The following is a 225581-nucleotide window of genomic DNA, read 5'->3' as shown; positions in this document are numbered from 1 at the left end:
TCGGTGGCGTCGGTCTTCGAACACCACGTCCGTCGTCCCTAGGTCGCTGTAGCGGAGAATTTCGGTCACCCGGTAGGTATCCGTTCCGTCGTCGACTGTGTACTGGAGCGCGTAGCTCCGGACGATGCCGTTGGGCGTTACGGTCGCCGAGAGGGAGACGTTAGTCACACCGTCGACGGGACGAGTGGCAACTGCGCTGTCGTCGGCCGACCCCGTTCCCTTGATGCGGTACAACGAAACCCCATACAGTTGCTTGATGACCTCGTCGCCGGGGCGGACGGATGTGATGTTAGTGGCGGAAAGCAACGCGATGAGACGCCCGTTGAACGTGGGTTCGAAGAACAGAGCGGCCCGGGGTGAGCGGGGCGGGCCACCGATACCGCGGCTGTCCGCGACCACTTCGGCTGATGTCGACCCGTTGACGGTCGTCCGCCTGAGCGCACGGCCGTCCCGCCAAGTGCTGTGGATCTCACGCGCTGTCACACTTTGTCCGGATATCGTTCGGGTGGCCGTGTACGACTCGTAGCCCGCGCTGATGCTGGCATGGGTCCGGACGCGCCTGTGCAGGCCGCTGCCGTTCATGACGGTTCTGGTGTGGTGAACCCGATAGGAGGTGTTTGAGAGCTGGCTGACGTGGGCGCGGCCGAGCGTGGTGGCGTTGATGACCTGGTCGCCGACAACGCCCGGGGCGCGTTGGGCCGGACTCGTCGGTGCGTCTGCCGTCGGGACTGGTGCTGGTGTCACCGTCTCTCTGGCGGCCGCGCCGTCCCCGAATAGACCGGCGCACCCGGCGCTCAGCAGACAGAGGCAGACCGCGGCAATCGCCACCCCGCGACGCATACAGGTGACTGGTCACGTGGTGATATAACCCCTGTGACGGCGGAGGGCTAAATATCGTTGAGTGTCAACATACTGTATGCAGACGCTGCTTCTCGGCGCGGACGCGGTTGAGGACCACGCGACGATGCCGGCAGTCATCGACGCGGTTGCCGCGGCCTTCGCCGCCGATGCTAGGGGGAACACCATCATGCCGGCCAAGTCCTACATCGACCTGCCGCAGTACAACGGCGACTTCAGGTCGATGCCGGCCTACGTCAACGCGGAGACGTGGGACGCCGCCGCAATCAAGTGGGTCAACGTCCATCTGGACAACCCCCGGGATCACGACCTGCCGACTGTCCTCGGGACGCTCATCTACTCGGACCCTGAGACGGCGTTCCCGCTGGCCGTGATGGACGGCACAGTCCTGACACGCCTGCGGACCGGAGCGGCGGCTGCCGTCGCGACCGACCACCTCGCCGTCGCCGACGCGGATTCACTTGGGTTGGTCGGGGCTGGCACGCAGGCCTACACGCAACTGGACGCTATTTCGTCGGTCCGAGACATCGAGACGGTGGTCGTCGCCGACCAGGATACGGAGAAACAGCAGGCGTTCGTCGACACGTTCACCGACCGGTTCGACGTGCGTGCGGGTTCCATTGCGGACGCCGCCGGCTGTGACGTGCTGTCGACGATTACGCCCGTCGAGTCGCCTATCGTCGACCGGGAGTGGCTCGGCGAGCGCACACACGTCAACGCCATCGGGGCCGACGCCGACGGCAAGCAGGAACACGACGAACGCACGCTGCTCGACGCGAAACTCGTCATCGACAATTACGAGCAGTGTACTCACTCCGGCGAAATCAACGTCCCGTGGGGCGAGGGTATCCTGACCGATACCGACCTCCACGGGGAACTCGGCGACATCGTCGCGGGCACGCTCTCGGGGCGGACAGGCGACGACGGAATCACGCTTTTCGATTCGACGGGGCTGGCTATTCAGGATGTCGCGGCTGCACACGTTGTCTATGAGAATGCAAGCGACGATGGCGACGGAACGGCGTTCTCACTCGTCGACACCGACGCGACTTGATTACGGCGAAGGTGTGAGCATATCGGTCACTTTCGAGATGCCCCAGACGATGACAATAAACGGCAGGAGCGGCATCAATAGGACGAGCAGGCCGAGGAACACTCCCCAACCGAACACGTCCATCTCCTCGTTGCGACGGCTACCCGTCCCCGGCGTGACCGACCGGAGCGGTGCCGGCAGTCGTCCGCTGTCTTCCGTCTCGTCGTCAAGTGATGCTGCCATACTGTCTCTTTCGTTGAAACGTGTATAAGCCTAGGCCCGGCGGCTACATGGCACCGGCGACGCCGCTACCGATGGCAGCCCCGCAGTTGTCACAGGCGACGAGGTAGAACCGTTTCGAGGCCGTAAAGAAGCCCGTCGTCGACTCCATATCGAGGAACTCCACGTCCTCCTGGGCGTTCATCTCCGCATCGCACTCGGGACAGTGAACCATCAGGCCGCACCTCCGTTGGACTTCGCGCCGGCGACGCCGCTACCGATAGTCACCCCACAGGCTGCGCAGTTGGCGGTGTAAAAGCGCTTGGAGGCTTTGATAAACCCGGTGGTCGCGTCCACTTCAACGAACTCGATGTCGTCGGCCGTTTCGAGTGAGGTCTCACAATCAGGGCAGTGTACCATACATTCCTGACACTTGGCGAGCCCGGCAAAAATCTTGTGTAGGTTGCAGCGCTCCCGGTTGGCGTGCTGGCGACGCTACCGGTTTGACACGCGGCGAATCGGCGTATCGCTAACGCCGTTACAGAGACCGGTCGCCACTATCGGTGCTATCTGCATACACCGATCATGCCGACTCGAACGCTCTCGTTTCGTCTGGCCTGACCGGAACCGGCTGAAGCTGGAGCGTTCGGCACAGTTCCTGAACTGATTGCGTGAACGGCTTTTACACTTCGAAACGCCCGAAACAGTGACAATCCGCCACACGCAACAGTACGCTCACCGGGAACGTACCATGGGTAGCAAACCTGTCTTAGTCGTCACGACCGACGGGCTGGATACGTCGGCTCTCGAATCCGCCCTCGCCGAGACGCCGGCGTCGATCACGCAACTGTCGGATCTCACGGCCCTCTTTGACACGCTCACCCATTCGGCGTTCCATGCGCTTGTTCTGCCCGAAACGGTCGACGAGCAGTCGGGAACCGATATCGCGTACGGCGTCAGGACGCTGTTTCCCGACCTGCCGGTAATCATTGCTGGCGAGGACCCGGCGGCGGTCCCGGATGCCCTCGACGTGACGGCCGTTGAGCCGTCGGGGCATCTCGAAGATGCTGTCGCCGCTGCCGTCCGAGACAGCCTCGACGCCGAGCCACCGACTGTCGCCGGACGCCCACCGTCCCCGATGGAGACGCTGCTGCTCTCCCTGTTCAACGAGATACCGGACCACCTGTACGCGAAAGACGAGCAGGCTCGACACGTCCTGCTGGGCCGGGGGTTCAACGAGCCGACCGACCGACTCGGCCTCACCGACGTCGAAGTTCCGGAACTGGCTGATGAGCACGCGAAAGCGGCCCTGTGTGATGAAATGGACGTCATCGAGGAAAAAACGGATCAGATCGAAGTAGAGGAGTTCCTCGATCTTGACGCGTCGTACGTCCGCACCCGCAAGATGCCGTGGTACGATTCCAACGGGGACGTTCGGGGAATCGTCGGACACACGCAGGATATCACCGAACGAAAGCTCCGCGAGCACGCGTTTCGCCGCCAGAACGAACGGATGGTGAAAGTCGCACTCGTGGCGTCTCACGAACTCCGAAACGAACTCCAGATCGCCTACGGGCGACTCGAAGAACTGGCCGACTGCGACGGGCCGACCGCCGACATCGAGGAGTCGCTCTCACAGATCTCTGCGATTATCGATACTGTGGTCGAACTCTCCACGAGCGACCCGAGTGGTTCTATCCAGCACGACGAGATCGAACAGATACCGAAGCGAAAACACGTGTGGCTCTCCCGTCTCAGCCGGGAGGTGTGGGACACGCTCGCCGACAGCGAGGCGTGCCTGACCTTCGACGGGGACACCCGTATCGTCGCCGATCAGGAGTCTGCCGGGCTGTTGCTCCAGATCCTGTTCCAGAACGCGCTCGAACACGCCGGACCGTCGGTCACCGTCACCGTCGGCACGACGGCCGACGGCTTCTTCGTCGCCGACGACGGCCCGGGTATCGATGTCGAGCCGCCGGAGCGTGTGTTCGACGCGGGCCACACCGCCGTCCCGGAGAACACTGGATTCGGACTCTACGTCGCTCGCCGGGTCGCCGCGGACCACGGCTGGACGATCTCCATGTCCGAGAGCGAGTCGGGCGGCGCTCGATTCGACATCGGAAACGTCGACTGTCCCGGATAGCGGGCGGCTGGTCGACCTGCGGCGACGGTACCGCTCTGTGGTAAGCCAGTTCCCCGGATTCACACCCGTTCGGCTTGTGGGCTCGTGCGGCCGACCCTGATACCCTCCCGAAGGGAAAGGTATAGCACGGTCGCTGCCGGATGTTCCGATATCATGACCACGACCGGTGAGGAACGCGAGCGGGGGTTCGATCACACGGAGATCGAGCCCCGGTGGCAGCGCACGTGGGACGAGGCCGACGTGTTCCGGATCGACGACGACGAGACCGACCCGGAGTACGTGCTGGCGATGTTCCCCTACACCTCCGGAAGCCTCCACATGGGCCACGTCCGGAACTACACTATCACGGACGCCTACGCCCGCTTCGAGCGGATGCGCGGCGAGAGCGTCCTCCACCCGATGGGCTGGGACTCCTTCGGTCTGCCCGCCGAGAACGCCGCCGAGGAACGGGACACCAACCCGCGGGACTGGACGATGCAGTGCATCGACTCGATGCGCGACCAGCTCACGGAGATGGGCTTTGGCTACGACTGGGACCGCGAACTCGCGACCTGTGAGCCCGACTACTACCAGTGGAACCAGTGGCTGTTCAAACAGTTCCGCGAGGAAGGGCTGGTCGAGCGTCAGGCCGCCGAGCTGAACTGGTGTCCCTCCTGTGAGACCGTCCTCGCCGACGAGCAGGTCGAGGGCGAAGAAGAGCTCTGCTGGCGCTGTGACACGCCCATCGAGGCCCGTGAGATGGACCAGTGGTTCTTCACCATCACCGATTACGCCGAGGAACTGCTGGAATCGCTTGACGACCTCGACGGCTGGCCGAACAACGTCCGGGAGATGCAGCGCAACTGGATCGGCAAGCAAGAGGGCGCAAGCGTCGCCTTCGAGGTCGGCGACTACGGCGAGGTCGACATCTTCACGACCCGTCTGGACACCATCCACGGGGCGACGTTCTTCTCGCTGGCCCCGGGCCACCCCGTCGCACAGGAAATCGCCGAGGGCAACGACGAGGTCGCCGAGTACATCGAGACTGCCGAGCAGGCCGACGAGGATGAACTGGACGTGACTTCCGGCGTGTTCACCGGCGAGTACGCGACCAATCCCGCCACTGGCGAGGAGATTCCCGTCTACGTCGCCGACTACGTGCTGACCGACGTGGGGACTGGCGCGCTGTACGCCGTGCCGGCCCACGACGAGCGCGACCACGAGTTTGCGGAGGCCCACGACATCGATATCGTGCAGGTCGTCGAACCGACCGAAGACGCCGACGCTGACCCCGAAGACATCGACGTGCAGGAAGCAGCCTATCCCGAAGACGGCCTGCTGGTCAACAGCGGCGAGTTCGACGGGCTCAGTAGTAACGAAGCCCGCGACCGCTTCGTCGAGGAGTTCGACGGCGAACACAGGACGGAGTACAACCTCCGGGACTGGGGTATCTCCCGTCAGCGCTACTGGGGCACGCCGATTCCGATGATCCACTGCGACGACTGTGGCTACGTCGAAGTCCCCGATGAGGACCTCCCGGTCGAACTGCCGGAGTTCGTCCACACGACTGGGAATCCGCTGGACGCCGCCGAGGAGTGGAAACACGTCGACTGTCCGGACTGCGGGGCCGACGCGGTGCGGGAGACGGACACGATGGACACCTTCGTCGACTCCTCGTGGTACTTCCTGCGGTACACCTCGCCGGAGATGGACGAGGCCCCCTTCGACGCCGAGCGAGCCGGCGACTGGATGCCGGTCGACCAGTACGTCGGCGGCATCGAACACGCCGTGATGCACCTGCTGTACGCCCGCTTCTTCACGAAAGTGCTGGACGACCTCGACATGGTCGACGGCGTTCGTGAGCCGTTCACCAATCTTACGAATCAGGGGATGGTGCTTGGTGAGGACGGCAACAAGATGTCCAAGAGCCTGGGCAACGGCGTCTCGCCACAGCGCATCATCGAGGAGTACGGCGCGGACACGGCCCGGCTGTTCATCATGGAGGCCGCCCAGCCGGAGAAGGAGTTTGTCTGGAGCCCCGAGGGCGTCCAGTCCGCCCACAGCTTCCTCCAGAACGTGTACACGCTGGTTTCGGCGTACGCCGACGGGGAGGTGGGAACCGACGCTGACCCTGAGAACGGGGACGATATAGCGGACTACGTCGCCCGCGAAATCGACGCCACCGCCGCGAACGCGACGGCAGAGTTCGAGGACTTCCGGTTCAACCACGCGCTGCAGGCCGTCCGGGAACTGGTGTCGCTGCTGCGCCGCTATCAGGAGGCGACCACCCCTGATGCCGACACCTTCGAGCGCGGGCTGGCGACGGCGGCGAAACTGCTCGCTCCGGTCGCCCCCCACGCCGCCGAGGAGATGTGGGCCGAACTGGACCACGACGACCTCATCGCGGAGGCCGAGTGGCCGGCCGCCGACGCGCCTGCCGACTACGAGATGGAGCGCCAGCTGGTCGAAAACACTCGCGAGGACATCCGCGACATCGTCGATACGGTCGGCATCGAAGACCCCCAGACCATCACGCTCGCGGTCGCACCGGAGTGGAAACACCGCGTCCTCGACCTCGCCCGGAACGCCGACGGCAACGTCGTCGGGACCGTCATGCAGGACGAGGACCTGCGCGAGCAGGGCGAGGCGGCCGCGGACTTCGCCAAGGAACTGGCCGGCCGCGCGCAATCGCTGGACGAGCAACTGCCGCCCGAGCGTGAGCAGGCGGCACTCGAACGGGCCGCGTGGCTCGTCGAACGCGAGTTCGGCGCTGACGTGATCGTTCAGGGTCCCGAGGAAGCAGACCCCGACCTCGTCGGCAAAGCCGGTCCCGGCCGCCCGGCCATCGACATCGAAGAATAGCTCGCAGTCGTCCGATTTTCGTCTGCTGCGGCCTACTCGGCGCTGACCAACCCAGTGTCGACAAGGTCTTTGAAGACGCTCGCCGCGTGGCCGTCGGGACCGACTCGTTCGTACACGGCGACGACGCGCTCCCGTGCGATAATGTACGTCGTCCGCTGGCTCCGTCTGTCGACGAGTGGCACGTCGAACGCTTCACACAGCCGTCCTTCGGGGTCGGCCAGCAGGTCGAAACTGATGTTGTTCGCTTCAGCAAAGTCGCGGTGGCTTTCGACCCCGTCGGTCGAGACGCCGTACACTGAGACGCCCGTGTCTTCGAACCGCTGTGCGTGCTCCTCGAACTGTTCCGTCTCCGTCGTACAGCCCGGCGTGTTGTCCGCCGGATAGAAGTACAGCACCGTCGGCTGCTCGAAGCCGGGCTGGACTGCGTCGCCGTGCTGGTTTGTCGCCCTGATCGTCGGCACGTCGGTACCGGGTTCGAGCACCATCGTCAGTTTACGGGGATATCCGTCCCGTCGTCGTCCTCGCTGTGTCCGACCTTCGCCAGCCGCACCGTGAGGACGCCGTTGTCGTAGCTTGCAGTGGTCTCCTCGTCGTCGACGGCTTCGGGGAGGCGGACCGACCGGCTCAGCGACTGCTGCCGACGCTCGCGCTGGACGTACTGCCCGTCGGTCGATTCCCGCTCCTGGCTCGACGTGGCGCTGATGGTGAGCTTCCGGTCCTCAACAAGCTGGACGTCGATGTCCTCGCTGTCGTAGCCGGGAAGGTCCGCGTGGACGACGAAGGTGTCGCCCTCGTCGACGACGTCGACCGGGATAGCGCCCATGTCGACACCGAACTGCTCTCCCAGCATATCGAACGCGCGCTCGATCTCGCTGAACGGATCGCGGTCTGGCATACACGGGGGTACACGGCCCCGGGACTTAACGCTTGAAGCAGGGCCGGCGGTGTTTCGCCGGCTCAGTTGACGACCGTCTTGGAGTCATACGACCCGAGCCGGCGGACCCACCCCTTCCCGGCGATGTCCTCGATATCAGCGAGCGCCTCCTGCGTGCGCTGCTCGTAGAGGCCGGCCGAGATGTCGATGTGGAAGACGTAGTCCCCGAGCCGCTCACCGCTGGGCCGGGACTCGACGCGGGTGAGGTTGATGTCGCGGTCGGCGAACGGCTCCAGCAGTTCAAGTAGGAGTCCGGGGTAGTCGACATCGGGGTAGACGATAAAGGAGGTCTTGCCGCCGGCCTCGCTACGCTCGCTTTTCGGGGCGACGACGACGAAGCGGGTGGCGTTCGAAGACCGGTCCTGAATGTCCTCGGCGAGCACTTTCAGCTCGGTGCCGTTGGTCGCGTTCTCTGGGTGGCCGATAGCGGCGATGTCAGCGTCGCCACGGGCCCGCTCAACGCCGCGGGCCGTCGACGCGACGGCCTCGACATTGACGCCGGGGTAGTGCTCGTCGAGCCAGCCGCGACACTGGGCCAGCGCCTGGGCATGGCTGGCTACCAGTGAGAACGAGTCGTCCTGTGCGAGCAGGGCGTGGCGGATCGGCGTGATAACCTCCTCGACGACGGCAACGTCGTACTCCGCGAAGGCGTCGAGCGATTCGGTGACGGAGCCCTCGATACTGTTTTCGACGGGGACGACACCGCGCTTGGCCTCGCCGTCGGCGACGGCCTCGACGATGGCAGTCACTGACTCGGAGAAAGAGATCTCGTCGTCGGTGACTGCCTGTGCGGCGCGGTGGGAGTAGGTCCCCTCGGGACCCAGGGTAACAGTGGTCATACCCGGGGTACAGCGGTGGGAACCAAAAGAACCGTGGTCATCGGCAAGCGCTGTGACAGTGCCGCCGATAGCCGGTCAGGACAGCCGCGCCAGTTCCTCGTCGCTGAGTTCACTGGCGCTCGCGACGACGTTCCGTTCGAGGTGGTCGTGACGCTGGGCTATCTCGTCGAGGCCGGTAGTTTACTCGTTGCTACGGTGGAACAGCGCGAGGTGAACGAGGAGGTATCGCGAGGCGTAAAAAACCGTCACGCTGGCGACGAAGGCGAACAGTGAGACGGCCCCAATCGACAGCCCGAACCCGGAGTCCACGAACGGGTTCCGACCCGTGAACGCGATGTATGCGGACACTGCGTCACCGCCGCCCAGGCCCACAGCGAACAGGCAAAGCGAGAGGACAATCGCCAGGCCACCGGTTCCGAGGCCAACGTACCGCGCGAAGTCCTCGGCGTTGAGCGCCGCGTGCGCCTGTTGCTCAGTCAGCGGCGCGAGCCGGACTCGGTAGAGGGCTGACCCGACAAGCAGGGTCGCACCGAACAACTGCAGGAACCCACCAAACACCCCGAGCAACAGCACTTTCGGCGAGGCGACGCCGGGGTCAATCGATGGCAGAAACGCCGCGGTACTGTCCGGATACAGCCCGTAGATCGGTAGCAACAGCGCCAGCGCGCCAAGCAGGGCGCTCTGGAGAGCGAGCGTCCGCGGGACAGTCTGTCTGAGATACGAGTGGCGTTCGTAGCGGAGTCGCTCGTACGTCGACCCCGAAATGATCGCCTGGGCGATGGTATCGTCGGGCTGTGAATCAGTAGACATATCTTACCGGTTCCTATTCACCGACAGTTTACTCAATCCACAATATAACCCTTTTGCACGGCGCAAGCTTTAGATTCTCTGTCAGTAAAACCCCCTCAGAGTTGTGTTTGAACTCGGTAGTTAATCACGAATCGGTCCAGAGCGTTCTCAGCGCGTGTGAACCGCTTCGCCGCGTGCTGCTGCGGCCGCCTCGTGGACCGCTTCGGAGAGCGTCGGATGCGTGTGGATCGTCCCGGCGATGTCTTCCAGCCGCGCGCCCATCTCGATGCCCAGCCCGAGTTCAGCGATGAGTTCGGACGCCTCCGGACCAACGATCTGTGCCCCGAGCAGGAACTCCTCGTCGGCATCAGCGACGACGCGGACGAACCCTTCCTTCTCGTTGACCGTGAGCGCACGGCCGTTGGCCCGGACCGGCATCTGTCCAATGACCGGCTCGAAGCCCGCCGCCTCGGCCTCCGACTCAGTCATCCCGACGGTGGCGATTTCGGGGTCGGTGAATACCGCGGCGGGAATCGCCTGGTGGTCGAACGCGGCTGGCTCACCGGCGGCGGCTCTCGCGGCAACCTCGCCCTCAGCCATCGCCTTGTGGGCCAGCATCGGTTCGCCGGCCACGTCACCGACTGCAAACACCGACTCAAACGCCGTTCGGCACTGGTCGTCGGTCGGAATGACGCCGTTCTCGTCTGTCTGGAGGTCTATGTTTTCCAGCGCGAGCGTGTCCGTAACCGGCTCGCGGCCGACCGCGACAAGACATTTCTCTGCGTTGTACTCGGTGACCGTCTCGTCTTCGTCGACGGTCTGGACGCGAATACCCTCGTCTGTCTCGTCCCAGTCGTCGGCCGCCTCGCCGAAGTTGAACTCGATACCCAGGTCTTCGGCGCGGTCGCGGACGACCGCTGCGATGTCGTCTTCGTAGCCGGGCAACACGTCGTCGAGCATCTCGACGACCGTGACCTCCGCACCAAGCTTTGCGAACACTGTCGAGAGCTCCATGCCGATGTAGCCCGCGCCGACGACGAGCAGTTTCTCGGGGACCGATTCGAGCGCGAGCGCGTCCTTCGAGGAGAGGATGTGCTCGCCTTCGAACTCGAAGCCGGGGACCGCCATCGGTCGGCTCCCCGTCGCAACGATGGCGTGTTCGAACGACAGCGACTCCGAGCCCTGCCCATCGCCGCCGTGGGCGACCCGGACCGTCCCGTCGTCGACGAACTCGGCGGTCCCTTGCATCAGATTGACGCCGGCGTTCTTACACAGCGACTCGACGCCCCGTGTCAGCCGTGTGACGACGCCGTCTTTCCACTCTGTCATCCCGGCCATGTCGACGGCCGGGTCCGCGAACACGCCCATCGACTCGGCCTGCCGGGCGTCGTAGGCGACATCTGAGGCCGAGATGAGTGCTTTCGAGGGGATACAGCCGTGGTTCAGACAGGTCCCGCCGTAGGCGTCTCGCTCGACGAGTGTCGTGTCCAGTCCCAGTTGCGCGCCCCGGATCGCGGCGACGTAGCCGCCCGGACCGCCGCCGATAACAAGCAGTTCCGTTCCCGTAGTGACATCTCCAACGACCATAGCGGTGCCTCGTCCGGGTCCGTGAAAAGCTATCGCCCTTCAGTTCGCTGTCGTCTTTCGCCTGCGCCGTTGGTACAGGTAGTATCCGATGACCGGCACTGACACCGCAAACGCCGCGAGCAGTGTCGTCCCAACGGCGTGGACGATACCGGCGAGCGCATACAGCGGTGTCGGGGCCCAGTCCCCGTCAGTCCGCCGGAGCTGTCGACTGTCGAGAAAGAGGCCGACCGTGAGAAGCAGGCTGAACAGCACACCTGCCCAGCTGGCGAGGACAGTCAGGGCAAACGCGCCGAGGAACGTTCCGAGACTCCCCTCTCCGGCCGACCCTGACGAAACGACTAGTTCCATCCCGACTCGGGAGAGGGCAACACAGCCCGGAACCAGCACAAACAGCGCGGCTAACCCGTACCAGATCCATGTGTCTCTTGTGGAGGGCATCACAAGCCCTGTCGTTCCAGTGACTGGTCTGGTTTTCGGTTGCGAACCCGAGCAGTTACTCTAGTAGGAGTCGCGTCGGGTCCGCCAGATATTCCTTGAGCGTGTTGACGAAGCGCGCCGCGTCGGCGCCGTCGATGACACGGTGGTCGATTGCCAGCGAGAGCGGGAGCGTCGGTTTCGCGACGACTTCGCCGTCTTCGGCCACCGGCCGCTCTTTCAGCGCCCCGATACCGAGAATCGCTGTCTCGGGGACGTTGATGATCGGACTGGCGTACTCGCCGCCGATGACGCCGAAGTTCGTGACGGTGAACGTTCCGCCCTGCATCTCTGATCGCTCGATGTCTCGCTCTCTGGCCCGCCCGACGAGGTCGTTGATCTCGCCGGCGAGTTCGACCAGCCCCTTCCCGTCCACGTCGTTAACGACCGGGACGACAAGCCCGTGGTCGGTTGCCGCCGCCACGCCGATGTTGTGGGCATCCCTGTAGACGATTTCCTCGTTTTCGGTGTCAAGCGCCGTGTTGAGCACCGGGTGCTGGTCCAGCGCCGCGGCGACGCATTTCACCACAAACGGTGTGTACGTCAGCGTGACATCGCGCTCCTCGGCGAGTGGCGCGAGTCGCTCACGGGCCTCGACGAGGCCGGACACGACTACCTGGTCATGGTGGGTCGCGTGGGGCACTTCTCGACGCGAGCGCGCCATCTGCTCGCCGATAGACCGGCGGACGCCACGGTACGGTTCGCGGCGCTCGCCGTCGCCTGTCTCGACGGCCGTCGCTTCGGGCCCAGCGCCGCCCGCCTGGGCTGCCGTTCCCGCCGCGCCACCTCCGGCGCTGATGGCTTCGGCATCGGCCGCCTGTGCAGCCTGCTGGGCCTCCGCGTACGTCCGGACGGCGGCCTCGTCGACGTAGGGCTGACCGTCCCGCGTCTGGTCGGTCGGGACGGCGTCGATATTCACGTCGAGTTCACGGGCGGCCTTTCTGGTGGCCGGCGTCGCCAGCGTCTGGTCGCGACTGGCGGCTTCCTGTCCGTCCCCGGAGACACTTCTGACGGCTGACTTGACAGCTGTCCCGTCGTCTGTATCGCCCGCGTCGACCTGTGAAACCGCTGCGGTCGGACTGTCCCCGTCGTCGGATGCCTTCGAAACGACCGACGTCGGGCTGTCGTCACTGGCAGTCGCCTCGTCGGCCGACGCTGTGGCCGCCTCGACATCCCCCTCTGTGACACGGCCGCCCGGTCCGCTTCCGTCGACGGCCGCGATGTCGACTCCCTCCTCACGGGCGAGTCGACGCACGCTCGGCGAGGCGAACACGCGGCCATCAGCCGTACTTGTGCTTGCACCCGACTGCTCGTCAGCCGCTGCGGCTTCGCTCGCAGCGCTGTCTGCCTCCTCTGTGTCGGCTCCTGCCGATTCGACTTCGTCTGTATCGCTGGCCGCCGCGTCGGCCGTTTCGGCGTCGCCCTCTTCGGCAATGGTGATGAGCACCTCGCCGGTCTGGACCATCTCGCCGACCTCGGCGTGCAGTTCCTGTACGACGCCGTCGACCGGTGACGGCACGTCGACGGCGGCCTTGTCGGTTTCCACCTCCGCAAGGACCTGATCCTCGGTGACGGCGTCGCCCGGCGAGACGCGCCAGGTCAGCACCTCACCCTCTGCGACCCCTTCACCGAGGTCTGGGAGATTGAACTCGAACATGCGTCAGAACTCCACTGCCTCTCTGATACCGTCTTTGATGCGGGCGGGTTCGGGGAGGTAGTAGTCCTCTAACGCGTACAGCGGGTACGGCACGTCGAAGCCAGTCACCCGCGTAACGGGGGCCTCCTGATACAGCAGGACTTCCTCCTGAATGGTGGCGATGATTTCGCCGGCCAGCCCACCGGTTTTGGGCGCTTCGTGGACGACGGTTGCTCGTCCGGTCTTTTTGAACGACTCGACGATGGTCTCGGTGTCCATCGGCGACAGCGTTCGCAGGTCGATCACTTCGGCGTCGATGCCCTCCTCGGCCAGTTCTTCGGCTGCTTCGACCGTCGGCCGGGTCATCGCGCCCCATGTGAACACGGACACGTCAGCCCCTTCGCGGCGGACCTTCGCCTCGCCAAGTTCGACGGTGTAGGGGTCGTCGGGGACCTCCTCACGGAACGACCGGTAGATGAGCTTCGGTTCGAGGAAGATAACGGGGTCCGGGTCCCGGATAGCCGCCGTCAGCAGCCCCTTCGTCTCCTTTGGCGTCGACGGGACGACCACCTTTAGCCCCGCCTCGTGGACGTAAAATGCCTCCTTGGACTCGGAGTGGTGCTCCGGCGCACGGATGCCGCCGCCGTACGGTGCGCGAACAGTCAGCGGGCAGTTGTATCGGCCGCGGCTCCTGTTCCGAAGCCGGGCGGCGTGACTGACAATCTGGTCGAACGCGGGGTACATGAACCCGGAGAACTGCATCTCCGGAACCGGCCGGAGCCCGTAGGCAGCCATGCCGATAGCTGTCCCGACGATACCGGCCTCCGCGAGCGGCGTGTCGATGACCCGGTCGTCACCGAACTCCTCGTGGAGTCCCTGTGTCGCCCGGAAGACGCCGCCGTTTTTCCCGACATCTTCACCCATCACGACCACGTCTTCGTTCCGTTCCATCTCGCCGTAGAGCCCGTCACGGACGGCCTGTACGAGCGTCAAACTCTGTGTGTTTGCGTCCTGTGTGCTCATTCCAGTAGCACCTCATCGCCGTGTCGCGCGCGCAGCTCTTCGAGGTAGTCCAGTTGCTGTTCAAGCCGCTGTGGCATCTCCGCGTACACGTCCGCGAACATCTCCTCTGGCTTCGGTCGCTCTGTCGCCTCAGCCTCGTCGATGGCCGTGGCTACCTCATCCTGAACCGATTCGTCGATGGCGTCGACCCGCTCGTCGTCGAGCAGGCCCTGGTCTCGGAGGAACGCTTCCATCCGCGGGATGGGGTCTTTCTGCTTCCAGCGCTCAACCTCGCTGTCGTCGCGGTACACCGATGGGTCGTCAGCCGTCGTGTGTGCGCCAAAGCGGTACTGCACCGCCTCGATCATCGTCGGCCGGAGTCCGTCCTCTGGCGGGTCGTGTGCCTTGTCGACGGCCTCGCGGGTAACCTGATACACCGCCAGCGGGTCCATCCCGTCGACCTGGACGCCGTCGAAGCCGTAGGCGTTGGCCTTCTGGGCGAGCGTCTCGCTGGCCGACTGGCGCTCCCGTGGCACCGAAATCGCCCACTGGTTGTTGTTACAGAAAAACACCGCTGGCACGTCGAACACGCCAGCGAAGTTCAGGCCTTCATGAAAGTCGCCCTCGGAGGTCGCACCGTCACCGAAGTACACGAGGGCAGCGGTGTCATCGCCCTTGAGTTTCGATGCCCACGCGGCCCCGGTCGCGTGCGGAATCTGCGTCGCGATTGGAACCGCAAACGAGAACGCTTGGACGTCTTCTGGCGGCGAATTACCTGACTCCGATCCCATCCAGTACAACAGGTCGTCCGACAGAGGCCATCCCTTGACGTACATCGCGAGATGCTCCCGGTAGCTCGGGAAGGCCCAGTCGCCGTCTCGCAGCGCGAAGGCGCTGCCGACCTGCGAGGCCTCCTGTCCCGACATTGGGGGGTAGGTTCCCATCCGGCCCTGTCGTTGCAAACTCACCGCCCGCTGGTCGAAGTGCCGGCCGAGTTTGAGATACCGGTACATCTCCACCAGTTCGTCGTCCGAGAGGTCCGGGACGGTCGCGCCGTCGACCACTGTCCCGTTTTCATCGAGAATCTGTACCCTGTCCGTGGGGTCGCGTTGGAGGACACTCATAGAAACCGCCTCCGTCGAAGTGGCATACGACGACTGTTCACTCGCACTACGTTTAGAGCTTTCGCGGCGCTGAAAAATATCGCCGACGTGGGTATTACTGGGAATATGGGTGTCTAAGCCATGCTACATCGATTTAAAATCTGCCTAATTTATCAGTGATAACTCCGATGTATCAGTTGTTAGCGTGGACATCGGCCCGCGTCAGATACAGCGAGTAAGCAATACAGAGCAGCCCGGAGAGTTGGATCAGTCGCACGACTAACCGGAAGTAATCCTGATAGACGAGGGGGACCGACCCAGCCTGCAACAGCGCGTTGCCGGCGAAGGCCGTCGCGTAAGTGACGCCAAACAGCAGTACCATCCCGATAGAGAGGTACCGCATCGGGGGGCTGTCGTGGCGTCGGAGCCCGCGGTAGGCCTGATAGCCGATATAGAGGCCGACGAGCGCGGTCGCCGCGGCGGCGGTGGTCGTTGCGAGCTCGAGTGTCGTCAGTGAGTCGTGAAGCGCCATCTCAGAAGTCCTCCCAAAGCCTAGTGAGCCGGTCGGCAACGTCGTCGCCGCGTCGTTCGAGGTCGAACCGGAGTTCGCCGTTGCGCAGACGTATCGACACCTCGTCTAATGTCGCGACGTAGACGGTATCGTGGTGGCCATCGGCCCGCGGGCGGGTGCGTTCGTCGACGAGCCCGGCCGCTGTCAGGCGCTCGACGCGCCGGTAAATAGTCGCCTGCGAGACATCACAGCGCTCGCTCAGTTCCTTCGCACTCAGCGCGTCGCCGCTCGTGGCCGTGAGGATCGTCCGGACGTGCTCGTCGTCGAGCAGGCCGACGACGGCCTCGAGCGTCGTGTCGTCGGGCACGTCCGGGTCGTCGGGTAGTGTCATAACTTGCGGTGTGGAGTCGCGTGCGGGTTCTCGCACGCGGGAGGGCAGCACGTCAGCGGGAGAGGGCGGAACGATATCGGGGCCGGGAGACGTCGTAATCATTCGAATTCGTGTTTGTAGACGGTTGTGGACCAGCCACTATCCGAGTGGATGGTGATACGAACCTCGATTCCGGCATCGTCGTCGGTCTCAGGGGCAGCGGTGGAGACAGTGAACGACTCGCCCGGTTCCATCTGGCCACCGAGGTGGCCGATGTCGATAGTCGAGGGGTCGAGGTCGCCGGTGACACGGAGGGCGTCGGTCGGGACTGAGTCGCCGGCGTCGTGGTGGATGGTCACCTGCTCAGCGTCGGGGTCATGTGTCGCGCGCCAGGCGACGGCGGGAAGCTGGGACGTCTTTTGGGCCAACGTCTCGTTCACGTACGAACGCTTGATGGCCAGCGTTATTGTCGCAACGCGACCCTCGACGGTGACGTCGACGGCGCTCGCGTGGCGACGGCTCGGGAGGCTCATGGTCGGATAGTCGTTTTTGAGTGCCTCTTTCACTGCCTGCTCCGAGACATCGTACTCTTCGGGGAACAGCCACGTCTCGACAGTGTAGACGTCCTTGCCGTCGTGTTCGAGCCAGCCGGCCCAGCCGACGGTGTCCTCGAGCATCCCGCCGCCCGTGATGCTCTGGATGCCACGGAGCCACAACCGCCCCCAGCGTCGTTGTCCGGCGCTCTCTGTGAGTGCGGCGACGTTCGCGTCGCGTTCGTGGTATCGCGTGACATCACCGCGGCCGGCGTCGACGGTCGCGGTCACGACCGCTCGTGCGTGCGGGCCGTTCCCGAACACGACCGCCTCGGGGCCGACGGCGACCGTCCACGGGCAGTCGCCTCGCTCGTACAGGTCGTAGCCGGCGTGGGTATCGACGCGTTCGTAGGCCGTTTCACGGACGGTATCCCTGACCGCGGCCGGGTCGATGTCACCAACCAGTGTCGCGGTCATCCCCGTGCCATACAACTGTAAGAACGTGATGTCCATGTCGTCGACGTCGACGCCAACGTAGTCCATGTTGGAGACGACGGCCCGACGGGCTGCGCTCGACCGTGCCCAGGTCGGGGCATTTGTGGGCGGCGGCACATGAACGATGGCGCTGTAGCCGTCGCTGGCATCGCTCGCATCTGGTAGCGCCGACGGCGCTGGAAACCACTCGCGATACGACGGCGGCTCCGCCTGCGGGACGTCGATGGAACCGTACTTGAACTGCGTCCCAAGCGGCGGCAACCCGTTACACCCCGCGAGGATGCTCGCAAGTGTCGCACCGCCCGCCCGAAGTACCTGGCGGCGGGGAATCGTTCGGTCGTTGCAGTCTGGAGTCATCCACTCGGGACGTCGGTGGCAACGTTGGTAAATGGGGCTCTCGGTGTGCCCCTGCTGCAGACCGTGACAACGTTTAAATACTGGAGCGTGCTCGAGGGGTACGTTCTGCTGGCGTCGCTAATTGCTCGCTCGCGCACGCTCTCGAGCGACGTCCACGTCTTCGCCGTCTCGAACTACCGCCTCCACGAACAGTTCACCGGCGCGGTAGGACGACCGGACCATCGGTCCCGAGGCGCAGTACAGGAAGTCGAACTCCTCCTCGGCGACCCGCTGCCAGGTGTCGAAGGTGTCCGGATGGACGTACTCCGAGACTTCTAGATGTGAGCGGGAGGGCTGGAGGTACTGGCCGAAGGTGACCACGTCGACGCCGGCCTGCCGGAGGTCCGACAGCGTCTGGTACACCTCGTGGGCGTACTCGCCGACGCCAAGCATCAGGCTGGTCTTGCTGTAGCAGTCGCTTTCGCGGTCGACCTGCCGAAGCACCGAGAGGGACTGCTCGTAGCCCGCCCGGCGGTCCCGGACCGGCCACTGGAGCCGGTCGACCGTCTCGATGTTGTGCGCGATGACGTCCGGGTCGGCGTCGATGATTTTCCGGACGAGGTCCGGCTCACCCTGAAAATCGGGGATGAGACACTCGACCAGAATCGACGGGTCACGCTCTTTGATGGCCCGGATCGTCTCGGCGAAGTGGCCCGCGCCCTGGTCGGGCAGGTCGTCGCGGTCAACGCTTGTCAGTACCACGTAGTCCAGTCCGATCTCCGCGACGGCGTCGGCCACCTGCTGTGGCTCGTCGGAGTCCAGCGGGTCCATCCCACCCGTCTCCACGTCACAGAAGTTACAGCCCCGCGAACAGCGGTCGCCCATCAGCATGAACGTGGCCGTCCCCGGTCCGTCGCGTCCGCTCCAGCACTCCCCGAGGTTGGGGCAGTTGGCTTCCTCACAGACCGTGTTGAGGTTTCGATCCCGGAGCGTCTGCTTGATATCGGTGAACCGCTCGCCCGACGGTGGCCGCATCTTCAGCCAGTCAGGCTTGCGCGAACGACTCATTACCGGCAGTTAGGTTGGGTCGGTCAAAAACGTGCGGGGGTCCTGTCCTCTGTCACACCCGTGTGGAAGGACAATCGGGCGGTCAGGCGGCCTAGCCGAACCGACCGCTGCCTGCGTACTCAAGGACGCCAACGCTACTGCCCGCGTGCCCACCTCAGGCACGGCAGACCGCAAGCATATGTGCGGACATATCCACGACAGTTCGGTCCATCCGGAGTTCGTCTACGAGCGCCTGAACACCGGCCCGCCCGTGTGCCGACAGGTCGGCAGCGGTCTCTCGGAGCGATGGAGCGGCGAGTACTGACGCCAGCCCCTCCAGTCCGACCAGCGTCTCGACGGTTACTCCGCCCGCCTCTAACAGCGCCTCGAACTCATCGGCGCGGAAAAAATGGGTCTCGGTGAACGCCGCGTCGTGACCGAGCTGCGCCACAAACGAACGGTCGTAGTCGCCTGTTTCGGCGAGTTCGTCCGCGTGGACGAGGTGGTCCGACCTGCCGACCAGCGAGAGCATCAGCCAGTTGAGCCGCCCCATGACGGAGGCGAACACCGGACGCCCGGCTTTTGTCACCCGGTGAAGCTCCCGCACGGCGGCCACTCGTTCGTCGGCGTCGAGCACATGCGAGAGCGGCCCACCCAGACACAGCGTCGCGTCAAATACGTCTTGGTCAAACCCGAGGTCGCGCACGTCGCCCGCCTCGACGGCCACCCGCTCTTCGTACCCGTGCTCAGCGACTTTCTCCTGTGCGATAGCTCGCTGGCCCTTGCTGGGGTCGACGAGCGTGACATCGTACCCCTGTTCAGCCAGCCAGACGGCGTACCGACCAGCACCGCCGCCCACGTCGAGAACGTGTCCCGTGTCGGGGAGGTTCGCTTCGAGCTGTGCAACGGTCTCCGACCACTCCAACTGCCCGTGTAGCGTGGCTGTCAGGCGGTCCCACTCGCTCTCATCGTTCTTGTCGTAATAGCTCTCGGGGTCACTGATAGGCACACCTGCGCACTATCAGCCGGCTGAGTTAATTTTTTGCCAGGTGTGTTGGACACTCACACCGATGAACTGCACAGCGAAACCAGCGAATGGACTCGCTTCTCGCACACGTTCGCTCCCCCATAGAAACGCCTTTGCCGTCGCGGAACCGCGACTGTGACGTGTCATCCAGAACCGACAGCGAGCCGACTGTGGCGGTCGCGGAGGTGCTCCCCGAGTTTGCCGACGCCTTCCCCTTCGAGGAGTTCAACCGGATGCAGTCGGCGGCCCTGCCGGCCCTGCTGAACCGCGACGACAACGTCGTCGTCAGCGCGCCGACGGCCAGCGGGAAGACCGCGCTGGCGGAACTGGCCATCTGCAAGACGCTCGCCGAGGACGGGACCGCGCTCTTTCTCGCACCGCTGCGCGCGCTCACCAACGAGAAGGAAAGCGAATGGGAGCGGTTCGAGGAGATGGGCTACTCCGTCTACGTCGTCACCGGTGAACGAGACCTGAACCCCCGCCGCGCCGAGCGAGCCGACATCCTCGTGATGACGCCGGAGAAAGCCGACTCTGCCACCCGGAAACACGAGACCAGCCGCTACTCTTTCATCACTGACGTGGACTGCTGTGTCATCGACGAGGTCCACCTGCTGGATTCCGACCGCCGGGGGGCGGTGCTCGAAGTTACCGTCTCGCGGCTCCGCCGGCTCTGTGACCCGCGCGTCGTGGCGCTGTCGGCGACGATGCCGAACATCGACGACGTGGCCGACTGGCTCGACGCGCCCGAGGAGACGACCTTTGCTTTCGGCGAGAAGTACCGACCGGTCCCACTCAACGCCGATGTGAAGACCTACTCCCACGGTGAGAACGCTTTCGCCGATAAGTACCGGCGGCTCTACCGGGCACTTGACCTCGCCGAGCCACACATCCGCGAGGAGGGCCAGGCGCTCGTCTTCGTCTCCTCGCGCCAGGACACGGTACAGGCCGCCAAGAAGGCCCGGGACGAAATTGTCGAGCGCGATATTCCGATGGGCGCACGCGGGGACTACGACTTTCACAACGATGCCGCCGACCTCTCGAACGATACGCTTCGCCAGTCCGTGCTGGACGGCGTAGGCTTTCACCACGCTGGCCTCGCGCGCGAGGACAAGAACAAAGTCGAGCAGTGGTTCAAGGAGGGCAAGATTCAGCTCCTTTTCTCGACCTCGACGCTCGCGTGGGGCGTGAACCTCCCCGCCCGCTGTGTCGTCATCCGCGATACCAAGCTCCACGACCCGCTCGAAGGCGAGGTCGATATGAGCCCGCTCGACGTGCTCCAGATGCTCGGCCGCGCGGGCCGGCCCGGCTACGACGACATGGGCTATGCCTGGGTCGTGTGTGACCGCTCGGACGCCGACAAGTACCGCCGCCTCCTCCGGGACGGCAAAGAAATCGAGTCCCGATTGGCGGCTGAACTCGACGCCCACCTGAACGCCGAAATCGCGCTGGGCACCATCGACGACGTGGACGACGTGATGGACTGGCTCGCCACGACGTTTTACTACGCCCGCTCGCAGTCGGCCCCCGACGAGTACGACGCCGGCAGCGACCTCCGAAACCGGGTCAGCGACACCCTCTCGGCGCTTGTCGACGAGGGCTTTGTCGAGCAAGACGGCCTCAACGTTGAGCCAACACGGCTCGGCCAGCTCGCCTCGAAGTTCTACCTTCGGCTCTCGACCGCACGCCGGTTCGCGGATGTCGCTGAACGCTGTCAGGACGCCGCCGACCCGGATTCCGCTGTCTCCGTCGACGCGGACGACCTGCTGACTGCGGTGGCCGGTGCAACCGAGTTCGACAGCGTCAGTGCCCGTTCCGATGAAGAGGACGCTGTCCACGCAGTTCTCGGAGATAGCGTCGACGACAGCCTTGACGCCGGCCAGCGCAAGGTGCTGGCCATCCTCCGCTCGGGTATGACCGGGACGACGCCGACAGAACTCAAAAGCGACGCGTGGGTTATCCGTCAGAACGCCCTGCGCCTGCTCGCGGCGATGCGGGAGTTCGTCGACACGCTCGGCCCGGCCCGCTACGCAAACCTCGCGTGTCGGGTCGAGGCCCGCGTCGAACACGGCATCAGTGCCGACGCTGTTGGGCTGACGGCCATCGACGGTGTCGCCAGCGGCCGCGCGGGCAAGCTCGCCGCGGCAGGCCTCTCGTCGCCTGCTGACGTGGTCGAAGCCGGCGAAGATGGCATCGTTCGTGCTGGGCTCTCAGACGGCGTTGCCGAGCAAGTGCTTGCCAACGCGCGGGACCTCCCCGTCGTCTCCATCGACTGGGGCGATTTCCCCGAAACAATCGCGCCCGGCGACAACGATATGCGGGAGGTAACGGTCGAAAACACCGGCGGCAGCGCCCGCGCGGGCCTTCGGGTCACGGTTAACGGGCGTGAGATGACCGCCAAGCCGTCGTATCTCGGTCAGGCCACGCTTCCGGTTGCTGTCTTCGGCGCGGATGCTGACGAACTCACCTTCACCGTTGAGGTCGCGTTCCCCGCGCTGCCGCTCCCCACGATCACCGAAACCCGGTCAGTGCTTGTCCGATAACTGCCGTTTCGGCTGTTCCACTGAAACGCGCTTAGAAAGCTCAATAAAATTTATAAATGCTTTTAGAAGCGTTATAGCCATCTGTGAAACATCGCTGAAAGGTGCTGAAATCCGGTTAATATTCCGAAAAGAGCACGAATTCTCCCCAAGGGTCTGGCGTTTATATGGGGGAATGGGTTCTTACGAAGAACTGAGGAAGCCCACAATGTCCAGTGCATCGCCCTTCCGTTCCCCGACGGACGCCGTCCCAAGTAGCCTTGCCCTCCGATCACTCACTCGTCCCCTGCAATTCATCGCGTTCTGGCTGGCTATCGTCACGCCACTGGCATATCCGCCGCTGCTGCTGGGCGGACTGGACAGTCAGAGCTTCCTCATCTTCGTGGGTGTCGTTGCCCTCAACATCTTCGGCCTCCTTGCGGGCCGCGGATACGGTGACCCCGCCTGACCTGGCCGGGTCTTCCTCCCCCTCCACGTGGCATTTCCGGCACACAGCTTTCCGGGTTTACTTTTCGAACGCATCCTGACCGTACTGCCACTCGCTCAGCCTCGCTTCCCTGCCGCTGATCCAGTTCTGTACCGAATAGCTGTTTCCAACCGCCTTTGATTCTACCCGCTTCCACCCTCAAAGACTGCATACTCGCCTGTTACACACCGCCTAACAGCACCTCGCGCAGCGACGCGGCGTCGTCTGCGGTCTCGTACACCATCGAGAGGTCCGTCTCGTCGCCATCGCCGCGGAACCCGACAGTCGTCATCCCGGCGGCGACGGCGGCGCGTGCGCCCGCGGTGGAGTCCTCCACAGCCCAGCAGTCCTCCGGCGCGACGCCCAGTTCCGCTGCACCACGTTCGTAGATGTCCGGCTCCGGCTTGCCGGGGCCGTCGATGTCGCCGGCGCTGATAGCAACGTCGAACTTCGAGAGGAGGCCGAAGCGCTCGTCGGCCACGTCGATCCAGTCCCACGGTGCGGAGGTCGTCAGCGCCAGCGCCACGCCGGCGTCCCGCAGGTCGTCGAGCAGGTCGTGTGCCCCATTGAGGAAGGTCGCTTCGTCGCCGTAAATCCGCTCGCCGTGCTCCTCGAACAGCCCCTCGAACACCTCACGGCTGATTTCGAGGTCGTACTCGGCGTTCAGGTCCGGATACACCTCTCGGTAGTTTCGACCGGTGATCGCGGACAGCGGGATGTCGTCGTTCGGCGCGGCCGTCGGAAGGATATCCTCGCGCTGGGCACGGACCCAGTGGTCTTCAGACTGGACGAGCACGCCGTCCATATCGAAACAGACCGCAGCAGGCGGGACACTCATTGCTTTGCTGTCGCTCAGCGACGGCTTTGGCTGTTGCGACTCCGGCAGCGACGACCGCGCTACGAAGCTCCGTCCACCGACTGAGGGTTTAAATACTGGAACCCGGGCAGGTCGGTCCATGCACGACGGAACCCGTGTGATAGCTGGCGAGTGTACGACTGTTTTCGAGGGACCGCGTGAGCGAGAGCAGCGCGGCGACGTACTCGTCGTCGTCAAACCGGACAACACTGTCCTCGTTCACGACGCTGAGGGATATCAGCCCGTTGCGTGGCTCACGCGCGCCGAAAGCGTCACCATCGACAATGGAACGGTGACCGCTCGCGATGGCGATGAACTTCTCCGGGTAGCCACTCACGAGGAACACGGCAGTGCCCGCTATCCAGCCTCGACCGCCGGCGTTCCGGTGCGTGACTGCCCAGACTGCGCTGGGACGCTGGTCCGGGCTCGGAGCGAAGTCACCTGTACCGGCTGTGACGCCGCCTACGGGATTCCGAGCGATGCCGCGGTCACTGGCGGCCGGTGTGACGACTGCGGGCTCCCGACGCTTCGTGTCGAACGCGGCCGAACCTTCGAACTGTGCCTCGACCGGGACTGTGACTCGCTGGACGACGCTGTCACCGCGGCCTTCGACCGCGAGTGGGACTGTCCCAACTGCGACGGTGACCTGTTGATCCTCCGCCGCGGCGGTCTGCTAGCCGGCTGTGAGCACTACCCCGACTGTGACACCGGCTTCTCTATGCCGTCCGGCGTCGTCGTCGGCGACTGTGACTGTGGCCTGCCGCTGTTCGAAACCGCTGGCGGCACGCGCTGTTTGGACAGTTCTTGCGAAGAACAGGGGTGAGGGCTGGGTCTCCACACCCCCCATCCGGTTTCGCTGACGGCTCGGACCCGTAGGGGCTTTGTCGCCGCGGGGGCCACGTCAGAGCATGGAACTGACGCTTGCGGGCGATGTCGTGCGGGCCGGCTACGAGGCGCGCGAGCGCTTCTACGACTCGCGCGGATACGGCAAGGTCCGCAACGGCGACATTGACCTAGCTCCGGTGGAGGCCGCACACCTCCTCTACCGCGGGGATATCGAGAGCATCGACGGCATGGATTTCCGGGCGTTCCTCGGGTCGGCGGCCGTCTCCGAGGTCGACTTCGCAGTCTACAAAGACCTGCGGGACCGCGGCTTCTACCTCACGCCGGCCCGCGAGGGGTGGGTCGACAACGCCGCAGGCACGGACTTTGTCGTCTATCCGCGTGGGAAGGGGCCGTGGGACAACGAGGTCGCCTACCGCGTCCGGGTTATCGGCGAGCGCGACACGATTGTGGCCACTGATCTGGGCGGCTGCGTGCTGGCGGTCGTCGACGAGGAGAGCGAAGTGACGTACCTCAATACTGACCGACGCGAGGTCTCCGGGACCAGCGACGCCGCCGTCCCAGCGACGGCGGGTGAACTGCTCGGAGAGCGGGTGGTGTGCTGGGAACCGCCGGCGGAACTGTACGAACAGGCGTTCTACGGGCAGCAACTGGGTGACGACGGCGCGGTTCAACTCTCGCTCGTAGAGGCTGCGTATCTCACACAGGAGGGGCTACTTACAGTCGAGGGTGGGGCTGAGGCTGTCATTGAGCGGGGCCGCGAGGTCGAGGGCGACCGCTTCGACCGCCGGCTGGCCGTCTATACAGCGCTGCGAGCGAGCGGCGTTGCGCCGAAAACCGGCTTCAAATTCGGCGCGGACTTCCGGACCTATGCCGATGTCGAAAGCGCCGAGAACCTCGGGCACTCGGAGCTACTGGTGCGAGTACTGCCGGCTGACCACCGCTTCGAACCGCGGGACCTCGCGCTGGACGTGCGGCTCGCCCACGGCGTCCGGAAGACGATGGTGTTTGCGCTCACAACAGACGGCGGCGACGAGATTGAATGGGTTGCCGTTGAGCGGCTAACGCCCTGAGCCAGACGAACATTGCAGCACTGGACTACCGCTTGGTTACTGGCTTGGACAGCGCACCGAAACGAACCCTTTTTGCGCCGACCGGAACCAAAGCACCTGTAACGTGGCTCACCGCGAGCCGACCACATCCATGACAACGGACGACTCCCACCACGACGACGCATCGCCCGACGAGGACCGCCGCCAGTCGGGCGGAACGTGGCGGGAGCCTGACGCCCGCTCCGGCGGCGAACCAGTGCTACCGGACGGCGGTACTGAGGCCGAAGGGGCCGACGAGGCGACGCTTGACCCGTGGGGATCCTCGACTATCGCCGACTACCGCAAGCTGTTCGAACAGTTCGGCATCGAGGAGTTCGACGAGGTGCTCCCCGAAGTCCCCAATCCCCACTACCTGATGCGCCGGGGCGTCATCTTCGGCCACCGGGACTACCGACCGGTCGCCGACGCGATGCGCAACGACGACCCCTTCGCCGCGCTGTCGGGGTTCATGCCGACCGGCGACCCGCACATCGGCCACAAGCTGGTCTTCGACGAGATCATCTGGCATCAACAGCAGGGCGGGGACGCACACGCACTCATTGCGGACCTCGAAGCCCACAGCGCCCGCGGACTGTCGTGGGACGAGATCGACGAGCACGCGACGGACTACGTCCTCTCCCTGCTCGCGCTCGGGTTCGATCCTGACGAGGGCACGCTGTACCGCCAGTCCGACAACCGAGAGGTGCAGGACCTCGCGTTCGAACTCGGCGCGGAGGCGAACTTCTCGGAGTTGCAGGCCATCTACGACTTCGATGGCGAGACCGATATCTCCCATATGCAGTCGGTCGTCACGCAGATGGCCGACATCCTCTATCCGCAACTGGACGAGCCCAAACCGACGGTCATCCCCGTCGGCCCGGACCAGGACCCGCACATGCGGCTGGCGCGGGACCTCGCCGCGCGGATGCGGTACTTCGGCGTGACGGAGGCGTTCGCCAGTTTCGAAGCCGACGGGGTCGAACGGACGCTGCTCCGGCAGGCCTACGACGCCCGCGAGGACTACGCCGAGAATGCCGACCGACCGCGGTGTGGCGAGGCCGCCGACTGGCTGCGCGACCACCAGCCAGCACCCGCAGACGCCCGCGAGTCCGTCGTTGCGAAACTCGACGAGGCCGGGAAGGAACCGCTCCGACCACGGATTCGGTTCCTCGACCGCAACGCTACCGACGAGGCTTTCGAGGCGCTCATCGAGGCTGTCGACGGCGAGAAGCGGGTGTACGACGAGCACATCGATACGTTCGATCTGGACCACGCCGAGGCCGAGGAGCTGGCCCGGCAGGTCGAACTCGACAACGGCGGCTACGGCTTCCAGCCGCCGTCCTCGATCTACCACCGGTTCATGACCGGCCTCACCGGCGGCAAGATGTCCTCGTCGATTCCAGCCTCGCACATCTCGCTGCTGGACGACCCAGAGGACGGCTACGACAAGGTGAAATCGGCGACTACCGGCGGTCGCTCTACGGCCGAGGAACAGCGGGAGAAAGGCGGCAAAGCCGACGAGTGCCCGGTGTATGAACTGTACGCGTATCTCCTCTCGGGCGACGACGACGAGTTCGCCAAAGAGGTGTACGATGAGTGTGTCGGCGGCGAACGCCTCTGTGGCGGTTGCAAAGAACAGGCCGCCGAACTGATGGAACAGTTCCTCGAAGAGCATCAGGAGAAACGCGCAGAGTGGGAAGACAGGCTCGAGGAACTCGATATCGACCTCGACTCCGACCGCGCGCCGACGAGCGCCGACTGAGAATCGGGCCCCTACACCTTTTCGTGTCGAGACGAGCACACGCACAACGTTTATATCTGCCAGTCACAACCGCTCAGACATGGTATCCGAATCCCACCGTGCCGGCGCCGCTCGCCAGCCAGCCGACAGTCTGGGGTTCGGCTTCTTTTTCACTGCCTGACCGCGTGTGGACTCTGACGGCGTCGAGAGGCGTGGTCGGACGAAACCGCGAGCAGGAAGTGAGAACCGTTAACTGAGCGACCCGCGGTTATCCCCACAAGACCGAGACACCCGTATGAAACGACCACAGGCACAGGTGGCCGTCCTGCAGGCCACCGACGCACAGAAAGACAGGCGTATCGACGACGTGGCTGCAGAGGCTGACCTCAAGCCGGAAGCGGCCACCAGAGCGGCGTTCGAACTCGAAGCCGACGGGCTGGTGTCCGTCTCCGAGGAGACGCTCGAACACTACGAACTCACCGACGAGGGCGACCGGTACGTCCGGGAGAGTCTGCCAGAACAGGACCTCTACGAGGCCGCTATCGACGCCGGCGCAGCTGATGGTCCAGTCCAGATGGGACAGGTCATCGGCGCGTCCGGCCTCGAAGGCGGCGCAGTCGACATCGCGCTCTCAAACTACGCCCGCAAGGCCTACGGTAGCATCGACAGTGGCGAAATCACGGCCAACCAAGACGCCGACCCCGGGTCCGACCCCGAGATGCTGGCGCTGGAGGCTGTCGCAGACGGGCGTGTCGAGGACGCTGACACGGACGCGCTCGACCAGCTGGAACGGCGTGGCCTCCTCGACGTGCGTGAGGAAACCGTCCGCTCGGTCCAGCTCACTGACGACGGTGTCACCGCGCTGATGGAAGGTGTCGAAGCCGCCGAGACGGTCGACCAGCTTACCCCCGAGATGCTCACCAGCGGCGAGTGGGAGGACGTGGCCTTTACCGAGTACAACGTCGAGGCCGACGCCGAAGACGTGAGTCACGGCAAGGAACACATCCTCCGCCAGACGGCTAACCGCGTGAAGGACACACTCGTCGGCATGGGCTTCTCCGAGATGGAAGGCCCACACGCCGACGCCCAGTTCTGGATCAACGACTGCCTGTTCATGCCACAGGACCACCCCGCCCGGACCCACTGGGACCAGTTCGCCCTGGAGGAGCCAGAGGAGATCGGTCACCTCCCACCGGACCTCGTCGAACGGGTCCGCTCGGCCCACAAGGAGGGTGTCGGCCCCGACGGCGAGGGGTACCACTCGCCGTGGACCGAGGATATCGCCCGCGGGATGGACCTGCGCGGCCACACTACCTCGCTGTCGATGCGCTACCTCTCGGGCCATCAGGTCGGCGAACTCGACCCACCCGAACGCTACTTCAGCGTCGAGAAGGTGTACCGAAACGACACGCTGGACCCGACGCATCTGCTCGAGTTCTTCCAGATCGAGGGCTGGGTGATGGCCGAAGACCTCTCCGTGCGAGACCTGATGGGGACGTTCACGGAGTTCTACGAGCAGTTCGGCATCACCGACCTGGAGTTCAAGCCCCACTACAACCCATACACGGAGCCGAGCTTCGAACTGTTCGGTACCCACCCCGAGACCGGCGAGGTCGTCGAGGTCGGCAACTCCGGAATCTTTCGCGACGAGGTGCTCACGCCCCTTGGCGTCGACTGTGACGTGATGGCGTGGGGCCTCTCGCTCGAACGACTACTCATGCTCATGTACGGCTTTGAAGACATCCGCGACGTGCACGGGACGCTGTGTGATCTTGAACTGCTGCGGGAGACGGAGGTGATCCGCTAATGCCGGTTGTCGATGTCGACCCTGACGAACTGCGGTATCTGACCGGGCACGACGAGAAAGACGATGACGAACTCAAATCGGACCTGTTCAACCTCGGCCTCGAGTTCGAGGGCTGGACCGAGGACGACGAGTTCCAACTGGAGTTCGCGCCGGACCGACTGGACCGCCTCTCCGTTGAGGGGGTCGCGCGGTCGCTGCGGTACCACTACGGCGACGACCGCGGGGTGGATATCCCCAACACGAACAGCGCCGACTGGAGCATTGAGGTCGAGGACCAGCCCGACGAGCGCCCGTACGTCACCGGCGCTATCGTCCGCGGCCTCGACATGGACGAGGCCGCACTGGAATCGCTTATCCAACTACAGGAGAAGCTCCACGCGACGATGGGTCGCAAGCGGGCGAAAGGTGCGATCGGCGTTCACGACCTCACCATGCTGAAAGGCGACTCGGTCACGGACGAGACGGGCAAGTCTATCACCTACACCAGCGCGGACCCCGACGAGGCCACGTTCGTTCCGCTGGACGCCGACGCGGAGATGACTCCAAGCGAGGTCATGGCGTCCCACGAGACCGGCCAGACCTACGGTGACCTTGTGGCCGACTTCGACCGCGTACCGGCCATCTACGACGCCATCGGCCTGTTCTCGTTCCCGCCGGTCATCAACGGCCGCCGGACCGAGGTTAGCGTCGACTCCCGGGACCTGTTCATCGAGATGACCGGGACCGACCAGTGGACCATCGACCATATGTGCAACATCGTCTGCTACGCGCTCGCCGCCCGCGGCGGGCAGGTCGAGAAGGTTGATGTGTCCTACGCCGAAGACGCGCCCGGGGAGTACGCCGGCAAGACGCTGGAACGGCCGGACTTCTCGGTCCGGACGAAGACGGTCACGCACGACCGCATCGAGTCCATCCTCGGCGTCTCGCTGGACAGCCGCGAGGTCATCGACTACGCCGAGCGGGCCGGCCTCGATGCGACCAAGACGGAAGCTGACGACGGTGTGGCATACGACGTCGAGGTTCCGCCCTACCGCGTCGACGTCATTCACCCGCTCGACATCATCGACGACATCGGCCGGGCGCTTGGGTTCAACAGCCTCGAACCGACCTACCCTGACGTGTCGACGGTCGGCGGTCGGCATGAACGGTCCCGGCTTGAGGACGCTGCCCGTGACGCGCTCGTCGGCCTGGGCTTCGAGGACCTGCTGAACTTCCACATGATAAACGAGGTCGAGAACTTTGAGCGGATGAATCTCTCGACTCCGGAGGCCGAAGACGGAAGCGACGCCGACACTGTCGGCCTGGCTGATCCGGTCACCATTCAGGAGCCCTACAGCGATGACTACACCATCCTCCGGACGTGGGCACTCCCGTCCATCATGATGGTACTGGAGAACAACACTCACCGGAGCTACCCGCAGGACCTCGCCGAAATCGGGCTGGCCGCCGGTCTTGACGACGCCGAGAACACCGGTGTCGCTGAGCATCGCACTGTCGCCGCCGCGCTCGCGCGCACGGACGCCTCCTACGAGGACGCGAAGGCTCGTCTGCAGGCGCTCGCCGACGCCTTCGACAAAGACCTCTCGACGCCTCCGACCACACATCCGGCGTTCATCGGCGGCCGCGCCGCCGAGGTCGTTCTTGACGGCGAATCGGTCGGCGTCATCGGCGAGATCCATCCGAAGGTGCTTGTCGAGCACGACCTGGAACTGCCGGTCGCCGCATTCGAACTCCGACTGGACGCACTGGAATAAGTACGGCCGCAAATCGCAGCGGGCGCTCGGCTCTCTCTGCTCTGCCCGCTCTACTCTACCTGTCGCTCGGATACACGTACTCCACGTCGCTTGGTTCCCTGTCTTCTTCGTCAGTCTCGATGACGATGGTCGAGGAGAGTTTGTTGAACAGCCTGCTCCCTTCTTCGTAGGCCAGCCAGCCGACAAGGATGTCTATGGGAAGCAGGAACGCCTTCCCGAAGCTCTCGATGGCTGCCGTGCCGTAGTCGATGTCGTCGCCGCGTTCATCCGTGACGGCAATGTTCATTACCATCTTCCCGACCGACTGGCCCTGTCGGCCTTCGAGGGCCGTCCAGTACACGAACAGGCCGAGTCCGTTCAGGCCGGTGAAACGGAGTGGTACCCGAGAGGCCGCCGGTCAGGAGAGAGAACACACCAGCCGCCTCGCCAAGTGCGGAGAGGAGGGCACCGATGAGTAGGATGTCGATGAGCCACGCGAGAAAGCGGTCATCCCAGGACGCAATGTGCAGCGTACGGCGGGTGTCGGCCATGTCGCCGGTTCGCTGCAACTGTACTTCAAGACTCGCAAGCTACAAGTCTGCACCAACGGCGTCCTCGACCGAGTCGAAGCCGTCTTGTGCGAGCAAGTCACGCAGTCCCGAATTGATTTCGCGGGCGATTGACGGACCGCGATAGACCAGACCGGTGTACAACTGGACGAGTGAGGCCCCGGCACGGATCTTCCGGTATGCGCCCTCCGCTGTCGAGACGCCACCGACGCCGACGACGGGCACGTCGACACGCTCGGCGACGAACCGCACCATCTCGGTCGCCTCGTTCTCGATTGGTTTCCCTGAGAGGCCGCCCGTCTCGACCGCGTTCGGCGAGCGCAGACTGGCGGGCCGTTTCGTCGTCGTGTTGGTCGCGACGACGCCGTCTAGGTCGAGTTCAGTCACCAGATCAAGCGCGTCCTCAACTGCCGGCTCGGGGAGGTCCGGCGAGAGCTTCACAAGCAGCGGGGCCGCACCCGCGTCCTGCAGCTCCCCAAGGATGGCCTCCATTGCGTCACGGTTCTGGAGTTCTTCGAACCCCTCGGAGTTGGGGCAGGAAACGTTGACGACAAAGAAGTCCCCGCCTTCAGCGACATGTTCGTACGTGGTCCGGTAGTCGTCTGGGGCCTCGTCCGTTCCGACGTGTTCCGTCTTGGCGATGTTGACGCCGACCGGGAACGGGGCATCGACGTTCTTCAACCGCTCGCCGATGACGATGGCCCCGTCGTTGTTCAGTCCCATCCGGTTGATTATCGCCTCGTCTGCTTTGAGCCGGAACATCCGCGGGCGGGCGTTCCCGGCCTGTGGCTCGGCCGTGACACCGCCGACTTCGGCGAAGCCGAAGCCCAGTGACGCCAGCGCACTAGGGATGGTGGCGTTCTTGTCGAAACCGGCAGCGACTCCAACGGGGTTGTCGAACGTGTAGCCGAATGCCTCCACTGCGAGCCGGTCGTCAGCGACGGTGTAGCGGTCGGCCATCGCGTCGGCGATTCGAGTTCCATCAACTGCTTCTAACAGTCGATGGACGCTCCGGTTGGCAGTTTCTGCTGGCAGCGAAAACAGGAGTGGTTTCGCGATATCGTAGGGTCTCATTGTGTGGGTGTTCGGGTTAGCTCGAAGAACGGTGGTGACTGACCGATTTCGGGCGTCGGCCCCGACAGCCCCGCCCAGTGGCACTGTGTCACCGTCGATGGTGCCTTAAAAGTCGTGCTCGACCTCTTCCGGGTCTGCTTTCTGGATAATAATTTTGTTGTCGCGGACGCGGACGAACACTTCGTCACCGATCTCCATCCCGGCGACGGCTAGCTCGTCTTCGTGAATGTTGATATGTACGTTGTGGTACTCGCCGTCCTCATCTTTGGCGCCACTCGGGCTGAGCTTCTTCTTTCGCACCATCGCGCTATCCTACTCCGCACTTCACCGCAGGATACACTTAAGTCTACCGTGCCGCCGGCCGCTGGCTGGTGGTTTTCTGGGCGCGCGTGATGATTTCGACCCGAATATACGGCTTGAATCGGCCGGTTTAGGAGGTCGAAGCAGCACGCGACAGCATCAGTGTATAAAAGCATCCCCCGACGGAGGGCGGATTGGGGGGTATATTTATGTTCTGCCATGTGCTGAATTGGCATGGAGCGGTGAAATCCATGGCACCCGACAGTGACAAGCGCAACTTCGCACTGCGCGAAGACGGTGACGAATCGAGCGTCTTCTCGGGCGGAACACCTCGACAGGCTGCGCTGAAGGCAGCACGTCGACTCGAGCCGGCCGACGGTGAAGAGCAGGCTGATCCTGAGGAGATACGACTACGGGAGAAGGGGACCCACAAAGTCCACATCTATGAAGCGTGGGCATGGGTTGAGGAAGCCCCAGACGACAAACCCGACTGGATGCCCGGCGACATCACGAAGGGGAACGTCTCGAAGCAGGGCGTCGAACACCTAGACGAGATCTAGGCCGCATTCCCGACATTTTCGGTAACGTCCTGACGTGTAGATCTTGGTCGCGCGCTTGCGTGCGCGCGACCAGAAATTGTGCATCACAGCTACCACTGTCCCGTGACCCGTACTCTCTATCTGTACACGTGTGGGACACTCTCTCCCGTGTAATTCCGTCCCGCAGGCGACTTCCTTCGACGGGGTTAAGTGTGACTCACCCATCGGAATGAAATGCGAACGCGGTCAGGGGGCGACGCCCCCCGAACGAACGTACTCGTTCCGACGCCCTTAAGTGTAACAGGGTGCTCGGAATGAACGCGAAGGTCGCTCACGTCGTGCGGTTCGACGCGAGCCCGATCCGACGCCCTTAAGTGTAACAGGGCACTCGGAATGAATGCGAACGACGTTCGGTCGGGGTGTCGAACCCCTGCCGACACGGACCAGGCGGGATCGGCTCGCCAACGAAACTCGAAGCCTTTATGATGGCTTCGAAATAACAATCAGGTCCGAAGAAATGAGGATTCCACCCCTGCGGTCCGCCGTCAAGATGGGATCTGATGTTAGCCCTGATAGTTCGGTGACACTCGGTCGACGGGTGTCCTCGAACACCCTTCGATAGCGACCACACCCATTATATGGGTGTGATCCCGCCTAACCCCCCGGCCTTGTGCCGGGATACATTCCGGTTGATCCTGCCGGAGGCCATTGCTATCGGAGTCCGATTTAGCCATGCTAGTTGTACGAGTTTAGACTCGTAGCATATAGCTCAGTAACACGTGGCCAAACTACCCTACAGACCGCAATAACCTCGGGAAACTGAGGCCAATAGCGGATATAACTCTCATGCTGGAGTGCCGAGAGTTAGAAACGTTCCGGCGCTGTAGGATGTGGCTGCGGCCGATTAGGTAGATGGTGGGGTAACGGCCCACCATGCCGATAATCGGTACGGGTTGTGAGAGCAAGAACCCGGAGACGGTATCTGAGACAAGATACCGGGCCCTACGGGGCGCAGCAGGCGCGAAACCTTTACACTGCACGACAGTGCGATAGGGGGACTCCGAGTGCGAGGGCATATAGCCCTCGCTTTTCTGTACCGTAAGGTGGTACAGGAACAAGGACTGGGCAAGACCGGTGCCAGCCGCCGCGGTAATACCGGCAGTCCAAGTGATGGCCGATATTATTGGGCCTAAAGCGTCCGTAGCCGGCCGGACAAGTCCGTTGGGAAATCGACGCGCTCAACGCGTCGGCGTCCAGCGGAAACTGTCCGGCTTGGGGCCGGAAGACCTGAGGGGTACGTCCGGGGTAGGAGTGAAATCCTGTAATCCTGGACGGACCACCAATGGGGAAACCACCTCAGGAAGACGGACCCGACGGTGAGGGACGAAAGCTAGGGTCTCGAACCGGATTAGATACCCGGGTAGTCCTAGCTGTAAACGATGCTCGCTAGGTGTGCCGTAGGCTACGAGCCTGCGCTGCGCCCTAGGGAAGCCGAGAAGCGAGCCGCCTGGGAAGTACGTCTGCAAGGATGAAACTTAAAGGAATTGGCGGGGGAGCACCACAACCGGAGGAGCCTGCGGTTTAATTGGACTCAACGCCGGAAATCTCACCGGTCCCGACAGTAGTAATGACGGTCAGGTTGACGACTTTACCCGACGCTACTGAGAGGAGGTGCATGGCCGCCGTCAGCTCGTACCGTGAGGCGTCCTGTTAAGTCAGGCAACGAGCGAGACCCGCACTTCTAGTTGCCAGCAATACCCTTGAGGTAGTTGGGTACACTAGGAGGACTGCCGCTGCTAAAGCGGAGGAAGGAACGGGCAACGGTAGGTCAGTATGCCCCGAATGGACCGGGCAACACGCGGGCTACAATGGCTCTGACAGTGGGATGCAACGCCGAGAGGCGAAGCTAATCTCCAAACGGAGTCGTAGTTCGGATTGCGGGCTGAAACCCGCCCGCATGAAGCTGGATTCGGTAGTAATCGCGTGTCAGAAGCGCGCGGTGAATACGTCCCTGCTCCTTGCACACACCGCCCGTCAAAGCACCCGAGTGGGGTCCGGATGAGGCCGTCATGCGACGGTCGAATCTGGGCTCCGCAAGGGGGCTTAAGTCGTAACAAGGTAGCCGTAGAGGAATCTGTGGCTGGATCACCTCCTACTGATCGGGATTGGGGCTTTGCCCCAACCCACCTTTCGGTGTTCGAGAATTCCGTCGACCGGGCACTTATGAACTATCAGGGCTGACAACCGTGCGGATCTGCCGGGCCCATAGCTCAGCGGGAGAGCGCCGCCTTTGCAAGGCGGAGGCCCTGGGTTCAAATCCCAGTGGGTCCATACGACGTGCCAGCCCCGAACCGTGCCCCTTAAGTGTGGGACGGCGATGGGATATGGTACGACGACAGATGCACCAGGCCGGGTGAAACCGAGCCTGGGAAGGGTCGATTCGCCCACCATCTCCACCTTGGGGGCGAATATGAAACCGTGTGTACGTGCGATCCAGGCGTCCACTGGACTCGTTCAGTTGAACGAGTCACAACGACGTTGGCTACTATGCCAGCTGGTGGATTGCTCGGCTCAGGCGCTGATGAAGGACGTGCCAAGCTGCGATAAGCTGTGGGGAGCCGCACGGAGGCGAAGAACCACAGATTTCCGAATGAGAATCTCTCTAACAATTGCTTCGCGCAATGAGGAACCCCGAGAACTGAAACATCTCAGTATCGGGAGGAACAGAAAACGCAATGTGATGTCGTCAGTAACCGCGAGTGAACGCGATACAGCCCAAACCGAAGCCCTCACGGGCAATGTGGTGTCAGGGCTACCTCTCATCAGCCGACCGTCTCGACGAAGTCTCTTGGAACAGAGCGTGATACAGGGTGACAACCCCGTACTCGAGACCAGTACGCTGTGCGGTAGTGCCAGAGTAGCGGGGGTTGGATATCCCTCGCGAATAACGCAGGCATCGACTGCGAAGGCTAAACACAACCTGAGACCGATAGTGAACAAGTAGTGTGAACGAACGCTGCAAAGTACCCTCAGAAGGGAGGCGAAATAGAGCATGAAATCAGTTGGCGATCGAGCGACAGGGCATACAAGGTCCCATGACGAATGACCGAGACGCGAGTCTCCAGTAAGACTCACGGGAAGCCGATGTTCTGTCGTACGTTTTGAAAAACGAGCCAGGGAGTGTGTCTGTATGGCAAGTCTAACCGGAGCATCCGGGGAGGCACAGGGAAACCGACATGGCCGCAGGGCTTTGCCCGAGGGCCGCCGTCTTCAAGGGCGGGGAGCCATTCTGACACGACCCGAATCCGGACGATCTACGCATGGACAAGATGAAGCGTGCCGAAAGGCACGTGGAAGTCTGTTAGAGTTGGTGTCCTACAATACCCTCTCGTGATCTATGTGTAGGGGTGAAAGGCCCATCGAGTCCGGCAACAGCTGGTTCCAATCGAAACATGTCGAAGCATGACCTCCGCCGAGGTAGTCTGTGGGGTAGAGCGACCGATTGGTGTGTCCGCCTCCGAGAGGAGTCGGCACACCTGTCAAACTCCAAACCTACAGACGCTGTTTGACGCGGGGATTCCGGTGCGCGGGGTAAGCCTGTGTACCAGGAGGGGAACAACCCAGAGATAGGTTAAGGTCCCCAAGTGTGGATTAAGTGTAATCCTCTGAAGGTGGTCTCGAGCCCTAGACAGCCGGGAGGTGAGCTTAGAAGCAGCTACCCTCTAAGAAAAGCGTAACAGCTTACCGGCCGAGGTTTGAGGCGCCCAAAATGATCGGGACTCAAATCCACCACCGAGACCTGTCCGTACCACTCATACTGGTAATCGAGTAGATTGGCGCTCTAATTGGATGGAAGCGGGGGCGAGAGCTCCTGTGGACCGATTAGTGACGAAAATCCTGGCCATAGTAGCAGCGATAGTCGGGTGAGAACCCCGACGGCCTAATGGATAAGGGTTCCTCAGCACTGCTGATCAGCTGAGGGTTAGCCGGTCCTAAGTCTCACCGCAACTCGACTGAGACGAAATGGGAAACGGGTTAATATTCCCGTGCCACTATGCAGTGAAAGTTGACGCCCTGGGGTCGATCACACCGGGCATTCGCCCGGTCGAACCGTCCAACTCCGTGGAAGCCGTAATGGCAAGAAGCGGACGAACGGCGGTATAGGGAAACGTGATTCAACCTGGGGCCCATGAAAAGACGAGCATAGTGTCCGTACCGAGAACCGACACAGGTGTCCATGGCGGCGAAAGCCAAGGCCTGTCGGGAGCAACCAACGTTAGGGAATTCGGCAAGTTAGTCCCGTACCTTCGGAAGAAGGGATGCCTGCTCCGGAACGGAGCAGGTCGCAGTGACTCGGAAGCTCGGACTGTCTAGTAACAACATAGGTGACCGCAAATCCGCAAGGACTCGTACGGTCACTGAATCCTGCCCAGTGCAGGTATCTGAACACCTCGTACAAGAGGACGAAGGACCTGTCAACGGCGGGGGTAACTATGACCCTCTTAAGGTAGCGTAGTACCTTGCCGCATCAGTAGCGGCTTGCATGAATGGATTAACCAGAGCTTCACTGTCCCAACGTTGGGCCCGGTGAACTGTACATTCCAGTGCGGAGTCTGGAGACACCCAGGGGGAAGCGAAGACCCTATGGAGCTTTACTGCAGGCTGTCGCTGAGACGTGGTCGCCGATGTGCAGCATAGGTAGGAGACATTACACAGGTACCCGCGCTAGCGGGCCACCGAGTCAACAGTGAAATACTACCCGTCGGTGACTGCGACTCTCACTCCGGGAGGAGGACACCGATAGCCGGGCAGTTTGACTGGGGCGGTACGCGCTCGAAAAGATATCGAGCGCGCCCTATGGCTATCTCAGCCGGGACAGAGACCCGGCGAAGAGTGCAAGAGCAAAAGATAGCTTGACAGTGTTCTTCCCAACGAGGAACGCTGACGCGAAAGCGTGGTCTAGCGAACCAATTAGCCTGCTTGATGCGGGCAATTGATGACAGAAAAGCTACCCTAGGGATAACAGAGTCGTCACTCGCAAGAGCACATATCGACCGAGTGGCTTGCTACCTCGATGTCGGTTCCCTCCATCCTGCCCGTGCAGAAGCGGGCAAGGGTGAGGTTGTTCGCCTATTAAAGGAGGTCGTGAGCTGGGTTTAGACCGTCGTGAGACAGGTCGGCTGCTATCTACTGGGTGTGTTATGGTGTCTGACAAGAACGACCGTATAGTACGAGAGGAACTACGGTTGGTGGCCACTGGTGTACCGGTTGTTCGAGAGAGCACGTGCCGGGTAGCCACGCCACACGGGGTAAGAGCTGAACGCATCTAAGCTCGAAACCCACTTGGAAAAGAGACACCGCTGAGGTCCCGCGTATAAGACGCGGTCGATAGACTCGGGGTGTGCGCGTCGAGGTAACGAGACGTTAAGCCCACGAGCACTAACAGACCAAAGCCATCATTCATACGCACTGTGACTCATTCACCGACGATTTACTCGTCGCTGAACGAGTCCAGGCGCAATCTGGATCGCACGTAATCACACGGTGGAGAAGTTAATCGAGACTGGTACTATCGCGGTTCGAATCCGTGACTCGACGTTAGGCGGCCACAGCGGTGGGGTTGCCTCCCGTACCCATCCCGAACACGGAAGATAAGCCCACCAGCGTTCCGGGGAGTACTGGAGTGCGCGAGCCTCTGGGAAATCCGGTTCGCCGCCACCATTCATACCTTTCAGCCCACTCAGGAGAATCATCTCTCCCGAGTGGGCTTTCCGTATTTATACAAAGTGAGGGCTCCGTACTGGATCGAGAGTTCGTAGACTTGTGAAGTCGAATTGAACGAATTCGCAGCATTCCTTGACGGTGTCGCACCTGCTCTCTGTCGAGATGGTCCGAGCGGATCTTGACGATATACGGTTCGTGTATGCAGTTGATTCCGAATCGTGGGTTGCACTACTTGCCAACGTGAGCAGTGTGGTTCTTCGGACGGGCACAATCGTCAATCTACAGCACTAGCCCGGTCGAGGGAGTCGGTGAACTGGATCAATCAGAGAGGGGTGGCTAATCGAATTCGCTACGCTTAAACGATCGAGTTGACTACCTCTATTTGCGCCAAGGTGGCAGAGTCTGGCCTAACGCAGCGGCCTGCAGAGCCGCCCATCGTCGGTTCAAATCCGACCCTTGGCTTCATAGTCTCTTACACCCTCCGAGAAGTACCGGTAAGTAACTGCTACCTGCGTTTCTCTATAGACTCGACGTTGTGAACTGTTGCTCGGAAACGGTTGGTCACAGGACAAGACTCGCTCGAAGAATACAGTACGGCTAGGCCGTTCATGAAATCCGTTTTCGACGGAGCAACAACCGTCGTAGTGGGATTGCACGAACTAATGATACGGCCACAAACTGGTTCCCGGAACATTCGAAGCTGGAGTTAACGGAGATGGGGGCGGCGAAGAAAGATGGATGCCGCTGCTGACCTGGTATCAACTCTTATTTGTCGGCACCAGTATTACAGTTGCAATGGGGTTGTTGGGACGGGAAACACGACGGACAGTCGTCGACAACTACGAACTGCTACTGATTTGTCTGATCGCCATCGCTGCGGTTGGCGGATATCTCACGTATACGGGCCACGTTGCTTCGGGAACGGATACAACTACGCGTCAGGTATCGTCGTGGCAGTCGTCCGGATCGTTCTCCCACAATGCGACAGTTCGTAACGGTACCTCGGCGTTTCCAGAGGGTGAAGTGCTTGAAGACCAACCTGTGTATCTCCAGAAGGTAGCCCCTGTATTGGACGGCGCGTTCACGTACACGTACAGCGCCAGCAACGAAAGCGATCTTACTGCCTCGGCTGACGTGTTCGTTCAGTATCGCTCCGTCGAATCAACCCAGAACGGAGAGCTCGTCTACTGGGAGGTCAAACGACCACTGACACAAGGCACTGTGCAGTCGCTGGCCGTGGGTGAACGTCTGACGGTTCCGTTCTCGCTGAATGTCAGTCGCGCAGCCGAAACCGTTCGACGTATCGATTCGGAACACGGTCAGACGTCTGGTCGACTGGAGATGGCGGTGGTCTCTCAGGTGGCTCTTTCGGGGCCGCGTAACGGGCAGCCGGTCGATACAACTCGAACGTACCGTCTCCCGATTATCCCGAGTCAGAGCAGCTACCGGGTCGAAAACACTGGCCCGGTGACGAACAGTGGTGACCGAACCGTCGAAGCGCAGGTGGAAAAGGCGTACGGACCGATCTGGACTCTCGGTGGCCCAGTGCTCCTGCTTGGTAGCTTTAGTGCTGCTGCTGCTCTCGTCTACGGGCGCACGACCAACTATCTCACACTTACCGACGCCGAGCGCCGATGGCTCGCATACAAGTCCACTCGCGAGGAGTTTGACGAATGGATAACTGTCGGCCGGGCTGATCCAGTCGACGATGATGTCTGGACGACGACCGTTGATTCGCTCGTCGGGCTCGTGGACGTCGCAATCGACACCGATGAACGTATAATCGAGTCAGATACCGATTCTGATTTCATCGTGTACACTGGTGACCGATTGTTTCGGTACGAGCCTCCGCCAGAACCCGAAACTGGTTCCACTGTGGGCAACAGTGACGCTGAGACATCGGACTGACTGAGTTATTTTATTACTCTTCGGTGCCGTCGTCGTCGGCTTGTGGTTCGAGCATCGTATCGAGTTCCGGGACCAGTCGGTACCCGGTCACCGTGCCGACTGCACCGGAGAACGCGAGTGCAACACCCAACTGTGTGATTGGGCCGAAGCCAGCGCTCGAAACCGCTGACACGACAAGAATTGTGAGCACAATCCCGGCAAGACCGATCGCTGCTTCGCGGATAGCGACGCGGCGGAACCGGCGACGGCGTTCACTTGGTTGCGTCTGGAGTACCGGGAGGACATCGTGATATCGCGTCTGCACGAGGTAGTTTGTCACTACAGCGAGCAAGCCAGCGATGAACGCCCACGGTCCCCAGCTAATTCCGAATGCCGGCTCGAAGCCGAGCGTGAATCCGTTCGGTTCGGCTGACTGTTGACTTTCGGGTGTCGACGGCACGGGCTCAGCGCCACCGCCGGCCACTGTTTCGGTTTCCTCTTCGCTGTCGGTGGGCGTCCCAGTCGATTCGTCGGTCGATGTCTCAACGCCAGTACCGCCGCCACCGCTTCCTCCGCCAGCGGGCGTTTCAGTCTTGTTCTCGTCCTCGCTTGCGGTCCCGTTCGTCGAGCTATCGTCTGCCGGCGTTGGCGTTGGCGTCGGCGTTGCAGGATCGCTCCCGTCTTGCGTACCGCCTCCTCCATCGCCACCAGGTGATACACCGCCGCCACCGCTACCGCCACCGGTGGACCCACCGTTGCTCTCGCCTTCCTCGGTTGACTGCCGTTCGGGAACAGGGGCGGTGATCGATATCGTTCCGGTGAAGTTACGCTCCGCTGGCGTCACTGCCAGCCCAAAGCGAACTGATTCACCGGGCTGCAACGAGACGGTGCCGCCAGCGACTCGTGCCCCAGTGTCCATCCGGTATATCCGAACTGCTTCCGGCTCGCTGTCCAGTTCGATGGCAGCAGCACTACCATTACCCTCGTAGCCCGCAAAGCCAACGACAAACAGGTCATCGACACGGGTCTGACCGTTCGGGAGCACCGGTGATAGACTGATGCGTAGCTGTCCCGTCTCGTCATATTTGGCGTACTGGTCCCCGTTTGTGGTGTCAGCGGGGGCCAAGTAGACGCCGGAGTTCCGGTCGGGTGCCACCTCGTCGCCGGTAATGAAGGCACCTGTCGCCATAGCGGTCCCTGCAAGGAGGACGACTGCTGCCATGACGGCGACGAGAGTGCGATTCATAGGTGTTTGTGGTGTGCCGCTACGTTGTCTCTTCGTGCGTGCCTGTATCTGGACCTGTTGGTCGGCCTGTGTCGGAACCCCGCTTCTTACTGCTGGACCGCTTCAACAATGAAGGTCACGTCGCTAATGCTCTTGAGATTCTCGCCATCAACACCCTCATCCCGGAGGTCAACAACGATGTCTATCTCCACGGTGTCGCTATAGTCTCCGTCTGAACTCCCCCCGTCGGGGTCAAGCGTGATCGCTTGGGCTGAGCCGACAATCGATGCGCCGGCATCCCCTTCCCGGAAGTCCAGAACTTCACTGTTTGTGGGGTCATCCCCAACTCCAGCGGTGCTGTCATCGATATAGAGGTCGACCTTCGATGTACTGTTATTGTCGACCTGTAGAGCGTCCTCGAAGCTTGTCTTCGCTCGTTCGTTGAGGTTTGTTTCCTCGAAATTGATGATGTCAACTGACTCGCTTGCGTCCGTTCCGATGATGTCCGTGGCACCGCTCCCTGGACTGAATCCCACCTGTGCCGACCCGGTATCGCCGGTAACTTCAAGATTGACGTTCCGGTCTGCTTCGATCGAAGTGAACGCACCGGATCCAAACACCGCACCCGTCCCCACACTGGCCGCACCAATACTAAGAAGAAATCTACGCCGGTTCATTGGAAGCTAGTTCACGCCATAGCGGCTTAGTACTGAACAGCGTTAGCGGCTTCAATGAGTGCTTTAGCCGGGCTAATGGAACAAAATAGTAAGTGGTAACCTCTCGATAAGCGAATTGAACATGAAACTGAACCGCAGAAGCGTACTCGGTCTCATTGGGACAGTCGGTATCGGCTCTGGTGCGGCATTCGGCTCTGGTGCATTCAGTTCTGTCAGCGCAACACGCGAAGTGGAGGTTAATGTCGTCGGCGCTGACGGCAACGGCGACGAGATCGCGACGCAGTTTACTGACGTGCTTGTTGATGCGTCCGCGAACGAGGTCGCACTCCGTGATAGCGGTGGTAACCTCGTCACGGATCCGACAGGGCTGTTCCCGACAAGCAGTGACTCTCTTACTCCTGATGGCGGCACCGCTCTCTCAACGAGCTATGTAAGCCTCATCGCGAATGATGTGTCTGTTGTCTTTGGCTACGAGGACAGTGGAACCGACGAGCGACTGATGCCGAACAGTACATACACATACAATAGCGGCTTCTTCAAACTGGTCAACAACGACGACGGAAATGGGACGACCTTCAACGTTGATCTAGACACTAGCAGCGGCCTTCTTACCGGAATCGGCGGTAGTACGGACACTTACAACGAAGATGTGTCTGCCGGCTCAGTTTCTGATCTCTCTGCAACCTTGGAGACGGGCGACAGCGCCACGGAAACTGAAGATCTGACAATCACAATCAGCTAAATTCCTTCTGCTGGCCAACTCCCCACTTCACCACACCCTCTTACTGGCAGACACCTGTCCCTGACAGTAGATGTGTGAGATAGAAAATGCGTTTACTTATCATTTAGAATCAGGTACGAACAAAAAGTCTATCAAATAGTACAATCTAAATACAAACATGGGACAGGTGGGGGTTAGCAGGACAGAAAAGCGACAGCTATCGCGTGATGACGTATACGACATACTAAGCAACCAACGGCGTCGGTACGCTTTGCACGCAATAAAACAAGAGAACGAGCGTGCCGAACTTTCTGACCTTGCTGAGCAAGTCGCTGCGTGGGAAAACGACAAATGCATTCAGGAAATCACGTCCACGGAGCGACACCGCGTGTACACGTCAATGCAGCAAACACATCTCCCGACACTTGAACGCGCGGGCGTCATTACGCATGACAATGGCACGGTAACGCTGACCGATACTGCTGACAGCCTTGACGTGTATCTTGACATCGTCCCGGGGGATTCGATTCCGTGGGCGGAGTATTATCTCGGACTTGCCGCTGTCTCGGTGGCGCTTGTCGTCGCTGTCTGGGTCGGTGTCTTCCCATCGTCTGTTCCATCGCTTGTGTGGCCGTCGGTGATCACGTCGTTGTTCCTGGTCTCTGCAGCGTACCACGTCAAGGAGACCCGCCGGTTGCAACTCGGCGCAGCCGATAAGCCACCGGAGCTGCTGGAATGAGCAAAAAGTGGACCCGGCGCAGCGCACTCGCGTTCATCGCCAGCGGTGCAGGACTGCTCGCTGCCGAAACAGCCGGTGTCACTACCATTGACGCAAAGCGATCCAGTTATCTTAAGACGGCGACCACTGACAGCAATGCACTACTTGGTATCGACATCGGGCCGGGAAGTGACACGGATGACCAGAAGGTCATTGGCACGGATGGCCAGCAGGTGACCCTGGCAACGCTCACAAACAACTTTGACCAGCAGCTCACGAGTGTTCGCGTCAACCCGGGCCCGGCCCCGCCGCTTGAGACTGTCCAGACGCCGAACAGGCTTTTACCAGGCGAAAGCGGCGATGTCACAACGACACTCTCCTGTGACTCAGGAGAAAATACCACCGTCACTCTCGATATCACGGCGACCGGTAATGACCAGCGTGTCGAACTGAGCCGGTCGCTTTCAGTCGAGTGTCGTGACCCCAGAGTGTCGTGGTGGCACTTCGAGGATGTTAGCAGAACGGATGTCCCGGATGTATGGGCTGCTGGCAACGATGGTGAGCGAAACGATGTTGGATTCTTTACAAATTATGAACCGGATCTAGCGACATCCAGTCAGGGCCGCGGCGAAGTCCTCAATTTCGATGGTAACGATGCCGTCACCGTTCCCGATGATGATACGCTTGACCTGACTGACGACTTCTCGCTCTCTGCTTGGATATTCCCTCGAACCCAGAACGGCCTCACACGACTGTTCAGCAAGTGGAACTCCAGTGGCGATAATAGCTATCAGTTCGGCTTCGGTGGCGGTTGGCAGGGCTCTGGCGAAAGAGAACTGCTCATTGAGACCACTGACAAGAACGAGCTCACAGGTGTCTCGCTAACCGAGCGGGAGTGGGCACACGTCGTCTGGACCCACGGTTCACAGGATAAAGTGTACGTCAACGGCGCTCAAAAGGGGCAGACGTTTTCGCTCCCTGATGCCCAAGCGTCAACCCAACCCCTTCGAATCGGCACTGGTATCAATTCTGGCGGGAATGATATCTATGGATTCGACGGCGCCATGGACGAACCCAAAGTATACGACGCCGCGCTCACCGCCGACCAGGTGAGTAATCTCTACAGTTCAAGCACAGCAAGCGCAGGCGGTGGCGGCGGCGATATCACCGGCTGAACCCGCCCTCACTCACGCCCGAGCAGGCGACGTATCTGACGCTTCAGCGGGACCGACCGGTCCCGGCTTCGCTCGCGCGTTGTTCCGAACCCAAAGGTCGCCCCAACTGCCGCTGTGAGGCTGCCCAACACCAGAAAATTGAATGCCCCGATGGCCACCAGCGGGTGGACTCGGTGCAGTCCCGCGATGACGCCCGGCGGTGCTAACAGGAAGTACCGGTGCTCTTCGACGGTCACGACCGCCTGTTCGCCCGGCGGTGGGGCAGTCACTGACAGCATTGCCGTCGCGGACCCGCCGCGCTGAACGACAAGCTGGTTACGGTCCATCGCCGCGTCCGGATGTGACGATTCGAGGATGATGAGCATCGTCACCAGTCCGCCGTTTTCGGCAGTGAACTCGCTTTCGACAGGCTCGCCCGGCGTGACATCCTCGCTCGTGCTGTCGATGGTGACGCTGTGAGTGCCGCTCGGAGCGACCATCGCAGCGTTGGCTGGGACGAGAATTAACACTGCCAGTGCGAGTATGACCGTCCAGCCGTTGATCGTGTCCCCGTCGCGCGAACGAGTCCGTTCTCTGGTCCGCTCCTCGCTGGCCCGGAAGCTGTCGACGAAGACGAGTAGAAACAGCCCGAGCCCGATAGAGATGAACAGTCCGCTGAGTCCCTTCCCGCTCGTCAGGTCGCTGTTGCCCGAACCGCCAATCAATACCAATCCGCTTTCTGCCGCCGTTCGAGCGGAGCTGATGGCAGTACCGAGGCCGGGGAGCCGAACGACCTGTCCGTTGATCTGCAGTGCCGTCGCAACGACTCGATCGTCTGTGACAACCGGCTCATCCCCGCTCTGGTCTCTGAAGGGGTTGTTGTCCCCTTTTGTGATGTACCCATCGTCGGTCTCCGCGACGACCCGGTGTGTGGTCAGTCCGCCACCCTGTAGCTCGATCGCTTCGAATACAATGACGTCCCCTGGCTCGATCTCGCCAGCGACAGGCGCCGGAACGGCAACAAACGCGTCGCCCGTGTTCAGTGTCGGCGACATACTCCCTGATGTCACGTACCCCAGCAGGACCGGCTGCCCGAGGAGTTGTCCGATAACCAGAGAGAGAACGACGAGGACAGCAAGCAGGGTGAACGCGTCCTCGACGGACTGCCGCAACATACCTGTAGTAACCAGTCACAGGGTTTCAACCCTCCGAACAGCGGAGCAGCAGACGCCCATCGCTCAGTTATTGGACGAGTGCGAAATCGGTGCGTGATGCCTCTGTCTGTGACGTGCTGTCGTGTGTTGACCGCGCTGGTGGCCAGTTCTGGTCGGCTATGCCATCTACTGCCTTGATTACTCCGTTTCGACAGGTATCGTATGGACCTTCCGGAGCGGTTCGATGTGGCGTTTCGCTGTCTCGTCCAGTGGAAAGGTCCCGTGGATGTCGGCCGGAACTTGGCCGTGGACGACACGCCCGAACGGCGCGGCGGCGGTGGGATACACCTGCTCGGCCAACCGAGCGACGGGGGCCGCGATATCGAGGCCTTCCAGCGCTTCTTTCACAGCCGCTTCGCCGACGTGGACGGATTCTCCTTCGATCAGGATGAACGCGAACGGGAGGTCGTCGAACTGCGCCTGGAGGAATGCCTGAATCGCATCGGATTCCCAGGGAACAGGCGTGATATCCGTGGCACAGCGGGTTACCGTCTCGGCAGCGCGCCGGAACAGGTCGGTACTGCCGTCGTAGACGAGAAGCGACTGAGTCACATCCTCTGTATGGGTCTGGGCCGTTTGAACGTTGTGTAGCGTCACAACGGCTTATGCTTCTACACCTCGATGCTTCTGTATGGACGCACGGGACGAACCGACAGCCAGACTCGGCCGACAACTCGAAACGGCACTGGAGGGCGCGCTTGCCGATAGCGTATCGTGGACGGTCACCACTGACGGCCAAGTCGTCGCTCGACTGCCTGACCGCAAAATCGCGTTTGAACGGGCCGATGGTCCGGACGGCCACCGGTGGACGGTCGTGTTACGTGCGGACGGGTCGGTCGTGAGCAAATTCGGGCAGTTCGAGACAGTCGATGATGTCGTTGAGACCGTTGAGTCGCTCGTCCACGCCGACGTTCGGTACACGGTTTGCTGTGATGGCTAACTGTCCCAGCGCCCACCCGTCAAGCGAATCCAGTGGCTCCGTTTCAATCAACGTGACACACCGCCCGTGGGTAATCTCTATACGAACCCCGCACCAACGGACAGGTGTATGAGTCTGCTCAAGAACAAGCACCTCCTCAATGGGATCGTCTCTCTGGTAATCAGTGTCGCTATCACTGTCTGGCTGGCCGACGACGAAGATGCGCCGTGGAGTCTGACTGATATGGCTCTGGCCGTTGCCATTTCGTCGTTCCTCTCCGGCTTTTTCACCAGCTACTTCGCCGACTGACGGTCGGGTGACTCCGCGCAACGGGGGAACACCGATACCCTTCCGGCCCATGTTCCCAGTATGGACGAGCCAGAACCTGTCGACGACTGGCCTCACCGCCCGTTCTCGCCGACGGAAGCCAGTGCCCTACTGGATGACATTGACGGCGCTGTCGCGGTCTGGGTGATGCACCACGACAACGACGTCCGGTCGGCTGTTGTTCTTGATGACGCCCCCGAGGACGCGGTCATCGACATCGTCGTCGAGACCGACGCCGCCTTCGAGATGTACAGTTACACGAGCGGCGTGTGGATGGACTACGGCACACAGCGCAAAGACGATTCGGACGCCCCGTCGATGGCAGGGACACTCGACAGCTACGCCATTCTCGCTGGCGAGTCTGATACAGCCTAACCAGTGTGATGCATCTGCACCGCCGTTGCCGGGGCGAAACGGCCCGTGTCACCCGCGTACCGATACGCTCGAAAAGTAATCATTAAACGGCGCGGCGACTGACCCTCCTGATATGCAACGACGAGCCGCGGCGGCGTACTTCGCGTTCTTCCTCGTTATCAGTGTTGCTGCGTACGCCTACATCGGCGTCGCGGAGAGTCAGCGGCCGGCGGTGTCGCTCGACGCTGACGCCGAACTGACCAACGAGAGTACGTTCACTGTCGACGGAACGGAATACACAGCCACGAACATCCACATGTCCGGCGGCGGCGGTGGCGGTCACGGCGGCGGTGGCGGTGGCAGTATGGCTGCTGACCTCTCGTGGACGAACGAGTCGTCACAGTACACTGCGACGTTAGAGCACAACGCGACGACGACCTATCAGAACGACACCTACCGCGTGCACACCGACAGCAACGAGAGTACGGTGACCCTCGAAGAAGAACTCAACGTCAGCGCGCTCCTCGCCGAGGACTCCTCGGTCAAGAACACGCTGGCGACCCAGAACGGGACCGAGTACGTGGTCTACCAGTCGAACAACACGCAAGTCCCGCTGAGTGAGTGGCTCCCTGAGCCTGAGACAGTGACGTTCACGACCGGTGATACCTACCCGTACGCGACCGACAGCGGCACGCAGGAGACCACAATCTCTGAAGTGACCGACAGCGGTGCGACGCTCGAATGGTTCGCCCCGCGCGAGAACACGGTCGAACTTTCGGAGGGTGGGAACGTCACGCTGAACGAGCAGCAGTTCTTCACGCACTTCCCCGATCATAGCACCGTCCAGATCGTCCCGATTCAGCAGTACGACCAGTATCAGGCGACGCTCGACCAGCAGGACTACTTCCACGAGCGTAAGAACGGCTTCTGGGGCGTCTCGATACTCTCGGGCATCGCGGCCGTGCTGATGCTCGGGATGGCGTATATGCCCGTCCGCGGATAACAACGACTCTATTTACGGCTTTTTTGACGACCGGCTTACGCGTCGGCTGCCCAGCTGATGTACGCTAGTCCGACACCGATCACACCCATCACGACCGCCGCGACCATCTGTACAATCGCCGCTGCCATCGAGGCGTGCGTCTGCCACGGTGTCCCGGCAACCGCCGCGAGCGTGGCGACGACGAGCAATACGCCGACAGTGACACCTAGCGGGCGCAACGGCTGCGTGAGTACGCGCTGAACCGTACCGGTAGTTCCATCCATACTGGTGCCATTCGCTGTCTCGGTGGTAAATGAACCGGTCTCGGACTCTGTACTGTCGCGCTGCTTCTCGTACACAGAAAAGCGAGCCGGGAGGGAGTTGAACCACCTCCACTTCGCTCACTGCGTTCGCTCGTGGCGTAATTCAACGCCCTCCTGTTGTTGCCACTGCTCACGGTCGTTCGCAGGGCAACGGGCCGGGAGGGAGTTGAACCCCCGACCATCTGGTTAAAAGCCAGACGCTCTGCCTAACTGAGCTACCGGCCCTCGCTATTCGCTCGGGGGAGCGGCGATTAAGGCCTTACGGTCCGTCGTCGAAGTACGACTCGATAGCCTCGCTGATGACTTCTCCGGGAGAGACCCCATCGAGTGCGGCCTGCCGGCGGAGCAGACAGTAGGCGTCGCGGTCAAGTTGCGTCCGCATCTCACCCAGCGCGTACCCGTTCCTAGCAAGCGCCGCGTCCACGGACGCGCCGTCGTTGACACTGCTGGCAACGGACCGGATCTGGCGGACGGTGAGATCGTGATCGAGAGCGGCCCACGCCAGCAGGAGGCGGGATTCGCCGGAGACTCTGGCGATGTGTTTGGCCGCCGTCGGGGCAATTTCTCCCTTGGCGACGTGAATACGGACGGACCGCGGGAGATCGTGCACGCGGGACCACTTGCGGATAAACGAGACCGACGCCTCCCCGCCGGCCCGTTCGGCAGCAGCCTTGTAGGACCCCTCACCACGGACCAGAGCTGCACACGCGGCCGCGCCGCGCAGAATGAACACGTTGTCGTCGGCGCCGGCGGTGTTCTCGGAGAACTTCTCGACCGTTCTGGCGGCGAGTTCGAGGCTTTCGGGGTCGTCGGGATCGAACTCGATGGCCTCCTCGGGTCGCTGGCCAGTGAGTGCCGGGTCCCCGCGGATAACCGGTTTACCGACCGGTGATTCACGGTCGGTCGACGGAACGTAATTGTCGGGCCCCTCAGACATCGATACGTGCTTGGGGAGCGCCGCACAAAAGTATCCCGTACAGGGGTGTCATACAGGCTATTGTAAGTCACTCCGGGATTTCGCCGACCCGGGCCGGCGCAATTAATACGCAGTCACAACAGTCTGTATCAGTCGTCGGAGTCGCTCTCGCGCTCTTCGCTCATGTGCTCCCAGATTTCTGTGCAACCGCAGCCATCCTCGACGTTGTCGAGGTGGTCTGTGGTCGGCTCTTCGCGTTCGGCGTCGTCGTCGTGGGTCTGTTGTGCCTTCGTCATCGTTTCTGTCACAGCAGCGACCTGCGTGGCCGCCACGTGGTGTCGTACTCCTTCGTAACGCCCCCACTATCTTAAACACGGACTCTCCTGTAAGCTTGGCCCGCACTGCGACTTACAGGCAACATATGTTTGTATCTCGTACAGGGCCCACCAAATAGCGGGTCATTATGTTCTGATGCACTCACCGCATGACTGCGGCGGATTCGACCCGATCCGGTGATACTTGCGACCGCCGATGCTCTCAGGTGTTTCGAGAATCTAATGAGATGTAATGACGACAGACGTTCACCAGCTCGACGACGGGGCCTGGATTTCCGTCAACGACTCGCGGGAAGTGAACGTCTCGGACCTGTGGTTATTGGCTCGAAGCGACTTCTGTGGGTGTGAGACGACGGATTTCCTCGCTGAGGGATTCGTGGAAGTGGGTGTCGACTATCCCGATATTCAGGCGCGAATAGCCGGGCAGTGTATCTCCTGTGGCGAAAGCGGCGTGACCGACTGGTTGACGGTCGGCCGCGTCGTGGACCCAGATTCCGGCGAGTTCCACGGTGTTGTCCACGAGAGCGTCCATTTCCCGGCGAAGCGAACCCGGCTCGCCAGTTCAAAAGAATAGGCAACAGTTGCTTGTTTCGGGGAGTGGGGGAGACGGTTGACGGCAAAGTGTGTTGTATAAGTCAGTGAGACTTGTGGAAGAACACATTAGCTATGCCCACGAAAGTCGAGAAATGGAAGGACGAGGCGTACGGTAACGAGATCCGGGAGCATCTGATGGAGTTCGCGGAGCAGGGCTGGGATGCCATCCCGGAAGACGAACACGACGCTTGGTTCGAGCGCTTCAAGTGGTGGGGCCTGTACCACCAGCGCTCCGGTCAGGAGTCGTATTTCATGATGCGTATCGGGACGCCAAACGGCGTCATCAAGCCCGGTCAGCTCGAAGTTATCGGCGAAGTCGCAAAGGAGTACGCGACCGGTCCCGTCGACAACCCGGAGTTCGGCGAGGCCTACTGTGACTGGACGACCCGTCAGAGCATCCAGCTCCACTGGATCAAACTGGAGGACATCCCGGAAATCTTCGAGAAGCTCGAAGCCGTCGGCCTAGGCACCCAGCAGGCCTGTGGTGACTCCTGGCGAAACATCGTCGGCTGTCCGGTCGCCGGCAAGGACAAGCACGAGCACGTCGACGCCTGGCCCGTTGCCGAGGACCTCCACGAGACGTTCAAGGGCAACGACGACTACTCGAACCTCCCGCGCAAGTGGAAGGTCGCCATCGCCGGCTGTGACGAGGGCTGTGGCCAGGGCGACATCAACGACCTCGCCTTCGAGCCCGCCGAGAAGGACGGCGAACTCGGCTTCAACGTCCGTATCGGCGGCGGCCTCTCCCGAAAGGAACCGCGCCTCGCACGCGACATCGACGTGTGGGTCCCGCCGGAGCAGGCCGCTGACGTGGCCCACGGCATGTCTTCGCTCTTCCGTGACTACGGTGACCGTGAGGACCGCTTCAACGCTCGCATCAAGTTCCTCATGGACGAGTGGGGTCCCGAAAAGATGCGCTCGGTCCTGCAGGAGGAGTACGTCGACTTCGAACTCCCGACTGCTGGCGAGGATATGCGCGACCAGTACAGCTACAACACTGGGTCTCAGGACGGACACAACGACCACGTCGGGATTCACGAGCAGAACGACGGCAACTACTACATCGGCCTGAACGTGCTGGTCGGCCGCATGGGTGCTGACGACGTGCTTGAACTCGCCGAACTCGCCGACGAGTACGGCTCCGGCGAGGTCCGACTGACCCAGCGCCAGAACATCATCGTCACCGACGTGCCCGAGGAGAACCTCGACGCGTTCACCAGCGAACCGCTGCTGGAGAACTACTCTCCGGAGCCGTCGCCGTTCATGCGCGGTTCCATCGCCTGCACGGGCACGGAGTACTGCTCGCTCTCTATCGTCGAGACGAAGAACCGCCAGGTCCGGTACGCCCGCTGGCTCAAGGACAACGTCGAACTGCCCGAGGACCACAAGGACTTCCACATCCACCTCTCGGGTTGTACGGCCTCCTGCGCCCAGCCTCAAATCGCCGACGTGTCCCTGCGTGGCATGAAGACCCGCAAGGACGGCGAACCGGTCGAGGCGCTCGACATCGGCCTCGGCGGCGGTCTCGGCGACGACCCGCGCTTCGCCGACTGGGTGGAGATGCGCGTCCCGGCCGACGAAGTCCCCGGCGCGATCAAGAATCTCGTCAACAACTTCGAGGACGCACGCGAGGGTGGGGAGACCTTCCGTGACTTCGTCGAGGACCGCGACGAGGAGACGCTGGCCGAGATGGTCGAACCAGAGGAAACGGACTACCACGACCCGTACATGCACAACACGAAGATGACGTGGTACCCCTACGCAGAGGACGACGATATGCAGGCCTCGCCCGCGCCGACCGACGGCTCCGGCGAACCGCTCCCGTCTGACGACTAAGACGCACTACTTGGCACTCCCGGTTCGGTTTTCGCGAATCGTGTGGTCGTCCGCATTTTAATTAGGCTTCACATCTGCTTGTGGCCGGGAGCGCGCTCCGTCGCGCGACCCGGGGAAAGGCAGGTCTACCTGAGAATCAGACATAACTTTAGCTGTCGTTGCTGTTGAGCATACCGCGAGCGAAGCGAGCGGTTTCCCGCGAATCGCGACGCGATTCGCGCTTTTTTCATCGACGTTTTTCAAGGAGAGGTTCGCGCGAAGCGCGAACCCGACGCCGAAAAACGTCGTTGGTAAGCCTTATTCGCCGCACTAGTGTATGATCGAGTGGCAGCGGGAGGCCGGCTCCCGTGGCGCAAGCCATGAGGAAAGTCCCCCCACCTGTCGGACAGGTGACCGGGCGCAAGTCCGGGGCGGGAGACCGTCGGCTCTGGAACAGCAACGACACGTCGTCGCCGGACCGATGAGGTGTGCGAATCCCGAGCGAGGCTGGTCGTGCCCCACCAGACGGTGCGGCACGCGGCCAAAGCGAGGGAGAGCTAACCCACCGAGGGTAGTCGCGACCCGGTGACTCCGGGGCGCGCGTTCGTGGACCACAGTTGTGCTCCACACGTGGGCCGCAGACGCCCCACGCATTCCGTGGGCCGTCTGAGACGCCCCACGCTTCCGGCGACGGACCGATGGAACGGCGAAACCTCACCGGTGCAAGGCCGCGTCGACAGGTAGTCCGACGCCGCGCGCAAGCGCTGGACGTGGCCGCTCAGCCGAATGCTGGCCCGAACAGAAGGGGGCTTACTCCCCGCAGCCACATGAGCCTTCGAGCGGCGGGTCCGATGGTTACAAGCCCGCGCCGACCACAGGCCAGAGTATGACTGCAGCCGACCTTATCGACGCAGTTCGTGACGACCAGCAGACGGAACTCTCCCGACTGGGCTCCTCGAAGACGCTGTACGCCGACACCCGCGGCGAGATGGAACCGGGCGTGGTACTGGCGGCGGCAGCCGCTCGCGAGCAGGCGGCCCACGAGACGTTCGACGCCTGGAGCGACGACGAGCACGACGACGCGGCGGCGCTGTTTGCCGATGCAGCCGCCGAGACGGCCGAGCGTCGTGACAGCCTTGACGCCGAGCCGGTCGACCGAACGCCGGCGATGCACGACGTGCTCGGCGATTTCGACGGGACCGTCGAGCGACTCGGCGGCTTCGTCGGCTGGACGCTTGTCGACAAGAAGGTCAAGGAGCAGTACACCGGCTTCTTCACCGGGCAGGCGGACCCACAGACCGCGAGCACGTTCCGCAGCGCCGGCAGCGACGTGGTGGACCTTCGTGACGAGGCCGCCGAACTGCTTGATGCTGTCTGCGAGGATGATGCTGACTGGGACGTTGCGGAGGCGGCTGCTGTGGACGTCATCTCGACAGCCTACGACGAGTACTTCGAGACGCTGGAGGACCTCGGCGTGAACCCGAAACCGGTCTGCTAACGCTTCACGAACCACGCGGCTCAAGTCCGTCCAGCCCGATGTATGGGTAATGAGCGACACCGGCGGCCCTCTCTCTATTGACCGACCAGATGTCGACCGCGAGTTCCGTGTCGACGCCCCGTTCGACCCCGCGGGCGACCAGCCTGAGGCCATCGAACAACTGGCGTCGGGCTATCGCCAAGGGATGGACCGACAGACGCTGCTCGGTGTGACCGGTTCCGGGAAGACCAACACCGTCTCGTGGGTCGTCGAGGAGATCCAGCAGCCGACCCTCGTTATCGCCCACAACAAGACCCTCGCAGCACAACTGTACGAGGAGTTCCGCGAGCTGTTCCCGGAGAACGCTGTGGAGTACTTCGTCTCCTACTACGACTACTACCAGCCCGAGGCCTATGTTGAGCAGACGGACACGTTCATCGATAAGGACGCCTCGATCAACGACGAGATCGACCGGCTGCGCCACTCCGCGACGCGTTCGCTACTCACCCGCGACGATGTCATCGTCGTCGCGTCGGTGTCGGCCATCTACGGACTCGGTGACCCGCGAAACTACATCGATATGTCCCTCTCGCTTGAGGTGGGCCAGGAGATCGAGCGCGACGAACTGCTCGGTCGGCTGGTCGACCTGAACTACGAGCGCAACGACGTGGACTTCACGCAGGGCACCTTCCGCGTGCGCGGGGACACGCTCGAAATCTATCCGATGTACGCCCGCTACGCCCTGCGCGTGGAGTTCTGGGGCGACGAGATCGACCGGATGCTGAAAGTCGACCCGCTGGAGGGCGAGGTCAAAAGCGAAGAGCCGGCCGCCCTGCTCCACCCGGCGGAGCACTACTCGATTCCGGAACAGCGGCTCCAGCGAGCTATCGACGAAATTGAGAAACTGCTGGACCAGCGCATCAGCTACTTCGAGCGCCAGGGTAACCACGTCGCCGCACAGCGAATCGAGGAGCGAACCACGTTCGACATCGAGATGATGCAGGAGACGGGCTACTGCTCGGGCATCGAGAACTACTCCGTCCACCTCTCTGACCGCGAGACGGGCGAGGCCCCCTACACCCTGCTGGATTACTTCCCCGATGACTTCCTCACCGTCGTCGACGAGTCCCACCAGACGCTCCCCCAGATCCGTGGCCAGTTCGAGGGTGACAAGAGCCGCAAGGAGAGCCTCGTGGAGAACGGCTTCCGCCTGCCGACGGCCTTCGACAACCGCCCGCTCACATTCGAGGAGTTCGAGGAAAAGACTGACCAGACGCTGTACGTGAGCGCCACGCCGGGCGACTACGAGCGCGACCACAGTGACCAGGTCGTCGAGCAGATTGTCCGTCCGACACACCTCGTCGACCCGGCCGTCGAAATCGCCTCGGCGACGGGACAGGTCGAGGACCTGCTCGGACGCATCGACGACCGCGTTGAGCGCGACGAGCGGGTGCTGGTGACCACACTCACGAAACGCATGGCCGAGGACCTCACGGAGTATCTCGAAGAGTCCGGCGTGAACGTCGCCTACATGCACGACGAGACGGATACGCTGGAACGACACGAACTCATCCGCTCGCTCAGACTGGGCGACATCGACGTGCTGGTCGGCATCAATCTGCTCCGGGAAGGACTGGATATCCCAGAGGTGTCGCTCGTCGCGATTTTGGACGCTGATCAGGAGGGGTTCCTGCGCTCGGAAACAACGCTCGTCCAGACGATGGGGCGGGCCGCCCGGAACGTCAACGGCGAAGTGGTGCTGTACGCCGACGAGCGGAGCAACGCCATGCAGTCGGCCATTCAGGAGACCCAGCGCCGCCGGCGCATCCAGCAGCAGTACAACGAGGAACACGGCTTCGAACCGACCACCATTGAGAAGGAAGTCGGCGAGACGAACCTGCCCGGTAGCAAAACCGATACCGGCGGTATTTCCAGTGACGGAGCGAGCGACGCCGACGAAGCCGCTCGCCAGATCGAACAACTGGAAGAGCGGATGCAGGAAGCCGCGGACAATCTGGAGTTCGAACTGGCGGCGGACATCAGGGACCGTATCCGTGAACTACGTGAGGAGTTCGACCTCGACGGCGACGACGACAGCGACGGCGTTCCGGCACCTGGGCCGGAGTTCTGAGCCCGAGTCTGTTTTCGATCCCGCTGTCTTTCCTGCTCGTTTTGCTATCCGACCAGCCCATCGATTCGTTGCTCCACCCGTCTCAGACGCCGTTGTAATCTCGACTTGGATTAATACAACCAAAATTGTTTTACGCGCTACTGTAGTTGTATAGCGTGATGACACGCGTCTCGCTCCCACACGACGCGAAGGCCGGTCCCACCAAGCCGGAGGTCCGGGCCGTCCTCGCCAGCAAACTCGCTCTCACCGGGTCCGACCACTTCGCGGAGGTCGGTTCCTGTACCGGTGCCGTCACCATCACGGCGGCGCGCCGGGCCGGGCGGGTCACTGCGCTCGAACGCAAGGGGAACCGACTCGATGTGACTCGCAAGAACCTCGCCGCCAACGATGTCGACGCTGACGTCGAGCTGCGCGAGGCCGAGGCCCCGGAGGGCTTGCCGGACGACGCCGACGCCCTGTTCCTCGGCGGATCACGCAACTACGAGGCCGTTCTCGACCACGCGGTCGAGACCGGTATCGACCGAATCGTGATGAACGTCTCGCGGCTCGAAGTCGCCGGCGCGGCGACGGAGGCCTTCCGCGAGCGCGACATTCTGGAAGAGGTCGTCCAGTTCCAGGTGAGCCACGGCTACGAACTCGCTGGCGCGACGAGCTTCAACTCTGAGAACCCCGTCTATATGCTCGTCGGCAGCGCCAGCGAAGACGTTGCCGCCGACGGCGGGTCGCCGGCCGAGACTGAGTCGATGAACGGAGGGGACCGATGACACTCTACGGCATCGGCCTCGGTCCCGGCCAGCCCGATCTGGTGACCGTCCGCGGGAAGCGCGCCCTCGAGTCCGCCGACGTGGTGTACTCGCCGGGGCGGCTCTCGCGGTCGGTCGCAACCGAGCACGTCCCCGAGGAGCGCATCGGCGACCTCGACTTCCCGATGACACGCGATGAGGAGAAACTCCGGGCGGCCTGGAAGGAGGCCGCCGCCGAAATCGCGCCGACCGCCCGCGACGGCGACGCCGCCTTCGTCACGCTGGGAGACCCGAACGTCTACTCGACCTTCGGCCATCTCCGGCGAACGCTCGCAGCGTTCCACCCCGAAGTCGACCTCGAAGTGGTGCCTGGCGTCAGCGCTATGTCGGCGTTTGCGACCGCGCTTGGCGTCGAAATCACCGCCGGGTCGAGCCTGGCGCTGCGGGAGGCCGACCGCGGCGCGTCGCCGACCGGCCCCGACCGGATGATTCTGTTCAAGGTGACCGACGCGCCGGCTACCCACGAGGGACTGGTCGAGGCCGGCTACGACGTGGTGTACGGCCGTCGGCTGTTCATGGAACAGGGCGAGACTGTCGTGACCGACGACCCGACCGATATCGACGAGCGAGACTACTACACGCTGGCCTACGCCGAGAAGCCCGAGACGCACGTTGAGCAGGCGACCGACGCCTTCCTCGAAGCGGCCGACGAGAGCGGTGTCGTGACCGACGGCGGCGAGCAGTCTATCGGTGAACTGGCGAGACAGGAGCGCTCCGAAGCCGCCCTCTGCGGCGACGAGGTGCAGCATGACTGACGAAACTGCCGAGACTGACGAGACGGACCCACAGACGGCCATCGACTCTGTCGCCGGGAACCGAGACGACCGCGTGTACGAGTACAGTGCCGGCGACGAGCAGGAGGGCATTCCATTCGTCGGAGCCGGCCCGGGTAATCCCCGGCTGCTGACCGTCGCTGGCCGCGAACTGCTTGCCGATGCCGACCTCGTGGTCCACGCCGGCTCGCTCGTCAACAGCGAACTGCTTGAGGAGTACTGCGAAGACGCCGAAACGGTGTCCTCCATCGGCAAGGACCTCGAAGAGCTGATTCCGCTGATGCGGGACGCCTACGAGGCCGGCAACACCGTTGTCCGCCTTCATAGCGGCGACCCCGCCATCTACGGCGCGGCTCTGGAGCAGATGGACGCGCTCGAACACGAGGGCGTCCCGACCTACATCGTCCCCGGTGTCACCTCCGCTTTCGCCGCCAGCGCGACGATGCGAACGCAGCTGACGCTGAACGAGGTCGCCAACCACGTTGCCTTCACGCGTCCGCAGGGCAAGACGCTGGACGAGGACGAGGACCACATCTCCGAGTTCGTCGGTATGGGCGACGTGACGACCTGCATCTATCTGGGGACCCACGCCGTCAGCGAGACGATGGACCGGCTGCTCGAAGACGGCCACGACCCCGAAACCCCAGTGGCGGCTATCTACCACGCGTCCTGGCCCGACGAGGATGTCATCGAGGGAACGATTGCGACCATCGGCGAGAAGCTGGAAGACGCGGGCTATCGCGCCTCCGCGATGGTCGTCATCGGTGATGCTGTCGGCGGCGAGGACTACGAGCGGTCGTTCCTCTACGGCGACTGGGCGAATCGGGGAAGTTCCGATGGGACGCAGGAAGCCGACGACTAGGATGAATCGCCTATTTCGCCGAGTACAACTCGAAAGCCCCCGGACGCTCCGGTCGAGGACCTCGCTGCGCGCGCTCGCTTCGCTCGCGTGCTTGCGTCGGTTGTCGTCCCGGAGCGCCCGGCCCCTTTCAGTCCACCCGACAGCACCGCACGCCACCACGAGCCACAGACCTCCCCAACCGACTGCGCTGCTCGCTCGTTTCACTCGCTGTGCTGCTCATCCCTCGCACAGATTTAGCGCGCCATCCGAGCGCGCCAGCGCGCGCCGACAACAGGTGAGCGTCGCCTCGCAGCCGAGCACCGATCCACAGACACCACCTACGCGGCTGTCCGGCCGGCGGTCGCGCCTGCGGCAGTTTCACCGGCCGGAACTAAATCATGAGTACTGACACCGACAACGACTCCGGTTCGAACAGTTGCAAAGCACCCGATTCAGACGGCGAAGTAGCCGAAGACATCGCCATCGTGGCCTTCGAGCGGAAGATGGACACGGCAGAGGATATCGTCGACGGTATCGGCGACCGTTACGAATCCATCGACATCCTCGAATACCACGGCGACGTGTTCGAGGAGTACTGGGGCGAGTACGACTGCTTTATCGGCTTGATGGCGAGTGGCATCGCGATGCGCAAGACTGCCCACCTGCTCGATGACAAGTGGGACGACCCCGCCATCTGTGTCGTCGACGAGGAACTCACGTGGGCTATCCCAATCACCGGCGGCCACCACGGCGCGAATCAGGTTGCCGACGACCTGGCGAGCATGGGCGCGGTGCCGGCGATGACGACCGCAAGCGAGGCCGCAGACAAGCAGGGCGTCGAGAAGCAGGCCAAGGCGCTGGACGCTCACGTGGTCAACGGCGACTCGACCGTGGCGACGAACCTCGCCGTGCTGGACGATGAACTCGGTCCCATCGAGCGCCTCGACGGGCCGAAGGCCGTGCTGGTCGACGACGACGTAACGGTGCTCAAACGTAACAAGGACAACGGCGTCGTGCTCGGTTGTGGCAGCGTCGCCGGCGCGGATGTCGAGCAGTTCCACGCGGCCTGGGAACAGGCGCTGGACGAGGCCGACCTCGACCGCGACGACGTGGAGTTCATCGCGACGGGGACCCGGAAAGCCGACGAGGAAGGCATGCTCGCCGCCGCTGAAGAGTGGGGACTGGGCGTTATCGCCTTCGAGAAGGAGACCTTAGAAGAGTTCGAGGGGCCGACCCCATCGCGGTCGAAGGAACTCATCGGCTGGCCGGGTATCGCCGAGGCGTCGGCCATCGCCGCCGGCAGCGAGCATGACCTGCTGGCCGAAAAGACCCGCTACGACGAGGCTGTGACCGTCGCTATCGGGCGCTAACCTCGCTTTTCCTCCAGCACTGTGTTTTCAGCTCCCGGTTTTCCTCACCGAACAGCTACTGAATCATTTCTGACGGCGACTCTGCGACTGTCCCGAGTTCCTGCCACCGTACAACTCTAAACTTATTTATTATGTGCGCCTGTGATGACAAATGGCGCATGACAACACTACTCGAAGACAAGGTGGCGGTCGTTACGGGCGGCGCAAGCGGGTTCGGCCGGGCCATCTGCCGACGGTACGCGGAGCACGGCGCAGACGTTATCGTTGCGGACCGACAGGAAGACCCCCGCGAGGGCGGTGAACCGACCCACGAACTGGTCGAAGCTGAGACCGACCGGACGGCGCATTTCGTCGAATGTGACGTAACCAACCCCGACGATCTGGAGGTGGCCGTTGCCGCGGCCGAGGAACTGGGCGGTATCGATATCATGGTCAACAATGCTGGCATCTCCGAGATAGCGGACTTCTACGAGACCACAGAGGAGGACTACGACCGACTGATGGACGTGAACACGAAGGGCGTGTTCTTCGGCGCGCAGGTCGCGACTGAGGCGATGCGGGAGAACGGCGGCGGCACCGTCATCAATATGTCCAGCTCCGGCGGCATCCGCGGCACCGGCTTGCTGGTCAACTACTGCACCTCGAAGGGCGCAGTCAGACTGTTCACCTACGCGCTCGCGGACCGTCTGAGCAACTACGACATCCGGGTCAACGCCATTCATCCGGGCTACAGCAAGACCCAGATGTTCGAGGACGAGCGCATCGACGACACGACGAAGATGATGCTGAAAGAACTCATCCCCTCGGGCCGCTTCGGCGAACCCGAGGAGATAGCCGACGTGGCGACGTTCCTCGCCAGCGATATGGCCTCCTACGTCAACGGCGAGAGCGTTGTGGTCGACGGCGGGCTGACGAACACCTGACCAGCGGAGCAGGTACAGACGACTTCAGCTACGTGATTACGCGGCCGAGTAGGCTAACTACCGTGTATAAAGAGAAACTATTAGCTCATATGATCTCTCTGCGCGTCCTTTGTCTAACTCGCTGAGCTGACGGTCTGGAGCCTTCGTTTCCCAGGCCACCCAGAAGCTTGCGGAACGGTGGGGTTCGGGTCAGAGACGGCGAAGCCATCGAAAATACCTATTCGACTATTCTTTCCACCTCGCTAAGCGTCTCTACCGCGTGCTCTCGTATCCGTTCGCCCACCTGTTCGTGCTTTTCTGGTTCGACTCGTTGCTGGAGATAGAGTGATTCTAAGAACGCAATATCGTTCATGAGTTGGTAAAGCGGCCGTCGCTCTTCGAAATCACCGGGAAGTGGCTTGACAGATTCGTATCCAGCTTGGAATGCCCGTGGTACGGCTTCACCGACATCATCATTGGCTTCGAAATACGGCATCACGGTCCGCCAGTAGTCGTATTCCGCTGGAGCAACGAGTGCGTGTTCGAAATCAATTGCGGTAATGCCCCCGCGACTGGTCTGAACGTGGTGTTCGGGGTGCACATCACCGTGGCAGAGAACCGGCTCACCAACCCCATCGAACACGGCTGGATTGTCCTGAAAGAAGGCCTTGACTGTGTCTATGATACCGGTGTACCCATACCCTGCGAGAAGCGACCGGTGGTATCCCACACGCTCGATTACGCCGTCGACCCAGCGCTTGTGGCTCGTGAGTTCGAGGGTCCCGTCTTGACTTCGGGGCTTTCCGAACCCGTCGAATGCTCCTCTGGTATCAGCATGGAGCGTGCCCAGCCAGACGCCTGCAGCGCGAGCCCACGTTCTATCGACCTGTGGTGACGCCTCCGCAATCTCGCCGTCCCATGTCGTAATATAGTGGTCGGTCCCAACAGCGAGTACGTTGGGCACTCTGGCCGTGGTTTCTGTAGCGACATACTCGTGAACTCGCCCTTCGTCGGCTGCATGCCCCCGCCGGTGGTCATCAATTTTCAAGACGGCGCGTTGGCTACCGAACTGAATTTCGTACACCCGGTAGGGAGGGACGTTGTGTAGTTCGCCGATAATTCGACTCTCAACGCTATGCTCTTCTACTGCTTGTTTGACAACTTCTCTCATAGTCGAAAGCCGCTGGCGGGCGGCGACCGGCCAGAAGCACAGTGCTGTAGCTCCGGCCAGAAAAGTACATTCAAGGCGTAGTATAGGTTACATTAAAAACATTTGAACCTTGATAGGGGCGTCCAGTAAGCCCGTACCAGTTTGGGTCCCTTTGACAATTTCGTTGGAACAGGACTGGTAGCAGCTCGGTCCGAACGTTGGAGCGGACGCAGTTCCCTGCTGCTACCATTCTGCGCCTTCGCTTGGACTAGTACAAGCACAATTGTTTTATGCGAAAGCGGCGTTGTACTCACCATGCGCCACAGTATCGAGATTCGACCGGCGGCTCTCGGAGACCCAGGATGAGCAGCGACGGACGCCAGTCGACAACGGCCGCGGCCGAGGCGACGCGTCCAGCCGACTACGGGACGCTGTACGTGGTCGGCATCGGGCCGGGCCTGCCTCACGACATGACCCAGCGGGCGAAAGACGTCATCCAGACCGCTGACTGCATCATCGCCTCGAACCTCTATCAGGAGTTCCTCCGGAAGGACGGCACGCTCCCGCCCCAGTCGGCTGAACTCGACGGCGAAACCGATGACGGCGAAATCGCCGGTGAAGAGGGAGCCGTGCTGGAGCGACCCGACGGCAGTCGGCAGACGCTCATCCGGTCGTCGATGGGCAAACAGGTCGAACTCGCCCGCGAGGCGTTCGAGCGGGTCCGCGCCGGCGAGGACATCGCCCACGTCTCCGGCGGCGATCCGAACGTCTACGGGAAGTCCGACCTGCTGTTTACGATGGCCGACGCCGACGACGCCGACGACGTACCCATCGAGATTGTCCCCGGCGTGACCGCGGCGCTGTCGGGTGCGGCGAACCTCGGCGCGCCGCTGTCGAACGATTTCTGTACGATTTCGCTGTCGGACAAGTGGCGCGGTTGGGACGAAATCGAAGAGAAACTCCGGGCGGCCGCAATCAGCGGCTTCGTCGTCGTCCTCTACAACTGCTGGCGCGACTACGAGCGAGCCGTCGATGTCCTGCGGGAGGAACGGGCAGACGACGTGCCCGCCGCTATCGTCAACGACTCCGGCCGAGGCGAGGCCGGCCGGAACCTCGACGACGAGACGGAGACCATCACCACGCTCGGCGAACTGTCCGAGCACGACGACAAGGTCGGCGGCATGGGTTCGTCCATCGTCGTCGGCACCCACGAGACCGAAGTCTGGCGCAACGACTACCAGGAGTTCCTCGTCACCCCGCGCGGCGGGCGTAACGTCGACGATTTCTGACAATGAGCACTGACAACACCACCGACGCAAGTACCGAGACAGAATCGAAGTGTGGCGCAAGCGAGGCTGGCGAGGCGCGCAGCGCCTCGAAGAACGCGAGCGGCACGGCCGCGAGCGAAGCGGAAGCAGAGACCGATGCCGCCTCCAAGTGCGGCGCGAGTTCGGCGAGTTCGTCGACGGAGACAACGCCGGACACAGGCGACGACAGCGCCTCGAAGTGTGGCGCGTCATCGTCGTCCGAATCGTCGTCCTCGTCCAGCAGTAGTTCCTGCGGGGCGTCCTCGTCCAGTGAGTCGGACGAAGCGGAGGAAGTCGGTTCGACCGTTGACGACTTCGACGCCGAGCCGGGCCAGCTCATCGCCGTCGGCCTCGGTCCTGGGCAGCCGGAGGGGATGACTGCCCGCGCCCGCTCCGCGCTACTGGACGCCGAACACATCGTCGGCTATACGACCTACGTCGAACTGTTGCCCGACGAGATAACCGACGGAGCCGACGACATCTACAACACGCCGATGTGCGGTGAAGTGTCCCGAACTGAGGAGGCAATCGACCGCGCGCTGGCGGGCAACGACGTGGCCATCATCGGCAGCGGCGACCCGAACGTGTACGCACTGGCCGGTCTCGCACTGGAGATCATCGAATCTAAGGGCGCGACGGCGACGATGCTCGATTTCGACGTGGTTCCGGGCGTCCCGGCCGCCCAGTCCTGTGCGGCCCGCGTCGGCGCGCCGCTGGTCAACGACACCGTCTCTGTCTCGCTGTCGGACCACCTCACCGACATGCCGACCATCGAGTCGCGACTCCATGCCGTCGCCAAGGAGGGCTTTACCATCACCATCTACAACCCGTGGAGCCGGAAACGGCGGGACAACTACGAGAAGTGCTGTGAAATCCTGCTGGAACACCGCGACCCCGAGACCCCTGTCGGCGTCGTCCACGCCGCCGGCCGCGAGGACGAGCAGGTCGAAATCGTCGAACTCGGCGAACTGCCCGAACTCGGCGAAACCGACCTCGTCGACATGACTACCACCCTCCTCGTGGGCAACGAGGACACCTACGTCTGGGACGACCGGATGGTGACCCCGCGGGGCTACGAGACTAAGTACGACTACTAATGTACCGAATCACTATCGACCGCGACGCCTGCGACGGGGTCTTCGCCTGCCTCGTCCGCGATGACCGCTTCGTTGAGGACAGCGAGGGTCTGGCGGCCATCGAGACAGACGACCAGACGGCAATTGAAGCCACCTTCGACGACGACCGGCGGGACGACGCCGAGCAGGCCGCCGCGGCCTGTCCGCTGGACGCGATTCACGTGGAATCTGTCGAGGAGGACGCAGGGGCTGTCGATACACCTGCGGCCACCGACCACGAGGAGGTCCAGCCATGAGCGTCGAAACCGGTGCACCGAACGATATGCTCGCAGCGCACCCCGAAACGGCGTACTTCTGGGGCCGGGTTGCCGGCGACGGCGAGTGCGAAGACGGCTGTATCACTGTCCGGACGAACGACGAGACGGCCGCTCGGCGGCTCGCCTCCATCGCTGGTGCGGAGCGGGCCGACCGCCGCATTGTCGAGCGGGTGTATGCCCACGACACCTCGATTACCCGTCAGGAGGAGGAGTTCACGGTGCAGGTCGTCGGCAGCCTCGCTGACCGTGCCAGCGCCGCGCTTGGGCTCCCGTTCGACGGCGAGTCGGGCGGCTACCGCTTCGACGCGCTGGCTGACTACGACCGCCAGCTCCTCCGCGGCCTGCTCGAAGGCTGTGGAACGGTGTGTTTCAAGTCCGACGACGAGGCGGTCGGTATCTCCTTTGTCCACGAAGACGAACGACTCCTCCGGACGATTCAGACGCTGCTCGACCGCTGTCCGGTGGATGCGCCGTATGACGATCTCTCGGAGACGTCGTCGGGCTACTGGTTCGGCGTGGCCGACGACGCGGCACCTGTCCTCGGTGACTGGCTGTACGAGGGCAGCGAGGAGACGGGGCTGTTTGCACCGAGTCGGCGGCGCAAGCTCCGGAAAAGCATCGAACGAGTCCGATGAGCGAAGCTATCTCCGCACCCGAGACGCTGGACGACGAAGCGGTGCTGCTGGTCGGCCACGGCTCCCGGCGCGAGAAGTCGAACGAACAGGTCCGCGACCTTGCGGTCGAACTGGAGGGTCGCCTCGGAATCCCGGTCGACGCGGCCTTTCTCGAACTGGCCGAGCCGGCCATCGACGAGGCCATCGCGGGGCTAGCCAGAGCCGTCTCGCAGGTGTCGGTGGTCCACCTCTCGCTGTTTGCCGCCAGTCACGTCAAAAACGACGTGCCGCTGGCCGTTGAGCAGGCCCGCGAGGCCCACCCTGAACTGACTATCAACAACGGCGCACATCTCGGTGTCCACCCGGCCCTGCTGGACCTGTTGGACGACCGCGCGGCGGCTGTCGAGGCCGAACTGGGCGTCGACCGCGAGGAAGACGACGTGGCCGCCGTTGTCTGCGCCCGCGGCTCCAGCGACCCAGACGCCAACGCCGACGTACACAAGCTCGCCCGGCTGCTGTACGAGGGCCGTTCATTCTCGCGGGTCGAGGCGTCGTTCATCGGCGTTACCGAACCGCTGCTGGATGACACCCTGCACGACATCGCCAAGAGCCGGCCCGATGCCGTCGTCGTCATCCCGTACATGCTCGGCGACGGCGTGCTGACCGGCCGCATCAAGGACGGCGCACGCGAGTTCGACGAGGAGTACCCCTATGTCGACGCCGCGCCGGGCGAACCGCTCGGGACCGACACGCGCCTGCTGGACGTGCTGGGCGACCGCTGGCAGGAAGCGAGAACGGGGAGCGTCGAGATGTCCTGTGACACCTGCAAGTACAAGGTCGAACTCGACGGCTACGAGGAGGATCAGGGCGGCGCTCGCGCGATGCTCCGGGCGCTGACCCATCAGGCCGAACACGCCGACCGTGAGAACGTCGACGACGACCCGCACGTCCACGACGCCCCCGAGAAACACGTTGCCGTCTGCACGAACCAGACCTGCGCACAGGACGGCGCACCAGCAGTTCTCGAACGGCTCCGCCAGGCCGCCCGCGACAGTGACCAGTGCGACGCCCGCATCACACGGTCGTCGTGTCTCGGCCGCTGTGGCGAGGGGCCGATGGTCGCTGTCTACCCCGACGGCGTCTGGTACGGTGGTGTCGAAGACGAGGACGCCGCCGAGATTGTCTCCTCACACTTGGACCGCGACCGCATCGTGAGCGAACTCGTCGACCAGACGCTTTGAAAACACACACCCGATTCACTACACACATGAGCTGCTACGAAATCGAGGCCCTCCGACTGGGCCTCATGAACGTTCTCGGTACCGAAGACGACCACGCGCGCCAGCACGCGGAACAGGAGCTGGAGGGACACATGACCGGCCCGATAGAGGCCCTCGCCGGCGCGGGGACGCTCGCCGCCATCGAGCGCCACCTCGACGCCGCGCTCGTGGACCTCGAAGAGGAGATCGCCGCAACCCCCGAAGACGACCCCGAATACGACTACCTCCGGGGGCGGCTGGTCGCCGTCCGCGACGCTGAGCGGGCGGTGTCGCGCATCACCATGCAGGGCGAGGATGTCCTCGCTGGGCTCGGTGAGGCCCACGACGTGCTTCACGAGGCTTTCCCGGTCGATGAGTAGCCAGCGCGCCCCGACCGCCGACCTCGGGGATGTAGCGCCGGCCCGCTCGCGCCATCAGGGCCGCCGCTCGGCGGTCACGCTGACCAACGGGCTCGCGGTCGCCGGCACTGCTGACGGGGACCTCCAGGCGTTCGACGTGTCGGCTGACTCCGGTCCGCTACACCGGCGCTGGCAGTACGACACGGATGGCGAACCGAGCGTCGTCGCGGCGGAGCCCTTCGACGGTGGCGTCGTCACTGGCGAACGCAGCGTCCGCGGCGAGATCCGCTGTCACGATGCCAGCGGCGACCTGCGATGGCGGTACGAAACCCGGACAGATCTGGGCGACCCACAGCAGGAGACGCGCTTCCTGCTACCCTTCGTCGCCAGCCTTGCGACCGTTGGTGACCGCTGCTACGCCGCTGCCCGGCGATACGAACGCCGGACTGACGACGATGGGAACGATCTCCGCCACTTCGAGAGTGTCGTCTATGCCTTTTCGCCTGACGGCACCGTCGACTGGACCTACCGGACCGACGGTTCACCCATCTCACTCGATGCTGACGAGAACCGCGTCGCCGTCGCCTACAACCGGTGTCCTGGCGACCACCAGCACGGCCTCGTCGTCCTCGACCCCGACGACGGCGACCCGCGCTGGATGTGGGACCCCGGGACCGACGGCCAGCGCCGCGTCGGCGACGTTGCGCTGCTGGCCAACGGCGCTGTTGTCTCCAGCCACGGAGACTACTGCGGCTACCGCCTCGACAGTGGCGGCCGGGAGCGCTGGCGCGTCTCGCTGACGACGCCGACCGACGTGGCTGGTGACACCGTCTACGCGTACCCGAACCACGTCCACGCGACGGACGACGGCGCGGTGTTCATCACCGGCAACACGTATCCAGAGGAGGGCCGGGAGACGGACGCGCGACACCCGGACGAACACACCGCCGTTGGTGTCTCTCTCGATGGTGACCGCCGCTGGGACGCGCCCGTGGGCGGTTTCGCTAGTGGACTGGGCACCGACGGCTCGCTGCTGGCCGTCCCCGGCGCGCAGAACTTCCGGGACCGCGACGCTGACGACCACGCGCTTCGACTGTTCGATGTCGTTGACGGCCCCGTTGACACGTTGGACACGGATGGCGTCGTGACGGCGGCCGCAGTCTCTAACGGGACCGCTGTTGCTGTCGAGGAACCGGTCGTCTACCACGATGAGGGTCATGAGCGTGGTGCGTACCGGTTGCATCGAATCGAGACACCCGTCGCTGACGCGTCGACGTAGCGACCTGGACTGTAACGGCACTCCAGACGACTCTTTGTTCAGACGTGCTGTCCCCAGTTTGGCTCCGATTACTGTGTTATGTGGTGTCAAACTAACCGTTCGATAGTCGTAGCGTCTCGGTATGGGTGCCCAGTATGGCAGATAACACAGACCCGGATCACGAGGAGGCACAGCCGGCAGCGGACTACGAAGCCGACGACAACAGCACCGACGACAACAGCACCGACGACGACCGCCCAACCGAGCGCGAACGAGAGTTCGCGCAGATGCAGCGACGGCTCAACGAGCGGGAGATGGGCCTTGACCAGCGGAGCGCGGAACTCGACCGGCGCGAAGAGAAGATTGATGCTCGCGAGGAGGAGCTGGACCGACGAGAGGCGGAACTGGACGAGCGGGAGTACCGGCTTGATGAACGCGAAGCCACGCTCGACGACCGCGAAACCGACCTCAACGAGCGCGAGGCTGAACTGACGGAGTACGACGCACAGCTATCCGAGCGCGCCGCGGAACTCGACGAGCACGAGGAGACACTGAACACCTACCTTTCGGGACAGATGGCGGATGTGGAGGCGTCGATTACAGAGACGATGCACGACGCACTGAACCGGTACGAGGCGGACCGGTCGGGCGGTCGGTTCGGCCCGACCGGCACGATGCTTGTCGGGCTGACCGGTGTCGCGCTCGTCGTCGCCGGCATCGGGTTCGGCGCGCTGGCATCGGCCGGCACGGCCCCGTTCAGCGTCGGCGGGACGACAGCGAACCTCGTTCTCGCCGCTGTTGTCGGTATCGTCGGTCTGGCGCTGAATCTCGGGACGGTTGCCGGAAAAATCTGAATCGCGTCGTCGTCAGTCTGCTGTCGCGGGATAGTCCAACTCGTCCGCAGCGGTGGTGTCGTTCTCGCCGAGCCACGTGTGCACACCAGCGATGGTGGCCCACAGCACTAGCTGGCCGAACACGACCGTCCAGCGGTAGGCCGCGACGAGCGCGGCAGGCACGTCACCGTGGACTGGGTTTGCCGGTGCGAGCACGACCGGAACCGCGAGCAGTGCGAGCGGCAGCGCCATGGCTCCGAGTCGAACGGCGGTGTGGTGGCGTGCCGTCCGCTGATACGCAAGCCCGGCGAGCACTGCGACCAGCGCCCCCAGTGCCATCAGGCCGGCGTACCAGGCGAGGCGCGTCTCTGTCCCGAGCGCCTGTTCGACGCCCGGCGGCTGTGGCGGCAAGACGAGCCACGGTGCGCCGGAGACAGTGAGAAAGCCGGCTCCCGCAAGCGCCAGTCGCTTCGTCGCGCCCGAACCGGGGATTGCAGGTTCGAGGAAGAAATACGCCATCCCGAACGCTGCGACGCCGAACAGCAGGCCCCAGAGGACGCCGCCGCCGATGCTTACGACGGTCGTCGTGAGTTCGGAGACGACGGGGCCACCCCCGCCGTGGCTGTGTTCGAACGTCTCCAGTCCAGCGGTGAAGGCGTTCCCGACCGTCGCGACGAACAGGCCGTAGACCAGCCCGCCGGCCACGCCGGCCATCGCGCCGCGTTCGAGGTAGTCAGTTGCCATCAGTGGCAGGTGATGCCGGCGCTGTGTCGGAAGTTGTGCAGTGAGTCGTGCAACATTGGGTCTTGCACGAACAGCAGCGTGAAGCCGAGCGCCGCCACCAGCGCGACGGCGATAGCGATCTGTGGGCCGGTCAGCGACGCTTTGGCGCGTTCGATACGGTCGTACACGCTATCCGTAGCGTGTTTGGTATCAGTGTCATCCTGCATTGAAATCTCGTTTGCATTAGGAACAAGTAAGATTGTAAAACTTCCGCCTGATACAGCGCCGATCAAGAGCTATTGGTCGCCGGCGACGGCATTGACGCGCTCGGCGGTCAGCGCGTCCAGTGAGACTACTGACGCGTCCGTTTCCTCTGCAACGAGGTCGAGCAACCCAGCGCGCCCCGCTTCGCCGGCATTCACGACAACGGTCCGGTTGGCTGCTTCACCAAGCGCCCGCGCCGCGGTTCTGGTCGCTGCGACCGGACTCCCGTCGGCGGTGTTCGCCCGCCCGTCGGTTACGACAATGACGACGCCGGCGTCCGGGTCCGCCCGGTCGAGTACCTCGCGAGCGGCTGTCAGTCCGTCCGGCAGCGGCGTCCGGTCGCCCGTGGGGAGGTCTTTGAGGTGGCGCGCCGCCAGTGAGACGCTGTCAGTCGGCGGGAGTACCACGTCCGCGCCCTCGCCAGCGAAGGTGACGAACGCGACCTGGTCACGGGCCTGATAGGCGTCTTTCAGCAGTTCCAAGACAGTCCCTTTCGCGGCTTTCATCGCCGGGCGCATTGACGCGCTCGCGTCGACGGCGAACACCACCAGCGTTTCGGCGTCGCCTGCGCGAACGGACTTCCGAAGGTCCCGTGACTCGACACGGCCGCTCCCGCGACTGGCCGCCGCCCGGACCGACGCCGCGGCGTCGACCTCGTCGTCGCGGCCGGCACGCTCGGTACGGACCGTTGCGCCGCGTTTCGTTCCCGTCGCGCTCGCACGGCCGCTTGCGCTCCCGCCGTCTGTGTCGACCGACGGGGCGTCCACGTCGGGTGCGCCGCTGTCGCCGACTGCGGCGCGGGACTGGCCCGGCAGCAGCGGGGTGGCGTTTTCGGGGTCGGACTCCCCCTCCTCGCCCTCGTCTCCAGCTTCCCCTTCGCCGTCGCCGGCCTCTGCTTCCTGCCGTTCACCGTCGCTGTCGGCCGACGCGGGCGTCGGCTGCTCGCCGCGCTCGCCCGACTCCTCGTCGCCGTCATCGTTGGACTGTTCTCCGTTGTCTGGCTGCTGTTCCTGCTGTTCGCTCCTATCCTCATTGCCTGCAGGGTCGCTCCCGCCATTTTCCGGTTCGCCGTCGGCCGCTTCTTCCTCGTCGCCGTTTGCGTCACCTTCTTCATCATCGCTTTCTCCGCTATCGGCGGACTCTTGCTCGGAGTCGCCCTCCTCGTCCTCGAAATGGTCGTCGAGCACGTCGTCTACGTCCGGCGCGTCCTCGAACGGTCGAGAGGTGAGCCGGTGGGGCAGGGCGAACTCGGCGGCACGCTCGATATCTGATTCGAGAACTGTCGTCCGCCCGTCCAGCGCGGCAAACGTCCGGGCCGCTCGCGCCGTGGCGATGTCACCGCGATGGCCGTCGAGGCCGGCGTCCCGGCAGAGTTCGGCGATCTGTTCGCGGAACTCGCGGGCGAGGTCGACCCCCGGGAGCAGGTCGCGGGCGGTCCGCAGGCGCTCGCCCGGACTGCGGTCCGGTTCGGTCTGTCTCTCTTCGTCATCGCCTTCCCCGAGTGCTTGGTCAATGATGGCGACACGGTCGTCAAGGTCCTCGCAGGCAGACACTTCGGTCTGGAGGGCAAAGCGGTCCCGCAACTGTGGGCGCAGGTCGCCCTCCTCGGGGTTCATGGTCCCGACAAGTGTGAACTCGGCGGGGTGGGTGACAGTGACGCCGTCGCGCTCGACCCGGTTCTGGCCGCTCGCGGCGGCGTCGAGGAGTACGTCGACGAGGTGGTCGTCCAGCAGATTCACCTCGTCGACATAGAGGATGCCGCGGTTCGCGCGGGCAAGCAGGCCGGGGTCGAACTCGTGGTCGCCGTCGAGCGCGTCGGCTACCGACAGCGTGCCGACGACGCGGTCCCGGGTCGCACCGAGGGGGAGCGTCACGAGCGGAACCGAGCGGGTTTCGACTGTCGGGTCCGAACGCGTCCGGCAGTTCTCGCATTGCTCGTCGGGACGGTCGGGCGGACACCCGTAGGGACAGTCCGCGATTGCCCGCTGTTCGGGCAGTAGGTCGGCGAGCGCGCGCACTGCCGTCGACTTCGCTGTCCCCTTCTCACCACGCACCAGCAACCCGTCGAGGTCGTCGTCCGTCGCGACGGCCAGCAACCCGTCTTTGAGGTCCCGCTGGCCCACTACGGCCGCGAAGGGGACCTCCTGCGAAGCTTTTTTGCCGTCGCCGAGTACAACCATACTTGTATTAGTGCAAACGGAGATTTAATAACGTTATGCCACAGCTAGGACTCTACACCGCGACGGAGAACGAACTCGGGGCTGTTCAACGGGCTGCGGGCGAGGTCGATGCGGACCTCGTCGTCCGCTCTGAGAGCGACCTCGACGACGAGCCAGCGGTCGAGGCGTTCGTCGACGAACTGACCGACGCCGACGCCGTCGTCCTCTGGCTCCACGGAGCCGAGGACAGCATGCCCGGCTATGACCTCGCCGTCGAGCGGTTGCGCGAGGCCGGCGTCCCGCTCGTGGTGAAAGCGACGGGCGACGCCTTCGCCTTCGAGGACACGTCGGTTCCTGACGAGCACCGCGACACCGTCTACGACTACCTCGACAAAGGCGGAGCAAGCAACGTCGCCAACTGCCTCCGCTATCTCGTGGCGCAGTACGGTGACGCTGACCCCTCGTACGACGACCCGGTGACACTCCCGACGGAGGGCGTCTACCACCCCGACCATCCGGGCGCGAGCATCGACGAACTGCGGGCGACGTTTGACCCGACGAAACCGACGGTTGCCGTCTGGTTCTACGAGTCCCACTGGACCCACGAGAACACCCGCTACGTCGACGCGCAGGTCCGGGCCATCGAGGCACAGGGGGCGAACGCCCTCCCGATATTCTGTGAACCGGCGACCGACGCCGAGGGCCAGTGGAACGCCGAACAGGTCACCGAGGAGTGGTTGCTGGATGACGATGGCAACCCGCTCGTCGATGCCGTCTGCTCGTCGTTCATGTTCTCGCTGTCGATGGACGAACGCGGCCGCAGCGCCGACGACGAGGGCCAGAGCGCACAGGACGTGTTCCTCGACAAACTCGGCGTCCCGGTCATCCAGACCGTGACGACGATGCGCTCGCGCTCGCGCTACGACAGCAGCGACACGGGCGTGATGGGCTTCGAACTCGCGCTCTCGGTCGCGCTGCCGGAGTTCGACGGCAACGTCATCACGCACCCCATCTCGGGCAAGGAGCGCACCGACGACGATGCCGGCATCGGCAGCGCACCGAAACAGCACTTCCCCATCGACGACCGCATCGACCACGTCGCGCGCCTCGCTGTCAACTGGGCCGAACTGCGCCACACCCCGAACGACGAGAAGCAGGTCGCCGTCGTCCTGCATAACTACCCACCCAGCGACGACGGTATCGGGACGGCGTTCGGACTGGATTCGCCCGAAAGCACGGTGAACCTACTTGAAGAACTGGACATTCGAGGGTACGACCTCGGTGATACGATGCCCGACAGCGGCCAGTCGCTGGTCGAACGCCTCACCGCACAGCTCACCCTCGACGACCGCTGGGTCGCGCCCGAGGACGTGCGCGAACTGAGCGTCGACACTGTCTCGCCGACTCAGTACGGCGAGTGGTTCGAGACGCTCGACGACGACTTCCGTGAGAACGTCGTCGAAGAGTGGGGCGACCCGCCCGAGCGCCCGTTCGCGATTCCTGGCGTGGAGTTCGGCAACGTCCTCGTGACGGTCCAGCCGCCGCGCGGGTTCGGCATGGACCCCTCGAAGGTGTACCACGACTCGGACCTCCAGCCGCCCCACGACTACGTCGCGTTCTACCGCTGGCTCCGCAACAGCTACGAGACGGACGCCGTCGTCCACCTCGGAACCCACGGCAGCTTAGAGTGGCTGCCCGGCAAGACCGTCGGGCTGGACGGTGAGAGCGCACCCGACCAGCTCATCGACGACATCCCGAACGTCTACCCGTACATCGTCAACAACCCCGGCGAGGGAACGCAGGCGAAGCGCCGGTCCTACGCCGCCATCGTCGACTACCTGACGCCGGTAATGGCCAATGCCGGGACCTACGACGACCTGGCTGACCTGGAGGAACTGGCCGACCGCTACCGCGAGGCTGGCATGGAGGACGCCCGGACCGACGACGGCGAACACCTCGCCGAGCAGATCCGCCAGACGGTGGACGAACTGGACCTCGCGGTCGAACTCGGCATCGCTGGTGAGATTGACGAGAAAGCCGACGTGCGCGGCCCGGACGAAGCCGGGTCGACGCTCGCTGAGGGGGACGTAGACGGTGAGGACCTTGACATCGACGAACTCGTCGAGCGCATCCACGAGTACCTCACCGACGTGAAGACGACCCAGATCCGGAAGGGGCTGCACACGATGGGCGAACCGCCGGCCGACGACCGGCTCATCGATTATCTGGTCGCCCTGACTCGGCTCGAAAACCCCGGCGCGCCGTCCCTGCGAGAGAGCGTCGCGGGCGTGCTCGGCGTCGACTACGACAAGCTCCGCAACGCCCCCGGCGAGTACGACGAAACGCTAGAGATGACCTACGCCGAGGCCGCCGACCACGTCCACGAGACCAGCAAAGACCTCGTCCGGACGCTGGCCGAGCACGACTTCGACGTGCCCGAGAGCGAACTTGAAGACAACACCTCGGAGGTGAATATGAACCTTCTCGTGGTCGACATCGAACCGCTCGGCGATGCCCGCGTGCGGTCTGGCGCACACGAGGACCTCCGCGAGGCGCTGGCCTACATCTGCGAGGAGGCGGCCCCGCGGGTGGCCGGCGCGGCCGACGAGATTCCCCGCACCGCCGACGCGCTGGCGGGCGAGTACGTCCCGCCTGGGGGCTCCGGCGCGCCGACCCGCGGCGGTGTCGATCTGCTTCCCACAGCCAGGAACTTCTACACGCTGGACCCGCGGAAGGTCCCGGCCAAGACGGCGTGGGACGTGGGCAGCGAGGTCGCTGACGGCGTACTGGAGCGCCACGAGACTGATGAGGGCGAATACCCCGAGGAGATCGGCGTCGTCGTCTGGGGCACGCCGACAGTTCGGACCCGCGGCGAGACAATTGCGCAGGTGCTCGCACTGATGGGCGTCGAACCGGTCTGGTCCGACGCCGGCCGCGTCGAGGACGTGGAACCGATTCCGCTGGACGAACTCGGACGCCCGCGAATCGACGTGACGACGCGCGTTTCCGGCCTGTTCCGTGATGCGTTCCCTGCGGCTGCAGGGGTCGTCCACGACGCCGTTGACGCCGTTGTCGACCTTGATGAACCCCACGAGATGAACTACGTGAAGAAACACGTCGAGGAGGAGACCGACGACCTCGTCGCCGACGGCATGGACGAGGGCGACGCCGAGAGCGCGGCGAAACACCGCGTCTTCACGACCCGACCCGGCGGCTACGGAGCCGGGACCAACAAGGCCGTCGACGAGGGCAACTGGGACGATCGCTCTGACCTCGCCGACGTGTACGTCCAGTGGGGCGGCTATGCGATGGGGTCGCGCGGCCGAGTGAGCGACGCTCACGACGCCTTCGAACGCCGCCTCTCCTCCGTCGACGCGACGGTCAAAATCGAGGACACCGCCGAGCAAGATGAGTTCGACTCCTCGGACTGGTATGCCTTCCATGGCGGCTTCATCTCCGCAGTCACGGAGATCGCCGGCGAAGAACCGAACTCCTACGTCGGGGACTCCTCGGACCCGGACAATGTCGACGTGTACACCAACGAGGAGAAAGTCCGGAAGGCGATGCGCGCCCGCGTGCTCAACCCCGCGTGGCTCGATTCGATGGAGGAACACGGCTACAAGGGCGCTGGCGACCTCTCGACGACGGTCGACGTGGTGCTCGGCTGGGACGCCACGACCGACGTGGTCAGCGACACCCTCTGGGAGGACGTGGCCGAGCGCTACGCTTTCGACGCCGACCGGCAGGACTGGCTCCGGGACGTGAACCCTTGGGCGCTGGACTCGATCACTGACACGCTACTCGAAGCTATCGACCGCGGGCTCTGGGACGCTGACGATGACACCCGGGACCGCCTGCGGGACCTGAATCTGGAAGTCGATGGTGACCTCGAAGCACGCAACAGCGGAGCGGAACGACCGGAGGTGTCCTCAGATGACGACTGATGGCGCGACGCCGGAGGCGTCGCGAGACGGAGGCGGTGAAACCGCCGACGCAGATGATGCGACAGACGGTGACGCGAACAGCGACGATGACTTTGAGGAGTACGCCGACCTCGGTGCGACCACCTCGAACGCAATGGACATCGCGGAGACGTCGATGGACCGCGTGCGCGAACTCGTCCCGGACGAGACGCTGGCCGACCGGATTCGCCAGAAGTCCGTCCATGCGACCGGCGACCCCGAGTTCCAGCACCTCGTTCGTTTCACCGGGGCGGACGACGACGAGCCGGTGCGGACCGGCGCGCAGGCGGTGCTGGACGAACAGCCTATCGTCACCGATATCACGATGGTCAAGGCCGGCATCACCGGCCGCGGCCACGACTGTCCAGTCAAGAAGGCCATCGGCAACGGCGCGGAACTAGCCGCCGAAACCGGGATGACCCGCACGGCCGCGTCGGTCCTCGAACTCGACAAACAGGGCGTCTACGACGGAGCCATCGCCGTCGTCGGGAACGCGCCGACCGCCGCGCTCGCACTCGCGGACTGCATCGAGGACGGCACGCGCCCGGCAGTGGTCGTTGCCACGCCTGTCGGCTTCGTCAAGGCGGCCGAGAGCCGGGAACGGCTCCGCGAGGTCGCCGCCGAGCACGGTGTCCCGACTATCACGAACGTCGGCCGCCGCGGCGGGAGCGGGCTGGCAGCCGGGCTGACGAACGAACTGGTGCATGTCGCCAGCGACGTGCGCGAGGGCGAGGTCTCTTTCGATGACTGAGGACGACTACGACCTCGACTCTGGCCCGGACCCGGCCGATATTGCGGCGAGAGCGCCCGAGGACCCTGACGCGGACGGGCCGGTCCATGCTGTCGGCATTGGCCCGGGGAACACTGACTTCCTGACGCCGCGCGGTGAGCAGGCGATCCGCGAGGCCGATGTCGTCGTCGGCTTCGAGACGGTGGTCGATTTCGTCGCCGACCGGACCGACGCGGACCTGCTGACCTGTGGCTATCGGGACGAACTCGACACCCTGGACGCTTTCGCCGAGCGCGTGGCCGACGGCGAGCGCGGGACCGCGGTCGCAATGGGCGACCCGAACCACTCTGGGTACCAGTTCGTGGGGAAGGTCCAGCGTGCCGTCGACCGCCCGGTTCGTATCGTGCCGGGCATCTCCTCGCTCCAGATCGCTGCCAGTCGGGCACGGACGCCGATGGAGGACACGACGTTTGTCACGCTACACAAGAGTGGCGACCTCTCGTCAGATCTCGCCCGGCTTCGAAGCGACGTGGGCGACCGACACCTGCTCGTGTTGCCGCGCCCGTTCGACCTGATGCCCGAGGACATCGCGGCCGAACTGTTGGATGCCGGCGGCGACCCCGAGCTACCGGCGCTGGTCTACGAGCGGCTCACCCATGACAACGAGGCTCGGACCGCAACGACGCTCGGCGACCTTGCGCAAGATGCTGGCGGCGACAGCAAGGACGACACGCGGTTCTCGGATCTTTCGGTGTTTGTCGTGCGACGGGAGTGAGATCTGCAGTTTTTGCCGCTCGTCTCCAGGACCGTCAACAGTGAGTCGAGGTTTTCGGAGTGGAATCTGTGTGTCCTGTAGCCATCATATGTGAGCGGTCAAGCGCTGTTGGGACGGACGAAAAGTGGCTACCCTACCCCTCGGTTTTTAACCCACGTTCGAGGTAGTCGAGGCCCGTCGACCAGTGTTTCGCGTTCGCTTCGGCATTCCCGGCTGGCGTTCCACCGTAGACCCAGTTGCCGTACTTCATCGATTGTGTGGTGGGTTTATGTGGCGGTCCGATCGCATGACCCGCATTTTCGAAGGCGAGGTGCTCGTATGGGAAGGACACGTCGCTGTCCTCCAGTCGGCGTATCGCACGTCCACTCAGCGCGGAGGACTGCCAGAGCTGGTCGTCTTTCCCGGACACTAACAGGAGCGGCGCGTCCGTCTGTTCGACCGCAATCGTAGCGTCCCTGATTGCTTCCTCGGACGCTTGGTCGACAGCAGCCTCGTAGAACTTTCGAATGACGACCCCAGACTCGTCACTCGTTGCTGTCTCGGTGGCTCTATCGGGTGCGGGGATGTACGGCACTGGTTCTCCATCGACGCTCCATGTCGATGTCTTGAAGTTTTCACCGACCATCACGAGGCTGCTCGGAGCGAGGGCGACGACTGCACCAACCCAGTCGAACCGCGCGCCCAGCAACAGTGCGGCTTCACCGCCTTTCGAGGTTCCCCACACGCCGACCGGTCCGTCGACGACGTTATGGCGCTGGCGAAGAACCGTGGCAGCGGTATCGAAATACTCCAGTGGAACCCCGGAATACGTCTCTGTCGGCGTGATATCGTCAGTCCCGTACCACTGGAGCGCCAGGGTTACGTAGCCGTGTGAGGCGAGCAGCCGGGCCCAGTTTCGCAATGGCATCCCGCCGCTCCCGTGCAGCACCAGCACGCCCGGGTACGGTCCATCGCCAGCTGGTTCGTAGAGGAATCCCTTGCTGTCCGACGTGATACTCGACTCCGTTACCCCCTCGGCTTGCATCCGTCGCTGTAGCTTGTGGACCGTCTCTGTTGTGTCTGTCTCTGCGGTAATACGAACGGTCTTCTCGGCGCTGTCCCATCCCGTCCGGAACTCGCCGTCGGAGCCGTCGGGTTGCATCGACCAGCACCACCCCATCGGATCGACTCCATCGTAGTTCGCATCTTTTGGGGCCTGTTTGGATAGATCGACCACACCCTGCCCGTTGGCTTCGACCAGCATTTCGGAGGACCATTCGATTCCTTCTCCATCCTCCATCGTCGCGCGGACTGTCACCTCGCTCCCGGGCTCGGCACCGGTCACCCTGATCGACACCGATTCGTCTCGCAAATACTCGCCCGGGGCGTCGATGGAAAGGGGTGACTCCACTCCCTGTGACGTCGATATGGCTGTCTGCTCGGGTTCGGTGCCAGATGGTGAGTCGCTACTGGATCCGAAGCTACAACCCGCTATTCCTGCTGTTCCAATGCTGAGTGCCGTCAGAACCTGCCGTCGGCTCAATTCGACGTCCTGCATCGTTCGCCCGGCGTATTATCAGTATGAATATGAAAAAGTGGCGATACTATATCCCCGAATGCGGCCCTACCCTTCCAGATAAGGGTTACATATGTCGTAGTTTCGACAGGAACCTCCCAGTAAGCGGCTGTCACGTTCGCCGGCCATCGCTGCCGCTGGCAACCACTTCACTTACCGTCGCATTCGTACCAGGCTAGTTCAACTGACCGCGGCCGATCCGGCCTGCCGTCGCCTGTACTCGTTGATCAACCGGAACGCGAGCACGTACCCGACGGCGGCGAACACGACGGCCAGAATGACGTTCCCTGTCCACAGTCGGACCAGCACGTCGCTCCCCGTTGAGACAGAGACGCCGTCAAACGACAGGCCGGGTACCGGCCCCAGAATCTGGTTGCCGAGCCAGAAGCTCGACGCGTACACGCCCCACTTGACCGGCGGATTGAGTATCAGGACAGACGCAAACAGCGCGACCTTGCTGAGCTGTTTGAACAGGTACGCGAGGACGAGGAAGGCGAGAAAGCCGGTGCCAAGCGTCGGCAGTGCGGTGAGGAACACGCCGACGCTGAAGCTCACCGCAACCTCTCGCGGTGAGTGGTCTTCTATCAACGCAGCCACTAGCTTCTCTTTGACCTGGTCCCGCGTCTGCGCTACTCGTCGGCGAAGCATCTACGTGCCAGAACGTACCGTGGGTACAAATCGCTTCCTCTCGTCCGGTGCCCCTGGTCCTGTCGCTGCGACAGTCCTAATCGCCCTCGCCGTCGGTTGCCATCGGCCGGTTTGTCGCGGCCAGCGTCGCCTCGAAGGTCTGTGGTGTGCTCGTGTCGGCCATCGTCCGCGCCGTCTCGACGGCGGTCGCGACGGCCTCAGTGACGAGCGGGTGGTCACCTAGCGTGTCAGTGTAGGCGAGCCCGCCCCTATCGAGGTCGAGTTTGGTGGGGATCTGCGACTCGGTCGCGTCGGTTGGCGCAAGAAAGAGCGGCACGGCGACGGCGTGGTCGTGGGCGAGGTTGTACCTGACACATTCGACGGCGGGGTTCTGAAGCAGATAGCACGGTTCGACCTCGCCGAAGGCCGAGCGCTCGCGCAGGCGCTCGGCGTGGTACTCCGTCACCTGGCGCTGATACGGCTTGCCGCTGGAGCCGAAGGCGACGAGCGCGACAGAGGAATCGGGGGCCTCTGGGACTGCAGCGGCGGCACGGTCACGGATCGCTTCGGTCAGTAGCGGGCTGCGACCGACTGGTTCACAGTAGTGCGTTTCGGCGTCAATTTCGTCGAGTGCCGCCGGCACGTCAGTCACCGTGGTGTGGTCGTGCGCGACGGTCATTGGCAGCGCGAACACGCGGTCGGCATCGATGGCTACCAGTTCGTCGCGTAACTCCCGACGGGGTTCGTGGTCGTAGGTCAGCACCGTCACGTCGGTGGCTACGCCGCGCTCGCGCAGCCGGCGAGCGTGTGTCTCGTAGGGCGTAGCGCGTGACGTGTCCCGACCGATGAGCAGGAGTGTGTCGTGTGGCATTGGTAGCTCCCAACGCTAAAACAAGTTGAGTTGTTTTAGCGAAAGTTGGCTTGCCTGAACGTTGGCAGGAACCCACTAATACCTTTGGGTCCCGCTTATCGGGTGCCGGCGACCCGCTAACTGGGGTCCGGGCACAGAGGCTTATACGCAGTCGAACGCAATCCCGGCTTATGGACGTAACCGAGAGTGACCTGCCCGGCGTCGGAAAGAAACACGAGGTAAACATCGGCGGTGGACAGCAACTGGTCGTCGTGACCCACAACACGGGCACTCGCGAACTGTACCTGAAAGAGAGCGCGGACGCCGACTCCGAGAAGCTCATCGAACTCTCGGACCGGATGGCCCGGCTGGTCGGCACGATACTCGAAGGCGCGTACTTCCAGCCGGTCGAATCCAGCCACGTCGAGACGATGCTGTCGGAAGGGACGCTGCTTGAGTGGTACGCGGTCGAGGCGGACTCGCCATTGGTCGGTGAGACGCTGGCCGGTGCTAACGTCGGGCAGCGGACCGGCGTCACCGTTGTCGCGCTACAGCGCGGCGACGATGTCATTCCCGGCCCCACGTCGACCGTCGAAATCGAGGCCGGTGACACTGTTGTCGTTATCGGCGAACGCGACAACTGCGAGTCGTTCGAGAAGCTCTTAGCTGGAGACCTGTAGATGGCCAGAACCGAGTCGACGGGGGGCTACCGCTGTGGCTGACCTGCTCGGCATCGGTGTGTTGTTCGCCGCCGTTGCAGCCGCTACGCTCGTCGCGGTGTGGCTGAACAAGTCGGTGATACCGTTATACATTATCACTGGGATGGTGCTGTCGCCGTCTGTCGCGGGGCAGTTCGCCGTCGCCGGCTACGACCTCCCGGTCGTCGAGTCCTCGGAGTTCGTCGAACTCGGCGCGGAGCTTGGTATCGTCTTCCTGCTGTTTTTCCTTGGTCTGGAGTTCAATCTGGACCGGCTGCTGGACAGCTGGGAGCGCATCACCAGAGCGGGAACTATCGACCTCGGCATCAACTTCGGTGTCGGGCTCGGGCTCGGGTTCGCGCTGTTTCGGGACCCGCTTGCGGCCTTTCTGGTCGCCGGCATCGTCTACATCTCCTCGTCAGCTATCATCACGAAGTCGCTTATCGACCTCGGCTGGATCGCCAACGACGAGGCCAACCCAATGCTCGGGACGCTCGTGTTCGAGGACCTGTTCATCGCGGTGTATCTCACAATCGCCGCCGCGCTCGTCACCGGTGGGTCCGACCTCGGGGCCGCCGCGACCTCCGTCGGCGTCGCGCTCTCATTCATCGTCGCGCTCCTGCTGCTGGCCCGTTACGGGACGCCATGGTTCGAACGCGCTTTACAGACGACCTCGAACGAGTTTACTGTGGTGCGAGCCGTCGGCATCACGGTTTTCGTCTCCGGACTTGCCCTCGCCATCGGCGTTAGCGAGGCCGTCGCCGCGTTCTTTGTCGGGATGGCATTCGCCCCGACCACTCACACGCACAAGCTAGAACGACTGCTGGAGCCCCTCCGCGACACGTTTGCGGCGGTGTTTTTCTTCTGGATCGGCGTCGAGACCGACCCGCGACTGTTCGCCGGCGTCGCGGGGCTCGTCGTCGCCGCTATCGTCGTCACGACGCCGACGAAAATCTTGTCGGGCTATCTGAGTGGCCGTGCGTACGCCCTCACCTCGCGCCGGTCAATGCGTGTCGGCCTTGGGATGGTCACTCGTGGTGAGTTCTCCCTGATTATCGCCGCCGTTGCCCTGACCGGAGCAGGCACGTCACTGTCGACCGAGTTGGCCAACGCCGTCTACTCGTTTCCCGTCGCATACGTCCTTCTCATGAGTATTCTCGGCACAATGCTGATGCAGTACTCAGCCTCCTTCGAGGCGTTCGCGACGGCTCGGTTCGGAGCGGAGTAACGACAAAAACGAGAGGGCGGATCTACAGTTCGCTGTCGGGAACGACCACGACCTTCCCGAAGCCCTCGCGGTCCTCGATTATCTCGTGTGCCCGGGCGATTTCGCTCATCGGCAGCGTCTCGCGGACTCGCGGCTCCATCTCCCCTTGCCAGACCAGATCCAGCACTTCGTCAGCCTGCCCCGGGGTGGCCATCGTCGAGCCGATGACCTGCAACTGGTTCCAGAAGATGCGGTTGATGTCCGTCTCCGGGTTGCCGCCGGTCGTCGCCCCACAGGTGACGACTCGACCACCCTTAACAAGACTCTTGAGCGAGTCCTGCCAGGTCTGTGCGCCGATGTGGTCGACGACCATGTCGACGCCGCGGCCGTCAGTCAGGTCCCGGATCTCGCCCGCGAAGTCCGTCTCCTCGTAGTTGATTGTGTGGTCCGCGCCCAGTTCTTCGGCGTAGTCGAGCTTCTCCTGACTGCTGGCGGTCGCGAACACCTCAGCGCCGGCGTGGTCGGCGATCTGGACGGCGGCGTGGCCAACGCCCCCGGAGGCACCGAGGACAAGGACGGACTCGCCCGCCTTCAGGTCGCCGCGGTCGCGCAGCATCCGCCAGGCGGTCTGGAACACCAGCGGCGATGCGGCGGCTGTCTCCCAGTCGACGCCCTCGGGGACTGGTGTGAGATTCTCCGCCGGCACGGCGGCGTACTCGCTGTGGACGCCCCGGACGTGTTCCCCAATGATGTGGAAGTCCGGCGCGAGTGTCTGGTCACCCTTGCGACTGAACTCGTCGCCGCCGCCGCTCTTGCCGGCGAGGACGGCCACCCGGTCGCCTGGTTCGAACCGCGACACGCCGTCGCCGACCTCGTCGACAACACCCGCGGCGTCACTGCCCGGAATATGTGGCATCTCGAGGTCGATACCGGGGAGCCCGCGCCGCGTCCAGATATCGAGGTGGTTCAGCGCGGCCGCCTTCACGTCGATGACCACCTCATCGCGGCCCGGTTCGGGGTCGGGAAACTCGCCATACTCGAGTACATCACGGTCGCCGTGACTGTCGAACTGAACGGCTTGCATCGTTATCACTTCCCGTGGCTTGGTTATAAACGCCAGCCTCCCGGAGGCTATTCTGGTTGTCGGAGCCAGTGTTCGGTTCACCAGCGCCGCTCAATTTGTCCTTATAGGTCCCGTCCTATCGTTATATATGTACTATATAAACACAAAATACGAATTTGTTATCTACCTAGTCGGGTTCAATCCTTATCTATCGTATATCTCTCCATAATAGCCCGAGATTCTGTGAGGCTTTTGGGGTAAAAAACACAAAAATATCTAATTCAGATGTCTGACCGTACTTCTCGGCTTTGCAGCACCGTCCAGTCTTGGTGTGTGCTACTATTCACCACTGCTGGCCCGATGAGGAGCATACTTACCGCTCGAACCCGTTCTCTACGCCACCAATGACACACACTTCAAACACACCCACTGGTCGCTCTCGGGCCGTTCCGACACGCGACTGCGTGGGTCCTCGCTGTGGGACAGTGGTGACCGACCGATGAATCTCTCACTTGTTATCATCGCGACGATGACTGGCGTCGCAACCGGCGTCGTGTTCGGACTGCTGGATGTTCCCATTCCGGCCCCGCCGAACCTCGCCGGTGTCATGGGTATCCTCGGAATCCTCGTCGGCTATCGCCTCATCGAGTACTTCGACGTTGGCGTCAGCCTGCTGTCGCTGCTGAAGGTCTGAGCAACGACACGGCTCTTTTCGAACCGAATCGTCTCACATTTTGCGCCCAGAACGGCGACGACGGCAGTGACTACACTACCGCCGTCAGTGGTCTGCGTGCTCGGTCCCGTTGTGGTGTTGGTGAGTGCTTTCGTTCCCGCTGTGGTCGGCTTCCCCGTGGTCGTGATCGCGAGTGCGGCGGCCGTGGTACGTGTCGAGTGTCCGTTCGAGCAGCGCGGTCCGCGTTTCGTGGCCCTCGGCGACCGGTTCGACCCACCGCGATTCGGTTCGCCAGTAGCCCATCACGTCGCCGGATGGCTCGATTACCTCCGCATCGAGGCCATCGACTCCCCAGTCGTCCGTGTACGCCTGAATGAACGAGACGACGACCGTCTCGATGCCGGCCGCGAGTTCGTGGCCGCGCGTGCTCTTCGTGACGTAGGTCAGCCTGATGCGGCTGTCTTCGACGGCGAGGGAATCGATATCGACGAACCACTTCCGCAGATTGGACTCGAACGCGGCGAGTTCGGTGTCGGCAGCGATATCGGTTTCGTCGTCGCTACCGTCGTGGCTGTGTCCATCGCCGTGGTCGTGACCGCCGTCTGTGTGCGTGTGGCCGTGCGCCTCGTCGTGGTGTGCCCCATCGCCTGCCTGTGCGGGCGTTTCACTTGCAGCGGATGTCGCTGCCGAGCCGCCAGCTCCGGTGTCGTCCGGCTGGCCGTCCTGTGTACCGCCGAGGCTGCTACACCCGGCGCTGGTCACCGCAGCCAGCGCGAGGGTTCCGAGGAACCCACGCCGACTCCGTCGCTGGCTGGTGTCCCGCATGGCTCAGCTCCCTCGCCGCGTTGCGAGCAGCACTGCACCGATGAGTGCAAGCAGCGTGACGACAGCGGTGAACCCGGGGCCGGACGCGGCGGTCGTCTCTGACTCCGCGGTTGCAGTGTCATCGGCCATCGTTGCCGCCGACTCGTCCTCGGTGTCTGGCGTGGCGGTCGCCGTGGCACCGCCGGACTCGCCGTTGCCGTCCGTTCCGGATTCGGCGCCCTGCTCGGCCGAAATCCAGACCGGGCTGGTCAGTGCTCGGTCGCCGTCTTCGTCGACGACGCGGAAGGCGACCCAGGCGTTCCCGTCGATGTCAACGTCGGTGCTCATGGTGTCGTTCGTGCCGTCGAGCGTGACGTTCGAAACGGTCGTGCCGTTCCGAATGACCTCAGCGTAGGCCAGTTCGTCGAGGTTCCGGACCGTTGCGGACGCCTCCACGGATGACCCGGCGGTCGTGTTCACGGTCTCGCCAGGCATCCTGTCCTCGACGGTGAACTCAACGGCCGGACCGTACGTCGCGTACGTGTGCCCGTCTTTCACTGACTGGGCCCACTTGTCGGGCGTGACGGTCCCTTCGACGTATGCTCGGGTGCGAGCGCTCCCGTATTTCGCCGGGAAGCACTGCGAACAGTGGTCGTCGCTGACCCCGGTCGCGGTGATGTCGTAGCCGTTGTTCCAGAGAGTGAACAGCCCCTGCACGCTGGCAGCGTCGGACTCGCCGTACGGGCCGTTGTACGCCTCGATGGCGTCGACCATCGGGAGGTACTCCTCGTGCTGTCCGGGCGCGCTGTCGAGGCTGACGAAGCGGTCACCCGGATGGTTGATCTGGAACACCGTCGCGTTGTGTCGGCTGCGGGACTCCTCGATAAACTCCACAAGGGTCCCGTCGGAATCAATCATCTCCTCGCCGTGCAGCGGATAGGGGTTGAAGTGCCCGAGGTCGCCCGTGGTGATCTCCTCACTCCGGACGAACATGATGTCGCGCTCTTGGGCCTGTGACTGCATCGACCCCCAGCCGCCGATGGCGTTGTGGTCGGAGATGAACACTGCGTCAACGCCCGCAGATTTCTGGATGGCGACGAAGTTGTCGATGGGCGTCTTGCCGTCGAAGCTGACGCTGCTGTGGGCGTGGGGGTCGATGCCGACCCAGTCGCGTTCGCTGGGGTCCAGTTCCTCGGTGAACGTCGCGTTGACGCTGACCGATTCGCCGGGCGTCACCGAGATGTTCTTCTCGACCGGCTCGGCGATGTAGCCCGTCCCGTGGTTGAACACCAAGGTGTAGTTACCGGGCGGAAGCTGGAACGAGGCCGTGCCGGCCGGCGTCGTTCGGGTGTAGACGGTCTGGACCGCAGTGCCGCCGTCGAGCACCGTAATCCGGGCATCGGCGGGACTGACCTCGCCCTCGTCGTCTATCGTTGCGGTGACGTTGACGGGGGCCGGCCCCTCCAGGGAGTCGAAGTCTGCGGTCGCTGTCTCGCCGCTCCTGATGGTGACGGACTTGGGCTCTGATGCCGCGAATCCGCTGGCATCGGCCGTCAGCGTGTACTCGCCGGCAGGGAGTTCGAGTTCGTACGTTCCGGTCTCCGATCCGACGGTGTAGGTGAACGCACGGTCGCCCTTCGAGGCGGTGACCGTGGCCTGTGAGACGGACTCGTTATCCGTGCTTTCGATGCTGCCGGTCACCGTTCCCGTCTCGGTTCCCTGCTGCTTGTTGTAGTACTCGCTGGTTCCGCTACTTGCGCCGTCCTCGCCGACGAAGAGAGCGAACTCCGCTGACCGCGTTTCGCCGGAATCGAGGCGGTGTTCGAGCCACGGGTCAATCCAGGTCGTGGAACCCGTGTACGAGGTAAAGGAGCCGTTCCCGCCCCAGACGCCGTAGCTCACGCGGTCACCGGTGAGCGCGGCCCAGGGCTGGTCGAGTGTGTCGGCACTCACTGGTGGCGAGCGCGTCTCTTCGATTGTTCCCGAGCCAGGGAGCCAGGTCGACTGCCCCTCGGAACTCAGTGCGGCCCCGCTCTGGAGGCGCTCGGAATCGTTGACCGGGAGGCGCTGGTCGCCCTCGTTCTGCATCGTGGTGTTGATCCAGATATGGCTGGAGTTAGCCGGTAGCGTGTACGTCGTCGTGACGGACACGTTCGGGTTCGTACTGACGTGACCAGTCGCGGTGACGACTGCTGCGCCGTTCGGACCGGTTGCGTTCTGGCGCTCGAAGGACTCGTAGTCCGGCCACGTCCCGAAGTTGTTGAACGCGAACTCGGCGACGCCGATCTGGTCGGTCGTCAGCCCGTACGCGTTGGCGTCGTAGATACCGCCCGGCAGCGTGCCGAAGGGGCCGTTCGTCTCGGTGCCGATGGCGGCGGCGACTTCGCTGTTTTTCAGGACGATCGTCTCGTTCGCCGGCGTCTCGCCGCCCTTGATTCGCTCGCCGGTGACGGCGACCGGCTTCTCCGGTCGTTCGACGTGGCCCGACGAGGCCAGCCACTTCACCGTCCGGAAGAGGAACGGCCGTGTATCGGTCTGCTGGTGTTCGGCCTGCCACTCGTCCGTGAGATACGTCGTGACCGACTTCTGGCTGCCGAAGGCGACGACGCGGCCGTTGTCACCGATGTCCCACGTCGCGGCCGCACCGACGATGCGCTCGCCACGAGGGTACTCTTTCTCTGTCGTGGAGTAGGTGTACTCGTAGGTATCACTGTCACCGTACAGCAACGGGGCCTGCGTCCCGTTTTCGGTATCGGTCACGTTGAGACTGACGCCGTCGTACTCCACGGTGTCGACGTTGTTCATTATGGGATGCTGGCCCGTGTTGTGGAGCACAACTCGCCACTCGTAGTCTTCGACTGTCTTGTTGGTCGGGTCCTGAATGTTCCGGAGCCACTTGTCGCTCTCGCCGTTGAAGTGGAGCCCGTACGGGTCGGTAATGTCGTTGAGCTTGCCGGCGTGGCCCTGCAGTGGTGAGGTCCACTCCCCGACGACGAACAGGCTGCCGCCGTTTCTGACGTATTCGTCGATCGCCTCCTGTTCGGCCTCGCTATAGGCCGTCTGGGGGACGGGAATGATGACTACGTCGTAGTCCGACAGCCCGTTCGCGGCCGAACTGTTCCACGAAGTTAGCCCGCCTGACGTCGACCGTTTCGTGTCGACGTCGTATCCGCGTTCGCTGAGTCGGTTTGCGAACTTCGTGAACGTCGAGCCCTGATGACTCCCGTCGATCAACACGTCGACCCCGGCACCGCTGTTGTTGAGATCGACTGAATTATCAGGAACTGGACAACTACTGTCAAGCTGACAGGTCGCCCCACCGGCTGCGGCCGTCTGTGTTGCTGTCTGGCTATTCGCCGTTACCAACTCGTTTTGCTCGCCCGGTGCAGCAGCGGCGCTTCCGAGGAAGCCGGTGCTGACAACCGACAAAACGAGTAGTACGCTGAGTAGTACTGGCCGTATGTGATTTCTGTCCATCACTTCCTATACAGTATTGTGACTATATAGTTAAAATTTATGATAGACGCACTGTTTCCGGATACTGACTGTTCTCCGTAACGAATGATCGACTTCGTCTCGGCTCTGCGAACCGTAGCCCGGACTTCGACTCTGGGACGAACCTACTCTTAGCTGTCCTCTGGTATCACACCGCTTGGCCAGTATAAGGCGGCGTTGACTGACACACCTGATCTGTCGGCCACACATTCCGACACACCGATTGTGGTAGCGACGACAGCCCAACAGATTCCCACAGGTCTGTCTACAGCGGGGCTGCCGTGTCACGACTGGGACGTACCAGCTTTTAAGACCCGATGGGCGGAATTTCGGAGGTATGGCACGCAAAGTCTTCTTTGATACGGACCCCGGTTGCGACGACGCGGTCATGCTGGCGATGGCGCTCGGTCACGATGCAATCGATGTTGTCGGTCTTTCGACTGTCTGTGGGAACACGACTATCGAGAACACGACGCGAAACGCCCACGCGATACTGGATATCGGGGGCTACGACGTTCCGGTATCCCGTGGCTGTGGCCGCCCGCTCGTCGACGAACTCACGACCGCAGAGTGGATTCACGGTGAGAACGGACTCCGCGGCGATATCCCCGACACCGACGGCGATACACGGGACATCCACGGAGCCGACGCAATCATCGAAGCCGCCCACGAGTACGGGGACGAACTGACGATCGCGGCCGTCGGTCCGCTTCCGAACCTGGCGATCGCACTGGCAAAGGAGCCCCGGTTACCCGACCTTGTCGAGGATATCTATCTCATGGGTGGGGCGGCGATGACGACAGGGAACGTCACACCGATGGCCGAGGCCAACTTCCACAACGACCCTTCGGCGGCCAGCCGCGTCCTGCAGGACGCTAACACCCGGATGGTTGGCTTGGATGTGACCAACCGCGCCACCGTCTCTCCCGAGTTCATCGAGGAGTTCCGCACGGCCGGTGGCGTTCGCGGGACCATCGCCGAATGGCTCGACTACCGGCCCGACTCCGGAACCTACCCACTGGCCGACGCGCCGGCCATCCACGATGCCGCTGTCGTCGCTGACCTCATCGATGACTCGGTGCTCACCTTCGAGGAGTACTACCTCGAGGTAGACACGACCGGCGGCCCCTGCCACGGGGCCGTCATCTGTGACGAGCACGGCACGACCGACAACGAGCCAAACAGCCGTGTCGCTGTCGACATTGACGTGGACCGTTATCGGGATGTCCTTGAAACGGGGCTTCAGGCCTACGCGACACAGTAACAGTTGCTTCTGTGTCGGTTTTGCTGGTATAAATTCCTCTTAGAGCGATATGAAACTACATCGGAACCAGACCACAGAAACACAGACGACTGAACCGTTGCATCACGCGTGTCCGACCCCTCTTGTGCCATTGCCGACTGGGTGAAATATGGCACAACTTCTGTGGCTCATTTTGCGCCAGAGTCCCGCACCAGCGTCTGTGTCGATCGATTGTCGGACGCTTATCGAGATCGACCCCGGCAAACATTTTATATAAAAGTTCAGTCTAATGGGTACTGTGGCACGAAGCAACAAAGATGACGTAGAAACCCCTTCAGCGGACCGAACAGAGAACGATACGGAGAACAGACCAGTCGACCGGCGGAAGTTCCTCTCGGCTACTGCTGCACTCGGCGCTGTGGGCCTCGCTGGTTGTTCTTCTAGTACCGAGGACGGGACTGAGCAGACCGACGAAGCATCTACGGACGCTCAGGAGACCGCGACTTCAGCTGGAACTGCCGAGACCGAATCTGAACCTGCAACGGGCGAGGTGACGCTCGTCCACGACACCCACGTCCACGGCAGTTACGGCGACCTCGAAGAGGCGGCGAACATCGCCACCTACTTCGATCTGATGAACCAGATTGCGGACAATAACGAACACGCGATAAAGGTTGGATCCGGGGACGATCTGGCCACCTCCATTCTCTCCGCACAGTTCGACGGGAAACACATTGTCGACGCGTTCAACGAGGGTGGGCTGGAGTTCGACACGTTCGGAAACCACGACTTTGACAGAGGGCCGGACGTTTTGCGGGACCGTATTATCGACAGCGAGTTCCAGTGGGTAAGCGCGAACGCCCGCAACACACAGACTGGCGACGTGTTCGGTGCTGAACAGGGAGCGAGCCAGTACGAACTCGTCGAGGCCGGCGACGTGACGGTCGGTATCACGGGCATAATCAACGTCGAAGCACCGACGATCACGACCATGGGCGAGACCACGGATGTCCCGGGCCTTGAGGATCCCGTCGACGAGGTCGTGACCGAAATGCGGGCCGACGGCGCCGATCTCGTCGTCGTACTGTCCCACGTGGCGAGCCCGGTCGCCGTCGAACTCGCGAAGTCTGTCGACGGGATCGACGCCATCGTCGGCGACCACGCCGCGAAGTTCTCTGAGGACCCGCAAGTCGTGAACGACACGGTACTTTCGTTCGTCGGGGACGAGTACGAGTACCTCGGCGAGCTGACGCTCACCGTCGAAGATGGGGAGCGTACCGACCACAGCCTGACGGTGTACGACACCGCTGCTGCGGTCGAGGAGGACCGTGTCGAACCGCACCCAGACGTGCTCGAAGTCGCCCAGAACTACGAAAGCCAGCTCAGTGACGAACTCGACGTCGTCATCGGGGAGACAACCGTTCCGCTCGATGCCCGCGAGGACACTGTCCGTTCCGAGGAATCGAACTTCGGGAATTACATCGCCGATGCGCTCCGCAGCCACGGCGACGCGGACGTCGCAATCCAGAACGGTGGCGGCATCCGGACTGACGAACTCTACCCCGAAGGGGACATCACGAGACGGATGGTATACAGCGTTCTCCCGTTCGGAAACAACCAAGTGACCATCGAGGTTACCGGTGACACGCTGGTCGAGGCGCTGGAACTCAGTTCGACTGGCGGGGGCGGGTTCTTGCAAGTGAGCGGCATGCGGTACACCTACGACCCGGACAAATCGAAGGGCGACCGCGTCACTGAGGTAACGGTCGGCGGCGAGCCACTCGACACCGAAGCAACCTACACCGTCGCAACAAACGGCTTCACCGCCACCGGCGGCGACGGCTACACGATGTTCCAGGATGCTCCACGCATTATCGACGCGAACGAGGGCGAACTGCTGTCGGTCATCGTCGAGGACGCAATCAAGGAAGACGGGACGATTTCGCCGTCAGTCGAAGGCCGCATCACGACAGCGTAACAGACAGATATGGACTCACTCGGGCCAACCGGTACTGTCTCGGCGCTAGCAGACGCTTTTCTGGTCTGACGCTCCGTCTCGGCGTTTCATCTCGCTCGTAGCTGGCGGGACACGGCCAAGCCACACCTCACGTGAGACATATTGTCTCTTCGCTGTATCTCTGAACGGCCCTGACTACTGCTCTCCAAGTGTGAGCGTCATGTCGTCAAACTCCAGAAACGCAGTCTGGTAGCCGCGATGTCGCGCGATCTGCGGCGGGGCTCCGACCTCTAGCGTCACCTCGTCACCCATCGCGATAGCAGGGAACGGGGCACCGTAATGGTATCCCAGTTCGGGGTGAATGGCTGCCTTCAGTGGCTCGCGGACCTCCTCACCGGCGTTGGCCACAGTTGCTCGGAGACCCATGAACGGGAGTGGATACTGGTTGTACGGCGTTCGAGCGGACACGGCGAGATACGGGCCAGAGCTGTCGATTCCCGCCGGGGCCCTGCGCAGAACCTGGACCACAAATTTCGCGGCCCCACCCTCGACGATACCGCCGTGTTCGCCTGGTAGCGCCCTCACCTCCGGCAGCGATCCGTTGGGTTTCATGTTCGTTTCCATCGGTTCGAGCGCCCCCGCTTGTCCCGCCTCATCGACGAACCGCTCGCGAATGTTGTTCGTGATGTCGGTTCTGAACAGCAGGTCGAACTCGGCGTCCACCGAGTCGGTGAATCGCCCGCGATACTCGCCTAACTGCCGCGCCGAAACCGGGTCAAACGAGAGTTGTACCGTGTACTCACCCTCCTCCGGAAACGCGACGTTGTCCCCGAAGTGGGGGCCCATCTGCTGGGACAGCATCGGCCACAGCGACTTCTCGGCCACACTGTCGCCGCTCGCGGCGTCTCGAACCTCGACTGGCGGGCTACCTAGCGGGATACGTTGGTTATACTCCGGATCCCACACGGTTGCCATCAGGTGCAGTCCCTGTCCATCGTTGATCCGTACGTAACTCTTCTCCTGGCCAGTCAGTACCCAGAAGTCGTGAAGTAGTGTATAAGACATTGCCATCATATACGGTCCTACCTCCGTCATACCGACCATCCGCATCCCGTCCTGATGTGCCGGGATGTGTACCAATGGGCGTTCCTGCGCAGTAGCTGTCGGGAGTTCATTCTCCCGCCCCGCTTTGGTTCCCTCGGGCGTTGCTTCGGTCCCGCCAGGTGCAGCCCCGGATGGAGTCTCAGTCTCGCTTGCGGCGTCGTCCCCCGTTGCACAGCCGGCGACACTCATCCCAAGTGCTACCCCGCTCATAGCGATAAAGTCACGGCGCGTAGGGTCTCTCCCGGGCCACATGGTCTGTATAGTGATTAGTCTCTCGGAAAGAATATAAAACCTTGTCAGGGACACACTATCGCCGTCGTTCGGGAGGGCTGTGGGTCCAGTCGGGTCACGACGGACGGGGGAACGAGCGCTTTGATCGGGGCGGGAGCAAGTAGTTCCCGCGTCGAACTGTGGTAATGTACTGCAGTATCCCGTTGTTGTTTTTCGTGCCGACGCCGCCGACATTCGCAACATCGGTTCCGTTCATGGCGGTCCGGGTCTGAATAAAGTCCGCGATGCTCTCCTGGAGACTGAGGAAGTGGACACCGGTTCGGCCATCGTCTACCGTCGCGAAGTCGCGTCGGAGGAGCCGTGGCTCGCCGTCTTCGTCTCGCGCACGTGCGAGCTTCTGTGCGTGCCCGACCACGCCTTCCTCAAATGCGTCGTCACTGACTCGGTCACCGACGCCAGTCTCCGCTACGAGCGACGAATCACCGAGGTTGTCGCCGACACCCTCGACCAGATCTTCCGCCGCGTGCGTCGCCGAGAACATCTTTGCGACGCGCTGTTCCCGGGAATCTTGGTTGTACCACTGGTCCAGCTCCGTGCGTAGCAGTGAGAGGTGTTGCGTGGTGCCGCCCGCGAACGGCCCCTCCGCGATCGTTACGCTGTCTTCTGTCGCCTGATTCTCTACAAACCCCGATTTGAAACCCATGAACAGCGGTGCATCTTCGGGGACCGCTCCGTCCGGAACGCCATCCACGTCGTCGTGTTCCGCCGGGAGCCCCGGACCAATAAATCCCGTCCGCCGGTCGACCAACTCGACTATCCCGTCTATGGTTTCGGTGACTTCGCTCCCGTTTGCCGTTTCTAACTCACCGAATAGCGCTTGCTTGGCCTCAAGCACCGCCGAAGCACGGTCGCTTGCCAGATGAATGAGGATATCTGGGGTATCGAACGACGGGTCCTCGAAAGGGGCCAGTGCCGCTGGCTGTGGCAGGTCAACCGACTCCGGAAGCGGCTCGTCATATCGGTCGAAGTATGCTGGAGAGTAGCCGACAGTAAACAGAAGTCCGTCAGACGCCCACCGATACGTCTCCTCTAGCTCGCGAAACGCGTTTGCAGCCTGCTTCCGGTCCCCGTCGTCGACCGGTCCATCGCCAACGTAGTCGGCCAGTAGCAACACGTGGTGCCGAGCGAGCACTGGGTTCCCGTGCTCGTCGGTTCGAGAGAACTCGTCCCATGCGTGCTGTCGATTCGGCAGTTCAGCCGCTGGTTCGGTGCCATCTGGCCGGTCGGTGTCGCGGTCAGCCTCTTCCGTCTCCGTTGGCTGGTTCTCTAGGTTGAGGCAGGCTGCGAGCCCTGCCGACCCTCCGACGGCGACAGCTGCGCGGAGCGCTTCCCGGCGGGTCAGGGTCCTGTCTCCGTCTGTCATCAATTACTACCCGTTCGGACGAGTCCGGCATAAGTATTGGCCTGCGATCAAATAGGACGACATTTGGCGGCCTGTCCCCGCGAACGACGAGACGACTCGCTACTGAGGCGGTCAAAACGGCCCGGGTGCGCTTACCGGGAGAAACAGTGCCGTTATTCGTAGACGTGGAGGCTCCCGGTGGTGTTGTCCTCGATGTAGTCCCAGTCGTACTCCACGCCCAGGCCGGGGCCGTCGGGGACACCGACCGTCCCGTCGTCGTCGACGGCGTCCATCAGGTCGGAGTAGCCGCCCTCGTACACCGGCGGCTGGGTGTTCTGGCAGTCCGGGTGGACCAGCGCCATCTCGTAGTAGTTCGAGTTGCGGCAGGCGGCGATGCAGTGGCGCTGGGCGGGACCGGGCGCGTGGAACTCCACGTCGAGCCCGAACGCCTCGGCCATGCGGGCCACCTTGATCGCGCCGGTGATGCCTGCGTCGTACTCGGGGTCGGCCCGGAGGAAGTCAGTCGCCTCGCTGGCTGCGAAGTCGGACTTGATTTCCAGTCCGCGGATGTGTTCGGTCTGGAGAATCGGCGTGTCGAGTTTCTGTGCCAGTTTCTTGTGGGCGTGCTGTGAGATACCGCCGTCGCGGAACGGGTCCTCGTACCAGAAGAAGCCCTGTTCGTCGAGCGCCCGGCCAAGTTCCAGTGCGTCGGCAAACGTCTCCAGTTCGCAGGCGGGGTCGTGCATCAGGTCCATCTCGTCGCCGACCGCTTCGCCGACGGCGTGGACCGCTTCGACTTCGCGATCGAGGCTTCGAGAGTCGTCGCCGCCGCCCCAGCCGTGAATCTTGAAGCCGCCGAAGCCTTCGTCGCGGCACTCCTCGGCAAAGTCGGCGAAGGCTTCGGGTGAGTCCAGCCCGCCCGCGTCGTCCCCGTGGTACGTCGACGCGTAGGTGGGAATACGCTCGCGGTAGGTCCCCAGCAGCTCGTGGATCGGCGCGTCGTAGTACTTGCCGGCGAAGTCCCACAGCGCGATGTCGATTGGGCCGATACCCATCCGGTCGTACTTCCGGAGCGCGCGCTTGCATTCGGACCAGTGTTTCTCGCGTTTCAGCGGGTCCTTGCCGATGAGGTACTTCGCGATGATGTTGTACTGGGCGGCTGCCGGCGAGTTGCCGCCGACGTACTCGCCCGTAATGCCCTCGTCAGTATGGATCTGTACGCCGAATAGTTTCCGCGTGGTTGTCTCGCCCGGCGCATAGACCAGATTGAAGCCGTGTTTGTCGGTCCCCACGTCTTCGAGGGGGTACTCGAACTCTCGGCTTTCGATCTTCGTTATTGTTGGCGACATTTGCCGGACATACTGTGGTGGGGGTATTAAAGCTACCCCGCGACAAATACGCCGTCTTTGTTTGAGCGGCCGACACAGCAGCGACCGGAACCACGGTCTCAATCACTCCAGCGCGTCAAGACGACGAATCCCGGGCTCGCCCAGCCGAACCGAACAGCCGATATACAGCGGTTCGATGACGCGGGGGTAGTCGAACGACACCGCGTGCTCGTGGAGGACCTTCGGGTCGCCGGCTTCGCCCTGCCACATATCGTGATGCGAGGGGAGCAACCGGGATAGCTGGAGCTGATTTGCGGCTTCGATGATCTCGTTTTCGTCCATGTACCACTTCGTTCTGACACCGCGGTCCGGCTCGGGCTCGTAGATAGAGCCGACGGTGCCAAACGCCAGCGCCCCCACGTCGATGTCGAACCGCTCGCCGACGTCGGAAAACGCCTCGGCAGGCCGGCTATCGCCGGCGTGGAAGAACGTCCCGGCGTCGTGCTCGATGACGTACCCCACCGGTTCGATGGCGTCGGGGTCGTTGGTGCCAGTAACGTGCACGGTGAAATCACCGACAGCGAACTCGTCACCGACGGCGATTTCGTTGCGCTGCTCGTCGGGCACCCGCAGCTCACCGTCGTAGTCCGGAGAGTCATACGATGCCGACGGCGCATACAGGTCCGCGCCGAGATCCTCGACCAGTGGGCCGTACGACGGCGGATGCATATGGTCGATGTGTTCGTGTGTGACGAGTGTGGCATCGCACTGGGTTGCGTCGGCGGGGTCCATCGGCACCGGAATCATCCGGATGAGGTTTGGCGGGTCGCCAGTCCCGAAGTAGGGGTCGATGTACAGCGTCGTCGACTGCGAGCGGAGTACGAACCCGTTACAGCCGAGATACCAGATCACGACGCCGTCACCGGGGTCTGTCGCCTCTATCTCGTCGCGGACGAACCAGTCGTCCCACGTTGACTGAACCATGCGCTGAACTACACCTGGCCGGGTCAAAAAATCTCGCACCGCAGTCAGTCGAGTGTGACCGTCGACTCCGTCTCGGAGGCCTCGTAGACGGCTTTGATTGTGTTGATGTCGACGAGGCCGTGTTCCCCGTCGGCGTAGGGCTCAGTGCCGGTCAGCAGGCAGTGAGAGAAGTACTCGAACTCCTCTTCCATCTGGTCGATCTGTTCGAAGTCGATGTCGACTGTCGTTCCCTCGTGGGAAAGCTGGAGCGCGCGGTCGTCCCAGGGGTAGAAGGCCGGTTCGACGCGGACCTTGCCCTCAGTTCCGAGTACGGAGATGTGGCTGTCGAGATGCGCGTTCTGGCTGGCGGTACACACCGCGTACGCGTGGCCAGGAAAATCTAGCTGGAACGCCCCGTGTTCGTCGGGCACGTCGGCAAACTCCTCCTGCACCGATGCGACGGTTCCCCGGACGGCCACGGGGTCGGCATCCAGCAGGAATCGGCTCGTGTTCAGCGGATAGATGCCGATATCCATGACGGCACACCCACCGGACAGCTCCCCGTCCAGCCGCCACTGGTCGGGGTCGGGGACGAGTTCGAGAATGGGTTCGGTCATGTTGCCGTGGACGAACAGCGGCTCGCCGATGTAGCCCTCGTCGATGAGGTCCTTCGCCCGCCGGACGGCTGGCTCGGTGTGCATCCGATAGGCTATCATCAGCGTCGCGTCGTGTTCCTCACAGACCTCGACCATTCGCTCGGCGCGCTCGATGGTGGCTTCCATCGGCTTCTCACAGAGGATCGCCTTGTCCAGTTCTGCCGCTGTCTCGACGTACGGGAGGTGGAGCGCGTTCGGGGTGACGATGTAGACGGCGTCGTACGCGTCGCTTGCGGCCCCGTCGTGGAACTCCTCGTAGGTAATCGCGTGTTCGACTGTCTCCGAATCTGCAGCCACATCGGCCGCCTTCTCGCGGTCACTGCTGACCAGTACAGTCGTTTCACAGAGGTCCCCCGCGTCGACGGCGGGCATCGCCTGTTCGGTGGTCCACCAGCCGACGCCGATCATCGCGAACCGTACTGGATCGTCGGTCTCTGTCTGTTCCTGCCAGTCTCGACGGTCGAATCCTCCCGTGAGCGCGTCAACGTTCATGCCACTGTCATCGACTGGCTGGATATTATCTTTTGTGTTGGCACGCCCGTGTCAGCTTCCCCTGTTCCAGAGTGGCGAATGGTAGTTCATTTGTTGAGTAAACTAGTCCCGACAGATGACATAGATGTTTGGCATCGTGGAACAATATGATAGTCTCACCCGCAGATATCTTACACTGACCGGGTCGACAATTCGAGTCGAAAATGCTGTCTCACGGGCCGTCTGTGGTCTGTCCTCATCTCCGCTCTCCGGCTTCCGTATCGAGAATAACGACAGTACAACCGTTACGGAAGGCGTTCCATCATTATGAACGAACGGCCGTGAGTGGAGTACCTCGGTTCGTTTGACAGAGAACCGATTCGAACCTCTGTCCCACTCGCTGTGTGCACACGGGGTATTTCTCGCCGCACTCAGACTGGCACGGCTAGTGGTATTTCCCGGTAGTGACGCTTGGGCCGGATGCTGGGGCGCTAATAACGAAAGTGGAACGTCTGTATGGGACAGACAGTGCCGATGCTGGGACCGGTCCACCATCGTCGGTCGGTTGGGCTACGACCATGACTTTGCACGCTCTTGCGGTTGACAAGAGCAATAAGGAGTAGCGATTAGTACGACATAAAAACTATGCAACAGAAATGTCACTTTGCGGTCAGCGGTAGTGGCCGCCTCGATTAGCTGTTGCGGTACACCGTCTTGATGTAGCTGAAGAACTCCAGTCCGGCGTCACCCTGCTCGCGGTAGGTGTTCGTCGAGGAGCGCTTGAGGCCGCCGAAAGGAACGTGCAGTTCCAGCCCGGTCGTCTTCTCGTTGACCTTGACCACGCCGGACTCGGACCGCTCGATGAACTCGTTTTCCTCCTCGATTCGGTCGGTCACGATGCTGGCCGAGAGCCCGTAGTCGATATCGTTGGCGACCTCGACACCTTCGTCGAAGTCGGAGACAGACATGACGGCGAGCACTGGCCCGAACACCTCTTCCTGTGCGATGCGCATATCGGGCTCGACGTCGGAGAAGACGGCCGGCGAGATGAAGTTCCCGGCGTCGTACTCGCCACCAGCGAGTTCTTCGCCGCCCGTTTCGAGGGTTGCTCCCTCCGACTGTGCGATGTCGATGTACTCTAAGCTTCCCGCGAGTTCGTCCTCACTGACGTGGGGACCCATGCCCGCCCGGTCGAGGCCATCCCCGATTTCGAGGGACTCGGCGTAATCGACGATGGCGTTGAGGAACTCGTCGTACACGTCCTCGTGAACGATAGCCCGGGAGGTCGCCGTACAGGCCTGGCCCGTCCCGCCGAAGGCACCGGCTCCGACGATGTCAGCCGCTTTATCCACGTCGGCGCTCGGCATGACGACGGTCGGGTTCTTCCCGCCCATCTCTGCTTGGGCACGCTTCCCGTTGCTCGTCGCCTGCTCGTAGACGTGTTCGCCGACCGAGGCACTGCCGGTGAACGACACCACGTCGACATCGTCGTGGGTGGTCAGCCGCTCACCGACCTCGCTACCAGGGCCACAGACCAGGTTGATAGCGCCGTCCGGAATGCCAGCCTCGTCCAGCGCTTCGACGATCATCGCGCCGACGGTCGGCGCCTGCATCGCGGGCTTGATGACGACAGTATTGCCGACTGCAAGCGCCGGGGCGATCTTCCAGGCCGGGATCGCGATGGGGTAGTTCCACGGCGTGATGAGCGCCGCAACGCCCATCGGCTCTTTTTTCGTCTGCAGTCCGGCACGGCCGCCGCTTGGCTGTTTGACAGTGCCGCCGAAGTCGCGGGCCTTCTCTGCGTAGTAATAGAAGATATCAATCGCACGCTGTACCTCGCCCTCGGCCTCGCCGAGCGGCTTCCCCTCTTCGCGGGTCAGCGTCTCCGCAAGCTCGTCTTTCCGGGATTTCAGGATTTCACCGGTCTCACGCAGGATTGCACCGCGCTCCGGACCGGGCATCCCGCCCCATTCGTCTGTTGCTGCTGCCGCGGCCGCGACCGCTTCGTCGGCGTCCGCCGCCGAGGCCACTGGAACCGTGCTGACGACGTCAGTCTCGTCTGCCGGGTTCGTGACGTCCTGTGTCTCTCCGCTCCCGGTCCACTCACCGCCGATATAGTTCTCATACGTCTGCGTCATACGTTTGATTCATCTCATTCCCAATACTTACGCGTTTCCCATCCTTTGCTGTGCCGCGTCGTTCGACGGTATGGAACGACTGGCTGGTGCCGGTGGGTCACGGCAGTGCTGGATAACACCGAAGTCGGTGCCATCGCCGCCTGTCCACCCAACCGGATTGTGACAACTGAATCATAGCGGAATCGCAATTGAAGATCACTAAAATAGCTACCGCTGTCAAACAGCAACTAACACAGAATCTGTGTGTTGCCAGATTTGTCACATCGTGGGGCGTGGCTGCTTTGCGGTATTTGTGTTGCTGGAAATACTATGTCGGTCCGTACCGGTTTCCCTGAGCTATTCTGTTGCCGTGTCGTTATGACTGCTCGTTGCTTCGCCCTCTCCTAGTATATAAATCTACTTCATAGTATAACATGTGTATGTATGTTATCGATCCGTTGCTGGTCGTTGCTGGATTGGCTGTCGTCGGTGAGCCGCCCTCCCACAATTTGATATAGCGATATTTGATTGATAGTGATAAACAATACCGACGAAAAAATACCAGTCAATGCGCTGTGTACGGCCAATTCTCTCGATCCAGGTCGAATCTATCACGCAAACGGCGACAGTGCTACCCTTCAATTTCAGAATATGGGTAACAAATAGACGAGTGCGAACACAAATGCCGTACCAATCACTCTAAAATCCACTATCTGAGACTACCAGGCGATATTGATGCCCGTCCCGAAATTAAACCCGGGCCAACTCGTCGCTGTCCATTCTTTCGAGAAGCGCGTCAACAAGTGCGCTCTTCCGATGTGAGACCAGCAGATGGCAGTAAATGTCCTCTTCACTGTCCGCACCACAATTACACAGCGGACATCCATATGTGTCGCTCTTTGCCCCCTCCGTCGCTCGTTGCGGGATGCTGGCTTGCATATGCGGACGTAGCGCTTTGCCGAACATAGCGGTTTCTAGGACCGCTATGTTGCTCTCAATGTACATATAGAGACTTTCCACACGTCGGCATCGGACGCAACACTACCCAGTTGCTTGTGTCGATCAGCGTCGCGACAGGCCCACACAGTCGTGCTCTATTCACGCCTCCAACATGACTTTCGTCGGTCAGACAAGTTTACTGAAACCGACGTGTTCCGATCAGTATCTATGGCGAAACTGGCCGGCTTTTGACTATATCTCTCCGATATGGCTGTTGGATCTGGTTATTTATAACTGAAAGCGCTGGTTTGATATGTCCTGTGCTTTCACCCGTTACTGAACGACGCAGCTACCGACGGCTGCCTGACGACTCGCTCACCCTTGCGGAACTACCTGCTGCGCTCGCTCCTGTAGCCGCTGTATTCGTTCGTCCATCGGTGGATGCGTCGATAAGAGGCGTGAAAGACCGTTGTCCGCTTCGCTGTGTACGTATAACTGCCGCAGGAGACCGGAGTCTGGCTTCGACGCCTGCTCGATCTTCGCGAGGGCACGAGCAAGTCCAAGGGGATTCTCCGTTATCTCGATCGCACGGTCGTCGGCTGCCAACTCGCGACGTCTGGAGTAGCCGAGTATCAGCAGCGTCACCGCGAATCCGAGACCGGCAACGACCTGTAGCGCGTATCGCTGTGCCCGCCCAAGCCAGGAGCGCGACCACGACGACGGGTCGCCGCGTAGCAACGCGAGTGAACGGGCGATACCGCCGGTGAGTACCACGATGGGGAACACCACGAGGCCGACGAGCCCAACAAACGTCTGTACGAGGCTGTACGCGACAGTCTGAACGAGCGCATCGCGGGTCTCCAGATGCGCGAGTTCGTGCGCCAGCAGTGCCTCGAACTCCGACACGGACAGCAGCCGGAACAGCCGCCTGTCGACGACGATAGCCCCAGCGCCGCCGCCGATGGCGAACGCGTTCGGGACTGGCAACTCCGCCAGTAGCAGCGTCGGCGTCTCGACGTCCATCTGATCGACAAGCGTGTCGAGGCGGCGGTAGACCTCCGGCACGCGCGCCCGCGAGAGTTCGACTGTATCGAGAGACCGCTTGAGTTGCGCCGTTGCAGCCCAGTAGTTCAGGACGCCAAGAGCAATCGCCGTCCCGAGAACGACTAGAGCGGCTATCAGTGGTGATGGACGGCTGTCCCACACTGGCAGAAGCAGCAGATACCCGACGTATGCCGCCACGAGGTAGACCAGCAGCGACACCAGTCCGACGGCGGCCATGAGTAGCCGTCGGGTCACAGCCATGTATGCTGGTACGCCGTTGTGCGAAAAAGTCGCTTCGGTGGTGTCACCGCCGTTCCATCGTTTGACCCCTTCGATGCCTGTTCCGTGGTCGTCGGACTATTTGATATAGCGATATTAGGTTTACTTTGACTACAGCAAACGGATCGATGATTTGCTATACCGGTCACAGAACGGCGTTTTCGGCCTCGTAGCTGGTGATGACTGCCGAGCGGCGTACGCGGTAGCCGACACGCCTTTTTCACCGCCACACAGACCACTCGGTATGCGAACTGCACGACTCCTGACCGAGGATGGACCGGTCATCGGCGAATACGTTGACGGCGTCGTCCACGCTGATGATGGCCAGTACGCGGTCGGCCGCGATGGACGACTGCTCCCGCCGTGTGAACCGACTGCGCTGTACTGCGTCGGCCGGAACTACGCCGCTACGAACGACCAGATGGATTACGACCGCCCCGAGGAGCCAGACTTCTTCATCAAGCCTCCGACGGCGCTACTCGCTCACGAGCAGGACATCCCCTACCCGCCGTTCACCGACGAGCTGACCTACGCCGGTGAGCTCGCTGCGGTCATCGGCGAACGGTGTCACGATATCGATCCGGCTGATGTTTCCGACGCGGTCAGAGGATACACGATACTGAACGATGTTGATGCGCTGGACCAGCAGGGCCGAACCGCCCGAAAGGCCTTCGATGGGTCCGGGCCGCTGGGGCCGTGGATCGAGACTGATGTCGACCCCACTGATATCGATATGTACACCGACATCAACGACGAGCGCCGGCAGTCTGCCAACACCAGGGAAATGCTGTTCGGACCGTACGAGGTAGTCGCGTACCTCTCGGAGCGGTTCACGTTCCGTCCCGGCGACGTCGTTGCCTTTGGCAGTCCGGCCAATCCAGGCACGGTTGGGCCCGGTGACACAATTGAGATAACCTACGAGGGCGTCGGGACGCTCCGCAACTCGGTTGTCGAACCGTGACGTCATCCGACCACTGAAATAGCAGCGTAGCGGCTTTCTTCGACACCTATACGCCAGAGTAGTGGATTTGGTCGCTCGGCAGTGATAAACTACTATCTGCTATACGAAATCATTGTAGCCGAGTCCGAATCGTCTCCGCGGTTTGCTCGCCGATACCGTCGATAGCCGTCAGCTCCTCGTCGGAGGCCGTCCTGACGCTGTCCACGCTACCGAAGCGCCGGAGCAGTCGCTTCCGCGTCTCTGGGCCGATGCCGGGCACGTCGTCAAGGGTCGTCGACACCTCGTCACGTAGTGTCTGGTGGTACTGGACGGCAAAGCGATGGGCTTCGTCACGGACCCGCTGGAGCAAGTGGAGTTGCGGGGCGTCATCGTCCCAGTCGTACACGCGGTCGGGTGTGATGACCAGCTCCTCGTCCTTCGCGAGCGCGATGGCCGGCACGTCCCAGCCGGTCTCGGCGAGGGCGTCGCGAGCCGCCCCGAGCTGGCCGTCGCCGCCGTCAATGAGTAGCAGATCTGGATCAGGTCGGTCGTCCCTCCCTTCGACGGCACGCGCAGCCCGCCAGCGGAGGAGTTCCCGCATATTCGCGTAGTCGTCGTTTTGCTCGGTGAGCTTTTTCCGGCGGTAATCGCTTTTCTCGGGCGTCTCGTCAACAAACGTGACGTTCGAGCCGACGGCCGACCGGCCCTGCGCGTGGCTCACATCGAAGCCCTCGATACGGTTCGGTCGGTCGATGCCCAGTGCATCGGCCAGACGACCGCTCTCGTCGTCGGTCCCGCCGCGCTGGCGGGCGTTTTTCAGCGCGAGGTCGACCAGTGTCGCCTCTCGGCCGGCCCCGGGCACGCCGAGCGTGACGCCCTCGCTCTCAAGCCATGCTTCGATGTCCGGGTCGGCGGGGGCTTCGGCACAGAGAATCCGGTCGGGTAGCTCCCGCTCGGCGTAGTACTGCGGGATGAACGCCCGATACACGCCGGCGGTGCCTTCGCCGTCCGGTGCTTCGAGCGTGTGTCGATCCCGTTCGACGAGCTTGCCGCCCTCGGCGTGCAGTCGGGCGACGATGGCTCGCTCGCCCTCGACGGCGGCCCCAAGCACGTCCGTTGTCTGATACCCCGCAGAGTCACTGACGGCGGTGTCGCCCTCGCCGTGGAGCGCCTCGACGGCCCCGAGCTTGTCCCGGAGGTTCGCGGCGCGCTCGAACTCCTGGTTCTGTGCGGCGGCTTCCATCTCGCGGCGTAGCGGGTCCGCGAGAACGCCCGTTTCGCCCTCGAAGTACCGCGTGACCGATTCCACGTCCTCGGCGTACTCGGCTTCGCCGATTTCGCCGGTACAGGGCGCGGTACAGATGCCCATTTCGTAGTCGAGACAGGGACGGTCCCGGTTGCTGTACTTGTGGTCCGAACACCCCCGAAGCCCGTACGTCTCCCGCAGTGCTTTCACGACTGTCTCCACCCGGCCTTTGTCGGTGAACGGCCCGTAGACGGTCGCGCCATCCTCCGGGTCGCGTGTCACCTCGATTCGGGGGACGGGATGGTCGGTCAGCTGGACCAGCGGGTAGGATTTGTCGTCTTTCAGCCGGACGTTGTACGGCGGCCGATGGCGTTTGATGAGGTTCGCTTCGAGCAACAGCGCCTGCGTCTCGGTGTCGGTGACGGCGAAGTCGATGGTCTCGGCTCGCTCGGCCATCTTGGCGATGCGCTCGCTCCGCGGGTCGGCATACGAGCGCACACGGTCGCGCAGGTCGACGGCTTTTCCGACGTAGAGGACCCGGCGCGTGTCGTCCCGGCCCTGCTCGAACAGGTACACGCCGGGCTCCCGTGGCAACGACCCCGCGCGCTCTCGAACCTCGTCGGCGTCCATTACCCTGGGGTTAGCGCTCGGCGGGGTTGAACGTCACGGGAGCGGGTCGTCAGGCGGCGGCTGGTCCGGGTTTTCGGCGTCGGCGGGTCCCGTGCCCGGAACGACGGCGGCTTCGATCCGCTCGACGACGCTCTCATCGTCTGGTGCAGTTAGCTCGACATCGTCGCCGCCGGCGACACGCACGACGAGCAGGCGGTCGCGGCTCCAGAGGTAGACCCCGAGGACGACGGCGGCAAAGGCCAGCGCGAGGCCGCCGAACAGGCGCATCAGGTCGTCTAGCTGGGCCATCAACGTCAGCATCGTCTGGAGCATTCCCAACATTCCACCGATGCCGACGGCGCTCGCGGCCCCGCCGCTGTCGAGTGAGACGTTGCCGACGAGGCTATCGAGGCTCACGGTCATCCCGGCAGCTACCAGTACGATACCGACGACCAGCGCCTTCACGCCGAGTTCGAGGAACGACCAGTCGCCGCTGGTGGTAACGTCGATGCCCTCGACGTTGGGGCGGTCGACCTGCCGGTAGTTCGGCCCCTCGCGGTCGGGCGTGAACACGAGGACGCGGTGACTCGTTACGACGACGCCGCCACGGTCCAACCGAACGTCCGCTTCGATCACCTCGCCGTCGTACAGGAGGCTCTCGGCCCGTGCGACCCAATCCATACACTCTGTTTACCGCGGACACCTGTATATTCTCCCCCCGTAACCGCTAACTGTGCGCCCTCGAACATGACAGTATGACCGCCGATCCCCGCTGCCCTCACTGCTCGGAGAAAGTCAGTGCGACCGCGACGTGGTGTATGCACTGTGGCCGGGACTTCGAGAGCCCGGTCGACGCTGGAACCGGGACAACGGTCCTCGACGCTGGCGGCAGTCAGACCACGTCTGACCTCGAAGCGGCGCTCAACGCCGGTGACCTCGACGGTATCCAGAACGCGCTCACCCGGAGCGACAACGGGCCGACAATCGTCGGCGTCGTACTCGCCGGTATCGCCCTGTTCACCCTCCCACTCGTCTCGCCGCCGGGCGCTGCGCTGTATCTCCTCGTCGTCGCCGGCGTTGGAGCAATCGCTGCGACACAGTCGACGTTCGACGGGGCGCTTAGAACCGGCGGGAAGGCACTTGCGCTCGCTCCCTTTCTGCTGGTGTTTATCGACGTGTTCCTCGGCTACCTGTTCAGCGGAATGGTAGCGACCAGTGCGACGGTTCTGGTTGGTCCGGCGATTTATGCCGGACTGGTCATGTACGGTATCCGCTGGTATCGTCGTCGCTGAGTGGTTTGCATTGCGCTGATTGCGAGCCGTCGTGCATCTCGACCAGCGTGTCGGCGACTTGTTCGACCGCTCTATCGGCGACGGCCGCTCGCTGGGCGTCTGTCAGCGGGGTGTGGCAACCCATGGTCGAAGGTGGTTGCTCACTTGATAAATACTTCGTGGAGGGTACAACCGCTATCTGAGTATCCCCCTGTGAACGGTCCGCCCGCTTCAGGGCGTCCGTCGGTTCGCTTCGCCCGGTATCAAAACTACCATGCCCCCCGGATTCGAGAGTGTACCTACTACAGGTGGTTCTGTGACCGAAAAACGCGAATACAAAGACGACTACCAGGACAAGACGCTGTATCTCCCGGGGCCGACAGAGGTGCGCGAGGACGTTATCGAGGCGATGGCTGAACCGATGTTCGGCCACCGCATGGACCGGATGACGGACCTCTACACCACCATCGTTGAGGACACCAAGGAGTTCCTCGGCACTGACAACGACGTTATCGTGCTCACGGCGTCGGGGACAGAGTTCTGGGAGTCGACGACGCTCAACCTGGTCGAGGACAGCATGCTCGTGCCGACTTCGGGCGCGTTCAGCGAGCGGCAGGCCAACGTCGCCGAGCGCCTTGGCAAGGACGTCGACCGCATCGAGTACGACTGGGGTATGGCGGTCAAACCCGACGATATCCGCGACGCGCTCGAATCCGGCGACTACGACGCCGTTGGGGCCGTGATGAACGAGACTTCGACCGGCGTCCGAAACCCTATCGAGGAAATCGGCGACGTGGTCGCAGAGTACCCGGACACCTACTTCATCGTCGACGCCATTTCCTGTCTCGGCGGCGACCAGATTGACATTGAAGGCCACGGCATCGACGCCATTTTCACGTCCACGCAGAAGGCCTTCGCCATGCCGCCCGGGCTGGCCGTCTGTGCCGTCAGCGACGCTGCCTACGAGCGCGAACTGGAGAAAGAGTCGGCGTCGTGGTACGGCGGCTTCCAGCGCTGTCTGGACTACTACGACCGGAAGGGCCAGACCCACTCCACGCCGGCGATTCCGCTCATGCTCGCCTACCGCAAGCAGATGAAACATATGCTCGATGAGACCCACGACGCCCGCGACCAGCGTCATCAGGAGATGGCCGAGTACACGCGCGAGTGGGCGCGCGAACACTTCGACCTCTACCCGGAGGCGGGCTACGAGTCTCAGACGGTGACCTGCATCGAGAACACGCAGGGCATCAACGTTGCAGAGACGGTCGAAGCGGTCTCCGAGGAGTACGACATGGTGTTCTCCAGCGGCTACGGCGACATCAGCGAGGAGAGTTTCCGCATCGGGCACATGGGCGAGCACACAGTCGAGAGTATCAAAGAGCTAACCGACGCAATCGAAGACGTCGCCGATCTGTAAATACGGTTATCGCCGACGAAGACCGGATCTATGGATGGATTTGGGGAATTTCGCTGCCACCACTCGGCGTTTTCACAGTTTGATAATGCTGGGAAGACTATATTACTGCTTGCTACTTTGATGTAGATAGACAAACCGTATGAGTAAAAGTAACAGGCGGAGTACGGACAGCGATACCGCAACATCGATGACCGTGACCAGAAAACAGTTCGACTGGAGCGAGACGCGACCGAGCGCGGCAGTGACTGAGTACATTTCCGCCATGACCGGCCGAGAACAGACTGACTTCGCACCGCTGTACGAGACTGTCGACCCCGAAGCGCTCGACTCACTCGTTGATTCATCAGGCCGCTCGACGCCTGTCAGTATCTCGTTTGAATATGCCGGTCACTCGGTTACTGTCCGTAGCGACGGGGAACTCGTTATCAAGGTACCAAGTGCCAGTATCGGCCGATAACTTTCGATTTACGGAGTTTTTGCGCCTTCTTTCCTGTTTTCCCCCTCATAGCGATTGTGCTTGTGCCGGATCGAACACCAGATCCGAATATCTATAAAATACCGTTTTTAGGCCTCGAAGCGCCAGTTATCAGCATTTGAATTCGAAAAGGTAAGCATAAGTCAGGAAGTCAGAAATTCGAATGTATGACTGGGACGAACGTGCGAACGCGGGTTGTGACCCACTACAGCCGACGAATCGGGATCGCAATCGGTGTGACGCTCGTAGTCACGCTCGCGTTCGGGGCTGTGTTTGCCGTACACGCGGCAAATCAGGGGGCTGGGCTCGCGGCTATTTCTGGGACGCTGTTCGTGGTAACGCTCAATCTCGGACTGCTCGCGATTGTCCTGGCCGGGAACGCAGCGGTCGAACTTCGGCGCCTGACCGACGCCGCGACAGCTATCGAGGACGGCGACCTTGAGACTAGTCCGGACGTCGACCGCGCGGACGAGTTCGGTCGCCTCGCATCGGCTTTTGACAGTATGCGCCGCTCTCTCAGCGACGCGTTCGACGAGTCCGAAACCGCTCGCAAGGAGGCCGAACAGGCCAAGCAAGACGCACAGACGGCGCGACAGGAGGCCGAGGAGTTCAACGAAACGCTCCTTGATCATGCGACGGACATCGGTGACGCAATGACGGCCGCGGCTGACGGCAATTTCACCCGACGCCTCGACACTGACACCGGTGTCGATGCCGTCGAACGGATCTCGGTCGCTTACGAGGAGATGGCCGACGGCCTTTCGGAGACTGTCGTCGATATCCGGCAGTTCGCAACTGATGTTGAGGAAGCCAGCACGGCCGTCGCCGCCGACGCGACAGAGGTTGAGGAACTCAACCAGTCTCTTGCCGTCGATATCCGGGAACTGGCCGGCGATATCGAATCCCAGGCAACCCAGCTCGAAACGGCCATCGAGGAGACGAACGACCTGTCCGCAACCGTCGAAGAAGTCGCCTCGACGACTGATGAGGTCGCCCGACGGGCCGGGGAAGCCGCGAACGTCGGCGCGACCGGGACAGACCGGACGGCGGAGGCCATTGAGGCCATCGAAGGAATCGAAACCGCCGTGACCCATCTTGACGAGTTGGTGACTGACTTGGATGACCGCATGGACGACGTCGCAGCCACGACCGGGCTGATAGATGATATCGCCGAACAGACGAATATGCTCGCACTGAACGCCAACATCGAGGCCTCACACGCCGGTGACGGCGGTGACGGGTTCGCTGTCGTCGCCGAGGAAGTCAAGACGCTCGCGGAGGAAACCCAGGCGGCGATCGACGAGATCGAGAGTATCGTTGAGGGGGCTCGCGGGGAAGTCGACGAGGTGGCCGACGAGATGGACCACACCAGAGAGCGAATCGACGCGGGCGTTACCACGGTCAACCAGGTCGGTGACGCCGTCGAGCGATTGACCGACACTGTCGATGATGTCGACGCCGCGATGGCCGAGATCTCGCGGGCGACCGACGACGGTGCCAGCGCGACCGAGGAACTGGCCGCGACTATCGACACCGTCGGCGAGGTCGCCAGCGACGTCGCCGAGCAGTCCCACGACCTGGCCGATACGGCCCAGGAAACCGCCGAAACGATGAGCGCTGTCCGGCAGCGGGCAGAGGACCTCTCGACACGGACCCGGGAACTCATCGATCGACTCGATGCGTTCGAGACGCGGGCAGTCGGTCACGGGGGGGACGGACGGGTCGACACCGATCGCCGGACAACAGCGCGTCGGGGGCGACGATGAGTAGCGGGTCGGCCGTCTACGAGATCGCCGCGGTCCTGTTGGCCGTCGCGGCTGTCATGCTCTTTGGGTGGCTCAGGCGCATTCCGTCGTCCCACCGACACTACTGCTACCCGGTGGTGGGCGTCGTCGGGATTTCAGCCGTGACGACCGCGATGACGGCGGCCGGCGTCCTGCCAGTGGCCGGGTCCCAGCTCACTGTCCCGAACATCGTCGATGACTTCGTCGCATACACGGTGCTGTGGACGCTCACGGTCGCGATAGCCGGGGCGTCCCGCCGAACGTTAGCTATCGCCGCCGCCATCCCGGCGGTACAGGTCATCGCTTTCAACGGCGGGACGATAGTCGGCGGCGCTATCGGACTCGTCGGCTTTGGCGTCCTCGTTATCGGCCAGCTCCTGCTTGCGTACCTGTTACTCGGCCCAGTCTGGCGTCGTGCAGCCGACCTGCCCGACGATCAGCGGCTCCTGCACTGGAAGTCCCGGAACCTCCTGTTGTTCCTGATCGGGATGCTCATCGCCTACTCGTTGCTTGCGGTTGCGGACGTGTTCGACCCGTTCGTGCTGACCGTCATCAGCGAGTACATGGGGCTCCTGATCCGCGTCGGCTTCGCCGGGTTCCTGTTTGCCAACGTCGATGCTATCGCGGTCGATCGGACCGGCTTTGCCGGCGTAGCGTCGGAGTCGGCTGGCGCTCAGCGCGCTGATTGACGAGGTCTGCTGTTGTTGGTATAACACTCTGCAATCCCAGACGGAGTTGCTTAGTGGTCGGCACCCAGAACGGACTGTAATGGCTGTAGCCGACGACGCTGATCTTGCGGACAACCCCTATGTCGAGGGACCACCGACCGAGTTCGAGGATACAACAACTCTCGACGAAGCGACGGCCCGCGAGCAAGCCGACCAGTTGCGCGAGGCGCTCCGCTATCACGACTACCGGTACTACGTCGAGAACGACCCGGTCATCGGCGACCGGGCCTACGACGCGCTGTTTGCCCGGCTTCAGCGACTTGAATCGGCGTTCGATCTTGACACTGACGGCAGTCCGACCCAGCGCGTCGGTGGCGAGCCACTGGACGAACTCCCCGATGTCGAACACGTCGCCCGGATGGGCTCTATCGACCAGGGCGGCGAGGAAGCGGACGTACGGGAGTTCGACGAGCGGGTTCGCGACGGCCTGGGAACCGGCGCCGTTCAGTACTTCTGCGAGCCGAAGTTCGATGGCCTCTCCGTCGAAATCGTCTACGAGGACGGCGTCTATCAGCGGGCCGCGACCCGTGGCGACGGCGAGGTCGGCGAGGACGTGACCGAGAACGTCCGGACCATCTCCAGCGTCCCCCAGCGACTTCGCGGTGACTACCCCGACTTTCTGGCTGTCCGGGGCGAGGTGTACATCCCACGGGACGCCTTCACGGCGTTCAACCGCGAGCGCGTCGAGCGCGGCGAGGACCCCTTTGCGAACCCCCGCAACGCCGCCGCCGGGACGCTCCGCCAGCTCGACCCGTCGGTGACCGCAGAGCGCCCGCTGTCAATATTTTTCTTTGGCGTCCTTGACGCCTCGGTCGACTTCGCGAGCCACAGCGAGCTGCACGAGCGGTTCCCTGAGTGGGGACTCCGGGTCTGTGACCGGACCGCTGTCGTCGACGATATCGCCGCCGCCATCAACTACCGGAACGAGCAGCAGCAGGCCCGTGACGACCTCGATTACGAAATCGACGGCGTCGTCATCAAGGTCGACGACATGGACGCCTGCGACGAACTCGGGTCGACCGCCCGCGCCCCACGGTGGGCCTTCGCATACAAGTTCCCGGCCCGCAAGGAGGAGACGACGGTGCGGGACATCGTCGTGCAGGTTGGCCGGACCGGTCGGCTCACCCCAGTCGCGCTCATGGACCCCGTCGAGGTCGGTGGCGTCACCGTCTCGCGTGCCTCGCTACATAACCCGTCGCTCATCGCCGACCTCGGCGTCGACGTGGGTGACCGCGTCCGCATCAAGCGAGCCGGCGACGTCATCCCGGATGTCGTCGAAGTGCTCGACGACGACGGCAATGGCCACTTCGAGTTCCCCGAGACCTGTCCAGCCTGTGACAGCCCCGTCGAGCACGACGGCCCGATGGCGTTCTGCACCGGCGGCCTCACCTGCCCCGCCCAGCGCGAGCGCAGCGTCGAGCACTACGCCAGCCGCGACGCGCTGGATATCGAGGGCGTCGGCGAGAAGGCTGTCCAGCAACTCCTCGATGCCGACCTCGTCTCGGACCCCGCGGACCTGTACGAACTCACCGTCGAGGATCTCACCGACTTGGAGGGCTGGGGCGAGACCAGCGCGCGGAACCTCGTCGAAGGGATGGACGGCGCTCGGGAGCCACCGCTCGCGGACTTCCTCGTCGCGCTGGGTATCCCCGAAGTCGGGACTGTCACGGCGCGAAACCTCGCACAGGAGTTCGGCACGTTCGAGGCGATACTCGACGCTGCCGACGAGGGCGACACCGATTCCTTCGAGGCCGTGCCCGACGTAGGTCAGACAGTTGCCCGCTCCATCGTGGAGTTCTTCGAGGGCGAGGGGAACCGCGCCGTCATTGACCGCTTGCTCGACCACGTCGAGCCACAGGCCGCCGAGGAAACGGGCGGCGACGCGCTGGATGGCCAGACGTTCGTCTTCACTGGATCACTCGACGGCTACACCCGCGGCGACGCGCAGGAACTGATCGAGCGCAACGGCGGGTCGGCGACCAGCAGCGTCTCCGGCAACACGGACTATCTGGTGCTCGGTGACAATCCCGGTCAGCGAAAACAGGACGACGCCGCAGAAAACGACGTGGCAACGCTCAACGAAGCGGAGTTCGAAGACCTGCTGGACGACGCTGGTGTGCTGTGAGAGGCGGGTCGACCGGTCCCGAGTGAGCCGCCGTCGGCCGTAGCGATAGCGTTTGGAGACGCTCAAACCGACCAGTCACCTACCATCCGTTTCGTGTCTGTGTCCGTTGTTGACCCTATCTATTTTGTTCGCGTATTTCTATGGTTCTTGGAAGACTATGGACTTCGCCGGTGAGACAGTCCGCGTTCTTCACGTCGACGACAACTCGGACCTCGTGGACGTGACGGCGACGGTGCTCGAACACGAGGACGACCGATTGTGTGTCGAGACCGCGACGAATGTCGATGCGGCGATGGAGCGACTCTCCGTGGAGCGCTTCGACTGTATCGTCTCGGACTACGACATGCCGGACCAGAACGGAATCGAGTTCCTCGAAGCCGTTCGTGAGGACCAGGGTGACCTCCCGTTCATCCTCTATACCGGGAAAGGCTCCGAGGAGATCGCGAGCGACGCGATCTCTGCTGGCGTGACCGACTACCTCCAAAAGGGTTCGGGCACCGAGCAGTACAAACTGCTCGCGAACCGGATCTGCAACGCCGTCGACGCAAGCAGGTCCCGGCAAGAGCTTGACGAGCGAACCCGGCGATTGGAGTCGCTCATCAGCAGCCTTCCGGGAATGGTCTATCGCTGTCTCAACGCACCGGGCTGGCCGATGGAAACCGTCGAGGGCGAGATCGAATCACTCACCGGCTACACGGCTGCGGACTTCGAAACTGGGGAGGTAGTCTGGGGCGACGACGTGCTCCATCCGGAGGACCGCGACCGGATCTGGGAGACGGTACAGGACGCGCTCGCGGCCCAGGGTGAGTTCGAGGTGACCTATCGGATTATCACTGCCGACGGCATCGAGAAGTGGATGTGGGAACACGGACACCGAGTGCCGGGGGCAGCGGACGAACCGGACGCACTGGAAGGGTTCGTCATGGACATCACCGACCTCCGGGAGCGAGAGCGCAAACTGGAGCGATACAAGCGGATGGTAAACACGATGCCGGAATCGGCCTGCATCTACGACACGGCGGGGCGGTTCGAACTCGTCAATCAGTATCTAGCCTCGTTCTACGGAACGACCAGAGACGAACTGGAAGGGAAACCGAGTAGCCTCCTGCCGAAGATCCGAAGCGAGTACGAGGGAGGCCCATACCAGGACTTAATCGACGGTGAACGCGACGAACTCCGTGGGGAGGTGAGCGGCGAGTTCCCCGGGCACGGGTACGAGGTGCTGGAGTACCGGCTCACGCCCCTTGTGATCGACGGGACGGTCGAGGGCGTGGTCGGTGTCACCCGCGAAGTGACCGAGCAGCGGGAACACGAGATGAAAATAGCCAGACAGCGGTCGGTTCTCAAAGCACAGCAAGAGGCGGTGATCGACGGGATACTCGTCGTCGACGAAGACGAGACCATCGTTTCTTACAACGAGCGGTTCGTCGATATGTGGGACATCCCGCGGGATATTGTCGAACGTGGCGACGAGGAAGTCGCCCTGGAGTGGGCAATGGAGCAAGTCGCCGAACCGGAGGCGTTTCGCGTGGATGTCGAGGCACTGTATGAGCACCCCGAAATGTCCGCCAGAGACGAACTCGAACTCGCCGACGGTCGCGTGTTCGACCGCTATACGGCACCCGTTGTCGCCGAGGACGGGACGCGGTTCGGCCGGCTGTGGACCTTTCGAGACATCACGGATCTGACGGAGCAAAAACGGGAGTTAGCTCGGCAAAACGAGCGCCTCGAAGAGTTTGCTGGTGTCGTCTCTCATGATCTTCAAAACCCGTTACAGGTGGCTCGCAGCCGACTCATGCTCGCTCGCGAGGAGTGTGACAGTGAGCACCTAGACTCGCTCGATAACGCGCTCCAGCGGATGAACGATATCGCCGACAACGTCCTCAGGCTGGCCCGTGAGGGTGTCGATATCGGGGTGACAGAGCCCGTCGATCTCCGCGAGACGATCGACGCCGCATGGACGATCGTTGCGGACGGCGACGAAGCCGCCGAGCTACGGTATGCGACCGACGAGAACCGGAAGTGGATCGCCGAGGCCGACAGCGACCGACTGTCGGGCCTGTTCGAGAACCTCTTCGGGAATGCGATTGAGCACGGTGGTCCGGGGGTAACCGTTTCGGTCGGGCTCCTCGACGACGGAACGGGGTTCTACGTGTCCGACGACGGCCCGGGTATCCCCGCCGACGAGCGCGAGACGGTGTTTGAGGCGGGCTACTCGACCGCCGAGGACGGGACCGGCTTCGGGCTCCGGATCGCCAGACAGATCGCCGAGGTCCATGGCTGGGAGATCCACGTCACCGACAGCGAGGACGGGGGCGCTCGGTTCGAAATCACCGGTGTCGAGTTTCCCGAGTGACGAGTCCGTTGTGGTGCTACGACACTCCTGTCGGAGCCGTTGTGAACCAACACGCGTCCGGTCGCCGTCGGCAGGCAATCGGTTTGGTACCGTTCCGACTGTTGCTATCGCCGTTCGTTATGGCTGCAAAGCGTTGTCAGAAGAGACCGCCGACAGCGACGACCGTTACAGGTCCTTGTTCTCGAAGACGTAGTAGCCGGCCACCAGCGGGACGACCAGCCACAGCAGGAGGTAGCCGATAACCGCGACAGTGCTGTACTGGGGCGGCAAGGCGGCGTTGGCACACTCGGCACCGGTCTGTGTTATTTCGAGTGTCCCACCCAGCATTTCCTCACACGTCACCTGCGGGTTCGACGTCAGGAGAAGCCGGGAGCGGATCGGCGTCCCCTGCAAGACTTCCTGAACGAGCGTGCGGTACGCCGCGATGGGGCTCAGGAGTGAAACGAACAGTTCGACATGGAGCTGGGTCACCTGCCCAATGTTCGCGTGGTCCGACAGCAGATTCCCGAGGCCCGCCCCGAGGTTCGACCAGAACACCTGCAGATAGACGTAAATCCCGAGCGACGCTGCCATCGCCCGGCGAGCGGTCTTCAGCGCCGCCGAGAGGCCGATCGCGAACGCCGTGAACACGACTCCGTACGCCATCGTGGCGAGCGCGAACAGCAGGAACGACTCCCACGCAATTTCGATCTCCGACGGGAGTATCACGAGCAGGGTCGTCAGGAGCCCGACTGTGACCGGAATGAGCGTGATCGCGCTCCGGCCGACGAACTTGCCGGCGAGCAGTTCACCGCGTGTGTACGGGAGCGAGAGCAGTATCTTCAGGGAGCCGCGCTCGCTTTCCCGGGCAATTGCAGCGTAGCCGATGACGATGGCGACCGCAGGAAGCAGCGGCGCTGCGATCGGCAGTGCGAACCGGACGTAGGCGTCCGTTGTCAGCGACGCGCCAGCCTCAGCGAACTGCTGGCCGATGTTGAAATACAGGCCAAGCAGTGCCGGTAGCGCGAAGAGGACGATGAAAATAAACGAGAGCACCCAGATCCACGGCGAGCGGACCGTATCGCGGAACTCCTTTTTCGAGATCGGGTACCAGTCGGCGAACTCGGAGTTCTTGATGCTCGTATCGATATCGCCGAGGAGACGCTTGACGGGGTTCTGCTCGGCGCTCATGCGTCGACCTCCGGCTGCTCCTGTTCTTGCTGTTCGGTGTAGGCGGCGAACACTTCATCGAGCGAGGCTTCCTCTGTCTCGAAGTTGGCGACCTCGCTTCCGCTTTCCTCGACAGCGTTGAGGACGCCCATCTTTGCGTCGCTATCACAGCCGACGGTGAGCGTTGTTCCATCCGCGGTCACTGTCGAGACCTCGTCGAGCCTCTCAATAGCCGCGACTGCGGCGTCAGCGCCGTCGCCGTCGCCCAGCGTCACGCGGAGGACGGTGTCACCGGCGGCGGCCTCGCGCAGCCCGGCGACGCTGTCTTTGGCGATAAGACGGCCGTTCTGGAGGATCCCGACCGTGTCACAGACGGCCTCGACCTGGCCGAGGATGTGGCTGGAGAAGAAGACGGTTGCGCCGCGTTCGTTCTCTTCGCGGATGAGCTCCCGCATCAGGCGGGCTCCGTTCGGGTCCAGCCCGGTCGTCGGCTCGTCGAGGATGAGGAGGTCTGGCTCGCCGACGAGTGCCATCGCCAGGACGAGGCGCTGTTGCATCCCCTTGGAGTAGCCGCCGGCCTTGCGGTCGATAGCGTCGGCAATGCCGACCCGCTCGGCCAGTTCGTCGGGGTCTTCGTCGGCGTCTTTCGATTCGATCACAAATGAGAGGTGTTGGCGACCGGTGAGCCGGTCGTACACGTCGTAGCCTTCGGGGAGGACTCCAGTGCGGGCACGAATTCGCTTCGGTTCTTCGTGGATGTCGTGGCCGAGCACCGTCGCTGACCCGTCGGTCGCGCGGACGAAATCAAGGAGGATGTTGATTGTCGTCGACTTCCCGGCCCCGTTTGGGCCGAGGAAGCCGAAGATTTCGCCCTCCTCGACGGTGAGGTCGACCCCTTGCAGCGCGGTGAGACTCCCGAACTGCTTGGTGACGCCATCCAGTTCTATCGCTGCCATACGGCGGGTTTGTGACGGCCGCGTGTATAGTCTTTCGTGTTCCAGTTATCAATCAAAAAACTAGATAGACGGGCCGTGGCTGTCGAAACGGTCGCTTACACTTCGGCGCCGGGGTCGTGGCGCTCGGCCATCCGCTGGGCCTCCGTCGCGTACCGCTCCTGTGTGTCTTCGTCGTTCACGGGTTCGAGCCGGTCGGGTTCGACCTCAATAGCCGCTGTAATCCGCTTGCGCCTGAGCAGGTTCGGCGAGAGCTGCTTGGTCAGATGGCGGTCGCCGTCCGGGGGCGCGTAAATGAGCGTTACCATGCGCTCGTCGCCGTAACTGGAGCGTTCGACCAGCCAGCACTGGACCGTCTCCTCGTCGTCAGTCATTGCTATGTCGTTTACGTGCCGGCGGTTTATATCTTACAACCCCTCTCGAACCGCCGTTACCGGGTCACGTTCAGGCCTTGCTCGATGCCCGCGGTGAACTCCTCGTTGATGTCGACCGCAGTCCCGGCGTTCCGAACCGTGTTCGTTGCGACCACGCCCGCATCGCCCGACCGGAGTCGGATGCCGGCCGCCGACGCGTCGCTGACCGTGTTGCCAGTAATCGTGAAACTGAACGGTCGCTCCTCGGCCCGTGCGTCAGTGTCGTCCGCATCTGCCGGTACTGTTCGAGCGAGGATGCCAACCGGACAGTTGTCGACCTGATTCCCCGAAATAGTGATGTCGGACGACCGGGCTTCGGAGGTCCCGGCTACCTCGTCCCGGAGGTGGGTCTCCTTGTACTCGATTTCGATGCCTGCCTCGCCGCCAGGGTCGGGTGCGAACTCCGTCAGGTCCCGACAGACGTTTCCGACAATAGTTCCGCGCTGGGCCGGCGAGCAGGCGATGAGGCTGTGGCCGCCGTCAACGGCGACGTTGCCAATGACGGCGAAGTTCGCGACGTTGTACGGGGCGATGTTGTTGAATTTCACGCCGACAACGCGGTTGCCGGCGATGACCACGTCGCTTGACTGCCGGAGGTCGCGGTCGCTGCCGGTCGGTGCGGCCCGGCTGGTGATACCGTACCAGTTCGGGCCGACGATCTCGTTGTGTTCGACTGTTACACCCGTACATCGCGTGAACGACAGCGCCATCTGGAAGCCGTTCACCGTCCGGTTGCGGGCGATGTAAACGCCGTCGCACTGATCGGCCTGAATAGCCTGATTGTTCAGTTGCGTCCCGTCGGCGTCGAACTTGATGTTAGTGACCGAAGCATTGTCACCGCGCACGCGAATGAGGTCGTGGCCGGCGGGCAGCGGGTTCGACTGTGATTCAGACGGCGCTGGGTCCTCAGCCGTTCCCGTCTGCGAGACGACGAACCGGGTTCCCTGTTGTCCGGTCACTGCGGTGTTGTCGCCCATTGTCGCCGGGCCGCCAAAGCGGAAGGTGTCGGCGCTAGCGACAACGGCCCCGCCGCTGTCTGGCACGTTGTCGAAGGCATACTGGAACGCCTCATCGGCAGTACCGTCGGTCGAGAACGCGACGCTGCCGCCGCTATCAAGTACTAGATACTCCGTCCCGTTTCCGCTGCCGTTGCCGTTCGACTGGCTGGCTCCCGTCGTAACGAGGTACAGCGCTCCTGCCCCCGACAGTCCAGCCCCTGTCTGTGCCTGCCCGGTTCCGCTGAATAGCCCGATACCCGCTGCAGCACCGATACTCGACAGCACGGACCGACGTGACGCCTGCCAGCCCGACCGTCGTGACCCAGTACCAGCTCCACTTGTGTCAGCAGTCATTCACGTACGGCTGCCCGGCCGCTCGCAATAACCGCTTATAATAGCAGTCTGACCCGTACGTACTCGTTCATACCTGAACTGTCCGGCCTATCTAACGCCGACTAGTGAATCTCTGGGGTGTCTATTTGCTGTCGACGTGGCGCTCCAGACGACAGAACGCGACGTCAGGCCTCACCGCCCCCGCCGCTGACAGCAGATTTATGCCGACAGCGACGGGACAGTACGACAATCCGACGTGGTCTCCGACGACTCGCCGTTTGACGACGTATCGGCAGACCGGGACTACCTCCGGGTCCTGCTCACTGCTGTCTGTGTCGTTGCCGTGGTGCTGGCGACGGCGACGCTCCCGATTCTGGCACCCGGTGGGGCACAGAGCCCGATGGAGTCCCTTATTCCCCTTCCACAGGAGAACCCCTTCGGGTCAGCAGGGGGCACCTCGACCGGCGGCAGCGGCGGCCAACTCGGCGCGCTGAACCCGGGCAGCCAGACCGATGTCGGCGGCTCGCTCGATAGTGGCGACAGCGGCGACAGCCCGTACCAGTCACAGGACACGGAGCCGCATTTCACCGTCACGAGTTCGGAACCGGCGTACTGGCGGACTGGCGCATATGAGACCTACACCGGCACGGGCTGGGACGGACGCGCGGACCCGCAAGCCTACGAGGGACCGATGGCGGTCGACGGGATGGCTGACTCGACGGTCGATTACGAGGTGCAACTGGCCAAGTCCGCCACGTCGCTACCGACCGTCTGGCGGCCGAAATCGGTGTCCCAAGACGACGTAATGGTCACCGAGTACGGCGCGGTCACGTCCGAGCGACCGCTCCCTGCCGGAACGACTTACAGCGCGACCAGCGTGACACCCCCCGACGATCCGGCGGTGCTGCGGACGAGTGGCCGCAACTACCCTGAGGCCATCGAATCACGCTACACGGGCGTGCCGGCGTCGACCTCGGCGCAGGTGGGGCCGTTCACCGACCGGCTGACCGAGGACAGTGATTCGCCCTACGAGACGGCGACGACCATCGAGCAGTGGCTAGAGGCAAACAAGAACTACTCGCTGAACGTCAGCCAGCCACCCGAGGACGACGTGGCCTCGGAGTTCATCTTCGAGATGGACGAGGGGTATTGCGAGTACTTCGCCACGTCGATGGTGGTGATGCTGCGGAGTCAGGACATCCCGGCGCGCTACGTCGTCGGCTACTCGACCGGTGAGCAGACCGGACAGAACCAGTACACCGTTCGCGGCATGAACGCCCACGCGTGGGTCGAGGTGTACTTTGAGGGCGTCGGCTGGGTGAAGTTCGACCCAACGCCGGGACAGGAGCGCCTTGCGTCCGAACAGCAGGCGATGCAAAACAGCAGTCAGGACTACAGCGCCGCGGAGTCCGGAAGCCCCGACGAGGAGTTCGCCGTCGGGACGCCGACGGACGAGCCACAGACCGAAGCTCCGACTGATGGGACTGGACAGGAGTCAGAGAGCGACGGAACCGAGGGCACTGAGACGGGTACGGACGGGACTGATGAGAGTGACGGCACCGGCGACTCGGGCGACGGACAGACGGTCTCGCAGTCCGGCGAGTTCGTCATCGAACTCAACCGGACGGCGACGCCAGGCGCGGCGGTGGCCGCGACAGTGACCCGCGACGGCGCACCGGTGGAGGGCGTGACGGTCTCGTTCAACGGTGAGCCGGTCGGAATGACGGGCCCGGCCGGCACCGTTTCCGGGACGGTGCCCTACGAAGACGAACTGACGATTACCATTGATGCAGTCGGCGACGCGGACTCACTCGTCGCTCCGTCGGTCCCCCGTGACAGTATTCGTGCCTTCGCCGTTACCGGCCCACAGACCCAGCAGTTGACGAACGCGAGCTACGAACTGAACACGACCGCGTCGGTGAGCATCACTGGCGAACAGGTCACCGGCGGCAAGGTGACCGTCACTGCGACTGTCGACGGCGTGCCAGTGCGGGACGGCGATGTCTTGCTCAATGGCGAACAGGCGGCGACGACGGACCGGCATGGGCGGGCACCGGTCACGCTTCCAACCGAGCCTGGCAACGTCTCGATTGCCGTCGAGCGGGACGCTGTCAGCGGTAACACGACTGTGGTGCTTGAACGGCTTTCCGTGGCAACGTCGCCGTCGCTCCCGCTGGCCCTCCCCGTCGCTGGCCAGACGGTGAACGCGACGATGGGTGGGGACCCGGTCACGAACGCAACCGTTACCGTCGGCGGGGAGCCGACAGCACGGACCGGCGCGGCCGGTCAGGCGACGGTCGGTCTCCCGCTCGCGGCAAGCGCCGAAATTTCCGTCTCGAAGTACGGGCAGACGGCCACAACGACCGTCGGTGGCCTGTTCGTCAACGCCGCAGGCGTCGTGCTGGGTCTCGGTGTTCTCCTCGCCGGGACGGTCGTCGGCGCTCGGCGGCGGAATGTCACGCCGGGGACGCTATGGGGCTGGGTTCGGGCCGCACGTGAACTCGCCGTCGGGGCGCTCGTCGGCATCGCGGTGGTGGCCGATGACCTGCTGGGTCGCTTCCGAACGCGACTTGAACTCACTGTCACGGCACTCCGTGACTTGCTCGCCGGTCACCGGTCGCCGGCGGCGCTGCTCGACGCGCTGCGAGCGTGGGTCACTGACCGCCTTGCAGCGGCCGAAGACGCAGCCAGCGATGCGGTGGCAGCTGTCTCCACGACTGAATCAAACGGGGACAACGGAACGCCCGCGGCCCGCGTCACCATCCGCGAAGCGTGGACGCGATTCCTAACCCACGTCTCACTCCGGCGGTACTGGACGCGGACGCCCGGAGAAATCGCGACCCACGCTATCGAACGGGACGGCCTCCCGCCGGCCGCGGTACGGACGGTTCGGGACGCCTTCCGGGCGGTCGAGTACGGCCAGCGGGACCCACAGGAGCACGTGGCCGCCGTTGAGGACGCGATACGGCACATCGAGACGGCTGCCGGGCAGCAGTCCAGCGCGACCGACGACACTGACGACGTGACGGAGGAGCGGCCCTGATGCGCCTGCGAACGGTTGTCTTCGGAACGGTGGGGCTGCTGGCGACCGCCGTCGCGGTCTCCCTTGTTTTCGCGCCGACGGCCGCCGGCGAGTCGCTGGTCGCCGTGTTCGGGAGTGTTGCCCCGACAACCATCCTCCTCGCTGGCAGTCTGACCGTCGGACTTTGTGCGGTCCTTGCCGGCTGGCTCGGTGGACTCCTCGGCGGTGGCTCACCGACCGCCTTCGACGTTGCCGTCGACAGCCCGCCGGAAGACGTGACAGCGACGGAGAGCCGGCTGTTCGCCGCCGACATCGATGCGGCCATCGACGACGCCGTCGCTGGCGACGACGCGGCGATGGACACGGTTACCGAGCGCCTCAGTGCGGCAGCGACGACGGCCTATGCTATCGGAGCCGGCGTCTCGCAGGCGTCCGCTCACCAAGCAGTACGCGCGGGGACGTGGACCGACGACGCCGTCGCGGCGGCGATGCTGTCATCGACGGAGCCCCAGTCGCTGCTGGCTCGACTCCGCCTGTGGCTCGACCCGGAGAGCGAACGCCGCCGCCGCATCCGCCGGACGGTCGACGCTATCGCACAGGTGTCAGGAGGTGAGCGCTGACGATGCATCGCCGCGTCCGGCGCTGGAGTGGCGGCCTCGCGGCCGCGCTGTTTCTCGTCAGCGTCTCGCTTTTGACCGCCGAGCCGCTGTTGCTCGCGGCGACCGCAATCCCGCTCATCTACGTCGCTTACGGCGCGCTCTCGCGGGTTCCGGCGGGAACTGACTTGCAAGCGGCACGGTCCGTCTCCGACGCACAGCCGACACCGGGTGAGCCGGTCGCGGTCGAACTCACCCTCACGAACACCGGCAGCAGTTCGCTGACCGATCTGCGGGTCATCGACGGCGTGCCCGAGGAACTCGCGGTCGTCGAGGGGTCGCCGCGGCTCTGTACGTCGCTGCGGCCCAACGAGAGCGTGACGCTGTCCTACGCTGTGATGGCAAAGCGCGGGACCTACACGTTCGACGCTGCCGCGGTGCGGGTGCGGACGCTATCGGCCAGCGACGAGGTGACCGTTGACCTGCCTGTGGCCGGCGACGGGACACTGACGTGCTCGAACACCGTCTCTGAGGTGCCGATGGCCGACGCAACACTCCCGCGGGCGGGCACACTTCCGACCGATACCGGCGGAAGCGGGCTTGAGTTCCACTCGACGCGCAGCTACCAGCCCGGCGACCCGGTCAACCGCATCGACTGGCGGCGCTACGCCAAGACTGACGAGCTGACCACTATCGACTATCGGGAGGAACAAGCCGTCAGGACGGTACTGGTCGTCGACGCCCGGCCGTCGGCCCGCGTGACGCCAGAGCCGGGATTCCCGACGGGGGCGGAGCTGTCGGCCTACGCCGCCGAGCGCCTGTTCGACGCGCTTTCCCGGACTAGCGTCGTCGCGAGTGTCTGTGCCGTCGGATTGGCTGAAGAGGACGTCCCCGGTGGTCTCGGTCCCGACGGGCTAGCGTGGGTCGACGCCTCGGGCGGCCACGCGGCCGCCCACGCAAGACAGATATTCGACAGCGTGGGCCGCGCCGCAGCTCGGCAGTCGGACACCGACGCGGCAGATGACGCTGACGTGTCCGAGGACGATCAACCAGAGCAGCTCAGGGGCGGAGCTACGAGGGTGACGACGGCCGACGGTGGGACCATCGAGGACCCGGCCCTGCTCGCGGTGCTCGCTCGGCTCCCGCCGACCGCGCAGGTGGTCGTCTTCTCGCCGGCCGCCGACGACTGGCCCGTTTCGCTGGTGTCGTCGCTTGCGGTTCGTGACTACCCGACGACGCTCGTCAGTCCGTCGCTGGCCCGCGGGGACTCGCTCGGCGCGGCTGTCGCCGGCACCGAACGCACCGCCCGGCTCCAGCGGGCCGAGCTGTCCGGCGCGACCGTCATCGACTGGGACCTTGACAGCCCAATCGACGTGGCGCTCCGTGCCTCGCTCGCCGACCTGTTCAGCGTGTAACAATGGACGACACAATCTCGCTTCCGACCCGGATGCCTTGGACCAGCCTCGCCACCGTCGTCGGCGTGACGGGGCTGCTGGTCGCAGGACTGCTGGGAACCGTTTCCGCCGACCGAGCCGCGCTCGTCGGTGTGGCCACCGGTGTTTTGCTGGCACTGTCGCTGTGGCTGAGCGGCTGGAACCGCTGGCAAGCGGTTGGAACTGTTCTGGCCAGCGTCCTTGCGCTACCAGTTGCCGTCGGGCTGTCCGTCGCCACTGGCGGCACGGTCGTCTCGCTCGGTGCCGAACTGTTCCCCGTCACTTCCCAAGCTGGCGTCCGACCGGCGGTCGTCACGCTGCTGTCGCAAGTCATCGTTGTCCTCGGCTGTCTGACCGCTGTCTTCGGCGCGACCGCTGCCACCCGCGGCGTCGTCGACACCGAGCGGGTGGGGGCCTACGGTGGCGTCGTCGTGCGGACGACCGCCGTTCCGTTCGCTGTTGCCCTCGTACTGTTCACGCGGGGGGCCGTCGATTTCTTGCAGTCCAACGCCGGAACGCCGGGCGTCCAGCAACTGACCGGCGAGGCCCTCACTCGGGTGCTGGAACCGATTTTCGACCCGGTCCCCGGCCGAACGCATATCGCTATTTTCAGCCTGTTGCTCGCCCTCGCCGCCGCGGCGCTGGCCCGCGGACTCGACGCCTTGCCGCTTTCCGAACTCGTCCCGGAAACGAGCGATGCGCCCGATGTCGACAGGGCTGTCGCCGCCGTCGAGCGAACGTTTCGATGGACGGGCCGGCTCGCCCTGCTGGTCGCGCCGGTCGCTGGCCTGTTCGAACTGGGTCTCGGTCAGAAATCACTGGCCGGACTACTCCCGGCCGGGCTGTACGACTTCATTGTCGCCGTCACGGCCGCGCCGGGCCTTCGTGGCCTCCTCTGGTGGCTGTTCCTCAGTGGGACGGTCGTCTCGGTGGCTGTCTGGTTCCTCCGGCGGACGGTCCAGAGTTCGGCCGACCGCGTGGGGACCGTCCTCGCGCCGTACGTCGGCGGCGGCGTCATCACGCTCGGCGCGGTGGCGGTCGCAGGGCCGGCAGTCGGTGCCATCGAAACGGCGCTCCGGGCAACGCCGGCCGCGGCGGCCGTCGAACAGCTCTTCGTTCCGATACTGGACGTGTACGGCCCCGAGACCGTCACACTGGCGCTGGCCGTTGTGGCGCTGTTTTCGCTCATCGGCGTCGTCGGACAGTTGTCGGTGGCGCTGGCGACGAGTTATTTGCGCGAGCGGACGGCCGGCGTCACGCTCGCTGCGGCCGGCCTGTTCGGTGCGAGCGCCTTTGCCGCGACGCTTTCGACGCCGACGTGGCTGGTGCTTGCGGGCCTGGTCGGTGCCGTCGTCGTCTGGGACGCCGGGTCCTTCGGGACGACGCTGGGACACGAGGTCGGCAGCGGGGCCGCGACGCGCCGCACCGAACTCGTCCACACCGGAGGAACCGTCGCGGTCGGCGGCGTCGGCGCGGCGGCGACGCTGGGGCTGTCCGGCGTCGCCCGGGGTTCTATCGCTGTCGAGCCATCGGTCGCCGTGGCGGGCCTCGTGGTCTGTCTCGTCGCCGTGCTGGCGCTGGTGGCCGCGATACGGTAGGACCGCACCGAACCATCCATTGTGGTGTGGTGACAAGTCAGCAGTATGACCGACCGGTCCCCGCTGGAGCGGGCCAGAGACAACGCGACGGAACTCGCCTCGCTGGCGGTCACCGGGTTCTGGCTCGTTGCTCTCCTCACCGGGCAGGAGTGGTGGCTCGTGGCGCTGCTCGTCGGCTACGTCGTGGTCGTCCCGCTCACCGAGATACTGCTCGGCGAGTCCGACGACGAACCGGCCGATGAGACCGCCCACGAGCGCGACGAGCCGGCGACGTCGACCGACGCCGAAGCGGAAGCCGAAGCCCCCCTCGACCGGCTGCGCCGCCGCTACGCCGAGGGCGAACTGACCGACGAGCAGTTCGAGCGGAAACTGGAGCGGCTGCTGGAGACGGAGACGCTGGAGGACGTTGAGGACGCGACTCGGGACAAGCGGGAACGGGAGTTCGAGCGGAGCTGAGTGGGAGTAACGTAGCTGGTCGGTGTTGTTCTCACTCCGAGCGGGTGCCGGGCATCGAGTCCCCAGCGAAAGTATGGATTCCGCCGCCAGTCCCTACGAGTCAGTGGGCGGCCATCGACGACAGGACGTTGAGGCAGTACACGCCAGCGACGATAAGCGCGATCCCGACGACGCCGACCGGGTCGACCGGTTCGTCGAACACGACGGTTCCGATAGCCGCGACACCGACGATACCCAATGCGGCCCACGTCCCGTAGACGACGCCGATGGGGAGCTCCTCCAGGGTCAGCGAGACGAGGTAGAACGCCGCGCCGTAGCCGAGGACGACGCCGAGGCTGGGAACGGGATTCGAGAACCCTTCCGAGAGCTTGAGCGCGGTCGTTCCGAGCAGTTCTGAGGCGATTGCGGCCCCGAGCAACACGTATGGATTCATACTGAGAACGCCGGCCGGCGGGGGGATGAACGTACTGAAACGCCCCGCCACTTTCGGTGTGTTTCGGCCGCTAGGCGGCCCTGGCAGCGCTTTCGGTGGCAGGAAACCCACATCGGGGCGCTCCTCGCGCCGACCGCACCCGCGTCGAGTCCGGTCCTGTGGACCTTTGTACCGGCCGCTTGATCACCCGACGATGACCGAACTGGCCGAACTCGGGCTCTCGAACTACGAGGAGACGGCGTATCGGACGCTGCTGGTGACCGGTGCGGTGTCCGCGAGCGACCTCTCCGACGCGAGCGGCGTCCCCCGGGGGCGGATCTACGACGTGCTCAACGGTCTCGAAGCCCGTGGGATAGTCCGGACCCAGTCGACCGACCCGACGCGGTACACCCCTGTCGACCCGGAGACGGTCGTCGACAGGCTGCTCGCGGAGCGGACCCGCGAACTGGCATCGGAGTTCGATCGGTACCGGTCCGTCGCCGCGTCCGTCAGGGCGGAGCTCCTGCCCGCGCCGCCCGTCGACAGCAGTTTCTGGCTCGGATCGCTCGGAAGCGAGGAGATGCGGGCGGCGATGAGACGGCACGTCAGGACCGCCCGAGAGCATGTCCGGGCGACCGTCGGTCCGCCGTACGAGCGCGCGTCGTGGGAGACGCTCCAGACCGAGGTCGACGCGTTCCTCGACGGTGTGGGTGATGGCGTGCGGGTCGACCTGCTCTGTAGCGAGGCGGTACTCGACGTACTTCCCGAGTCGCTCCCAGACCTGCTCGCCGACCGCAACGCGGCGGTCCGGTCGGTGCCAACGGTCGGGGTCTCCTTCGACGTGATCGACGCCGCGGCGGTGACGGTCGACGTTCCGGATCCGCTCTCGCCCGCCGACAGGCTCGGCGTGGTCGGAATCACCGATTCGGAGGTCGCGGCGGCGTTCGAGGCCCGCTTCGAGCGACTGTGGACCGAGGCGGAGCCGCTGCTGGGGCGGTAATCCGGAACCGACTGGCGGTGCCCGGTCTCAGCGGCCGGGGCTGACGGCCGGCACTTCGACGCGGTCCAGCACGTCGTCGACGACGGTCGCCGGGTCGACGCCGCGGACGCCCGCGTCAGCGGTCAGGACGAGCCGGTGGGCGAATGCCTCCTCGACAACGGTTTTCACGTCGTCTGGGACGGCGTAGTCGCGGCCATCGAGGACCGCGGCGGCGCGGGTCGCCTCGAACAGCCGCTGAATACCACGCGGGGAGACGCCGACGTCCACGCGGTCGTCCTCGCGGGTGGCCCGGCCGAGTTCGATAACGTAGTCCCGGAGCGTGCCGTCGACGGTGACCGATTCGACAGTCTGCTGGAGCGCCGGCAGCCGCTCGCCGTCGATGACGCTGGTGACGCTCGGGGCTTGGGCCGTGCGGTCGGCCCGCCGGTCGATGAGTTCGCGCTCGCCGCCGAAGTCGGGATAGCCCATCGACGTTTTGACGATGAAGCGGTCCCGCTGGGCCTCGGGCAGGCCGAAGGTCCCCTCCTGTTCGACGGGGTTCTGCGTGGCGATGACGAAGAACGGGTCGGGGAGGTCGTGGGTCACACCGTCGACGGTCACCTGCTTCTCCCCCATCGCTTCGAGCAGTGCGGCTTGGGTCTTGGGCGGCGCGCGGTTGATCTCGTCGGCCAGCACAACGTTGGCGAAGACGGGCCCGGGCTGGAAGTCGAACTCGCCGGTGGCCTCGTTGAACACGTTCGAGCCGGTGATGTCGGACGGGAGCAGGTCCGGCGTGAACTGCACCCGCTTGAAGGAGAGGTCAAGCGCCGTCGCGAACGACTGGGCGGTGAGCGTCTTCCCCGTGCCCGGCACGTCTTCGAGCAGGACGTGTCCCCGGGCGAGAATCCCGGTCATGACGGTTTCGAGGAAGTGGTCGTCAGCGATGACGGCACTGCCGACGGCGTCGAGAATCTGTCGGCTGGTTCGTCCGGCAGTGTCGTGGTCCATACCGGCGTGTAGACAGCCACCGACAAATACCCTCTCCCTCGGGTCCACCAGTCGGCGGACCGATACCGTGTTATCTTATCACAATAAGAGAGTATTGCCGTAACTCTGAGTTATAGATAGCTAGAGATATATGCATACTGCACATGACCGACGACTACGGATTCGGGACGCGCTGTGTCCACGCCGGCCAGGAGGAGCCGGACCCGGCCACAGGGGCACGCGCGCCGCCCATCTATCAGACCTCGTCGTACGTCTTTGAGGACGCCGACACCGCGGCCGACCGGTACGCCCTGAATGACGACGGCAACGTCTACTCGCGGTTCGACAATCCCACCGTCCGGATGCTCGAAAACCGCATCGCCTCCCTCGAAAACGCCGTCGACGCCGTCGCGACGGGGTCGGGGATGGCCGCACTCGACGCCGGGACGTTCGTCCTCGCGGCCAACGGCGACAACATCGTGACGGCCTCCTCTATCTACGGCGGCACCCACTCCTATTACTCCAACACCGCCAGCCGCCGGGGTATCGAGACGCGGTTCGTCGACACGCTCGACCCGGACGCCTACGCTGAGGCCATCGACGAGAACACAGCCTACGTCCACTTCGAGACCATCGGCAACCCCTCGCTGGTCGTCCCACCGATGGAGGAAATCGCCGAGGTAGCCCACGACCACGGTGTGCCCGTCTTCGTCGACAACACGTTCGGAACGCCGGCCCTATGTAACCCGCTCGACCACGGCGTGGACCTCCTCTGGGAGTCGACGACGAAGTGGATCCACGGCTCCGGGACGACCGTCGGCGGCGTCCTCGTCGACGGCGGCTCGTTTCCCTGGGACGAGTACCCCGAAAAGTTCCCGGAACTCGGCGGCGAAAACGAGGCCTTCGGGAAGAACTTCTCCGAGGCCTTTGGCGACCGCGCCTTCTCCGTCGCCGCCCGTCAGCGCGCGCTCCGGTCGCTCGGCGACGGCCAGAAGCCCTTCGACGCCTGGGCGACACTCCAGGGCGCAGAAACCCTCTCTCTGCGGATGGAACGCCACTGCGAGAACGCGATGGCTGTCGCCCAGCACCTCGAAGACCACCCCGAGGTCGCCTGGGTCACCTATCCCGGGCTGGAGAGCCACGAGACCCACGACCTGGCACAGCAGTACCTCTCCGGTGGGTTCGGCGGCATCGTCACCTTCGGGCTGGAAGCCGGCTACGACGCTGGCCGACGGTTCTGTGAGGAGACGGACCTCGCCCAGTTCCTCGCGAACATCGGCGACGCGAAGACGCTGGTCATCCACCCGGCCTCGACTACCCACGCCCAGCTCAGTGAGGCGGAACAGCGCGCCAGCGGCGTGACCCCGGACCTCCTCCGGTTCAGCGTCGGCATTGAGGACCCAGAAGACATCATCGCAGATATTGACGAGGCCATCGAACGAGTCACATGAACGTCGAACACAACACTGTCTCGCTTGGCGAGTTCGAGTTTGACTGCGGGGAGACGATTCCGGATCTGGAAATCACCTACGAAGCCTATGGCGAGTTCGACGGCGACAATGCGGTGCTGGTCTGTCACGCGCTGACCGGCAGCGCCCACGTCGCCGGCCGCGACCGGGTCGACAGCGCCGATCAGGCCCGCGCCTGGTGGGACGATATCGTCGGCCCGGGCAAGGCCATAGACACCACGGAGTACTACGTCGTCTGTGCGAACGTGCCCGGCTCCTGCTACGGGTCGACTGGACCGAAAAGCGAGAACCCGGAGACGGGCGAGCCCTACGGCACCGACTTCCCGCCGGTCACTGTCACAGACTGGACCGAAGCCCAGCGCGCGCTGCTTGACGAACTCGGAATTCCCCACCTCCACGCCGTCGTCGGCGGCAGCGTCGGTGGCATGAACGTCATCGAGTGGGCCAAGCGCCACCCGGACCACGTCGACCGCATCGTTCCTATCGCCGCCGCTGCGCGACTAGACACGCAGTGTCTCTCGCTCGATGCCATCGCCCGCCGGGCCATCACGACCGACCCGAACTGGAATCAGGGCCACTACTACGGCGAGGACGACGAACCGCCCAGCGACGGGCTTGCACTGGCCCGCCAGCTGGGCCACGTGATGTACCTCTCAAAGGCGTCGATGGAGCGGCGCTTCGGCCGCCGCGCCGCCGGCCGGGACGCCGTCCGGACGTTCCCCACTGACGCCGCGGGCGCGTTCTTCCCGTACCGCGACGTGGAGTCGTATCTCGATTATAACGCCGAGAAGTTCACCGAACGCTTCGACGCCAACAGCTACCTCTATCTGACACGGGCGATGGACAACTACGACCTCGCCGCCGGGTTCGAGTCCGATGCGGACGCGCTGGCGGCCTTCGACGGCGACGCGCTGGTGATGTCCTTTACCGCCGACTGGCACTTCACCACCCAGCAGGCGGAGGCGTTAGCCGACTCGCTCCGGGCGGCCGACGCGAACGTCGCCCACCATGTCATCGACTCCGACCACGGCCACGACGCGTTCCTCGTCGAACCGGACAACGTCGGGCCGCCGCTCGCGGACTTCCTCGACGCGGGCGTCGACGGTAACGCCGTCACCGACTCCGTTGTCGAGGATAGTCAAGAGAGCAATTTCGCACCCGTCCACAACAGCCTGTTCTCGCAGTAGCGACGCGGGCGTGTCATCCGGTGACGGGCAGGTTCGCTCTCCCTCGGTTCGGCTCATCAATCATGCATATCCTGTTTCACGCTAGCATTTAACACATCTCGGGACGACTGTCTCTACGTATGGCTGACATGACCACGGACATCGAAAACGATGAGTATTCGTTCGGACAGACGGTGTACGACGAGGACGGCAATGAACTCGGGACGATCCGCGGGTTCGACGAACACGGGTTCTACGTCACGGTCGAGGAGGGCATCGAAGCGATGTCGAGCGAACACGTAAGCGCCGGGGCCGCGGGCGAGGCCGAACTGATGTGGCGCTGCTGGGAATGTGGTGAGATGGGGCAGATAGCGGACATCCCCGACAAGTGCCCGTCCTGTAACGCGCCAAAAGAAGACATCTACTACTGGCAGGAGGACTGAGGCGACGCCCGCTAACAGGCCGGGCTTACGCCCGCTCGAATCGCTCGGCGACGGCCGGTCCGACTGTCTCCAGCACAGTTTCGACGGCCGATGGCGGGAGCGAAAACCGAAGTGTCGTCCAGTCGAGTTCGAGGATCGCGTGCCCGTCCGCATCACCGATGACGACGTACACCAGTGTCCCCCCGTAGACTCGCGCCAGCGCGTCGAACGTCTCTGCCGTCATCGGCACCGTTCCGGTCGTGTGGGTGTCGGTCGCCGACACGTCGGTGTGGCCCGCGAGTGTCTCGACAGCGAACCGTTCGTGCTGGGGAGTGTCTCGTCGGCCGACACCGAGGTGGACAAACGCCTTTTCCGGGGACCGTGGTGACGCGTCCAGCACCGCCGCGAGCACGTCCAGCCCGACCGCCTCGTCAGGGTCGGACAGTTCGAACCGCTGTGTGGTCTCGTCCTGTGGCCAGGTCGGACCCGGTTCGACGCCGCCACCGATGCCCTCCCACGCCGTGACGATGGTCTCGGTCAGCCGGTCGATACCAATCTCGTCGATGGCTCGAACTACCGCCTCGGCGTCGTCGGAGTCGCCCATGGCCCCTCGTTCGTCGCTCGCGGTCAAGTGCGTGCTGATTCCGGCACGCCGGTGGTGGGTTTTTGTCCGGGCCGTCCCTGCCCGTCGGTATGGATATCGTCGTCGTCGGGGCCGGGAGCCTCGGCAGCCTCGTCGGTGGCCTGCTCGCGCGCGAACACGACGTGACGCTCGTGGGCCGGGAGCCACACGTCAGCGCCGTTACCGAGAACGGCCTTTCGGTGGTCGGGAGCGAGGAGTTTCGGGTCCACCCGAACGCACAGACGGCGATGCCGGAACGTGCCGACCTCGCGCTGGTGACGGTCAAGGCCTACGACACCGCTGCCGTTGCGACGGACCTCGCGGACTGCACCCTCGACGCCTGTCTCTCGCTGCAGAACGGAATGGGCAACGAGTCGCAGTTGGCCGCTGCACTTGACTGTCCGGTGCTGGCGGGGACGTGCTCCTACGGTGCACGGCTGCAAGAGCCGGGAACTGTCGCGTTCACCGGCCGCGGCGAAGTCGTGCTGGGGGACCGCGACGGCGGCCGGTCCGCAGTCGCCGACGATGTCGGAGCGGCGTTCCGTGCGGCCGGCATCGAGACGACCGTTGCGGCGGATATGCCGACTCGCCTCTGGGAGAAACTCGCAGTCAACGCCGGCATCAACGCGGTGACAGCGCTCGCTCGCGTGGAGAACGGCGCGCTGTCCGACTCGCCGGCCGACACCATCGCGGCGGACGCCGCCCGGGAAACGGCCGCCGTCGCCCGCGAGCAGGGTATCGCCCTCCCCGACGAGCGTGCGGTGTCGCTCGTCAAGCGTGTCGTCGACGACACCGCCGCCAACCACTCGTCGATGTATCAGGACATCTCGGCCGGCCGACAGACGGAAATCGACGCCATCAACGGGTACGTCGCCGAGGCTGCGGCCGAGCGGGTCCCGGTCAACGAGACGCTTGCCGCGCTCGTCAGTACGTGGGAGCGCCACCGTGAGCAGTAACTAGCCGAAACTGACCGCTACCGATGTGATAGCGGACGGTCTGCGCTGCTCACTGACACCGAGATATCGGCGCTGACGGCCGTTCTGGAATCACACAATGACTATATACACGTCTCCTATGTGTGTCTCACATGACTCCACACACCGACGGAGCACGGTTCGAAACGTCGCGTACTGCTCTTGAGGGGACTGATCTGCATGGCACAGTGCGGAGGACACCGGCATGACAGCCGACGGCGCGGGTGGGAACCGTATCGTCGACTACGAACTGTTCGAGGTGCCGCCCCGGTGGCTCTTCCTTCGACTGGAGACGGCCGACGGCACCGTCGGCTGGGGCGAACCCGTCGTCGAGGGACGGGCCCACACCGTGCGCGCGGCCGTCGAGGAACTGCTCGACAGCTATCTCGTTGGCGAAAACCCCGAAAACATTCAGGACCACTGGCAAGCGATGTACCGCGGCGGCTTCTACCGCGGCGGCCCGGTCCTGATGTCCGCCATTGCCGGCATCGACCAGGCGCTGTGGGACATCAAGGGGAAGCAACTCGGCGCGCCCGTCCACCAGCTACTGGGCGGGCAGGCCCGGGACCGGATTCGGGTGTACCAGTGGATCGGCGGCGACGAACCCTCCGACGTAGCCAGCGCCGCTCAGGAGCAGGTCGACGCTGGGTTCACGGCGCTGAAAATGAACGCGACGCCCGAAATCGAGCGTGTCGACACCCCGGCCACGGTCGAGGCCGCCGCCACCCGGCTCCGGGAGGTCAGGGAGGCCGTCGGTCCCGAGGTTGACATCGGCGTCGACTTCCACGGTCGTGTCACGAAGCCGATGGTCAAGCGGCTGGCGTCCGCGCTGGAGCCCTACGAGCCGATGTTCATCGAGGAGCCGGTGTTGCCCGAACACAACGACGCGCTGCCGGCGCTTGCGGCCCACACTGACATCCCGATTGCGACCGGCGAGCGGATGTACTCGCGCTGGGACTACAAGGAGGTGTTCGAGGACGGTGCCGTCGACGTGATTCAGCCGGACCTCTCCCACGCCGGCGGCATCACCGAGGTGTACAAGATCGCGTCGATGGCCGAGGCCTACGATGTGGCGATGGCCCCCCACTGCCCGCTCGGCCCGGTCGCCTTGGCGTCGTGTGTTCAGGTCGACGCCTGCTCGCCAAACGCACTCATTCAGGAGCAGAGCATCGACATCCACTACAACGAGACCACCGACGTGCTGGACTACCTCGCCGACCCGTCGGTGTTTGACTACGAGGACGGGTTCGTCACCGTACCCACCGACTCCGGCCTCGGAATCGAGATTGACGAGGCGTTCCTCCGAGAGCAGTCCCAGCAGGAGATCGACTGGCACAACCCCGTCTGGCGACACGACGACGGCAGCGTCGCCGAGTGGTAGTCCGGTCGCAGTACCCCGTTGCACACCCCTGTCAGAACTGGTGGGTAACAGCACGAACACGCACCAAAGGAAAGGGCTCATATCCCGCGCCCGATACGTACCTGTATGGCCTCCTCAACGTCGTGGAAGCGCGATTTCGCGAGCGGCCTTATTATCCTGCTGCCGCTTCTCGTGACAGCATACGTCATTCTCTATCTCTACTCTATTCTCGCGTCCGCAGCGGTTATCGACGCCATTGACAGCCAGTTGCTGTCAACGCTGGGACTCCCTTCGGGAGAGCCGTCTGTTGAACTCGCCCGGGTGTTCACGACGCTGATTATCTTTATCCTCATCGTATTCTCTATCGGCTATCTGATGCGGACGGCCTTCGGCGATATTGTCGAACGCGCAATCGATGACGCGATGAACCACGTGCCTGGCCTCCGGGTGGTGTACAACGCCTCGAAGATGGCGGTCGAGACGGCTGTCGGGGGAACCGAAGACCTCCAGGCGCCGGTGAAACTCGAAGTGTGGGATGGAATGCGGATGACGGCGTTCAAAACGGGACAGACCACCGACGACGGCCGTGAGGTACTCTTCCTGCCGACGGCGCCGAACATCACGACCGGCTACGTCGTCGAGGTCGAACCGCACCGCTACGAGGAAATCGATGAACGCGTCGAAGAAGCGCTGACGCGCATTCTCAGCGCCGGCTTCGGCGACACGGACCGTAGTAACGCGACGCCGATTCCGGTCGCCGACGAGGACGACCTCGCGGACGATTAACAGCGCCGCTCACCGCGCTTTCAGACGTAGTGGAACCACTCTTCGCGGTCGCCGCTCTCGATCACGTCGAAGAAGGCCGACTGAAGCTCATCAGTGACCGGCCCTTTCGTCCCCTCGCCAATCTCGTTGTCGTCAACGCTCCGGATGGGGGTGACCTCCGCCGCTGTACCGGTGAAGAACAGTTCGTCGGCGGTGTACAGTTCGCCACGGGAGATGGTCGCCTCTTCGTGGACGGTGTACCCCATCTCCTCGGCGAGCGTGATTGCGGTGTTGCGGGTGATGCCTTCAAGGATACTCTCGGCCAGCCCGGGTGTGTAGATTTCGCCGTCCCGGACCATGAAGATGTTCTCGCCGGGGCCTTCGGCGACGTTGCCCTCCTTGTTCAGGACGATGGCCTCGGTGTAGCCGTTCCGGCGGGCCTCCTCGCCGGCGAGCATGCTGTTGACGTACAGCCCCGTGGTCTTGATGTTGGTCGGAATCTGGCTGGAGGCGTGCTTGCGCCAAGACGACACCATCACGTCGACGCCCTCCTCCAGCGCTTCCTCGCCCAGATACGCGCCCCACGGCCACGCTGCGATGGTGGTCTTCGTCGGGCAGTCTTTCGGGCTCACGCCAAGCGAGTCGAAGCCGTAGTAGACGATGGGGCGGATGTAACACGACTCGAATCCTTCCGTCTCGATGAGTTCCGTCGTCGCCTCGGTGAGTTCGTCCTTGCTGAACTCGATGTCGAGGTCGTAGGGTTTCGCGGACTTGTACAGGCGGTCTAAGTGTTCCTCCCAGCGGAAAATTGCCGGACCCTGTTCAGTGTCGTAACAGCGAACACCCTCGAAAACGCCGGTCCCATAGTGCAGCGCGTGGGTAAGGACGTGGGTCTGTGCGTCCTCGAAGTCGACGAACTCGCCGTCCATCCAGATGCGGTCGGTCCCCTCGAACATCTCCGGACGGTCGCTCATCGCACGACCCCTCCGGTGAGCTGACAGTCGCGGTGCCCGCGGGTGGTGCCTCCTGCTGTCTCGTCGTGTTTCATATCTACCCCATTGATTCCCTTGGTTAAGAGTGTTGACGATACCCCCGCGGGTCAGGATCGCGCTGCCTGACACGTCCAGTACGGATCACTGTTCCCGTGAGCGCAAACGCTTTAGTGAAATCTGGTCGTCTGCACCGCATATGTCCTCCCTGAAGCGGTCGCTCCACCGTAGCGTCGCTGTTCTGTTGCTGCCGCTGAGCCTGCTCCTGATTCAGACCGAGGTCATCACGCGCAATCTCTCCGGTGTCGTCGAGTCACCGGTCCCTGCGCTCTCTCGGGCCGTAGGTATCGCGTTGTTCACTGGAGCGGTGCTGTACCTCGCCGTCAGCGGTCTCAGACAACTTGCCGCGGCCGCGGATACACCCTTCTGACTCGAACTCCGATTCGGTTCCGTGGGGACAAACAGTAGCTGCTCGCTTCTCGCGCTGTCGGACGTCGGTCCCGCAACAATCCTATTGCTACGGAGTGGCGACAACGCTGCCTCGGCTACAGCCGCCAGTCTCAGTCGAACCGCTCTAGCAGGCTGGCACCTTCGACGTACACGAGCCCCTCGCGGTCGGCGTAGGCCCGTGCTGCTGCCGGGGGCAGCGCTGCACCCGTCTCGTCGTCCAACATCTCACAGACGACGGCGGCCTCGGGCTGGTCGGCCGCGGTCGCGAGCGCGAGCGCGAGTTCAGTGTGACCTTCACGGTCGGAGAGGCCGTCCGGGGCTGCCCGGAGAAGGTGAACGTGGCCCGGTGACCGGAAGGCATCGCTGAACGCGTCCGGGTCTGGGTCCGCCGCGACAGTGGCCAGTTCCTGAATTGTCAGCGAGCGGTCGTCGTCGGTGATGCCAGTAAAGGTATCGCGGTGGTTCACCGTCAGCGAGAACGAGGAGCGCTCGTCGTACGCGAGGTCGTGGTCGGCCGCTGTCGGGTGGTCGAGGACCTCCTGCATGAAGGGTAGCTCCAGCGCCTCGGCAACGCGGTCCGAGAGCGCGACGCAGACGAGGCCCCCAGCGTCGTTGCGCATCCGGGCGACGGCTTCGGGGGTGACGGCTCCGGCCGGGTAGACGAGGTCCGTCTCACCCTCACGGTCGGCGGCGTCGTGGATCAGCACCGGCTCGCCGCGGGCGAAGGCGGCGACGGCGTCGGTCACACTGTCGGCGTCGACGGCGGTCTCCTCACTCCGAGACATGCACGATCACCTCGTCACCGTCGGCCAGTTCCAGCACCTCGCGGAGCTTCTCGGGCGCGATTACTTCGAGCTGTTCCTCGCCGTGGTGGGTTCGCTCGGGAGCGATGACGTGGGCCGGCTCGTACTCGCCGTCGCTCCCCTCTATCGATGCGGGATAGCAGTACGCGGGACCGTACGTCCGCTCGTCGTCCTCCCAGCCCTCGATGGTGACCGGCTCGATAGCGCTCATCCGCGCTCGCTTGCGGACGCTTTCGGCCGTGAGTTCGAGATTGAGCGTGCCGGCAAAGGGCTCGTACCCCAGCCGTTCGATGAACTGCTCCATGTAGCCCGGCAACGTGATGTAGTGGCGACCCTCGCCCATCCCCGAGGTGACGACGCCGGTCAGGTCGACGCTGGCGTCGGATTCGAAGATCCGTCGGTAGTCAGCGTATTCGGACTGGAGGCGTCGTTCGCCGTCTCCGGTCAGTTCGACCTCTTGCCCGTCACTGACGATATCCCGGGCCAGCAGCCCGGCGTCTTCGAGCCGCTGGAGCCGCCGCGAGGCGGTCTGGTTCGAGGCGTCCAGCCGTTCGGCGAGATCGGCACAGGACACCTTCGTCGACTCGTCGAGCGCACCGTCGAGGGCGAGCAGTTTCAGCGTCGCCAGCTCGTCCCGACCGACGCCCTGTCCCGTTGATTCAGCCATGCGCTGCAGTAGGGATTCCCGCCGGATAAGCATACCGAAGGTGGAATGCATTCCACTTTTGGAACGGAGAGAAACTGAGACAGGGTTGGTCCTGAAAGCGCGTTTTACCGTTTGTGCTGGATACAATTTAACCCGCTGCCTAACACGTTCAGCCACATCACACTGCTGTGATGAGTTCCGGTCCGTCGCCTCAATACTCCACGAGCGCGTCCCGTTCCCAGAACTCGCTCGATTTCTCCAGTTTCGGGACCCACGTGTTCTCATCCTCGGCGAGCATCGTCACACGGGAGTCTTCGACTTCCTTCAGGACGTCGTGGTTGGGGAGGTACTCGCTCATCTCCCGTGTGAACTCCCGGACCTCGCTGTGGTCGGGCATCGAGTCGCGGTCGAGACGGCCCCGCGAGTGGCCGACGTGCATGTACGCCTTCATCTCGACGAAGTCCGCGTCGGCCCGGTCACACATCGCTGCGTACCACTCGGGGTGGTGCATATTGTGGCCCTTGACCAGCGTCGTTCGGATGACGGTGCGGGTGTCGTCTTTCTCGGCCAGCACGTCCAGCGTGTCGATGAGCGAGTCCCAGGCGTCGTCCTCCATCGCCTGCACCGTCGAATCGAACGTCTGTCGGTCGGCGGCGTCGACGGAGACGTACAGCTGGGTCGGGTCACACTGCTCCAGCATCTCCGTGTTGGTCCCGTTAGAGACGAGGAACGTGGTGATGTCGCGCTCGTGGAACTCCTCAATGAGTTCTGGCAGGTGCGGGTAGAGCGTGGGTTCGCCGTCCAGCGAGATAGCAACGTGGCGCGGCTCCATCGCCTGGTCGAACACCTCACGCGGGACTTCGTCGTTGCCGCCGAAGCCGGAGAGGAGTTTCCGCTGGAGTTCCACGGAGGCGTCGGCAACCGCCGCAGGGTCGTCCCACTCCACGTCGCCGAGTTCGTAGGCGTGGCCGGCGTGGTCGCGCCAGCAGAACACGCACCGCTCGTTGCATTTCACCACCGGCGTCATCTGGATGCAGCGGTGGGACTCGATACCGTAGAAAATGTACTTGTAACACTTCCCCTCGCCGCGGAGGGCGTTTTTCGTCCAGCCGCAGGTCTGGGCGGCCGTGTGGTTCTCGCTGTGGTAGGCCGGGTCCGAGACCTGCTTCGGACCGCCAGCTTCGCTATCGCTCATACTCCCCGCGTTTGTGGGCTGTACTCAAAAGGTGTGCGCTAACCTTGGCCTAGATTCACGTTGCGAATTGGATCCGGAATATTCCTTGTAGGCCTCCACGTAGTTTATGACAGAGTGTCGCCCACAATGAGTGTATGACTAACAGGCTCCCATATCACGAAAAGCGAGAGGATTTGGTGCTTTCTTTGTGTTATATTACTCCATCACGGGAGCGTGCTGAGGGAATTGTAGCGGATAAAGAGTTAGAAGCGGAGGATGCCACTCGTGTTGTGACTAACATCGAGCGGCATGATTTCGACAATGAAGTATACGCTGTATATGCTGCGGAATCACACCCCCGGCAGTTCCCTGACGGCTGGGAACGGGGACTCTCTGACAGTGAAATTGTACTGGTCGATTCGGTGATCAACACGTTCCGTGGTGTTCAACAAGAATGGGATAAACGTGGTGCACCACTCAACTACTATAAGCAGCCTGACCCAGCTCGCATCAGTGATGCGTTTGATGATGTTCGCTGGCGGCAAGATGTTGAGATCGTTGGTGGCGAAATTATGTCTTCGCTCATCAAGAAACATGCATTACCGAATGCAAATCATCGCACAGCGGTTGCATATCTCCGAACTTATCTCCAATCCGTGGCAGAAACTACGGACCCAGATTTCATTCCGGCTGGTAACTATCAAGGAGATTGGCACGATTGGGCAAGAAAGCATGTCCATGAATCTAAGCGGTTGCTGTTGCTGCGGCGGAAACCAGATCTACTTCAATACGCTAAGTCGGTTGGGGTCGACAAACTATATCGAAAATCAGGTATAGAGATTGACCTTTCTGCACACGATTTTGAGGGGCAAGATGTTCACTCAATGGCCAATGAAGGGCACCGTAATCGGTGCATTCAGTTTGCGGCCGATCTAATTGAACGTAGCGAGCATCAAGAAGTGAAGGACAGAATAGATGATGGAAGAAGGGCGTTTGTTGACCGATTGCAATAAGCTAATCTGGAAGAATAGCGGCTTCTTGTCCCTTTTCGAACGTCTGCTTGCTGAGATCGGAGCGTTCTCCGACACGCTTTGCTACTCGATCAAGCTCCGTGTCTTCAGGCATATACTATCGTTCGGGCTACCCCACGTTAAGGTTACGGCTCGTTTATGCAACCCGATATAAGTAAACTATTGACTACTCTACCATCCTGATTTGTCCTCGTGTTTGCCGCATACTCAATCTCGTTCTAACTGCAGTAATGCATCCAGCAGCCAGCCGCGGAATTGGGTGTTGCGTGGAGGTTTACTATACGCTAATGTAAGGGTATATCTCCACCCACGATTAGCCCTGATCAACACAGACTTGCTCGCTAACGTCGAACTCTAAGCCGCGTGCGGAGAACCCCTGTGCAATCTCCTGTTTCTGTGCTGGTGTCAGATCGTCACGGGCAAGGACAGCTTGAACAGCCTCCACCGGCGTGGAAACGTTGTCACAGGCATAGGCCGCGGCGTCGCTCATTGGAGACGGGGTCGACAGCCAGCGGCAAAAACTCCTGGATGTCACATCTCAGCCGCGATACGTCCGGACCGCGTCCTCAGTCGGCTCAGGTCAGCTTGACGATGGGGTTGCTCATATGGTGGCCGACAACGTTGCCGTTCTCCATGATCCGGTCGTAGCCATCGTCGTCAACTTCGATCCGCGTTTCGCTGTCCTTCTGCATCAGATAGAGTGTTTTGTTCATACACCTGTGGATGACCCTGATAGGCAAGACCAGAACTACTAGGTGTATAGATACGCGCTGTGATGTATGCTATATGTATCAAACCACGCCGGAAATGTATCTCAGCCGGAAGATTTTGGGGGTTCGACGTTGAGTGCACTAGTATGGGTGTGCTTGACACGGTATCGGAGCTGTTTGGCTCCGGAGAACAACACTACAGGTTCCGCTGTGATGACTGCGGGACCGAGTTCGCACAGCGCGCGGTAACAGTTGCGGACCTGACCTGTCCGGAGTGTGGCGCTGACACGGTGCGGCCGGCCGAAGCGGCGTGAGAGCAGGCGGCCAGCACGCCGGCCATATCAGCGGCCCAGGTTGTAGAACTCGTCGTTCGGGCGGATGTCGGCGAGCTGTGCGAGGCGGTTCGAGAGGTTGAAGAAGGCCGCAACGCTGCCGATGTCCCAGATCGTGCGGCGGCTGTAGCCGTGTTCCTCTAGCCGTTCGAGGTCCGCGTCCTCGATACGGGCGGGCGATTCTGTCAGTTTCACCGCGAAGTCGAGCATCGCTTTGTGCGTCTCGTTAATCTCGGCCGTTCGATGGTTCGCGGCGACCTGCTCGGCGAGCTTGGGCGCGTCGGCGTAGATACGCAAGAGCGCGCCGTGGGCGACAATACAGTAGAGGCAGTCGTTGACGCCGCTGACGGCGACGATAATCATCTCGACCTCTTCTCGTTCGAGCGCCGTCTCCTCGACCAGCGCGTCGTGGTACGCGAAGAACGCCCGGAAATGTGAGGGTCGATACGCCATCGCCGGGAAGATGTTCGGCGTGAAGCCGGCGCGGTCGGTTTCCTCTGCGATACGCTCCTGCAGGTCCTCAGGGAGGTTGTCGATGTCCGGGGTATCGAACCGAGCCATCACTGTGTCGGAGTCTGCCATACCACCTGTCCGTCCGGCCCCGGCTTGAAACTTGGTTGCCTGCCTGTCCATGCCGGCGAGAGCCGGTGTATAGTTCTTGCGGGGACGTGCCACGAGGTCGAACAGCCACGCCGGCTCTTTTGCTAGACGGTGTGACCGTTCGTATGCATGTCAACGACAACAGAAACGACACAGACGTACGATGTCAGTACCGGCAACTGGAAAGCCGGCGTTCTCGGCGGTATCGCCGGCAGCGCCGTCATGGGCGCGTTGATTCTCGTGATGAACACCGCGACGCTCGCCGTCGCAATCCCGTCCCTGTACGGGCTCGCACCGCCGCCGAGCCCGGCGGCTGGTCTCGTCGTCCACCTCTCGCACGGCGCTGTGATGGGTGTGCTGTTCGCTGGGTTCGCGAGGGTCCTCAGTCTGGAATCGTCCGGCAAACTGCTTGGGCTCGGGGTCGGCTGGGGCGTCGCTACCTGGGTACTCTTCGCCGCGCTCGTGATGCCGGTCTGGCTCAGCGCGGTCGGCTCGCCGGCCTCACCGCCGTTCCCGAACTTTGCACCGCCGTCGCTGCTGTGGCACGTCGTCTACGGTGCTGTCCTCGCGGTCGTCTACGCTGTGACTGCCGACCGCATCTGAGGCGATTGGCTCGCAGTTACTGCTCCTGAAACACGGTCCACTGCCGCTCGTCGGTTTCGGCGTCGGCTATCGCCTCGACCTTCTCACGTTGCAGGTCGTCCAGCTGCGCGGTCGCCAGCCGAACCCACGACAGGAACGCCCCGCGGAGCCGCTCACGCACTACTTCCGGCGGCTGTGGCGTGTAGACGTACACGTGCCCACCTGCCGGCCTGATTCGGCGGCGCTTCTCGACGACGCCGAACGCCGCGAGATGGTTGAGATGGCGTGCGACGACGCTCCGGTCGTAGCCGATCTGTTCGGCCAGTGCCGCCACGGTCAACTCACCGCCTTCCATCACGCAGAGACAGATGTCCAGCTCGGTCCCGGACATATCGAAGACCGTTTTGAGCAGCGTTTCCAGTGACGGCTCGCTGACCGCCGTCTCCTCTATCTCGGTCGCCGTCATCGGCTCGCTACAGCACTCCGGGCGATTGTCGCCGATGCCGATGCCGCCGCAGGTCTCACACTCGAACAGCTGTGGTCCGTCAGCGGGGGGTGTCATAGGACGGGCTACTCGCCCCGGCGGTAGAAGTTTCAGGTATGTTCAAGGTAACTACGGGCAGGTGCTCGCGGGTCGCGGTTTCTCGCCCGTCATATAGATGTTAGTCCAAAGGTCTAAGCCCTCCCGGGACGGAATATGATTCACTATGAGCACTGAAACAGAGGACGCCAACGACCTGCGCGAGCGAATCACGAACTTCCTGCGCCGCAACTTCCCCCAGATCCAGATGCACGGCGGAAGCGCGGCCATCGAGGAAATCGACCGCGAGGAAGGCAGCGTCACGATCCGCCTCGGCGGTGCCTGTTCCGGCTGTGGCATCTCGCCGATGACCATTCAGGCCATCAAGACGCGCATGACCAAGGAGATCCCGGAGATCAACGAGGTCACCGCCCGAACTGGGATGGAACAGCAGGAAGGCATGTCCGGCGGTAGCGGCGGCATGAGTCCGTCCTTCCCCGGTGAGTCCCGCGGCGGCGATGTCGGCGGCGACGAAGACGAAGGCCCCGAAGCGCCGTTCTGAGGCCAGTTCTCGATCTTTTTAGACTCGTGACCAGCAACGGGTGTCGGCGTGTCCGTGTGTGTCCCAGAGTCTGTGGCCACTCTCGCTAACCCCACAGCAGCGAGTCACACAGATTAAGACGACGGGGGCAGACGGCGGGGATATGGAGACGGTCGACACGGTCGTCTGGGCGCTGTGGGCGATGTTGCCGGCGTATATCCCGAACAACGCCGCGGTACTCGCCGGTGGCGGCAGACCGATAGACGGTGGCCGAACGTGGGGCGGACGGCGGGTGCTGGGCGACGGCAAGACCTGGCGCGGAACGCTCATCGGTACCGCCGCCGGGACGCTACTCGCGCTCGGACTGACACAGGCCGCGCCTAGCGTGAGCGCCGCACTCGGAACTGATATCCCGACGTTTTCGCTCCGTGCCGGACTCGGACTCGCCTTCGGTGCGATGCTCGGGGACATCGGCGCGTCCTTCCTTAAGCGCCGGACTGGCCGCGAGCGCGGGGCGGCGTTCCCCGGGCTGGACCAACTGGACTTTGTCGTCGGAGCGTTGCTCTGTGCGTTCGTGGCCGCACCGTCGTGGTTCACCGAGACGTTCACGCTCCCGGTGCTGGTCGTGGTTGTCGTCGCGACGCCGGTGCTACACGTCGTGACCAACGGTATCGCCTACCTGCTCGGCCTGAAAAACGAGCCGTGGTAACGCGGCTGGGACTCGCGGACTGCACCACAGAACTACGTGTACCCACCACAAAGCCGTACCCGATGGCCCTGACCAGTTCCCTCCCGGTCGTTAGACGTGCCCCGCCGGTCATTCGACGTGCGATGGCTGCCGGCGTGCTCTGTACGGCGGTCTTTCTGCCAGCCATGTACGTGCTCCTGCACGCGTACGTCGTCCTCACAATCAGCGTCGGTCCCGTCGACACGCTCAACAGACTGATCGATTTCGCCCTCGTCGCCGGCGGCGTGACGGCATTTGTTGGGGGATTCGTTTCACAGTGCGTGCTCGGAACTGTGTCCGCTGAGATGACTGCGTAGCGACATCGAATCGGCGAAGAAGTGCGTTTTTACGCGCTGACCGAGGAGTGTCGGGTATGACAACACGCGGGGAGACACTGCAACTGGCGACGCGGGGCTCTGACCTCGCGTTGCGTCAGGCGGCGACGGTTCGGGATTCGCTGAGCAGTCGCCGACTGTCGGTCGAACTCGTCGAGGTGGAGACGACGGGCGACCAGATACGGGACGAACTCATTCACCGACTGGGGAAAACCGGCGCGTTCGTGCGCAGCCTCGACGAGAAGGTGCTCGACGGCGAACTCGACGCGGCGGTTCACTCGATGAAGGACATGCCGACCGAACGGCCCGAGCGCCTCGTCGTCGCGGCGGTCCCCGAGCGGGCCGCCGCTGAGGACGTGCTGGTGACGCCCGACGGCCGCTCGCTCGAAGAACTGCCCGAGGGCGCGACCGTCGGTACGTCGAGCCTGCGACGCAAGGCGCAGTTGCTCGCCGAGCGCGACGACCTCACCGTGGAACCGCTCCGGGGCAACGTCGATACGCGCCTCGCGAAGCTGTTGGCCCCGTCGCTCCAGCAGGAACACCAGGAGCGACACGAGGCCGAACAGGAGCGGACCGACGACGCCGAGGACTCCGACACCGACGAATCCGACACTGACGAAGAAGAACACCCCTACGACCGCACGGTCGAAGAGTGGTTCGACGACCTCACCGAATTTGAACGGCGGGCAATGGAGCGGGACCCGGACGTAGAATACGACGCCATCGTGCTGGCAAAGGCGGGGCTCCACCGCGCCGGGCTCACGCGCTACGTCGGGATGTCCGACCTTGACCCCGACCAGTTCGTCCCGGCTCCGGGACAGGGCGCATTAGCGGTGACCGCTGTCGACGGCGACCTCGCGCTGGACATCAAAGACCGGCTGGACGACCCTCAGACGCGCGTCGAGACGACCGTTGAGCGGACGATTCTCGAAGAACTCGGCGGTGGCTGTGTCGCGCCCATCGGTGTCCACGCCCAGCTAGAGGGCGGCGTCGTCCACACGCGAGTTCGCGTCCTCTCACAGGACGGCACCGAGGAAGTCTCGGTCGGCCGTGACATCCCGGCTGAGTACCACATCGACGCGGCACAGGACCTCGCAGCGGAACTCGCCGAACAGGGTGCTGACGACCTCATTGCCGAGGCCAAGCGCGACTCGACGGACGCCGATGACGCCTCGGCGGCGCGGGAGGAAGACGAGGAATGACCGATACTGCACCCGGCAAAGTGTATCTGGTCGGCTCCGGTCCTGGCGACCCGGACCTGCTGACGGTCAAGGCGAAGCGCCTGCTGGAGGAGGCAGATGTGGTGCTGCACGACAAGCTCCCCGGCCCGGAAATCATCGGGATGATCCCCGAGGAGAAACGTGAGGACGTGGGCAAACGCGCCGGCGGCGAGTGGACGCCTCAGGAGTACACTAACGCCCGACTGGTCGAACTCGCTGAGGAGGGTAACACCGTCGTCCGGCTGAAAGGCGGCGACTCGATGGTGTTTGGCCGCGGTGGCGAGGAACTGGCTCATCTCGCGGAGAACGGAATTCCCGTCGAGATCGTTCCGGGAATTACGAGCGCTATCGCCGGCCCCGAAGCCGCCGGCATTCCGGTCACGCACCGCGATTACACGTCCTCGGTCTCCTTCGTCACCGGCCACGAGGACCCGACGAAGGACGAATCGGCCGTCGACTGGGAAGCGCTGGCCGCGACCGGCGGCACGCTCGTCGTCCTGATGGGTGTCGGCAAGCTGCCCCAGTACACAGAGGCCCTTCGCGAGGCCGGGATGGACCCTGAAACGCCCGTGGCGCTCGTCGAACGCGCGACCTGGCCGGACCAGCAGGTCGCCACCGGGACGCTCGACACCATCGTCTCCATCCGAGACGAGGCCGGTATCGAACCGCCCGCTATCACCGTCATCGGCGAGGTAGCCGGCGAGCGAGAGCGAGTGGTGGAGTTTCTGGAGGGGTACTAATGCGCGAGAAACCGCGCCTGCGCGTAGCTGCCTTCCGCCCCGACGACGAGCGTCTCGACGACGCGGTCGAACTGCTGGAATCGCTCGGTGCCGACCCGATTCCGGACCCGATGCTGGCCGTCGAACCGGCGACGGCCGACGATGCCGACGGTGATGAAGACGATAGGCCAGTCACGCCCCGTACTGACGCCGACTACGTCGTCCTGACGAGCAAGACTGGCGTCGAACTCGCCGCTGAAGCCGGCTGGGACGCCGGCGAGGCGACGATATGTGCCATCGGCGAGTCGACCGCCGAGGCGCTTCACGAGGCCGGCTACGGCGTCGACATCATCCCCGCCGAGTACTCTTCGACGGGACTCGTCGAAACGCTGTCCGGAGCGGTGGCCGGCACAAGAGTCGAAGTCGCCCGGTCGGACCATGGCTCCGCAGTGCTGACTGACGGGCTGGAGGACGCCGGTGCGTACGTCCATGAAACCGTGCTATACCGGCTGGTCCGTCCGGAAGGGTCGGGCGAGTCCGCGGAGCTGGCCGCAAGCGGGGACCTCGACGCGGCGCTGTTCACGTCCTCGCTCACGGTCGAACACTTCCTCGATGCGGCTGCGGACCTCGGTCTCCGCGAGGCTGCCATCGACGGACTGAACGAGGCAACTGTCGGCGCAATCGGCCAGCCGACGCGAGAGACGGCCGAGGACGCCGGCATCTCGGTCGATGTCGTCCCCGACCAGGCCGACTTCGAGGCGCTGGCCTGCGAGGCTGTCGAGGCGGCCGCTCCGACACACCACGAATAACGGCTCTGTATAGTTTCGACGCCTGCCCGAGCTATTCTGCGGCTTCTTCGACGGCCTCGCGCTCATCCATCTCTGCCCGTAGCGTCGCCAGCTCGTTCTCGACCGCCCGCTCGCTGGAGAGGCGGTCGAGTTCCTGGTCGATGGAGTCGCCATCGTCGAGTACGGATTCAAGCTGGCCGCTCGATTCGAGTTCCTCCAGCGCGGCCGCGCGCGCCTCCATCTGTTCCGTGCGCTCCGTCGCGCGCTCGATGGAGCGGTGCACGTCGGCCATCGTGTCGCCAGCGCCGGTAAACGCCTCCGAGACCCGCGCCGACGCTTCGGCGGCCTGATAGCGGGCTTTCATCGTCTCCTTTTTCGTCCGGAACTGCTCTATCTGGCTGCTGAGTTCGGCCCGCTTGCCGACCAGCCGGTCCTGTGTCCCCTGTAAGTCGTCTATCTGCCCCGTCAGCTCCGTTATCTGGCTGACGTTGACCTGCTTCTTCTCCAGTGCCCGGCGCGTGAGGTCGTCACGACCCTCCTGCAGGGCGGCTCGGGCCTGTGTGTCGTGTTTCTCGACGTTCGACCGCAACCGGGTTCGGTGTATCTCCAGCCGTTTCTTCTGAGTCGTCACGTCGGCGATACCGCGAGTCACGTCCTGCAGTTCGTCCCGCATCTGTTCGTAAGAGTAGTCAAGTTCCGCCGCCGGGTCCGAAGTCCGACTGAGCAGGGCGTTGAGCTTGGCGCGGATGGCGAACGCGAACCGTCGGAGCAGACTCATCGGGACTGCTCCGTTAGGCAGATAACTCGATTCGGCTCCGACTGTGGCTTGGTCGTAACAGCATTCATGTCACAGAGTAGGACTGATGCGGTTATAATAACAGGGTATTACTCAATTTAATACGGGGTTAATCGGCTAAAACGACGGAAATCCGTGACTATTCGACCTTACCGTCTGGCTACTTGATGAGGTGCCGGGAGCAACGAACACGTGAGGATGACACGAACCCTACTGCGCACGGCCGGGACGCTGGCGCTCGCACTGACACTCCTCACTGGAGCGGCCGCGGCCGTACCGACAGCGGACGGGGACGACACGGCGAACGCCGTCAGCCCGCCCGGCGGCTTCCCGGATCAGGTCCCTGACTTCGTGACGGCGATCATCGAAGCGATTCAGGAGTTCCTCGCCGGTGGGAGCGACGCTAGCCCTGGACCGACTGTGAGTGACGTGTCGGTCGAGGACGGTGGCTAACATGAACGGGAAGCTACTCGCTGTCGGTGGCGTCTTCGCACTCTTGCTAGCGGGTGTCGGCGGAGCGTTCGTCGCCGGTATCGGCCCGTTTCAGGCGGAAAGCAGCGGCGAGGCCATCTCGGAGTTCCCGACGGAAACAGCTGAAACCACCGAGAGCGACACCACAACAACCGATACTGGCGATACTGGGGATTCTGACGGCGGCGCGGCCAACACTCCGCCGTTCGCGTTCACCGTCGATTCTATCGAAGAGTGTGGACGGACCTGTCGTGACGTGACTTCCACGCTGACGAACCAGCAGAACAGCACGGCGGATGACATCACCGTCTACACACGGATTTACGCTGGGAACTCCACCGGTGGCGACGTGGTCTGGGAGGGCTCCGAGGACGTCGGGACACTCGAAGCGGACGGATCCTACACCACGACCCGGCGCGTCGATCTGGCGTTCAGTGACGCCTACGCTATCGAACAGGCGGACGGCTGGATAACCATCCGGACAACTGTCGAGACAGCCGACCAGACCGTCACACTCAGCGACCAGCGGAAGGTCGCCTGACCGGGCAGGCCGCTCTACTACGAATGCCCGCGCGTCTGAACGTTTTTATGCCGGAGCGCACCTATCCCCGGTACGATGACTACGACCGGCCCCGTTCCAGCGCTCGCCGACCGCGCGGCCGCCTGCGCCGACCGACTCCGAGCGGCCGACCGCGTGTTGCTGGCCTCCCACATCGACGCCGACGGGCTGACCAGCGCCGCCATCGCCACCGCGGCGCTGTCACGGGCCGGCATCCCCGTTGAAACCGTGTTCAAGAAGCAACTCGACGCCGCCGAAATCGAGAGTATCGCGGCCCGTGAGTACGACACCGTGCTGTTCACGGATTTCGGGTCCGGCCAGCTAGACGTTATCTCCGAGCACGTCGCCGCCGGCGATTTCGAGGCAATCATTGCCGACCACCACCAGCCGTCGGACCCGGACGACTGCCACCCCGACGCGGTCGTCGACACCGACGGTTACGCCGACTTCGAGACGCATCTCAATCCGCTGCTGGAAGGCATCAACGGTGCGTCGGAGCTTTCGGGTGCAGGCGCGGCGTACGTCCTTGCCCGCGCACTCTCGACCGGAGAGACGGACAACCGAGACCTCGCCGCGCTGGCGGTCGTCGGCGCGGTCGGGGACATGCAGGCCGTCGGTGGCGAACTCGTCGGAGCCAACGCCGGTCTCGTCGAGGAGGGAATCGCCGCCGATGTGCTTCAAGAAGGGACTGATCTATCGCTGTACGGCAAACAGACCCGGCCGCTGCCGAAACTGCTCGAGTACGCCACGGAAGTCCCGATACCAGGCATCTCGAACGACCAGGCCGGCGCGACGCGGTTCCTCGAAGGCCTTGGGCTGGATCTCAAATCCGATGATGACTGGCGCACGTGGGCCGACCTCTCCGACGACGAGCGTCAGACCGTCGCCAGCGGGCTGGTCCAGCGTGCCGTTGAGCGCGGCGTCCCGGCGGACAAGATAGAGACGCTCATCGGCACGACCTACACGCTGACCGCGGAACCGCGCGGAACGGAACTCCGGGACGCAAGCGAGTTCTCGACGCTTTTGAACGCCACCGCCCGCTACGAGCGAGCGGATGTGGGGCTGGCAGTGTGTCTCGGCGAGCGTGACGCGCCGCTTGAGCGGGCGCGGACGCTACTGTCGAACCACCGGCGGAACCTCTCGGAAGGCCTCACACTCGTCAAGGAGCGCGGCGTCACGCCAGCGGGGACCGTCCAGTGGTTCGACGCCGGAGACGCCATCCGCGAGACCATCGTCGGCATCGTCGCCGGGATGGCGCTGGGAACCGACGGCGTCGATTCGGACAAGCCTATCATCGCATTCGCCAGCACCGACGAGGACGAGACGAAAGTGTCCTCGCGGGCGACCGGCCCACTGGTCGGCCGGGGCGTCGACCTGTCGGTCGTGATGCGTGATGCCGCCCAGTCCGTCGGCGGCGACGGCGGCGGGCACGACATCGCGGCGGGTGCGACTATCCCGGCTGGGGAGGAGTCGGCGTTTATCGAAGCGGCTGACGAGATTATCAGCGACCAACTGTCGTAGCGGAGACATCCCGGGCCGCGCGACGGCGCAACGTCCGACACCCACCGCCAGTATCAGCAATAAAAGCTATACGTCCGCTTCTCCGAACACCCCACGATGGACTCTCGGGGCCTGTTCGATATCGCACTCGTTGTCGTCGCTGGCCTGCTAGCCTACACTGAGACGTTCGGCTTCGCGAACCCGCGGACGACGCTACAAGAGATTCTCACAGCTATCGCCGGGCTGGACATCCGCGTCTTTCTCGTCTTGGGTGGCATCTTCGGCATCTGTTTCGTCGCGTACCTCACGATGTACCTCCCTCGGAAGGACGCACGCACGATACAACGCTGAACATCGGGCCATCTTTATCCCCAGCCCCGTACCGTTCTGGCAATGACAGAGTTCGATCCCGAGAAGTTCGAAGACAAGTACGCGAACTACTTCCCGGAACTGCAGAAGGCCTACAAGAACGCTTTCGAGCGGATGAACGACACGTACGACTCTGAACTGGTCCACGCGATCGACCAGCAGATCCTCAACGAGTCGGAGCCGTTCTACGATGACGGCGATTTCAGTGTTGAGCTCCCTGAGAACGCGACAGAGCGGCTCTCTGCGGTTATTGTTGACGACGAGAAACTTGACGCCGTGCTCTCCGAATACGTCGACGAGATTGAACGCGAACTGCGCCGCGTGTTCGACATCGACGACTGACTGTCCTCGCCGCGGTTCGACGGTTTCTGGTTGCTGGTATACCCGAGAAAAAGGCGTGGTGACGCCCTACTCGTCGGACGTCATCGTCTCATTCGGTTCGGGAGCTGGGGTTGAATCGGGTTCGGACGGCAACGCGCCGCCACCGCCCACTCCGGTACCGGGGAGCGATCCGCCAGGCCCAGACTGGCCGGATTCCTGGGTTTGTGGCGCGTCTTCGGGTGATTTCTCGCCCGTAACGAGGAAGTCAAGCAGGTTCCCGACCAGTTGCTCGTTGTCGGCCCGGTAGAGGAACTCCTGCGTGAACACGTTCGTGTCACCGACAGTGACGACGTTCCCCGAGCGGGCAACGACGCCGTACGTGTCCTGTCGCCGGGTCTTCGAGAGCGTGGTCTGTTCCGTCGTCGTGAGGGCGGTGTCGCCGCCCTGGACGGGGATCGCGGCGTAGAAGACTGTTCGGTCGACGCCCGCTGTGAGTTCCGTATCTCCTGTTGGCGTGGCGTAGACGTTCTGGTAGTTGGTGTCGTACTCGTGCATATTGTACAGGTAGCCGTTCCCGTACGAGAGGCCGTACTGGCTCGCCAGTGGGGCCATCGGCATGGTCACGCTATCCGACCGAATCGGGCCGAAAAGCCCCAGTCCGGCGGGACTCGCCTGTGACGGCTCGTTCAGCAAGAGCACGCGACCGCCTGCATCGCTGAACGCTGAGAGGCCGTTCAGTTCGCTCTCGGTGTAGCGCTGTTCTGCGCCGAGAACGACGAGGGCGTCAGCCGAACGGAGTGACTCGTTGAGCGGGCTCCCACTCTGTCGCTCACCGACGTGGTAGCGCACCGTCGCTCCGTTCTCGGTCAGGGTTGAGACGAGCGGCGTGAGCGCTTCGCGGTCGATATCGCCGGCGTGAGCGACGTCGACAACGACGACCTTCCCGGACGCGTCGGCCGACATCGAGAGGTCACCGCTCTCGTCCGCCGGAGTTGCGACGCCCTCGCCGCTGTTGAACGACGGGGCGTTCACCTGATTTACATCGGGAGCCGATTGTGCACCGCCACCGATCGCGACGGTGCCGACAATCACCGACAGGACGAGTATCCCAACGAAAAACCCTGCTCGGATGACTGGACTCGAACGTGAACTATCGGCTGCCATTTCAGGCACCTCCCTGTGCGGTGCTGTTGTAGATGACCCGTTGATTCTCCGGCGTGCCGTATATCATGAGGAAGTGGACTGTGTCGACGCCCTGGTACGTGTACGGTGCGCCTTCGGCAGCGACAGTCGCGTTCCCACTGGCTCCACTTCCGCCACTGAGGAGGAATATCCCCTGTGGGTCCGCGGGGTTGTGGTATACGACCTGATACTCCGAGAGACCGGCCTCTTCGGCCGCGCCGGCTATCGCGGCTTCGAGTCCACCGATTTCATCCGCATAGCCGGTCTGGACTGCGCGACCGCCCTGATAGGCCGACGCTTCAGCGACAGTCTCGCGGGAGACGTTGAGCCTGTCACCGCGTTCAGTCATGACCGCACCGACGAAGGCTCGCTTCATCGATTCGAGGCTCGCGTAGTACTGGTCACGCGTCATCCCTCGATGGGCCTTGTCGGGCCCAGTGGTTGCGGATGCACTCAGGCCATCGCTCGGCGCGGTTCCGATGACGCCGACGTGCCCAACGAGGCTGGCCGGCGTCACGTAGATGCGGTCGCTCGGGACCGCGGTGTAGTACGCACCGGAGGCGGCGTACTGGTCGACGCTCGTGTACACCGGCTTCTCCGCCGAGAGCCGCTTGACGGCCAGATACATCGACTCACTGGAGGCGGCGCTCCCACCGGGGCTTGATATCCGGAGGACGACCGCTTCGACTGACTCGTTGCTGCGGAGTTCGCGGAGCTCCTGTACCGTGTCCTGTGCGCTAGAACCGGAAATCGTTTCGTCGATGTTCACTACAGCGACGTACTGTTCGTCACCCTCGGCAACCGACGCCGCATACGGTACGACGGCGGCACCAATGAGAATGGCAATAACCGCAAGTACCGTGTACGACTGGAGGGCAACTGCGACCCGTCTATCGATTGGGTTGTTCATGCGACAACATAGATTCGCTGTCACGTTGGACTAATAAAAGCATACCCTGAACTGCTGGCCCAGAAGTCGCCGTCCCGGAACGACATGAGAAGTTTCCTTACTATCGACCTGCAATCGATATCTATGGACCAACGCAAGCCGCCAGCCACGGAAGAGGGCTGGTACGCGCTGCACGATTGCCGGAGTATCGACTGGGACGCTTGGCGCGACGCTCCCCAGCGAGTCCGCGATCGTGCGCTCTCGGAGGGGATCGGCTTCCTCGACGCCTACGAAGCCGTCGAAGACGCCGAGGAGGGGCAGACGGCGGTGTACACCGTCATGGGCCACAAGGCCGACATCATGATCCTCCACCTGCGGCCGACGATGGGCGACCTCGACGCGGCCGAACGCCATTTCGAGCAGACGGAGTTCGCCGCCTTCACCGAGCAGGAGTTCTCCTACGTCTCCGTGACGGAGGCCTCGGGCTACACCGAGAAGTCCCGCGAGTACTTCGAGGGCGAGGTGGACGACGACTCCGGGCTGGCCCAGTACATTCAGGCCCGGCTCCATCCTGACGTGCCGGACGAGGAGTTCGTCTGCTTCTACCCGATGAGCAAGCGCCGCCAGCCCGACCAGAACTGGTACGACACCTCCTTCGAGGAGCGGGCAGCCCACATCAAACGGCACGGCGACATCGGCCGTGGCTACGGGAGCGAGGTGAGCCAGATGATTGCTGGCTCCATCGGCTTTGACGACTGGGAGTGGGGCATCACGCTCTGGAGCGACGATATGCGCCACATCAAGGAGCTGCTGACGGAGATGCGCTTTGACCCCTCGACCTCGCAGTTCGCCGAGTTTGGCCCCTTCTATGTCGGCCGGAAGTTCGACCCGTCCGAGCTGCCGGCCGTGCTGGCCGGCCAGCGGGTGCCGACCGACGACGCGTCGGTTCCGGAGACACCGGCGGACGTCGCGGAACATGAGCACGCGCCGGCCGATGCCGGTGCGAGTCACAGCCACGCCGAAGAGCCCACAGCGAGCGACGCACAGGCTGGGGCACACGCCGGCGGTGACACCGGCAGCCACGGCGGGACCCATCCCGGAAGCGCCAGCGAGGGCGACCATCCACATTCCGAGGAGTCGTCCGACGAGGACGACTCGGGGTCGTCGAGTAGCTCAGGCGGCCGGCCGGATGTTTCAGCTGACTTCGAAGAGATAGACGACGCCGCACAGCGGCTCGGTCGGCTGGGGCTGCACGAGGGCGACGCGTACGACGCCGGGGACTACGCGCTGGTGTTCCACTCCTCTGCCGATGCGGAGGATATCGTTGACGATGTGTCCGACCTCGAAAGCAACTTCGACCACTACGACCGCCACGTCCGGACGGCCGTGCGTGCCGACAGTGGTCAGACCTACGTCGTCAGCATCTGGACGGCGAAAGACGCCGCCGAGACGGCAGCCGGGTTCCTGAAGGATATCGACGGTGTCGAGGAACAGCTCGGCGGCTCCCTTGGTGAGGGTGCCGAGGGCAGCGAGACTGCGGACGACGGCGACGCCCAGACCGCTGAATCGTCTCAATCCATCCGCGAGACGCTCGAATCAGCGGGCGTCTACGCCGGGCAACCGCACGGCGAGGACGTGTACGCACTGGTCGTGTACTCCGAAGCCGACGCGGAAACGCTCGACGAGGAAGTCACGGACCTCCGGAGCGCGTTCGATCGCTACGACACCCACGTCCAGACGACGGTGTACGGCGACACCGACGGCGATGTCGCGGCCGTTGCATCGCTGTGGGACACCGAGGACGCCGCCCAGACCGCCAGCGACTATCTCACTGACCTCCCCGGCGTCGTCGGCCGTCACGGCGAGGGCGACGGGTTCGGGACGATGGGGATGTTCTACACGGTCAAGCCCGAGTACCACGACGACTTCGTCGAGAAGTTCGATACTGTCGGTGGTCTGCTCAAAGAGATGGACGGCCACCGCGAGACCTCGCTGCTGTTCAACCACGACGACGAGAATGATATGTTCATTGCGAGCCAGTGGGACTCACAGGAGGACGCGATGGCCTTCTTCCGCTCCGATGACTTCTCGGAGACGGTCGACTGGGGTCGGGACGTGCTGGCCGACCGCCCGCGGCACGTGTTCCTGGCCTGACGAACGGCCACCAGTCAGCCTACTTCTCCGCTATCGACCGGCGACGAGCCGCAGCCGTCGGTAGTCTGCGACCCAGGTGTCACCGTCGAAAAGCGTCGGGCGGAGCCGGTCCTCGACAGCCGACAGCACTGCCGCTTGCTCGCTATCGTCGACACCAGCGAAGAACTCATCACCGAACATCTCAATCCAGTTCTGGAGCCCGTCTTCACCGCCGTCCAGCGGCGTCGGTCGGTCGAATAGCCGTGAGAACTGCAGTTCGAGCCCGTGCGCTTCGACTCGCGGCGCGTACTCGCCGATACTCGGGAAGTACCAGGGATGACTGGCGTCGTAGCCCCGTGCATCCAGTTCGGCGATGAGTGCGTTGGTTATCGCGGCCACGTTACCGTGTCCGCCGAACTCCGCGACGAACCGTCCGCTCTCGGCCAGCGCGTCGGCAACCGTCGACAGGACCGAGTCGTGGTCGTCACCGGGAATCCAGTGTAGCGCTGCGTTCGAAAATACCGCGTCGAACAGCCTGCCGGCGGTATAGGACCGCACGTCCGCCTGCTCGAACGTGAGGGTCGGATAAGCGTCTCTGGCCTGTGCGACCATCTCCGCCGACGCGTCGATGCCGACCACCTCGGCACCGCTGTCTGCGATTTCCGCCGTCAGATGGCCGGTGCCACAGCCGACATCCAGTACCCGCTCGCCGGGGTGGGGGTCCAGCAGGTCGACGACCGACTGACCGTGCTCGTGGACGAACCCGTGGCGGTCGTCGTAGTCGTCGGGGTCCCAGTCGTTGCCTGGCATGGCCTGTGCTATCCCGAGATAGAGTCAAAAGAATACCGACGGTGGTTCTGCCCGCGTTAGTCGTCGTCTTCGGTCACCGTTCGGTCGATGTCTTTCTCACCGAAGAAGATGTCCGCTCCGTCCTGGGCCACCTTCTCGGCAAGAACAGCACACTTGACGCGCATCGGCGAGATGTCGACGCCGAGCATCTCTGTGATATCGTCGCGGTCCATCGCTTTCAGGTCTTCGACCGCCATCCCAGCTAGCTCCTGTGAGAGCATCGACGCGGAGGCCTGTGAGATGGCACAGCCATCGCCCTGGAAGGCCACCTGCTCGATGGTTTCCTCGTCTTCGTCGAGGACGACATCCATCCGTATTTCATCGCCGCACATCGGGTTCTCACCGATGTGGGTAAACGTTGGGTCCTCGATTTCCCCGTAATTCCGCGGGTTCTTGTAGTGATCGAGGATCTGCTGCCGGTACATATCCGAGCCACCGATACCCATAATTAAACTATGATACGGCTGTCAGTCGGAAAAACGTTCCGAGGTATCGATTCGCACGTCTGCTGTCCCGCGAGCGGAAGCGCCCTGGCTGCCTGAGCGGTCCGGCAGGCTCCCCGCCGCCAGTAGGTAATATTTACTGCCACCGTCCGTTCTGTCAGCCCGTGGGAGAGAACAACGCTCCGTCTCCGACTGACCATGCTGTTCGACCCGTGGGGTTCGTCAGCGACGAACCGGTGGTTCGCCAGATCGGCAACCGGGCGCTGTATCTCGGTAACAAACACGCGGCACGGCCCGAGGCACACGACCGGTCCTTCGAACACGTGCTTTCGGCGACAAGCGAGGCCTACCCCCTCACGACCGCCCACCACCCGCTTATCGACGGTGCAGGCAACGAATGGACGGCGTTCGAGGCAGCCGTCGATACCGCCCGGCGCTTCGTCCGAGCGGACAGCCCGGCGCTGATTCACTGCAAAGCCGGCGTCTCCCGGAGTGCAACGCTGATTGCGACAGCTATCGCTGCCGAAGAGAACCGGCCGCTTTCCGACGCGCTGGCGGCTGTCCGGGCAGCCCGACCGATTGCGACCCCGAACCCGGCGCTGTATAAGCTAGCCGTCATTTATCTCGCTGCAGACGAGTCCCACTAATCAATGCCCAGTGGACCTACTCTGTGACGGCGTTCTCGTCTTTCCTGACGACTTCGTCTCGGACCCGGTCGACCCACAACGCAATCGGCCAGTCTTCTGTCTGGTACGGTTCAGCGCCTTCGAGCAATTCGAGGCGTCCGACAGAGTCCGGCGGCATTGTGACCAGTCCCTCGTGACCGGTTTCACCCACTGCCTCGATCTTGTGTCGGGCCCCACCAGGTAGATAGACGAACTCGCGTGGTTCAGCCCGGAGCACCTGCTCGCTTCCGTCTTCGCGTTTCAGCGTGTATCTGGCGGCCCCATCGAGACACAGACACACCTCGTCGAAACTGGGCGCGTGAGTGTGCCAGTCGATGACCGCGCCAGGGTCCATCTCGAAGTACAGCAACTTGAATTCGTTCGTGGTACACACCGGATACGTCCGGATGTCGTCCCCGCCTTGTTCGAAGTGGCTGGCGTCGTCGAGCGACACCTTGTACATCGTCTGCTCGGGTAGGTGCGTATGATCGAGCGATGCTGGCGTCAGCGGCCGCTCCGTTTCATCGGTATCAGTCATCGTCCCGACAAAAGTCATCGGCGGAGTGTCATATAGCTGCCGTGCACATCGGCGCTAGATTACAACTGAAAATACCACCTGTTGCATCCCATATAGAGACTGAGCGTGCGATTACGCGAACAACTGCCGCGCGTCGTCGATAGCACTGACCAGTTTGTCCACCTCTTCCCGCGTGTTGTAGATGTAGAACGAGGCTCGCGCGGACGCTGGGACGCCCATCTTGTCGTGGAGGGGCTGTGTGCAGTGGTCGCCGGCGCGGATGGCGACGGCGGAGTCGTTGAGGATCGACGAGAGGTCGTGGGCGTGGACCGAATCGAGGTTGAACGAGACGAGGCCACCGCGCTCCGTTCCCGCCGACGGACCGTACGTCTCCACGTCGCCCTCTTCACGGAGCTGTTCCAGCGCGTACTGGGCGAGCTGTTCCTCGTGGCGCTGAATCCGTTCCATGCCGATATCGTCGAGGTAGTCACAGGCCTCGGCCAGCGCGATGCCCTGCGCGATGACTGGGGTGCCGGCCTCGAACTTCCACGGGAGATCGTTCCAGGACGCGTCCTCGAAGGTGACTTTCTTGATCATCTCGCCGCCGTAGAGGTACGGCTCCATCTCCTCGAGAATATGTTTCTTGCCGTAGAGGACGCCGATGCCGGTCGGACCGGCCATCTTGTGTCCTGAGAAGGCCAGGAAGTCGGCGTCGATGGCTTCCACGTCGACCGGGCGGTTCGGGACCGACTGCGCGCCGTCGACGAAGATATACGAACCGTGGTCGTGGGCGATATCTGCCAGTTCCGAGACGGGGTTGACTGTGCCGAGCGTGTTCGAGACGTGGACGACACTGACCATCGCGGTGTCGTCGGTGATAATCTCGCGGGCGTGGTCCATGTCGAGCGTCCCATCCTCGTCGACGCTGATGTATCGACAGGTCGCACCGGTCTTCTTGGCGATTTGCTGCCACGTCACGAGTGAGGCGTGGTGTTCCATCTCTGTGAGAACGACCTCGTCTTCGGGCCCGAGTTCGTTCAGGCCCCAGGCGTAGGCGACGAGGTTCTCGCTCTCAGTGGTGTTCTTGGTGAACACGATTTCCTCGCGCTCGCCGGAGGCACCGATGAACTCAGCGACGCGGTCGTGGGCGTCCTCGTAGGCGACGCTGGCCTCCTGACTGAGCTGGTGGAGGCCGCGGTGGACGTTGGCGTTGGTCGTTCGGTAGTAATCGGCGATGGTCTCGACGACCGGCTCGGGCGTCTGCGTAGTGGCCGCGTTGTCGAGATACACCACTTGCTCGCCGCCGAACTCGCGCTGGAGGATGGGGAAATCCTCGCGGATACGCTCCACGTCAAGTACTTCAGATTTAGCGTGTCCCATTAGTTCTGTTCAGGGGCTCAACAGGCAACATTCCTTCGGTCGCAGGTATTAGGGAACGGTCCGGGGAGAACGCGGCTAGTCCACACGACAGCCTGCAGACGGACTGGTGAACAAGAGTTCGCTCCACCGTACAGGGGCCGTGTGGATGCGTCGTGGCGTCCCGGCACGTGGACTGGCCGGGGTAGTATTTTTCTCGGCGGAACAGCTGACTGGATTGTCTGCGTTTACTCTACGTTTCCGCGCCCGACAGTGTAGACACGATGGTTGGTTTCAGACAGCGTCAGTGTGTCCCGCCCGGCGATGACGACTGAGCCCGCTGGTCGGCCCATCGAGCTCCAGTCCAGTGCCTCGAATTCGTCGTGCGGTGTAACCATGATGATAGCGTCGTAGTCCCGCTCTGTCGCCTGTTCAAGCGGTAGCTGATCGAGGTCGAACTCGGCGGTATCGTCAAGAAGGGGGTCAATCCCATCAACATCGGCCCCAGCCGCCGACAGCCGCTCTGCGATTGGCCGGGCTGGCGATGTCTGTGTTTCTTCGACACCGGGCCGATAGGTCAGCCCAAGCACAAGGACGCTGGCCGCGGCCAGTTCGACGCTGTCGGCGGCCAGTTCCTCGCGGAGTTTCTGGACGGTAAACACCGGCATCGAATCGTTGACCTCGCGTGCGGTCTCAAGCAACGGCGTCTCAGTGTCAAACGGTTGGATGAGGAAGTGGGGGTAGACTGGGATACAGTGGCCACCAACCCCTGGTCCGGGATCATGGATGTCACAGAACGGTTGTGTGTTGGCAGCCTCGATTGCTGCCCGAACATCGACGCCGAGCTCGTCGGTGAATGTCGCTAGCTCGTTTGCCAGCGCGATGTTGACATCACGGTATAACCCCTCAAACAGCTTGACGCATTCGGCAGTGGTTGCGTCGGCGACAGTGATAACACCGCTGTCATTGATACTCGCATAGATACACTCGGCTAGTCGGGTACTTTCATCGTCGACACCCCCAACGATCTTCGGGTACGCGCCGCGGATGTCCTGGATAGCGCGTCCACTCGCGGTTCGCTCGGGACAGAATGCGACACCGAACGCATCGGTGTCTAACCCGGATGCTGCAGCCACGCTGGGCTGGACGCGGTCAGCAGTTGTCCGTGGTGGAACAGTACACTCTATGATGATGAGATCGCCGGGTTCGATACCCTCCGCAAGCCCATCGATTGCAGCGTCAAGCATCGAAAGGTCGGGCTCAGACGTGTCCGTAAGTGGCGTCGGGACGATGACAACGTGAACGGTCGCTGCAGCCGCTGCAGCGGCCGGGTCAGACGTTGCGCAGAGGTCCCCGGCGGCGACACAGTCTGCCACCAAATCGGGCAGGCCCGGTTCGCGCTGGACGTGGCAGTTACCAGTATTAACACTTTCAACGACTGCCGGATCAATATCGACACCGATGACAGCACCACAGACATCAGCAAACACACCAGCTAGGGGGAGCCCCATCTTGCCGAGTCCGTACACTGCGACCGTAATCTCACCGTTTTCAAACGCGGCTTGAACCCGTTCAGAAGTGGCGTTGTTCCCGTAAACGCCACCTACTGACTCAGTCTGTCTGTGCATTGGTGATAAACTCTCCTTCCGAAGGTCCCGCGTCGAATGCTTTTCGATCAATAGTCTGTGCTAACTCGACGGCTCTGATTCCGGCCTCACCGTTGACACGGGGTTGGCTGTTCGTCTGTACAGCATTGAGGAAGGACTCAAGTTCGCGCTTGAGTGGTTCACCGGCCCGTACTGCTGGTTTCTCGACAATACTCTCATGACGGTACCGAACCTCGTTGTCCGTGGCAACGTACTCCGGAACTGACTGGCGATGGACTTCCAGCGACTGATCGATGAAGTCAGCGGTCACGTAACAGGAATCAGCGGTGATTTTGAACTGACGGATTTTCTTTTCCGTGACCCTGCTTGCCGTCAGCGAGCAAATAACACCGGAAGCGAACTCTAATGTGGCCGTCGCGTATCGGCCCTGCGCAGCGCCGCTGACCTGAATATCTGACACCGAGGATGGCAGGAGATGACAGACCAGATCAATGTCGTGTATCATGAGGTCAGTGACTGCCGAGTCCTCGACGGTGCGATCAACTGACGGCCCTAGCCGCTTGGCCGAAACAGAAATAACATCAATATCTGCGAGGACCTCCTCTAAGACCTCTGCCACAGGATTGAACCGCTCGATATGACCTACCTGAAGAGTCACGCCCGCGGCATCCGCACCCTCGATGAGGTCACGTCCGGTCGTGGTCTCCGTAACGAACGGCTTTTCAATCAACATCCCAGTACCAGCTTCAATACACTGTCGAGCAACCTCAGCGTGGTACCGCGTTGGGACGGCGATTGAAACCGCATCGGCTTGCCTACACAGTTCCGCACTGTCGCAAGCTCGGACCCCATTTTCGTCAGCGATCTGCCTTGCTCGGTCTGCGTTGGCGTCAGCAACGCCGATCAGCGTCGCCCCGGAGAGCTCATTATACACACGAGCGTGGTGCCGACCCATTGCTCCGACGCCAATAACACCGACATCGAGCGTCTCATCCATACGTCTGGACCACCTCCGCCACTCGCCTGATCTCACGTTGCTCCAGCGCCGGATGAATCGGCAGGGAGCATACTTCCGCAGCCGCTCGCTTCGCTTCGGGTGTGTCGGCAGTAACACCGCTGTATGCTTCCTGTTCGTTGATCGGTGTCGGGTAATAAATACCGTATCCGATATCGTGGGCGGTGAGATGGTCGATTAACCCCTCCCGATCCTGACAGCGGACCGTGTACTGATTGTACGCGTGCTGTCGGCCGGACGGCTCGACTGGTGTGGTCAGGTTAGTTTCCGAGAGTGCATCCGTCAGTATCGTCGCGTGTTCACGCCGCGTCGCGACGTATTCCCGAAGACAGTCTAGTTGTGCAAGGCCGATGGCGGCAGCGATACTCGTCATCCGGAAATTATGCCCAACCTCCGTGTAGCCGTCGTCGCCACGACCGTGGTTGACGAACCGTTCGGTCCGGGCCGCGACCGCGGGGTCATCGGTGACAACCATCCCACCCTCGCCAGTAGTCATGTTCTTTGTTGGATAAAAGGAGAAACACGCCACATCGCCGAGACTACCGACCGGCTCACCGTTGACGGCCGCTCCATGGGCCTGTGCCGCGTCCTCCACCAGTGGTATGTCATGTTCGTCAGCGATCCTGCGCAACCTGGTCATGTCGGCAGGCAACCCGTAGAGATGGACAGCGATGATAGCGTCGACGGCCCCACTGTGGGCCGCAATAGTCTGCTCAACACTATCAGGGTCCAGTGTGTACGTTGCTGGATCGATGTCGGCAAACACCGGGTCCGCGCCGGCGAGGCGAACTGCGTTCGCGCTCGCAATGAACGAGAACGGCGTCGTCAGGACACGATCGCCACTTCCAATGCCAAGCCCCTCCAGCGCGGCGTGGAGGGCTGTCGTCCCGTTGGCGGTAGCAACGGCATGCGAACCCTCACAGTGCGTGGCGAATTCGGTTTCGAACTTTCGCACCTGTGGGCCATCTGCCAGTTGCCCGCTATCGAGCACTGATTGCACCCGCTCGCGCTCCGCATCCCCAATGTCGGGTGTGGCGAGGTCAATCATTGCTCTATCCTGTTTCGTGTCTCCAGTTCAGGCGGCAGTGGTTCGTAGGTGGCCGGGACGCCAACCGCCAGGCTATTCGCCGGAACATCTGTCGTGACGACTGCGCCCGCAGCAACAAAGCTGTGCTCGCCAACAGTCACATCGGGTAGTACTGTAGCGTTCGCTCCAACAGTGACGCCGTCCTCGATGGTTGGCCCCGACAGTCCACCCCCGTTGCGTACAGGGTACCGGTCGTTTGTCAGGACTGCATGTGGGCCGAGGAAGACGTTGTCCCCGATAGTCGTCTGTGATGGGACATATGCCCCCGTCTGCAGGCTGACATGAGAGCCAACGTCCGTCTTCCCATCAATAACGGCGTTTGTTCCAAGTACGACATCGTTGCTGATGGTTGTCTGCTCCCGAACCAGTGCGTTGTGTCCGGTGACAAACGATGCTCCAATGGCGACGTCACAGTAGATGACTGTCCCCGGCCGTACCGTTGCCCCTGTGCCGAGGACTGCCGGTGAGACATCGTCACTGTACTCGTACCCGACTGTCGCCTGTGGGGAAATAGTTGCGCTCTCACCCACTTCAGCACGCATAGAGTGCGATACCTCCACTCACCCCGCCGCTCGAAAACACGTTGTTCAAAAGGAAGGAAACCAGCATATTGCTGGCCGAGTACTGCTCTCCGTTCCACCAACAAGCCCTATTGTTAGAAGGCATATCCGAGCAGCCATTTTTACTATATAAACTTTATTATAAAGCATATATTTTAATAATACTATCATACTCGGCAGTAAGTTATTCTTTGCAACAAATACGTATATAGACACGCCCTGTAAAATCAGGAGTGCCGTGCAAACCACCGGTACAGTTGCAGTAGTGAATCGATACCGGCTCCGCTCCGCTCCATAGAGTAGAACCCGGTTAGCTCGGGCCCGAAATGCAGCTTATATCTGTTTAGACGAGGATCGCCTGCGCCCACCAGTTCATAGGCTGTTCGCCCTCGCTCAATCGCATCAGTAATCCCCCGCCAGATGAGCAACTCATTGACCGGAAGGTCGACATGGTCGGGGGGCTTGACGTTCCCAAGCCAGCCCGAAATCGTCTCCCCATCATCATAATAAATGTGTCCGCCGACGACCTCGCCATCCACTCGGAGGACGTAGGGACGGATTTGTCCCGGTTGCAGCGCTTCGTAGAGCCGTCCGGGAAACCCAGTGGGAACGGGGAACGGCTCGCCCTGCTCGTTGTATCGGCTTTCGACGCGGTGCATCACCGTCTCGGTCGCGTCGAGCCCTTCCTCAGTGATCGTGTACTCGGTCTCCGACTCCTGCCCGATACGGAGGCGTCGACGCGCCTCGCTGGTGAACCGGTCTCGAACGGCCTCCTTTCCACCAGAGAGGTCGGTGACATACGTATACTCCGGCTGCACTGTGCAGTCATTCCACTTGAACTGCCGGACATCATCAAGCTCGGTCGGTGTCCGCACCCGGAGGTACTTCGGGTCAATCGTGTTTTCGATGTACTCGAAGGCTGCATCGATGAACCCCTGCCGGCGTCGTTCACGCTTGCGTTGCTTTGGGTCCCCTCGAACGACGAACGCTGGACCAAGTCGGGGAATCCAGAGGTTCGGTGGTGGCGAAAAAACAGCACTGAACGGCCCCTTCCGAAGCTCAAAGATCGGAAGGACGCCGATCGGCTCCTGTCCCTTGAACCCCATCAGTCGATGGAGTTCCGTCCCTGAGTCGGCTGCCAGTTGCTCTAGAGCCGCACACTGGTGAAAGGCAGTAGCGTGTGGCGAGTGTTCAAGCGCGCTATCCCACTCTTCATGTCGGTCTGTCCCGACACGCTCGATCTCGATACTCATTGTCGTGGTTGGGTTTCAGCTGTCATCTCAGTAGTTCTGCTCGCGATAGAGCCGACGTCCGAATTTGAACGCACGCCAGGCGACCGCCGAAAGCCCTCTGTCCCACTGGACGATTGGGCAGACCGCCGGTCCGTACTGTGATTTATACGTAAACAATCCGTCTCGGAAATCCGCACCCGTCGCGCCGAAGTCGTAGCTATCGAAGCCAGCGTCGATGGCCCACTGAATGGCTGCGCCATGGAGCTTCTCGGACGTTCCGTACTCGTAGGCTGATGTCTCCGGAACTGCCGAAAAGTAGTATCTGAGGGATGACTGCTCCTCGTCTACGATACAGATGTGCCGGCCGAGGGTATCGCCGTCGCGGCGAGCAGTAAACACCTCGATCCGGTCATCCATATGTTCGGCAAGCGCCTCAAAGAAGGCCATTGGAAAGCTGTCTGCCCCGATTCGCTGCATATTCTGAACGTAGTCGGCATGGACCGAGGCCAGCGTCGGGCCACCGAGGTCAGTACGTTCGACGGTGACTGCGTCGCTGTGTAGTTCCGTCCGTCGTGTCCGATCCATTCCAGACTTGATACGTTCCCAGCCGGGGGCAAGGTCAAGCACGAGCCGGCACGACGTGACTGTCGATTCGTACCCCTGACCGATGAGGTACTTGCTGTATCTGTTCTGGGCTGGGTTCCCGGTCCGTATTTTGTGTGAAAGCGCCTGTCGCGGCGCTGCCGTTGTGAGTGCTGACAGCATCGCATCGAGGGACGCCTCATGATCTGTGGCGATTACCGGACCGCCAGTACCGGGATGGAGTGACACCAGACGGTCAGTTGGCAACTGCGAAGCCGTCGCTTCCACAATCCGATTGGGGCCCGGTACATCCGCCGGATCGGGGGCTGCAACCGGTACCAGAACAGTTGGAAGCACGGCGATCGGGTTCGATCCTTTCGTCACGACCGCGTGATAGGCTGGACGGTCAAGCCCTGCTTCGACTGCCTGAAGCCACTCGTGCCGGTGGAACACCGTTCCGAGGTCCGACTGTGTGACGAGATTGTTCCACTGGTTCGCGTTGACGTCTGTAACCGTATTGTGGATCGTCGTCTCGTGGGCAGTCATGTACACCTCCGGTCGATAGCTGAGCGGTACACGGCAGTCAGACGCTCTGCCATTCGATTCAGACGTAACGGCTCAACAGCGGCCCGTCCGTCGACAGTCTCTGATGACTGGAGGGCCGCTGTAAGTGCCGTCGTGAGTTCTTCGTTGTCTGCACAGACTGCAGACCGAGAGACTCCATCGACCAGACTCGCGACGTCGCCGACATCCAGCGAGAGCACTGGTGTATTACACGCCAGCGCCTCTTTGACTGCGTTCGGTGACCCTTCATGGGTTGAGGTCAGTATGAGCGCATCTGCAGCGTTCATATATATCGGGACCTGTTCGTGGGCGACCCCATGGACGACCTCAAGCGATACCGGAGTGTCGAGTCGCTCATTAACCGCATCTACGACACGAACCGCCCGGGGGTGGTCCTTTTCGGCACGGTCGGGGTCGTAAGGAAACAGCACGTGATAGTTGCCGTCATCCCAGCCCACCGTCTCTCTAGCAGTCTCCTTCTGGACTGGCTCGAACTGCTCGAAATCGACGGAATGAGGGATCAAATGGCACGGTTCTCCAAGCGCGTCAGCCATGGTCGAGGACATCACGACGACTTCGTCGGCAAGCGTGGCACACTGGCGGCTCAGCCAGTCGTACTGGCCGAAAATGTCCGATCCCCATAACGACAGGACAACCGGACGAGCTGGCTGTGCCAGTGCCATCGGCGCAGTCAACCCATAGTTGGCGTGGACAAGGTCGTATTGCCATGGGAAGGCACCGAGCGATTTTATGTAGAACCTGAGATACGCCATCGGCGACCGGGTATCTTCGTCGCCACCGGGCACCTCCAGAACCGTACAGCTGACGCCGTGCCGCTCCAGCGCTTCGACCTGCTTGTGAAAAAACGGCCGCCGGGTTGTCACAAGCTGCAGAACGTTCATCGGGATTCAGTCCCCTTCGCGGCAGAAATGGCCGCCAGATCGCGATAGACATACTCAGTCACGTACTCCCACCTCTGTCCCCGGACTCTTCCGGTGATCAAGGACCACCCCGAGCGAAAAGACGATGACGCCAAACAGGTTTGCGAGCGCTGCGGCTGTAAATCCAGTGTCCTGTGTGAGCCCCAGTACGGCGGCGACCAGTCCGACGCAGATCGCACTGAAACCAGCCACATAACACAGTACGAGCGGGTAGATCCCCTTCCGGACGTATGCTCGGTCCAGCCGTGAGCAGAAGTTCCGAACCAACAGCCACGAGACCTTTGGGATGTACTCCCGATAACGAATACTCGATTCGGCTTCATCGTACTTCGCTGGCATCGGGACATCTGCAACCTGCATCTCACTGACGCTGAGTTCCACAAGCAGATCGTTGCAGTACCCGTAGTACTCGTACATCTCGTCAAGGTCGATCGCCAATAACGCCTGCCGTGAGATCGCTGTATACCCGTTCTGGGGGTCTGTTATCCCCCAGTAGCCCGAGGCGATTCTTGTCAAAGCTGTGAGGATCGCATTGCCGACAAGCCGGGCACGAGGCATCGCTTCACGATACGCGGGTCTATGGAGGCGGTTGCCCTTTGTGTAGTCCGCCTCGCCGTCGATGATCGGATCGAGAAATGAGTCGAGAATAGCTGGGTCCATCTGTCCATCACCGCCCATCACGGCAGTCACGTCAATGTGATCTTCCAACGCATGGCGGTACCCCGTTTTGATCGCGCCACCGACGCCGCGATTGGTTTCATGGCGTATCGGGCAGACTCGCTGGTCAAACCCACCATCTGTTTGTATGGTCTGCTCCGGGCTGGACGGGGCGTCTGCCCGGTCCAGCCTTGCGTGTGCCAGAATTTCTGTCCATGTGTCGTCCGTTGAGCAGTCGTCGATAGCGTAAATACGGTCGACGTACGCCGGAACTGTATCAATAACAGTCCCGACAAGTCCTGCTTCGTTGTAGGCTGGGACAACCACGCCAACAGTGTGTCCTCTATACATCCTCACCCATCAAGCTGAGACAGTCGACCGGCCCCACCAAGGCCCCGCTCGACCGCTTCGCACATATGTATAGTGTCATATCTATCTGCTAACTCCCACAGATAGTGTGGCGATGGCTGACTGTCAGTTAATTATAAGTTCATTATCCGCCGAAAGACGAGCTTACCAGTTCTGTTGTGGGGTCGAGCCGGCAGTCCGTTGTGCGACTGTCTCCATCGTTCGAACTGCGAGACCCGGGCCGCGCATTTGATCGATATATGACAACACTGATTCCATCCGCTTGATCCCCGCCTCGTTGATGAGATTGTTGGGATGGAGCCAGAGGTGGAAGATTCCATCACTACCGTTGACCTGATCAACCCCTCGCTGGACCATCTTGACAACGGGGTCCGCCCACAGTGTCTCCGTTATCTGTCGAGCCCACCCTTCGAAGCAAAACAGTAACAGTGACGCCGGGATCTCAACGAGCCCGTGGTCGTCGACACGGGGGTGGACAATGGGTGGAGTAATGCCCAGCGGCGAGCCGCTGACAGCCCGAACCAGTGGCGTCAACCGATTGTCGGTGTGCCAGCGCTGTGGCTGCTGCCCACGGTAACAATGAAACCCCGATCTTGCAAGCACATCACGGTGTGCAATCCGGTTACGTGGGAACACGAAACTGGATAGTTCAACCCCGTAACGGTCGGCGAGCCTGCGACATCGACGTAATTCGGCCGCCGCAACCGCTTTTGTGGCTCCGCTAGACTGGAAATTAATATGTGAAAAAGAATGACAGGCGATCTCGTGGTCTGCCGTCGCGTCGGCAACCGCGTCAATGAGGCCCGGTGCGCACCACATGTCTTCGTGCTCTGATGACCGCTCTCTGTCAAACCACGTCGCATCGAGTGGGTGGTCCGGGTGCCGACCATCACAGTCCTCTAGGAACAGGTGGCCAACGACCGCCCAAGTGGCAGGTACCTCATATTTTTCGAACAGGTCCAGCAACTCCATCCACATCTCTCGGGCGCGCGCGAGACGTCGGTCCGGCAACACCGGGAAATCGACAAACCCCCATGCCAGTTCGGCGTCCAGCGAAATGACGACGGTCCCCATCGATGCGGTGTCTTCAGAATCTAGGGTGTTAGTAACGTTCTCCTTAGCCTGTTTTTAGCGTCGAGGACACCCTACATTGCTGTCAGGAATGTTCTGTCCGTAGTGGTTGTTTCCGAAACGAAGGTTGGCGAACGATTCGACATGTGGCTGGATAACTGCCTCGTTTCCTCGACCCGCCGATGGCTGTTTTGGGTTGTAAAACCAGTTGTGGTGGATCTCACCGCGGTCTTCGGGGACGCCACGGATGCTGATGTGTGTGCCCGGCTCCTCAGGATGCCGGCCAACGTGACGGAGGGGCGTGAAGGTGTTATGATGGATCAACAGCGTCGTCCCACCGGGCTGGTGTGTCCCGACCTGATACGAGGGTGTTTCGGTGCCACCAAAGTGATTGTATCGGACTTCATATCCGGCCTGTCCGGTCCCACTCGCAACTGAATGTCGATTAAAGTCGAACCGATTGTACTCTATAAGCGTGTTGTCTCCGTCTAAACACTGGATACCGTAGCCCAGTCCGCCCATCGGATTATCATGGACGTGGCAATGATGGATATGTGTCGATGTTCGGAGTTTGAGTGCTGCGTGGTTGAATCCCCATAGCTCGGTGTTGTCGATTTCACAGCCTGTTCCCTCGACCGTGACGCCGCTGGATACCGGTGTACTGTACTCCCGATATCCGGTTTCGGGTCCACTGATCCGGAGTCCTGTCAATCGCACGTCTTCGCCCAGACCCATGAGGTGTTCATAATCGGTGACCCCGGTGGAGATCTGGCCACCTGACGCGCCGTCGATACCCCGGTTAGAAGCGAGGGTTACTCCCGCAGGCACAGTTAGCCGGTCAGTGCCGGTAACTGGCGAGGCATCAATGGTAGCGTCGCCAGCAATGTAGACAATGTCGCCGCGGCCGGCAGCATCCAGTGCAGTAAGCAACTCGGAGAGAGTCTCGACCACGTAGCTGGCGTCTGACTCAGGAACCGTGTTCGTATAACTGTCCCCGCCGCCGATCTCTGCAGCCGGCTCTGGAGACTGTTCAAACGGCGAGAGGTCGATCTGCTCCCCGTCAACGTATACTGCAGCGAATGTCTCAACGGGCCCGAAATCGACAATCTCACCCGAAAAGTAGTACTGGTCGCCGTAGCCGTTCCCAGTATATCCGTCAATAGTCCAGGTGTTGTCGTCGTTACGGACGATGCTGTCATTGTCATCGGCGACATCTTCCGTATCACCAGTGCACGGAATCGGCTCACCTGTCGTCGTCAGTTCGTAGTCAAGTTCAGAAGGGTCTTCGGTGGTCTGTATCTCAACGAAATGGTCAGCAGGCGCAACTAGCTCCGAGACTGTAATCACCTCTCCGTTCAGCCGGATTTCGTAGTTTCCACTGGCACTAAAATCGGTAACGACACCGTTAATCTCGTAGCTATCGCCGAACCCATTGCCCGTCTGTCCAATTGCAGTCCATGTCTCGTCGTCGTTTCGTTCGACGCTGTCGTTGGCCTCTGCGGCGTTCTTGCCGTTATTCACCGGGACGATCTCGCCTGTTGTTGTGAACTCGTAGTCCACGTCAAGGGAACCAGTCTCGCTTTGCTGGTCCGTTGAAATGATTTCGAGATTGCGAGAAGATGGTATCCCAAGTGCTTTCGGGATCATCGGCAATGCACCTGCAGCGAGTACGCTTCCCAGTAGTTGTCTCCGTGTCAGTAGTGATCGTCCCTCTTTCGCAGAGTCCGCACATGAACTGGCCCCACGATAACTGTGGGGTAGTATATGTCTCTTTTCGACCATTCACGAGTACGTTACTAATAATGCAATAAAGCGTGATTACGGCTACCACATGTTTCTGGACCAGGTAACTACCAGCTACTGTTCAATTTATTGTCACAGTTTCACACAGTAAGCCGATCCTTCCGCACAGATGAATTTACGAGAGAAAGCGGCTCACCAGGAACCTGAATAGTTGAGTCGGTCACTAGGCATCTGTCTGCACTGGTGAACCTAATTCCGTCCCGCCCCGCTCCCGACTGCTTGATTACGCAGTCCCGCAGTACTGTTCTGTCTCGATCGGCGATAACAACGGCAGTACCGCCGGCTGCATCGCCAGTCACACTAACGTTCTGGAGCGTAATTGGTGCCCCGGTGCCGCCACTGTCCCCACTGACGGCTCTGACCGCATTGTACTCGTCTTTGTCGACGTGGATTGTCGTGTTGCGCACGGTCGAAGAGCCGTGGTCGGGGTGATAGACGATGGCACCGAATCCGGGGCCTGCATCGCTAGTGATGGTGATGTCACAGTCGCTAACGAACTGTCCGGATTGGGCACGTAGCCTAATTCCTCGGACGTTTAGCTTCTCCAATGACGGATGTGGTGGCACCGAATCGACGCGGACCGTGACTCCGTGAGCCGTTGATCCGGTTGATCCAAGCCGAACGTTTGCGATATTGTTATTCGCGTACAGACCGCCTTTGACGTGTACAACGCCGTCACGACCTGTATAATTCTGACTGCTCCGGCCCGGCGCGGAGGCGTAGAGCCCGTTATTGGGGAAGTTGGCGACAGTGCAGTTCTCAAACCGGAGCGTTCCCGCGTGGTCTTTGCCGACGAAGATACCAACGCCGTTTCCCCCTTGATGTCCACCGTCAGGGGCAGTGACATCCCTCACAACCCCTGTTGCATCCGGATCGCGCACGTCAAACCGGAACCCGACGTGTGGTGTCGTCCGGTCCTGATCCGGCAACTGACCACGGAGTCCAATGTCCTGAACCAGAAAGTCTCCATTGGCAATCACCCTGAGAGTGTTTCCGAATCCCGTTCGTGAAAAGTCAAATGCCAGCCCCTGTAAAAGGAGGTCCTCAACACCCTCGAATGCCATCAGTGACTGTTGCTCGCTGGCTGGTGTCGCCGGCTCAAACAACACCCGTGCCTCGGGCTTCGCTCGTAGACCGAAGTTACGAACCGGGCCAACGTTGAGGGAGCCGAGACGGTATGTGCCCTCGGGGAACTCAATGAGGGTATCATCATCGGTGTACCCCTTGAGGACGCTGTCGACCCGTTTCGACCCATCGGGGTCTGCGCCCGCTGCGATGGCGTTGATGACGGTCTCAAATCGCGACTGGGTCGTGACAGTCCCGGGATAGCTAATACCGACTGTCAAGGCCGTAGCGGCGGTCCCTTTAAGAAACCCCCGTCGCGTCCGCTGACCTCCAGTCATTGCCGCCTGTCGGTGTCTGGGACATTATATAATACGCACCTTACCGGCGTCAGGTCGGGTGGATATTGCTGACTTCCCGTGCGGGCACCGGGTTGTATACGCATAACTCCCCTTTACTTATCACCACGACCGGAGACGTTCGATGCAAATGATAGCAGGAATAACCACACGACGCACTCAACCCGCACCAGTGGGTCTGTAACTCCTGAACCGATGGCACAGCGTCGCTCTCTACTACTGATTCATCACCGTGATGTCAGGTCACCGTTCAGCGCGACCGTCCCGCACTATATCTCAACAAAGCTTGCAGCCGCGCACACTGTTCATGTCATCTGTAGCGCCGACAAAGACCACGATGCTGGGGATAGCGGTAACACATCAGTCGTATACCATCCACTCCGTACCGGTAACACCCGCCTCATTTCGACGATAGCGTTCTTTATCATTGCCACACTGTACGCGGCCGTACTCGGGGCTCGGCACCGATTCGACGCAACCTATGGCTTCCAGCGAACCCTCGTTCAGGCCTGGGTTGGCGCTATTGCCGGCGATTCGCGCTTTGTCGCTGGTCTTCAGGTGGTTCCGGTCCGACAGAAGCGTGACTTTGTCACGTCTAGACAGGCAGATATGTCGCCCGCAGAGCGTCTCTCCGTCATGATCTGGGCCGGGTACGCCGCCGCGGTCAAGGTGGTCTTGCAGCGGTGTGACCAGATAACCTGTCTGACCGAAGGGATCCGCAAGGTCACCGAACAGGAGTACGGGCTTGATCTCTCGTCGGCGGCAGTCATTGGGATGGGTGTTGATACTGAAACGTTCGAGCCAGCTGACGGGCGACAGACCAGTGACTCCTTCTCTAGACCACTGACTGTGACATACGTCGGCTCGCTTGGCGCTGCCAGGGGTCTCCCACATGTTATTGAGGCGCTTGCAGAGTGTAGTGTGGCGTTTGAGTTCCATATCGCGGGTGATGGCCAATCCGGTTACATTGATGCAATGCAGGCAAAGGCTGCGCAGCTGGGAGTGGCTGACCAGATCGTCTGGTACGGACGAGTGCCACACAGTGACGTCCCAGAGCTGTTGACCCGGACTGATGTGGCCATTTCTCCGCTAGAGGACATCGAGTCATATCGGATCAGCTTCCCGGCGAAACTTCTTGAGTACATGGCAGCCGGGACAGTCGTCATGGCAACGGATATTCCACCACACCAGCGACTGATTACAGACGGACACAATGGGATCTTGTACGATGGAACCGCAACAGGGCTTTGCTCGGCGATTGAGCAGTGTCTCAATGATCCGGCTCTCGCCAGTCAAACAGAGACCACGGCCAGAGAGACCGCCGAGGCGCATGACTGGGATACCGTTGTCAACAAACACGCCGCGGTGCTGTTCCCAACTGCTACGCCCAGCCAAGCGAGCGTATAGCCTGCCGTAACTGGATTCTGACACCGGAGTTAGCCAACAACAGCCCGCCGTAACTCAACACACCAACCCCGAGTCCAACACTGAGACGAAGCCAGCCGGGATCAAAGAGACGTATCACCAGTGCAACCGTACCAGCCATCAGTGCAGCCGCGACAGCGCTCCAGACGATTCGTGTACGGGGGAGCGGAATGCGGACGAACTGCCGCACGTAATAGATTGACACTACGGCCGCCGCCGCCGCGCTCAGAGTCGTTGCGACCGCTGCCCCACGGATATCGAAGACAGGAATGAGCGCAAGATTGAGTACAATGTTCGTACCGATGGCGACGACACTACCCCGGTAGCCCAGTTGCGGCGCATCCATTGCGTACAGCGCCGGGCCGACAACAAGCTGTACTGACCGGAGAATCTTCTCCAGCATAAACACGACCAGCACAGGATAGCCCGCAGCAGCCGCACTTCCGAAAATAGTTGTCAAAAGGTCGGGGCCAAGGACGACTGCGCCGGCGAACGCTGGAATGGTCGCATATAGCGATAGCTGAACCCAGGTACGGAAGGCGTCTTCAATGCGGTCAAACCGATTCCGTTCGTGCCATTTTGAAATCTGTGGGAATAACGATGTGCGGATAGCGTTAGTCAACAGCAGTGCGACCGCGGCAACCCGCCAGGCAATCTCGTAGACACCGACAAGCGATACCGGGACAAATAGACGGAGGATCGCCACGTCGATCCACTCGTAGACGATTCCGCTGACACTCCCAACGAACAGGTACCGCCCGAACCCGACGAGTGCACGCGCCCGGTCCAGCCGGGGCCAGCCAACGCTGACGTCGAGCCGAGCCATGGCTCCGAGCGTGGTCGCGAGGTCGCCGAGCACGAACCCGAGAACGAGGCCAGTTGAACCCATGCCATTTACCACGAAAACGGCACTCGTTGCAACCCAGGTCAGCTTTCCGAGTACTTTCACCGCTGCGTTCCGATCAACCTGTAGTTCCCCCGCGAGCAGGCGCAGCGCAAGCCCTCGACCCTGTCTGATGATGAGACCTGCAACCAGTATGGGTACAACGCCCGGGATGCCGACATACTGTTCCACATACGGGGCAAATACTGCCAGACCGACCAGCCACGGCAGCAGCAGCAGTGTCTTTACCGCGAGTGCTGATCCGAGAACTTCGCCCATCGGAGCAGTAGCAGAAAGCTGTTTTTCAACCGCCTTTGAGACGCCCAGATCAGCAGGGATATTGAGCATCCCAATGACTGCCTGAAAAAGAAAAAACGAGCCAATAGCTGCGGTACCCATGGCCCGAGTGAATCCGGCAACCGCCGCGAACTCAATAATCGCGAGTGCGATATTTCCGGAGAATAACTTCAGGACGGCCGTTCTAACTTCCATGTAGCAACACCAGTACCTCGTGGACTACGCCGGCATCCATTTGTTAGCGGGAGATTATTTAGCTATAGCATGGCGCGTAGCCATTGAAACAGATACATACCAATGGGACAGGTGGTGGGTGAGCCGGTTCACTCTCACTGCAGTCAACCCCCAGTACGGATAAGCTCGACCATGTGCTCCGTCACGTCACGTTGCTGTGCGAGGAGCCGTTCACGTTCGCGTTCCCAGCGCTCCTCGTCGTCATCAGCCAGCAGGGAGTCGGCCCGGTCGATAGCCGCTTTCCCATCCGCATACGAGTACAGCAGCTCCCGCCTTTCTAGTTCAAGGAAATTATGCATGTCATTATCGCCGACAACGGAATTTATTCGGACAGCTGGTGTTCCCAGCAGGGCAGCCTCAGTTGGCATCGTCTGTGAATCACCGACATAGAGGTCAGCAAAGTAGAGGAGATCGTGGACCAGATGCGGCGGGACAGTGAGCTGATACTGGTCGTACTCGGATGGTAATTCCCCTTCACAGGTAATATACACCTCTCCCTGATCGCAGAGTTGCTCAACAAGCTGTGACCTGGAAGCCGCGTCGAGCCCCTTTTCACCGATATCGTGGTACGCATCCCAGCCCGCCAGTCTGACCACGGTGTAGGTCGCATCTGGGTTGACACCGTGGGCTCGTAGACGCTCGGGATCCGGATTGAACCGGTCGGGGTGAAGGTACGCTAGCTCCTGAAATCCGACTGTGTGCGACCGTCCAAACGGAACGTGAAAATCCAGTCCCGGTGGTGAACAGATATCATCGACGAATGGGAGCGTGAGTCCGTGATACAGCAGTCGAACCGTCCGCGGGCGAAGAACTGTGTCCATGTACACAAGGTTCCGACAGCCCAGAGCAGTGGCGACGTGGACCGCTGGTGGGGCCAGCCGCGCGACGATTACCGAGGGATCAAACTCACGGGCCAAATTGTAGAGCCGCCGCTCTCGCTTGGCGAGCTCAGCCGTCAGCTCCACCAGCCCGTCGCTTTCAGTAGTAAGTGTGGCGTAGTCCAGTCCCTCGGCCGAAAGCAGATCAAGCGTCATTTCCTTCTCACGAGCAGCCACGAGCGTCTCGAAACCTTCTGCTTCGAGCTCTTGGGCGGCCTGTTTGAAGAGATGGACCTGTGCGGGATGGTTGACGCTAAACAGGACTCGTTTACTCATCAGTTGTCTCCCTCGTTGACGTTGTCGTCAATGGACTGGGTTTCCCGGGGGCCAGTATCAGTCGGTGCATACGCGTCTGGTATCTCTGCAAGCGATGCACAGTAAGTTATACTCGAATTAGTTGTTGAGAGTTTGCGGATATCGCAGTCGTGGTGGCTCACGACGACTGGACCTCGACGGGAATTGACACTGCCCTGAGCGCATTGTCCCGCGTCGGTGTTTCTGGGGCCTGTCCCTCATACAGGAGAACCACGATGGTTCCGTTACCCGGTGGCCCACCGGGTTGCACGCTCACCCCGTCTGTTACTGGAGTTGACGGTTGAGCGGTAACAGATGTCCGCTGCCTGACTGACCAGGACTTGGAGCTGTTCTCCAACTGGCGCTCAAAGCCGACAACGTACGTGTACTCCCGGGGTGCATCGCCGTGGTGTTCGATCTGGACTGTGTAGTTCCCCGTATCATCTGGGAAGTAAACGCCCTGATAGTCCTCGATAGTTACATTCCCTGCAGCATTCTCAGTCCCGATTGCGAGTTCGGCGTTCGCCGTTTCCCCGTTCCCGTCAAGAACCACTACGCCAGCGGCAGCGACCAGTACAACTGCAACGACAGCAGCCAGGACCGGTAACACGTCGAAAAGAGACTCGATACCGAGCACTTCGCGTCCGAGCCCGCCGGCTTCTGGCGGTTCCCAGTCTGTAACAGGCCGCCGACTCGCAGCGATGGCACAGCACCCACCTGTTACGATAGCGACGACAGCACAGATCAGCGAGAGGCGTATCCGAGTCACTAGCGATAGTCCGTACAGTACCATCGGGAGTAGCGATGCGCTTGCTACAACCGCGAGTGTCACGCGTTCAACCGGGACAAGCCCGTTTAGCCGGTTACGAGGTCGTGTAGGCGGGGCTCTGTCATCGCTCGTGACTGATTCGACAGTCAACGTCGGGAAGATTGCAGCGACCAGCGCATATCCTGGCGCGAACAGTAACACTGGCAGGGCGACGGGGATCCGTGCTGTCGGTCCCATCCATTCTGGAGACTGCAACACTGAAGCCACCACGGTCGTATAGCTGGCGACGAGTAGCAGATCGGCGTATGGTCCCGTCCGGCGTAGCAGCCGGGTACACAGTGTGCGAATCATTGGTAGCTACCCTGACACCTCGAACATACGGCAGTACTGGACCGCTCCATTGGTGTAAACTACAGCGGAATCAGACGGACAGACGAGTTCTCTTTCAAGCTGTACTTTTCTGAACTGACCATTCGCAGTGATTATTGGCGACCCAGTGGACTGGTAGCGACGGTACACCCGGTCTCTGCTTGCAAAGCCGCCGCTATCGGAGTCGTACGCCAACGGTCGCGACGACTGGTTTTGCCAGAGTGGAAACAACATCCGGTAGGGATGATCGGTTACGACTGTACTCCGGTCCTGTGGCCGGAGTGCTGAGATCGATTCCACCGCAGCCAGCTCCGATTCCGTGTGTGAGTACCGCGGGTACGCTTCCTCAAAGGCAGGATTCTCAAGTGTCGCCTTCCGTGAGACGAAGACTGACCCAGGGAACACAAGCGCGAGAAGTAGCATACAGGCGACGACAGTTCGGGTCTCAAAACGGCGTGTAACGTACCGCAGGCCAAATACGCCAACGATTGCCATCAGGACATAGAGGAACGCGAACCATCGATCCGGAATGAAGACGTTGACGCCAAACAGCGGTAACCCCAGTGTGAATACAAGCATAAGCCCCGCACCGACAACAAATATAGCGGATAGCTGGGTGAGACGGTGTCGCTGGAGTAACACCAGTAGTCCCAGCACCAGCAGACACAGCAGGATCGAGAATCCCATTGCGTCAACAAGGGTCACTGCGGTGGGGACCTCCTGAACGATTGCGGTGGGCAGTTCTCCACTGGCGTCGTTACTGCTGCGCAGGTTGAGGAAGCCGGCACCCGAGAGGTCGCTGCTGAGCAGTACAATCATCCGACCAATGAATGATTGGTCTCCATAGGGCGTAACCGACCAGAACCCCATTGCCAGCACCGTCGTCGTGCCGAACAGCCCAATCGTGTTTACCGTTGGAATCTCTGCGGGGACGCGATCCGCGACGCCGCTGAGATAGTCAGTATAGTCTGCGACGAGTTTGGCAACAACACCGGCACCAAGCAGTGTAAGGACGATGAATGTCGACACTTGATGGACCAGCACGACCGAGAGACAACAGTACAGCGTAAGCCCATACAGTGGCCGTCGGGTGTCGGTGTAGAACAGCTTCGTTAATCCGAACAGGACAGCGGCGAAATAGACGAGACCCAGACTGTTCGGGATAACGTCGATACTCCAACGCAACATGTAGTCGCTCATCGTGAACAACGCTGCGGCGAGAAGTGAGCCACGCACTGCCAGCATATACCGGGCTGTACTGTACACCAGGAGTGGGGTTATCGGAATGACGAGTGCGGCGCTTGCAAACATCGCTGTCCGGAGACTGGACCCGAACAGTGCCGCCCCGCTGACTACGAGTATATGATACACCGGTGCCACCGAATACTTGGATTCGGAGATGGCAGCGGTTGTTCCGGCGGACTGTATGTCCGCGATGAACTGGGTTACGTGAACCCATGTGTCGACGCCAATAAACCCTGGAGTGGTCAGCAGGGCGGTGTACTGGATCACGAGCAGGAGTCCGAGTAGTTCTGCCAGCACGACCCGGGGCCGCAATGCCGATGTCTTGGCGAAAACGATCTGTACAATGATTGCTGAGCCAATGACGCTGCTCAAGAGGTGGAACTGAATCGTCCGGCCGTTCTGGAGTGCCCCAAGCAACGCCAGAGCTCCAATTCCAATGATGACAACTGTCTCTCCGACTCGTACCGCGTTCTTTTCCAGGGATGCTGTCGTGTGCGTGCGTGATTCGGCGGTTCGACGCCACCCCGCCAGATATGTCAGACCAGCAACCCCACCACATAACGGGACTATGAGAACAAATATCTCTGTTGTGAACAGTACCAGTGGCGCGAGTAGTACTGTGGCAATTACTCCGACACAGGCGATAGCAACATCTCTTGGAACGGACTTGCGACTGATTTTCGGGACCGACGGCAGGTTCATGCTTGGCCGTCAGCTGTCCTCCACCAGATCATGGTCCCTCGTTGCGTGATCCGATACTTTGTTAACCAGATCTTTCGGCGTAACCAGCCTGAAGCCGGCTGCTTTCGGCGAATGAGTGTGTCGTACTACCACGGCACACGGGTGTGGTGAGCAAAGTCTGTGTTTTCTCGCTAGTCAGACACTTCGGGATATGTTGTGTACTGCTTAAGAGAAGCAGTACTAGCTATAACTTCGGTAATGGGTCGTTATCAGATGGATGAAATATATTTCAGAACTCACCGTACACAGGAAGTCGTCCGCTATCGACGGCGGGAGCACACCGTCCTACTCGGAGTCAGACCCAGCAGCCATCGCGTGCTGTTCCCGATAGGTCTCAAGCAGGTAGTTGTCCCAGACGAGATCGCCGAGAACGTGGGCGTACAGGACGACAGCAGTAAACAGTGCCAGCGGCTCGGAGACGAGCCAGAGGCCGAACACGACTACACCGCCGATGAGATGGTGACTGAGGAGTCGCTGGAGCGGCCAGAGGTCCTGCGAGTTGAAGATCTCGTCTTGATCGAATACTACGATCTTCGGATTGCGGAGGCAGCGGCGGAGCGCGTCCCAGTCGCCGGTCTCCAGTCGAGCCACGGCGAAGTGGTCGAAATCGATGGCGACACCGACGACGACCGCGTAGCCGACGGCGGCCCACCAGGGAAGCGGGATCGGGAGAACGGCGACGCCGGCAGCCCCGACAGCCACGGAGACGAAAGCGTGGTCTCGAGAATACATACGTGTCACTCTCGACGGGCGTGTGCAAAGACTGTCGGGGTCGGGCGTGCGGTAGCGACCGCCGTTACATCCAGAGCAGTTGCGCGTGGCGCGTCTCACCCAGGTCGAGGACGTTCTCCTCGTCGATAAAGCCGTGCTCGACGGCAACGTTGACGGCGTCGTCACCGACAATGTTGGCGACCGAACAGCGGGCGAGACTATCGACGATTTCGTCTTCGGTGGCCGTTTCGCCGCCGTAGAACTCCTCGTTGACGGTGAGCGAGACGGGGCCGTTCTCGAACGTTTCGCCCATGATGTCGGGGTCACAGACGGAGACGAGCAACCCTTCGTCGGTGTCGCGTTCGTTGAGTATCATTCAAGCAGTTGCTGTTCGGCCTCCTCGCGCATCTCGTCGACCTCCTCGGCAAGCTCCTCGGCGCGGTCGAACTCGCCGACCTCTTCGAGGGCGCGGGCCTTCTCTTCGAGCACGTCGGCGTTGCGGAAGCCGAGGCGGACGGCGTTGTCGAACGCGTCGATAGCTTCGTCAGCTAGCCCGCGTTCGAGCAGGAAGAAGCCGCGGTTGTACCAGCCCTCGCCGAAGCGAGGATCGATTTCGATGGCGCGCTCGGCGTGTTCGAGTGCCTGTTCGGAGCGGCCGGACTTCCATAGCGCGTACGCGAGGTTCGTCTCAGCCGTGGCGGCGTGGTCGGACTCATCGTCGAAGTTGAGGGCTTCCTTGTACGCGCCAATGGCGGCGTCCCACTCTTCGAGTTCCGCGTGGGCCGCGCCCTTGTTCGTCCAGGCCTCCTGCTTGAGTCGGTCGTCGTCCGTGTACTGGGCGACCCGCTCGAACGTCTCGGCGGCCTGTTCGTGGCGGTTGATGTGCATATACTCCAGACCGACATCGAGCAGTTGTCCGGGGTCAACGGCGTCAGAGGAGACATTCCGCTGGTCCAGCAGGTCGGTGACGACACGGGAGTCGACGGGGTCGACCTTGTCCGGGTCGACCTCGAACTCCGGCGGTTCGAGATCGAACCCCTCGTAGGGGTCGTCGAACCCCTGGCCCTCGGAGAAGGCGTGATCGTCGTCGTTGTCTGTCATACTACCTGATTGACGGCCAATCCGGTTAAGGGCTACGTCCACGGCTCGCCAGGATTTAGGTGTCCTGCGACCGAATTCTCGGCTATGCGGGATCCACTGGCAGTAGACGCGTTGCTCGTCTTCTTCGGGGGTGTGTTCGCAGTCGTTGGCTGGGCTGCTATCACCTCGAACGCGGCCCTGCTGTCACTGCCCGCCGCTGGAGCGGGCGTTGCTGGAACGCTCGTTCTGGCGGCTTTCGTCGGACGCTACTACGCGCAGTTATCGGCGCTCTGGCGCCCGGTGTCCAGTCCGGCAGAGACGCCTGGGGAACGAGCGCAGATGGGCCTCCTGATTGTGGCGGTAATCCTCGCCCGGCTATCCCTTGGTCTACTTCCCGATACCGCCATCCCCGCTCTCTTCGGCGTCGCGCTCGCACTAGTCGTGCTCGGGTTCGGACACGGTCTCTGGCGATGGTATACAGACCCAGACCATAGCAGCTACTGACCCCTTGCCGTTGCTTTCTTGCGGGCGGGTCCGCAACCCTCGAATATGTCAAAGCGCCTGTTCGTCAGCGTTGACCTCGACGGGCTGGGCGACGCTGTGGCGGCCGTTCAGGACCAGTTCGACGGGGTTCCGGGCCTTCGACTGACCGACCCCGAGCAGGTCCACGTCACGCTGAAGTTCCTCGGTGACACCGCGCCGGACCGGGTTGCTGATGTCGTCGCCGCCCTCGAAACCGCGGTCGAAGACAGCGGCGTCGCGCCGTTCGAAGCCGAGATTGGTGGTCTCGGCGTCTTTCCATCGCTGTCCTACATCAGCGTTGTCTGGGTCGGCGTTCGCGACGGTCAGGGTGGCCCAGAACTGACTGCGCTGCATGAAGCCGTCGAAGATCGGACCGTCGCAATCGGGTTCGAGCCGGCGGACCACGAGTTCACGCCACACGCGACTATTGCCAGAATGGACCACGCCGGCGGCAAAGAAACAGTACAGAACGTCGTCGAGAGCGACGACCCCGATGTGGGACGCCTGCAGGTCACGGAAATCCGACTGAAAGAGAGTGAGCTTGGTCCCGACGGCCCGACGTACCGGACCGTCGAATCGGTGCCGCTGTGAGCGTGTCCCTCACAGCTCCCGGTGCGAGTGCTATGCGAACGGTGCAGACGGACAGTTACTACCATAATTTTGTCAGGAACTGTACGATGACGTTAGGGCTGGCGTAGTATAGACGGTATCCACGCTGAGGACGTCAATTAGATACCTGCGTAGCTATCTACGGCGTACTGACAGCCTGTTTAGGCCAGCCAAAACAAATCAGGTTAGTGACAATTTTTATCGGTCCGAGCGGCGTAGGGCCGATATGGTCGCCGTCGAGAACGTTGTCTTCGTGTTCGTCGCGGGGTTGCTAACAGCCCTCGCCACCGGGCTCGGTGCGATCCCGTTTTTCCTGGTGGATGAGTTCTCCGACCGCTGGAACGTCCTGCTGTGGGGGCTCGCATCGGGGATCATGGTCGCCGCCTCGCTGTTCGGCCTCGTCCGGGAAGGGCTAGCCTACGGATCGCCAGTGCTGCTGGTCCCTGGTATTCTGGCCGGGGTCGGGCTCGTCGCCGTAGCGCACGAACTGCTAGACGATTTCGACCAGTCTCCAGAGGAGTTCGAACAGGCGGATTTCACCAAGCTGCTGCTGATTCTGGGCATTTTGACTGTCCATAGCTTCCCGGAGGGCGTAGCTGTTGGCGTCTCCTTCGCAGAACTCGGACTGGAGGCGGCCACGCCCGACTCCGCCGTTGGTATCGTCGGCGTCTCTGTCCCGCTGTTGGCGGTGTTCATGACGGTCGCCATTTCTATCCACAACATTCCGGAAGGGACTGCTATCGCCATCCCGCTCCGTTCGCTGGGCGTCAGCGAGTGGAAGATGGTCTGCTGGGCAGTGTTCTCCTCGCTGCCACAGCCGGTCGGAGCCGTTATCGCGTACTACTTCGTCACGCTGGCGAAGGCATTCCTCCCGTTTGGCTTCGGCTTCGCTGCCGGGGCGATGGTGTACCTTGTCCTCACGGAGTTCGTCCCCGAGGCCTTGGAGTACGGGGATGGCTTGCCGGGTGGAGGCAAACGCGAACTACTCACTGGCATCGCTGTCGGCGTGTTGGCGATGGTGCCGCTGGCGTTCGTTTAGAAGGGGAGCTTGTTCCGGATGACGGTGAGATCGACGAAGGCCTTCAGCGGGTCGTCGTAGTCATCGACGCGGGTTTCCATCCGGTAGTTCGAATGGTCGACAGCAAAGAAGTACGGCCCGGATTCGTCCAGTGACTCCCGCGCGCCGCCGTCGTCCGTCGACGCTTCATAGATATCCGACCCCGCAGGCTGAACCGCTGTCTGGCTGAACTCGGGGTTCCCCGGCGGGGTCTCGCCGGGCTCTCGGCCCTTGATGTACGCGTCGTACTGCTCGAACTGCTCGCGGTCAGTGAAAAAGTACACGTTGAACGGGATGTCCGCTTTGACGATATACTGTAGCTCACCGCCGGGGTCGGATACGTCCGGAATCTCCTCCTTGATCCACGCCTCGTGAGGGTTGACTCTGACGTCCTGTTGCACTCTGACGACGACCTCACCGCCCCCGCCCATGCAACCAGAGCCGACGGCTGTCGCACTGACACCCATTGTCTGGAGGAATCTCCGGCGCTTCATCCATTGATAATCAGGGTCACAGGCTACTTAGTTCTACGTCCGCAGTTATAGCCGCTGATAACGGGCCGTGACCGGCTCGAAAAGGAAGGAATTTAAACCACGGCGCGGAACAAGCACCATACCATGGGTAAGAAATCGAAGGCTACGAAGAAGCGACTGGCCAAACTCGACAACCAGAACAGTCGAGTCCCGGCCTGGGTCATGCTCAAGACGGACCGAGAGGTCCAGCGCAACCACAAACGACGCCACTGGCGGCGCAACGACACTGACGAATAATGAGCGCCAGTGACTTCGAGGAGCGTGTCGTCACCATCCCGCTCCGAGACGCGCGAGCCGAACCGAACCACAAGCGCGCAGACAAGGCGATGATCCTCATCCGCGAGCACCTCGCCAAACACTTCTCTGTCGACGAGGACGCCGTCCGCCTCGACCCCTCGATCAACGAGGCGGCCTGGGCCCGCGGTCGCGCCAACACGCCGAGCAAGATCCGTGTTCGCGCCGCCCGCTTCGAGGAAGAGGGCGAAGCCATCGTCGAAGCAGAGACCGCAGAGTAACGTTGCTCCGCGCGGCTTTCTCCGGGTCGTCGTACGTGGGTGTGTTCGCCCGTGCGACCGACGACTGCGTGCTGGTTCGCCCAGACTTAGACGAATCGCTGCTCGACGACCTGAGCGACGAACTCGACGTTCCAGCCGTGCCGACCACCGTCGGCCGCTCCGGGACCGTCGGCGCGCTCGCGACCGGCAACGAGAACGGACTGGTCGTCTCCGAACGCGTCCGCGAGACCGAAATCGAACGGATTCAGGACGTCGTCGACGTGCCCGTGACGCGACTACCCGGCCGGATCAACGCCGCCGGCAACGTCGTCTGCTGTAACGACTATGGCGCGTACGTCCACCCCGACCTCCCCAGAGACGCTGTGCAGGCGGTCAAGGATGGGCTAGACGTGCCCGTCGAACGCGGCGTCATCGCCGGTGTCACGACCGTCGGGACCGCCGCCGTCGCCACCAACAAAGGCGTGCTCTGCCATCCGAAGGCCACGGACGGCGAACTCGACGCCCTTGAGGACATCCTCGATGTGCCGGCCGACATCGGAACCATCAACTACGGTGGCCCGCTCGTCGGCTCCGGGCTGCTCGCCAACGACCACGGCTACGTCTGTGGCTCGGACACCTCCGGGCCGGAGCTGGGCCGTATCGACCAGGCGCTCGGCTACATCGACTGACCGACTTCTCTGTCACCGCTCAGGACGGATGCTGGTGGCTGAGCTTTTCCGCCACCACGCCCGGGACGGGCAGTCCACAGTCCCCACACGCCCAGGACCGACTGGTCCCGCCCCGCTCCAGCGTCAGGTCCTGCCTGAACCGCAGCGTCGCGCCGCACTCACACTGGTAGGTCGTTTCGCTCATATCTCGACATACGTGGCGTCCCGACAAATTCGCCTGGGTCAGTGACCATGACAGGTCGTGTCAAAGAGTAATATAGTGTGCTCACGAACACTACATATGGTCCAGCGAACACCGCCCGCGGAAGACCAGAACAGCCTCATCTGCCGGAAGTGCGACTACTCGACAGGTGTGCTCCGCCCATCCTGCCCGGAGTGTGGCGGCGATATGGTGTATGCGCCAGAACCCAGCGAATAGGTGCTGAAACATCTGGTTCTGGGTCGTTCGGACGCCGCCAGTTCGGGCTGAATAGCGATGCGTATTTCTTGGCGCTGTCGCGGATAGCTCCAATACTCGAAAAAGGCGGAAGGGGAAGATACTTCCCTACCCTGCCCGCATCTGCCTGTATGAGCACGTACACTGTTCGCGGTAGTTTCCCGGCCCGAGACGGCCCACAACAGTTCGAGAAGGAGGTCGACGCGCCAAACGAGAACGTCGCTGAGGAGCGCGTTTACAGCGACTTCGGCTCCCAGCACAACCTCAAGCGCACGCAGATTACGATTGAGGAGGTGGCAGCATGATGGGCGGTGGCGGCGGTGGCGGCGGCGGTCAGATGCAGCAGGTCGCACAGGAGATCGAGCAGATGGAGCAGGAAGTCGAGGCCATCGACGAGGAAATCGAACGCCTCCGCGAGAAGCAGACTGACATCGACGAGGCCATCGAGGCCATCGAGACGCTGGATTCCGGCTCCACGGTGCAGGTCCCGCTCGGCGGCGACGCCTACATCCGCGCAACGATCGAGGACATCGACGAGGTCGTCGTCTCCCTCGGTGGCGGCTACTCCGCCGAGCGCGAGCAGGACGGCGCTGTCAGCACGCTGGAAACCAAGAAGGAGACGCTGGACGACCACATCAGCGACCTGCAGGAAGAGAAGGCTGAAGTCGAGACCGAGATGGAGGAGCTCGAACAGCAGGCCCAGCAGATGCAACAGCAGCAGATGCAGCAGATGATGCAACAGCAAGAGCAGGAAGACGAGTAAGGCCGCCATGTTCGACGGACTGAAGGACAAACTCAGCGGGTTCACGAGTGACGTCGAGGAAGACGTCGACGACGACGCACTCGAAGCGGAGGACGAACCGGACGCCGACGAGGCAGATGGGGAAGTGCCGGCCGATCAGGCGACTGATGCCGAGCCCGCGACGGACGCGCAGCCGTCCGAAGGCGACACGGCGGAATCAACAGCCGAAACCGACCAGCCACAGGCTGATCCTGAACCGCCAGCCGCAGATTCCGAGGCGACAGCTGAGTCAGCCACAGCGTCGGCCACGGCAGTCGAAGACGTGGATGCGGTCCCCGACGAAGAGTCACAGCCGGATGACGCCGCGGAGACCGAAGAGGACGCGGCGACCGAAGCCGAGTCGGAGTCTGACGAAGACGACGATGATGGCGGCCGCGGCCTCGCCGCGAAGGCGAAGCTTATGGCGACCGGGAAGACGGTCATCGAGGAGGAAGACCTGCAGAGCCACCTCGACGACCTCGAACTGGCGCTGCTGTCGAGCGACGTGGAGATGAGCGTCGCCAACGAGATTCTCGACGGCGTCAAGGAGAACCTCACGGGCCAGACCCGCCGTCGGCTCTCCAGCACCGGGAACCTCGTTCGAGACGCGCTCCGGGAGTCGCTGTACGATGTCATCAACGTCGGCCAGTTCGACTTCGACGAGCGCGTCCAGCAGGCAGACAAGCCTGTCACCATCGTGTTCACCGGCGTCAACGGCGTCGGGAAGACGACCTCGATTGCGAAGCTCGCCCAGTACTTCGAGGATCGCGGACTCTCGACGGTGCTCGCCAACGGCGACACCTACCGCGCTGGCGCAAACGAGCAACTGGAGAAACACGCCGAGAACCTCGACAAGAAGATCATCACTCACGAGCAGGGGTCGGACCCGACGGCGGTCGTCTACGACGCCGTCGAGTACGCCAAGGCCAACGACATCGACGTGGTACTGGGCGATACGGCCGGCCGACTCCACACCTCTGACGACTTGATGGCCCAACTGGAGAAGATCGACCGCAACATCGACCCGGACATGACGCTGTTCGTGGACGAGGCGGTCGCAGGCCAGGACGCCGTCAACCGGGCGCGCGAATTCAACGACGCGGCCGAAATCGACGGAGCGATTCTGACGAAAGCTGACGCCGACCCGCAGGGCGGCGCGGCAATCTCCGTCGCGCACGTCACCGGGAAGCCGATCCTCTTCCTGGGGACTGGGCAGGACTACGACGACCTTGAACCGTTCGACCCCGAGGAAATCGTCGACAGCCTCATCGGCGAGTAGGACTCGGACTTCGCGGTTATTATTGCTGCAATATCCGGGCTATGAGCAGCTATTGCTGACCCTTCTTGTGGAAAATCCAGGGCGGTCGCGCGCTCTCGCCGGGAATACACTGCGTACGATGCAGCAAATATCACCACATCGGCGGAGGGGTGGTCGTTTTCGCCGACAGGAGCGCGTTGAAGTCGACCGCTGCTCTTCACTGACTCACGCAGTATTGGAACGTGACACCTATGCATACAATTGCACGACGCGACGGTTCTGACGATGTCGTGAATGGAGGAGACAGCGATGCCTGACGGACGCAACTGTCGGCAAGTCGCGCCGGCTGATGTCGCACCCGAACTCATTGAGCCGTTCCCGAGTGACCGTCATCTCCCCGTTGACAAGCCACGGCTCGTAACTGACGGGGGTGAGCCGATTCCCCGTGTTCCAGGCGACGGTGACGACAGCTGCGGCTGCGGGAGTTCCTGAAGGTATGGGTACTGCTCCAGGTACTGACCACTGCATTCGCGGGTTATTACGTTGCTAAACGGCGACCGAGTGGGTTTTGACCGTGGAACGGCTGCCTCACTCACGGTGTAGGGCAGGATAGCACGACCTGCGGACGCAGATGCCTATGCACTCGATAACCACTCGGGAACGGTGTGAATAATTATACCCCGAGTATCGAACCACACCGCAGCACACCGAAGTTCGGGCGATCAAAGCGCAGAATCACCCGTGAACTGGCCGAGATACCGGGTTCGAACCAATCATGGTCTGAAACCGATTGTTTTGCGAACCGGCTCTACCTTCGGGTGTGGCTAATCCGTTCTGTCGGCTCTCCGTCAGACGCTTAGCAGGTCATTCATAAACTGCCCAGGTTCTCTTCGGGCAAACGCTATGGGACGACCCACATCTCGACGGAACGTTATCAAAATCGCAGGCGGCGCACTCGTGGCGCTTGCCGGCTGTAGTGACACTGGCGGTAGTACGGAGTCCGACGGCGGTGACGGCGGTGCCGAAGCGCCGGGCACATCTACGCCAGCAGAGACTGACGCGATGACGGAAGCCGGTACGGAGTCGCAGACGGAAACTGAGGCCCAGACCGAAGAAGAAACTGGGATGGATACCGAGACGGAATTCGGCGAGAACGAAACCGATGCCCTCGGAAACGAGACCGAGATGCCGGATAATGAAACCGAACTGCCCGGCAATGAGACCGAAGTATCGGGCAACGAAACCGAACTGCCCGGGAACGGGACCGAGGCTCCGGGCAACGAAACTGAAATACCTGGAAACGAGACAGATATTCCGGGTAACGAAACGGAAATACCCGGTAACGAAACCGAACTGCCTGGCAATGAGACCGGCACGGCCGGGAACGAGACAGAGACGACTGGTAACGAAACGACCGCGAACGAAACCGAAGCGTAAGCCGCCCACGCCGTATCAGGTCCTTTTCCCACCGGACGGGTGAGCTACTCTCGGGCGGCCTCGACGGCGTCGACGAACGCCGCGGCCTGTTCGCGGACGCCGTCCATGTCGTCGTTCTCGATTGCTTCGTAGTTGACCAGCGCCGAGCCTGCGCCAACGGCGACCGCGCCGGCATCGAAGAACTCGTCGACGTTATCGGTCGAGACACCACCAGTCGGCATAATCGGGACGTCGCCGAGCGGACCCTGCAGCGCGCCGATGTGGGCCGGGCCGACCGTTTTCGCCGGGAACATCTTCAGGATGTCCGCGCCCGCTTCCATCGCGTCGGCGGCCTCCGTCGGCGTCATGACGCCCGGGATAGCGAGGACGCCCTCACGGTTGCACACGTCGATGACGTCCTCGTTGAGGTTCGGCGCGAGGACGAACTCCGCGCCGGCCTCGATGACGTTGCGGGCGGCGGCGGCGTCCATGACCGTGCCGGCCCCGATGATGGCGTCGGTGTCGTCGAGCGCCTTGTCGACGGCGGCGATCATGTCCGAGCAGCGCTTCGCATCCGCCGTCAGTTCCAGTGCTGTGACGCCGCCCTCGTGGACGGCTGTCGCCACGTCGACCATCTTCTCCTCGGGAATCCCGCGCAGGACCGCCGTAACGCCGCTGTCGACCAGTTCCTGTTGTACCGCCTGTTTGCTCGTCATGGGCGCAACTGTGACGGGGTGGCTGAAAAGCGTATCTGAACCGCCGAGCCCCTCGCTACGTGTCGGGGTCGTACGGGCGCGCGATGTCGGTCGGCGGCGCGCCGACGCCAAGCACAGTAACGGACTCGTCGGCGTCGCCGGGGTTGTGTGCCCGGTGTGGGCTCTCCGGTTCGGCGACGAATACCTCGTCGGCCGAGACGACGTACTCCCCGTCGGGCGTTTTGACGTGAAGCGTGCCGTCGAGTACGTAGAACAGTTCCTCGCGCGTCTCGTGGTAGTGATAGGCCCGCGAGAGGTCCTCACCGGGCGCTATTTGGTAGGTGGCCGCGTGGAGCGCGTGGAGTTCGGCGGCGTCGGAGATGCCGCGCCGGTCACAGGGGTAGTCCTCCGTTTCCGACAGCGACTCGGGATCGATCTGGTGATAGCCCATACCGTCGGTGGGGGCGTCGGCGGGCAAAAGCGTGACCACGGCGCGGTGTCAGGCGAACAGCCAGACGAGGAGCGAAAGCGTTCCGATGGAGACCACCGTCGACGTGAAGACGTTCAGCGAGGCGAACGCCGCATCGCCGCCGAGTTCCGTCGTGTAGACGTATGTCGACACTGCCGTTGGGGTGCCGAGCATCACGACCGCTGCGCCTAGCGCCGTCGTGTCCATCGACAGCGAGGAGTACACCAGCCACGCCAGCGCCGGCATCCACAGCACCTTCAGCCCGACGACGCTGACGGTCTTTTGCAGATCCGACACCGGAAGGTCCGTGTCGAGCGTCGCACCGATACACAGCAGGGCGACCGGTAGCGCCAGTTCAGCCGGCGGGCCGAGCGCACTGACGAGTGACTCCGGAACGGATAGCGATAGGACCGAGGCTGTGATGCCCGCCGCCAGCGCGATGAGTACCGGGTTCGTCACGAGCTTTTTGGACTCACCCAGCAGCGAGGCGTCGCTGCCGTTGATGCGGACCAGCAGGAACACCGTCACCGGGACGTGGGTCACCGCGCCGATGCCGAGGATGACGCTGGCGACGGCCGTCGCTTCGCTGCCCATCGTCGCCGCTACGAGCGGCAGACCGAGAAACCCCATGTTGCTGTGATACGACTGGACGACGGAGACGCTGCGGCGGTCGGCGGACTCCAGCCGACGGTGGACGAGCCAACCCAGCGTTATCGTCAGCGCGACGATGACCCAGAAGCCCCCAGCAACGCCGGCGAAATAATCTCCCGTAACGGGCGGTCGTACGTGGATCGGAATATGAGTGCCGGCAGCGCGACCGTAAAGACGAGTGTGGTGAGGATATCCGTCCGCCGGTCGGTCAACAGCCCGAAGTGGCCGGCGGCGACGCCGGCCGAAAGAAAGGCGACCATGAATCCGAGCTGCCCGAGAACGCCCATATTGTCGCTCAGTCGGTTCGACCTCTTCACCCTTTCGCCACCGGTAGCCGTGGAATTAATCATGCAGATGCTGTCTTACACAGATCGCACGTCCCGCCCGGAGATGGCCGGAAAACTGAGACGGGCCTGCCGTTCTGCCTCGCTCCGATAGCAGTGAGCGAATCGGCCCTAACCGAACGGATACGGCAGTCATCCCAGCGGTTAGCGGGCGACAGCATGACAACAAGCCTTTACCCGCGCCGTCGCGTATCTCGCGCTAACAATGGTACTCGACGATCTTGGGAGTTCGCTTCGGGGGACACTTGATGACCTCCGGGGGAAGTCCCGGCTCTCCGAGGAGGACATCGAGGACATCGTCAAGGAGATTCAGCGGTCGCTGTTGCAGGCCGACGTGGACGTCGGGCTCGTACAGGACCTCTCTGACAGCATCGAGACGCGCGCGCTGGAGGAGGAACCGCCGGCCGGGACGACCCCGCGCGATTGGGTCCTGCGGATCGTCTACGAGGAACTGGTCGACCTCGTCGGTGAGTCGACCGAACTCCCGCTAGAAGAGCAGACCATCATGCTCGCCGGCCTGTACGGGTCAGGGAAGACGACCACGGCCGCGAAGATGGCGTGGTGGTTCTCGACGAAAGGGCTCCGGCCGGCAATCATCCAGACCGACACGGACCGACCCGGCGCGTACGACCAGTCCAAGGAAATGGCCGAGCGCGCCGAGGTCGACTTCTACGGCGACCCCGACGAGGACGACCCGGTGAAGATCGCCCGTGACGGGCTGGAAGCGACGGAGAACGCGGACGTTCGCATCGTGGACACGGCGGGCCGTGACGGCCTGAACGAGGAACTCATCGAACAGATCGAGCGCATCGAGCAGGAGGTCCAGCCCGACCGGGACCTGCTCGTGCTGGACGCAGCGATGGGCCAGAGCGCCAAGAGCCAGGCCGCCGACTTCGAGGCGGCCATCGGCATCGACGGCGTCGTCATCACGAAGCTCGACGGGACGGCGAAAGGTGGGGGCGCGCTCGCAGCGGTCAACGAGACCGACTCTACCATCGCCTTCCTCGGCTCCGGGGAGACGGTCAAGGACATCGAGCGGTTCGAGCCCTCCGGGTTCATCTCCCGACTGCTCGGGATGGGCGACCTCAAACAGCTCACCGAGCGCGTCGAGCGCGCGATGGAGGAAACCCAGGAAGGCGACGAGGAGGACTGGGACCCCGAGGATATGCTGGAGGGGCAGTTCACTCTCAAGGATATGCGCAAGCAGATGCAGACGATGAACAACATGGGGCCGCTGGACCAGGTGATGGACATGATCCCCGGCCTGGGCGGCGGGCTGATGGACCAGCTCCCCGACGACGCGATGGACGTGACCCAGGAGCGGATGCGGGACTTCGACGTCATCATGGACTCGATGACCGAGGAGGAACTGGAGAACCCTCGTGTCGTCGGCCAGTCCCGCACCAAGCGCATCTGCCGCGGGTCCGGCAAGCCCGAGGAGCGGGTGCGTGAACTCCTCCAGCAGCACAAGCAGATGGAGCAGATGCTCAAGCAGTTCCAGGGAATGGGCGACGGCGACATGGAGCGGATGATGAAACAGATGCAGCAGGGCGGTGGCGGAGGCGGCGGTGGCGGTATGGGCGGTATGGGTGGCGGCGGTATGGGGCCGTTCGGCGACTAACGCCGCTGCGTCGATGTGCGGGACGCGATACGTGACGTTATTTTTGATGATCTATGCTTGAAATCCGGGCCAGAACTAAGGGTTGGCCCGTCCTACGGATGAAGCGAGCATGTACGAAATTGTCGCTGGGATAGACAAAAGTGAGGCTCGTGGGACTGCCATCGCGGAAGCGATAACCGAAGTTCCGATGGACGCCAGCCAGGTCCGTGTCACGCTGCTACACGACTTCGAGGAGAACCCCGAAGGCGCGTCCGTTGATCAGGTGGCCTCCGTGCGCCGGGCACGAGAAGTCCTTGAGGACGCTGGCGTCGAGGTGGCGCTGGAAGAATCAAGCGGCGAACCGGCCGACGCAATCCTCCGGCTAGCTGACGAGCAGGACGCCGACATGATTGTCGTCGCCGGACGCAAGCGGACGCCGACAGGCAAGGTGCTGTTCGGCAGCGTCACACAGAGCGTGATTCTGGGCACGGACCGATCCGTGCTGGTCTGCAGCGGCGAAGAAGAGTAACGCCGCAGTCAGACGCCGTACACTTCTTCGACCCGGTCCGCGAGCGGCGACGGGTCTGTCCGGCCAGTGATCCGTTCGACAGGCTCGCCGTCCTCGAACAGCACGACAGCGGGGGCCGCGTTGACCCCGACCGACTGACAGAACTCCGGGGACCGCTCGCCGGCGAGGCCACCGACCGGAACGCCGTCCGGGAACGCGGCCAGGACCTCGTCTAACTGCTCTTTCATGGCTTCGCAGGGATCGCAAAACAGCTTCCACACGGTCACGACACACCGGTCGTGGGCGTCGACGAACGCCTCGTAGCTGTCGTCGTCCAGATGTTCGACCGCATCGGGGACCGGCGTCTCCGGCCCCAGTTCGGTCGCCATCTGTGCCATCGTCGTCAGCTCCACGGTTGTGTAGGAGCCGTCAACGTTCGACCGCAGGGTCAGGAACGTGGCGAACTCCTCGCGTGACACGTCGAGTTCGTCGACCCGTTCGGCCGCTTCGGCAGCCGAATCGAGGCCGAACACCTCGGCGACAGACTCGTGGAACTCCGCGTCGCCCATCGTCACGTAGGTGTCGTAGTACACCTCGCGGTCGGCCTCGAACGCCTCTGTCGTGCTGACTTCGTCCGTTTCCTCGTCGATGACGACGACACCCTCCGACTGCAGTGCGTCGAGTAGCGCTTCGGGAGATTGAGTTTCCGACATTCAGACACCTAGGTACTTGTCCCGCGTTTCTTGATCTTTCTGCAGTTCCTCGGCGGGCCCCTCGAAGACCACTTGCCCGCGGTCCAGCACGTAACACCGGTCGGCGATCTTCATCGCTGCGACGGCGTTTTGCTCGACCAGTAGTATCGTCGTCCCGTCCTCGCTGATGCGTTCGATGGCGTTCTCGACGGACTCAATGATCTGTGGTGCCAGCCCCTCGTATGGCTCGTCGAGCATCAACAGGTCGGTGCTCTGGTGGAGCGCACGGGCGATGGCGAGCATCTGCTGTTCGCCTCCGGAGAGCGTGCCGGCCTTCTGTGACCGCCGTTCGTCGAGTCTCGGGAAGTACTCGTAAATCTCCGCCGCCGACATCCCTTCGTCGCGGAAATCGAGCTTCCGCCGCCAGGTGTTGGATTTGTTGCGGACGGTGTCCGCGAGGTGGAGGTTCTCGGCGACGGTCAGGTCAGTGAACACGCGCCGTTCCTCCGGAACCAGCGAGATACCGCGGACGGCGATGTCCTCCGGCGGAGCGTTGGTGATGTCCGTTCCGTCGAACTGGATCGCACCGCTCCGGACATCGGGCGGCGTCGCTCCGGAGATACACCGGAGCGTCGAGGTCTTTCCCGCGCCGTTACGGCCCAGCAAGGCCGTGATTTCGCCGTCATCGACGCTCATCGACACGTCCTGAATGATGTGGCTCTCGCCGTAGTAGCCGTTGATATTGTCCACGTCGAGCAACGTCATTCCTCGACACCTCCGAGATACGCTTCCTGCACAGCAGGGTCGTTCTGTACTTCCGTCGGCGTCCCCTCCGCGATAACCGACCCGCGATTGAGGACGACGATGCGGTCGGAGATGTCGAAGACGATCTCCATGTCGTGTTCGACAAGCAGGAACGTCAGATCGAGTTCATCCTTGACGCGTTTGATGAGGTCGACGGTCGATTTCGTCTCGTCGGGCGACATTCCCGCCGTTGGCTCGTCCATCAGCAGCATATCCGGCTCGGCGGCCAGCGCAATGCCGAGTTCGAGCCGGCGCTTGTTCCCGTAGTCGAGGCTATCGGCCTGGTTCTCCCGCTCGTCGTACAGACCGACCGACTCGAGGACCTCGTTCGCCAGTTCATCGACCGCCGGGTAGCTGTTCTGGTTCCGGAAGAAATTGAACCGGAACGAACCGTGCTCGGCTGCCAGCGCCGCGATGGTCGCGTTCTCCTTGACCGTTAGTTCGGGGAAGATAGAGGCTGTCTGGAAGGACTTGCTCATCCCCCGCTGGACGACCTCGTGCGGGTCCATCCCGATGATGGAATCCCCTTGGAACGCGATCTCGCCGTAGCTCGGTTCGAGCCGTCTGGTGACGAGGTTGATGAACGTCGATTTCCCCGCGCCGTTGGGGCCGATGAGGCTCACACCCTCGCCCTGTTCTATCTCCAGATCCACCTCGTCGACGGCCGTGAGGCCGCCGAACTGCTTGGTGAGCCGTTCCGTCTTGAGGACCGTCATTCGTCCTCACCTCCGACGACCATGTCACGAACGTAGTCGATACCGCCCCAGATACCGTTCGGGAAGAGGACGACGGCGACGACGAACACAACCCCGAGGATGAGGTGCCAGAACGGACCGAGTGTCTCGAACCCGCTGACAATATTCTCGATGTACAGGTACAGGCCAGCGCCGAACAGCGGCCCGAACAGCGAGCCGACACCGCCGAGCACAGTCATGATGACGATACGACCGGACTCGGTCCAGTACAGCGACTGCAGGGGCACGTAGTTCCCCTCGATGGTAAACAGGCTCCCAGCGATGCCAGCGAAGGCTGCCGAGATGATGAACGCCATCAGCTTGTACCGCCAGACGTCCAGCCCGACGAACTCCGCTCGTCGCTCGTTCTCCCGAATCGCGCGGAAGACGGTTCCATACGGCGAGTGGAGAATGCGATTTGCCATCGCGACTGACAGCACCGTCATGACGGCGACGAACACGTACAGCATATTGTCCACCAGCATCGTCAGCGGGAACGGCACCCCGCCGTGGATGTCGATGACGCCCAGCAGGTGGCCGATGTTGACGGAGGTAAACCCGTTCTCACCGTTGGTGAGGAAGGCCAGCGGCGAGGCCGCCAGGTAGAACGACATCTGGCCGAACGTCAGCGTCAGGATGGCGAAGTAAATCCCGCCGCGGCGCAGCGACAGGAACCCGACAATCCACGCCAGCAACACGGCAAACACCGTACCGGCGAGCAACACGAGCAGCGGCGAGCTGCTGACGCTCGCGCTGAAGATGCCCGCGGCGTAGGCCGCGCCGCCGAAGAAGACGGCGTGACCGAACGACAGCAGGCCGGTGTAGCCAAGCAGGATGTCGAAGCCGACGGCGAAGATGCCGTAGATGAGCATCAGCGTCGCCAGCTGCGTGTAGCCGTCAAGGAAATTGTTGAACAGGAATGGGAAGACAGCCACACCAACGACGGTGAGCAGGACTGTCGATATCTCCCGATCGCGGAAGCTAGCCCAGCGGTCCGCGAGGCCACCGGTGACCTCTGCATCCGCGTCGGCCGCCGCCGTGGCAGTCGCGTCACGTGGTTCGTCGCTCACGAAACATCCACCTCCGAACCCAGCAGCCCCTGCGGACGCACCAGCAGGACTAGCGCTGCGAGCGCGTAGATGCCGACCTGGCTCCAGGCGGCATAGCCGGTCTGGATGAGGAGTACCTGCAGCGTCCCGAGCATCAGCCCGGCGACCACGGCCCCCTCTATTTTCCCGACGCCACCGATGACGACCGTCAGAAACGCCGGCACTAACTGTTCAGTCCCGATGTTGGGGTTGACGTTCGCAAGCGGGCCACCGACGACGCCGGCCACGCCGGCGAGTGCGGCACCGATGCCGAACACGACGAGATACGGTCGGCTCAGTTTGATCCCAAGCAGTCGAACCATCTCGCCGTCGAGGGTACCGGCCTGGACGATGAGGCCGAAGTCAGTGTACTCGACGAGTGCGTACACGCCAAGGACGAGGACTGCCGTAATGGCGATGACGCCGAGTCGCCAGCGCGGGAAGTTTCCGACCACGGGCAGCGCGATGGGACCGGATGCCCACGAGGGCTGTGGGAACGGCTGGCTGCTCCCGCCCAGCAGTGCCCGGAGCAGTTCCTGGACGATAATTGCGAGCCCGAATGTCACGAGAATCTGGTCAGTATCGGGTCGGTCGTAAAACGCCTGTGCGATGAACCGCTCCATCAGCAGTCCGATAATGAACACGACAATCGGCACGATGACCAATGCGGCGACGAATCCCAGTCCGATACCGTATGACTGGATGCCCCATTCCGCTAACTGACCGTTGTTCAACGGAACCTGTCCGGTTATGAACAGCCCCAGATATGCGCCGACGAGGTACAGCGCCCCGTGGGCGAAGTTGACGAATTTTAGCGTCCCGAGGATAATCGACAGTCCGACCGCGAGCAGGACGTAAATCGCGCCCTGTTGTAACCCATTCAATAAGATGGTGAGGATGTCCGCGAGTAGCGTCACGCCGGATCCCCCCCACCGCACTCTTCTCGTACTCTCTGCGTATTCCTAATCATGCTAGTTTTTGTGTATCAAGTAAGGCAACCTCATGCACTATAAATCATGAGGGGTACGGTCCCCTGTCCGGATTCTGCCCTATTCGTCGCCGTACTCGCCGAGTTCGCACTCTGCGGCCGGCCCGGAATCACACGCGTATCCGACGTCGTCTCGGGAGGTGATCTCGACAATGTCGATGAAGTTCCCGTCTGACTGTTCGCTCTCCGGCAGTCCCTGGGCAACTGGAATGTCCCGCTGGGCCTGATGGTCGCAGGCACGCATCGTCTCCTGGCCCATGCCGATGTTGCTGTACTCGTAGTCCTCCAGCTGGCGGATGACCTCCGGCGGGTAGAACGTGCCTGCTCGCTCGGCGGCGGCCGCGTACTGGAGCGTCTGCGAGTAGGCGAGCTGGGCCGGCCCGGATGGGACGCGGTCGTACTCGTCCTGGAACGCCTGCGTGAACGCGTTCGACGCCTCGTTGTCGATCTGGGAGTCCCAGGCGATCGTCCCGTAAATGCCTTCGATGGACCCACCGGCGGCCTGTGCCATCGGGCGGTTGTACAGCGGAACGACGAGTTCCATGTCCTCGTCGATTCCGGCATCGACGGCCTGCGAGACGGAGTTCGCGCCGTCCAGCCCGTAGTGGTTCAGGACGAGCACGTCCGCGCCGCTGTTTGCGGCCTCCGAGAGATACGAGGAGAAGTCGCTGGTCCCGAGCGGCGTCGGCACGCTGTCGACCTCTTCCCAGCCAATCTCCGAGAGGAACTGGTTCATCGAGTCCTGCTGGGTCTGGCCCCAGGAGTAGTCGGCGTACAGCTGGTAGAAGGAGTTGTCCGAGCCGTACTCGCTTTCAAGTACCGGCGCGAGTGCCTGGCCGGTCATGTACGCGTTGAACATCTCCCGGAACCCGTACCGGGCACAGTCTTTCCCGGTCGTGTCGTTCGAGTGGGTCAGACAGGCCATGAACATCACGTTCTGCGACTGACAGAGGCCCTGCACGGCGATGGCCACTGCGCTGGAAGAGCCGCCCGAGATCATCACCACGTCGTCCCGGTTTATCATCCGCGAGGCGGCCTGCCGAGCGGTATCGGCATCGGTCGCCGTGTCGCCATTTACCGAATCGACCGTGTACCCGAGGACGCCGTCACCGCTGAGGTCCTCGAAGCTGTCCACCCAGCCACCCCCGTTATTGAGGTGTTTCTGTGCGAGTTCGTACGCCCGGAGTTCGTCCTGCCCCTCAGAGGAGTAGGGTCCGGATTGTGGAACGTTGAATCCGAACGTGACTGTGTCGCCCTCGACCGGGAAATTCCCGAGTGACGGGTAGTCGTCGCCACCGTCGCCACCACCATCGCCACCGTCGCCACCGTCGCCACCGTCGCCACCACCATCGCCACCGTCGCCACCGGAACAACCGGCCAGTCCCGTCAGCCCTGCCACACCTGCGACGCCCGTACTCTTCAGCAACTGTCGTCGGTTGACCGATCTGCCATTAGTTGGCATGTTCCATACGGTGTCTGTATATATCATAATAGTTTCGGTAGGTTAATCAACGATTTCACATCTATAGAACGACATATCTCGGATAAATGGCGATCCGTAGACTTATTCTGACCTGATTGGTTTGTTAAAACATGACGAGGAATCTGCGTCGGCAGCTACTCGTCCTCACCATCGTCGTAACCGCGGGCTGTGGCGGGTTCGGGTTCAGCGGCGGCGACGACTCGGCGACGCCGGTGACGCCCGCCCCGGTGCCGACCGACTCTGCGACCACGTATCCGGCCGGCGTCGGGGCGACGGGCGTCACCAGCCCATCTCTGCTCGGTTCCGCTCACAGTGACCGTCTCAACGGAACCGGGTACACGCTGACGATGAATCGGACCGTCAGATATGCAAACGGGTCGTTACGGTCTCACCTCCGAGTTCAGGTCGCGCTGGACGCGAACCGGACACATCTCGCCAACGTCTCTGTCCGCGGCCCTGCGGCCCCGGGACTCCTCGGGCGGCCGCCGGCGACCGCGTCGTTCTGGTCCGACGGCGACACGTATCTCCGCCGGCTCGTGCGCGACAACCGTACCGTGTACAACGAGTACGACCCGCCGGACAGCTACGCCGGAACGTGGCGGTACTGGGTTCACGCTGCCGCGTTGAACGGCCGCCCGGCCACCGACGTCACTCGGACCGTTGCCCCGTTCCAGACCCGGACCTTACAGTCCCAGCAGTCAGACGGGACCGTCTACATCATCAGGGGCGACCGACTGCGGGAAAACACGACATCGACAGCGTGGGCGAGCCGGGAGAACGCAACGCTTGTCGCCCACGTCACTCGGTCAGGCCTCGTCCGCAACTACCGGACCGAGTACACGACGGCAACGGGGGGCGGGGAACCGGTCACAGTCACCAGAACGGTCCGGTTTACAGCGGTCGGGAACACGACGGTCGGGCCGCCACCGTGGCGCGACAGGGCTCAGTCGACTCCCGACTGAAGCGTCGCCAGCGCTATCAGGGGGCTTTTTTTCGCTCGCCGTCCTTCGCCCTGCAATGACTGTCCGCGAGGTGGCACTCGAAGCCTACCGGGAATCGCTCCCGGTGCTGGCGCTCAGTGCGGTCGGCGGCCTCTTCGCGGGCGTTGTCCTCGGCGGCATGGACGCGGAACTACAGGACGTCGCCGGGCTACTCGTGCTCGTTCCGGCGCTGCTCGCCACTCGGGGGAACGTCTATGGCTCCCTTGGCGCACGTCTGGGGTCTGCGCTCCATCAGGGACTGATCGACCCGCGGTTTTCCTTCGACGACGACCGCATCAACGCCGCTGTCGCGGCGGCACTGGCAAACGGCGTCCTTATCAGCGGCGTCGCCGCGGTGATGGCTGTCGCCCTGCTCGCGCTGGTTGGGCGACCATCGGCTCCCCTCACAACCCTCGTCGCCATTGCGCTCATCGCGGGCTTCGTCTCCGGGCTGTTGTTGACCATTGCCGTCGTCTCGGTCGTGTTCGTCGGCTACCGCCGCGGCCTCAATCCGGATACGCTGGCCGGCCCGGTCGTGACGACGACGGGCGATGTGGTCGGCATCGCGACGCTGTTGGGCGCGACCCGCCTCGTCCTCGCGCTGGGGGGTGGCTGAATGGCGGAGTTCGCCTCCCAGTGGTCGGTCTCGGGTATCGTCCGGACGATGTTTCCCATTCTGGTCGTGCTCACGGCAATCGAACTCGGGAGCGGTCTCGTCCTCGATACCTTCGAGGGAACACTGCTGCAGTATCCGTCGCTGCTCGTGCTCGTCCCGGTGACAATCGGGATGGCGGGCAACCTCGGCAGCATCCTCGCAGCGCGGTTCTCGACGGCGTTTCACCTCGGCCTCCTGTCGTTTGCGGCGACCGACGACCGATTGGCCGGCAACGCTATCGCTACGCTTGCGCTCGCGGTGACACTGTTCCCGCTTGTCGGTGCCGGCGCGTGGCTACTCCAGACCGTCATCGGCGGCGCTACGCTCCCGCTCCGGACGGTCGTGCTGGTCGCGCTCGTCAGCGGCAGCCTGCTGGCACTGTTGGCTATCGTCGTGACGACGGTGACGACCTACGCCGCCTACCGGTTCGAACTGGACCCCGACGACGTGGTCATCCCCGTCGTCACGAACGTCTGTGACGTGCTGGGCGTGGTGGTGCTGTTCGGTGCTGTTCGCGTCCTCGTGTGACAGGTCGGTGTCGGCACTGCGGTAGCCGTCGTCCCGCGCGGCCACCGTGTCCGGCAGCCATCTTCCTAAAATCGACCGACGCTATCGATGGGCATTTGCGGGCCAGGGTCGTACGTTTCAGCGTGCAGTCGCTCGTCGCCGCAGTGCTTGGCCACCCGGCGGTCGCTGTCCTCGGAGAGGTCGCTGTCCGGGTGCTCCGCATCACGCTCTTCCTCTCCTTTGGCGTGTTCCTCGCCGAACTGGCGGTGGCGTTCGGACTGGTCGAGAAGATTGCCGTCGTCTCGCGCTATCTCACGTCGCCGGCGAACCTCCCGGACGAGGTCGGCACCGCTATCCTGACGACAACGGCGTCGACGACCGCCGGTTACGGGATGCTCGCCGACTTCCGGGAGTCCGGCGTGCTGTCCGACCGAGCGACCATAGTCGCCGTCACCATCAACACGTTCTTCGGCTTCGCCCAGCACATCATCACGTTCTACGCCCCGATACTCATCCCGATTCTGGGCTTTCGCGTCGGGGTGCTGTACGTCGCCACGCGGGGGCTCATCGCGCTGGCAATCACGCTGACCGGCATCGCCGCCGGCGCGGTGCTGCTGGACGCGTCCAACGTCGGGCGGTCAGGCACAAATACGGACCCGGCCCCCGACGGCGGGACGGCCGACGACGCGGGCGACGTGTTCGACGACCGTCCGGAGAGCCGTCGGGCGGCCGTCAGGGCCGCGTTCGACGCGACCACGGACAAAGTTCGGGACATCCTGCCGCGACTAGCGGCTATCTACGCCGTCGTCTCGCTACTGCTCGCCTACAGCGATGAACTGCTGACACTCATCGGCAGTAACGGGGCGTCCGTGACGACTGCCGCCGACGGATTCGCCGGGCTCCTTGGCTTGCCCGGCGCGGCCATCCCTGTTATCGCCGCCTACGCGCTCGATACGACCTCGGGGGCGACGGTCATCGCACCGCTCATCCGGAACGGGACCTTCTCCGCTCGGACTGCCGTGGCGACGATGCTCGTCGGCGGTATCATCTCCTTTGCCGTCTCGACGTTCAAGCGCTCGATTCCGTTCCAATATGGCATCTGGGGTCGGGAGTTCGGCTCGAAAGTCATCGTCGTCAACACGGGGCTGAAAATCGTCTGGATCGCGCTGGCGCTTGTTGTGCTACTGTAGTGCGAGGCCAGTGGCCCCGTCAGTCAAACGTGTAGGCCATCATCACTTCGTCGACCTGCTCGCCGTCGACGGTGTAGTGGTTCCGCCGGATACCCTCTGTGTGCCAGCCGTGGTCTTCGAGGAACACCATCGCGTTCTCCGTAATCGCTGGCACGCTGTTGTACAGCTTCCGGTAGCCGTTGGCTTCCGCCCAGTCCAGCCCGCGTTGCATGAGCTGGCTGCCGATGCCCTGGCCACGCTGTTCCTCCCTGACGCCGACGGTGAGCTGGGCCGTCTCGCGAAGCTTGTCCAGTTGCGGGATGTCGAGGTGGCACCAGCCGACGACCGCCTCGTCAACTGTCGCGACGAAAAACACTCTCGATTCGACTGTGTTGTGCCGTGTGACGGCATCCTCGTACAGCAACTGCTCGGCGACGCTCTCGGCGACAACGTACGTCCCGTCGCTTGAGACGTTCCGAATGGTCTGGACGAGCCCCTCGAAATCGTCGTTGTGGGCCGGTCGAATCGTGTACGTCAGCCCGTTCGTGGTGTGTTCCTCGACTGAGCCGACATCGAGCGCCAGCGTCAGTGTCCCACCGTCGTCCTCGATGTACCCCTTCGACAGAAGGTGCGTCAGGGCCTTCTCGAACGCTTCGGGAGAGAGGTCTACCATCTCACGGACTCTATGCCGTGCCGCCGTCCCGTGTCGTTCGACGTACTGGTACACCTCCATCGCTGCGCTCGTTTCGAATGTCGGCCGTTCGACAGCGTCCATACCGGTTGTATCTACTAGCAGATTATTAACAATTGTTATTTGGTAACACGAAACAGGGAACGTGGTGAGAGTTCTCCCGGACTGGTCATAGTCGAATGTGATGGGATGTGCCTGACTGTCGGTTCAGGCCGTGTCCGGAATCGGGTCGGAGATGACAACGGCGTCGCCTTCGATAACGCAGTTCCCCTCCGAATCATCGACAGCCGTGGCCAGGCGGAACCGGTTGTCCTGAATGCGCTCGACGACCTCACAGCGGGCGGTGACCTCCTCGTCGATGTCGACAGGTCCCTGATAGCTCAGTTCTTGGGAGAGGTAAACCGTCAGTCCGGGGAGCCGCGCCAGAGCCGCGCTGATGATGCCGGACACGAGCGTTCCGTGGACAATCCGGCGGCCAAACCGCGTTCCGTCCGCGAACGTCGCGTCAAGGTGGAGTCTGTTCGTGTCGCCACTCGCTTCGGCGAAGGCCTCCACGTCTGCCTTGGATATCGTCTTGCTGAACTCGACGTGGTCACCCACGTCGATACCGTCGGCAGTCCCGTAACTCTCGAACGTCCAGTCCTCGTTCTCGTACAGCGTGTCTGGCCGGGTGAACCGCTTTCGCTGTGACTGGTCATTGAACGCTCCCCTTGCCCGAGAGAGATGCGGGATGTAGTCCGAGAGGTCGGTCGTCGTGACGATACCGACGAGCGACCCGTCCTCGACGACGGGCAGTTTCTTGATGTTGTTCGTCCGCAACCGATCCACAGCCGTTTCGATGTCCGCGTCGGGGGTGACCGTCACAAGCGTCTCGGCCATTACGTCACCGACCGACAGCGCTCTGGTATCCCCCTCGGCTGCGGTGACGGCGACGATGTCGCTCTCCGTGATGATGCCGACGCAGCCGCCGTCCTCGACGACGAGCGAACCGATCTCCTCGTCGCGGAGGCGCTGGGCCGCCTCGATGACCGGCGCGTCGGGGCTGATGGTTTTGACAGGTGTCCGCATGATTTCCCTGACTGGCAGCGGGACGAGCATTGTACCGAAACCCAGACATGGCAGACGTATAACAGTCCGCCCGGCGACACCGCCACGCTTGTGTCGCCGGCCGCCAACACCCATGTGATGCGATGGGGCGTGTTCGGCGTTATCGGTGTCCTCGTGGTCGCTGCCGGCTGTAGCGGCTTCACCGGGTCGCCGTCTCAGCCCGCGGGGACCGCCGTCGACGGCCAGTCGGCAGTCGACGTTCCGGAGTCCGCTGTCACCGTGACGGTCACGGCTGTCGTCGACGGCGACACGATACAGGTCGCCTACGAGAACGGGACAGGTGATACGGTCCGACTCGTCGGCGTCGACACGCCCGAAGTCCACACCGAGAACGACCCCGCGGAGTTCGAGGGCGTCCCCGAGACCGACGCTAGTGCGTCCTGCCTCCGTGGAGCCGGCACGAACGCGTCGTCGCTCGCCAAGCAGCAACTGCTGGGCGAGACAGTCGGACTCTCGTTCGACCCGAATCTGGACCGGCGCGGCTACTACGACCGACTACTGGCCTACGTTGTCCACGACGGGACGCTGTTTAACTATCGACTCGTCGAGACCGGCCATGCCCGCGTGTACGACAGCGAATTCACGCGAGCCGACCGATTCTACGCGGCCGAGGACGCTGCCCGCTCCGACCGGCGCGGACTCTGGCGCTGTGTGGATTCGGACGCAGTGACCCGCACGGCTATCGCCGACGGTGGGTCCGAGAGCGCCAGCGGCGTCGAAATTGCGGAAATCCACGCCGACGCGGCGGGCAACGACAACGAGAACCTGAACGATGAGTACGTCACACTCACGAATACCGGCGATGAGCCCGTCGGCCTCTCCGGGTGGACGGTCAGCGACGAAGTCGGCCATCAGTACACATTCGCGAACCTGACCCTCGACCCGAACGCGTCGGTGTCGCTCTACACCGGCAGCGGCACCGACACTGAGACCGAGCGGTACTGGGGCCGGAACGGGGCGGTCTGGAACAACGACGGCGACACAGTCATTGTCAAGAACGCCAGCGGCGAGACGGTCCTTCGACAGCCGTACTGACGCTGTCACGCCGCCACGGCAGTATAAACACCTCCAGTGCTAACGGTACCCATGACCATCCGCCGGCTGACGCCGACGCCACGGGCGGTCGACTGGGGGCTGTTCGGGGCGGTGGCGACGCTGCTTGCCACTGGTGTCGCCACCATCTTCGCAGGCATCCCCAGCAGCGCGTGGATTATCGACCTCCATGCGCTCTCCGGTGTGGTGCTGACGCTTCTGTTGCCGGTGAAGCTTCGTCGTGTCTTCCACCGTGTCGCTCCGTCGCGGCTGACCGGTACTCGTGTCCTCTCGGTCGGTCTGGCCGCCGTTACACTGGGCGCGCTCGGTACCGGCGTCTGGTGGATATTCGGCGGCACGCTCGACCTCGGTCCATGGGGGCTGTTTCACCTCCACGTCGCGCTCGGCCTGCTGGTCCCGCCACTGCTACTGGTGCATCTCCGCGCCCGGTTCTACTCGCCGGCGCAGGCCACCCGTGGCGGCCGTCGGGCCATCCTCCGGTACGCTGGGCTGGTGACTGCGGGGGCGTTCCTCTGGCGAGTCCAGGGGCCAGTCAACGATGCCCTCGACACGGCTGGCGTGGACCGAAGGTACACCGGGTCGCGAGAGGACGGGACCGGCGACGGCAACCGGTTCCCTGTCACTAGCTGGGTCGCCGACGACCCGGACCCGGTCGACGCGGCCGACTGGTCGCTGTCGGTCGCTGGCCGGGTCGCCCGCGAGACAAGCTACGTCGCCGGCGACCTCTCGCCGGACGCGACTGAGTCGGCAATACTTGACTGCACGAGCGGCTGGTTCTCCGGCCACGAGTGGCATGGCGTTCGGGTCGGGGACCTGCTCGACGCTGCCGACCCCGACGACGCGGCGGCGTGGGTCCAGTTCCGTTCCGTCACCGGCTACCGCTGGAGTCTCCCCCTGTCGGAGGCCCGCGATGCCATGCTGGCTACCCACGTCGATGGCGAGCGCCTGGCCCACGGTCACGGCTACCCGCTCCGACTCGTTGCGCCCGGCCGTCGAGGGTTTCAGTGGGTGAAGTGGGTCGAGTCAGTGCGCGTCAGCAAGCGCCGCGAACTCGGGGAGTGGCTTGCGATATTCGTGAGCGGACTTTGAGTCCGTCCGAGCCCCTCAGCGGCAGCGCGGTCGCCGCTCCTTGTGGCCCTTCCCCTCGGAAGGCGGCGGTTACCTGTAGTACATAGCTGCTTCGGACGGGTACGCTCCGCTGCACCGTCGGTCCTCGCTGACTCCCGGCCGTGTAACACTGCGCTGTCAACGCTCGAAAGAGCAGCTTACCACTGTAGTTGTCATTGAAGCTACCACTAACGAAGTACCGCTGCGCGATAGCAGGAGGCATGAACTGGCGGCACCCCGCTCGATTTGCCGGTCCGTCGAACACCGCCGTCGCCCTGTGGGCGGTCGCCGTCGCTTTTTTCGGCGTCGGCGACCTCGTCACGACGCTCATTGGCTACAGCATTACTGGCGTGACCGAACTCAGCCCCGTGGTCAAACTACTGCTGGAAGAGCACGCGGTGCTGGTGCTGACTGGCCTGAAAGCAACCGTGTTCGTGGGCTTTTTCGCCGTCTGGAAGTACGTTTCTCGGCCGTATTCCATCGGCGTCCCGCTCGGACTGGCGCTACTAGGCGTTGCGGTGACAGCGTGGAACACCGGTATCATCCTCACAGCTGTACTGGCCTGAGCCCCGGCGATCGGCCGCTTCCAGTACCCGTTGTGTTCTGTGCGGCAGTCACGCACGCTATACCAGCGCGTCGATAGAATCCCAGAGGTCCGGCCCGCCGTCGTCGCCCGACTCGTAGTGAATCGGCACGAAGCCCGCGTTGCGTGCGCCCTCGACATCGCTTTCGTACTCGTTGCCGACCATCACGTACTCGTCGGCCGGAAGCTCCTCCCGGACCCGGTCGAACGGAGCGCTGTCGGGCTTGTGTGCACCGACCTCGTAGGAGGCGACAAAGAGGTCGAACAGGTCGGTCAGCCCGTGATGGTCGAGCTTTGCGACCTGCCGCTCCCGGATACCGTTGGTGACAATCGCGAGCTGATTGTCGGCGGCAAGTGCGGTCAGGCTGTCCCGGGCTGCGTCGGGGACGGTCGTCGATGCGAACTCGGTTTCCCTGAGCGTCTCGACCAGCGTGTCGAGGTCCACGTCCGCCCCGACCGCCTCCACGACGGCGGCCATCGACTGGCGGTACGGGTTCGGCTCCAGCGCCTCGAAGGCCGTGTAGAACGCCTCCTTGCTAACGGCCCGGACCTCGTCCGTATACTCGATACCGTGAGCCTCGACTGTTCTCTGGATGATATTCTTGTACGGCTCCGGATAGTGGACGACCGTGTCGTCGAGGTCGAAACAGATGGTCGTCGTCATGTGTCGTCGTCGTAGACCGGCTGTCCGTCCTCGGTTGGCGGCGCGACGTAGTCGATGTACTCCTCGGCCGTCGGTTCGGTGACGGTCACGTTCATGTGGATGTCGCCCAGTTCCGAAGGGTCACCGACCGCGAAGTTAATCCGCCCCTCGAACGCTGCCTGCTTTTTCACGTCGAACGCGAAGGTGTCACCCTCTAGATTGTCGAAGAAGACCGACCGGGCTGTGTCCAGAATTTCCCGCCGGTGGAGGAGCTCGGAGAACCCGTCCATCGTGTGTACCTCTGCGACGAGCGCGCCCTGCTGGTGGGTCGGGTCAGCCTCTGGGAAGAGGTTCTGGATGGCGTCGGCGACTCTGTCGGTTACTTCGGTGTCGTTGACGGGGGCCTCGATTCGGACGTCGACGGAGTAGACGGCGCTCATTGGTCGAGTGCCTCCGGGCCGTCACGGATCAGTGTGCGAACGGTCCGCTGGAACGCGGCCAGCGTCTCCGTATTTTCGATAGTCAGGTCGGCCATGTCCATGGCCTCGCCCATTCCGAATCCGAGTTCGCGAGCGTCGCGGTCCTCAAGCGATTCGCCGCCGTCTTCCGCCGAGGTGTCCCGCCCACGGAGGTCAAGTCGGTCGGCCCGCAGTTCAAACGGTGCGTCTACCTCGACCAGCAGGAACGTGTCGCCGAACGCCGACTCGAACGCCTCGACTTCCACGTCCGACCGGATACCGTCGACGAGGACGGTGTCGTTCGATTCGAGTTCCGCCTCGATCATCGGTAGCGAGCGCTCAGCGATGGCGGCGGGGCCGTTCTCCTCTCGGAGCGCCTTCGCGACTGTCCCGTGGTCCGTTGCGGGGTCGAGCCCGCGGTCACGGCACTCTTCGCGGATGACGTCGCCCATCGTCACGACCGGTACGTCCATCTCGGCGGCGACGTTCGCTGCCTCGCTTTTCCCACTGCCCGGCAGCCCGACGATACCGATAACTGTCATTGCCGGGCGTAATCGAGCAGCGGGCAAAAGCCCTCCCGTTCGGATCGGTCTTTACCGTTCGCGGACAACGACGAACTCCGCGAGGTCGCGTAGGTACTCCATCGACTGGGACTCCGGGGCGTCGATGGTCGACAGCGACTCGAGGGCGGCGTCGGACTCGGCCCGCGCTCGCTCGTTTGCCTCCTCTGTCGTCAGCTCCGTCACTTCCACCAACGACGGTCGTTCCATCTCCGCGTCGGTCCCGGCCGGCTTGCCCAGCGTTTCGGCGTCGGCCGTCGCATCGAGCACGTCGTCGCGCATCTGGAAGGCCACGCCGACCCGTTCGGCGTACTGGCCGACTGCCTCGACCGTGTACGGGTCCGAGTCGGCAGCGATCGCGCCCAGCTCTGCCGCAGCGCGGAACAGCGCCCCGGTTTTTCGGCGGGCCAGTTCCATGTACTCCTGCTCGTTGGTGGGCTCTGCGACCAGTTCCATCGCCTCGCCCTCGCCTAGTTCGACCATCGACTCGGAGACGGTCTGCATGGCGCGCTCGTCCGTCGAGAATAGATTGAACGCTTCGCCGAGCAGGCCATCGGAGGCGATGATTGCGGGGCCGTGGCCGAAGGCTTCCCAAGCGGCCGGGGACCCCCGGCGGAGTTCTGACTCGTCGATGATGTCGTCGATGACTAGCGAAGCGTTGTGGACGAGTTCAATGCCGACTGCGAAATCGACGGCATCGGCCGGCTCCCCACCCAGCGCCTCACACACCAGCACTGTCACCGTCGGCCGCACTCGCTTCCCCCCAGAAAGCGCCACGTGGCGCACTTCGTCTGCGAGTTCCTCCGGCTCCACGCTGTCGAGAACCGCCTCTAGGCGCTCCTCGACCCGGTCGCGCCGGCGCTCGAGATACTCCATTACCGCTCCCTTAGGACTACCATAAAAAGTACCTTGTCACCCGCGATTCAGTGTGTAGCGGCTACTGGAACTGCTCGATGAGTGCCGGGACGACCTCGAACAGGTCGTCCTGGATGCCGTAGTCGGCGATATCGAATATCGGCGCGTTCGGGTCGGTGTTGATGGCAACGATCGTATCCGACCCCTTCATCCCGGCGACGTGCTGGACGGCCCCGGAGATACCGACGGCGATGTACACGTCTGGGGTGACGACCTTCCCGCTCTGGCCGACCTGACGGTCTTTCGCCAGCCAGCCGTTGTCGATAAGCGGTCGGGAACCCGACACCGTCGCGTCCAGCGCATCAGCGAGGTCGTGGATGATATCCAGGTTCTCCTCCTCCTCGATCCCGCGGCCGACGGACACCAGCACGTCGGCGTCAGTGATGTCGATGTCGCCACCGCCGACCTCTTCGAAGCCTTTCACGGTGGACTTGACGGCGCTCTCGTCGATGGTCGCGTCGAACGCCTCGATGGCAGCATCCCCGTCCGCTTCGATGGTCGGCCACTCGGCCGGGCGGATGGTCACGGCCGCCTGGTCGGCGTGGACGTCGATTGTCGTCTCCGCTTTCGAGCCGTACAGCTCTCTGGTAGCGGTGAGGCCGTCCTCGGCGTCGATGTCGACCACGTCGGTCACGAGTGGTCGGTCGAGCCGGTTGGCGACCGCTGGCGCGTAATCGAGGCCGTTGACGCTGTTTGGCATCAGGAGGACGGTCGGGTCCAGCTCCGTGGCCAGCTGGGTGACGACCTGCGTGTACACGTCGTGGTTGAACTCTTCGCCGATATCGACGGTGTGGACGGCGTCGACGCCTTCGCGGTTCAGCTCCGCCCCGAACGCCTCGACATCGCCGCCGATGACGGCGGTGTGTAGCTCGCTTCCGAGTTCGTCGGCGAGATCGCGACCGGCTGCTAACTGTTCCAAGCTCACCGGTCGGAGCTCCCCGCGCCGGTGCTCGGCGATAGCGAGGACTGACATTAGCTGGTCACCCCCTTCTCCGCGAGCAGTTCAGCCAACTCGGCTGCCGTCTCCTCGGGACTCCCCTCGAACACCGTCGCATCGCCCTCGGTTTCAGGCTCGTACAGCGAGGTCTGTTCCAGCGGGCTTTCAATCCCGGCCGCGTCGAGACCGATATCTGTCAGGCTGTACTCCGCGAGCTCCTTGCTCTGGGCCTGCCGGATGCCTCGAAGACTCGCGTAGCGGGGGTCGTTGATCCCGGTCTGTATCGTCAGTACGGCAGGGATCTCGATGTCGGTGAGTTCCTCGACGCCGCCTTCCAGTTCCCGATGGACGCTGGCGACACCTGCCTCCAGATCGAGGTCGAGGTTGTTGACGACAGCGCCCCACTCCATATCGAGCTTGTCGGCCAGCGTGACACCGGTCGCCCCAAACCCATCGTCGGCGGACTGGACGCCGGTCAGCACCAGATCGGGGTCTTCCTCGGCAGCGACGGCGGCCAGCACTTCTGCCTTCGTCTCGGGGTCTAGCAGGCCGGCGTCATCGAGCGCTTCGTCCCAGACCCGGATGGCGCGGTCGGCCCCCTTCGCCAACGCTTGCCGGATCGTTTCGTCCGTCTCGGACGGGCCGATAGTGGCGGTGACGACCTCGACGTCGTCGTGAGCCTCCTTTATTTGGACGGCCGCTTCGACAGCGTACTCGTCCCACTCGTTGAGGTCGGCTGTGACGTACCGGTCGTCGATAGCGAGTCCGTCGATCTCGAACTCGTCGTCGACGGCTGCCACCTCCTTTACCGTGACAAGGATTTTCATGCTGGAACGTCCGACCGGACAGCGAATAAACGTTTTCGAACCAGAAACCACGCCCGGCTTGTTTACACTCAGGTCGTCCCGTCGGTTACTCGTCGAAGTCGGTGATATCCTCGTCCGGGAACGAAATGAGGTTCTCCCGACCGATACGGAGTTTGTCGATGCGGCCCTCCTCGTCCATCGCTGAGAGCAACTGCGACACCTTCGCGTTCGACCACCCGGTCTCGGAGACGATGCGGGCCTGCTTCATCCGTCCGCCGTTCTCTTCGAGGAGCCGCTCAACGCGTTCCTCATCGCTCAGGAGTTCGACGTCGACATCGTCCGAGGCCGCGGTGTCGCTCGCTGGGGCTGCCGCCCCGGCGCTGTCGTCTCCGTCGTCGGTCCCGGCTGCGACCGATGGAAGCGCGTCGGTGTATCCGGTCTTGAACATGTAACCGACGGCCCCGACGAGCAGCACCATCAGCACGACCCCGCCGATCCAGGTCGAGTCGACGCCGCCAAACATCGATGCCGGGGTTTCTGACGGCGTCTGGGTAGTCGGTTGTTCGCCAGTGTAAACGACGGACAGGTACCCGGGCTCGAACGTCCGTCGCCCCTCGAAAATCAGCTTTCCGTCGTCGACGGCGCTCGGGGCACTTTCCACCCCGTATCCGGGCGGTGGCGAGATGACGAACCGCTGGTCGGCGGTCAGTGTCCCAAACCACGTGCCGTCCGTTGAATTGAACGCGTCCCCGACGACGATGTTCTCGTCGGTGACGACCGCGAAGTTCGTCCACGTAAACTCGAGGATCAGTTGCCCCTTGCGGTCTGACACCTCGTACCGACGGTTGACGTCGGTAATCTCCATCTCGCGGCCGGTGGCGGCACTGGCCTCGTCGCTCGCCTCCCGGAACGCCGGCAGCCACACTGCCTCGGTGTCCTCGCTGGCGAACTGCTCACCGGTGTCTCTAAACCACTCAGTCTCAGCTTCGTCAAGCGCATAGGTGTCCGTTATCGTCCACTTGGCGTCGCCGTTTGACTGTATCTGGAGGGCGAACGTTGTGTTCTCCGCGACCGGTGCCGGTGTCCCGGTCGTCTGTTGGGCGGGAACATCATCCGTCGCCGCCGCTGTCGCAAGCGGCGGGGTCGCCAACAGGGCAAACAGGACAAGGAGGAGGAGGGCACCTGAAACCCGCGGGGTCATTCTCGTTCACCGATGAACGTTCTGGGGGCAAAACCCTTTCCATCCAAGAATAAAACGTCAGCGGACGCTTTGAAAGGTCTAGTGCCTTCTCAGGCAATTATTGAGATATGGAGAATGGGGAGATTTTTGTACGGTGGGCGAGTATCCGATGCTGATGCGTCCCCTCCCCGCAGTCGGTGTGATCCTCCTCATGGTCGTCTCCGTGGCTGCCCCAGTGACTGGGTTCGCCTCGCCGGCCCAGACCGCTGACGGTAGCAATCAGTTGCCACAGATCACGGCCGTCGACAACACGACGAACCATCTCGCTATCCCGGCCAGCGACGTCAGGTCAACGACGTACAACCGATCCTCGATCGATGTCGGTGTCGCGGTTGCAGCCGGATCCAGTGACCTCCGGAGCGACTACGCGACGACGACGTTCGAACGGCAGTTTTTCCAGCAGGACAGCGAGGCCGCTCGCGACCGTCTCGTCGACGAGACATTGACTGATATCGAAAGCCAGCGAACGAGTCTGGAACAACGGAACGAGGCCGCCATCCAGCAGTACGCCAGCGGTACTATAACCGCTACGGAGTTCCTGCGGCAGCTGGCATTGATCGACGCTGAGTCCCGTCAGCTGGCCACCCGGCTTGATCGGATTCGGGCGACCGCCGGCACCGCACCGGACTACTCACTCTCACCGGCTCAGCGCTTCCGCCTGGAAAACAACAGGGGCGTGCTCAAGACGTATCGCGGCCCGATAAGCCAGCGTATCAGTGCTGAAACCGCCGGTGAGACTGAGCCGAATGCGGTGTACGTCGAAGCATCACTGGAGGGGTATATGCTGTCGACGGTCTCGGACGGCCAGTACACACGCGAGACATATCTCGGTCAGGACCGCGAACAGACGGCAGTCGACCAGTTCGCACAGACTAACGACTCCCTCGGTGCGGTCAACACGCGGGCTGAGAGCCTCTATCCATGGCTCTACAGCGAGCAGTACCCGTCTGTTCAGACGTACGGCCGGAGTGCTATCTACCAGATCCAGGCCGACCATCCGAACGGACGGCTGACTGCGTATCTCGACGGCGGCACGAGAAACGTTTTCTACGAAACCCAGACCCTCGACCTGACGACGGTCGACCGGTCGGAAGTAGCGACGAACGTGAACCAGTCAGTTCGCGTCCGAGTCGAGCAGTCCTTCGAGTCCGGACCGCTGCTTGTCACGGTCAGCGACAACAGCACAGGCGCTACGGCCGATGCGACCGTCAAAATAAACGGTAAACGAATCGGCACGACTGGCACAGACGGTGCCCTCTGGACGGTCGAACCCCGTGGGGAGTACACGGTTACTGCCATCACACAGGACGGCGACCGGGTTCGAGTGCCTGTCAGTGGGTCAGTGTAGCGACGCAGGAAAAGTGAGACTCGCTGTTATTCGGGTACTTCTGCAATCGTTGTGATCGCGCGTGGACTGCCCGGTCGGGACTGTCAAACCACCTTTTTCCGGCTCGGGTGACCTTTGGTCACCGCTCCCCGTAAAAACGTGGGCGAAAAAGCGGCCACTCGCTTTGCTCGTGCCCGAAGCGATTACTCGGGGACTTCTGCAATCGTTGTGATCGCACGCGGACTGCCCGGCCGGGACTGTTGAATGTGATGTTCGAAGTCCTCGTACCCGGCCTCAGTGAACATCCGGTCGGCTTCCTCCTCGTCGTAAAACAGCATGATGGCATCGGCCATCTTCTGGAAGACACTTGAGTTCGGGTAGTCGGGGCCGACGATGAGGACCTTGCCACCGGGTTTGGTCAGTCGGCGGCACTCAGCAAGCGCGTCGACGGGGTTGGGCCAGTACTCAATAGACCCCGAGGACCACACCGCGTCGAAACTGTCATCCTTGAACGGGAGTCGTTCGGCGTCACCGAGGTGGTAGCGTACGTCACCGAACTTCCCGAACTTCTCGAAGGCTTTCGAGAGCTGGTGGGGGCTCTGGTCGAGCCCGTACACCGTATCGACGTGTTCGAGCAGCCCCTCAGTGGCGAAGCCGGTGCCACAGCCGACATCGAGGACCTTGTCGTCGGGCGAAAGGTCGAGCATTGCGATCGCCTCGTCGCGCATCCGTTCGTCCCAGATGAAGGGGTTGATCTGGTCGTACACCTTCGAGAGATACTTGTAGAACGTCCGCGCGCGGGCCTTGTTCTCGAGGACTCCCATTACTGCCAGTTTAGGACTTGGCGGTCATAATTCCCCGGATTTTCCCCTGTCTGTCACACAGGGAAACTTCGCAACTACCAAATAGCCGCTCTGGCAACGCTCACGTGATTAGAGAATGCCACGGCCAGAAGTTCTTGACAGGATACAGGAGGCCGAGCAGGAGGCCGACGAGATCGTCGAAGAGGCCGAACAAGACCGCGAAGACCGCATCGCGGAGGCTCGCGAGGAGGCTGACGAGATCCGCGACTCTGCGCGGGAAGAGGCCGAGGCGGCCGCAGAGGATCGTCTCGAAGCGGCTCGCGAAGAGATCGAGGCCGAACGCGAGCAAATCATCGAAGACGGTGAGAGCGCTCGCGACGACCTCGAACAGCAGGCAAGTGAACAGATCGACGAGGTAGTCGAATACGTCACAGACCTGTTCGAGGAGGCGGTGCATGCTCAGACCTGAGAAGATGTGCCGCGTCTCGGTGACGGGGTCGAAACGCGCGATGGAGCAGACTATCGAGGCCGTCCACGACCTCGATATGCTCCACGTCACCGAGTACGACGGCTCCTGGGACGGATTCGAACCCGGGAACTCGCTCGACGGAACCAACGAGGTCTCGGACAAGCTCGTCACGGTCCGCTCACTGCAGTCCATTCTGGGTGTCAGTGAAGAGGACGCCGGTCCGACGCGGGTCGTCACAGACGAGGCGATTGAGGAGCAACTCGATGAGGTTCGGACGGCAGTCAACGAACTCGACGACCGGCGCGACGAGGTCCGTGACGAACTCCGGGCCGTCGAGGACCAGATCAACACGATGGCGCCGTTCGTTGCGCTGGGCATAGATCTCGACCTGCTCCGTGGCTACGACTCGCTGTCAGTCGTCGTCGGCGAGGGCGACAGCGACGAGATCGAGGCTGTCCTCGCAGATAGCGATGTCGGGACGTTCGAGCTGTTCACTGAGGACAGCGTCGTCGCCGTGTTCGCACAGGCCGAAGAAGACGACCTGCAGGACGCACTGGTTGGGGCGACGTTCTCCCGACTCGAAGTCCCCGAGGGTGACGGCGACCCGACGGCGTATCTCGAAGAGCTGGAACACGAGAAACAACAGCTCGAATCGAAGCTCTCGACTGTTGAGGACGAACTCAACGAACTCCGCCTCGACCACGCCGGATTCCTGCTTGCGGCCGAGGAGAAACTGGCTATCGAGGCCCAGAAGGGCGAAGCGCCACTCACCTTCGCAACGACGGAAAACGCCTTCATCGCTGAGGGCTGGATTCCGAACGAGCGCTACGAGGCATTCGAGCGGGCTCTTTCGAGCGCTGTCGGCGATGCTGTCGACATCGACCGGATCGAAATCGCCGAGTACGACAGCGAGGGGCACGCAGAGTCCCACGAGGAAGTCGAGCGGGAAGGCGGCAACGGCGGCGAACCCGTCGGCAGTTCCGTCGATGCTCCCGAGCCGGAGAGCGAGAGCCAACCGCAGGAAACCGTCGCTGACGGTGGCGTCATCACGATGGGTGACGACGCGCCGCCCGTCATTCAGGATAACCCGAGCGGCGTCCGACCCTTCGAGGACCTCGTCGAGGTCGTCAACCGGCCGAAATACGGTGAGTTCGACCCGACGGTTGCCTTCTTCCTGACGTTCCCGGCCTTCTTCGGGTTCATGATCGGTGACGTCGGGTATGGACTGCTGTACCTCGCGCTTGGCTACGGGCTGTACTCAGCGGTTGACAGCGATGTGCTGAAAAGTCTCGGGGGCGTCGGAATGTGGGCCGGTGGATTCACGATGCTGTTTGGGCTGCTGTACGGCGAGATCTTCGGCCTGCACACAATCTCGAACGTCGTGTGGCCTGCCCTCGGGTTCGAAGGAGCGCCGTTCCACAAGGGACTGCAGCCGGCGTACGGCGAGTACGCTATCGGATGGCTGACGCTGAGCCTCCTGGCCGGGATGCTCCACCTCGCTGTGGGGTGGACGTTCGACTTCATCGAGAACCTGAACCACGGCCTCTGGGACGCTGTCACCGAGAGCGGCTCCTGGCTCCTGATGCTGTTTGGCCTCTGGGCCTGGGTGTTCTCCGGCGCAGCGGGCTCGGCACCGGACTTCCTCTACACCGCTGAGGAAGGCATCTTTGCTGGGAACCCGTTCCCGCTCGGCTTCGCCGGGCTCCCGGCTATCGACCTGTTCAGTGTCGGTGGGTTCCCGATATCAGCGTGGTTGCTGGTGTTTTTCGCCGGCCTCGTGTTGCTGGCGCTCGCTGACCCCATCGAAGTCGTCGAGTTCCTCAACGTGTTCGTGAACGTGCTATCGTACACGCGACTGGCAGCAGTGCTCCTGGCGAAGGCCGGGATGGCCTTCGTGGTCAATCTGCTGTTCTTCGGTGTGTTCGTCACGGACGACGGAGCGTGGCACTTCGGTATCAGTCACGCACCGAGCTACTACCTCGAAGAAGGCGTCTACCACGGCCACGAAGTCACAGAGGTCATGTTCGGTGGCCTGATGCACTCGGGCATTGCTGGTCTTGTCGGAGGACTGCTCGTCCTTGTGCTGGGGCACCTCCTCGTCCTCGTACTGGGTATCACCAGTGCCGGACTACAGGGTGTGCGTCTCGAATACGTGGAGTTCTTCGGCAAGTTCTTCGAGGGCGGCGGCAAGCGGTACAACCCGTTCGGCTACGAGCGGGCCTACACCACTGACGACTGACCGCTATCGACCTTACTTCCGATATTTGTCGGTACTCCGGTAGCTACTGCACTACTGTCGCGCACTCGGTGTCTGGTACCAGATGACAACCGTGGTTGAGAGCGCGGCTAAACCCACGGAACAGCATCTTGACGAAGTGTTTTGGGAAGCTTTATGAAGTCCGTGGAGTCACATACGCCTGTTCGGACACGAGCAACCTCAGAGAGGATCTCAACAACATGATAGAAACTATCGCACTCGTTGTCAACGCTGTACTGCAAGAAGGTGGCGCCGCTGCCCCGGCCATCCCGGGAGAAGCTGCTGCAGCCCTCGCTGTCGGGCTGGCTGCGCTCGGTTCGGGGTATGCGGAGCGTGGGATCGGGGCCGCCGCCGTCGGCGCAATCGCAGAAGACGAGAGCATGTTCGGCCGTGGGCTCATCCTGACAGTCCTGCCGGAAACGCTCGTCATTCTCGCGCTGGTCGTCGTCTTCATCCTCGGGTAACCACTCTCTCCCTTTTCCAATAATGAGCCTTCAAACAGTCGTAGAGGACATCCGCGACGAGGCCCGCGCGCGTGCTCAGGAGATTAGCGACGCGGCCGACGAACGTGCCGAGGAGATAATCGCTGACGCCGAGGCTGACGCCGACCAGATCCGCGAGGAACGCGAGGCCGAGGTCGAGCGGACCATCGAGCAGGAGCGAGAGCAGCGACTCTCCTCCGCAAAGCTCGAGGCCAAACAGGCTCGACTCAACGCCCGGCGTGACATCCTCGAAGACGTTCACGGCGACGTTGAGGACGCGCTTGCGGCCCTCGAAGGGGACCGACGAGAGGAACTGACACGCGCACTGCTTGACGCCGCTGTCGATGAATTCGACGACAGCGACGAGCTGTCGGTGTACGGCCGTGCGTCGGACCAGTCGCTTCTCGAGGATGTACTCGATGACTACGACGGCGCGACCTACGCCGGTGAGCGGGACTGCCTCGGCGGTGTCGTCGTCGAGAGCGGCGAGTCACGAGTTCGTGTGAACAACACGTTCGATTCCATCCTTGAGGACGTCTGGGAGGACAACCTGAAAGCAATCAGCGACCGCCTGTTCGAAGACCAATGAGTTCGCGAACGGGAACGAGCGGCCAGGGAAGCAACTACGAGTACGTCATCGCACGGGTTCGTGCCCGCAGCGCATCCCTGTTCGACGATGACGACTACCGGAAGCTGGTCCGCATGGGGACGGGCGAAATCGCCCGCTTCATGGAGGAAACGGAGTACGAGACCGAAATGAACGCGCTCGGCTCCCGGTACGACGGCGTCGACCTCGTCGAGTACGCGCTGAACCGCAACCTCGCGAAACACTTCGACGACCTGCTTCGCTGGTCTGAGGGCGCGCTGTACGACTATATTGCCCGTTACCTGCGGAAATTCGATGTGTGGAACGTCAAAACGGTCATCCGTGGGCTCTACTCGGACGCGGAGCGGACCGAGGTCGAGGACGACCTCATCCGGGCCGGCGAGTTCAGCGACCGACGTATCGAGGACCTGCTGAACGCCGGCTCTATCGAGGAGGTCGTCGAGCAGCTTGACGACACCATCTTCGGTGACACGCTGGCCGAAGCGTTCGACGTATACGAGGAAAGCGGCGTTCTCGTGCCGCTGGAGAACGCGCTCGACCGCGCGTTCTACGAAACGCTGCTGTCGGGGCTTCCGGACAATCCAGAGATAGACAGTCCGACCGGGCTGTACGTGGAGTTCTTGGAGACGGAAGTCGACTTCCGAAACCTCCGGAACGCGCTCCGGCTGGCCCGAAGTGGCGCGGACATCGACCCCTCGGAGTACTTCATCGAGGGCGGACAGCTGTTCGACGCACAGGAGGTCGCACAGCTGTCGACGAACCTCGACCAGCTGGTCAGCGCCGTCCGCGAGAGCAAATACGGCGACGACCTCGACCAGGCGCTGTCGGCGCTTGAAGAAGCCGACAACCTCATCGACTTCGAGCGGGCGCTGGACGCGGCACTGCTCGAATACGCCGACCGGCTCTCGAACCGCTACCCGCTGTCGGTCTGTCCGGTGCTGTCCTATGTCCTCGCCAAGGAACGCGAGGTCGACAACATCCGGGCCATCGCCCGCGGTCGCGAGGCCGGCCTCGGCCCCGACGAAATCGAACAGGAGCTGGTGATACTATGAGCCAGGAGATCGCTGTCATCGGAAGCCCGGAGTTCACGACGGGCTTTCGGCTAGCTGGCGTCCGCAAGTTCGCGGACGTGCCTTCCGACGAGAAAGACGAGCAGCTCGACGACGCCGTCGAGGAGATGCTCAACGACGACGACGTCGGTATCGTCGTGATGCACGACGACGACCTGTCGCATCTCTCACGCGGTGTCAGACAGGACGCGGAGACGAGTGTCGAGCCAGTGATGGTCACGCTCGGCGGCGGCACTGGGAGCGGCGGACTGCGTGAACAGATCAAGCGAGCCATCGGTATCGACCTGATGGACGAGGACTAACCATGAGTCAAGCAACAGACACAGACGTCCGCGAGGACGGCATTATCGAAAGCGTCTCGGGACCGGTCGTAACGGCTCGGGACCTCGACGCCCGGATGAACGACGTCGTTTACGTCGGCTCGGAAGGGCTGATGGGCGAGGTCATCGAGATCGAAGGAAACATCACCACGATTCAGGTGTACGAGGAGACCTCCGGTGTCTCCCCCGGCGAACCCGTCGAAGGGACGGGCTCGCCGCTCTCCGTGGACCTCGGGCCGGGTATGCTCGACGCCATCTACGATGGTGTCCAGCGCCCGCTCGACGTGCTCGAAGAGAAGATGGGGTCGGCGTTCCTCGACCGCGGTGTCGACGCGCCGGGCATCGACCTGGAGAAGACCTGGGAGTTCACCCCTGAAGTCGAGGAAGGCGACGAGGTCGAGGCCGGCGATATCGTCGGCACCGTCCCCGAAACGCCGAGTATCGACCACAAGGTGATGGTCCCGCCCGACTCCGAGGGTGGCGAGGTCGTCGCCATCGAATCGGGCAACTTCAACGTCGAAGAGACCGTCGTCGAACTGGACAACGGCGAAGAGATCCAGATGCACCAAGAGTGGCCGGTGCGCCAGCAGCGGCCGACCGTCGAGAAAGAGACGCCGACGGAACCGCTCATCTCCGGCCAGCGTGTGCTTGACGGCCTGTTCCCGATTGCGAAAGGCGGGACGGCCGCCATTCCCGGGCCCTTCGGCTCCGGGAAGACGGTCACCCAGCACCAGCTCGCCAAGTGGGCCGACGCAGACATCGTCGTCTACGTCGGCTGTGGCGAGCGTGGCAACGAGATGACTGAGGTCATTGAGGACTTCCCGGAACTCGAGGACCCGACCACCGGCAACGCGCTGATGGACCGGACCTGCCTCATCGCCAACACGTCGAATATGCCCGTCGCGGCACGCGAATCCTGCGTGTACACGGGGATTACCATCGCGGAGTACTTCCGCGACATGGGGTACGACGTGGCGCTGATGGCCGACTCCACCTCCCGGTGGGCCGAGGCCATGCGTGAGATTTCGTCCCGACTCGAAGAGATGCCGGGTGAGGAGGGGTACCCCGCGTACCTCTCCGCTCGCCTGAGCGAGTTCTACGAACGCGCCGGGTACTTCGAGAACATCAACGGCACCGAGGGCTCCGTCTCAGTTATCGGGGCCGTCTCACCGCCGGGCGGGGACTTCTCCGAGCCGGTCACCCAGAACACGCTGCGTATCGTCAAGACGTTCTGGGCGCTTGACGCGGACCTGGCCGAACGCCGGCACTTCCCCTCTATCAACTGGAACGAGTCGTACTCGCTGTATCGCGACCAGCTCGACCCGTGGTTCGAGGACAACGTCCGAGCCGACTGGCCGGAGACGCGCCAGTGGGCTATCGACACGCTGGACGAGGAAGCGGAACTGCAGGAGATTGTCCAGCTCGTCGGGAAGGACGCGCTGCCGGAAGACCAGCAGCTGACGCTCGAGATCGCCCGCTACCTGCGCGAGGCGTGGCTCCAGCAGAACGCCTTCCACGACGTGGACACGTTCTGTGAGCCCGAGAAGACCTACCGCATCATGGACGCCGCCAAGACGTACAACGATGCGGCCTTCGAGGCGCTGGATGCCGGTGTCCCCGTCGAGGAGATCACCGACATCGACGCCGCGCCGCGGCTCAACCGTATCGGCGTGCAGGAAGACTACAACGAGTACATCGACGACCTCGAAGACGACATCGAGTCTCAACTGCGGGAGCTGTACTAACAATGAAAGAGTATCAGACAATCACGGAGATCAGCGGACCGCTGGTGTTCGTCGAGACCGACGAACCGGTCGGCTACGACGACATCGTCGAAATCGAGCTCAGCGACGGCGAGACCCGCCGTGGCCAGGTGCTCGAATCCGCGAGCGACTACGTCGCCATTCAGGTGTTCGAGGGGACCGAAGGTATCGACCGCGATGCCTCGGTTCGCTTCCTCGGCGAGACGATGAAGATGCCCGTTACCGAGGACCTCCTCGGGCGGGTCATGGACGGGACCGGCCAGCCGATCGACGGCGGCCCGGAGATCGTCCCTGACGAACGCCGTGACATCGTCGGTGAGGCAATCAACCCGTTCTCCCGGGAGTACCCTGAGGAGTTCATCCAGACAGGCGTCTCGGCTATCGACGGCATGAACACACTCGTCCGCGGCCAGAAGCTGCCGATCTTCTCCGCCTCCGGCCTGCCACACAACGACCTGGCGCTCCAGATTGCGCGACAGGCGACGGTGCCGGAAGAGGAGGACGGTGAAGACGACGAGGGCTCGGAGTTCGCAGTCATCTTCGGTGCGATGGGTATCACAGCCGAAGAGGCAAACGAGTTCATGGACGACTTCGAGCGCACCGGCGCGCTGGAACGCTCCGTCGTCTTCATGAACCTCGCGGATGACCCGGCCGTCGAGCGGACGATTACGCCGCGGCTGGCGCTGACCACCGCCGAGTACCTCGCCTTCGAGAAGGACTATCACGTGCTGGTCATTCTGACGGACATGACCAACTACTGTGAGGCACTGCGTGAGATCGGTGCCGCGCGTGAGGAGGTCCCGGGCCGGCGTGGCTACCCCGGATACATGTACACTGACCTGGCACAGCTCTACGAGCGTGCCGGTCGGATCGAGGGCCGCGAGGGCTCCGTGACCCAGCTCCCGATCCTGACGATGCCGGGCGACGACGACACGCACCCGATTCCGGATCTGACCGGCTACATTACCGAAGGCCAGATCTACATCGACCGCGACCTCAACAGTCAGGGCATCCAGCCGCCGATCAATGTCCTGCCAAGCCTGTCGCGGCTGATGGACGACGGTATCGGCGAGGGACTCACCCGCGCTGACCATGCCGACGTGAAAGACCAGATCTTCGCCGCGTACGCGGAAGGTGAGGACCTGCGCGACCTCGTGAACATCGTCGGCCGCGAGGCGCTGTCGGAACTGGACAACAAGTATCTGGACTTCGCCGACCGCTTCGAGGAGGAGTTCGTCGACCAGGGGACCGACACGGCCCGCAGCATCGACGAGACGCTTGAACTCGGCTGGGACCTGCTCTCGATGCTTCCGAAAGATGCGCTGAACCGCATCGACGAGGACCTCATCGAGGAGCACTACCGCGAGGACGAGACCGCCGAAACCGTCGAGGCCTGACGCGACGGCTTACTTTCTCCGGCACCCCTCAATCTATACCCTATATTTTGGGTATGCGACTGTTTAGCGTTGCCCTCGTACACTAGAATGCACTATGCCAGAACCAGGGAGTGAAGCAATATGGCTGTGGTTAGGTACAGCGGGCATGTTCCTCGGCATGCTATACTTCATCGCGCGCGGCTGGGGTGAAACCGACAGCCGGCGTCAGAAGTTCTACATCGCGACAATACTGATCACGGCAATCGCGTTCGTGAATTACCTCGCAATGGCGCTTGGCTTCGGCCTGACGTTCATCGAGTTCGGCGGCGAACAACACCCCATCTACTGGGCGCGATACACCGACTGGCTGTTCACGACGCCGTTGCTCCTGTATGACCTCGGACTGCTCGCAGGTGCAGACCGCAACACCATTTACTCGCTCGTCAGCCTCGACGTGCTGATGATCGGTACCGGTGTGGTCGCGACGCTGAGCGCAGGGAGCGGCGTGCTGTCGGCTGGCGCGGAACGGCTGGTCTGGTGGGGTATCAGCACCGCCTTCCTGCTGGTCCTGCTGTACTTCCTGTTTGCCTCGCTGTCCGGTCGGGTCGCAGACCTGCCCAGTGACACGCGTAGCACCTTCAAGACGCTACGCAACCTCGTGACGGTCGTGTGGCTGGTCTACCCGGTCTGGTGGCTCGTCGGCAGTGAAGGACTCGGCCTTGTCGGTATCGGAATCGAGACGGCCGGCTTCATGGTCATCGACCTCGTCGCGAAGGTCGGGTTCGGTATCATCCTGCTCCGGAGCCACGGCGTGCTCGACGGCGCGGCCGACACGACCGGAACTGGCGCAACGCCTGCAGACGACTAATCGCTGCTGTTCGCCGACTTCGTTTTTTGGGTGTCAGTCCGGAAGCGGCGGCGCTCGCGCCGAAATAACTGGAAACCGTTAACTGCCTACGTCGAAAAAGGACCCGTAATGGCTAAGGACGTCAAACCCACGCGCAAGAATCTGATGCAGATCGAGGACCGCATCGAGCTGTCCGAGCGTGGGCACGACACGCTGGAGAAGAAGCGTGACGGCCTCATCATGGAGTTCATGGACATACTGGACCAGGCGCAGGACGTCCGTGAAGACCTCGACGGTTCCTACGAACGGGCCCAGCGCGCGATCAATATGGCCCGGGCGATGGAAGGCGACGTGGCCGTCCGCGGAGCCGCCGCAGCACTGAAAGAACACCCCGAACTGACGACCCAGTCCAAGAACATCATGGGCGTCGTTGTCCCGCAAATCGAGTCCAGCAAGGTTCGAAAGTCACTGGACGAACGCGGCTACGGCGTCATGGGGACCTCGGCTCGCATCGACGAGGCTGCCGAGGCCTACGAGGAACTGCTCGAAAACATCATCCTCGCCGCCGAAGTTGAGACGGCGATGAAGAAGATGCTCGAAGAGATCGAGACAACGAAACGCCGCGTCAACGCCCTCGAATTCAAGCTCCTGCCCGACCTCTACGACAACCAGGAGTACATTGAGCAGAAACTCGAAGAGCAGGAGCGCGAGGAGATCTTCCGCATGAAGAAGATCAAAGCCAAGAAGGAAGAAGAAGAGGACGCGCTCGCGGCCGAAGAGGAAGCACAAGAAGAGCCCGAAGCAGTCACTGCTGACGACTGAACAGGGAGTCCGTCCTGATCGGTATCGTTTTTGCGCTTTCAGGTTCGTACTTGTGT

At 62.7% G+C, this 225581-nt stretch carries 224 protein-coding genes, 3 tRNA genes, 3 rRNA genes, 1 other RNA gene and 2 pseudogenes (1 of these 233 only partly in view); 120 read left to right on the top strand and 113 right to left on the bottom strand.

What is annotated here, in order from left to right; all coding sequences use genetic code 11:
* Window positions 1-840, bottom strand: partial view of a hypothetical protein gene (locus AV059_RS06590; RefSeq protein ID WP_058993236.1) — the 5' portion only. 24 nt of this gene lie to the left of the window's left edge; only the first 840 of its 864 coding nucleotides appear in the window; the start codon lies at window positions 838-840; its stop codon lies off the left edge, out of view.
* A 76-nt stretch (window positions 841-916) separates the two neighbouring features.
* Between AV059_RS06590 and AV059_RS06585 the strand changes: the two genes are divergently transcribed.
* The gene (locus AV059_RS06585; protein ID WP_058993233.1) at window positions 917-1912 is read left to right on the top strand and encodes an ornithine cyclodeaminase family protein; all 996 of its coding nucleotides are present in this window, start codon (window positions 917-919) and stop codon (window positions 1910-1912) included.
* Here the strand turns inward: AV059_RS06585 and AV059_RS06580 are convergent, their stop codons facing one another.
* The 3 genes from AV059_RS06580 to AV059_RS06575 are packed head-to-tail and all read right to left on the bottom strand — an operon-like array spanning window position 1913 to window position 2530.
* A complete protein-coding gene (locus AV059_RS06580; protein ID WP_058993231.1) occupies window positions 1913-2134 on the bottom strand; it encodes a hypothetical protein in 222 nt (73 codons plus the stop codon).
* A gap of 43 nt (window positions 2135-2177) precedes the next feature.
* The gene (locus AV059_RS22305) at window positions 2178-2345 is read right to left on the bottom strand and encodes a hypothetical protein (protein WP_005536532.1); all 168 of its coding nucleotides are present in this window, start codon (window positions 2343-2345) and stop codon (window positions 2178-2180) included.
* Entirely contained in the window at window positions 2345-2530 is a 186-nt protein-coding gene (locus AV059_RS06575; RefSeq protein ID WP_004960172.1) for a hypothetical protein, read from the bottom strand. Before AV059_RS06575 ends, AV059_RS22305 begins: the two co-directional genes overlap by 1 nt.
* Before the next feature lie 331 nt (window positions 2531-2861).
* On the opposite strand from AV059_RS06575, the gene AV059_RS06570 reads away from it, so the two are divergent.
* A complete protein-coding gene (locus AV059_RS06570; protein WP_058997482.1) occupies window positions 2862-4253 on the top strand; it encodes a PAS domain-containing sensor histidine kinase in 1392 nt (463 codons plus the stop codon).
* 153 nt (window positions 4254-4406) lie between these two features.
* Window positions 4407-7094, top strand: coding sequence for a leucine--tRNA ligase (gene leuS, locus AV059_RS06565; protein ID WP_058993229.1), 2688 nt, complete (start codon window positions 4407-4409; stop codon window positions 7092-7094).
* A 32-nt stretch (window positions 7095-7126) separates the two neighbouring features.
* On the opposite strand, the gene AV059_RS06560 is transcribed toward leuS, so the two are convergent.
* From AV059_RS06560 to AV059_RS06495, 14 genes are all read right to left on the bottom strand, one after another.
* Window positions 7127-7579, bottom strand: coding sequence for a peroxiredoxin (locus AV059_RS06560; protein ID WP_058993228.1), 453 nt, complete (start codon window positions 7577-7579; stop codon window positions 7127-7129).
* A gap of 2 nt (window positions 7580-7581) precedes the next feature.
* Entirely contained in the window at window positions 7582-7989 is a 408-nt protein-coding gene (locus tag AV059_RS06555; RefSeq protein WP_058993226.1) for an Hsp20/alpha crystallin family protein, read from the bottom strand.
* A 62-nt stretch (window positions 7990-8051) separates the two neighbouring features.
* Complete coding sequence (pheA, locus tag AV059_RS06550) at window positions 8052-8867, bottom strand: prephenate dehydratase (protein WP_058993224.1); 816 nt, start codon at window positions 8865-8867, stop codon at window positions 8052-8054.
* 180 nt (window positions 8868-9047) lie between these two features.
* Complete coding sequence (locus AV059_RS06545) at window positions 9048-9677, bottom strand: hypothetical protein (protein WP_058993222.1); 630 nt, start codon at window positions 9675-9677, stop codon at window positions 9048-9050.
* Window positions 9678-9824: 147 nt separating this feature from the next.
* Complete coding sequence (gene lpdA / locus AV059_RS06540) at window positions 9825-11243, bottom strand: dihydrolipoyl dehydrogenase (protein WP_058993220.1); 1419 nt, start codon at window positions 11241-11243, stop codon at window positions 9825-9827.
* 39 nt (window positions 11244-11282) lie between these two features.
* Window positions 11283-11591 carry a hypothetical protein gene (locus tag AV059_RS06535; RefSeq protein ID WP_058993218.1) on the bottom strand — a complete coding sequence of 103 codons (309 nt, stop codon included), beginning with the start codon at window positions 11589-11591 and terminating at the stop codon, window positions 11283-11285.
* Window positions 11592-11736: 145 nt separating this feature from the next.
* Complete coding sequence (locus AV059_RS06530; RefSeq protein WP_058993216.1) at window positions 11737-13374, bottom strand: dihydrolipoamide acetyltransferase family protein; 1638 nt, start codon at window positions 13372-13374, stop codon at window positions 11737-11739.
* Between the two features lie 3 nt (window positions 13375-13377).
* Window positions 13378-14376, bottom strand: a complete 999-nt coding sequence (locus AV059_RS06525) for an alpha-ketoacid dehydrogenase subunit beta (protein WP_058993214.1) — start codon at window positions 14374-14376, stop codon at window positions 13378-13380.
* Window positions 14373-15479, bottom strand: a complete 1107-nt coding sequence (gene pdhA / locus AV059_RS06520) for a pyruvate dehydrogenase (acetyl-transferring) E1 component subunit alpha (RefSeq protein WP_058993212.1) — start codon at window positions 15477-15479, stop codon at window positions 14373-14375. Before pdhA ends, AV059_RS06525 begins: the two co-directional genes overlap by 4 nt.
* 172 nt (window positions 15480-15651) lie before the next feature.
* Window positions 15652-15990 (bottom strand): hypothetical protein, encoded by a 339-nt coding sequence (locus AV059_RS06515; RefSeq protein WP_058993210.1) that lies wholly within the window; start codon window positions 15988-15990, stop codon window positions 15652-15654.
* A gap of 1 nt (window position 15991) precedes the next feature.
* Window positions 15992-16360, bottom strand: coding sequence for a helix-turn-helix domain-containing protein (locus AV059_RS06510; protein WP_058993208.1), 369 nt, complete (start codon window positions 16358-16360; stop codon window positions 15992-15994).
* A 98-nt stretch (window positions 16361-16458) separates the two neighbouring features.
* Entirely contained in the window at window positions 16459-17724 is a 1266-nt protein-coding gene (locus tag AV059_RS06505) for a hypothetical protein (RefSeq protein ID WP_058993205.1), read from the bottom strand.
* Between the two features lie 117 nt (window positions 17725-17841).
* Window positions 17842-18771, bottom strand: coding sequence for a lipoyl synthase (gene lipA / locus AV059_RS06500; protein ID WP_058993203.1), 930 nt, complete (start codon window positions 18769-18771; stop codon window positions 17842-17844).
* 154 nt (window positions 18772-18925) lie between these two features.
* A complete protein-coding gene (locus AV059_RS06495; RefSeq protein WP_058993201.1) occupies window positions 18926-19759 on the bottom strand; it encodes a bifunctional 2-polyprenyl-6-hydroxyphenol methylase/3-demethylubiquinol 3-O-methyltransferase UbiG in 834 nt (277 codons plus the stop codon).
* Window positions 19760-19947: 188 nt separating this feature from the next.
* On the opposite strand from AV059_RS06495, the gene AV059_RS06490 reads away from it, so the two are divergent.
* A complete protein-coding gene (locus tag AV059_RS06490) occupies window positions 19948-22317 on the top strand; it encodes a DEAD/DEAH box helicase (protein WP_058997480.1) in 2370 nt (789 codons plus the stop codon).
* A gap of 205 nt (window positions 22318-22522) precedes the next feature.
* Window positions 22523-22762, top strand: coding sequence for a hypothetical protein (locus AV059_RS06485; RefSeq protein WP_058997479.1), 240 nt, complete (start codon window positions 22523-22525; stop codon window positions 22760-22762).
* A gap of 199 nt (window positions 22763-22961) precedes the next feature.
* On the opposite strand, the gene AV059_RS06480 is transcribed toward AV059_RS06485, so the two are convergent.
* The gene (locus AV059_RS06480; RefSeq protein WP_058993199.1) at window positions 22962-23618 is read right to left on the bottom strand and encodes an HAD family phosphatase; all 657 of its coding nucleotides are present in this window, start codon (window positions 23616-23618) and stop codon (window positions 22962-22964) included.
* 118 nt (window positions 23619-23736) lie between these two features.
* Between AV059_RS06480 and AV059_RS06475 the strand changes: the two genes are divergently transcribed.
* The 5 genes from AV059_RS06475 (at window position 23737) to pheT (ending at window position 30872) form a co-directional block, all read left to right on the top strand.
* Entirely contained in the window at window positions 23737-24459 is a 723-nt protein-coding gene (locus AV059_RS06475; RefSeq protein ID WP_058993197.1) for an endonuclease NucS domain-containing protein, read from the top strand.
* Window positions 24460-24544: 85 nt separating this feature from the next.
* Window positions 24545-25552: a tRNA-intron lyase gene (endA, locus tag AV059_RS06470; protein ID WP_058993196.1), complete on the top strand. Its 1008-nt coding sequence runs from the start codon at window positions 24545-24547 to the stop codon at window positions 25550-25552.
* A 130-nt stretch (window positions 25553-25682) separates the two neighbouring features.
* Window positions 25683-27332, top strand: a complete 1650-nt coding sequence (locus AV059_RS06465; protein WP_058997477.1) for a tryptophan--tRNA ligase — start codon at window positions 25683-25685, stop codon at window positions 27330-27332.
* 274 nt (window positions 27333-27606) lie between these two features.
* On the top strand, window positions 27607-29118 hold the full coding sequence (locus tag AV059_RS06460) for a phenylalanine--tRNA ligase subunit alpha (RefSeq protein ID WP_058993194.1): 1512 nt from the start codon (window positions 27607-27609) through the stop codon (window positions 29116-29118).
* Window positions 29118-30872 (top strand): phenylalanine--tRNA ligase subunit beta, encoded by a 1755-nt coding sequence (pheT, locus tag AV059_RS06455; RefSeq protein WP_058993192.1) that lies wholly within the window; start codon window positions 29118-29120, stop codon window positions 30870-30872. The genes AV059_RS06460 and pheT overlap by 1 nt, the downstream gene beginning before the upstream one ends.
* Before the next feature lie 55 nt (window positions 30873-30927).
* On the opposite strand, the pseudogene AV059_RS06450 reads toward pheT, so the two are convergent.
* From AV059_RS06450 to AV059_RS06440, 3 genes and pseudogenes are all read right to left on the bottom strand, one after another.
* Window positions 30928-31402, bottom strand: a pseudogene (locus AV059_RS06450) (RDD family protein).
* A 39-nt stretch (window positions 31403-31441) separates the two neighbouring features.
* Entirely contained in the window at window positions 31442-32494 is a 1053-nt protein-coding gene (locus AV059_RS06445) for a quinone-dependent dihydroorotate dehydrogenase (protein WP_058993190.1), read from the bottom strand.
* A gap of 105 nt (window positions 32495-32599) precedes the next feature.
* Entirely contained in the window at window positions 32600-32797 is a 198-nt protein-coding gene (locus AV059_RS06440) for a hypothetical protein (RefSeq protein WP_004516407.1), read from the bottom strand.
* Window positions 32798-33045: 248 nt separating this feature from the next.
* On the opposite strand from AV059_RS06440, the gene AV059_RS06435 reads away from it, so the two are divergent.
* The 7 genes from AV059_RS06435 (at window position 33046) to AV059_RS06405 (ending at window position 40965) form a co-directional block, all read left to right on the top strand.
* Window positions 33046-33354, top strand: coding sequence for a non-histone chromosomal MC1 family protein (locus AV059_RS06435; RefSeq protein WP_004960658.1), 309 nt, complete (start codon window positions 33046-33048; stop codon window positions 33352-33354).
* 661 nt (window positions 33355-34015) lie between these two features.
* A 16S ribosomal RNA gene (locus tag AV059_RS06430) occupies window positions 34016-35487 on the top strand.
* Between the two features lie 105 nt (window positions 35488-35592).
* Window positions 35593-35664: transfer RNA gene (locus AV059_RS06425), tRNA-Ala, on the top strand.
* A 201-nt stretch (window positions 35665-35865) separates the two neighbouring features.
* Window positions 35866-38796 (top strand): 23S ribosomal RNA (locus AV059_RS06420).
* 135 nt (window positions 38797-38931) lie between these two features.
* Window positions 38932-39054: ribosomal RNA gene (gene rrf / locus AV059_RS06415) — 5S ribosomal RNA — on the top strand.
* The 16S, 23S and 5S rRNA genes sit together here with 2 tRNA genes alongside, the layout of an rRNA operon.
* Before the next feature lie 389 nt (window positions 39055-39443).
* A tRNA-Cys gene (locus AV059_RS06410) sits at window positions 39444-39519 on the top strand.
* 333 nt (window positions 39520-39852) lie between these two features.
* The gene (locus AV059_RS06405) at window positions 39853-40965 is read left to right on the top strand and encodes a DUF5305 domain-containing protein (protein ID WP_058993188.1); all 1113 of its coding nucleotides are present in this window, start codon (window positions 39853-39855) and stop codon (window positions 40963-40965) included.
* Window positions 40966-40978: 13 nt separating this feature from the next.
* Here the strand turns inward: AV059_RS06405 and AV059_RS06400 are convergent, their stop codons facing one another.
* Window positions 40979-42190 carry a hypothetical protein gene (locus AV059_RS06400; RefSeq protein ID WP_079990736.1) on the bottom strand — a complete coding sequence of 404 codons (1212 nt, stop codon included), beginning with the start codon at window positions 42188-42190 and terminating at the stop codon, window positions 40979-40981.
* Window positions 42191-42276: 86 nt separating this feature from the next.
* Window positions 42277-42804 (bottom strand): hypothetical protein, encoded by a 528-nt coding sequence (locus AV059_RS06395; protein WP_228841759.1) that lies wholly within the window; start codon window positions 42802-42804, stop codon window positions 42277-42279.
* Window positions 42805-42967: 163 nt separating this feature from the next.
* Here AV059_RS06395 and AV059_RS06390 point away from each other — a divergent pair, with 163 nt between their 5' ends.
* The 3 genes from AV059_RS06390 to AV059_RS06380 all read left to right on the top strand — a co-directional run bounded on the left by AV059_RS06390 (window position 42968) and on the right by AV059_RS06380 (window position 45460).
* The gene (locus tag AV059_RS06390; protein ID WP_195156628.1) at window positions 42968-43588 is read left to right on the top strand and encodes a hypothetical protein; all 621 of its coding nucleotides are present in this window, start codon (window positions 42968-42970) and stop codon (window positions 43586-43588) included.
* A gap of 157 nt (window positions 43589-43745) precedes the next feature.
* A complete protein-coding gene (locus AV059_RS06385) occupies window positions 43746-44306 on the top strand; it encodes a hypothetical protein (RefSeq protein WP_058993183.1) in 561 nt (186 codons plus the stop codon).
* The gene (locus AV059_RS06380) at window positions 44303-45460 is read left to right on the top strand and encodes a LamG domain-containing protein (RefSeq protein WP_058993181.1); all 1158 of its coding nucleotides are present in this window, start codon (window positions 44303-44305) and stop codon (window positions 45458-45460) included. Before AV059_RS06385 ends, AV059_RS06380 begins: the two co-directional genes overlap by 4 nt.
* Window positions 45461-45468: 8 nt before the next feature.
* Here the strand turns inward: AV059_RS06380 and AV059_RS06375 are convergent, their stop codons facing one another.
* Both AV059_RS06375 and AV059_RS06370 read right to left on the bottom strand, forming a co-directional pair.
* Entirely contained in the window at window positions 45469-46614 is a 1146-nt protein-coding gene (locus AV059_RS06375) for a signal peptidase I (protein ID WP_058993178.1), read from the bottom strand.
* 177 nt (window positions 46615-46791) lie between these two features.
* Window positions 46792-47205 carry a hypothetical protein gene (locus tag AV059_RS06370; protein WP_058993176.1) on the bottom strand — a complete coding sequence of 138 codons (414 nt, stop codon included), beginning with the start codon at window positions 47203-47205 and terminating at the stop codon, window positions 46792-46794.
* Between the two features lie 79 nt (window positions 47206-47284).
* Here AV059_RS06370 and AV059_RS06365 point away from each other — a divergent pair, with 79 nt between their 5' ends.
* The 4 genes from AV059_RS06365 (at window position 47285) to AV059_RS06350 (ending at window position 49256) form a co-directional block, all read left to right on the top strand.
* Window positions 47285-47593 carry a hypothetical protein gene (locus AV059_RS06365; RefSeq protein ID WP_058993174.1) on the top strand — a complete coding sequence of 103 codons (309 nt, stop codon included), beginning with the start codon at window positions 47285-47287 and terminating at the stop codon, window positions 47591-47593.
* Window positions 47594-47701: 108 nt separating this feature from the next.
* Entirely contained in the window at window positions 47702-47881 is a 180-nt protein-coding gene (locus AV059_RS06360) for a hypothetical protein (RefSeq protein ID WP_058993172.1), read from the top strand.
* A 60-nt stretch (window positions 47882-47941) separates the two neighbouring features.
* Window positions 47942-48274, top strand: coding sequence for a hypothetical protein (locus tag AV059_RS06355; RefSeq protein WP_058993170.1), 333 nt, complete (start codon window positions 47942-47944; stop codon window positions 48272-48274).
* A gap of 112 nt (window positions 48275-48386) precedes the next feature.
* Window positions 48387-49256, top strand: coding sequence for a hypothetical protein (locus AV059_RS06350; RefSeq protein ID WP_058993168.1), 870 nt, complete (start codon window positions 48387-48389; stop codon window positions 49254-49256).
* 35 nt (window positions 49257-49291) lie between these two features.
* Here AV059_RS06350 and AV059_RS06345 read toward each other — a convergent pair whose 3' ends face one another.
* From AV059_RS06345 to AV059_RS06330, 4 genes are all read right to left on the bottom strand, one after another.
* Entirely contained in the window at window positions 49292-49519 is a 228-nt protein-coding gene (locus AV059_RS06345) for a hypothetical protein (RefSeq protein ID WP_058997473.1), read from the bottom strand.
* A 190-nt stretch (window positions 49520-49709) separates the two neighbouring features.
* Window positions 49710-49783: transfer RNA gene (locus AV059_RS06340), tRNA-Lys, on the bottom strand.
* Window positions 49784-49817: 34 nt separating this feature from the next.
* Window positions 49818-50495 (bottom strand): hypothetical protein, encoded by a 678-nt coding sequence (locus tag AV059_RS06335; RefSeq protein ID WP_058993165.1) that lies wholly within the window; start codon window positions 50493-50495, stop codon window positions 49818-49820.
* 128 nt (window positions 50496-50623) lie between these two features.
* Window positions 50624-50806 (bottom strand): hypothetical protein, encoded by a 183-nt coding sequence (locus AV059_RS06330; protein ID WP_058993164.1) that lies wholly within the window; start codon window positions 50804-50806, stop codon window positions 50624-50626.
* 235 nt (window positions 50807-51041) lie between these two features.
* On the opposite strand from AV059_RS06330, the gene AV059_RS06325 reads away from it, so the two are divergent.
* The 10 genes from AV059_RS06325 to AV059_RS06285 all read left to right on the top strand — a co-directional run bounded on the left by AV059_RS06325 (window position 51042) and on the right by AV059_RS06285 (window position 61536).
* On the top strand, window positions 51042-51383 hold the full coding sequence (locus AV059_RS06325; RefSeq protein WP_058993162.1) for a hypothetical protein: 342 nt from the start codon (window positions 51042-51044) through the stop codon (window positions 51381-51383).
* A gap of 92 nt (window positions 51384-51475) precedes the next feature.
* A complete protein-coding gene (locus AV059_RS06320; RefSeq protein WP_058993161.1) occupies window positions 51476-53239 on the top strand; it encodes a nitrite/sulfite reductase in 1764 nt (587 codons plus the stop codon).
* 326 nt (window positions 53240-53565) lie between these two features.
* Window positions 53566-54043: RNase P RNA component (gene rnpB / locus AV059_RS20215), an RNA gene on the top strand.
* Window positions 54044-54104: 61 nt separating this feature from the next.
* Entirely contained in the window at window positions 54105-54716 is a 612-nt protein-coding gene (locus AV059_RS06315; protein ID WP_058993158.1) for a hypothetical protein, read from the top strand.
* Window positions 54717-54765: 49 nt separating this feature from the next.
* Window positions 54766-56826, top strand: coding sequence for an excinuclease ABC subunit UvrB (gene uvrB, locus AV059_RS06310; protein WP_058993157.1), 2061 nt, complete (start codon window positions 54766-54768; stop codon window positions 56824-56826).
* A gap of 158 nt (window positions 56827-56984) precedes the next feature.
* Complete coding sequence (gene cbiT / locus AV059_RS06305) at window positions 56985-57590, top strand: precorrin-6Y C5,15-methyltransferase (decarboxylating) subunit CbiT (RefSeq protein ID WP_058993154.1); 606 nt, start codon at window positions 56985-56987, stop codon at window positions 57588-57590.
* Window positions 57587-58384 (top strand): cobalt-factor II C(20)-methyltransferase, encoded by a 798-nt coding sequence (locus tag AV059_RS06300; protein WP_058993153.1) that lies wholly within the window; start codon window positions 57587-57589, stop codon window positions 58382-58384. Before cbiT ends, AV059_RS06300 begins: the two co-directional genes overlap by 4 nt.
* Window positions 58377-59264, top strand: coding sequence for a cobalt-precorrin-4/precorrin-4 C(11)-methyltransferase (locus AV059_RS06295; RefSeq protein WP_058993150.1), 888 nt, complete (start codon window positions 58377-58379; stop codon window positions 59262-59264). Before AV059_RS06300 ends, AV059_RS06295 begins: the two co-directional genes overlap by 8 nt.
* 377 nt (window positions 59265-59641) lie before the next feature.
* Window positions 59642-60613, top strand: coding sequence for a cobalt-precorrin 5A hydrolase (gene cbiG / locus AV059_RS06290; protein WP_058993147.1), 972 nt, complete (start codon window positions 59642-59644; stop codon window positions 60611-60613).
* 158 nt (window positions 60614-60771) lie between these two features.
* Complete coding sequence (locus AV059_RS06285; RefSeq protein ID WP_058993146.1) at window positions 60772-61536, top strand: SDR family oxidoreductase; 765 nt, start codon at window positions 60772-60774, stop codon at window positions 61534-61536.
* 217 nt (window positions 61537-61753) lie between these two features.
* Here the strand turns inward: AV059_RS06285 and AV059_RS06280 are convergent, their stop codons facing one another.
* The gene (locus AV059_RS06280) at window positions 61754-62686 is read right to left on the bottom strand and encodes a phosphotransferase family protein (protein ID WP_058993144.1); all 933 of its coding nucleotides are present in this window, start codon (window positions 62684-62686) and stop codon (window positions 61754-61756) included.
* Window positions 62687-63027: 341 nt separating this feature from the next.
* Between AV059_RS06280 and AV059_RS06275 the strand changes: the two genes are divergently transcribed.
* The 8 genes from AV059_RS06275 (at window position 63028) to AV059_RS06240 (ending at window position 69709) form a co-directional block, all read left to right on the top strand.
* The gene (locus AV059_RS06275; RefSeq protein WP_058993142.1) at window positions 63028-63954 is read left to right on the top strand and encodes a precorrin-3B C(17)-methyltransferase; all 927 of its coding nucleotides are present in this window, start codon (window positions 63028-63030) and stop codon (window positions 63952-63954) included.
* Window positions 63955-63956: 2 nt separating this feature from the next.
* Window positions 63957-65069, top strand: coding sequence for a precorrin-3B C(17)-methyltransferase (cobJ, locus tag AV059_RS06270; protein ID WP_058993140.1), 1113 nt, complete (start codon window positions 63957-63959; stop codon window positions 65067-65069).
* Window positions 65069-65344, top strand: coding sequence for a ferredoxin (locus AV059_RS06265; RefSeq protein WP_058993138.1), 276 nt, complete (start codon window positions 65069-65071; stop codon window positions 65342-65344). The genes cobJ and AV059_RS06265 overlap by 1 nt, the downstream gene beginning before the upstream one ends.
* On the top strand, window positions 65341-66000 hold the full coding sequence (locus AV059_RS06260) for a hypothetical protein (RefSeq protein ID WP_058993136.1): 660 nt from the start codon (window positions 65341-65343) through the stop codon (window positions 65998-66000). The genes AV059_RS06265 and AV059_RS06260 overlap by 4 nt, the downstream gene beginning before the upstream one ends.
* Window positions 65997-67220, top strand: a complete 1224-nt coding sequence (locus tag AV059_RS06255; protein WP_058993134.1) for a CbiX/SirB N-terminal domain-containing protein — start codon at window positions 65997-65999, stop codon at window positions 67218-67220. The genes AV059_RS06260 and AV059_RS06255 overlap by 4 nt, the downstream gene beginning before the upstream one ends.
* Window positions 67221-67246: 26 nt before the next feature.
* Window positions 67247-67618, top strand: coding sequence for a DUF3209 family protein (locus AV059_RS06250; protein WP_058993132.1), 372 nt, complete (start codon window positions 67247-67249; stop codon window positions 67616-67618).
* Window positions 67611-68876 carry a PQQ-binding-like beta-propeller repeat protein gene (locus AV059_RS06245; protein WP_058993131.1) on the top strand — a complete coding sequence of 422 codons (1266 nt, stop codon included), beginning with the start codon at window positions 67611-67613 and terminating at the stop codon, window positions 68874-68876. Before AV059_RS06250 ends, AV059_RS06245 begins: the two co-directional genes overlap by 8 nt.
* A gap of 134 nt (window positions 68877-69010) precedes the next feature.
* Complete coding sequence (locus tag AV059_RS06240) at window positions 69011-69709, top strand: Rnase Y domain-containing protein (protein WP_058993128.1); 699 nt, start codon at window positions 69011-69013, stop codon at window positions 69707-69709.
* A 12-nt stretch (window positions 69710-69721) separates the two neighbouring features.
* Here AV059_RS06240 and AV059_RS06235 read toward each other — a convergent pair whose 3' ends face one another.
* From AV059_RS06235 to AV059_RS06225, 3 genes are all read right to left on the bottom strand, one after another.
* Window positions 69722-70432 carry a CbtA family protein gene (locus AV059_RS06235; RefSeq protein ID WP_058993126.1) on the bottom strand — a complete coding sequence of 237 codons (711 nt, stop codon included), beginning with the start codon at window positions 70430-70432 and terminating at the stop codon, window positions 69722-69724.
* Window positions 70432-70638 carry a CbtB domain-containing protein gene (locus AV059_RS06230; protein ID WP_058993123.1) on the bottom strand — a complete coding sequence of 69 codons (207 nt, stop codon included), beginning with the start codon at window positions 70636-70638 and terminating at the stop codon, window positions 70432-70434. Before AV059_RS06230 ends, AV059_RS06235 begins: the two co-directional genes overlap by 1 nt.
* Window positions 70639-70707: 69 nt before the next feature.
* Complete coding sequence (locus AV059_RS06225; RefSeq protein ID WP_058993121.1) at window positions 70708-72855, bottom strand: VWA domain-containing protein; 2148 nt, start codon at window positions 72853-72855, stop codon at window positions 70708-70710.
* A 35-nt stretch (window positions 72856-72890) separates the two neighbouring features.
* Here AV059_RS06225 and cobN point away from each other — a divergent pair, with 35 nt between their 5' ends.
* Genes cobN through AV059_RS06210 form a run of 3 tightly spaced genes read left to right on the top strand, consistent with a single transcriptional unit; the run spans window position 72891 to window position 78301 of the window.
* On the top strand, window positions 72891-76778 hold the full coding sequence (gene cobN, locus AV059_RS06220) for a cobaltochelatase subunit CobN (RefSeq protein ID WP_058993119.1): 3888 nt from the start codon (window positions 72891-72893) through the stop codon (window positions 76776-76778).
* Window positions 76768-77547: a precorrin-8X methylmutase gene (locus AV059_RS06215; RefSeq protein ID WP_058993117.1), complete on the top strand. Its 780-nt coding sequence runs from the start codon at window positions 76768-76770 to the stop codon at window positions 77545-77547. The genes cobN and AV059_RS06215 overlap by 11 nt, the downstream gene beginning before the upstream one ends.
* Window positions 77540-78301 (top strand): cobalt-precorrin-7 (C(5))-methyltransferase, encoded by a 762-nt coding sequence (locus tag AV059_RS06210; RefSeq protein ID WP_058993115.1) that lies wholly within the window; start codon window positions 77540-77542, stop codon window positions 78299-78301. Before AV059_RS06215 ends, AV059_RS06210 begins: the two co-directional genes overlap by 8 nt.
* A gap of 133 nt (window positions 78302-78434) precedes the next feature.
* On the opposite strand, the gene AV059_RS06205 is transcribed toward AV059_RS06210, so the two are convergent.
* From AV059_RS06205 to AV059_RS06195, 3 genes are all read right to left on the bottom strand, one after another.
* Window positions 78435-79691, bottom strand: a complete 1257-nt coding sequence (locus AV059_RS06205; protein ID WP_195156627.1) for an acyl-CoA thioester hydrolase/BAAT C-terminal domain-containing protein — start codon at window positions 79689-79691, stop codon at window positions 78435-78437.
* A 345-nt stretch (window positions 79692-80036) separates the two neighbouring features.
* A complete protein-coding gene (locus AV059_RS06200; RefSeq protein ID WP_058993111.1) occupies window positions 80037-80504 on the bottom strand; it encodes a DUF2062 domain-containing protein in 468 nt (155 codons plus the stop codon).
* A 76-nt stretch (window positions 80505-80580) separates the two neighbouring features.
* Window positions 80581-81354, bottom strand: a complete 774-nt coding sequence (locus AV059_RS06195) for a CbiX/SirB N-terminal domain-containing protein (protein ID WP_058993109.1) — start codon at window positions 81352-81354, stop codon at window positions 80581-80583.
* Window positions 81355-81524: 170 nt separating this feature from the next.
* Here AV059_RS06195 and AV059_RS06190 point away from each other — a divergent pair, with 170 nt between their 5' ends.
* Window positions 81525-82013: a cation:proton antiporter regulatory subunit gene (locus AV059_RS06190; RefSeq protein ID WP_058993107.1), complete on the top strand. Its 489-nt coding sequence runs from the start codon at window positions 81525-81527 to the stop codon at window positions 82011-82013.
* A gap of 34 nt (window positions 82014-82047) precedes the next feature.
* Window positions 82048-83259: a cation:proton antiporter gene (locus AV059_RS06185; protein ID WP_058993106.1), complete on the top strand. Its 1212-nt coding sequence runs from the start codon at window positions 82048-82050 to the stop codon at window positions 83257-83259.
* A gap of 22 nt (window positions 83260-83281) precedes the next feature.
* Here AV059_RS06185 and AV059_RS06180 read toward each other — a convergent pair whose 3' ends face one another.
* Window positions 83282-84322 carry a zinc-binding dehydrogenase gene (locus tag AV059_RS06180; RefSeq protein WP_058993104.1) on the bottom strand — a complete coding sequence of 347 codons (1041 nt, stop codon included), beginning with the start codon at window positions 84320-84322 and terminating at the stop codon, window positions 83282-83284.
* A 478-nt stretch (window positions 84323-84800) separates the two neighbouring features.
* On the opposite strand from AV059_RS06180, the gene AV059_RS06175 reads away from it, so the two are divergent.
* A complete protein-coding gene (locus AV059_RS06175) occupies window positions 84801-84995 on the top strand; it encodes a XapX domain-containing protein (RefSeq protein ID WP_058993102.1) in 195 nt (64 codons plus the stop codon).
* A gap of 84 nt (window positions 84996-85079) precedes the next feature.
* Here AV059_RS06175 and AV059_RS06170 read toward each other — a convergent pair whose 3' ends face one another.
* Both AV059_RS06170 and AV059_RS06165 read right to left on the bottom strand, forming a co-directional pair.
* Window positions 85080-85799: a hypothetical protein gene (locus tag AV059_RS06170; RefSeq protein WP_058993100.1), complete on the bottom strand. Its 720-nt coding sequence runs from the start codon at window positions 85797-85799 to the stop codon at window positions 85080-85082.
* A gap of 3 nt (window positions 85800-85802) precedes the next feature.
* On the bottom strand, window positions 85803-89255 hold the full coding sequence (locus AV059_RS06165) for a CehA/McbA family metallohydrolase (protein ID WP_058993098.1): 3453 nt from the start codon (window positions 89253-89255) through the stop codon (window positions 85803-85805).
* Window positions 89256-89610: 355 nt separating this feature from the next.
* On the opposite strand from AV059_RS06165, the gene AV059_RS06160 reads away from it, so the two are divergent.
* On the top strand, window positions 89611-90537 hold the full coding sequence (locus AV059_RS06160) for a nucleoside hydrolase (protein WP_058993096.1): 927 nt from the start codon (window positions 89611-89613) through the stop codon (window positions 90535-90537).
* A gap of 268 nt (window positions 90538-90805) precedes the next feature.
* Complete coding sequence (locus AV059_RS06155; protein WP_058993094.1) at window positions 90806-92494, top strand: bifunctional UDP-sugar hydrolase/5'-nucleotidase; 1689 nt, start codon at window positions 90806-90808, stop codon at window positions 92492-92494.
* 174 nt (window positions 92495-92668) lie between these two features.
* Here the strand turns inward: AV059_RS06155 and AV059_RS06150 are convergent, their stop codons facing one another.
* From AV059_RS06150 to AV059_RS06115, 8 genes are all read right to left on the bottom strand, one after another.
* Window positions 92669-93787 (bottom strand): iron transporter, encoded by a 1119-nt coding sequence (locus AV059_RS06150; RefSeq protein ID WP_228841757.1) that lies wholly within the window; start codon window positions 93785-93787, stop codon window positions 92669-92671.
* Between the two features lie 136 nt (window positions 93788-93923).
* The gene (locus tag AV059_RS06145; RefSeq protein WP_058993092.1) at window positions 93924-95231 is read right to left on the bottom strand and encodes a Tat pathway signal protein; all 1308 of its coding nucleotides are present in this window, start codon (window positions 95229-95231) and stop codon (window positions 93924-93926) included.
* Between the two features lie 152 nt (window positions 95232-95383).
* Complete coding sequence (locus AV059_RS06140; RefSeq protein WP_058993090.1) at window positions 95384-96559, bottom strand: mandelate racemase family protein; 1176 nt, start codon at window positions 96557-96559, stop codon at window positions 95384-95386.
* A 102-nt stretch (window positions 96560-96661) separates the two neighbouring features.
* Window positions 96662-97522 (bottom strand): MBL fold metallo-hydrolase, encoded by an 861-nt coding sequence (locus AV059_RS06135; RefSeq protein WP_058993089.1) that lies wholly within the window; start codon window positions 97520-97522, stop codon window positions 96662-96664.
* A gap of 44 nt (window positions 97523-97566) precedes the next feature.
* Window positions 97567-98649: a D-xylose 1-dehydrogenase Gfo6 gene (gfo6, locus tag AV059_RS06130; protein WP_058993087.1), complete on the bottom strand. Its 1083-nt coding sequence runs from the start codon at window positions 98647-98649 to the stop codon at window positions 97567-97569.
* 671 nt (window positions 98650-99320) lie between these two features.
* Window positions 99321-100766, bottom strand: a complete 1446-nt coding sequence (locus tag AV059_RS06125; RefSeq protein ID WP_058993085.1) for an aldehyde dehydrogenase family protein — start codon at window positions 100764-100766, stop codon at window positions 99321-99323.
* Window positions 100767-101495: 729 nt separating this feature from the next.
* Complete coding sequence (locus AV059_RS06120) at window positions 101496-101684, bottom strand: hypothetical protein (RefSeq protein WP_058997465.1); 189 nt, start codon at window positions 101682-101684, stop codon at window positions 101496-101498.
* A 375-nt stretch (window positions 101685-102059) separates the two neighbouring features.
* The gene (locus tag AV059_RS06115; protein WP_058993083.1) at window positions 102060-102989 is read right to left on the bottom strand and encodes a M48 family metallopeptidase; all 930 of its coding nucleotides are present in this window, start codon (window positions 102987-102989) and stop codon (window positions 102060-102062) included.
* A gap of 262 nt (window positions 102990-103251) precedes the next feature.
* Here AV059_RS06115 and AV059_RS06110 point away from each other — a divergent pair, with 262 nt between their 5' ends.
* Entirely contained in the window at window positions 103252-103968 is a 717-nt protein-coding gene (locus AV059_RS06110) for a fumarylacetoacetate hydrolase family protein (protein ID WP_058993081.1), read from the top strand.
* Between the two features lie 109 nt (window positions 103969-104077).
* Here AV059_RS06110 and AV059_RS06105 read toward each other — a convergent pair whose 3' ends face one another.
* Together AV059_RS06105 and AV059_RS06100 are read right to left on the bottom strand one after the other, a co-directional pair.
* Window positions 104078-105823 (bottom strand): excinuclease ABC subunit C, encoded by a 1746-nt coding sequence (locus AV059_RS06105; RefSeq protein ID WP_058993080.1) that lies wholly within the window; start codon window positions 105821-105823, stop codon window positions 104078-104080.
* A gap of 33 nt (window positions 105824-105856) precedes the next feature.
* Window positions 105857-106483, bottom strand: a complete 627-nt coding sequence (locus AV059_RS06100) for a hypothetical protein (RefSeq protein ID WP_058993078.1) — start codon at window positions 106481-106483, stop codon at window positions 105857-105859.
* Window positions 106484-106620: 137 nt separating this feature from the next.
* On the opposite strand from AV059_RS06100, the gene AV059_RS06095 reads away from it, so the two are divergent.
* Window positions 106621-107094: a hypothetical protein gene (locus AV059_RS06095; protein ID WP_058993076.1), complete on the top strand. Its 474-nt coding sequence runs from the start codon at window positions 106621-106623 to the stop codon at window positions 107092-107094.
* Here the strand turns inward: AV059_RS06095 and AV059_RS22005 are convergent.
* Window positions 107060-107218, bottom strand: a complete 159-nt coding sequence (locus AV059_RS22005) for a hypothetical protein (RefSeq protein WP_154021009.1) — start codon at window positions 107216-107218, stop codon at window positions 107060-107062. The two genes, AV059_RS06095 and AV059_RS22005, sit on opposite strands and share 35 nt — an antisense overlap.
* A 171-nt stretch (window positions 107219-107389) precedes the next feature.
* Between AV059_RS22005 and AV059_RS06090 the strand changes: the two genes are divergently transcribed.
* The 6 genes from AV059_RS06090 to AV059_RS06065 all read left to right on the top strand — a co-directional run bounded on the left by AV059_RS06090 (window position 107390) and on the right by AV059_RS06065 (window position 115961).
* Window positions 107390-108493 (top strand): alanine--glyoxylate aminotransferase family protein, encoded by a 1104-nt coding sequence (locus tag AV059_RS06090; protein ID WP_058993074.1) that lies wholly within the window; start codon window positions 107390-107392, stop codon window positions 108491-108493.
* A 139-nt stretch (window positions 108494-108632) separates the two neighbouring features.
* Window positions 108633-108950: a HalOD1 output domain-containing protein gene (locus tag AV059_RS06085; RefSeq protein ID WP_228841755.1), complete on the top strand. Its 318-nt coding sequence runs from the start codon at window positions 108633-108635 to the stop codon at window positions 108948-108950.
* Window positions 108951-109135: 185 nt separating this feature from the next.
* Window positions 109136-110734 carry a methyl-accepting chemotaxis protein gene (locus tag AV059_RS06080; protein ID WP_228841754.1) on the top strand — a complete coding sequence of 533 codons (1599 nt, stop codon included), beginning with the start codon at window positions 109136-109138 and terminating at the stop codon, window positions 110732-110734.
* Window positions 110731-111441 carry a bacteriorhodopsin gene (locus AV059_RS06075; RefSeq protein ID WP_058993070.1) on the top strand — a complete coding sequence of 237 codons (711 nt, stop codon included), beginning with the start codon at window positions 110731-110733 and terminating at the stop codon, window positions 111439-111441. Before AV059_RS06080 ends, AV059_RS06075 begins: the two co-directional genes overlap by 4 nt.
* 79 nt (window positions 111442-111520) lie before the next feature.
* Entirely contained in the window at window positions 111521-113605 is a 2085-nt protein-coding gene (ligA, locus tag AV059_RS06070; RefSeq protein WP_058993068.1) for an NAD-dependent DNA ligase LigA, read from the top strand.
* Window positions 113606-113762: 157 nt separating this feature from the next.
* Complete coding sequence (locus tag AV059_RS06065; RefSeq protein ID WP_058993066.1) at window positions 113763-115961, top strand: response regulator; 2199 nt, start codon at window positions 113763-113765, stop codon at window positions 115959-115961.
* Window positions 115962-116126: 165 nt separating this feature from the next.
* Here AV059_RS06065 and AV059_RS06060 read toward each other — a convergent pair whose 3' ends face one another.
* The 4 genes from AV059_RS06060 to AV059_RS06045 form a co-directional block, all read right to left on the bottom strand.
* Window positions 116127-117131 carry an ABC transporter permease gene (locus AV059_RS06060; protein ID WP_058993064.1) on the bottom strand — a complete coding sequence of 335 codons (1005 nt, stop codon included), beginning with the start codon at window positions 117129-117131 and terminating at the stop codon, window positions 116127-116129.
* Window positions 117128-118066: an ABC transporter ATP-binding protein gene (locus AV059_RS06055; protein ID WP_058993062.1), complete on the bottom strand. Its 939-nt coding sequence runs from the start codon at window positions 118064-118066 to the stop codon at window positions 117128-117130. Before AV059_RS06055 ends, AV059_RS06060 begins: the two co-directional genes overlap by 4 nt.
* 95 nt (window positions 118067-118161) lie before the next feature.
* Window positions 118162-118437, bottom strand: a complete 276-nt coding sequence (locus AV059_RS06050) for a hypothetical protein (protein WP_058993060.1) — start codon at window positions 118435-118437, stop codon at window positions 118162-118164.
* A gap of 56 nt (window positions 118438-118493) precedes the next feature.
* Window positions 118494-119828, bottom strand: a complete 1335-nt coding sequence (locus tag AV059_RS06045; protein WP_058993058.1) for a right-handed parallel beta-helix repeat-containing protein — start codon at window positions 119826-119828, stop codon at window positions 118494-118496.
* 235 nt (window positions 119829-120063) lie between these two features.
* On the opposite strand from AV059_RS06045, the gene AV059_RS06040 reads away from it, so the two are divergent.
* Genes AV059_RS06040 through AV059_RS06020 form a run of 5 tightly spaced genes read left to right on the top strand, consistent with a single transcriptional unit; the run spans window position 120064 to window position 126912 of the window.
* Complete coding sequence (locus AV059_RS06040; RefSeq protein WP_058993056.1) at window positions 120064-122850, top strand: transglutaminaseTgpA domain-containing protein; 2787 nt, start codon at window positions 120064-120066, stop codon at window positions 122848-122850.
* Window positions 122850-123449, top strand: a complete 600-nt coding sequence (locus AV059_RS06035) for a hypothetical protein (protein ID WP_058993055.1) — start codon at window positions 122850-122852, stop codon at window positions 123447-123449. Before AV059_RS06040 ends, AV059_RS06035 begins: the two co-directional genes overlap by 1 nt.
* Before the next feature lie 2 nt (window positions 123450-123451).
* Window positions 123452-124840, top strand: coding sequence for a DUF58 domain-containing protein (locus AV059_RS06030; RefSeq protein ID WP_058993053.1), 1389 nt, complete (start codon window positions 123452-123454; stop codon window positions 124838-124840).
* A gap of 2 nt (window positions 124841-124842) precedes the next feature.
* On the top strand, window positions 124843-126456 hold the full coding sequence (locus AV059_RS06025; RefSeq protein WP_058993051.1) for a hypothetical protein: 1614 nt from the start codon (window positions 124843-124845) through the stop codon (window positions 126454-126456).
* A 45-nt stretch (window positions 126457-126501) separates the two neighbouring features.
* Complete coding sequence (locus AV059_RS06020) at window positions 126502-126912, top strand: SHOCT domain-containing protein (protein ID WP_058993049.1); 411 nt, start codon at window positions 126502-126504, stop codon at window positions 126910-126912.
* Window positions 126913-127012: 100 nt separating this feature from the next.
* On the opposite strand, the gene AV059_RS06015 is transcribed toward AV059_RS06020, so the two are convergent.
* Window positions 127013-127345 carry a multidrug efflux SMR transporter gene (locus tag AV059_RS06015; protein WP_058993047.1) on the bottom strand — a complete coding sequence of 111 codons (333 nt, stop codon included), beginning with the start codon at window positions 127343-127345 and terminating at the stop codon, window positions 127013-127015.
* A gap of 193 nt (window positions 127346-127538) precedes the next feature.
* On the opposite strand from AV059_RS06015, the gene AV059_RS06010 reads away from it, so the two are divergent.
* Window positions 127539-128324: a TrmB family transcriptional regulator gene (locus tag AV059_RS06010; RefSeq protein WP_058993046.1), complete on the top strand. Its 786-nt coding sequence runs from the start codon at window positions 127539-127541 to the stop codon at window positions 128322-128324.
* A 27-nt stretch (window positions 128325-128351) separates the two neighbouring features.
* Here the strand turns inward: AV059_RS06010 and AV059_RS06005 are convergent, their stop codons facing one another.
* Complete coding sequence (locus AV059_RS06005; protein ID WP_058993044.1) at window positions 128352-129311, bottom strand: MoxR family ATPase; 960 nt, start codon at window positions 129309-129311, stop codon at window positions 128352-128354.
* Window positions 129312-129454: 143 nt separating this feature from the next.
* On the opposite strand from AV059_RS06005, the gene AV059_RS06000 reads away from it, so the two are divergent.
* The 3 genes from AV059_RS06000 to AV059_RS05990 all read left to right on the top strand — a co-directional run bounded on the left by AV059_RS06000 (window position 129455) and on the right by AV059_RS05990 (window position 132368).
* Entirely contained in the window at window positions 129455-130741 is a 1287-nt protein-coding gene (locus AV059_RS06000) for an O-acetylhomoserine aminocarboxypropyltransferase/cysteine synthase family protein (protein ID WP_058993042.1), read from the top strand.
* Window positions 130738-131946 (top strand): homoserine O-acetyltransferase, encoded by a 1209-nt coding sequence (gene metX, locus AV059_RS05995; protein ID WP_058993040.1) that lies wholly within the window; start codon window positions 130738-130740, stop codon window positions 131944-131946. Before AV059_RS06000 ends, metX begins: the two co-directional genes overlap by 4 nt.
* Before the next feature lie 119 nt (window positions 131947-132065).
* A complete protein-coding gene (locus tag AV059_RS05990) occupies window positions 132066-132368 on the top strand; it encodes a rubredoxin-like domain-containing protein (RefSeq protein ID WP_058993037.1) in 303 nt (100 codons plus the stop codon).
* A 25-nt stretch (window positions 132369-132393) separates the two neighbouring features.
* On the opposite strand, the gene AV059_RS05985 is transcribed toward AV059_RS05990, so the two are convergent.
* The gene (locus AV059_RS05985; RefSeq protein WP_058993036.1) at window positions 132394-132951 is read right to left on the bottom strand and encodes a hypothetical protein; all 558 of its coding nucleotides are present in this window, start codon (window positions 132949-132951) and stop codon (window positions 132394-132396) included.
* Window positions 132952-133040: 89 nt separating this feature from the next.
* Between AV059_RS05985 and AV059_RS05980 the strand changes: the two genes are divergently transcribed.
* From AV059_RS05980 to AV059_RS05970, 3 genes are all read left to right on the top strand, one after another.
* The gene (locus tag AV059_RS05980) at window positions 133041-133925 is read left to right on the top strand and encodes a ketopantoate reductase family protein (RefSeq protein WP_058993035.1); all 885 of its coding nucleotides are present in this window, start codon (window positions 133041-133043) and stop codon (window positions 133923-133925) included.
* Window positions 133926-134148: 223 nt separating this feature from the next.
* On the top strand, window positions 134149-135324 hold the full coding sequence (gene dgoD / locus AV059_RS05975) for a galactonate dehydratase (RefSeq protein ID WP_058993033.1): 1176 nt from the start codon (window positions 134149-134151) through the stop codon (window positions 135322-135324).
* Window positions 135325-135429: 105 nt separating this feature from the next.
* A complete protein-coding gene (locus AV059_RS05970; protein WP_058993031.1) occupies window positions 135430-136089 on the top strand; it encodes a DUF502 domain-containing protein in 660 nt (219 codons plus the stop codon).
* Between the two features lie 20 nt (window positions 136090-136109).
* Here the strand turns inward: AV059_RS05970 and AV059_RS05965 are convergent, their stop codons facing one another.
* Window positions 136110-137042, bottom strand: a complete 933-nt coding sequence (locus AV059_RS05965) for a branched-chain amino acid transaminase (protein ID WP_004964767.1) — start codon at window positions 137040-137042, stop codon at window positions 136110-136112.
* A 214-nt stretch (window positions 137043-137256) separates the two neighbouring features.
* Here AV059_RS05965 and AV059_RS05960 point away from each other — a divergent pair, with 214 nt between their 5' ends.
* A complete protein-coding gene (locus AV059_RS05960) occupies window positions 137257-137487 on the top strand; it encodes a hypothetical protein (RefSeq protein ID WP_058993028.1) in 231 nt (76 codons plus the stop codon).
* A gap of 130 nt (window positions 137488-137617) precedes the next feature.
* Here the strand turns inward: AV059_RS05960 and ribB are convergent, their stop codons facing one another.
* The 3 genes from ribB to twy1 all read right to left on the bottom strand — a co-directional run bounded on the left by ribB (window position 137618) and on the right by twy1 (window position 140151).
* Complete coding sequence (ribB, locus tag AV059_RS05955) at window positions 137618-138292, bottom strand: 3,4-dihydroxy-2-butanone-4-phosphate synthase (RefSeq protein ID WP_058993026.1); 675 nt, start codon at window positions 138290-138292, stop codon at window positions 137618-137620.
* Window positions 138279-138977: a DUF120 domain-containing protein gene (locus tag AV059_RS05950; protein ID WP_004964760.1), complete on the bottom strand. Its 699-nt coding sequence runs from the start codon at window positions 138975-138977 to the stop codon at window positions 138279-138281. The genes ribB and AV059_RS05950 overlap by 14 nt, the downstream gene beginning before the upstream one ends.
* A gap of 190 nt (window positions 138978-139167) precedes the next feature.
* On the bottom strand, window positions 139168-140151 hold the full coding sequence (twy1, locus tag AV059_RS05945) for a 4-demethylwyosine synthase TYW1 (protein ID WP_058993024.1): 984 nt from the start codon (window positions 140149-140151) through the stop codon (window positions 139168-139170).
* A gap of 134 nt (window positions 140152-140285) precedes the next feature.
* Here twy1 and AV059_RS22000 point away from each other — a divergent pair, with 134 nt between their 5' ends.
* Entirely contained in the window at window positions 140286-141143 is an 858-nt protein-coding gene (locus tag AV059_RS22000) for a hypothetical protein (RefSeq protein WP_154021008.1), read from the top strand.
* Between the two features lie 331 nt (window positions 141144-141474).
* On the opposite strand, the gene AV059_RS21995 is transcribed toward AV059_RS22000, so the two are convergent.
* Both AV059_RS21995 and AV059_RS22300 read right to left on the bottom strand, forming a co-directional pair.
* Window positions 141475-141651, bottom strand: coding sequence for a hypothetical protein (locus tag AV059_RS21995; protein ID WP_154021007.1), 177 nt, complete (start codon window positions 141649-141651; stop codon window positions 141475-141477).
* An 85-nt stretch (window positions 141652-141736) separates the two neighbouring features.
* The gene (locus tag AV059_RS22300) at window positions 141737-141874 is read right to left on the bottom strand and encodes a hypothetical protein (protein WP_004964745.1); all 138 of its coding nucleotides are present in this window, start codon (window positions 141872-141874) and stop codon (window positions 141737-141739) included.
* A gap of 143 nt (window positions 141875-142017) precedes the next feature.
* Between AV059_RS22300 and AV059_RS05930 the strand changes: the two genes are divergently transcribed.
* Window positions 142018-142185: a zinc ribbon domain-containing protein gene (locus AV059_RS05930; protein ID WP_058993016.1), complete on the top strand. Its 168-nt coding sequence runs from the start codon at window positions 142018-142020 to the stop codon at window positions 142183-142185.
* A gap of 27 nt (window positions 142186-142212) precedes the next feature.
* Here AV059_RS05930 and AV059_RS05925 read toward each other — a convergent pair whose 3' ends face one another.
* A complete protein-coding gene (locus tag AV059_RS05925; protein WP_058993014.1) occupies window positions 142213-142785 on the bottom strand; it encodes a peroxidase-related enzyme in 573 nt (190 codons plus the stop codon).
* A 147-nt stretch (window positions 142786-142932) separates the two neighbouring features.
* Between AV059_RS05925 and AV059_RS05920 the strand changes: the two genes are divergently transcribed.
* The gene (locus AV059_RS05920) at window positions 142933-143406 is read left to right on the top strand and encodes a DUF6789 family protein (RefSeq protein WP_058993012.1); all 474 of its coding nucleotides are present in this window, start codon (window positions 142933-142935) and stop codon (window positions 143404-143406) included.
* A gap of 16 nt (window positions 143407-143422) precedes the next feature.
* On the opposite strand, the gene AV059_RS05915 is transcribed toward AV059_RS05920, so the two are convergent.
* Window positions 143423-143947 carry a helix-turn-helix domain-containing protein gene (locus AV059_RS05915; protein ID WP_058993011.1) on the bottom strand — a complete coding sequence of 175 codons (525 nt, stop codon included), beginning with the start codon at window positions 143945-143947 and terminating at the stop codon, window positions 143423-143425.
* Window positions 143948-144092: 145 nt separating this feature from the next.
* On the opposite strand from AV059_RS05915, the gene AV059_RS05910 reads away from it, so the two are divergent.
* The 6 genes from AV059_RS05910 to AV059_RS05885 all read left to right on the top strand — a co-directional run bounded on the left by AV059_RS05910 (window position 144093) and on the right by AV059_RS05885 (window position 148256).
* Window positions 144093-144467: a NifU family protein gene (locus AV059_RS05910; protein WP_058993009.1), complete on the top strand. Its 375-nt coding sequence runs from the start codon at window positions 144093-144095 to the stop codon at window positions 144465-144467.
* 142 nt (window positions 144468-144609) lie between these two features.
* A complete protein-coding gene (locus tag AV059_RS05905) occupies window positions 144610-145155 on the top strand; it encodes a CDP-2,3-bis-(O-geranylgeranyl)-sn-glycerol synthase (protein WP_058993007.1) in 546 nt (181 codons plus the stop codon).
* Window positions 145156-145217: 62 nt separating this feature from the next.
* Window positions 145218-145490, top strand: coding sequence for a hypothetical protein (locus AV059_RS05900; RefSeq protein WP_058993005.1), 273 nt, complete (start codon window positions 145218-145220; stop codon window positions 145488-145490).
* 56 nt (window positions 145491-145546) lie between these two features.
* A complete protein-coding gene (hemC, locus tag AV059_RS05895; RefSeq protein ID WP_058993002.1) occupies window positions 145547-146710 on the top strand; it encodes a hydroxymethylbilane synthase in 1164 nt (387 codons plus the stop codon).
* Window positions 146707-147468: a uroporphyrinogen-III C-methyltransferase gene (cobA, locus tag AV059_RS05890; protein ID WP_058993000.1), complete on the top strand. Its 762-nt coding sequence runs from the start codon at window positions 146707-146709 to the stop codon at window positions 147466-147468. The genes hemC and cobA overlap by 4 nt, the downstream gene beginning before the upstream one ends.
* Window positions 147468-148256, top strand: coding sequence for a uroporphyrinogen-III synthase (locus AV059_RS05885; protein ID WP_058992998.1), 789 nt, complete (start codon window positions 147468-147470; stop codon window positions 148254-148256). Before cobA ends, AV059_RS05885 begins: the two co-directional genes overlap by 1 nt.
* Before the next feature lie 31 nt (window positions 148257-148287).
* On the opposite strand, the gene AV059_RS05880 is transcribed toward AV059_RS05885, so the two are convergent.
* Entirely contained in the window at window positions 148288-149013 is a 726-nt protein-coding gene (locus AV059_RS05880) for a PspA/IM30 family protein (protein ID WP_058992996.1), read from the bottom strand.
* Between the two features lie 216 nt (window positions 149014-149229).
* Between AV059_RS05880 and AV059_RS05875 the strand changes: the two genes are divergently transcribed.
* The 5 genes from AV059_RS05875 to AV059_RS05855 all read left to right on the top strand — a co-directional run bounded on the left by AV059_RS05875 (window position 149230) and on the right by AV059_RS05855 (window position 152272).
* Complete coding sequence (locus AV059_RS05875) at window positions 149230-149484, top strand: hypothetical protein (RefSeq protein ID WP_058992994.1); 255 nt, start codon at window positions 149230-149232, stop codon at window positions 149482-149484.
* 1 nt (window position 149485) lies between these two features.
* A complete protein-coding gene (locus AV059_RS05870) occupies window positions 149486-150043 on the top strand; it encodes a hypothetical protein (RefSeq protein WP_058992992.1) in 558 nt (185 codons plus the stop codon).
* Between the two features lie 75 nt (window positions 150044-150118).
* Complete coding sequence (locus tag AV059_RS05865) at window positions 150119-151582, top strand: DHH family phosphoesterase (protein ID WP_058992990.1); 1464 nt, start codon at window positions 150119-150121, stop codon at window positions 151580-151582.
* A gap of 96 nt (window positions 151583-151678) precedes the next feature.
* A complete protein-coding gene (locus tag AV059_RS05860) occupies window positions 151679-151912 on the top strand; it encodes a hypothetical protein (protein WP_058992987.1) in 234 nt (77 codons plus the stop codon).
* Between the two features lie 42 nt (window positions 151913-151954).
* Window positions 151955-152272, top strand: coding sequence for a DUF5783 family protein (locus AV059_RS05855; protein WP_058992985.1), 318 nt, complete (start codon window positions 151955-151957; stop codon window positions 152270-152272).
* 66 nt (window positions 152273-152338) lie between these two features.
* Here AV059_RS05855 and AV059_RS05850 read toward each other — a convergent pair whose 3' ends face one another.
* Entirely contained in the window at window positions 152339-153415 is a 1077-nt protein-coding gene (locus tag AV059_RS05850; protein ID WP_058992983.1) for a DUF4350 domain-containing protein, read from the bottom strand.
* Window position 153416: 1 nt separating this feature from the next.
* Window positions 153417-154343, bottom strand: coding sequence for a S49 family peptidase (locus AV059_RS05845; RefSeq protein WP_058992981.1), 927 nt, complete (start codon window positions 154341-154343; stop codon window positions 153417-153419).
* A 123-nt stretch (window positions 154344-154466) separates the two neighbouring features.
* On the opposite strand from AV059_RS05845, the gene AV059_RS05840 reads away from it, so the two are divergent.
* A complete protein-coding gene (locus tag AV059_RS05840) occupies window positions 154467-156476 on the top strand; it encodes a heme-binding protein (RefSeq protein ID WP_058992979.1) in 2010 nt (669 codons plus the stop codon).
* Window positions 156477-156506: 30 nt separating this feature from the next.
* Here the strand turns inward: AV059_RS05840 and AV059_RS05835 are convergent, their stop codons facing one another.
* Both AV059_RS05835 and sufU read right to left on the bottom strand, forming a co-directional pair.
* The gene (locus AV059_RS05835; protein WP_058992978.1) at window positions 156507-157265 is read right to left on the bottom strand and encodes a trans-aconitate 2-methyltransferase; all 759 of its coding nucleotides are present in this window, start codon (window positions 157263-157265) and stop codon (window positions 156507-156509) included.
* 56 nt (window positions 157266-157321) lie between these two features.
* Window positions 157322-157750: a Fe-S cluster assembly sulfur transfer protein SufU gene (sufU, locus tag AV059_RS05830; RefSeq protein WP_004964685.1), complete on the bottom strand. Its 429-nt coding sequence runs from the start codon at window positions 157748-157750 to the stop codon at window positions 157322-157324.
* Between the two features lie 161 nt (window positions 157751-157911).
* Between sufU and AV059_RS05825 the strand changes: the two genes are divergently transcribed.
* Window positions 157912-158394, top strand: coding sequence for a dual specificity protein phosphatase family protein (locus tag AV059_RS05825; protein WP_058992976.1), 483 nt, complete (start codon window positions 157912-157914; stop codon window positions 158392-158394).
* A 16-nt stretch (window positions 158395-158410) separates the two neighbouring features.
* Here the strand turns inward: AV059_RS05825 and AV059_RS05820 are convergent, their stop codons facing one another.
* The 13 genes from AV059_RS05820 to AV059_RS05760 form a co-directional block, all read right to left on the bottom strand.
* Window positions 158411-158950 (bottom strand): cupin domain-containing protein, encoded by a 540-nt coding sequence (locus AV059_RS05820; protein ID WP_058997463.1) that lies wholly within the window; start codon window positions 158948-158950, stop codon window positions 158411-158413.
* A gap of 111 nt (window positions 158951-159061) precedes the next feature.
* Window positions 159062-160309 carry an aminotransferase class V-fold PLP-dependent enzyme gene (locus AV059_RS05815; protein WP_058992974.1) on the bottom strand — a complete coding sequence of 416 codons (1248 nt, stop codon included), beginning with the start codon at window positions 160307-160309 and terminating at the stop codon, window positions 159062-159064.
* A 224-nt stretch (window positions 160310-160533) separates the two neighbouring features.
* Window positions 160534-161913, bottom strand: a complete 1380-nt coding sequence (locus AV059_RS05810; protein ID WP_058992972.1) for a nucleotide sugar dehydrogenase — start codon at window positions 161911-161913, stop codon at window positions 160534-160536.
* Entirely contained in the window at window positions 161897-162889 is a 993-nt protein-coding gene (locus AV059_RS05805) for a Gfo/Idh/MocA family protein (protein ID WP_058992971.1), read from the bottom strand. Before AV059_RS05805 ends, AV059_RS05810 begins: the two co-directional genes overlap by 17 nt.
* Window positions 162882-163955 carry a DegT/DnrJ/EryC1/StrS aminotransferase family protein gene (locus tag AV059_RS05800; protein WP_058992969.1) on the bottom strand — a complete coding sequence of 358 codons (1074 nt, stop codon included), beginning with the start codon at window positions 163953-163955 and terminating at the stop codon, window positions 162882-162884. The genes AV059_RS05805 and AV059_RS05800 overlap by 8 nt, the downstream gene beginning before the upstream one ends.
* Window positions 163952-164536, bottom strand: coding sequence for an acyltransferase (locus tag AV059_RS05795; protein ID WP_058992967.1), 585 nt, complete (start codon window positions 164534-164536; stop codon window positions 163952-163954). Before AV059_RS05795 ends, AV059_RS05800 begins: the two co-directional genes overlap by 4 nt.
* Window positions 164537-164781: 245 nt before the next feature.
* Window positions 164782-165807, bottom strand: coding sequence for a GNAT family N-acetyltransferase (locus AV059_RS05790; RefSeq protein ID WP_058992965.1), 1026 nt, complete (start codon window positions 165805-165807; stop codon window positions 164782-164784).
* Window positions 165808-165834: 27 nt separating this feature from the next.
* Window positions 165835-166914: a GNAT family N-acetyltransferase gene (locus AV059_RS05785; RefSeq protein WP_058992963.1), complete on the bottom strand. Its 1080-nt coding sequence runs from the start codon at window positions 166912-166914 to the stop codon at window positions 165835-165837.
* Window positions 166911-167834 carry a glycosyltransferase gene (locus AV059_RS05780; protein WP_058992961.1) on the bottom strand — a complete coding sequence of 308 codons (924 nt, stop codon included), beginning with the start codon at window positions 167832-167834 and terminating at the stop codon, window positions 166911-166913. The genes AV059_RS05785 and AV059_RS05780 overlap by 4 nt, the downstream gene beginning before the upstream one ends.
* 54 nt (window positions 167835-167888) lie before the next feature.
* On the bottom strand, window positions 167889-168881 hold the full coding sequence (locus AV059_RS05775) for a glycosyltransferase family 2 protein (protein WP_058992959.1): 993 nt from the start codon (window positions 168879-168881) through the stop codon (window positions 167889-167891).
* Window positions 168882-169043: 162 nt separating this feature from the next.
* Window positions 169044-169973, bottom strand: coding sequence for a polysaccharide deacetylase family protein (locus AV059_RS05770; RefSeq protein WP_058992958.1), 930 nt, complete (start codon window positions 169971-169973; stop codon window positions 169044-169046).
* Window positions 169974-170027: 54 nt separating this feature from the next.
* A complete protein-coding gene (locus tag AV059_RS05765) occupies window positions 170028-171617 on the bottom strand; it encodes a right-handed parallel beta-helix repeat-containing protein (protein WP_228841752.1) in 1590 nt (529 codons plus the stop codon).
* 236 nt (window positions 171618-171853) lie between these two features.
* The gene (locus AV059_RS05760) at window positions 171854-173176 is read right to left on the bottom strand and encodes a twin-arginine translocation signal domain-containing protein (RefSeq protein ID WP_058992954.1); all 1323 of its coding nucleotides are present in this window, start codon (window positions 173174-173176) and stop codon (window positions 171854-171856) included.
* 627 nt (window positions 173177-173803) lie between these two features.
* Here AV059_RS05760 and AV059_RS05755 point away from each other — a divergent pair.
* Window positions 173804-174601: a glycosyltransferase family 4 protein gene (locus AV059_RS05755; protein ID WP_369815289.1), complete on the top strand. Its 798-nt coding sequence runs from the start codon at window positions 173804-173806 to the stop codon at window positions 174599-174601.
* Here the strand turns inward: AV059_RS05755 and AV059_RS05750 are convergent.
* The 8 genes from AV059_RS05750 to AV059_RS05720 form a co-directional block, all read right to left on the bottom strand.
* Window positions 174576-175994, bottom strand: a complete 1419-nt coding sequence (locus AV059_RS05750) for an oligosaccharide flippase family protein (RefSeq protein WP_058992949.1) — start codon at window positions 175992-175994, stop codon at window positions 174576-174578. The two genes, AV059_RS05755 and AV059_RS05750, sit on opposite strands and share 26 nt — an antisense overlap.
* A 143-nt stretch (window positions 175995-176137) precedes the next feature.
* The gene (locus AV059_RS05745) at window positions 176138-177187 is read right to left on the bottom strand and encodes a DUF354 domain-containing protein (protein ID WP_058992947.1); all 1050 of its coding nucleotides are present in this window, start codon (window positions 177185-177187) and stop codon (window positions 176138-176140) included.
* The gene (locus tag AV059_RS22295; protein ID WP_195156626.1) at window positions 177187-177348 is read right to left on the bottom strand and encodes a hypothetical protein; all 162 of its coding nucleotides are present in this window, start codon (window positions 177346-177348) and stop codon (window positions 177187-177189) included. Before AV059_RS22295 ends, AV059_RS05745 begins: the two co-directional genes overlap by 1 nt.
* Window positions 177345-178325: a DUF1616 domain-containing protein gene (locus tag AV059_RS05740; RefSeq protein ID WP_079990733.1), complete on the bottom strand. Its 981-nt coding sequence runs from the start codon at window positions 178323-178325 to the stop codon at window positions 177345-177347. The genes AV059_RS22295 and AV059_RS05740 overlap by 4 nt, the downstream gene beginning before the upstream one ends.
* A gap of 6 nt (window positions 178326-178331) precedes the next feature.
* Window positions 178332-180005, bottom strand: a complete 1674-nt coding sequence (locus AV059_RS05735) for a hypothetical protein (RefSeq protein WP_228841751.1) — start codon at window positions 180003-180005, stop codon at window positions 178332-178334.
* Window positions 180006-180614: 609 nt separating this feature from the next.
* Window positions 180615-181061, bottom strand: coding sequence for a hypothetical protein (locus tag AV059_RS05730; RefSeq protein ID WP_058992940.1), 447 nt, complete (start codon window positions 181059-181061; stop codon window positions 180615-180617).
* 64 nt (window positions 181062-181125) lie between these two features.
* On the bottom strand, window positions 181126-181416 hold the full coding sequence (locus AV059_RS05725) for a DUF424 domain-containing protein (RefSeq protein ID WP_058992938.1): 291 nt from the start codon (window positions 181414-181416) through the stop codon (window positions 181126-181128).
* Window positions 181413-182141, bottom strand: a complete 729-nt coding sequence (locus tag AV059_RS05720; protein ID WP_058992937.1) for a tetratricopeptide repeat protein — start codon at window positions 182139-182141, stop codon at window positions 181413-181415. Before AV059_RS05720 ends, AV059_RS05725 begins: the two co-directional genes overlap by 4 nt.
* Before the next feature lie 84 nt (window positions 182142-182225).
* On the opposite strand from AV059_RS05720, the gene AV059_RS05715 reads away from it, so the two are divergent.
* The 3 genes from AV059_RS05715 to AV059_RS05705 all read left to right on the top strand — a co-directional run bounded on the left by AV059_RS05715 (window position 182226) and on the right by AV059_RS05705 (window position 184290).
* Window positions 182226-182624 carry a hypothetical protein gene (locus AV059_RS05715; protein WP_058992934.1) on the top strand — a complete coding sequence of 133 codons (399 nt, stop codon included), beginning with the start codon at window positions 182226-182228 and terminating at the stop codon, window positions 182622-182624.
* Between the two features lie 45 nt (window positions 182625-182669).
* Window positions 182670-183233: an RNA 2',3'-cyclic phosphodiesterase gene (gene thpR / locus AV059_RS05710; RefSeq protein WP_058992932.1), complete on the top strand. Its 564-nt coding sequence runs from the start codon at window positions 182670-182672 to the stop codon at window positions 183231-183233.
* 244 nt (window positions 183234-183477) lie between these two features.
* Window positions 183478-184290 carry a ZIP family metal transporter gene (locus AV059_RS05705; RefSeq protein WP_058992930.1) on the top strand — a complete coding sequence of 271 codons (813 nt, stop codon included), beginning with the start codon at window positions 183478-183480 and terminating at the stop codon, window positions 184288-184290.
* Here the strand turns inward: AV059_RS05705 and AV059_RS05700 are convergent.
* Window positions 184287-184739 carry a hypothetical protein gene (locus AV059_RS05700; protein WP_058992928.1) on the bottom strand — a complete coding sequence of 151 codons (453 nt, stop codon included), beginning with the start codon at window positions 184737-184739 and terminating at the stop codon, window positions 184287-184289. The genes AV059_RS05705 and AV059_RS05700 overlap by 4 nt on opposite strands.
* Window positions 184740-184925: 186 nt before the next feature.
* Between AV059_RS05700 and AV059_RS05695 the strand changes: the two genes are divergently transcribed.
* Genes AV059_RS05695 through AV059_RS05685 form a run of 3 tightly spaced genes read left to right on the top strand, consistent with a single transcriptional unit; the run spans window position 184926 to window position 186024 of the window.
* Window positions 184926-185078, top strand: coding sequence for a 50S ribosomal protein L39e (locus AV059_RS05695; RefSeq protein WP_004518346.1), 153 nt, complete (start codon window positions 184926-184928; stop codon window positions 185076-185078).
* Window positions 185078-185356 (top strand): 50S ribosomal protein L31e, encoded by a 279-nt coding sequence (locus AV059_RS05690; RefSeq protein ID WP_004964660.1) that lies wholly within the window; start codon window positions 185078-185080, stop codon window positions 185354-185356. The genes AV059_RS05695 and AV059_RS05690 overlap by 1 nt, the downstream gene beginning before the upstream one ends.
* Before the next feature lie 2 nt (window positions 185357-185358).
* A complete protein-coding gene (locus tag AV059_RS05685; protein ID WP_058992926.1) occupies window positions 185359-186024 on the top strand; it encodes a translation initiation factor IF-6 in 666 nt (221 codons plus the stop codon).
* A gap of 19 nt (window positions 186025-186043) precedes the next feature.
* Here AV059_RS05685 and AV059_RS22290 read toward each other — a convergent pair whose 3' ends face one another.
* Window positions 186044-186208: a hypothetical protein gene (locus AV059_RS22290; protein ID WP_195156625.1), complete on the bottom strand. Its 165-nt coding sequence runs from the start codon at window positions 186206-186208 to the stop codon at window positions 186044-186046.
* A gap of 96 nt (window positions 186209-186304) precedes the next feature.
* Here AV059_RS22290 and AV059_RS22285 point away from each other — a divergent pair, with 96 nt between their 5' ends.
* The 6 genes from AV059_RS22285 (at window position 186305) to AV059_RS05660 (ending at window position 189936) form a co-directional block, all read left to right on the top strand.
* Window positions 186305-186442, top strand: a complete 138-nt coding sequence (locus tag AV059_RS22285) for a hypothetical protein (RefSeq protein WP_004964651.1) — start codon at window positions 186305-186307, stop codon at window positions 186440-186442.
* Window positions 186443-186591: 149 nt separating this feature from the next.
* Window positions 186592-186765, top strand: coding sequence for a 50S ribosomal protein L18Ae (rpl18a, locus tag AV059_RS05680; RefSeq protein WP_004594032.1), 174 nt, complete (start codon window positions 186592-186594; stop codon window positions 186763-186765).
* A complete protein-coding gene (gene pfdA, locus AV059_RS05675; RefSeq protein WP_188852004.1) occupies window positions 186762-187223 on the top strand; it encodes a prefoldin subunit alpha in 462 nt (153 codons plus the stop codon). Before rpl18a ends, pfdA begins: the two co-directional genes overlap by 4 nt.
* Before the next feature lie 7 nt (window positions 187224-187230).
* Window positions 187231-188520: a signal recognition particle-docking protein FtsY gene (gene ftsY, locus AV059_RS05670; protein WP_058992923.1), complete on the top strand. Its 1290-nt coding sequence runs from the start codon at window positions 187231-187233 to the stop codon at window positions 188518-188520.
* Between the two features lie 288 nt (window positions 188521-188808).
* Window positions 188809-188991, top strand: a complete 183-nt coding sequence (locus AV059_RS05665) for a hypothetical protein (RefSeq protein ID WP_058997461.1) — start codon at window positions 188809-188811, stop codon at window positions 188989-188991.
* A gap of 411 nt (window positions 188992-189402) precedes the next feature.
* Complete coding sequence (locus AV059_RS05660; protein ID WP_058992922.1) at window positions 189403-189936, top strand: hypothetical protein; 534 nt, start codon at window positions 189403-189405, stop codon at window positions 189934-189936.
* A 44-nt stretch (window positions 189937-189980) separates the two neighbouring features.
* On the opposite strand, the gene AV059_RS05655 is transcribed toward AV059_RS05660, so the two are convergent.
* The 3 genes and pseudogenes from AV059_RS05655 to AV059_RS05645 all read right to left on the bottom strand — a co-directional run bounded on the left by AV059_RS05655 (window position 189981) and on the right by AV059_RS05645 (window position 192017).
* Window positions 189981-190631 carry a bifunctional 4-hydroxy-2-oxoglutarate aldolase/2-dehydro-3-deoxy-phosphogluconate aldolase gene (locus AV059_RS05655; protein ID WP_004964639.1) on the bottom strand — a complete coding sequence of 217 codons (651 nt, stop codon included), beginning with the start codon at window positions 190629-190631 and terminating at the stop codon, window positions 189981-189983.
* A gap of 55 nt (window positions 190632-190686) precedes the next feature.
* The gene (locus AV059_RS05650) at window positions 190687-191061 is read right to left on the bottom strand and encodes a cupin domain-containing protein (protein WP_058992919.1); all 375 of its coding nucleotides are present in this window, start codon (window positions 191059-191061) and stop codon (window positions 190687-190689) included.
* A 48-nt stretch (window positions 191062-191109) separates the two neighbouring features.
* Window positions 191110-192017 (bottom strand): annotated as a pseudogene (locus AV059_RS05645) (AEC family transporter).
* A gap of 262 nt (window positions 192018-192279) precedes the next feature.
* Here AV059_RS05645 and AV059_RS05640 point away from each other — a divergent pair.
* Both AV059_RS05640 and AV059_RS05635 read left to right on the top strand, forming a co-directional pair.
* Window positions 192280-193695, top strand: a complete 1416-nt coding sequence (locus tag AV059_RS05640; protein ID WP_058992917.1) for a signal recognition particle protein Srp54 — start codon at window positions 192280-192282, stop codon at window positions 193693-193695.
* Window positions 193696-193804: 109 nt separating this feature from the next.
* A complete protein-coding gene (locus tag AV059_RS05635; RefSeq protein WP_004594022.1) occupies window positions 193805-194203 on the top strand; it encodes a universal stress protein in 399 nt (132 codons plus the stop codon).
* 8 nt (window positions 194204-194211) lie between these two features.
* On the opposite strand, the gene AV059_RS05630 is transcribed toward AV059_RS05635, so the two are convergent.
* From AV059_RS05630 to AV059_RS05605, 6 genes are all read right to left on the bottom strand, one after another.
* Entirely contained in the window at window positions 194212-194895 is a 684-nt protein-coding gene (locus AV059_RS05630) for a co-chaperone YbbN (protein ID WP_058992914.1), read from the bottom strand.
* Window positions 194896-195639: an ABC transporter ATP-binding protein gene (locus AV059_RS05625; RefSeq protein ID WP_058992912.1), complete on the bottom strand. Its 744-nt coding sequence runs from the start codon at window positions 195637-195639 to the stop codon at window positions 194896-194898.
* A complete protein-coding gene (locus AV059_RS05620; RefSeq protein WP_058992911.1) occupies window positions 195636-196394 on the bottom strand; it encodes an ABC transporter ATP-binding protein in 759 nt (252 codons plus the stop codon). The genes AV059_RS05625 and AV059_RS05620 overlap by 4 nt, the downstream gene beginning before the upstream one ends.
* On the bottom strand, window positions 196391-197482 hold the full coding sequence (locus AV059_RS05615; RefSeq protein WP_058992909.1) for a branched-chain amino acid ABC transporter permease: 1092 nt from the start codon (window positions 197480-197482) through the stop codon (window positions 196391-196393). Before AV059_RS05615 ends, AV059_RS05620 begins: the two co-directional genes overlap by 4 nt.
* Complete coding sequence (locus tag AV059_RS05610; RefSeq protein WP_007189237.1) at window positions 197479-198417, bottom strand: branched-chain amino acid ABC transporter permease; 939 nt, start codon at window positions 198415-198417, stop codon at window positions 197479-197481. The genes AV059_RS05615 and AV059_RS05610 overlap by 4 nt, the downstream gene beginning before the upstream one ends.
* Before the next feature lie 132 nt (window positions 198418-198549).
* Window positions 198550-199950: a substrate-binding protein gene (locus tag AV059_RS05605; RefSeq protein ID WP_079990732.1), complete on the bottom strand. Its 1401-nt coding sequence runs from the start codon at window positions 199948-199950 to the stop codon at window positions 198550-198552.
* 131 nt (window positions 199951-200081) lie between these two features.
* Between AV059_RS05605 and AV059_RS05600 the strand changes: the two genes are divergently transcribed.
* The 4 genes from AV059_RS05600 to AV059_RS05585 all read left to right on the top strand — a co-directional run bounded on the left by AV059_RS05600 (window position 200082) and on the right by AV059_RS05585 (window position 203303).
* The gene (locus AV059_RS05600) at window positions 200082-200933 is read left to right on the top strand and encodes a hypothetical protein (RefSeq protein ID WP_058992906.1); all 852 of its coding nucleotides are present in this window, start codon (window positions 200082-200084) and stop codon (window positions 200931-200933) included.
* Window positions 200934-200988: 55 nt separating this feature from the next.
* Window positions 200989-201567 carry a magnesium transporter gene (locus AV059_RS05595; RefSeq protein WP_050037482.1) on the top strand — a complete coding sequence of 193 codons (579 nt, stop codon included), beginning with the start codon at window positions 200989-200991 and terminating at the stop codon, window positions 201565-201567.
* Window positions 201568-202134 carry a magnesium transporter gene (locus AV059_RS05590; RefSeq protein WP_058992904.1) on the top strand — a complete coding sequence of 189 codons (567 nt, stop codon included), beginning with the start codon at window positions 201568-201570 and terminating at the stop codon, window positions 202132-202134. It begins immediately after the preceding gene.
* Between the two features lie 122 nt (window positions 202135-202256).
* Window positions 202257-203303, top strand: a complete 1047-nt coding sequence (locus tag AV059_RS05585; protein WP_058992902.1) for a hypothetical protein — start codon at window positions 202257-202259, stop codon at window positions 203301-203303.
* Between the two features lie 19 nt (window positions 203304-203322).
* Here the strand turns inward: AV059_RS05585 and AV059_RS05580 are convergent, their stop codons facing one another.
* Both AV059_RS05580 and AV059_RS05575 read right to left on the bottom strand, forming a co-directional pair.
* Window positions 203323-204057: a GNAT family N-acetyltransferase gene (locus AV059_RS05580; protein WP_058992900.1), complete on the bottom strand. Its 735-nt coding sequence runs from the start codon at window positions 204055-204057 to the stop codon at window positions 203323-203325.
* 123 nt (window positions 204058-204180) lie between these two features.
* On the bottom strand, window positions 204181-205071 hold the full coding sequence (locus AV059_RS05575) for a CBS domain-containing protein (RefSeq protein ID WP_058992899.1): 891 nt from the start codon (window positions 205069-205071) through the stop codon (window positions 204181-204183).
* Window positions 205072-205158: 87 nt separating this feature from the next.
* Between AV059_RS05575 and AV059_RS05570 the strand changes: the two genes are divergently transcribed.
* From AV059_RS05570 to AV059_RS05560, 3 genes are all read left to right on the top strand, one after another.
* Window positions 205159-206115 carry a lamin tail domain-containing protein gene (locus AV059_RS05570; RefSeq protein WP_058992897.1) on the top strand — a complete coding sequence of 319 codons (957 nt, stop codon included), beginning with the start codon at window positions 205159-205161 and terminating at the stop codon, window positions 206113-206115.
* Between the two features lie 51 nt (window positions 206116-206166).
* Window positions 206167-207222: a molybdopterin-dependent oxidoreductase gene (locus AV059_RS05565; RefSeq protein ID WP_058992895.1), complete on the top strand. Its 1056-nt coding sequence runs from the start codon at window positions 206167-206169 to the stop codon at window positions 207220-207222.
* 239 nt (window positions 207223-207461) lie between these two features.
* Entirely contained in the window at window positions 207462-207806 is a 345-nt protein-coding gene (locus AV059_RS05560) for a hypothetical protein (RefSeq protein ID WP_004964575.1), read from the top strand.
* 57 nt (window positions 207807-207863) lie between these two features.
* Here the strand turns inward: AV059_RS05560 and AV059_RS05555 are convergent, their stop codons facing one another.
* The 7 genes from AV059_RS05555 to AV059_RS05525 all read right to left on the bottom strand — a co-directional run bounded on the left by AV059_RS05555 (window position 207864) and on the right by AV059_RS05525 (window position 213343).
* The gene (locus tag AV059_RS05555) at window positions 207864-208487 is read right to left on the bottom strand and encodes an HAD family hydrolase (RefSeq protein WP_058992892.1); all 624 of its coding nucleotides are present in this window, start codon (window positions 208485-208487) and stop codon (window positions 207864-207866) included.
* Window positions 208484-208906, bottom strand: coding sequence for an RNA-binding domain-containing protein (locus tag AV059_RS05550; RefSeq protein ID WP_058992890.1), 423 nt, complete (start codon window positions 208904-208906; stop codon window positions 208484-208486). The genes AV059_RS05555 and AV059_RS05550 overlap by 4 nt, the downstream gene beginning before the upstream one ends.
* Window positions 208903-209466, bottom strand: coding sequence for an AAA family ATPase (locus tag AV059_RS05545; RefSeq protein ID WP_058992888.1), 564 nt, complete (start codon window positions 209464-209466; stop codon window positions 208903-208905). The genes AV059_RS05550 and AV059_RS05545 overlap by 4 nt, the downstream gene beginning before the upstream one ends.
* Window positions 209467-209517: 51 nt before the next feature.
* Window positions 209518-210360, bottom strand: coding sequence for a polyprenyl synthetase family protein (locus AV059_RS05540; RefSeq protein ID WP_058992886.1), 843 nt, complete (start codon window positions 210358-210360; stop codon window positions 209518-209520).
* A 61-nt stretch (window positions 210361-210421) separates the two neighbouring features.
* The gene (locus AV059_RS05535) at window positions 210422-211372 is read right to left on the bottom strand and encodes an electron transfer flavoprotein subunit alpha/FixB family protein (protein WP_058992884.1); all 951 of its coding nucleotides are present in this window, start codon (window positions 211370-211372) and stop codon (window positions 210422-210424) included.
* On the bottom strand, window positions 211372-212163 hold the full coding sequence (locus tag AV059_RS05530) for an electron transfer flavoprotein subunit beta/FixA family protein (protein WP_058992882.1): 792 nt from the start codon (window positions 212161-212163) through the stop codon (window positions 211372-211374). Before AV059_RS05530 ends, AV059_RS05535 begins: the two co-directional genes overlap by 1 nt.
* A gap of 85 nt (window positions 212164-212248) precedes the next feature.
* Complete coding sequence (locus tag AV059_RS05525; protein ID WP_058992880.1) at window positions 212249-213343, bottom strand: hypothetical protein; 1095 nt, start codon at window positions 213341-213343, stop codon at window positions 212249-212251.
* Window positions 213344-213497: 154 nt separating this feature from the next.
* Here AV059_RS05525 and AV059_RS05520 point away from each other — a divergent pair, with 154 nt between their 5' ends.
* On the top strand, window positions 213498-214730 hold the full coding sequence (locus tag AV059_RS05520) for a hypothetical protein (protein WP_058992877.1): 1233 nt from the start codon (window positions 213498-213500) through the stop codon (window positions 214728-214730).
* Between the two features lie 182 nt (window positions 214731-214912).
* On the opposite strand, the gene AV059_RS05515 is transcribed toward AV059_RS05520, so the two are convergent.
* Window positions 214913-215533 (bottom strand): methyltransferase domain-containing protein, encoded by a 621-nt coding sequence (locus AV059_RS05515; protein ID WP_058992875.1) that lies wholly within the window; start codon window positions 215531-215533, stop codon window positions 214913-214915.
* 115 nt (window positions 215534-215648) lie between these two features.
* Here AV059_RS05515 and ahaH point away from each other — a divergent pair, with 115 nt between their 5' ends.
* The 10 genes from ahaH to AV059_RS05465 all read left to right on the top strand — a co-directional run bounded on the left by ahaH (window position 215649) and on the right by AV059_RS05465 (window position 225525).
* Complete coding sequence (gene ahaH / locus AV059_RS05510; protein ID WP_058992873.1) at window positions 215649-215981, top strand: ATP synthase archaeal subunit H; 333 nt, start codon at window positions 215649-215651, stop codon at window positions 215979-215981.
* Window positions 215968-218220 carry a V-type ATP synthase subunit I gene (locus AV059_RS05505; protein ID WP_058992872.1) on the top strand — a complete coding sequence of 751 codons (2253 nt, stop codon included), beginning with the start codon at window positions 215968-215970 and terminating at the stop codon, window positions 218218-218220. Before ahaH ends, AV059_RS05505 begins: the two co-directional genes overlap by 14 nt.
* A 218-nt stretch (window positions 218221-218438) precedes the next feature.
* A complete protein-coding gene (locus AV059_RS05500) occupies window positions 218439-218702 on the top strand; it encodes a F0F1 ATP synthase subunit C (RefSeq protein WP_008311113.1) in 264 nt (87 codons plus the stop codon).
* A 22-nt stretch (window positions 218703-218724) separates the two neighbouring features.
* Window positions 218725-219309, top strand: a complete 585-nt coding sequence (locus AV059_RS05495) for a V-type ATP synthase subunit E (protein ID WP_058992870.1) — start codon at window positions 218725-218727, stop codon at window positions 219307-219309.
* On the top strand, window positions 219306-220379 hold the full coding sequence (locus AV059_RS05490) for a V-type ATP synthase subunit C (RefSeq protein ID WP_004964543.1): 1074 nt from the start codon (window positions 219306-219308) through the stop codon (window positions 220377-220379). Before AV059_RS05495 ends, AV059_RS05490 begins: the two co-directional genes overlap by 4 nt.
* Window positions 220376-220699, top strand: a complete 324-nt coding sequence (locus AV059_RS05485; protein ID WP_004593990.1) for a V-type ATP synthase subunit F — start codon at window positions 220376-220378, stop codon at window positions 220697-220699. The genes AV059_RS05490 and AV059_RS05485 overlap by 4 nt, the downstream gene beginning before the upstream one ends.
* Window positions 220700-220701: 2 nt before the next feature.
* On the top strand, window positions 220702-222462 hold the full coding sequence (locus AV059_RS05480; protein ID WP_004964538.1) for an ATP synthase subunit A: 1761 nt from the start codon (window positions 220702-220704) through the stop codon (window positions 222460-222462).
* Between the two features lie 2 nt (window positions 222463-222464).
* Window positions 222465-223877: an ATP synthase subunit B gene (locus tag AV059_RS05475; RefSeq protein WP_007189221.1), complete on the top strand. Its 1413-nt coding sequence runs from the start codon at window positions 222465-222467 to the stop codon at window positions 223875-223877.
* Window positions 223878-223971: 94 nt separating this feature from the next.
* Entirely contained in the window at window positions 223972-224724 is a 753-nt protein-coding gene (locus AV059_RS05470) for a bacteriorhodopsin (protein ID WP_079990731.1), read from the top strand.
* A gap of 108 nt (window positions 224725-224832) precedes the next feature.
* Entirely contained in the window at window positions 224833-225525 is a 693-nt protein-coding gene (locus AV059_RS05465; RefSeq protein WP_004593983.1) for a V-type ATP synthase subunit D, read from the top strand.
* Window positions 225526-225581 lie beyond the last annotated feature (56 nt).

The sequence above is a fragment of the Haloarcula sp. CBA1127 genome (assembly GCF_001485575.1).
Taxonomy (GTDB): domain Archaea; phylum Halobacteriota; class Halobacteria; order Halobacteriales; family Haloarculaceae; genus Haloarcula.
Note: the sequence above shows the minus strand (reverse complement) of the source record. Positions and strands in the feature narration are given on the sequence as shown.

What these genes read in the sequence shown, in the direction of transcription:
- AV059_RS05925 (WP_058993014.1), bottom strand. Translation starts at nt 142,785, where the DNA reads ATGGCAGACTCCGACACAGTGATGGCTCGGTTCGATACCCCGGACATC.
- AV059_RS06000 (WP_058993042.1), top strand. Translation starts at nt 129,455, where the DNA reads ATGACCGACGACTACGGATTCGGGACGCGCTGTGTCCACGCCGGCCAG.
- AV059_RS05920 (WP_058993012.1), top strand. Translation starts at nt 142,933, where the DNA reads ATGTCAACGACAACAGAAACGACACAGACGTACGATGTCAGTACCGGC.
- AV059_RS05650 (WP_058992919.1), bottom strand. Translation starts at nt 191,061, where the DNA reads ATGGGCTATCACCAGATCGATCCCGAGTCGCTGTCGGAAACGGAGGAC.
- AV059_RS06235 (WP_058993126.1), bottom strand. Translation starts at nt 70,432, where the DNA reads ATGGCAACTGACTACCTCGAACGCGGCGCGATGGCCGGCGTGGCCGGC.
- AV059_RS05560 (WP_004964575.1), top strand. Translation starts at nt 207,462, where the DNA reads ATGAACTGGCGGCACCCCGCTCGATTTGCCGGTCCGTCGAACACCGCC.
- AV059_RS06230 (WP_058993123.1), bottom strand. Translation starts at nt 70,638, where the DNA reads ATGCAGGATGACACTGATACCAAACACGCTACGGATAGCGTGTACGAC.
- AV059_RS06390 (WP_195156628.1), top strand. Translation starts at nt 42,968, where the DNA reads ATGAAACTGAACCGCAGAAGCGTACTCGGTCTCATTGGGACAGTCGGT.
- AV059_RS05485 (WP_004593990.1), top strand. Translation starts at nt 220,376, where the DNA reads ATGAGCCAGGAGATCGCTGTCATCGGAAGCCCGGAGTTCACGACGGGC.
- AV059_RS05470 (WP_079990731.1), top strand. Translation starts at nt 223,972, where the DNA reads ATGCCAGAACCAGGGAGTGAAGCAATATGGCTGTGGTTAGGTACAGCG.
- AV059_RS06355 (WP_058993170.1), top strand. Translation starts at nt 47,942, where the DNA reads ATGGACGAGCCAGAACCTGTCGACGACTGGCCTCACCGCCCGTTCTCG.
- AV059_RS05530 (WP_058992882.1), bottom strand. Translation starts at nt 212,163, where the DNA reads ATGAAAATCCTTGTCACGGTAAAGGAGGTGGCAGCCGTCGACGACGAG.
- AV059_RS05780 (WP_058992961.1), bottom strand. Translation starts at nt 167,834, where the DNA reads ATGAACGTTCTGCAGCTTGTGACAACCCGGCGGCCGTTTTTTCACAAG.
- AV059_RS05705 (WP_058992930.1), top strand. Translation starts at nt 183,478, where the DNA reads ATGGTCGCCGTCGAGAACGTTGTCTTCGTGTTCGTCGCGGGGTTGCTA.
- AV059_RS06345 (WP_058997473.1), bottom strand. Translation starts at nt 49,519, where the DNA reads ATGGATGGAACTACCGGTACGGTTCAGCGCGTACTCACGCAGCCGTTG.
- AV059_RS06155 (WP_058993094.1), top strand. Translation starts at nt 90,806, where the DNA reads ATGGGTACTGTGGCACGAAGCAACAAAGATGACGTAGAAACCCCTTCA.
- AV059_RS05985 (WP_058993036.1), bottom strand. Translation starts at nt 132,951, where the DNA reads ATGGGCGACTCCGACGACGCCGAGGCGGTAGTTCGAGCCATCGACGAG.
- AV059_RS06360 (WP_058993172.1), top strand. Translation starts at nt 47,702, where the DNA reads ATGAGTCTGCTCAAGAACAAGCACCTCCTCAATGGGATCGTCTCTCTG.
- AV059_RS06405 (WP_058993188.1), top strand. Translation starts at nt 39,853, where the DNA reads ATGGGGTTGTTGGGACGGGAAACACGACGGACAGTCGTCGACAACTAC.
- AV059_RS06015 (WP_058993047.1), bottom strand. Translation starts at nt 127,345, where the DNA reads ATGAATCCATACGTGTTGCTCGGGGCCGCAATCGCCTCAGAACTGCTC.
- endA (WP_058993196.1), top strand. Translation starts at nt 24,545, where the DNA reads ATGGAACTGACGCTTGCGGGCGATGTCGTGCGGGCCGGCTACGAGGCG.
- AV059_RS05815 (WP_058992974.1), bottom strand. Translation starts at nt 160,309, where the DNA reads ATGGGACACGCTAAATCTGAAGTACTTGACGTGGAGCGTATCCGCGAG.
- AV059_RS05620 (WP_058992911.1), bottom strand. Translation starts at nt 196,394, where the DNA reads ATGACGGTCCTCAAGACGGAACGGCTCACCAAGCAGTTCGGCGGCCTC.
- ahaH (WP_058992873.1), top strand. Translation starts at nt 215,649, where the DNA reads ATGCCACGGCCAGAAGTTCTTGACAGGATACAGGAGGCCGAGCAGGAG.
- AV059_RS05800 (WP_058992969.1), bottom strand. Translation starts at nt 163,955, where the DNA reads ATGATTGACCTCGCCACACCCGACATTGGGGATGCGGAGCGCGAGCGG.
- AV059_RS06095 (WP_058993076.1), top strand. Translation starts at nt 106,621, where the DNA reads ATGCACTGTGGCCGGGACTTCGAGAGCCCGGTCGACGCTGGAACCGGG.
- AV059_RS22285 (WP_004964651.1), top strand. Translation starts at nt 186,305, where the DNA reads ATGGTCCAGCGAACACCGCCCGCGGAAGACCAGAACAGCCTCATCTGC.
- pheT (WP_058993192.1), top strand. Translation starts at nt 29,118, where the DNA reads ATGCCGGTTGTCGATGTCGACCCTGACGAACTGCGGTATCTGACCGGG.
- AV059_RS06190 (WP_058993107.1), top strand. Translation starts at nt 81,525, where the DNA reads ATGGACGTAACCGAGAGTGACCTGCCCGGCGTCGGAAAGAAACACGAG.
- AV059_RS06265 (WP_058993138.1), top strand. Translation starts at nt 65,069, where the DNA reads ATGTACCGAATCACTATCGACCGCGACGCCTGCGACGGGGTCTTCGCC.
- AV059_RS05880 (WP_058992996.1), bottom strand. Translation starts at nt 149,013, where the DNA reads ATGAGTCTGCTCCGACGGTTCGCGTTCGCCATCCGCGCCAAGCTCAAC.
- AV059_RS05500 (WP_008311113.1), top strand. Translation starts at nt 218,439, where the DNA reads ATGATAGAAACTATCGCACTCGTTGTCAACGCTGTACTGCAAGAAGGT.
- metX (WP_058993040.1), top strand. Translation starts at nt 130,738, where the DNA reads ATGAACGTCGAACACAACACTGTCTCGCTTGGCGAGTTCGAGTTTGAC.
- AV059_RS06110 (WP_058993081.1), top strand. Translation starts at nt 103,252, where the DNA reads ATGCGAACTGCACGACTCCTGACCGAGGATGGACCGGTCATCGGCGAA.
- AV059_RS05760 (WP_058992954.1), bottom strand. Translation starts at nt 173,176, where the DNA reads ATGACTGGAGGTCAGCGGACGCGACGGGGGTTTCTTAAAGGGACCGCC.
- AV059_RS05930 (WP_058993016.1), top strand. Translation starts at nt 142,018, where the DNA reads ATGGGTGTGCTTGACACGGTATCGGAGCTGTTTGGCTCCGGAGAACAA.
- uvrB (WP_058993157.1), top strand. Translation starts at nt 54,766, where the DNA reads ATGAGCGACACCGGCGGCCCTCTCTCTATTGACCGACCAGATGTCGAC.
- ligA (WP_058993068.1), top strand. Translation starts at nt 111,521, where the DNA reads ATGGCTGTAGCCGACGACGCTGATCTTGCGGACAACCCCTATGTCGAG.
- AV059_RS05950 (WP_004964760.1), bottom strand. Translation starts at nt 138,977, where the DNA reads ATGGCTGAATCAACGGGACAGGGCGTCGGTCGGGACGAGCTGGCGACG.
- AV059_RS05555 (WP_058992892.1), bottom strand. Translation starts at nt 208,487, where the DNA reads ATGACGACGACCATCTGTTTCGACCTCGACGACACGGTCGTCCACTAT.
- AV059_RS05550 (WP_058992890.1), bottom strand. Translation starts at nt 208,906, where the DNA reads ATGAGCGCCGTCTACTCCGTCGACGTCCGAATCGAGGCCCCCGTCAAC.
- AV059_RS22290 (WP_195156625.1), bottom strand. Translation starts at nt 186,208, where the DNA reads ATGAGCGAAACGACCTACCAGTGTGAGTGCGGCGCGACGCTGCGGTTC.
- AV059_RS06460 (WP_058993194.1), top strand. Translation starts at nt 27,607, where the DNA reads ATGAAACGACCACAGGCACAGGTGGCCGTCCTGCAGGCCACCGACGCA.
- AV059_RS05545 (WP_058992888.1), bottom strand. Translation starts at nt 209,466, where the DNA reads ATGACAGTTATCGGTATCGTCGGGCTGCCGGGCAGTGGGAAAAGCGAG.
- AV059_RS05775 (WP_058992959.1), bottom strand. Translation starts at nt 168,881, where the DNA reads ATGTATAGAGGACACACTGTTGGCGTGGTTGTCCCAGCCTACAACGAA.
- AV059_RS05795 (WP_058992967.1), bottom strand. Translation starts at nt 164,536, where the DNA reads ATGCGTGCTGAAGTGGGTGAGAGCGCAACTATTTCCCCACAGGCGACA.
- AV059_RS05810 (WP_058992972.1), bottom strand. Translation starts at nt 161,913, where the DNA reads ATGCACAGACAGACTGAGTCAGTAGGTGGCGTTTACGGGAACAACGCC.
- AV059_RS06315 (WP_058993158.1), top strand. Translation starts at nt 54,105, where the DNA reads ATGACTGCAGCCGACCTTATCGACGCAGTTCGTGACGACCAGCAGACG.
- AV059_RS05575 (WP_058992899.1), bottom strand. Translation starts at nt 205,071, where the DNA reads ATGCTCGTCCCGCTGCCAGTCAGGGAAATCATGCGGACACCTGTCAAA.
- AV059_RS05785 (WP_058992963.1), bottom strand. Translation starts at nt 166,914, where the DNA reads ATGACTGCCCACGAGACGACGATCCACAATACGGTTACAGACGTCAAC.
- cobN (WP_058993119.1), top strand. Translation starts at nt 72,891, where the DNA reads ATGCCACAGCTAGGACTCTACACCGCGACGGAGAACGAACTCGGGGCT.
- AV059_RS05960 (WP_058993028.1), top strand. Translation starts at nt 137,257, where the DNA reads ATGTCCTCCCTGAAGCGGTCGCTCCACCGTAGCGTCGCTGTTCTGTTG.
- AV059_RS05580 (WP_058992900.1), bottom strand. Translation starts at nt 204,057, where the DNA reads ATGGACGCTGTCGAACGGCCGACATTCGAAACGAGCGCAGCGATGGAG.
- AV059_RS05700 (WP_058992928.1), bottom strand. Translation starts at nt 184,739, where the DNA reads ATGGGCGGGGGCGGTGAGGTCGTCGTCAGAGTGCAACAGGACGTCAGA.
- ftsY (WP_058992923.1), top strand. Translation starts at nt 187,231, where the DNA reads ATGTTCGACGGACTGAAGGACAAACTCAGCGGGTTCACGAGTGACGTC.
- AV059_RS06025 (WP_058993051.1), top strand. Translation starts at nt 124,843, where the DNA reads ATGGACGACACAATCTCGCTTCCGACCCGGATGCCTTGGACCAGCCTC.
- AV059_RS05900 (WP_058993005.1), top strand. Translation starts at nt 145,218, where the DNA reads ATGGCCCTGACCAGTTCCCTCCCGGTCGTTAGACGTGCCCCGCCGGTC.
- AV059_RS21995 (WP_154021007.1), bottom strand. Translation starts at nt 141,651, where the DNA reads ATGAGCGACGCCGCGGCCTATGCCTGTGACAACGTTTCCACGCCGGTG.
- AV059_RS05665 (WP_058997461.1), top strand. Translation starts at nt 188,809, where the DNA reads ATGCCTGACGGACGCAACTGTCGGCAAGTCGCGCCGGCTGATGTCGCA.
- AV059_RS06125 (WP_058993085.1), bottom strand. Translation starts at nt 100,766, where the DNA reads ATGACGCAGACGTATGAGAACTATATCGGCGGTGAGTGGACCGGGAGC.
- AV059_RS06245 (WP_058993131.1), top strand. Translation starts at nt 67,611, where the DNA reads ATGAGTAGCCAGCGCGCCCCGACCGCCGACCTCGGGGATGTAGCGCCG.
- AV059_RS22005 (WP_154021009.1), bottom strand. Translation starts at nt 107,218, where the DNA reads ATGGGTTGCCACACCCCGCTGACAGACGCCCAGCGAGCGGCCGTCGCC.
- AV059_RS06505 (WP_058993205.1), bottom strand. Translation starts at nt 17,724, where the DNA reads ATGACTCCAGACTGCAACGACCGAACGATTCCCCGCCGCCAGGTACTT.
- AV059_RS06250 (WP_058993132.1), top strand. Translation starts at nt 67,247, where the DNA reads ATGAGCTGCTACGAAATCGAGGCCCTCCGACTGGGCCTCATGAACGTT.
- AV059_RS05765 (WP_228841752.1), bottom strand. Translation starts at nt 171,617, where the DNA reads ATGATCCCGAAAGCACTTGGGATACCATCTTCTCGCAATCTCGAAATC.
- AV059_RS06160 (WP_058993096.1), top strand. Translation starts at nt 89,611, where the DNA reads ATGGCACGCAAAGTCTTCTTTGATACGGACCCCGGTTGCGACGACGCG.
- AV059_RS05720 (WP_058992937.1), bottom strand. Translation starts at nt 182,141, where the DNA reads ATGACAGACAACGACGACGATCACGCCTTCTCCGAGGGCCAGGGGTTC.
- AV059_RS05630 (WP_058992914.1), bottom strand. Translation starts at nt 194,895, where the DNA reads ATGTCGGAAACTCAATCTCCCGAAGCGCTACTCGACGCACTGCAGTCG.
- AV059_RS06585 (WP_058993233.1), top strand. Translation starts at nt 917, where the DNA reads ATGCAGACGCTGCTTCTCGGCGCGGACGCGGTTGAGGACCACGCGACG.
- AV059_RS05520 (WP_058992877.1), top strand. Translation starts at nt 213,498, where the DNA reads ATGCGTCCCCTCCCCGCAGTCGGTGTGATCCTCCTCATGGTCGTCTCC.
- AV059_RS06005 (WP_058993044.1), bottom strand. Translation starts at nt 129,311, where the DNA reads ATGGACCACGACACTGCCGGACGAACCAGCCGACAGATTCTCGACGCC.
- AV059_RS06030 (WP_058993053.1), top strand. Translation starts at nt 123,452, where the DNA reads ATGCATCGCCGCGTCCGGCGCTGGAGTGGCGGCCTCGCGGCCGCGCTG.
- AV059_RS06225 (WP_058993121.1), bottom strand. Translation starts at nt 72,855, where the DNA reads ATGGTTGTACTCGGCGACGGCAAAAAAGCTTCGCAGGAGGTCCCCTTC.
- AV059_RS06035 (WP_058993055.1), top strand. Translation starts at nt 122,850, where the DNA reads ATGCGCCTGCGAACGGTTGTCTTCGGAACGGTGGGGCTGCTGGCGACC.
- AV059_RS05855 (WP_058992985.1), top strand. Translation starts at nt 151,955, where the DNA reads ATGACAGAGTTCGATCCCGAGAAGTTCGAAGACAAGTACGCGAACTAC.
- AV059_RS05860 (WP_058992987.1), top strand. Translation starts at nt 151,679, where the DNA reads ATGGACTCTCGGGGCCTGTTCGATATCGCACTCGTTGTCGTCGCTGGC.
- AV059_RS06200 (WP_058993111.1), bottom strand. Translation starts at nt 80,504, where the DNA reads ATGCTTCGCCGACGAGTAGCGCAGACGCGGGACCAGGTCAAAGAGAAG.
- AV059_RS05535 (WP_058992884.1), bottom strand. Translation starts at nt 211,372, where the DNA reads ATGTCAGTCCTCGCTATCGCCGAGCACCGGCGCGGGGAGCTCCGACCG.
- AV059_RS05910 (WP_058993009.1), top strand. Translation starts at nt 144,093, where the DNA reads ATGAGCACTGAAACAGAGGACGCCAACGACCTGCGCGAGCGAATCACG.
- AV059_RS05515 (WP_058992875.1), bottom strand. Translation starts at nt 215,533, where the DNA reads ATGGGAGTCCTCGAGAACAAGGCCCGCGCGCGGACGTTCTACAAGTAT.
- AV059_RS05715 (WP_058992934.1), top strand. Translation starts at nt 182,226, where the DNA reads ATGCGGGATCCACTGGCAGTAGACGCGTTGCTCGTCTTCTTCGGGGGT.
- AV059_RS05465 (WP_004593983.1), top strand. Translation starts at nt 224,833, where the DNA reads ATGGCTAAGGACGTCAAACCCACGCGCAAGAATCTGATGCAGATCGAG.
- AV059_RS05525 (WP_058992880.1), bottom strand. Translation starts at nt 213,343, where the DNA reads ATGACCCCGCGGGTTTCAGGTGCCCTCCTCCTCCTTGTCCTGTTTGCC.
- AV059_RS06100 (WP_058993078.1), bottom strand. Translation starts at nt 106,483, where the DNA reads ATGGATTGGGTCGCACGGGCCGAGAGCCTCCTGTACGACGGCGAGGTG.
- AV059_RS06080 (WP_228841754.1), top strand. Translation starts at nt 109,136, where the DNA reads ATGACTGGGACGAACGTGCGAACGCGGGTTGTGACCCACTACAGCCGA.
- AV059_RS06485 (WP_058997479.1), top strand. Translation starts at nt 22,523, where the DNA reads ATGTCCAGTGCATCGCCCTTCCGTTCCCCGACGGACGCCGTCCCAAGT.
- AV059_RS05885 (WP_058992998.1), top strand. Translation starts at nt 147,468, where the DNA reads ATGCGCGAGAAACCGCGCCTGCGCGTAGCTGCCTTCCGCCCCGACGAC.
- AV059_RS06145 (WP_058993092.1), bottom strand. Translation starts at nt 95,231, where the DNA reads ATGACAGACGGAGACAGGACCCTGACCCGCCGGGAAGCGCTCCGCGCA.
- AV059_RS05740 (WP_079990733.1), bottom strand. Translation starts at nt 178,325, where the DNA reads ATGATTCGCACACTGTGTACCCGGCTGCTACGCCGGACGGGACCATAC.
- AV059_RS05870 (WP_058992992.1), top strand. Translation starts at nt 149,486, where the DNA reads ATGAACGGGAAGCTACTCGCTGTCGGTGGCGTCTTCGCACTCTTGCTA.
- AV059_RS06555 (WP_058993226.1), bottom strand. Translation starts at nt 7,989, where the DNA reads ATGCCAGACCGCGATCCGTTCAGCGAGATCGAGCGCGCGTTCGATATG.
- AV059_RS06010 (WP_058993046.1), top strand. Translation starts at nt 127,539, where the DNA reads ATGACCGAACTGGCCGAACTCGGGCTCTCGAACTACGAGGAGACGGCG.
- AV059_RS06435 (WP_004960658.1), top strand. Translation starts at nt 33,046, where the DNA reads ATGGCACCCGACAGTGACAAGCGCAACTTCGCACTGCGCGAAGACGGT.
- AV059_RS05770 (WP_058992958.1), bottom strand. Translation starts at nt 169,973, where the DNA reads ATGGGGACCGTCGTCATTTCGCTGGACGCCGAACTGGCATGGGGGTTT.
- AV059_RS05965 (WP_004964767.1), bottom strand. Translation starts at nt 137,042, where the DNA reads ATGAGCGACCGTCCGGAGATGTTCGAGGGGACCGACCGCATCTGGATG.
- AV059_RS05970 (WP_058993031.1), top strand. Translation starts at nt 135,430, where the DNA reads ATGGCCTCCTCAACGTCGTGGAAGCGCGATTTCGCGAGCGGCCTTATT.
- leuS (WP_058993229.1), top strand. Translation starts at nt 4,407, where the DNA reads ATGACCACGACCGGTGAGGAACGCGAGCGGGGGTTCGATCACACGGAG.
- AV059_RS05655 (WP_004964639.1), bottom strand. Translation starts at nt 190,631, where the DNA reads ATGACGAGCAAACAGGCGGTACAACAGGAACTGGTCGACAGCGGCGTT.
- AV059_RS06120 (WP_058997465.1), bottom strand. Translation starts at nt 101,684, where the DNA reads ATGCAAGCCAGCATCCCGCAACGAGCGACGGAGGGGGCAAAGAGCGAC.
- AV059_RS05755 (WP_369815289.1), top strand. Translation starts at nt 173,804, where the DNA reads ATGTCGCCCGCAGAGCGTCTCTCCGTCATGATCTGGGCCGGGTACGCC.
- AV059_RS05595 (WP_050037482.1), top strand. Translation starts at nt 200,989, where the DNA reads ATGACTGTCCGCGAGGTGGCACTCGAAGCCTACCGGGAATCGCTCCCG.
- AV059_RS06275 (WP_058993142.1), top strand. Translation starts at nt 63,028, where the DNA reads ATGAGCAGCGACGGACGCCAGTCGACAACGGCCGCGGCCGAGGCGACG.
- AV059_RS06240 (WP_058993128.1), top strand. Translation starts at nt 69,011, where the DNA reads ATGGCAGATAACACAGACCCGGATCACGAGGAGGCACAGCCGGCAGCG.
- twy1 (WP_058993024.1), bottom strand. Translation starts at nt 140,151, where the DNA reads ATGAGCGATAGCGAAGCTGGCGGTCCGAAGCAGGTCTCGGACCCGGCC.
- rpl18a (WP_004594032.1), top strand. Translation starts at nt 186,592, where the DNA reads ATGAGCACGTACACTGTTCGCGGTAGTTTCCCGGCCCGAGACGGCCCA.
- AV059_RS06135 (WP_058993089.1), bottom strand. Translation starts at nt 97,522, where the DNA reads ATGGTTCAGTCAACGTGGGACGACTGGTTCGTCCGCGACGAGATAGAG.
- AV059_RS06445 (WP_058993190.1), bottom strand. Translation starts at nt 32,494, where the DNA reads ATGAGACCCTACGATATCGCGAAACCACTCCTGTTTTCGCTGCCAGCA.
- pfdA (WP_188852004.1), top strand. Translation starts at nt 186,762, where the DNA reads ATGATGGGCGGTGGCGGCGGTGGCGGCGGCGGTCAGATGCAGCAGGTC.
- AV059_RS05640 (WP_058992917.1), top strand. Translation starts at nt 192,280, where the DNA reads ATGGTACTCGACGATCTTGGGAGTTCGCTTCGGGGGACACTTGATGAC.
- AV059_RS05865 (WP_058992990.1), top strand. Translation starts at nt 150,119, where the DNA reads ATGACTACGACCGGCCCCGTTCCAGCGCTCGCCGACCGCGCGGCCGCC.
- AV059_RS06530 (WP_058993216.1), bottom strand. Translation starts at nt 13,374, where the DNA reads ATGTTCGAGTTCAATCTCCCAGACCTCGGTGAAGGGGTCGCAGAGGGT.
- AV059_RS05695 (WP_004518346.1), top strand. Translation starts at nt 184,926, where the DNA reads ATGGGTAAGAAATCGAAGGCTACGAAGAAGCGACTGGCCAAACTCGAC.
- AV059_RS05850 (WP_058992983.1), bottom strand. Translation starts at nt 153,415, where the DNA reads ATGGCAGCCGATAGTTCACGTTCGAGTCCAGTCATCCGAGCAGGGTTT.
- pdhA (WP_058993212.1), bottom strand. Translation starts at nt 15,479, where the DNA reads ATGAGTGTCCTCCAACGCGACCCCACGGACAGGGTACAGATTCTCGAT.
- ribB (WP_058993026.1), bottom strand. Translation starts at nt 138,292, where the DNA reads ATGTCTCGGAGTGAGGAGACCGCCGTCGACGCCGACAGTGTGACCGAC.
- AV059_RS06140 (WP_058993090.1), bottom strand. Translation starts at nt 96,559, where the DNA reads ATGTCGCCAACAATAACGAAGATCGAAAGCCGAGAGTTCGAGTACCCC.
- AV059_RS06055 (WP_058993062.1), bottom strand. Translation starts at nt 118,066, where the DNA reads ATGGCAGCGATAGAACTGGATGGCGTCACCAAGCAGTTCGGGAGTCTC.
- AV059_RS05475 (WP_007189221.1), top strand. Translation starts at nt 222,465, where the DNA reads ATGAAAGAGTATCAGACAATCACGGAGATCAGCGGACCGCTGGTGTTC.
- AV059_RS05845 (WP_058992981.1), bottom strand. Translation starts at nt 154,343, where the DNA reads ATGAACAACCCAATCGATAGACGGGTCGCAGTTGCCCTCCAGTCGTAC.
- AV059_RS06400 (WP_079990736.1), bottom strand. Translation starts at nt 42,190, where the DNA reads ATGAATCGCACTCTCGTCGCCGTCATGGCAGCAGTCGTCCTCCTTGCA.
- dgoD (WP_058993033.1), top strand. Translation starts at nt 134,149, where the DNA reads ATGACAGCCGACGGCGCGGGTGGGAACCGTATCGTCGACTACGAACTG.
- cbiG (WP_058993147.1), top strand. Translation starts at nt 59,642, where the DNA reads ATGAGTACTGACACCGACAACGACTCCGGTTCGAACAGTTGCAAAGCA.
- AV059_RS05875 (WP_058992994.1), top strand. Translation starts at nt 149,230, where the DNA reads ATGACACGAACCCTACTGCGCACGGCCGGGACGCTGGCGCTCGCACTG.
- AV059_RS05605 (WP_079990732.1), bottom strand. Translation starts at nt 199,950, where the DNA reads ATGCCAACTAATGGCAGATCGGTCAACCGACGACAGTTGCTGAAGAGT.
- AV059_RS06020 (WP_058993049.1), top strand. Translation starts at nt 126,502, where the DNA reads ATGACCGACCGGTCCCCGCTGGAGCGGGCCAGAGACAACGCGACGGAA.
- sufU (WP_004964685.1), bottom strand. Translation starts at nt 157,750, where the DNA reads ATGGGTATCGGTGGCTCGGATATGTACCGGCAGCAGATCCTCGATCAC.
- AV059_RS05625 (WP_058992912.1), bottom strand. Translation starts at nt 195,639, where the DNA reads ATGACGTTGCTCGACGTGGACAATATCAACGGCTACTACGGCGAGAGC.
- AV059_RS05480 (WP_004964538.1), top strand. Translation starts at nt 220,702, where the DNA reads ATGAGTCAAGCAACAGACACAGACGTCCGCGAGGACGGCATTATCGAA.
- AV059_RS22305 (WP_005536532.1), bottom strand. Translation starts at nt 2,345, where the DNA reads ATGGTTCACTGTCCCGAGTGCGATGCGGAGATGAACGCCCAGGAGGAC.
- AV059_RS06180 (WP_058993104.1), bottom strand. Translation starts at nt 84,322, where the DNA reads ATGCAAGCCGTTCAGTTCGACAGTCACGGCGACCGTGATGTACTCGAG.
- AV059_RS06065 (WP_058993066.1), top strand. Translation starts at nt 113,763, where the DNA reads ATGGACTTCGCCGGTGAGACAGTCCGCGTTCTTCACGTCGACGACAAC.
- AV059_RS06260 (WP_058993136.1), top strand. Translation starts at nt 65,341, where the DNA reads ATGAGCGTCGAAACCGGTGCACCGAACGATATGCTCGCAGCGCACCCC.
- AV059_RS06525 (WP_058993214.1), bottom strand. Translation starts at nt 14,376, where the DNA reads ATGAGCACACAGGACGCAAACACACAGAGTTTGACGCTCGTACAGGCC.
- AV059_RS05840 (WP_058992979.1), top strand. Translation starts at nt 154,467, where the DNA reads ATGGACCAACGCAAGCCGCCAGCCACGGAAGAGGGCTGGTACGCGCTG.
- AV059_RS22300 (WP_004964745.1), bottom strand. Translation starts at nt 141,874, where the DNA reads ATGAACAAAACACTCTATCTGATGCAGAAGGACAGCGAAACGCGGATC.
- lpdA (WP_058993220.1), bottom strand. Translation starts at nt 11,243, where the DNA reads ATGGTCGTTGGAGATGTCACTACGGGAACGGAACTGCTTGTTATCGGC.
- AV059_RS06105 (WP_058993080.1), bottom strand. Translation starts at nt 105,823, where the DNA reads ATGGACGCCGACGAGGTTCGAGAGCGCGCGGGGTCGTTGCCACGGGAG.
- hemC (WP_058993002.1), top strand. Translation starts at nt 145,547, where the DNA reads ATGACAACACGCGGGGAGACACTGCAACTGGCGACGCGGGGCTCTGAC.
- AV059_RS06385 (WP_058993183.1), top strand. Translation starts at nt 43,746, where the DNA reads ATGGGACAGGTGGGGGTTAGCAGGACAGAAAAGCGACAGCTATCGCGT.
- AV059_RS06365 (WP_058993174.1), top strand. Translation starts at nt 47,285, where the DNA reads ATGGACGCACGGGACGAACCGACAGCCAGACTCGGCCGACAACTCGAA.
- AV059_RS06285 (WP_058993146.1), top strand. Translation starts at nt 60,772, where the DNA reads ATGACAACACTACTCGAAGACAAGGTGGCGGTCGTTACGGGCGGCGCA.
- thpR (WP_058992932.1), top strand. Translation starts at nt 182,670, where the DNA reads ATGTCAAAGCGCCTGTTCGTCAGCGTTGACCTCGACGGGCTGGGCGAC.
- lipA (WP_058993203.1), bottom strand. Translation starts at nt 18,771, where the DNA reads ATGAGTCGTTCGCGCAAGCCTGACTGGCTGAAGATGCGGCCACCGTCG.
- AV059_RS05750 (WP_058992949.1), bottom strand. Translation starts at nt 175,994, where the DNA reads ATGGAAGTTAGAACGGCCGTCCTGAAGTTATTCTCCGGAAATATCGCA.
- AV059_RS06475 (WP_058993197.1), top strand. Translation starts at nt 23,737, where the DNA reads ATGCACGACGGAACCCGTGTGATAGCTGGCGAGTGTACGACTGTTTTC.
- AV059_RS06075 (WP_058993070.1), top strand. Translation starts at nt 110,731, where the DNA reads ATGAGTAGCGGGTCGGCCGTCTACGAGATCGCCGCGGTCCTGTTGGCC.
- AV059_RS05790 (WP_058992965.1), bottom strand. Translation starts at nt 165,807, where the DNA reads ATGAGTATCGAGATCGAGCGTGTCGGGACAGACCGACATGAAGAGTGG.
- AV059_RS05820 (WP_058997463.1), bottom strand. Translation starts at nt 158,950, where the DNA reads ATGACTGATACCGATGAAACGGAGCGGCCGCTGACGCCAGCATCGCTC.
- AV059_RS06320 (WP_058993161.1), top strand. Translation starts at nt 51,476, where the DNA reads ATGCCCACGAAAGTCGAGAAATGGAAGGACGAGGCGTACGGTAACGAG.
- AV059_RS05690 (WP_004964660.1), top strand. Translation starts at nt 185,078, where the DNA reads ATGAGCGCCAGTGACTTCGAGGAGCGTGTCGTCACCATCCCGCTCCGA.
- cobJ (WP_058993140.1), top strand. Translation starts at nt 63,957, where the DNA reads ATGAGCACTGACAACACCACCGACGCAAGTACCGAGACAGAATCGAAG.
- AV059_RS06115 (WP_058993083.1), bottom strand. Translation starts at nt 102,989, where the DNA reads ATGGCTGTGACCCGACGGCTACTCATGGCCGCCGTCGGACTGGTGTCG.
- AV059_RS22000 (WP_154021008.1), top strand. Translation starts at nt 140,286, where the DNA reads ATGACTAACAGGCTCCCATATCACGAAAAGCGAGAGGATTTGGTGCTT.
- AV059_RS06480 (WP_058993199.1), bottom strand. Translation starts at nt 23,618, where the DNA reads ATGAGTGTCCCGCCTGCTGCGGTCTGTTTCGATATGGACGGCGTGCTC.
- cobA (WP_058993000.1), top strand. Translation starts at nt 146,707, where the DNA reads ATGACCGATACTGCACCCGGCAAAGTGTATCTGGTCGGCTCCGGTCCT.
- AV059_RS05905 (WP_058993007.1), top strand. Translation starts at nt 144,610, where the DNA reads ATGGAGACGGTCGACACGGTCGTCTGGGCGCTGTGGGCGATGTTGCCG.
- AV059_RS06280 (WP_058993144.1), bottom strand. Translation starts at nt 62,686, where the DNA reads ATGAGAGAAGTTGTCAAACAAGCAGTAGAAGAGCATAGCGTTGAGAGT.
- AV059_RS05730 (WP_058992940.1), bottom strand. Translation starts at nt 181,061, where the DNA reads ATGTATTCTCGAGACCACGCTTTCGTCTCCGTGGCTGTCGGGGCTGCC.
- AV059_RS06350 (WP_058993168.1), top strand. Translation starts at nt 48,387, where the DNA reads ATGCAACGACGAGCCGCGGCGGCGTACTTCGCGTTCTTCCTCGTTATC.
- AV059_RS06375 (WP_058993178.1), bottom strand. Translation starts at nt 46,614, where the DNA reads ATGTTGCGGCAGTCCGTCGAGGACGCGTTCACCCTGCTTGCTGTCCTC.
- AV059_RS05745 (WP_058992947.1), bottom strand. Translation starts at nt 177,187, where the DNA reads ATGAGTAAACGAGTCCTGTTTAGCGTCAACCATCCCGCACAGGTCCAT.
- AV059_RS05540 (WP_058992886.1), bottom strand. Translation starts at nt 210,360, where the DNA reads ATGGAGTATCTCGAGCGCCGGCGCGACCGGGTCGAGGAGCGCCTAGAG.
- AV059_RS05600 (WP_058992906.1), top strand. Translation starts at nt 200,082, where the DNA reads ATGACGAGGAATCTGCGTCGGCAGCTACTCGTCCTCACCATCGTCGTA.
- AV059_RS05915 (WP_058993011.1), bottom strand. Translation starts at nt 143,947, where the DNA reads ATGACACCCCCCGCTGACGGACCACAGCTGTTCGAGTGTGAGACCTGC.
- AV059_RS05505 (WP_058992872.1), top strand. Translation starts at nt 215,968, where the DNA reads ATGCTCAGACCTGAGAAGATGTGCCGCGTCTCGGTGACGGGGTCGAAA.
- AV059_RS06085 (WP_228841755.1), top strand. Translation starts at nt 108,633, where the DNA reads ATGAGTAAAAGTAACAGGCGGAGTACGGACAGCGATACCGCAACATCG.
- AV059_RS05980 (WP_058993035.1), top strand. Translation starts at nt 133,041, where the DNA reads ATGGATATCGTCGTCGTCGGGGCCGGGAGCCTCGGCAGCCTCGTCGGT.
- AV059_RS06510 (WP_058993208.1), bottom strand. Translation starts at nt 16,360, where the DNA reads ATGACACTACCCGACGACCCGGACGTGCCCGACGACACGACGCTCGAG.
- AV059_RS06380 (WP_058993181.1), top strand. Translation starts at nt 44,303, where the DNA reads ATGAGCAAAAAGTGGACCCGGCGCAGCGCACTCGCGTTCATCGCCAGC.
- AV059_RS06570 (WP_058997482.1), top strand. Translation starts at nt 2,862, where the DNA reads ATGGGTAGCAAACCTGTCTTAGTCGTCACGACCGACGGGCTGGATACG.
- gfo6 (WP_058993087.1), bottom strand. Translation starts at nt 98,649, where the DNA reads ATGAACGTTGACGCGCTCACGGGAGGATTCGACCGTCGAGACTGGCAG.
- AV059_RS06210 (WP_058993115.1), top strand. Translation starts at nt 77,540, where the DNA reads ATGACTGAGGACGACTACGACCTCGACTCTGGCCCGGACCCGGCCGAT.
- AV059_RS06195 (WP_058993109.1), bottom strand. Translation starts at nt 81,354, where the DNA reads ATGCCACACGACACACTCCTGCTCATCGGTCGGGACACGTCACGCGCT.
- AV059_RS06515 (WP_058993210.1), bottom strand. Translation starts at nt 15,990, where the DNA reads ATGGCGCTTCACGACTCACTGACGACACTCGAGCTCGCAACGACCACC.
- AV059_RS06335 (WP_058993165.1), bottom strand. Translation starts at nt 50,495, where the DNA reads ATGTCTGAGGGGCCCGACAATTACGTTCCGTCGACCGACCGTGAATCA.
- AV059_RS06440 (WP_004516407.1), bottom strand. Translation starts at nt 32,797, where the DNA reads ATGGTGCGAAAGAAGAAGCTCAGCCCGAGTGGCGCCAAAGATGAGGAC.
- AV059_RS06175 (WP_058993102.1), top strand. Translation starts at nt 84,801, where the DNA reads ATGAATCTCTCACTTGTTATCATCGCGACGATGACTGGCGTCGCAACC.
- AV059_RS06325 (WP_058993162.1), top strand. Translation starts at nt 51,042, where the DNA reads ATGACGACAGACGTTCACCAGCTCGACGACGGGGCCTGGATTTCCGTC.
- AV059_RS06045 (WP_058993058.1), bottom strand. Translation starts at nt 119,828, where the DNA reads ATGACTGCTGACACAAGTGGAGCTGGTACTGGGTCACGACGGTCGGGC.
- AV059_RS05660 (WP_058992922.1), top strand. Translation starts at nt 189,403, where the DNA reads ATGGGACGACCCACATCTCGACGGAACGTTATCAAAATCGCAGGCGGC.
- AV059_RS05590 (WP_058992904.1), top strand. Translation starts at nt 201,568, where the DNA reads ATGGCGGAGTTCGCCTCCCAGTGGTCGGTCTCGGGTATCGTCCGGACG.
- AV059_RS06580 (WP_058993231.1), bottom strand. Translation starts at nt 2,134, where the DNA reads ATGGCAGCATCACTTGACGACGAGACGGAAGACAGCGGACGACTGCCG.
- AV059_RS05570 (WP_058992897.1), top strand. Translation starts at nt 205,159, where the DNA reads ATGCGATGGGGCGTGTTCGGCGTTATCGGTGTCCTCGTGGTCGCTGCC.
- AV059_RS06295 (WP_058993150.1), top strand. Translation starts at nt 58,377, where the DNA reads ATGACTGACGAAACTGCCGAGACTGACGAGACGGACCCACAGACGGCC.
- AV059_RS06300 (WP_058993153.1), top strand. Translation starts at nt 57,587, where the DNA reads ATGACACTCTACGGCATCGGCCTCGGTCCCGGCCAGCCCGATCTGGTG.
- AV059_RS06255 (WP_058993134.1), top strand. Translation starts at nt 65,997, where the DNA reads ATGAGCGAAGCTATCTCCGCACCCGAGACGCTGGACGACGAAGCGGTG.
- AV059_RS06050 (WP_058993060.1), bottom strand. Translation starts at nt 118,437, where the DNA reads ATGACTGACGACGAGGAGACGGTCCAGTGCTGGCTGGTCGAACGCTCC.
- AV059_RS05725 (WP_058992938.1), bottom strand. Translation starts at nt 181,416, where the DNA reads ATGATACTCAACGAACGCGACACCGACGAAGGGTTGCTCGTCTCCGTC.
- AV059_RS06575 (WP_004960172.1), bottom strand. Translation starts at nt 2,530, where the DNA reads ATGGTACACTGCCCTGATTGTGAGACCTCACTCGAAACGGCCGACGAC.
- pheA (WP_058993224.1), bottom strand. Translation starts at nt 8,867, where the DNA reads ATGACCACTGTTACCCTGGGTCCCGAGGGGACCTACTCCCACCGCGCC.
- AV059_RS06535 (WP_058993218.1), bottom strand. Translation starts at nt 11,591, where the DNA reads ATGGAACTAGTCGTTTCGTCAGGGTCGGCCGGAGAGGGGAGTCTCGGA.
- AV059_RS05835 (WP_058992978.1), bottom strand. Translation starts at nt 157,265, where the DNA reads ATGCCAGGCAACGACTGGGACCCCGACGACTACGACGACCGCCACGGG.
- cbiT (WP_058993154.1), top strand. Translation starts at nt 56,985, where the DNA reads ATGACACGCGTCTCGCTCCCACACGACGCGAAGGCCGGTCCCACCAAG.
- AV059_RS06165 (WP_058993098.1), bottom strand. Translation starts at nt 89,255, where the DNA reads ATGGACAGAAATCACATACGGCCAGTACTACTCAGCGTACTACTCGTT.
- AV059_RS06170 (WP_058993100.1), bottom strand. Translation starts at nt 85,799, where the DNA reads ATGCGGGACACCAGCCAGCGACGGAGTCGGCGTGGGTTCCTCGGAACC.
- AV059_RS06150 (WP_228841757.1), bottom strand. Translation starts at nt 93,787, where the DNA reads ATGAGCGGGGTAGCACTTGGGATGAGTGTCGCCGGCTGTGCAACGGGG.
- AV059_RS05805 (WP_058992971.1), bottom strand. Translation starts at nt 162,889, where the DNA reads ATGGATGAGACGCTCGATGTCGGTGTTATTGGCGTCGGAGCAATGGGT.
- AV059_RS06465 (WP_058997477.1), top strand. Translation starts at nt 25,683, where the DNA reads ATGACAACGGACGACTCCCACCACGACGACGCATCGCCCGACGAGGAC.
- AV059_RS06060 (WP_058993064.1), bottom strand. Translation starts at nt 117,131, where the DNA reads ATGAGCGCCGAGCAGAACCCCGTCAAGCGTCTCCTCGGCGATATCGAT.
- AV059_RS05565 (WP_058992895.1), top strand. Translation starts at nt 206,167, where the DNA reads ATGACCATCCGCCGGCTGACGCCGACGCCACGGGCGGTCGACTGGGGG.
- AV059_RS05490 (WP_004964543.1), top strand. Translation starts at nt 219,306, where the DNA reads ATGAGTTCGCGAACGGGAACGAGCGGCCAGGGAAGCAACTACGAGTAC.
- AV059_RS06560 (WP_058993228.1), bottom strand. Translation starts at nt 7,579, where the DNA reads ATGGTGCTCGAACCCGGTACCGACGTGCCGACGATCAGGGCGACAAAC.
- AV059_RS06545 (WP_058993222.1), bottom strand. Translation starts at nt 9,677, where the DNA reads ATGTCTACTGATTCACAGCCCGACGATACCATCGCCCAGGCGATCATT.
- AV059_RS05635 (WP_004594022.1), top strand. Translation starts at nt 193,805, where the DNA reads ATGTACGAAATTGTCGCTGGGATAGACAAAAGTGAGGCTCGTGGGACT.
- AV059_RS06215 (WP_058993117.1), top strand. Translation starts at nt 76,768, where the DNA reads ATGACGACTGATGGCGCGACGCCGGAGGCGTCGCGAGACGGAGGCGGT.
- AV059_RS05495 (WP_058992870.1), top strand. Translation starts at nt 218,725, where the DNA reads ATGAGCCTTCAAACAGTCGTAGAGGACATCCGCGACGAGGCCCGCGCG.
- AV059_RS05990 (WP_058993037.1), top strand. Translation starts at nt 132,066, where the DNA reads ATGGCTGACATGACCACGGACATCGAAAACGATGAGTATTCGTTCGGA.